Below are 230686 nucleotides of genomic sequence, written 5' to 3'. Positions count from 1 at the left end.
TAGATTACCAGCAAATAATTCCGATTCGGATGTTAATTGTGAATTCTTTTTAAAACATGGTTGGTTAGGTGCATGGCAACATCAAATTACTATTAATTTAATCGAAAATTGGCAGACATTCGATTTCAACCCAGCAAGTGCGTATAAGGTGAGAGTAAATGTTAGACATAATTGGAATAACTATAATGTTTTTAATAATTAACTTCAATAAAAAAATATGAAAGCGTTCGTTTTATTTTCATTAATTTGCTTATTATCATGTGATAAGGTTAATACAAAGCCTTTGACTAACTCAATCAATAAAAAGCTAAATGGAAAATGGGAGGTTATTAATTTTACCCCCGTATATTCAGATTTTGATTTGTCGGTAATTCCAAATAAGGTAATTATTGATTTTAAAACATTAAATAAAGAGATTTCAGCGGATATAATTGTTGATGGAACTTCTTTTGTAGGAATAGAATTAGGTAATACTTTTCACGGCTCAAAAGAATTTGCTGGCATTAATTTTAAATTTCCAGGAAATAAGACTGATTTTAAAAAATACCTTTTTTCTGTAGAACCATATTCTGCAGTTTTTTATCCGAATGAAGATGTTGTTTTAGAAGGTGCATCTCATAGTATTAGGTTGAGAAAGATTCTTTAAGAAGCATTAAGTTTGTTTATAGTTTTCCCCGCTCTTCTTAGTCTTCAGACTAAGAAGAGGTGTCAAACGGTCTTCAGACCGGTAATGTTTGAGAGTTTTTTTGCTTAAAATACTTGAATAGGTCTGAAGACTAAGCACAGCAGTGCAATTTTTTTATTAACATTTTGCAATTTTTTCTTTCAAAAACCTTTCAGACCTTTACAAACAACAAAGCCCCCGAAGATCTTGGTCGGCCTATGGGAGCTTTGCTTATTTAATTTTTTAACTATTAAACAATGTAAATTTATGAAAAAAGTAGCGAATTTTAAAAGGTTTGTAGTTATTGCTTTATTGCTTTCAATACCTTTGGGAGTATTTGCACAAGCAAGCTGTACTATCACAACGGTTTATTTTCCTGGTGGTGAATTTAAGTCATCCTCATGTAGTAATCCCGCTTCAAATACATCTTGGTGGATTTTTTATTAATTAAAACAAAAAAAACGATTAAAATATTAATCGTTTTTTTATATAAAATATGTTGATTGCAAAAGGAATAGAACTAGAAAAGAAAGGTAAAATAATCCTCAAAAAGCTTGATATTAGCCTAAATAGGGGTGAAATAGTATGTGTTGCAGGTTCAAATGGAGCAGGAAAGAGTTCATTTTTAAAAGCCATATCTGGAGTAGATAAAGATACTAAAGGCGAAAGCGTTTATCAAGGAATAAATTTATTATCTCCAAATAGAATTAAAGCATTAGAGAAAATCGGATTTATGTTGTTTCCTGATGCTTTTTACGGCTATCTAACAGTAAGGCAAAATATTCAAATTTATAAGAACTATTACACTAACAATTTTCAAAGCATTTTGGAAATTTTATCAATATTTAATATAGGCTCATTTTCAGACCAGAAAGTGGCTACACTTTCTGCTGGTCAAAAACAAAGGTTATCAATTGCATTGGCTTTTGTAAATAAACCAGATTTATTGATTTTGGATGAGCCGTTCAATTCAATTGATAGAGAAAATACGAATGAAATAATTAAAACAATAAATTTTCTAAATAAAGAATTTAATTCAACTTTTTTAATAACGGGTCATGGATTAAATGACTTAGAAAAAATTTATACTCGCTTTATGATTGTCAAAAAAGGCGAAATAGTTTTCAATCAAAAAAAAGAACAAATTGAAGGAACTACAAATATCCATGAGATATATAATTCGTTACATTGAATGTTAAAGTATCTAGAAAATGAGCTTTTAAAACAAAGCAAAAACACAAAATTGTTTTTGTTTGTTATTTTGGAAATTTTTTTAGGTTGGTTACTTCAGCTTAAATTTTTTAAAGAAGCATTTGAGGTTTTTCCTTACTGGAAAACATCAAATGAAGGGAAAACCTTTGACGATTTTATTTTTTCAGGTTCAAATTTTTATATCTTTCTTTGGTTTATTTTAACTTCGATTTTAGTTACAATTTTATTGGTTGATGTAGATAATAAGTCTAAATTCAATTTAAAAATTAAGCTACTTCCTATTTTGCGTTTCAAATTTATTTTGGTTAAACTGATTTTTTTCTTTCTCCTCTTCTTCTTTAGCGTTCTTTTTATTTCTATATTTTATTTTCACAACATTATCAATATTTCAGAATATTATTCAAAACAATGGGATTTTTCTATAGAGAGCTTTTCTGTTTATTTTGGATTGATAATGGCTTTATCCTTAAGTGTTTTTTTGATTAATTTTTCAGTTTTCTTAATTTCTAAATTTAAGATAATACCCGGTAGCATAGTTTGCTTAATTGTTAACTTTGGGTTAATCTTTGTTCCATATTCTCCTCAATTTATTTTAAAAAAGCAACATTTGTTTTTAAATGAAAGTGAACTATATAATGGTTATATATTATCTATTTTTTGGTTATTGGTATTTTTTGGTTTTGCTTTATTTAACTTTAAAAAGATACTATAGATATGAAAAAAGTTTTAAATCATTTTAAAAATGAGTTCATAAAAGCAATTCTTTTTCATCCAATTATTTGGATTTTGATTATTATTTTTTTGATTAGTATATCATCTTCAATTTTTTTTTCAAATAGCCTGGATTCATTAAAAGAAGACACATTGGTAGTCTATAAAGCGGCAGTTGGATTGATTATTGGTGTAATTCAGATACTTATTATTCCTTTATATTTGATTGTTTTCTTTCTCCTTATTGATATTGAAAGACAAAACAAAACGGAACTAAATTATTTAACTCTTCCAATTCGCTTAAATATTTTTTACATTCTAAAATTTGTTTTAGCCTATTTAATTTATCTAGTATCTATTGGAATAATCTTGTCAATGATTTATTTTGTCGTAAACGCAAAAATTCAAAGTTTAAATTTACCTGAAATAGAAATATCATTTCTTCGATTTTATGTAAGCCATGCAAAACATTTTATTATATTACCGCTTACCGTTTTTTTAAGTTATTTTATCATGAGCATATATATAAAAAATTATTATTTAATTTTTTCCCTCCTTTTAATTTTACATGTTTTAAGTTTTTTAAACACAACATTTCCAAATCCACTTAATATTTTTGATAGAGCTATAAATATGGAACGTAGTATTTTAGTTGAAGGGTTTGTAATGCGTTTTGATATAAAAAATATTTATGTAGTTGGTTTTTTATATTGTTTTGTTTTATTATCAACAGTTAAAGTGTTAGATATTTCAAAAAAATATTATTTCAAAAACCTATGAAGTACTTAAATTGGAATAACATTCTTAACATTTCCTTCTCTTTTATAATTTTTAGAATTTCGATTAACATTATAAACTATCTGTTTGATGGCCTAATATCAAATAATTCCATACTCAATTTTAGCCTATTAATTTTAGGGGTAATACTAATATTTTTATTGAGCTATTATTTTTTAAATGAGGAAATTGAGATGAAAAAAAATTGTTTTTGTCAATTTTTTTAAGCCTTTTAGTTTCTAGTTTACTTTTAATGGTTTTTGAATTATTTCTTCATAATTATGTAGATCCAGACTATAAGAATAGAATTGCTGATCAACAAGTTGAAAGACAAATACTGAAAATAAAGGAAATTGAAGAGAAGAAAAATGTAACTATGGATTTTGATTCTGATGAAATGAGAAATAAAATCCTTGAAAAATATAACACAAAAGGAATAATTGGCTCTTTGCCTTACTATCTGTTTTTTTCATTATTATATGCTTTGATTTTAAATATTATATTAAAAATGCGGCACGAAATAACCAAAGAACATAAAAAAAATAAATCTTAGAGCAATATGTTTTAACCTTTTTATGATGAGTATCCCGCTCTTCTTAGTCTTCAGACAAAGAAGCGGTGTCAGTCGGTCTTAAGACCTTCAATATTTGAATATTTTTGTGCTTAAAATACTTGAATAGGTCTTAAGACCTAATTACACTTAAACTCATTTTGAAGACTCGAAACGGCAAGGGTTTTTTTATTTCGGGTATAAGGAATCACTAAATACCCTCCCACTCAAATCTCCGTAACGCCATTCACTCCCAAAGCCTCAAAATACACTTTCCAATAGTCGGTTACGTTGGGGTTGTTTTCTTTTGAAGAGCTGGTAGGTGCAAAAGGCAAAATAATAGATACTTGGGCGTTTGTGAGGTTATATAGCTTGTAGTTTTCGGCGTCCTTTTTTGCCCAATCTTCCGCTTGGTCGTGGCTTATGGGTGCTGCTTTATGAAAATCCCGGCCATTTTTTAGGCTTTCTACCATATCAGAGAAATAATACGCTTTCACGTCTTTTTTTGTATTTAAAGCATTTGATAACAAAGGAATTGAGGCCGAAATGTTGGTTTCGGCATTTGATGCTCCGGGGTTTTTCTCAAGCATTTTTTGTACGGCCATATCCAATATCATCTTACGCTCTTTGCCGATGCTCATTTCGTAATTGGTTTGGGCTGCTTCTAGGTCGGTGGCGTTGAGACCCTCTGTGTTTTCTTTTACTGTGCGGGCAGAGACAGATACCACTTTGGCTTTGGCGGTGTTTTCGTGTATGTAGTATATCTCAAATACATCTCCCTCGGTTTGTATGTTTTTGTCTATCAATGACTTTAGTGCTGACTGAAACTTATTTCTTACAAAACTGTCGTCCACATTTACACTCTGTGTTTTGTCAAAAAATACCAATGTATGGCTGTTTCGTATAGGTGTTTGGGTTTGGGTGGTTTCGGTATCTGAGGTACCACAAGAAAAGAAGGCAACTGCCAAAACAAAATTTAAAAGGAGCTTTTTCATCGGATGAGGTTTTATAAAAGATAAGGAACGCTTTCGATGCAAAATTATTGAAAAATATCGAGGGGCATTAAAAATTGTTTTGAATTTGGAGAAATATAAAAATGGATAATGTTGGGGGATTTCTTTTTTATGGTTTTTGAATAAGGAAACAGTATGCCAATCCTAAAGTTTTAGCATACTATTTTATGGTTTTTATTTTTGCCAACCGCTGATTATGCCGCCCATTAACATCAAACTAAGGGCCCAGTATCCGGCATTGATAAAGATGTATTTCCAGCTTTTCCCTTCAAAAAGTGCATTTGTGCCTTGAATCGGTAAAACTAAAAATATGCTAAACATTAAGCCATGAAAAGCTCCGTGTTTGAAGGTTCTGAATTCGTTGCCATATTTACCCATAAATCCTGCTATGTCTGCTTCTGCCATCGTTTTAGCAGCTAAGTCTGTGCCTATCAATTGATGATTACAGATGGAGTAAAGGTGCATTTGGTGTACCACCAATGGAAATATCGCAGTAGAGAGCATCAGAGCGAACAATAAGGTAAATCCAAAGATTTTGACCATATTTCCTTTTTTCATCGATTCTTCTGTCAGTCCTGCTTCTCTCATCCATGCAGGCCCAAAAGTTTTGGGATTATACCACAACGATCCAACAACGAAGTTTGCGAAAGCGGCCAGCAATAGGGCTTTCCAGTTTAATAATTCCATTTGAGTATTTGTTTAGGGTTTAAATATTTTAATACAAACTTAAAGATTTTTTTGAAATCATTTAAATTTCACCATCCTTTTAAGTTTTGATTTTTTTGGTATAATTTTGGAGGCTTATTTTAACATTCATTTCAATTTTATTCATTTTTATATAATGCTTCCAAACACTTTTTTATGGCAGGAATAATGGAATATTTATATCAATATTATTATGTAGTATTGATATTGCAAGGTATTTGTCTTTATCATTCATTCAAGAGAGGTACTCATCAAAAATGGATTTGGCTTATAGTTTTTCTTCCATTTATAGGTTCGATTATCTATATTTTTACTGAAATAATCAAAAAAAATCAGATACGAGACTTTAAAGGTTTTTTTATAAATTTAATTAATCCAACTGGTAGGATAAATGAATTAGAAAAGAAATTGAGGTTTTCTGAAACCTTCCAAAGTAAAGTTTCCTTAGCTTATGCTTATCAGGCTGCTAACAGAAACATTGAAGCCATCCCATTATTTGAGTCTGCTCTCAGCGGTATACATTCTGACGATGTAGATGTAACAATATCACTTTTAGAAGCATACTATGCGATTGAAAACTATAAGAAAGTGGTAGAATTGGGTAATAAACTACAGAATGATGGTTTTTTTCAAAAGTCTGAAGCAAATATTTATTATGCTTTTAGTCTAGAGAAAATCGAAAAATTTCAAGAAGCAGAGCAAGTTTATCAAAAGTTAAATCGGAAACTTTGCAATTTTCAGGCTAGATATTATTATGGAAAATATCTACAAAGAATATCACAAGAGGAAAAAGCACGAATGTTATTTGAGAAGATGGTAGAAGAATCACATTTTCTTGTTAAAGGCGAATTACGAAAAGAAAAATTTTGGATTAGTAAAGCCTCTGAAGAGTTAAAGAAAAAAAAGTCAGAACTCTAGCAATAATTGCCTCCCTGATCCATTTTCCTCATCCAGAAAATTCGAAACGCCCAGTCCGAGCAGTCTTATGCCTTTCGGAAAAGGCAAGAGATTTTCTATCAATAGCTCTATGGTTTTGTTTATTTCCTCTTTGGTTTTATAACCTTCCTCTTTGGTTTTACTTCTTGAGATAATCTCGAAATCGCCATATTTTATTTTGATAGTCAGTGTTTTACCAATGAGTTGATGTTTTTGGCTTCGCAACAAAAGTGCTTCAGTAAGCCTAAACAGTTCTCGATATATTTCAGAAACCAATGCTAGGTCTGCACTAAAAGTATTCTCTACACTCACAGATTTGGTCTCACGCGATGCACTCACCAAACGGCGGTCTTGGCCTCTTGCAATCTCAAAATAATAATGTCCAACTTTCCCGAAATTTTTAACCAAAAAATCTAGCGATTGTTCTTTCAGTTCTTTGCCAGATTGTATGCCCATTGCCCTCATTTTTTCGGCAGTTACTTTTCCTATTCCGTAGAATTTATGAATCGGCAGTGTTTCTACAAAAGCCTCTGCCTGTGGTGGTTTTATCACGCACTGGCCATTGGGTTTGTTGATGTCTGAGGCGGTTTTTGCCAAGAATTTATTAAACGAAATGCCTGCGGACGCCGTTAAATGTGTTTTTTCAAATATTTTCTGCCTGATTTCTAAGGCTATTTGGGTGGCAGTATCTATGTTTTTTTTGTTTTCGGTCACATCTAAATAGGCCTCATCGAGCGAAAGTGGCTCTATCAAGTCGGTATATTCTTGAAAAATCTCTCGAATTTGTATGGAAACCTGTTTGTAAACATCAAAGCGAGGTTTTACAAAAATCAATTCTGGACATAGTCTTTTGGCTGTTTTTGAGGGTAGAGCCGAACGGACGCCAAATTTTCTTGCCTCATAACTGGCAGCTGCTACAACGCCTCTGTCCGCACTGCCACCCACCGCCACAGGTTTGCCTCGGAGGTCAGGGTTGTCGCGTTGTTCTACCGAAGCAAAAAATGCGTCCATGTCGATATGTATGATTTTCCGGTATTCGGCCAATTTCATTTCTTTTTCCGTACAAAAATATCTATTTATCTTAAGAGAAATTCATTTGTGGATTTTTAAAGCATTTATATGGTTTCAAATTGCTTTTTGCGTAAATTTAATTTCTAACCTTCATCCCTTATGAAAAATTCAATTTTCTTGCTCTTACTTTCTTTAAATGTTTTCTCTCAAAAATTTGAGGTTTGCATTACCAATGCCCGTATAGTAGACGGAACAGGCAATCCTTGGGTATATGGCTCGGTGGGTATAAAAAACGGCAAGATTTCTCAGATTAATGGAATTAAATCGGAGGATTGTAAAACCATTATAGATGCTAAAAATCAAATTCTTAGTCCGGGATTTATCGATGTGCATACCCATATAGAATCCTCTATTATCGATATACCGACCGCCGATAATTTTATATTTGATGGCGTAACAAGTTTAATTACAGGTAATTGTGGCTCTTCAGAAGTAAACCTAAAAAAGTTTTTTGATACACTTCAACAGATTGGTATTACGCCAAATGTGGCTTCGTTGATTGGTCATAATTCTGTTAGGGCTTATGTAATGAAAAACGTTTTTAGAGACCCAACTGCCACAGAACAAAAACGTATGGAAGAACTTGTGGCCAAAGGAATGGAGGACGGTGCGGTGGGTTTGGCTACAGGTTTGATTTATATACCTGGCACCTATTCTAAAACGCCCGAAGTGGTGGCATTGGCAAAAGTAGCTGCCCAATATGGTGGAATCTATGCATCGCACATTAGAGACGAAGCTCACAAAGTGCATGAGGCCATAGAAGAGGCCATAAATATTGGCAGAGAAGCCCATATTCCTGTCGAAATATCTCATTTTAAAATTTCGGCAAAACCATTATTTGGAAAAAGCAATGAAACGATAGATTTGGTGGAAAATGCCAGAAAAGAAGGCATAGATGTAAATGTGGATCAATACCCATACACTGCCAGCAGTACCAATATGGGCACCATGGTTCCTTCTTGGGTTTGGGCGGATGGCGATAGTTTGGTGAAGGCTAGACTTACGGATGGGAGTTCAAGGAAGCAGATTGTAAAGGAAATATTGGAGAGTTTAAAAAAGGACAAAAGAAAAAACTTTGATTATGCCGTTATTGCCAGATATTCAGGAGATTCGAGTTTTAATGGAAAAAGTATCAGTCAGATAAACAAAGAAAAAGGAGGAAAAAACAATGCCGAATCTGAGGCGTATTTGATTTTGGATTTGCTACAAAATGACAAAGCACAGATGGTGTTTCATAAAATGGACGAAGAAGATGTAGAGCGGATTTTGAGATATCCATTGACGATGATAGCCTCTGATGCGGGGATTTATAAATTTGGCAAAAACATGCCCCACCCAAGAGGCTACGGAAGCAATGCCAGAGTGCTGGGGAGATATGTAAGAGAAAAACATACGATAGGATTGGAAGAAGCCATAAGAAAAATGACCTCGCTGCCTGCCCAAAGGTTTGGTTTGGAAAGTCGTGGTTTGATAAAAGAAGGTTATGCTGCAGACATACTATTGTTTGATGAAAATACCATTACAGACAAAGCCACTTTTGCTGAGCCACATGCCTACAGCCAAGGTTTTTCGCTAGTTATGATAAACGGAAAGGTGGTTTTGCAAAACGGCCAAATAAACACTGAAAGACCTGGAGCTATTTTGTATGGGAAAGGGAAATTGGATTGAGTTTTTTGTTTCCGAATTTATAAAATAACCTTAGTTGTGCATGAGGAACCCAAGCAGCTTCTACTCCTTTAGGTTTTTTGAAATAGTCTTCAATTTTCTCATTAGTTTTTAGTTGCAGATAGACTTCTTGAAACTCGTCTTTATAAACTTCCAAGCTTTTATTTGAAAACGCACTTCCGATACCAATACCAAAGTCCAATTGTACCTTCTTATTTCTATTGGTATTTAAACCAACTTTTATAAATGGTTCAAATTTATTTTTGGAATTATATAAACTAACAATACGCCAACCATACAAGGTCATTGGTGCTTCAAACTTTGTCAGCCTTATGCCTGTTTCAGCAAAAACATACTTTTTACTCAAATTCTTGTAAATTAAATCCACATTTAAGCCTGAAGATTTTACGAATTCTGGCCATTCTGAAATCCAAATATGTGCATTTCTTTGCCACCTAATATTACTACCGACGGCGTTGTTTTTCCATCGGTATTCATAGCCAATATTTGGTCTTAGTAAGATAGAATTTCCGAAATCTATATTTATTAAGGATTGAGCGGAAGTATTACAATAAATCAAAAAAAGAAAAATGAATAGTGGCTTTTTCATGTCATCAGGATTTTGGTTTAAAATTAGAAAAATCTTTATTTTATGTTCTGTGGAAACTTCCTAAAATTATTTTACGGTAAAAAAATCCCGATAAAAGCCATATCATGGGTATCTTTGCACCCAAATAGAACATTATGGAAAACAGCTTCAATAAATTTGACCTCAACAAACAGTTGCTTATGGCTGTGGAAGAATTGGGTTATACAGAGCCCAGTGAGATTCAAGACAAGGCTATTCCGCTCATAATGGCCGGGCACGATGTGTTGGGAATTGCCCAAACGGGTACTGGTAAAACAGCCGCATACCTTTTACCGATTCTGATGAAAATCAAGTATGCTCAAGGTTTGGATGCCCGCTGTATGATATTTGCTCCTACGCGAGAATTGGTTATGCAAATAGACGCTTCTATGGTGGAACTTGCAAAATATACGGATATACGTCATGTGGCTCTTTTTGGTGGATTGGGCCCAAAAACCCAAATAGAAAACCTAAAAAAAGGCGTTGATATTATTGTGGCCACACCCGGGAGGTTTATGGATTTGTATCTTTTGGGAGAAATTGTAACCAAGAGTCTGCAATATTTAGTACTTGACGAAGCCGATAAAATGATGGATATGGGTTTTATGCCGCAGATCCGAAAAATATTGGAAATAATACCTAGAAAAAGGAAAAACTTGCTTTTCTCTGCTACTTTTCAGCCACGGGTAGAGAAACTCTCGGAGGAATTTCTTGAAGCACCCATAAAAGTTGAGATTACTCCTTCGGCCACGGCTGCCAGTACTATTAGCCAAAAAATGTACCGAGTGCCGAATTTCAAAACCAAAATCAACCTTTTGGGCTATTTGTTGGACTCAGACGTGATAACGAGAGCTATGGTTTTTTGTAGAACCAAAACTGTTGCCGACAATGTGTTTAAGTATCTTGAAAGGAAAGTTTTAGGAGCTAATAATGTGCGGGTGATACATGCCAATAAAGGTCAAAATACCCGAATAAATGCCGTGGAGGACTTCAGAGGAGGCAAGATAAAGGTGTTGGTTTCTACCGATGTAGCAGCTCGTGGAATAGATGTGAATGCGGTAAGTCATGTGATAAACTTCGATGTGCCATTGATATATGAAGATTATGTGCACAGAATTGGCCGCACGGGTAGAGCAAAATTAGAAGGTGAGGCTATTACGTTTGTAATGGAGCATGAAGAGTACCATTTGGAGAAAATTCAAAAGATCATTCGGACGCTGATTCCTGTTGAAGAAATACCAAGCATAGTAAAAATAGAAGAGACCTCGTTTGAAGAAAATCAAGAAATACTCAAAGCGATAGATGAGCAACGAAAAAAATCTGATCCTGATTTTCAAGGGGCGTTTCATGAGAAATCTGCTAAAAATCTAAAGTTCGAGAAGATGAGATTGGCCAAAGAGTTTGCGGCTAAAAACAAACCTAAGTCGAGCGGAATCAAGCCTAAAGCTGCAGGAAATAAGTCAAGATCTGGAGCAAGTAAGCCTAGTTCTAAAGGTGGATTTAAGAGAAAATAATGAATTTGGCGATTGTAATCCCCAATTTCATATAAATTTAGGGATTACATTCCCTAGATTTATGCATTTTGTAAAAAATCATTAAAATTCTCTGTTGAGATTATTTTCAAATTTGCTGGTTTATATGCTTCAACAAAAGCATTTGAGAATTTAGCTTTAGCTTTTGGATTCCATTTAAACTCATAGGCATTTATTTGGCCGTCTTTTTCCTCAATGTAATCAATTTCTTGCTGTGCGTGGTTTCTCCAAAAATACTTTTTTACAAATATTCTTTCGTTTTGATTTCGTTTCATCCTCTCACTTATTAGAAAGTTTTCCCAAAGTGCTCCTATGTCTGTTCTTAATGCCACAGGACTGAAATTGTCAATTATCGCATTTCGAATACCGTTATCATAAAAATAGATTTTTCTTGAAGTGTTTATTTCGTTTCTTAGGTTCCTACTAAGCGGGTTCAAGCGAAATATCACAAAGGCTTTTTCTAAAAGTGAAATATAATTTTCTACTGTGGCTTTATCTATTTCTAAAGTCCTACTAAGTTCATTATAGGATACTTCGCTTCCAATTTGAAATGCCAAGGCCGTCAGGAGTTTTTCTAAAATCTGCGGTTTTCTAATTCCTTGATAAGATAAAAGGTCTTTGTAAAGATAGCTTCCTGAAAGTTCGTACAAAGTTTCTCTTTCAGAGCCTGCATTGTTTAAAACAGCTGGATACATACCAAAAAGTAGGCGACTTTCTAGTTGGTCAAATGCTTCAAACAAGTTGCTAGAATTTACAAGTTCTGCCCAGGAAATAGGAAACATTTGAAACTCCCATTTTCTGCCTGTTAAGGGTTCATTTATTTGGTTTGATAACTCGAGTGCAGAAGAACCTGTCGCAATTAGCTGTATTTCTGGGAAGTTCTCGTGAATTATTTTTAAAGTTATACCTATGTTTTTTATTCTTTGAGCTTCGTCTATTATAACAATTTTGTTTTCTCCCAATAGCGATTTTAGATCTTCAGCCCCAACATTGCTAAGTCGCTCCCTTACTACAGGAAGGTCGGCATTGAGAAAGAGTGTTGGCAAGTTTAATTTTTCTTGAAGCTTTTTCAAAAGCGTAGTTTTTCCAACTTGTCTGGCCCCAAGCAAAAGGATGGTTTTTTGACCAAACATCTTTTCTTCAATTACTTGAGATAGTTTTCTATTGATCATTTCTTGTATATTTTTTTACAAATATACAAAATTTGGCGATTGTAATCCCCAAATTTATATGAAATTGGGGATTACAATCGCTAGATTAATAAAAAATCTTAAGTTTTTGAAGTATAGAGAGATTAGTAGGCTCCCAATTCTCCATTTTTACCAGACCCTTCAAAATTGGCCAAAGTGCTTTTTGCAATAGTTTTCAATGCAGAAGAATCATTGATCATGGTTACGAACTTATAACCCATATCGGCAAAAAACCTTGCATTTTCGGGTGTGGCGGCATGTATACCCGTTACCAAATTATGCTCATTGGCTACATCCAAAATTTCTTTTAGAATTTTCAGAAAAGAAGGATCTTGAAAATCGGCCAGTTTTTCATAACCAAGCGACATACTTAAATCCCACGGGCCTACATAAAAACCATCTAAATCAGGAATTTTAGCAATATTTCTAATATTTTTCAATGCTTCGGGCGTTTCTATCATTGCTAAAGTTATCGTGAAATCATTCGCTTCTTTGGCATAGTTTTCACCATAAACTACGTTTGACCTTGTTGGGCCAAGACTTCGATTTCCTTTGGGATAATATTTGGCGGCTTTGATAAAGGCAGCGGTGTCTTCCACACCCTCAAGCATTGGGCAAATCAAACCCACCACCCCAGCATCTAACATTCGCATGATAAAAGCAGGATTGTTGTCAGGAAGCCTGACAAATGGCACTGTGCCTGAACCCTCTATAGCTTGGAGCATCGGCAATATATTAGCCAAGTCAGCAGCTAAACCGTGCTGAGCGTCTATGGTCATCACATCATAACCCACACTAGCCATTATTTCGGCAGTCCAAGCATTCGGAATGCTAATCCAGGCATTGCTGACAGCTTCGCCTTTAGCCCATTTTTCTTTTATTTTGTTTTTCATTTCAATCCTCCCAATTTAAAGAGCGTTCAATGGCTTTTTTCCATCCTTTAAAGTTTTTGTCTCTAAGCGTATCCTCCATTTTTGGTGTCCAGGTTTTATCTACTCCCCAGTTGGCCACCAAGTCGTCGAAGTTTTCCCAATATCCAACTGCCAAACCTGCCGCATAGGCTGCTCCTAAGGCCGTAGTTTCTATCATCATCGGTCTGATTACAGGCACCTTAAGCATGTCTGATTGAAACTGCATCAATAGCTCATTTACTGTCATGCCACCATCAACTCTTAATGATGTTATCTCTATTCCGGCATCTTTTTCCATGGCTTCGAGTACATCTAATGTTTGGTATGCAGTAGCTTCCAAAACAGCTCTAGCAATATGATTTTTATTTACATATCGTGTTAAACCAGCTATAATTCCTCTTGCAGTATTTTCCCAATATGGGGCATAAAGACCTGAAAAAGCAGGCACAAAATAGGCACCGCCATTGTCATCCACAGCTTCTGCAAGTTTTTGGATTTCGCTACTTTCTTTTATCAAACCGAGATTGTCACGAACCCATTGAACCAATGCTCCAGCCATAGCAACCGAACCTTCCAATGCAAAGTGAACGGGTTGATTTTCAAATTGATAGGCCACCGTTGTTAGTAATCCATATTTCGAAGGAATTGGTTTTGTTCCTGTGTTTAAAAGCATAAAACATCCTGTTCCATAAGTATTTTTAGCTTCGCCTGGTTTAAAGCATGTTTGTCCTACTAAGGCGGCTTGTTGGTCGCCCAAAATTCCCGCTATTGGCACTCCAGCCATTGGTTCGGCTGTTATTTCGCCGTATTTCATGCTGCTTGGCTTTATTTCAGGCAACATAGCTTTTGGGATATTCAATTTTTCTAAAATCTCATCATCCCAAGTTTGCGTAGCAAGATTCATCAACTGTGTTCTAGAGGCGTTGGTAACATCTGTAATGTGAATTCCACCTTTAATTCCACCTGTCAGATGCCACACTAGAAAAGTATCCATGTTACCAAAGATCGCCTCTCCTTTTTCAGCATCTTCACGTATTCCTGCCACGTTTTCAAGCAACCATTGGATTTTCAAACCACTAAAATAGGTAGCCAAAGGCAAGCCCGTTTTTTCTCTTATCCAATCATTTCCTATCTCTTTTTCTAGTCTTTCTACTGTTTTGCCCACGCGTGTATCTTGCCAAACCAAGGCATTGTAATAGGGTTTTCCTGTGCGTTTGTTCCAAACAACGGCTGTTTCCCGTTGGTTTGTAATGCCACATGCTACAATATTCTCAATCTTTATGCCTTTGTCAATTCTTGCATTGGCTATTACTTCTTGGGTATTTTTCCAGATTTCTTCAGGATTGTGTTCTACCCAGCCTGGTTGGGGGAAAATTTGCTCGTGTTCTTTTTGTGCCACAGACACAATTTGTCCTTTTTTATCAAAAAATATACACCTCGTGCTGGTGGTGCCTTGGTCTATCGAAGCTATTAATTTCATTTAAGGTTGGTTTTAAAAATAAAATCTAATTTAGTAGAAAAATGGTTTTAAATGGGTTTTTGAAACAAAAGATTAAATTTTTGAGTAAAAACCAGATAAATTGATTCAGATTTTCTTCTGGTTTAATTCTTTATAAATACCAGGTCTTGAAATCTGCATAATATTTTCTGGGAACTTTGGAGCCTCAAAACCAAATTGACGGTAAAGTTCGTGGGCATCTCTAGTTGCCAAAAACCATGTTCGAAGATTTTCAAATTCAGGAATACCTTTAATGCATTCCATTAAAAATTTAGAAAGTCCTAAGCCTCTATAGTCTTCTAAAACAAATACATCGGCCAAATATGCAAATGTCGCTTGGTCTGTCACCAATCTTGCATAACCCACTTGTGTTTGAGGTTTTTTATAAATGCCAAATGTGATGGAGTGCATAGCGGCATTCTTTACGATTTCAAGAGGGATTTCTTCAGACCAATAAGACCTTTTTAAATAGCCATGAATCACATCAAAGTCCAAAAGACTTTTGTTTGTGCTAATCATGAAATCGCCTTTTTCGAAAGTGTATTTTTCTAAAAACATTTAATTATAAACTTGTAAAATCAAATTTACTTGAATCAATACCTACATCCAGAATTATCTTCTTTCACATAATAACTCTTGTAGTTTTTAGCTTTTGGATCCATGCAGCCTTTTAGGTTGAGGAGTTCCACTTTTCTGAATTCTATCGGGTGGCTTTCACTTTGGAGTGAGATTGATCCTTCCGTCAGGGCCATTCCATCCTTTTTCACAAATGGGTCAAATCCACTCACTACTCCACCGCCAATGGTTGGTTTTTCGTAAGATATTACCAGTTCGCCGTTTACATAATGTCTAATTAGAGAATCTCCAAAAACTTCCACTTCAGCTCTTACCCATTGATCGCCATCATAGGTTTTGGAGGTAGAGTTTATGCAGTGCCTTTGGTCTAATTTGTTCTCATATACCACTTCTGTTCCGGGTGTACAAAGGTTACAGTTAGGTCTTGGCTTTCCATCGCTTTTCCCGCCTAATAATTGCACCTCAATGGATATCGGAAAGTCTTGGTCTTTTAGCATACTAGCCGCAGATTGACCATGTATCATGATGCCACTATTTCTAAACGCCCAATCTTCACCTTCATTGGCTTGATTTCCTATGAATCGGTACTCCACCGCGATTTTATAATAGGAGAAGTTTTCTTTAAAAAACAAATGCCCGTATCTAAAGTTAAATTTGTCGTAAGCATCATAATTCACTACGATTTTCTTCTTCTTTACACTGAAAGTTTTCCCAAAATTGTCGTTGAGGTCATAATTTCTGATTTTGACATCCCAGCCGTCCAGGTTTTTTCCGTTAAAGAGTTGCCTCCATTCTTTTTTGGGTGCGGTGATTTGACCGAAAACTACGTTTGAGAATAAAATAAGGATTAGGGTAGAGAATTTCATGTTGTATATTTAAGTTCAAGGTACCGAATTTCTGTTTTTTATTCGAAATTAGAATTATTCTTTCAATCCATCATCTTTTTGGCAAAATATTAATAATTTTAAGCTTGTTTAGAAATTCAACCAAATTCTCAATTTAAATGAAAAGAAGAGAGGTTTTCTCCAATCTCGGTTTAGGTGTGCTCGGTTTGAGTGCCCTACCATCTTGGGCCAATGCATGGACGGGCTCAAAAATTAAAAAAGACAGCTTAGGACTGAGTGCCGATCAAGCCAATTTATTGGAAGATTTGGCCGAAACCATAATTCCAGAAACCGATACGCCAGGGGCGAAAACTTTAGAAATTGCCAAATTTATCAAGCTCATGGTTGGGGATGTATATTCACCAGAAGACAGAGAGAGATTTAAAAATGCGATGGTGAAAGTGGACGATGTCTCCAAATTATTGTATGGTAAAACCTATAGCGAAAGTTCGAAAGAGCAAAAGCAACATTTGCTCCAAGGCTTAGAAATGAGCTCAGACCAAGACCAAAAGTGGTTTTTTAATACTACAAAAGGGCTCTCTGTGCGAGCGTACACTTCGTCGGAATATTATTTAACCAACATCGCCCATTTCGAATTTGCCCCAGGCAGATATTATGGATGCGTACCTCTAAACCAGTAATAAAATGATCGTAGATAATAAGAAAAAAAGGACTTTTGACGCCATAGTGATTGGGTCGGGTATAAGCGGTGGCTGGGCAGCCAAAGAATTGTGTGAGAAAGGCTTGAAAACTTTGGTGCTAGAGCGTGGACGCGACGTAAAACACGTGGTGGATTATCCTACCACCATGAAACAACCTTGGGAGTTTGAGCATAGAAATCAGTTGGGGTATGAGTTCAAAAAAGAGAACCCAATCATCAGCAAGTGCTATGCTTTTTATGAAGGAACTACCCAGTTTTTTGTAAAAGACCAAGAGCATCCTTATGTGCAAGAGAAGCCTTTCGACTGGATTCGTGGCTACCAAGTAGGCGGTAAATCGCTGCTGTGGGCACGCCAAACGCAACGTTGGAGCAAATATGACTTTGAAGGACCAGCTCGGGATGGTTTTGCAGTAGAGTGGCCAATCTCTTATGATGATATGGCACCTTGGTACAGCTATGTAGAGAAATTTGCGGGAATTTCCGGCAACAAAGACGGTATCGATACGCTTCCTGACGGTGAGTTTTTACCACCACATGAAATGAACTGCGTGGAGGATTATTTTAGTAAAAAAGTAGGTGAAAAATATGGCAATAGCCGCCATGTAATTATCGGTCGAGCGGCACATTTAACCAAGCCAAACCAGATTCATTTTGACCAAGGCCGTGCCCAATGTCAGAACCGCACAATATGCGAAAGAGGCTGTCCTTATGGTGGATATTTCAGTAGCAATGCCTCAACTATACCTTGGGCTATGCGTACTGGTAACATGACTTTGAGACCTGACAGCGTGGTGCATTCGATTATTTATGACGAAAAACTAGGCAAGGCTTCAGGAGTAAGAGTAGTGGATGCCAACACCAAAGAAATGACGGAATACTATGCCAAAATTATATTCGTAAATGCTGCTGCCATAAATACCAATTTGATCTTGTTGAATTCTATCTCGTCACGCTTCCCGAACGGCCTCGGCAATGACTCAGGCGTATTGGGCAAATATGTTGCTTTCCATAATTACAGGGCGAGAGTTTCTGGCGAATACGAAGGATTTATGGACAAAACCACCGAAGGCAAAAGACCTAATAGCCCTTATATACCGAGGTTTAGGAATGTTTTGAAACAAGAAACTGACTTTTTGAGAGGTTATGCTGCGGGCTTTAGTGCCAACCGCAGGTCGTGGAACAACAACCAAGGCATAGGCGAGACCTTGAAAGATAACCTTTCGAAAAGAGAATATGGCGGTTGGAGTGTAGGCTCACACATGATGGGCGAAACTATACCGAAAGAGAGCAATTTTGTGGCATTGGACAATAACCTCAAGGATCCGTACGGCATGCCGCAGTTGCGTATATCGGTAGGGTATGACGACAACGACGAGAAAATGGTAAAAGACTACTTGGAGCAAATGACAGAGATGTTTACGATGGCAGGCTTTACCAATATCAGAACCAACGATAGCAAGCAAGCTGCTGGCTTAGACATACACGAAATGGGCGGCGTAAGAATGGGCAAAGATCCTAAAACTTCGATGCTCAATGGCTTCAACCAGATGCACGCCTGCAAAAACGTTTTTGTAACCGACGGAGCATGTATGACCTCGACCTCTACCCAAAACCCATCACTTACCTATATGGCTTTTGCTGCCAGAGCGGTGGACTATGCGGTGAAGGAGATGAAGAAAAAGAATATTTGAGATAAGATTTAGATTTTTTTGGAACACCCTGGAGGTTGGCTTCGGGGTGTTTTTTTTGTGTGTAAAAATTGGGGAATTCAAAATTGTTAAACTGCTATCCAATTAATAAGGAATTTGAGCAAACAGTTTGAAAAAACGGTCTCAAATACTAAGTCTTTTTGATATTGGTTATTGATAATAAAATTCTAAAAAGGTTGGCTTAAGCCGAATAGGATTTATTTATTGCACAACCTCCATCTAACCATGGAGGTAATTGAATTCCTAGTATTGAGATTACGATGGTCTCAATTACCACTGGCTTTAGCCAGCGGATACTAAAATTAATTCCGAATTAGACTTTAGTCGAAAAAATAAAGTGCCTGAAAAGTTTGGCTAAAGCCGAATTGGGTTTAATATTTCCACTGCCTTCATCTAAAGATGAAGGGAATTGAATTCCTAGCTTTGAGACATAGAATTGTCAATTACCACTGGCTTTAGCCAGTGGATGCTTAAGCGGTTTTCCGAATTTGACTTTAGTCGAAAAAATAGGGATTCTGGAAAGTTTGGCTAAAGCCAAATAGGATTTACTTTTTGCCTAACCTCCATCTAAAGATGGAGGGAATTGAATTCCGAGTATTGAGATTACAATGGTTTCAATTATTGCTGGCTTTGGCCAGTGGTTACTAAAATTAAGTTTACGAATTTGAATTAGTTGAAAAAATTAAGAAACTGATAAGATTGGCTAAAGACAAAATAAATTTACTTTTTGCCAAACTTTAATATGTAGTCGAAGGGAATTAATATCCATCAAAATTTTTAACATTTCAATTATTTGTGAAAATACCAGCCACAAGTCCTTCCCTATTTAATGTGGTCATATTATTAATTTTAGACCTTTTGATTAAACCATTCAAATCCTTAGCTTTAATGCTTTTCATATTATTTATCAAAATATTTTCATCACCAGATTTTATTTCAACCCAACTTGTTTCACTAATTATATAGAACCTATTACCTAATTCAAAGAAAACATTTTCATTTCCTTCCTTAGCACCTTCAATAGATTTATCAAATTCTAGTTTTTCATTTATAGCCTTGAAACCTTCTAAAACTTCGTTGTAGGAAACATTACCGTCATTTAGTTTAAGCTCACTGAATACTTTTGCGTTTTTAGAAGTTTTGTTTTTCATTCCAATATAAAATGTCCCATAGATATTTTCAGAAAGATCTCCCCAGTGCTCGTTTTGTAAAAATGAGTCGTATCCATCTTTCATCACCTTTAGTTTAAAGTAAATCTCACCCTTTTCATCTTTTGAAAAAGCTATGTTGAAAAAACCCCTTGCATCTGTAGTACCCAAAAACTTTGCTGATTCATCATAAATATTAGCATTTTCAATCGGTTGCAAATTTTCAGAATCCATAATTATTCCAGTGATTCCAATATTCCTATTTGCTTTAGCGGAAGAAATAGCAAAACTTAATAAAACAATCAGAACATTTAATAATTTGAAATTTTTCATTTTGAAATAGAGGGTTTTAGTGATACAAATTTTCAAAATAACGAAAAGAAATAAGAAACTATTTTTTGAATGACAGAAAATCAAAATTGATAATCCTAAAACGTTGATTCTTAGGTAAAATATATCTTACGATATTATAATTTAATTCTAAAAAAACTTTTGCATTAAAAAAATAATTTTCTACCTTTGCAGTCCATTTTGGGCAGCTTGTCCATTTTGGCGAAGTTTTTCTCTGTCTCTTGTCATATTATCAATATGTTAGGCTTCCCCTGAGGAGTATGAGAAAAAACTTTGGAGAATCGGATGACCATCTGTTTTTCAGGCTTTGGATTGTGACTACAAGGCTATGGCGGTAGATTGAGTTCGTTAGTTCGTATTTCTCAAATTTTTAAATGTAAAAAGACAATGGCGAAAGACATCGCAGGATACTTAAAATTACAAGCTAAGGGTGGCCAAGCCAACCCAGCACCTCCTATTGGTCCAGCTTTAGGTTCGAAGGGTATCAACATCATGGAGTTCTGTAAGCAGTTCAATGCTAGAACACAAGATAAAATGGGCCAAGTGGTTCCTGTATTAATCACATATTATACAGACAAATCATTTGAGTTTGTTATCAAAACCCCTCCTACGGCTATATTGCTAATCGAGTCATCTAAAGTAAAGAAAGGTTCAGATCAACCAAACCGTACGAAAGTAGGGTCGGTTACATGGGATCAAGTGAAGGCTATAGCCGAAACTAAAATGCCAGATTTAAACTGCTTCACGATAGAGTCGGCCATGAAAATGGTAGCAGGTACTGCAGCTAACATGGGAATCACTATAACTGGTGATAGTCCTTTTTAATTAATTAAACAAAATGGGAGTCATGCCTAGAGCATGACGTTAACTACCAAAATTATGGCTAGAATAAGCAAAAAAAGAAAAGAGGCTCTATCGAAGTTTGATGCGACAAAATCGTACAGCTTAGTAGAAGCAGCTGAAATTTTGAAAAAAATCTCTTACACTAAGTTTGACTCATCAATTGATATTGATGTTAGATTAGGTGTTGACCCTCGTAAAGCAGATCAAATGGTTCGTGGAGTTGTTGCACTTCCTCACGGTACTGGTAAAACTGTTCGCGTTTTGGTTCTTTGCTCTCCCGACAAGGAAGAAGAGGCTAAAGCAGCAGGAGCTGACTTCGTAGGTCTTGACGAGTACATTTCAAAAATCGAAAAAGGCTGGACTGATATCGACGTGATTATCACCATGCCTACTGTAATGGCGAAACTAGGTCGTTTAGGTAAAGTATTAGGTCCAAGAGGATTAATGCCAAACCCAAAATCAGGCACAGTAACGCTAGAAGTAGGTAAAGCGGTACAAGAAGTGAAAGCTGGTAAAATTGACTTCAAAGTTGATAAAACTGGAATCATACACGCTGGTATAGCGAAGGTTTCTTTCGATGCAAATAAAATTGCTGATAATGCAAATGAGATTATCCAAACATTGGTTAGACTTAAACCATCATCAGCAAAAGGTACTTATGTGAAAGGCATAGCTTTGTCTAGCACAATGAGTCCAGGTATTCAGATTGACAAATCAACTATAATAGGACTGTAATCATGAGAAGAGAAGAAAAAGCACTCATTATCCAGGACCTTAGCGAAAAGTTTGCCAACGTTCCTTATTTCTATATCACCGATGCAAGCGGTATGTCTGTTGCGAAAACCAACAAACTTAGACGTCTTTGTTTCGATAGAGGTATAGACTATATGGTCGTTAAAAACACACTTATCGGCAAGGCTCTTGAGACCCTCGACACAGATTATACAGCCTTCAACGAGTCAGTACTTAAAGGATTTTCTGGTATCATGTTTCACCCTGAAAACGGTAAAGCAGCTGCCAAATTAATTAAGGATTTCTTAAAAGAAAACAAAGACTCAATCAAGCTTAAAGGAGCTTCAATAGACGGTGGATTGTTTGTTGGTCACGACCAATTAGACGCCCTTGAGAAATTGAAATCTAAAGCTGAGATGATTGGCGAAATAATCGGATTGCTACAATCACCTGCTAAAAATGTCATTGGTGCATTGCAGAGTGGAGGCAACAAATTGGCTGGAATTCTTAAAACTCTTTCAGAGAAAGAAGCAGCCTAAATTTTTTTATCGGATGTTGTAAGGTGCAACATTCATTTTTTTAAATATTGTTTATAAAATAAAAATTCTATAGAAATGGCAGATTTGAAAGCATTCGCTGAACAATTAGTTAATTTAACTGTTAAAGAGGTAAACGAATTAGCGACTATCCTTAAAGACGAATATGGTATTGAGCCAGCAGCTGCTGGTGCTGTAATGGTAGCAGGTCCTGCTGCTGGTGGTGAAGCTGCTGAAGCTGCTGCTGAGCAAACAGCTTTTGACGTAGTTCTTAAGTCTGGTGGACCTAACAAACTTCAAGTTGTGAAGTTGGTTAAAGACCTTACAGGTTTAGGTTTGAAAGAAGCTAAAGAATTAGTTGATTCAGCTCCAAAAGCTTTGAAAGAAGGTATCGCTAAAGACGAAGCTACAGCTCTTAAGGCTCAGTTAGAAGAAGCTGGTGCTGAAGTAGAAATTAAATAATTTCTCGTAAAGCATTTACAATCAGACTCAGGTCAAAACGTTATAGTTTTGGCCGAGTCTTTTTGTTGTTTTATAGCTTTCTTGAATTTGCTATCATTTTTTAATGAATATCAATTCAAAAATCAAAGCTAAAAATCCGCAAAAATCTAGCACCACCAACCTTTAAAAATATTTGGAGCAATGTTCCATCAAAACTTTTTACCCGATACACTTCTGTTTTTCGTAGGGCAGATGCAAAGGGGTAAAATCGTTTTTCTTCACTGCGATTTTTATATGATTCCAAACTTAATGTTTGAGTATCATCAAGTTTTTTAAAATATTTTTCATTAAAACAATTTAAAACCTTGAAATTGACAGAAACCGGAAGGAAGTCCTTTGCAAGCGTTCAAGCCGTACTTGAGTATCCTGACTTTTTGGATATCCAATTGCAATCATTTACAGAATTTTTCCAGATTGATACACCAGCTGAAAGCCGTAGGGCTGAAGGTTTGTATCAAACATTCATGGACAATTTTCCGATTGCTGACTCGCGTGAGAACTATGTACTAGAGTTTGTTGATTACACAATCGACCAACCAAAATACTCTGTAGATGAATGTATCGACAGAGGTCTAACATATTCAGTGCCTTTGAAAGCAAAGCTAAGATTGCTTTGTAATGACTCTGATAATGAGGAGTTTGAAACTATCGAGCAAGAAGTGTTCTTGGGAAACATCCCTTACATGACGGGTCGTGGTTCATTCGTAATCAATGGTGCTGAAAGGGTAATCGTATCACAATTGCACCGTTCTCCAGGTGTGTTCTTCTCTATGAGTAAGCACACAAACGGAACTAAACTTTACTCAGCTAGGGTAATACCTATGAAGGGTTCATGGATCGAGTTCTCTACTGACGTAAACAACGTCATGTATGCTTACATCGACCGTAAAAAGAAATTTCCAGTTACAACCTTGCTTCGTTCTATTGGCTATGGTACTGACAAAGACATCTTGGATTTATTCGGATTGTCAGAAGAAATACCTGGTACAAAAGAGGCTTTGAAAGCTGTAGTTGGTCGTAGACTAGCTGCAAGGGTTTTGAAAACTTGGACAGAAGACTTCGTGGATGAAGACACCGGTGAGGTGGTTTCAATCGACAGAAATGAAGTTATTCTTGAAAGAGATTCAGTTATTTCTGAAAACGACGTTGAATTAATACTTGATACACAAGCAAAATCAGTGATTATTCACCGTGAAGATGCTAACGTATCTGAGTTTAACATCATTTACAATACTTTACAAAAAGATAGCTCAAACTCTGAAAAAGAGGCTGTTGAGCAAATCTACCGTCAATTAAGAAACACTGAGGCACCTGACGAAGCTACAGCTCGTGAGATTATCCAAGGTTTGTTCTTCTCTGACAAACGTTATGACTTAGGTGAAGTAGGTAGATACAGAGTAAATACTAAATTGAGCCTTGATACTCCTTTAGAAACTTCGGTTTTAACCAAAGAAGATATCATCTCAATCGTGAAATATTTGATTGGTCTTATCAATTCTAAGGCTGTTGTCGATGATATTGACCACCTTTCAAACAGACGTGTTCGTACAGTAGGTGAGCAACTTTCTAGCCAATTTGGCGTAGGTCTTGCTCGTATGGCTCGTACTATCAAAGAAAGAATGAACGTAAGAGATAATGAAGACTTCAAGCCAGTTGATTTGATCAATGCTCGTACTTTGTCTTCAGTTATTAACTCGTTCTTTGGTACAAACCAACTTTCGCAGTTCATGGACCAAACAAATCCATTAGCTGAGATTACGCACAAGCGTCGTCTTTCTGCCTTAGGGCCAGGAGGTCTATCTCGTGAAAGAGCAGGTTTTGAGGTTCGTGACGTTCACTATACACACTATGGTCGTTTGTGTACTATCGAAACTCCAGAGGGTCCAAACATTGGTTTGATTTCTTCGCTTTGTACTTATGCGAAAATCAACTCTATGGGCTTCATCGAAACTCCTTATATGAAAATTGACGGAGGTAAAATGACTGGAAACATCGAATATCTTACAGCTGAAGAAGAAGATGGTAAGCACATTGCCATGGCCTCTGCAGATACTAAGAAAGACGGTAACTTCAGTGTGGATTTATTGAAGTGTAGATTTGAGGGTGACTTCCCATTGAAAAGCCCAACTGAAATCGAATACATGGACATTGCTCCTAACCAGATCGTTTCGATAGCGGCTTCTATGATTCCTTTCCTTGAGCATGATGATGCCAACCGTGCCTTGATGGGCTCGAACATGCAACGTCAAGCGGTGCCTTTGTTGCGTCCAGAAGCTCCAATTGTGGGTACTGGTCTTGAAGGTAAATTGGCTCGTGACTCTCGTACACTAATTGTAGCCGAAGGTGAAGGAACAATTGAGTATGTTGATGCTAAGAAAATTGTTGTAAACTACGATTGGTCAGATAACCAAAGGTTGGTAAATTTTGACACAAATCTTAAAACATACAATCTGATTAAATTCAGAAGAACAAACCAAGACACTTGTATTAATCTTCGTCCGATTGTATTGAAAGGACAAAAAATTAAAAAAGGTCAAATATTGGTTGAAGGATATGCTACTCAAGGTGGCGAACTTGCACTTGGACGTAACCTTCAGGTTGCCTTCATGCCTTGGCAAGGATACAACTTTGAGGATGCGATCGTAATCTCTGAGAGAGTTGTACGTGACGATATCTTTACTTCTATTCACATTGAAGAGTTTGACCTTGAGGTTAGAGACACTAAGCGTGGAGAAGAAGAACTTACGGCTGAGATTCCTAACGTTTCGGAAGAAGCGGTTAAGAACTTGGACGAAAATGGTATCGTAAGAACTGGTACACACATTAAAGAAGGTGATATCTTGATTGGTAAAATCACACCTAAAGGTGAGTCAGATCCAACTCCAGAAGAGAAACTTTTGAGAGCTATCTTTGGTGACAAAGCTGGTGATGTTAAAGATGCATCTAAAAAAGCTTCTCCTTCATTAAGAGGAGTTATTATTGATACGAAATTATTCTCTCGTCCTACCAAAGAAGAAAGAGTTAAGCACAAAGAGGAACTCAAAGTATTGGCTAAAAACCATAGCAAATCTTTAATGGAATTGAAAGGCTTGATGATTGACAAAATGGTTACACTATTAGACAACGAAACTTGTAATGGTGTTAAACATAAGTTTGGAGAAGAGTTAATTTCTAAAGGTGTTAAATTTAATAAGTCTAACATTTCTAATAATCTATTTCCTGATAAAAACCCATTTGTTGACGAAAGCTCGTACAATGTACCAGAAGAAGCCAACTTGTTGGGCGATATCATTTTGGAAGGATGGACAAACAACGAAGAAACAAATGCACTTTTGGTTTCTTTGGTTAAAAACTATTTAACAAGAAGAAGTGAGGTTATCGGTATCTACAAGAGAGAGAAATTCGTACTTGAAGTAGGTGATGAATTACCAGCAGGTATCGTAAAATTAGCCAAAGTTTACATCGCTAAAAAACGTAAGTTGAAAGTGGGTGATAAGATGGCGGGACGTCACGGTAACAAAGGTGTGGTTGCAAGAATCGTTCGTGACGAAGACATGCCATTCCTAGAAGACGGTAACATCATGGATATCGTTTTGAACCCTCTTGGTGTACCTTCAAGGATGAACATCGGTCAGCTTTATGAGGTTGTGCTAGGATGGGCTGGACGTAAGTTAGGTCGTAAATATGCTACGCCTATTTTTGATGGAGCATCTGCAGAAGAAGTTTCTAATGAGCTTAAAGAGGCAGGTTTGGCTGAATATGGCCGTACCCAATTATACAACGGTCTTACAGGTGAGCCTTTCGATCAGAAAGTAACGGTAGGTATCATGTATATGCTGAAACTAGGTCACTTAGTAGATGATAAAATGCACGCACGTTCTATCGGACCATACTCATTGATTACGCAACAACCATTGGGTGGTAAAGCTCAGTTTGGAGGTCAGCGTTTTGGAGAGATGGAGGTTTGGGCTCTTGAGGCATTTGGTGCATCACATGTACTACGTGAAATCTTGACGCTTAAGTCTGACGACGTTCTTGGAAGAGCTAAAGCTTATGAAGCTATCGTAAAAGGTGAAAACCTTCCGAAAGCCAGCATACCTGAATCTTTCAATGTATTGGTGCATGAATTAAGAGGTCTTGCATTAGAAATAACTCTTGTTTAATTAAAATAATCATTTTCATTAAAAGCATTAGAAAATGTCATTAAAGAAAAATAAAAAGCTAAACAGCGATTTTGATAGCATAACCATTAGTTTGGCCTCTCCAGAATCTATTTTGGAAGGCTCTTATGGTGAAGTTACTCAACCCGAAACTATCAACTACAGAACATATAAGCCTGAAATGGGCGGTCTTTTCTGTGAGCGTATTTTCGGACCAGTAAAAGACTGGGAATGTCACTGTGGCAAATACAAAAGAATTCGTTACAAAGGTATCATCTGCGACCGTTGTGGTGTAGAAGTAACTGAGAAGAAAGTACGTAGAGAGCGTATGGGACACATCGAATTGGTGGTACCTGTAGCTCATATTTGGTATTTCAGAAGCTTACCAAACAAAATTGGATACCTTTTAGGTCTATCTTCTAAAAAACTTGATCAAGTTATCTATTACGAAAGATACGTAGTAGTACAAGCTGGTATCAAAGAAGAAGACGGTATAGCTCAAATGGACTTCCTTACTGAAGAAGAATATTTGGATATCTTGGACAAATTGCCAAGAGAAAACCAAATGCTTCCTGACGAGGATCCAAACAAATTCATCGCCAAAATGGGTGCTGAGTCATTGTATATGTTGCTATCAAGAATTCAATTGGACGAACTTTCGTACCAATTGCGTCACCAAGCAGCTACCGATACATCTCAACAACGTAAAGCGGAGGCCTTGAAAAGATTGAAAGTTGTAGAATCTTTCAGAGATGCTAGAACTAGAATCGAAAACAGACCAGAGTGGATGATTATCCGTATGGTACCTGTAATTCCACCAGAATTACGTCCATTGGTGCCATTAGATGGAGGTCGTTTCGCTACTTCTGACTTAAATGATTTATACAGAAGAGTAATCATCAGAAACAATCGTCTGAAAAGACTATTGGAAATCAAAGCTCCTGAAGTAATCTTACGTAACGAAAAACGTATGTTACAAGAAGCCGTTGATTCACTTTTTGATAACTCTCGTAAAGTAAACGCCGTAAGATCAGATGGTAACCGTGCTTTGAAATCACTTTCGGATATGTTGAAAGGAAAGCAAGGACGTTTCCGTCAAAACTTATTAGGAAAAAGGGTTGACTACTCTGGCCGTTCGGTTATTGTGGTAGGACCTGAGCTTAAATTGCACGAATGTGGTCTTCCAAAAGACATGGCTGCTGAGTTATTTAAGCCGTTTGTCATCAGAAAACTAATAGAAAGAGGAATAGTAAAAACTGTAAAATCTGCTAAGAAAATTGTAGATCGTAAAGATGCAGTTATTTGGGATATTCTTGAAAACGTGTTGAAAGGTCATCCGGTTATGCTAAACCGTGCTCCTACGCTTCACCGTTTGGGTATACAGGCATTCCAACCAAAATTGGTGGAAGGAAAAGCAATCCAATTGCACCCACTAGTTTGTACAGCCTTCAACGCTGACTTTGACGGTGACCAGATGGCGGTACACGTACCACTAGGTCAAGAGGCAGTAATGGAAGCTTCGGTATTGATGCTTTCTTCACATAATATCTTAAACCCTGCCAACGGAGCACCTATCACGGTACCTTCTCAGGACATGGTTTTGGGTCTATATTATGTAACTAAAGGTAAAAGGTCGACACCAGAGGAGCCGATCATTGGCGAAGGAAAGACTTTCTACTCAGCTGAAGAAGTAATTATAGCAATCAACGAAGGTCAACTTTCTAAACATGCTATCATTAATGTTAAGACAAAAATCAAAGACGAAACTGGTGTACTTGTTGAAAAGATAATCGAAACCGTTGCAGGTAGAGTATTATTCAACCAATTCGTTCCTGAAAAAGTAGGTTATATTGACGAACTTTTAACAAAGAAAAAACTTCAAGGAATCATAGGTAGAGTATTCAAAGAAGTAAGTTTTGCTCGTACGGTTCAGTTTTTAGATGATATCAAAGAGCTTGGATTCCAGTCAGCTTTCAAAGGCGGATTGTCTATCGGTTTGGGAGATATCATGATTCCTGAAGAAAAACAAGCATTGATAGAAAACGCTAGAGTTGAAGTAGACGAAGTTCAAAGCAATTACATGTTTGGTATCATTACTGAGCGTGAGCGTTATAACCAAATCATCGATATCTGGACACGTGTAAACACCAGATTGAGAGAGACTTTGTTACGTCAACTTGAAGATGACCGTCAAGGATTCAACCCAGTATACATGATGATGCACTCTGGAGCCCGTGGTTCGCAAGAGCAAATTCGTCAATTGGGTGGTATGAGAGGTTTGATGGCGAAACCACAGAAAAACATTGCGGGTTCTGTTGGTGAAATCATCGAAAACCCAATCCTTTCTAACTTTAAAGAAGGTTTGGACGTACTTGAGTACTTTATCTCTACACACGGTGCTCGTAAAGGTTTGGCTGATACAGCCCTTAAAACTGCCGATGCGGGTTACTTGACACGTCGTTTACATGATGTGGCTCAAGATGTAGTTGTAAATGAAGTAGACTGTGGAACACTTAGAGGTATCAATGTTTCGGCATTGAAAGAGAATGATGATATCATCGAGCCATTATCTGAGAGAATCTTGGGTAGAGCTTCGGTACATGATATTATTGATCCAATCACTAAAGAGTTGATCATAGAAGCTGGTGAGGAAATCACAGAAGAAATAGCAGACAGAATTGATGAGACTTCAATAGAGTCTATTGAAATTCGTTCAGCCCTTACTTGTGAGACTAAAACAGGTATCTGTGCCAAATGTTATGGAAGAAACCTTGCATCTGGCCGTATGGTTGATGCTGGTGAGGCCGTAGGTGTTATTGCTTCCCAATCAATTGGTGAGCCAGGAACTCAGCTTACACTTCGTACATTCCACACCGGTGGTACAGCGATGAACGTTTCTGTTGAAGCCAACATTAAAGCTAAATTTAGCGGAAAACTTGATTTCGAAGATATCAAAACAGTAGAATCTGTTGATAAAGAAGGAAACCCTGCTACGATTGTAATCGGACGTAGAGGTGAAGTTAGAATTATTGACGAAGCTACTAAGCAGATCTTGATTTCAAACATCGTTCCTTACGGTTCAACATTGACTGTAAAAGATGGTCAAAAAATTGATAAAGGTGATGCAATATGTCACTGGGATCAGTTTAACGCCGTTATTCTTTCTGATTTTGATGGAGTTGCAGTTTATGATGCCATCGAAGAAGGTATCACATTCCGAGAAGAAGCCGATGAGCAGACTGGTTTCCGTGATAAAGTTATCACAGACTCTAAAGACAGAGCTAAAAACCCATCTATCGTGGTGAAATCAAAAGGCGATGAAGAGAAGGAATACAACCTTCCTGTAAATGCTCGTTTGATGGTAGAAGATGGACAAAAAATAAAAGCTGGACAGATTTTGGCTAAAATACCAAGAGCTGTAAACATGAACCGTGACATTACAGGTGGTCTTCCGAGAGTAACGGAGCTTTTCGAAGCACGTAACCCTTCAAACCCTGCAGTAGTTTCTGAAATCGACGGTGTGGTATCTTATGGTACTATCAAACGTGGTAACAGAGAGATTTTTGTAGAGGCTAAAGACGGCACCAAAATGAAATACATGGTATCTCTTTCTAAGCTTATCTTGGTACAAGAAGGTGACTTTATCCGTGCGGGTGAGCCACTTTCAGACGGAGCCATTACACCAGCGGATATCTTGAGAATCAAAGGACCAACTGCAGTACAAGAGTATTTGGTAGACGAAACTCAAGCAGTATACCGTCAGCAAGGTGTGAAAATCTCTGATAAGCACATTGAGGTGATTGTACGTCAGATGATGCAGAAAGTAGACGTTCTTGATGCTGGTGATACGATGTTCTTGGAAATGCAAGCCGTTGACAAATGGACTTTCAGAGAGGAGAACGACAGAATCATTGACAAGAAAGTAGTAATGGATGCAGGTGCCTCTGAAAACTTTAAACCAGGTCAGATTATATCTAACCGTGAGTTTAGAGACGAAAACGGTAGATTAAAACGCGAAGACAAAAAACTAATGACCGTAAGAGATGCTCAACCAGCTGTATCACAAGTGATATTGCAGGGTATCACTACTGCGTCATTGGGTACTGAGTCGTTTGTGTCTGCGGCGTCGTTCCAGGAAACCACCAAGGTATTGTCAGAAGCTGCCGTTAAAGGAAAGCGTGATGACTTGGCTGGATTGAAAGAAAACGTAATCGTAGGTCACTTGATACCTGCTGGTACAGGTCGTAGAATCTATCAAAACATACAGGTAAACACTGTAGAAGAGATAGAAGCAGCCAATGCACGCAGAATGTCAGAACCACGTAAGAGAGAATATGTAGATTAATATTCGTATCTCGTTTATATTAAAAAATCCCTCTTGGTTAATCTGAGAGGGATTTTTTTGTATTAAATATTTGAAATTTGTTTACAATGGGATAGCCATCTCATAGTCTGAATTATCAAAAGTAATTTTCAGCGAAGATCCTTTAAAAATTCCGCATGACTGAAAAATCAAGCAATATCATTTTTCAAGAAATTATTTTACGGTAAAGCTTTATGTTTATATTCAAAAAATCTAAATCTACTCCAAACAAAAAAACCTCCAGCAATGCTGAAGGTTTAAAAAGCAGGTGAAAATGTCTTATAAGAACCTAATCTGAAAAATATTAAAATATTAATAAAAGCAATAATAAAACAACGATAATAGAACCTACGGAAATATAAACTCCACCGTTTATGTTTGCTAAAGAACTTTTTAATTGTCTTACTTCCTTTCTCAATTTACTCTTTTCGGCAAAACCAAGTTTAGACTTGTCTTGATCTTTAATTTCATTTAGCCTAACCATTATCGCCTGAGCTTCTGGTGAGTCCAAAGTCTTAGTTGTTGAGATAGGCTCAGCGATAGAAGCTGCTTTTAATTGTGCAGGTAAAATGCTAAACATCATTATTACGGCATAAACTATGTACTTTTTCATATATAATTGATTTTATGTGAAGGTATTTCCACTTACAAAGGTTCCTCCTTTTACATTAAAATATGTTACATAATTTTTCTTTTTGCTTACATCTTTCACACATTTTTAAACAGTCAAAAATAAGAGCAAGTACTAAAAAGCAGTTTATTCAAAGCATTTATCTTAACTTATTTCACCAAAACCAACTTATTTCTTAAACCATCTAATTCCACAATTTCTTTCCCATTTAGGGCTTTTGGGCTTATTTCCTTACCGTTTAAAATCCATTTGGCGTATTTGCCCATTGGCTGCGAAAAATTAACTTTCCACTCTTTTTTCTGATTTATTTCAAAAGTATCTGTTCCAGCGGTTTGGATAAAAGATAGTGAAATTGCATTATCACCAATCTCAACATTTTCTATTTTACCATTTGTGAGTTTACCAGGCAAAAGAGGAGAAATATTAATCGTTTTTAAATATGCCAAAGGTTTTATACCAAAAAACTGCTTGATGATCGGCTCACCAAAAGCGTACATGTTCCAAGCTTGGGCAAACATACCGAAGTCAGGTGAAACCTCATAAATAGAGCCTGGAAGTGCAAAACTAAAAGACTTTAACATTCTTTTCAAAAGAGAATAGGCTTCATCAGGTCTACCGTAATTATTTTCTGCAACAGCCTGAACACCAGTTGGCAGCGTCATAACAGCACCTGTATAGGTGAAAATCTTTCGGTTTGTTACAAACGAGCCTTCCGCCGCACCAGCAGTTTCGTCTCTATCTATACCCGTTACAAACATTCCGTAAGGATTTGTGAATTTTTGGGCTGTATTTAGAGCTTTCAAAGCTTTTTCACTATCCGCAATTCCCATTTCCATTGGTGTATTTACCACCCAATTATGATGCATTACAAAACCTCTGTTTTTGTCAATAGTCTCTTTTTCTATTTCAACTTTAGATTTTCGAAGTTCCTCCACAGCCCATGGTTTATTTAGCGTATCTGCTCGCACAATAGCATCCTCTATTAAATGTAAAGCCTGCCCTTTAGACCCAATAAAATCAGCATAAGAGTTAGATTTTTCAACCCAAAAATCAGAATTTATTTTCAATTTCAATTTTTCCGCCTTGTCTTTAAACGCTGCTGCTAAGGTTATTTTACCCAAAACCTCCGCCATTTGTGCTGCGTCTGCAAATGCTTTCTGGGTATAAACCGCCACATCTATCATTTCGGAATTCATCCCATGAATTTCCATCATCCCAAAACCGTCCGGTAAAAGATTCCCGTCTTTATCATTTTCTTTTAATAACCAATCTAAACCTTTTTCGATAGTAGAAAAGTATTTATTCAAAAACGCTTTATCACCAGTCCAGCAAAAAACTTCCCAGATTAATGAAGCAAATTGGGGTGTCTCGTTAATATTTCCAGGATTAAAAACCGCCCCGTTTGTTGAAACTTCATGCACAATTCTGCCATTGCCATTCGTTTTTTCAGAAAGTGAATGTATCAAGTCTATAGTACTATAAACCAAATCTTTACGCCCAGTTGCTATCAGACCTTTCAATGTATATTCGTTATCTACACCAAACCACCAAGGGTAATCTGGTAAACCTGCACACAAACCTCTCCCCTGCCCTTCCACGTCTCTGATTAACCAATCCGTATCATATTTTATCCATCTAAAGCCTTCTTCTATTTCCTTGTCACTTAAAGTAACTTTAGAAAGTTCATTCACCTTTTCAAGCCTACTTTTTTTAGCTTTGGCTAAATTCAAAATATTCTGACTTACATCTTGAAAGTTTCTATAGGCCTCATTTTCACTTTTTGAAGAACCAGCAATTACAATTGGCAGAATGCCTTTTCCATTTGCCAAAATTCTTAAACTGTATTTAGTTTTTGTAATGGAAACATTGGGCTTATGTTTTAGAATTTCTTCATTACCAAAGGCTGAGCCTTTTATTGCTGAACCATAAACCAAGTACCAAGGATTCTTTTGGTCTTTTATCATCCATAGGTTCTTTTTATTATCAAAAACCGCCTCATCCTTACCATCAAACATTTGCGTGCGTTCACCTAGCCAAACAGGCATTAAGTTCGAAATTCCTTTAATTTCTAATTCTATATTTAAGGCTTTCTTCGAAAGATTCTTTATTAAAAATTCAACATATACTGCATTTTTGCCATCCGGTACAAATTGCAATCTTTGAATAGTAAAATCCTTTGATAAGGAATTGTATATTAGCTTATTGCCGAATGGATAATTTTCAAAAACATCAGCTTTGCTTAATATGTATTTTTGATTATTTACTTTTACCTCGGCTTCAAAGCCATCCATCAATTTAATAGGATGACACCAAACACCTCCCATTTCACCTTGAACATGCCAACCCAAGTCTGGGAATGTGCCATCTTGATAACCAACCATATATAATCTATCGCCAGCCGTCGCATAAGGACTCGCAAGATATTCTAGCTTGCCTTTAATTTTATCAGAACTATTAGCAAAGATTGGCTCTATACTAGGAATGGTTTGAGCATAGGACTTTGAATAAAAAATCACGAAGGAGATGAAGATAAATATCTTTTTCATTATAATAGGTTAAAGTCAAATTTAGGGAAAATTAACTACAAAAAAAACAGCCCCCATTCCTGGAAGCTGCCCTTTTTATAACAATCTAAACGAAATCTCTTAGTTTCCTCTTTCTTTCTTAACTACATTTTCGGCGATGTTATTCGGCACGAAATCATAGTGAGAGAAAGTGAGATTGGCTGTAGCACGACCAGAAGACATAGTTCTAAGGTCTGTTACATATCCAAACATTTCTGACAAAGGCACGTCAGCCTTTATCACCTGTGATCCAGCCTTTGTGTCCATACCTTTCATCATACCTCTACGACGGTTCAAGTCACCAGTGATAGGTCCAGTATATTCGTCAGGTGTCAATACCTCTAGAGCCATGATAGGCTCAAGTAATTTTGCTCCTGCTAATCTACCTGCCTCACGGAAGCCCATACGAGCGGCCAATTCGAAAGACAATGAGTCTGAATCGACATCGTGGAATGAACCGTGGTATAATCTAACTTTGAATGAGTCAACTGGATATCCAGCTAAAGGACCGTTTTTCATAGCCTCTTTGAAACCTTTCTCAATAGCTGGGATAAATTCACGAGGAATAACACCACCCACGATATTGTTAACAAATTGAAGGCCTTGTTTTTTCTCTTTTCCTTCTTCGTCATCGTCTCTTGGACCAAACTCAAACACGATATCGGCAAATTTACCTTTACCACCTGATTGTTTTTTGTAAACTTCACGGTGTTCAACAGTCTTAGTGAAGGTTTCTTTGAATGCCACTTGCGGAGCACCTTGATTAACCTCTACTTTAAACTCACGACGCATACGGTCTATGATGATTTCAAGGTGAAGCTCACCCATACCTCTCATAATCGTTTGACCTGTTTCTTCGTTAGTTTCAACTGTCAATGTTGGATCTTCTTCGATAAGCTTAGTGATAGCTTTAGAGAAGTTATCTTGATCAGCAGTTTTCTTAGGCTCAATAGCATATCCAATAACTGGATCAGGGAATACCATTGATTCCAATACGATTGGATGTTTCTCGTCTGAAAGAGTATCTCCAGTTTTGATATCCTTAAATCCTACAACCGCAGCAATATCACCAGCTTCTAAAGCATCGATTTGATTTTGCTTGTTGGCGTGCATTTGGAATATACGAGAAATACGCTCTTTGTTACCAGAACGGTTGTTCAAGATATATGAACCTGAAGGTAAAGTACCTGAGTAAGATCTAACAAAGCACAAACGACCAACAAATGGGTCAGTTGCGATTTTGAAAGCTAAACCTGCAAATGGCTCTTTTGAATCTGGCTGACGGATAATTTCCGCACCTGTATCTGGGTTTGTACCTCTGATACCGTCTCTATCTAATGGAGAAGGCAACAAAGCCATCACCAAGTCAAGCATAGTCTGAACTCCTTTGTTTTTGAATGATGAACCGCACAACATAGGTACGATTTTCATATCAATAACCGCGGCACGCAAAGCGGCCAATATCTCAGCTTCAGTAATTGAGTTAGGATCATCGAAGAATTTCTCCATCAATGACTCATCATAATCAGCCACAGCTTCAAGAAGATTCTCTCTCCAGAAAGCCACGTCTTCCAACATGTCGTCAGGAATCGGCACCTCTTGGAAAGTCATTCCTTTATCTGCTTCGTTCCAAACCATTCCACGGTTGTTGATCAAGTCAACCACACCTTTGAAGTTTTCTTCACCGCCGATAGGCAATTGAAGCGGAACTGCATTTGAGCCTAACATTTCTTTAACCTGCGTACACACGTTTAAGAAGTCAGCACCCGAACGGTCCATTTTATTTACGAAGCCCAAACGAGCTACGTTATAGTTATTGGCTAAACGCCAGTTAGTCTCTGATTGAGGCTCCACGCCGTCAACAGCACTAAACAAGAACACCAAACCATCCAATACTCTCAACGAACGGTTTACCTCTACTGTAAAGTCCACGTGACCTGGAGTATCGATAATGTTGATATGATAGTCATTGTCTCTGTATTTCCAACCTACAGTAGTAGCAGCCGAAGTGATAGTGATACCTCTTTCTTGCTCCTGCTCCATCCAGTCCATAGTAGCACCACCGTCGTGTACTTCACCGATCTTGTGGTTAACACCTGCGTAATATAGAATACGCTCAGTAGTAGTGGTTTTACCAGCATCAATGTGGGCGGCAATACCAATGTTTCTTGTAAATTTTAAATCGCGAGCCATTTATGTAATTTGTTTACGGATATTTATCCAGATTACTTTCGAAAATATTTGATTTCAGTTTCGGGCTGCAAAATTAGAAAAAAAATGCATAAAATGAAACTAATAATGCGTATTTAGCAAAAAGAATACCTAAATAGTCTTGAAATCAAAATAAAATGCAGTTTGCGGGCAAATATTTTCAAATTTCTTAACAAAAGAATAACCTTAAAGTAAGATTTTGGAATATATTTTCATTTATAAATAAACATTTCATAGCTTTGATTTATAAACGAATAGATTACCTATTTTAAATAAAATGGAAGAAGAAGAAAACCAAATAAATATAGAGTTGTCAGAAGAAATGGCAGAAGGCGTATATGCAAACCTGGCCATGATAGCTCACTCAAATTCTGAGTTTGTAATTGACTTTATTAGACTGATGCCAGGCGTACCAAAAGCTAAAGTAAAATCAAGGATAATACTTACACCGGAACATGCTCAACGATTATTAATGGCTCTACAAGACAACATCAGAAAATATGAGCTTAATTTTGGCGAAATCCGCCAATCAAATGACCCAGTACCATTCCCTATGAATTTCGGTGGGCAGATGGGTGAAGCATAAGGAGTTTAGTTTTTATGATATTTTTAAAAGAGCTGTGAGGCTCTTTTTTTTATCTGTCCAATTTAAATTTTAAGGATTTTTTTCTAAAAACGAATCACTGTTCAACGATTATATAAATGATTTGATCTTCTTTGAGTTTTTAATAGCGATTTGGAAAATCGTTCCAAAATTTTCAGATCTGACCTATCGGTCTAATCATTTTAACAGAATCGACTAAAGTCAAAATTGATTACTCAATATAATTTAGCTATGAAAACAAGAATAACATATAATCAAATATTACAATACGTTGTTCCTTTAACCATTTTCACTTTCTTAAATTTTTCTATAAAAAGAGAGGTAAATACAGAAGGAAGCTATGAAAAGCTTTTCGGCTTTCCTTTTTCCTATATTTCTGGAAATGCTGGTTGTACTTTCTGTTATGAATTTTATTTTTTTGCTTTTGCTATCGATTTTATAGTCTATTTTATCTTCTGTTTTTCTATTATTCTATTGATTATTAACTTTAAAATTCCGTTAAAATCTTATCCATCAATAATTTGGATCACCTATTTTGTGATCATTTGTTACTTCCTTTTATTGTATTTAATGATAGATATTAATTTTAATTGGGTTAATAATAGTTTATTTAGTGTAAAAAATAAAAGTTTTCATTTCGGAAATTATCCTTGAAAAATATTAATGTCCAAGCTCCTTTTTTTATCAAACTTAGGGAAGTTCTTTTTTTATGGAATATAAAATTTTACTTGATAAAATTATCTTACGACCTATCGGTCTGACCATAAAAACTGCAATTTTCTTATTTTCAGGTAGGACTTTTTTAATAATTCTTTTTTTGAGCGATTTGAAAAATCGCTCCACCTAACACTAGAATAAATCAAACATAAAACTGAATGCCTCCATTTCTTTTATGGCTTTTAATTCGCTTAGCCATGATTTAAACCAGCCTTTTTTCTGTTTGTGGGATTCTTCTATTTCTATAATTATGGATTCAATATTATCCTCGATTTCTGCTTTCTTTTCATCAAAAAGTTTTTGAGAAAACTTATAGTCCTTATCAAAAAAATCTTCAAACATTCCTCCTGAAGTCCTTTTTGCCATTTCTAGCATCATATTTATCTCAGTCAACTGACCTTGTAATATCTTATTGTACCGCATCAACATATCATCGGCTAGAGCTGTTGCGTCGAGTTCCGTGTCGTCTAGATAGGTTATTTGTAGCTGCAACAAAGTCATGAAATCATTGTCTTTGTAGGCTTTGGTCACGAGTTTTGATATTTCGGTATATTCTTTTTGTTTAACTGGATCTTGTTGAAGGTCTGGATGATACTTTTTTATCAATCTAAAATAGATAGCTTTGGCATCCAAAGCCAACATTTTGTTTTCCTCTTCCTCTTGCAGCTGTGCATTTGTTTGTTTCTTGGATTTGCTTTTCCTTTTTTCTCTACTTTCGGCAGCCTGCTGAGCAAAACTTTCTTGATTATCATGCAAATACTGCTCAAAACCTTTCTCCATTATTTCGTCAGCATCTACCTCAAAACCTGTTTCTTGATTTATCAAATCCGCCAACAACTCAAACTGCATTCGATCTTGTTCAAAATCTTCTCTTGCGTATTTTTTATAGATAGCTTTTAGTTGTTTATCGTCTTTGTGAGATTCTTGCAAAAGAGCTCCGACTTCCTCTATCATATATTCCACAAACATTTCAGACTTCATTTTGGGAGTTGTCACTTCTCCAAATATTTCATCCAAACGGATTAGCTTTTTCACGTGCCATTCTTGCTCGGATTTAGACAAGGGATGTAACTCTGCCGTTATTTTCGGCATAACCTCTCGAATTCCCTCTGTTAAGTTTTCGTGTTGTTTCTTTTTCCGAGCTATGTCTTTCAGTAGTTTCTCATAACGCGTCAGCAGTTTTGACTTTTTGGTTTCTTGCTTATTTTTATGAACGATTTGCTTTGACATATAGAATAGAACTTTTGGATAATTCCGTAAATTTATGGCTTTATATTTTTCAAAATAAATATGCTCTGAAATTTTATGAAAAATGAGATAAACTTAAGCCTTTGGAATCAGTTTGGGGCAAGTATCGAAATGCTAGAAAATGCCATAAAAGTGTGCCCAGATGAGCACTGGAATTCTGAAAAAAGGTTTTGGTACAATGCTTTCCATTGTTTATTTTTCTTAGATTATTATTTGTGCACTACACCGAAAACCTTCAGTCCAACTCCACCTTTTACAACGTCTGAATTTGAGGACAAAATGCCGGAAAGGGTTTACTCAAAAGTTGAATTGCTAGCGTATTTAGCACATTCTCAAAAAAAGGCTAAAAGCTTAATATTTGCCTTAAACGAAGAAAAGTTAAACGAGAGATGGATAAATTCCTCAGGTAGCATGGATTATTCCATTTTTGAAATTATACTTTATAATATGCGGCACGTGCAACATCATGCAGCCCAACTCAATATGATTTTGAGACAAGAAATAGGAAATGCTCCTGAGTGGGTTTATAGGGAAGGGGAATTAAAGCAATAAATATTATTCTTTTAAAAACCCCAATTTATTTAACACAGCCTCCATTTCCTCAGCTTTTTGAGTTCCGATCAGCAATTTTGAGTTTTTGTCATACGCTAATTGCAGGCCCATGTTGCCCGATACATTATAGGCTTTTCCAGCAAATCCATAACGGATACCCCAACCACCAAATTCGAGTAAGGGTTTATATTCTCTGATGTAAGCTTGGCTGATGATATTCCAATCTATAAACTTGAATTTCAGATGAAATGGGAAAAATCTTACATAAATACCTTCTTTGGTAAAAGCTGTTTCTAATCTTAAAAAATAAAAGGACAAGTTGAACAAAAGCATAAAACACAATAAGAAAAGGAGGCCAATATTGCTCAAGGGATGATTGCCAAATGGTTCATTTCTAAAAAATTGTAGAGAGGCTTTATAAATCAAAAAAACATCAAATGCTAATAATGGAATCCAAAACCACAACTGTCTAAACCTTTGATTTTCTTTGAAAAGTATTTCTCTGTCTAATTTCATTTTTCAAATATTTGTGGTTAAATGTACGCAATCTTAGGCAATAAAAAAACCATGAAACAGGTGCTTCATGGTTCTCTAAAATTCTGAAAATTCTATTTACAATTCCTTAATTCTAATCTTTCTAAAAGACACCATATCTCCATGGTCTTGAAGTGATATTTTGCCTTTGGCATGAGCTTGTGCATAAGGCCATTTGGCAAATTTACTTCCTGCTACATCATCTGCCCATTTCACACTTCCGTATTCATAAGATGCGGTTTTTATGCCGTTCACAAAGTGTTCAATCATATTATTTTTGATAACTATTTTACCTTTGTTCCACTCGCCTGCGGGTTTTACTGCTGTAAGGTCCATTGGAGGTTGAATATCATAGTTAGCTCCAGTTTTTTGCACATCTTTGATTTTGTCAGGATAGTTTATATCGTCAATAATCTGGTATTCAGGTCCAGCTGCGTAAGGAGCAAAAAACTCTTTGTTGTTTGGATCTTCCAAAACTTTGTAAATCACGCCAGAGTTGCCTTTAGGCTGACATTTAAACTCAAACTCTAAAATAAAATCACCATACTCTTTGTCGGAAACCAAGTCGCCGTTTCCACCGTGTGTCATCAAAACGCCATCCATCACATGCCAGCCTTTTACGTCCGTTTGTTTCCAAGTGTGCCATCCGTTGGTGGTTTTTCCATCAAATATGTTCACCCATTTTTTCTTTTGAGCCATCGTATTCAGGCTTAAAAGTGTCAATCCTATTACAAATATTTTCTTCATGTTTTTTGGTTTCGTTTATGATTTTAAATTTAAGGTTTTATTTTGATTTTATAATAAATTAATGTTCAAATTTCAATGCAACAGCAGGCTCATTTTTAAGCTTTTCCCAAATTTCTTTCGGAATAGAAACGCTTGTTTTTCCACTTTTCGTATCCCATTTCAAATTATCCTTTTGTCCTAAAATCGAAATTGCCGTACCTTTTTTAGGAGTATTTCCTTTCCAAGAGACGATTTGCTCCAATGGCGTTTTTTCAGAAATACGTTGAATAGCATAGCTATATTGCTTTTTGCCTTTTGTAAAATACACTTCGCCATCGCTGAAATTTTCGATAGCTCTGGTATTGTATATTGCCTCTCCATTTACATCTAGCCACTCTCCTATTTCCTTCAGCCTTTCTTCTTGTATCTGCAAAAACTCGCCTTGCGGATTTGGCCCTAAACCTAACAACAAATTTCCACCCTTAGAAACTACCTCAATCAATGTATGAATAGCCCACGCGGAAGTTTTAAAATGATCGTTAGGCACATGGCTCCAAGCTCCACCTAAGGTAATACAACTTTCCCAAGGATCGCTAGACATTTTAGCAGGAATTCCCTGCTCAGGCGTGCGATAGTTTTCAAATTCGCCATGAACGGTTCTGTCCACTATTAACATTCCTGGCTGATTTTTGCGAACTTTAGCTGCAATTTTTGGCAAATCTATCTGCTGGTCAAAATCAGGAATTGGGGCACCCCAACTTAAAACCTCTTCGGTAACAGAGTTTCTTGGTCGAACCCAGCCACCATCAAGCCAAAGTATATCTATTTTGCCATAATCTGATGTTAACTCGTCAATTTGATTATGTGTAAACTGCACAAACTGATTCCATCGCCAAGGGTATTTCCTGATGTCATAGTTTACATTGCGATCAGGCGTAGAATGCCTATCCCACCAGAAATATTGCGAATGCCAGTCCGGCTTAGAATAATACGCTCCTATCAGCATGCCTTCTTTCCGAAAAGAACTAAAAACTTCTTTGGCCACATTGGCTTTTGGATTGTTTTTAAATGGCCCATTAGAAATCTTAAAATCAGAAAACTTGGTATCAAACATATTGAAGCCATCGTGATGCTTTGTTGTAAAAACCACATATCGCATACCTGCATTCTTCGCCATTTTTGCCCAAGCATCTGGGTTAAATCTCGTAGGATTAAATGTCTCATTCAAGCCCCAATACCATTTTTTATATTCGGTATAATTACTTGCCGTGTCCCTGTTTATCCAATCTTCGTCACACAAACTCCACGATTCAATAATACCAGGTACGGCATAGAGGCCCCAGTGAATAATAATTCCGAATTTTTGATCTCGCCAATTTTCAAGATTTTCGGCAATTTCTTTATCTTTTGGATATTCATATTTTGCCGAAGAAGGGTGAATGGTACTCTGAGAGAAAGATTGTAAGTACAATAAAGTACTAATTAAAAACAAGATAGGTTTTATTTTCATATTTGAAAATTAGACTTTGCTAAACAAGAATTTAAAAATTATTTATATTTTTGATAAAATTAAAAATATTTTTTATTTAATGCCTTATTAATTAAATATTTTAATTTTAGCGATTATTCAACCAAGCCTTAAATAAAAATGGATAAAAAAACGATTTCAAAAGTCTGGAAAACTATTGAAAATGTGTTTTTCGTAGGATTTTTCTTTTCAATACTATATATAACCATCACAAGTTTTATGGATGGCACTGTGAAAAGTTTTGTGGGCATGGGTTTTCTTCAAGATATTTCAGACCCCATCAACAAGAAGATTTACTATAAATCTATATTGGCTATATTATCAATTCTTACCACTTTCTTTTTGTTGGTCGAAATGATCCGTTTGTTTTTTAAATTCAATCCTTTCATTAATTTTTCAAAAAAAATCGAACAACTAAAAAAAACTACTTCAAAGGTTTCTTTTTTGGAAAAAACAAAGATCTATTATTCTAAAATTTCAAATACAATATTCATCACCGAGTTTTTTAGGAGATACAAAACCAATTTTTTAGCAAAGGTTTTCAACGAATATGTCTCCAAACTTTTCATCATTTTTGTATATATCGAAATGATGCCCTATTTCCACAAATTTGCCTTGTTTTCAATACCAAACAATGCTGTAGGATGGCTATATGCATATCTTATGTGGGAACTTACCTACTGGATTTGGCATTTTCTAGGGCATAGAGTTCGGTTATTTTGGTGTTTACACTCGCCACACCATGCTCCTGTCGAAATGAACCTCACCGTAGCTTGGGTACATTTTTTTGCCGAAGGTTATTACACGGCCGCAGTTCAAGTTCCGCTTTTAATGCTGTTTGGCGTAAGTCCCGAAATGGTCGCTATTATATTGGTAATAGACGGCACTTGGGGTACATTTATTCATTGTGGAGAGGATGCTTTTGAAAACGGACGCTTTGGGATTTTGGAAAAGATTTTCATCACGCCATCGCATCACAGAGTGCATCATGCCAAAAATCCTTTGTATATCGACACCAACTTTTGTGTCTTATTGCCGTTTTGGGACTGGCTGTTTGGTACGCTACAAACCGAAAAACGAGAAGTAAAAATAGAATACGGCATTACCAGAGAAACGGATCCCACGAGTTTTATGGATATGTATTTTGGTGAATGTATATGCCTTTATAATGACCTAAAAAACACCAGAGGTTTTGGGAATAAAGTAAAAATGGCTATAATGCCTCCAGGTTGGTATCCAGAAAGTTCTGAACACATGGCTACCGAAATACGAGGAAATTTTTTAAAACTAAACCCAAGCCTTGGCAAAACAAGCCGAGATTATTTATTGGAAAAACTGAACATTAGGAAATGAAAAAAATATTAGCCCTTTTTTGTCTATTTAGTCAAATAATATTTGCTCAAAACAAACCCAACATCATCGTGTTCATCGTAGATGATATGGGTTGGCAAGATTGTTCTTTGCCATTTTACAAAGAAAAAACCACTTGGAATGAGCGATATAAAACACCAAATATGGAAAGACTTGCCGCTCAAGGGAAGATGTTTACCCATGCCTATGCAGCTTCTGTTTGTTCTCCTTCAAGAGTGAGCCTGATGACAGGAATGAATGCCATAAATCATCATGTGACCAATTGGACCTTACGAAAAAATGCCAATAACGATGGAAAATCTGAAATACTGACACCTCCACAAATAAACATAAACGGCCTCAGTGCCGAACCTAATATCGAAAATACCATTTACGCATCTCCCTTGCCCATGGTTTTGAAACAAAATGGTTATCATACTATCCATGTTGGCAAGGCACATTTGGGTGCCAATGATACCCCTGGAAGCGACCCGCTAAATCTGGGTTTTGAGGTAAACATAGCTGGCCATGCCGCCGGTGCTCCACATAGTTATTTTGGCAAAGATGATTTTGGAAATAAAGACAAGAAAAACCTGATTTGGGCTGTACCTGGATTGGAGAAATATTGGGGAAAAGAAATTTTTCTGACAGAAGCTCTCACACAAGAAGCCATAGCCGAATTGGATAAATCGCAAAACTCCGAAAAGCCGTTTTTCCTATACATGTCACATTACGCAGTACACGCTCCAATAATGGGCGACCCAAGGTTTTTACAAAAATATTACGATATGGGTATAGACTCTGCCGAAGCCAAATACGCCGCATTGATAGAGGGAATGGACAAAAGTTTGGGCGACATCATGGATTTTTTAGAAAAAACGAAACAAGATAAAAACACAGCAATACTCTTTTTATCTGATAATGGCGGACTAAGTGCCAATGCGAGAGGTGGCGAAAAACACATGCACAATACCCCGCTAAAAAGCGGAAAAGGTTCTGCCTACGAAGGAGGCGTTAGGATTCCATTTATCATGAAATGGCCAGGAAAAATTAAAGAAAAAACAAAGAGTACTGAGAATATAATTATTGAAGATATTTTCCCGACAGTTTTACAAATCGCAAATATTAAACCGCAAAACATCATCCAGAAAATAGACGGAAAGAGTATTTTGGATAAAAAACTAAATAATTCTAAACGCTTCTTTTTTTGGCATTATCCGCACATTTGGGGGCCAAAAGGCCCAGCTTTGAAACTCTACAGCGTGATTCGGCAGGGTGATTGGAAACTTATCTATTTCCATGAAGATGGGAGTTTTGAGCTTTACAATACAGAAACCGACATCAGCGAGACCAAAAACTTAGTATTTGAAAATGAAAAATTAGCTAAAAAATTGTCTAAAAAACTTACCTCCGAGCTTAAGAAGGGTAACTCAGGCATGCCGACTTTAATAAAAACTGGCCAAAAAATACCATACCCTGATCAAGCCTTGGTTTCTTTTTTAGGTAATTAAATGTACTTTTATTAAAAAAATACTATGAAAAAAATATTGCTACTTCTGATTATTGCATCTCAAGGGTTTGCACAAAAACAAAGCCCATTTATTACCGATGCACTCAGCAAATGGCAAGGAATGAAAAGTTATACCCTCGCCGTTGCAGAAGCCATGCCTGAAGAAAAATATAACTTCAAACCTGTAGCAGACGAGAATACTTTTGGATTTCAACTGATACACATGGCTAATAATATGTATGGTATTTCTTCAAAACTTATTAGAAATACTGAGTCACCGCTTGATTTAAAGTCTTTTGAAAACCGTATTAAAAACAATACTATTTCAAAAAAAGAAATCATTGAACACCTGAGCAATGCATTCGATTATGCCGAAGAAACCTTTGCCCAAATGACTGACAAAACACTTGAAGAAGAATTAGACTATTGGGGCGGACATTCCACCAAACGGAAAATAGTCTTCTTACTAAACGACCATCAAACTCACCACCGAGGTCAGTTAATAGTATATTTAAGACTAAATGGAATAACTCCCCCAAAATATATAGGTTGGTAAAACCTAATTCTAAAATTATGAAAAAAATAATCCTTCTTGTTTTAATATCTATAAACCTATCGGCTCAAAATGCTGATTGGCTTATAAGTCCGATTGCCGAAAAAGCTAAAATAATCGTTAACGACAGTCTGATAGTGCTTGATAATGGCTTATTAAGAAGAGCCTTTATTATAGAGCCAAATTTCGCTTGTATCGATTTTAAAAACCTTAGTAATGAGCAACAACTGTTACGAGCCATCAAGCCTGAAGCCCGAATAAAAATAGACGGAAAAGAATACAATATTGGCGGTTTAAATGGTCAAAAAGAAAATGCCTACATACAATCCGAATGGTTAAAAAACCTAAAATTAGGTTCCTCGGATTTCGTGATTAAGAAATATACCATTTCGGATATACCAAAAAGAATCAACTGGAAATCAAATACTTGGCCAAATAAAATTGATGAACCATCGGGCAAAATGTTGACACTGACATTTGAACCTCAGTCTGCCCTCTTAAAAGGAATAGTAGTTAATATAAATTATGAGCTTTATGACAATATCCCTTTAATCGTCAAATCTCTAAATATTAAAAACACCGGAAACAAAACCTTCAGAATTGATCGTGTTGTAAACGAAATATTGGGTTTGGTAGAAGAAGAAAGTGCAGTGGTGGGGAGTCCCGAAGAAATGAAAAAACAGCATGGAATATACATAGAAACCAACTATGCATTTAACAATGCCATGCGGTATGACATCAGCGACCAAACCACCCATTGGAAAATCGACTCCAGCTATACTTCGCAGGTAAACTATAATTTTCAAACACCCTGTTTACTAGAAATTTACCCTGAAAAAGCTCCTGGAATAGACTTAAAACCCAATGAAGTCTTCAATTCAGTGAGAACGCACGAGTTGCTTATGGACAGCTACGACCGCCAAAGACGTGGCATGATGATCAAAAAAATGTATAGAACCGTGGCACCGTGGACTATACAAAATCCAATATTTATGCACTTGGTAAGCAAAAATGATGAAGAAGTAAAAACCGCAATAAATCAATGTCAAAATACAGGATATGAGGCCGTTATACTAAGTTTTGGCAGTCATTTAGACATGGAAAATCCATCTGATGAAAACATTGGCCGTTGGAAAACATTGGCTGATTACGCCCATTCAAAAGGCATTTTGTTAGGCGGTTATTCCTTATTTAGTTCAAGAAGAATTTCAGATGAACACGATGTGATAAGTGCTAAAACAGGAAAACCTGGCGGAGCATTTTTTGGAAATGCCCCCTGTTTCGGTAGCCAATGGGGATTGGACTACAGCAGGAAAATCAAGAATTTCTTTGAAAAAACAGGCTTTAACATTTGGGAAAATGACGGCCCGTATCCAGGCGATGTCTGTGCTTCCAAGGTGCATCCTGGCCACAGAGACTTGGAAGACAGCCAGTGGCGACAAATGGAAATTCAAAAGGATTTGTACAAATGGCTAAATGAAAAAGGTGTTTATATCAACGCCCCAGATTGGTATTTTTTAGATGGTACACATAAAATCGGCATTGGTTATCGAGAAGTTAATTTTTCGCTTTCTAGAGAGCAACAGAAAATATTGAACAGACAAAACATCCACGACGGCACCATAGAAAAAACCGGAGCTATGAGTTGGGGTTTTGTGCCTCTTACACGTTACCAAGGTGGTGGGCCTGAAGCAGTTTTGGAACCCCTTGAAGACCATTTGGAAGATTACAAACAACTTATGATTCAATATTATGGAGCAGGTGTGCAAGCTTGCTATCGCGGCCCGAGACTGTATGATACCGACAAAACCAAAGCAACTGTCTCTGAAACCATAGCTTGGTACAAAAAATACAGAGAAATACTCAATTCCGACATGATACAAATCAGAAGAGCCGATGGCCGCGATTGGGACGGATTTCTCCATGTAAACCCTGACCTAGACCAAAAAGGTTTTTTGATGGTTTTTAACCCTACAAATGAGGCCATTTCAAGAAAAATTAAAGTGCCGCTCTATTACACGGGACTTACAAACGGTGCGGTATTTAAAGAAAAAGACACCGACGAGAAAATCTACAATGTGAACCGAAATTATGATGTTGAATTGATGGTCACAATTCCTGCAAATGGGTATAATTGGTTTCTGATTGAGTAATGTGGAACAAATTTTCAATTTGTTTAAAAAGAATAAAACTGGGGATATTAAATATAGACAAAGTACGAAATAAAAATTTCACCCGTCAATTAATTAAACTATCAAAATCAATTAATTTGGAGACCGAAAACTTGTTTTTTTAAAGAGAATAAAAATGTCTATTCCTAGAACAAAGAAAACATTTCATCAACGAGACCTCCCGCACCTACAACCAATTGGGGGTACATTTTTTGTCACTTACAATCTTGCAGATGCCATTCCGCGTAGAGTATTAAATAATTTGAGTTCAGAATTTGAGACTCAGAAAAAACGAATTCAACAAATTTCTCTAAATCCAGAAGTTGATTTAGACAATCTTGCAAAAAAATACTTTGCTATTAGAGATAAATATTTAGACTTAAACCCACAAGGTTCAAACAGCTTAAAAATTGAAACTATTGCTCAAATTGTATACGATTCTTTGTTATTTTGGAATGGAAAATATCTCGAAATGTATTGTTTTTGCATTATGTCAAATCATGTTCATGCTGTTTTCAGATTATTCGACAAACCTGAAGTAGAAAAACCGAAATTCTTAGAAGAAATTATGCAATCCATCAAAAGGTTTTCCGCTTATGAAAGCAATAAGCTTTTAAATAGAACTGGGCATTTTTGGCAAGTTGAAAGTTATGATAGATGGGTTAGAAACGATGATGAATTGCATAGAATAATGGCATACGTACTTAACAATCCAGTAAAAGCTAATCTATGCGAAAAACCTTTCGATTGGAAGTGGACATTTCTTAATGAAAGATTTAAAAAAATATTCGAATAAGTGAATCAAATTTATAATTTGGTCAAATAAATGGATATTATTCCTATTTTAATTTTAGTGCAAATTGAAAATTTGCACCACCTACACTTTAAAAACCAAATGCTTCCTTTCCAATACAAACAATATTACCGACCAAAAAACAACGTAAACAATCGCAAAAGCCAAAGAAGAATTTAAGGGATTTGAAAATAATGGAACTAAACTATTTTCATAAAAATATTGAAGCACACCAGTACCTTCGCCGCCATCAGAAATTTTTATCATGTTCAGTGCTCGTGGCAATATTCCAGAACCAAAAAACACAATCATTGGATTGACACCCCACATTATGAAGAAATTAACTAACCATTTCGGTTTGTTCGAAGAAAAAATAATATCAACACTTGCTAAAACCAACATGGCCCAACCACCTGCAAAAAGCACATAGGAACTAGTCCAAAGAGCTTTATTTATTGGAAATGCTAAATCCCAAATTTTGCCAACAATTAATAATGTTATTCCAATTCCCAAAAGCCATTTGTAGGTTTCCGTTTTTTTAGATTGAAGCAATTTCCCCGTCCAAATACCCAAAAGAGCAGTTACAATTGCTGGGAATGTGCTCAAAATACCCTCAGGATCCCAAGTTTTAGAAGTCGCCCAAAGGTGACCTGGAAGTAAATAATTATCTAACCAAGCGGCCAAATTTGTGCCTTTTTCAAAATTTGCAAGTCCACCACCAGGTATTGGCACCAAAGCCATTATAGCCCAATAACCCAAAAGCAAACCTGAACCAATTAGCAACTGAGTTTTAAAAGAGAATCTAAGAAAAATCAGAACGGCAAAAAAGTAAACCAAAGCTATGCGTTGTAAAACGCCCGGAATTCTAACCGAAGAAAAACTCTCTAAACCACTAAAGCACAGGCCAATCAGAAATGTAAAAACTCCTAAAGCCCAATAAAATTTAACTTTGGGTTTAAAATTTCCCAAAAGCACATATCCAAAAAATATACAAACCAATAAACGAATAAACATCAAAGCCGGGCCTTCCAATTCCCCGATTTTGATTTTTGAGAAAAAATTCAAAAACAAACCTAAATTAAAAATCCTTAAAGACCTAGTCAATATCTTAAGAAAATTGTCACTGCTAACGCCTGTGTTTTCGTTGGTAGAAAAAGGAATCGCGGTGCCCATAATAAATACAAAAAAAGGGAAAACCATGTCTGTGGGTGTTGCACCATGCCATTCTGCGTGCTCAAGCGGTGCATAAATGTGTTCCCATGAGCCTGGATTGTTCACGATTGTCATCAACATCATGGTCAATCCCCTCAAAATATCTATCGAAGTAATCCTTTGTTTTTCCAAAATTTAATTGTCTATTTGTTAATCTTTTTACCCAAATTTATAGATTTTATTTCATAAAAAATGAAAAGTTTTTGGTTTATCTTAATTGTTTCTTTTTTAACATTTTCTTGTGTAACTCAAAAGCCCAAATCTACTAAAAACAAAATTTTAGATGATAAACTAAACTCCCTTAAATTACTTGAAAATAGCTTTGTTGGTATAAAAGTACTTGATCCATCTACTCAAGAAGTTTTATATTCTTTAAACGAAAAAAAATATTTTACTCCTGCCTCTAATACCAAGATATTAACACTTTATTCAGGACTTAAAACACTTGGAGATAGCATTCCTGGACTTAAATATACTTTTAAAAACGATACCCTTTTTATAGCTGGCACAGCAGACCCAACTTTTTTACATCCAGACTTTGAGCCTTCAAAAACCTTAGATTTTTTAAGAAAATACAATAATAAAACTATCGTATTTTCTGATTCAAATTTCCAAAACGAAACATTAGGGTCAGGTTGGTCATGGGACGACTATAATGACGATTATCAAGTAGAACTGAGCTCTTTTCCTATTTCTGGCAATATTGTAAGGTTTAAAAATGCAAAAGGAGAAACAACTTTAAATCCCAAGTATTTCAAAGATTCTATATTCAATAAAGACAGCCAATTAGATTTTATCAAAAGAAATATAAACGAGAATGTTTTTTATACAAATTCTGGAATTTTAAATAATAAAAAATTCAGTCAAGATATTCCTTTTAAAACTTCCACCTCACTTATAAAAGCTTTGCTTGAAGATACCTTAAAAAGAAATATTGCTTTAAAGCATTTTAAAATAGATTCGAGTTTTAAAACCATTTATTCTTTGCCAGTAGACACGGTGTACAGACGAATGATGAAAATATCAGACAATATGCTCGCTGAGCATTTACTTTTGCTTGCCGGTGGCAAGTTTTCTGATACTATTAGCTCTTCAAAAAGCATTCAAAACATTCAGAAAGCATATTTTTCAGAAATGCCTCAGCCTTTTAATTGGGTAGACGGTTCTGGCTTATCTAGATATAATCTCTTCACGCCTGAAAGTTTGGTTTTTTTACTTGAAAAAATGCTTAAAGATTTTTCACAAGAACGCATTTTCCCATTAATGGCAATTGGTGGACAAGCCGGCACACTCAATTCAATTTATAAATCTCCAAGGCCATTTGTGTTTGCTAAATCTGGCTCAATGAGTGGAGTTTATAACCAATCTGGTTACTTAATATCTAAAAAAGGCAAACTATTGATTTTTAGTATTATGAATAATAATTTTACTGGAAGCATATCCAAATATCGAAATTTAACTTCTGAAATAATTCAAGTGTTCTACGAAAACTATTGAAAATAGCTACGGTATGAATCAGTTTTAACAAATTTGCTCTGACGCTATTTTCAAGGCTTAAACCAAATTATTTTTATAAATTTTTACAAAAGAATTAAAGAATGTTTTGTTTTTTCTAACAGTTGTTAGATTTGGAATAACAAAAAATTCACAAGGTTTGTATTTGACAAAAAACATATTAACATTTGCATCCAATTGTAGGCCATTATAAAAAATATTAGAGTTGCGTTATTCAAGTTTAATAAATTCCGGGAATACAATTGCTATAAATCCAGACAATATTAGACTCGGGTAATCAGACTCGAGTCTTTTTTTTATGCTACACTTAACCTTTGTTATTCAGTTTCCATATAATGAATATTTATGACTTTTTCCCAAACTATTTTAAAAGAATTAATTAACAGTATTGTTCCATTAAACAATGTCGAATTAAAAAAGATTACGAGCATATTTAAAGAAAAGCCTATAAAAAAAGGGAGTATAGCTATAAATATGGGAGAGTCTTCCGACTTGATTTTATTAGTAACCAAAGGACTTTTAAGAGAATTTACGATTATTAACAATGAAGAACATACACTTTGGATTTCTGGGGTTGGCGAAGCTATTTTAGACCCTGGATCTTTTATGATAAATGAACCCTCAAAAATCTCAGTCGAAGCTTTAGTAAACTCGCATTATATGTTTACAACCAAACAAGAGTTTGAAGAATTATTGATGGAAATACCAAAATTGAATGCAATCACACATGTTATGTATCAAAAAAATCTACAAGATTTTAGAGAGCATATGATGATTCTTAAAATTTGGCCAACGCAAAAAAGAGAGGAGTTACTTTATGAAAAGAAACCATACCTTTTTGGAAAAGAAATAAAACTGAAACACATTGCATCGCTTCTCAACGTGCATCCAAATTCTCTAAGTAGAATTCGAAATCAAAAACAAGACAATGCTTAGACTTTGAACCGAAACATTTCCCTTTAGGTTTAATAAAAACAAGCAAACTAAATTAGCCATAGCTCATTACACAACATCGTGTTTTGGCTATTTTATATTAATTTTGTATTGATTTATAAAAAACCAGATTATGTTAATCGAACAATTAGAGTCCATTAAAGAGCGATTTGAAGAAGTTACCCAGCAGATAACTATGCCTGAGGTAGTCTCTGATATGGACAAATTCAAAAAAATAAGTAAAGAATACAGAGACCTTGAAAAAATAGTAAACGAATACACCAATTATAAACTTATAATAGCCAATCTTGATGAAGCTCGTCAAATCCTCAATACTGAAAAAGACGAGGAAATGAGAGAAATGGCAAAGATGGAATTGGAAGAGCTTCAACCCAAAAAAGAATCACTTGAGGAAGCACTTAAGGAACTTTTAATACCAAAAGACCCCAACGATAGCAAAGATTGCATTTTGGAAATCAGAGGTGGAACAGGTGGTGATGAAGCGGCAATTTTTGCTGGAGATTTATTCAGAATGTACCAAAGATATGCAACCACACAAGGCTGGCAATTTAACGTAATGGATTTCACAGAAGCCTCATCTGGTGGCTATAAAGAAATAGTAGTTAGCGTAAAAGGTGAAGACGTATACGGCAAACTAAAGTTTGAATCTGGTGTGCATAGAGTGCAACGAGTACCCGCAACAGAATCACAAGGTAGAATTCACACATCTGCTGCTACAGTAGCAGTGTTACCCGAAGCCGATGAAGTTGATGTTCAAATAAATATGACGGATATCCGAAAAGACACCTACTGTTCTTCAGGAGCTGGTGGCCAGTCCGTAAACACGACATATTCAGCAGTTAGAGTCACTCACATCCCTACTGGAGTGGTTGTTCAGTGTCAAGACGAACGCTCCCAAATCAAAAACTTCGACAAAGCCATGACCGTTTTGAGATCAAGGATTTATGAAATGGAGCTTGCCAAACACAACGAGGCAATAGCAGGAGATAGGCGGTCGATGGTTGGGTCTGGCGATAGATCAGACAAAATCCGTACTTATAACTATCCTCAAGGAAGAGTTACCGACCATAGAATTGGATTCACTGTTTATAATCTACCTACTGTGATGGAAGGCCAGATTGGCGAATTTATGGAAAAACTCAGAATAGCCGAAAATGCCGAAAAGATGAAAGAAGGCGTAATGTAAAATATTCATGGAAAAAATAGAATTCTGTTTAGCGTCAAATAATGCTCACAAGATAGAAGAACTACAAGCAATGCTTGGAGAAGAATTTATAATCAAAACCATGAATGACATCGGTTGCCAGGATGAAATCGAAGAATATGGTACGACACTTGAGCAAAATTCTAAAATAAAAGCAGATTATATTCATGAGAAATACCACATAAATGTAATCGCAGATGACTCGGGATTGGAAATTGAAGCCTTAGGAAATCAACCTGGGGTTTATTCTGCAAGATATGCGGGTGAACCTACAAATCACGAGGCAAACATTGAAAAAGTATTAACTGAAATGCAAGGCAAAACCAATAGAAATGCCAAATTCAGAACAGCTATTACAATGATTCTAAATAATAAAACTTCATTTTTTGAAGGTGAAATTTCAGGAAAAATAATAACAGAATGTATAGGCGAAGGAGGTTTTGGATATGATCCAATATTTATGCCGGATGGTTTCGATATTACATTTGCTGAAATGTCCTCACAACAAAAAAACCAACTTAGCCATCGGGCAAACGCCATTAAAAAACTTTTGGAATACCTTAAAACAAAAAAATAACGAAGAACAGTCTCCGTTACTTTTATCAATCATAGGTTTTTATCAAGTAATATCGTCTTAGAAAGTTTAACCGCTTTCTAATTATATACAAAATTATATCAAAAATTATCTTCAAACTATTACAATATTTTCCAATACTTGTACTACATTAACATCAAATTTCTATATTGTTTAGATTTGTAGTTAACCAAGCATGAAAGTAGAGTTCGAAAAAATAGCTCCAGACGAGGGCAGTTCATTCAAGCTTATCCAATGGAAATCACAGAACGATCGATTTTTTTGGCATCAACATCCTGAGTATGAGATAATTTACGTAAAAAAAGGTTCCGGCAAATTACACATAGGCAACCATCTAGGCGAATACCAAGAAGGCGAAGTTATGTTTTTAGGACCCAATTTACCACATACTGGTTTGGGCTACGGTGTAATTGGAGAACATGAGGAAATCATTGTGCAATTGAAAGACCTATTTCTCGGCAATGAATTCATGTCAATTCCGGAAATGGAAACAATTAAAAAACTATTTGAAAGAGCTATTTTCGGAATATCATTTTTCGGAAGAACCCGTTCTTTAATAGCACAAAAAATGGAAACTCTTGCTTCCTTAAAAGGATTGGATAGACTTATACACCTTTTAGAAATCTTAAAAATATTGTCCCAATCTTCTGAATACAAAATACTGAATAGCCGAGACTCAAGGTTTGATTTCAGACACCAAGACGAAGAAAGAATCAACAGAATTTATAATTATGTAGAGGACAATTATACTAACGAGATAAAAATAGAAACAATAGCCGAAATTGCTAGCCTCACGGTACCATCGTTTTGTAGGTATTTCAAAAAAATGACCCATATGACCTTTACCGACTTTCTGAACGAATTTAGAATAAACAATGCTTGCAAACTATTGCATAACAACCTCGGCATATCTGATGTTTGTTTTGAAAGTGGATTCAACAACATTTCACATTTCAATAAGACTTTCAAACATTTTAAAGGAAAAAGTCCGAGAGAGTACCGAAAAGAGGTTTTATTTATAGACACATTAAATTAGTTTTGTATAAAATAACAACAGCATGTCAACAATAAACTGGGTAACCGTAAAAGAATACGAAGATATAACTTACAAAAAATGTAATGGCGTAGCTAGGATAGCTTTCAATAGACCAGATATTAGAAACGCATTTAGGCCTAAAACGACTTTTGAGCTTTTCGATGCATTCGAAGACGCCACTCATGACCCTAAAATAGGCGTTGTATTACTTTCTGGCGAAGGGCCTTCAAGCAAAGATGGAGGTTGGGCATTTTGTTCAGGTGGAGACCAAAATGCTCGTCAAAAAGGTGGCTACCGAGCAGAAGATGGAAGAGATAGATTAAATATTTTGGAAGTGCAACGTCAGATCAGATTTATGACCAAGCCCGTTATAGCTGTCGTAACTGGCTGGGCGGTAGGCGGAGGGCATAGTTTGCACGTAGTATGTGATTTATCTTTAGCAAGTAAAGAGCACGCCATATTTAAACAAACAGATGCCAACGTTGCTAGTTATGATGCCGGATATGGATCTGCCTATTTGGCTAGACAAATTGGACAAAAGAAAGCTCGTGAAATATTCTTTTTAGGGAGAAATTACAACGCACAGGAAGCATACGAAATGGGAATGGTAAATGCAGTTGTTCCTCACGCAGAGCTTGAAGATACCGCCTATCAATGGGCTCAGGAAATATTACAAAAAAGCCCAATGGCAATACGAATGCTAAAATTTGCTTTTAATCTTATAGACGATGGGCTAGTGGGTCAGCAAATATTTGCTGGAGAAGCTACTCGATTGGGTTATATGACAGAAGAAGCTCAAGAAGGACGCAATGCATTTCTAGAAAAACGCCCGCCTAATTGGGATAATTTTGAGCGATACTCTTAAAAACAAAAAACGGAAGCATTACACTTCCGTTTTTTTTATGATATTATAAAAATCTTAATTTTTTAATTTCACCTTCTCCAAGTCAAAAAGGTCATTCAGAACATCAATTAATGTATCTGCTTCTCCTCTTTTACAAGCTGCCTTAAGCTGCAAAACCGGAAGTTTTATAATTTTCTGCATCATAGCCGAGGTGATTTTATCCATTTTATCGGCTTCCTCTACACTCATGCTTTTCAAATATCTACTCATTTCCTCTTGGCGGATTGTTTCAAGAGCATTTTTTAGTTTATGAATAGTAGGAGAAACTAAAAGTTCTTTAGACCAGTTCTCCACATCTACAACCATCTCATTTATTATAGACTTGACTTCTGGAATAGCCTCTAATCTTTTCTCAATGGCATTGTCAGTTCTTTTCTGAATTTCATCCAAACCATATAAAACCAAGCCAGCAACATTATCAATATCAGGCTCTATACTACGAGGTACTGATAAATCAAAAAGATATTTTACGGATTTATTATTATTGAAAAATGACTTTTTAATAATTGGTTTTTCAGCCCTAACTGAAGAAACTACAACATCGAAATGACCAATTTCAGATATTAAACTTTCAAATTCTAAAACCTCAAAAGCAAATTTTTCAGCGATTTCTAAAGATTTTTCCTTTGTTCTATTACAAACTGTTACGTTTGTTATATTTTTTTCAAAAAGTGTTTTGGCAACATCTTCTCCTATTTCTCCCAAACCAAGAACCAATATTTTTGGATTGGATAACATAGGCAAAAAGCTCTCCATCAAATCTACCGTCACATACGAAGTAGAAGCAGCCCCATCTCTAAAAGATGTTTCTTGAACCAATCTTTTGTTTGCAAAAAACACTGCGTGAAGTACTCTATGGATAAACGGTCCGGCCATATCCATATCCGCTGACCATTGATAAGCTAATTTAACTTGGTTTATAATTTGTTGATCCCCAACCACCTGAGAGTGAAGACCTAAAGAAACTTCAAATAGATATGAAATAGCACTTTGCTCGTCATCTACGTACTCAAAGTATGTGATTATTTCAGATGATAAAATACCTTTTTGAGCAGCTAATAATTTTATTATTTCTGTGGAAACTTTTTCTTCAGATTTATAATAAACCTCTGTTCGATTACATGTAGATAGTACCAAAGCTTCTGTTAGCCCTAAAACGTCTTTTAACTTTAAATAGAATGCTTTTGTTTCGCTTTCGTTTAAAGCCAAACGTTCCCTTATTTCTAAAGGTGCGTTTTTATATGAAATTGAAACTACTCTTAATCTTTCGCTCATCTTTTACTTATTGATAAAAAATTTATACAAAAATACAGCCATCCCTAGGTATATTTGTTATGACATTAGGCAGTTTATTTAATTTAGAAATATTCTAAATTAGAATCTTTAACCTCTTTGCATATAAGTACGGCGAAAAACTGAGTTTAGATTCTATTAACCCAATAAATTTTATCTACCATTTTTAATATATATGAAAGGAAAAAGACTTTTTTACGATTTATATGTAAACATTTCCACCAAACGACTTATTGTAACGGCAATTCTCTTGACATTTGTCATAGGTCTACTTTATTATTTTAACGACGTTAGAAAAACGTTAGAAGATAGAGAAGAAAAATATGCGAGATTATACGCCGAAAGTCTAGGTTTCATTATTAACCAAGGATTAGAAAGTACCTGTGACTACACTTATGTACAAGAAGTTACAGATGCTAACGAAACCGTACCGACAATTTTAGTATTAGATGGAAGCCCCAATATTAATAAAAATATTCCAGAGCTAGATGATACCACGAGAAATTGGTCAGAAGTAGACAAAAATAATCTCTTGCTTGAAAAAATAGCAGAAATGAGGGAAGAACATCAGCCCATAGAATTTACCATTGGTAATAGCAAAGGTTATGTGTACTACGCAAATTCAACAATAGTAAAACAACTCAGCTATTTTCCATATATTCTTATATTTACATTTCTGGTCTTCGGTACTTTGGCATATCTAACATATTCTTCTTCTAGAAAAGCCGAACAAAACAGGGTATGGGTTGGACTTGCAAAAGAAACGGCACATCAACTAGGAACACCTATCTCTGGATTGATGGGCTGGATAGAAGTTTTAAAAATTAACCCGGCCTTTGACACATCCATTGGTGACGAAATGCTCAAAGATATCTCTCGCTTAGAAACGATAACCAATAGATTCTCAAACATAGGATCCGAACCAACCATGAAAGATGAGAACCTTGGAGAGCTAATTGAAAACACGATAGAATATTTAAAAGTTAGAATTTCGACAAAAATAAAATGGACAGTAAACAATAACCTAAAAGCCCCTTACATTCAGAAAGTAAACCGAAACCTATTAGAATGGGTGATAGAAAACCTTTGTAAAAATGCTGTAGATGCAATGACTGGAATAGGCAGCTTAACCATTAATATCAATAAAAATCCGGGTGGCAAATTGGTAGTTGACATAACCGATACCGGAAAAGGAATGACAAATGCCATCCAAAGAAAAGTATTTAACCCAGGTTTTTCTACAAAAAACAGAGGCTGGGGATTGGGCTTGACGCTCGCTAAAAGAATCATAGAAATTTACCATAATGGGCAAATATTCGTGCTAAGTTCACAAGTTGGCCAAGGCACAACATTTAGAATTATTATTTAGAAATTTTCAAATATCCATCGGGTTTTTAGTGTTAAATATTTAATAAAAATGGTTTAGTTTAATATTCGTAAATTTGTATTTCGTTTTAAGTTATAAAGATTAGTGTTTTTAAAAGATAAAAAATGAGTAGTGTTTCAGAAGGGGTGATTTCGTTTTTCAAAGACTTGTTAGATTTCAAAATAGAGGAAAGCGAATATACATATAAACCCTCCACCAAAGACCAAAAATCAGATAATAATATTGAAAAGTCGGAGCTAATAAGTCGAGACTTAAGTTGGTTAAAATTCAATGAAAGAGTATTAGATCAGGTTAGGAAGCCCGAGCTTAATATTTTTGAAAAATTTAAGTTTCTTGCCATCACTGCAAGCAACCTTGACGAGTTTCTTACCGTGCGGGTTGGTAGTCTATACAACTACATTGACTACGATAAAGAGCGTGTAGATTACTCAGGACTAAGGGAAACGCAGTTTAAGAAGGTATTACTGAACAACATTAAAAAATTTATAGACGAGCGAAACAGGATTTTTAGAGAAGAATTGACGCCAAATTTTGTTGAAAATGGTTTCAAAATCATAAAATATGAGGATCTGAATCACATAAAAAAAGTAGAAGTAGAGGCGTTTTTTGATAACACTATCTATCCTATGCTCACACCAATGGTTTGTGATCACACGCATGCTTTCCCAATTTTATTACCAAAAAATCTTATTCTTGGCGTAGTTTCTATAGAATTACAAACCACCTTATTTCCAGAAACAGAAGATAATAAAAAATTGTCTTTTGTGCAAATTCCATCTAATTTACCAAAGTTCTTTGAGTTTGAAAATGAGGACATTATAGAATTTCTACCAATAGAAGAGATCATAAGATGCCAAATTCATAAACTATATAAAAACATCACCATAGAGTCTATAGATCTTTTCCGAATCATCAGAAATGGAGATTTTACTTTAGATGAAAACGATGACGTGGATGCTGATTTTGTGGATGAGGTAAAAGAAAAAATCAGAAGCCGTCAGGCCGGAAGAGTGGTTGGTTTGGTAATAGAAAACAAACCATCAGATTATATGATGGATATTTTAAAAAAGAAATGGGAAATAGATAAATACAACATCCATATCAATCACGAGTTGATGGATTACACGAGACTTTGGCAAATAGTAAATCATCCAGAATTTAAACCTCTTTTGCCACCCTCACATTCTACCGTTACTCCAAAAAACTTAAATCGAGAGCTAAGTATTTTTGATGCAATAAAAGAAAATGACATATTGCTCCATCATCCATATAATAGTTTCGAGCCAGTTATAAATCTAATCGAAAAAGCAGCAGATGACCCAAATGTACTTTCTATAAAATTGACAATTTATAGATTGGCTAAAAATTCCAGAATAACCGCAGCTTTGCTAAGGGCAGCTGAAAAAGGCAAGCACGTTTCGGCATTGTTTGAGATTAAAGCCCGATTTGATGAAGAAAACAACATAAGAGAAGGGGAAAAACTACAAAAGGCTGGTTGTTTCGTAATATATGGTATCGGTTGGTTAAAAACCCACACCAAATTGATGCTGATTGTGAGAAAAGAAGGCTCAAAAGTTGTACAATATGCCCATTTGGCTAGTGGAAACTACAACGAAGACACCTCTAAACTTTATACTGATATAGGATTACTAACAGCCAACCAAGATTACACAAAAGACATTGCAGAGTTTTTTAATGTTATTACTGGTCATTCACAACCAAATGGATATACCAATTTGATAACTTCTCCTAAACATATGCGAAATGCTTTAATTGAGCTGATTCGAAACGAAGCAAAAAATGCTTTGGAAGGTAAACCATCAGGTATATGTCTCAAAATGAACTCATTAGAAGACAAAGACATTATAGAAGAATTTTATAAGGCTTCTCAGTGTGGTGTTAAAATAGAATTAATTATTAGAGGAATTTGCTGCTTAAGACCTGGAAGAATTGGCCTTAGCGAAAACATCAAAGTCCGCTCTATAGTTGGGAACTATCTAGAGCATGCCCGAATCATATATTTCCATAATAATGGGGACCCGAAAGTATATGGTGGAAGTGCCGATATGATGGTTAGAAGTTTTGACAAAAGAATAGAATCCCTTTTTGAATTTATCAATTTAGACATAAAAAATCAATTAATCAGAATTTTGAAATTGAACCTTATGGATAATTTCAACGCCTATGAACTTCAAGAAAACGGGGATTATAAAAAGGTTGTAAACGAAAATGAAATCATAAATATTCACAAATATTTCTTTGATAAAACCAAACAAGATGTTGAGCTAACGAATCTTTTTTAATTATAAAATTGTCACGGTTTTAGATTAAAATCATAAAACAATCTCAACAAATGAATTCAAATAAATAAATTGAAATTGCTACTTTAGCCGCTGGATGTTTTTGATTTGTAATGGCCATATTCCAACAACTCGATGGTGTAATAAAAATGGAATCTGTAGAGAAACAGTAAAGCGGTTTTCCAAATCGCTGAATTATACTTAAAAACAAAATCTCTTGTGCTACTTGAAAAATTGTACCACCAAGCACAAAAAAACACCCCCATTTCTGAAGGTGTAATTTCATCTCTATTAAACAATCAATCTAATCTATTAAACAATCAATCTAATCTCAAAGCATTTCGTAGATTCCAGCTACGCCTTGGCCTCCACCTACACAGGCAGTAACCATTCCGTATTTTTGATTTCTTCTTTTCAATTCATTAAAAATCTGAACAGTAAGCCTGGCTCCCGTTGAACCCAAGGCGTGTCCTAAAGCAATGGCACCACCATTCGGATTTAGTTTTGATTTATCTATTCCAAGCTCATTTACAACAGCCAAAGCTTGAGCCGCAAAGGCTTCGTTTAGTTCAATTAAATCGATGTCGTTTAAGCTTAGCCCTGCTTGTTTCAAGGCCTTTGGCACAGCAAAAACTGGCCCGATTCCCATCAAACTTGGCTCACAACCAGCAACAGAATACGAAGCCATTCTAGCTACAGGATTCAGGTTCAGTTCTTTCATCAATCTCTCCGACATAACAATAACAAAACCTGCCCCATCAGAAGTCTGAGAAGAATTTCCTGCAGTTACTGATCCACCAGCTGCAAACACAGGCCTCAGTTTTGACAATGCCGCAACACTCGTATCAGCTCTTGGGCCTTCATCTTTTGAAACTACATATTCTCTGTTTTTCTTTTTTCCAGAGGCTGCATCGAAATACGTTTCTTTCACTGTTATAGGCACAATACCACTATCAAAATAACCAGCAGCTTGTGCAGCTAATGCCTTTTGATGAGATTGGTAAGAAAACTCATCTTGATCTTCTCTCGAAATCTTATATTTCTGAGCAACGTTTTCAGCAGTTAGTCCCATACCAATGTAATAATCAGGGTGTTCTGTGGCAATGTCATAATTCAAGGCCAATTTAACTCCAGTAGTAGGTACCATCGACATTGACTCTGTACCTCCGGCAATTATACAATCTGCTTGACCAGCAGTAATTCTTCCTACTGCCATAGCAATAGCCTCAATTCCGGACCCACAATATCTGTTGATAGTTACACCTGGCACAGCTTTGCCTAGAGAAAGCAATGAAATGTATCTTGCCATTTGCATTCCTTGTTCGGCTTCTGGTACAGCATTTCCTACTATTATATCGTCTACTCTACTTGGGTCTAAAGCAGGTACTTTTTCCATCAAAAACTTGATGACATCAGCGGCCAAATCATCGGGTCTCGTAAATCTAAAAACGCCTTTTGGAGCTTTTCCGACCGGCGACCTATATCCATCTATTATATATGCGTCCATAATATTTTTATTTTTTAATCTTTAAAAACCAATAATAAATTCAATTTTTGAAAAATGCGACTTAGTTTCTTGGTGGTTTTCCTCCACTCAACAAACCTTGCATTCTTTCCATTGTTTTACGTTCTCCACAAAGTGACTTAAACGCCTCACGTTCAAGTTCTAATAAATACTTCTCTGTTACCATTTGTGGTGAACTCAAGTCTCCTCCACAAATCACATAGGCCAACTTTTCGGCTATTAATGCATCATGGTCGGTGATGTAGTTGGCCATTCGCATAGACTTAATCCCAGCTTTAAACATCGCTATTCCTGTTTTACCTTGCACCTTAATATCAGAGCGACGGGTTGGCATAGTATATCCATTTTCAGCCAATTCTATAGCGGCTTGTTTTGCCTCAGCTATCAAACGGCTTCTGTTCAATACAATCTGATCGCGGTCAGTTTTTAGATAGTTCATATCAAAAGCCTCCTGTGCAGATGTCGAAACTTTGGCTTGAGCGATATTCATAAATGCCGTCTGCAAAATATTCAATTCGGCATCGCCAGGTTGGTACATATCTGAGGCTCTTAAGGCCATCTCTTTAGTGCCTCCTCCGGCTGGAATTAGACCTACACCTAACTCTACAAGTCCCATATAAGTTTCTGCAGAAGCTACAACTTTGTCGGCATGAAGGTTAATTTCGCAACCTCCACCTAGAGCAAGTGAATGTGCTGCTGTAACAACAGGAATCGATGAATACCTCGCTCTCATCATGGTTTCTTGAAATCCAGCGATCATCATGTCTATTTCGTCATACTCTTGTTCTACGGCATACATAAATAACATGGCCAAATTTGCACCAGCAGAGAAAGCTTCTTGGCTATCATTTCCAATAACTAATCCTCTAAAGTCTTTTTCGGCTATACCGTAAGCTTTATTTAATGCTTCCACAGGCTCAGCTCCAAGTGTATTCATTTTCGACTGAAATTCAACACCAAGAATTCCATCGCCTAAATCAAAAATTGAAGCTCCAGCATTTTTCCAAACTACATTGGTTTTTCTGATATTATCCAAAATGATAAATGACTCAGTACCAGGAATTAATTTATAAGACTTAGAAGGAATATCATAGTAAAGTTTTTTGCCGTTTTCTATTTTGTAGAAAGACTCACATCCAGCCGCTAGCATATCGTAAACCCATTGAGCAGGTTTAAGGCTTTCGCCTTCCATCATTTCTACAAAAGCCTTCACACCAACTGCATCGGCAGTGGCGAAAAGACCCAATTGCCATCCAAATCCAGCACAAATGGCATCATCTATTTTATACAGTTCGTCTGAAACTTCAGGAATTCTGAAGGAAGCATATTTAAAAGCATCAGCAAAGGTTTTTCTGTAAAACTCTCCAGCTTTATCTGGCCCTTTCAAAAGAACCGGAATTCTACCAGCTACAGTATCAATTCCTTTTGTTGTTTCTAAAGTAGCAAATTTTACTTTTTCAGAAGGGCGATATTCCATCGTAGCGAAATCCAAACCAAGAATTAAAGTTTTACCTTTTTCATCTTTGGTTTTTTTATAAAACCCTTGCCCTGTTTTGTCACCTAGCCACTTGTTTTCCATCAATTTTGCCATAATTGAAGGCAATTGGAAAGCTTCCACTGACTCATCAGTAGTTAATATAGCGGATAGGTTATTGCAAACATTTACTGTTGTATCAAGTCCAACCACATCTGAAAGTCTAAACGAGCCAGATTTAGGTCTACCAACAATAGAGCCTGTAAGTTTATCTACTTGTTCGATAGTTAAACCAAGTTCTTCAGTAGCCCTTATAGTTTGAACCATAGCATAAATGCCCAACCTATTTGCAATAAATGCAGGGGTGTCTTTACACAATACCGTTTGTTTTCCTAAGAACAAATCCCCGTAGTGCATTAAGAAGTCTATTATTTCTGGGTCAGTTTTTGGGCCAGGTATTATCTCAAGAAGTCTTAGGTATCTCGGTGGATTAAAAAAGTGCGTTCCACAAAAATGCTTTTCAAAGTCCTCACTTCTGCCTTCAGACATCAAATGAATGGGAATACCCGAAGTGTTAGACGTAACCAAAGTACCTGGTTTGCGGTGAGCCTCCACTTTTTCATAAATCAGCTTCTTAATTGCCAATTTTTCTACCACCACTTCTATTATCCAATCTACGTCTTTGATTTTGACCATATCATCGTCAAAGTTTCCGAGCTTTACTTTAGCTAAAGATTTTTGACTGTATATGGGTGAGGGAGAAGCCTTGCAAGCCGCTTGAAATAAGCTATTTACAATACGATTCCTCACTATCGGACTTGTAGTATCTAAGCCTTTAGCTTTTTCTGATTCATCTGCCTCATTAGGTACCATATCAAGAAGCAACACATCGCAACCAATATTTGCAAAATGAAGAGCTATTCGGCTTCCCATTATACCTGCACCTAAAACTGCTACTTTTTTAATCGTTCGTTTCATTATATATGTTTTAATTTTCGATTATTTCTTTTTTGTAATCCAAGCCCAATTCATTTCAGCCAAAATCACTTCCTCTCCTGTTTGGTCTATCACTTTTACTGGCACAATAAATTCACCTTTGGGTTCATTTTTTAATTTATCAATTTGGATATCATCCAATTTTGCAACAGCTCTTTGCCAACCTTCGCTTCGTTTTATAAACTTTACCGACATGTCTTTAATGAGCGGTATTTTATCATCTGGTATCGACATTCCAACAACAATTCCCGTAGCTGTTTCTGCTAAAAGGCTCGAGGCCACAGCGTGTATTTGCCCAATATGGTTGCGTACTTTTATTTTATTTTCCAAAAATATAGCGACCTCATAAGGGTTTAAAGTTTCAAACTTTATTCCACAAGTCCCTATTAGTTTAACAGCCCTACCGATAATAAAGTTTGTAAACCATGGCCGAATAAAAGCTGGAAAAGCATTCAATTTATGAATTTGCCTAGACAATTTATTCATTTTTTGATAGAACTTTAATTATTTTTAGATAAAATAGTATGCAAGCATAACAATTACAAATCTAATCCATCCAATAATATTATGCAAGCATACTAATAAAAATTTAAGTTATAGAAAATAAAAGGAACCTAAATCAATAGAATTTGATTATATTTGCAGCAACGTTGCATTTACGAAAAAACAAGATGTTAAAAAGAATAAAGAAACATTCTCATTTACTCCACAAAACTGGCATGACGCTTTCGCTAATATGTTTAATTCATTGCCTTTCAATGCCTTTTATTATTACACTTTTACCAATTGTAGCTAAAGGTTTTTTAAATCATACTTTTGAAATTATTTTAGTTGTTAGTAGTTTGATTTTGGCAGTTATTTTACTAACAAAAGATTATAAAATTCACCATAAATCATTGCCTTTAAAACTGCTTATTGGAGCGGCAATTTCACAATACATTGGCTTGTTTATAGTTAACGAAAATTTAGAATCCGCATTTGTAGTAATGGGGTCATTTTTGATGGCGTTTGCATATATAAATAACTGGAATATGCATCAAAAAACTTGCTCAAATCATAGTCATTAAAAAATTGAATTTTAAAGGCAAACTGCCTTTTTCTGGTACTTTTTGATAAAGATTCATAGTTTTCGAATAAAAATGGTGGTATTAAAGGTATTTGAAAAAATTAATTATAAATTTGCACTTTCAATTTAAAAAAGCATTAACCCAAAAGCTTCGATGGCTGGATTTTTTAGTTTTCTTACGAGTGATATTGCAATAGATTTAGGTACTGCTAATACCTTGATTATTTACAAGGATCAAATAGTTGTCGACGAGCCGTCGATTATCGCCTTAGACAAAGTTTCCGGCAAGGTGCTTGCTATTGGTCATAAAGCCATGCAAATGCACGAAAAAACAAACGAAAATATTAAAACCATCAGACCTCTAAAAGACGGAGTAATAGCTGACTTTACAGCAGCCGAGCTTATGATCAGAGGTTTGATAAAAATGATAAATACAGGTCGTAACTTATTCTTCTCCCCTTCTCACCGAATGGTGATTTGTATTCCTTCAGGAATCACTGAAGTAGAAAAAAGAGCTGTAAAGGATTCTGCCGAACACGCAGGAGCTAAAGAAGTTTATATGGTTCATGAGCCTATTGCAGCTGCTATAGGTATCGGGATAGACATCGAACAACCTAATGGCTCAATGATAGTAGACATAGGTGGTGGTACTACAGAGATTGCAGTTATTGCCTTATCTGGTATAGTATGTGAGTCATCTGTAAGGATTGCTGGTGATTTATTCACAAGAGATATCGTTGATTACATGCGAAGGGAGCACAATTTACTAATTGGAGAGCGTTCTGCAGAGTTTATTAAAATTCAAGTTGGATCTGCCTTGCCTGATCTTGAAAATCCACCTGCCGACATAGAAATCAGAGGACGTGACTTAATGACTGGCATACCAAAGGAAATTAAAGTAACCTACAGTGAAATAGCTTACGCACTAGATAAGTCTATTTCTAAAATAGAAGAGGCCATAATGAGAGCCTTGGAAATGTCTCCACCTGAGCTTTCGGCGGATATTTATGAAAATGGAATTTACCTGACTGGTGGTGGAGCTTTGTTACATGGTCTTGATAAAAGACTGGAGGTAAAAACAAAATTACCAATTCACGTTGCCGATGATCCATTAAAAGCTGTAGTTAGAGGAACTGGCGAAATTTTGAAAAATCTTGACAAATACCAAGCGGTATTGGTTCAATAAAAAAACATAAAAGTATTTTCTCAAGGGGTATCCATTCATAAACAATTTGGATACCTTTTTTTAAATATATCAATTCATGTCTCAATTATTCGGGATATTATATAGAATAAGGCATTTTTTCATGTTTCTGTTTTTGCAGATAGCATGCTTCTACTTAATTTCAAAAAACAGTGTTTATTGGAATGTTACTTTTTTCAATTCTACCAATGCTGCCGTTGCTAAATCAATGAAAACCTCTCAAGAGGTTAGGGAGTTTATGAATTTGGGGAAGGTAAACGACCAACTAGCCTTAGAAAACAAGAAACTTAGAGAAGAACTTACAAAATCGAGAGAATTAGTTGCGTTAAAAGAGGTTGGATATAAGCCTGATTCAGTAATGGCAGGTCGGTTTAATTTTTTGGTGGCGAAAGTCATTAGTAGCACCGAAAACTTAGCGGATAATTATATAACACTTGACAAAGGAAGCGATGATGGTATTGTGCCAGGTATGGGAGTGATTTGCCCACAAGGTGTGGTAGGGCAAGTAATGAGTTGCAATGAGAAATATTCTAGAGTTTCTTCAATTTTGCATTCCAAGCTTTCGGTATCATCTGAAATCTTAAATGCTAATCTTAGAAAAGAAGGAAAGACCGCTCTTGGTATTGGTAAATGGGAAGGAGCAAATTCAAAAGTTATTAAACTAAATACTGTAGATAGGTTTAAGCCAATAAGTAAAGGCGACAGTGTTGTTACTTCTATGCAAAACTCAATATTTCCTCCTAAAATAATGGTTGGAAGAATTAGCAAAATTTCAGCCATTCCGAGTGAGGCATTTTTTGATATAAATGTTAGACTTTCGACAGATTTTTCAAGTTTGGTGTATGTATATGTTGTTAATAACAAACTGATAAACAAACAAAGTCAAGTAGAAGCAAAACCAATAAATTAAGTGAATACTCAAACATTATTTAAAATAATAGGCACTGTGGCTTTGTACTTGTTTCTTCAAGTATTCATAGTCCGCAACTTGGTGTTTTTTGATGTGGCATTTTGCTTTGTTTATATCTCGATAATACTTTTTTTGCCTAGCAACACACCCGTTTCCGCGGTTTTATTAATAGCTTTTATAACGGGACTTATTGTTGACATGTTTTACAATACGGCTGGGTTGCATGCTTCGGCAGCTTTGCTTTTAGCATATCTCCGAATTTATATCATTAAAATTTTATTTCCTACCAAAGGCCTCGAAACAGATTTAGTGATATCTTTGGACGGCATGGGAATGGAAAGATTCATTAGATATATCGTAATTCTTACTTTTATTCATCATTTCTATTTGTTTTTCTTAGAGGCCGGCTCTCTAAAGTTCTTCTTAAATACTTCATTGAAAGTGGTAGCAAGCGTATTATTTACATCCATTGTAACATTTTTGTTACATGTATATTTTAAAAGTCTTCAAAATTCTTAATAAATGCATTTTTTTCGGGTTTGTGTAGTTGTATTCTGTGCAGGGTTTTTGTTTAATTGTAAAAATGAAAAAGCGAAAACCGAGGAAAAACCTAGCGAAAAAGTCCTGAGTGCAGCAGACATAGAAAAGATTAGAAAGGAAATAAATGCTGACAAAAAATCCCAGATAATAACAGAAATAATCAATGGAAAGGTAGCAGCAGGTTTTAATGGTAGTGTATTGGTTGCCCAAAAGGGTGTGATTATCTACGAAAACGCTTTTGGTTTTGCCAATGACTCTATCAAAAATACAATAGATTCTAAATTTCAATTGGCTTCTTTATCAAAAACATTCACTGCAGTAGCTGCTATGAAAATGGTGCAAGATGGCCAGATTGGACTAGATAATACTGTGAAAGACTACTATCCAACATTTCCGTATGAAGGTGTTACTATTAGAAGCTTACTATCACACAGATCTGGCTTACCATATTATCAATATGAATTTGACAAAAAAGTAAGGTCTGAGAAGATATACCCTAGTAACCAACAAATGATGGATTGGTTTGCCAAAGCAATCCCAACGCCCAAAGTGTTAAACCTTCCAGATCATTTCTTTTCCTACAACAATACAAACTTTGCGATTTTAGCTGCCATAATAGAGAAAGTTTCTGGAAAGTCTTTTGAAGAATATTTAAAAGGAAAAATCCTAAACCCGGCTGGAATGCAAAATACATTTACTGGAGTATCAAAAGATTCTTTATTGAATGTAAACAAAACCGTTGGCTATCAAAATGGCCGTAAGCTACAAAAGGATTTTTACGATGATATCATGGGCGACAAAGGCATTTATTCTACTACTCATGACTTGTTAAAATGGTACGACGTCTTAAAGTCTGAAAAAGTTTTGAACAAAGAAAATCTCAGGGAAATGTATACTCCTAGAAGTTTTGAACATCCTGGATTGCGTAATTATGGGTATGGTTTTCGCCTCTGGGTAAATGATCTTCAACAAACCGAATATATCTATCATACAGGCTGGTGGAAAGGGTATAATACTATTATGTTTTTTAATTTAAGAGAAGATTTTGTTGTAATTTTACTTAGTAATAAATACAATAGAAGTGTATATAATATTAAAGAAATAGTGGACGCTTTGCATGGAAAAGATAAACAAAGTAACTTAGAAGAAAATATTTTGGATCAATAAAATATCAGTTAAATGAGAAAATTAGTCTTGCTTTTTGCAGTAATTTTTATTTCTGCTTGCAAATCAAAAACAGCCAAGGAATATAGTATAATAACAGAAAATCCAGCGTTTATACATGAAGCTTACGAAAAACTTACGGATGTTATCATCCACGATATATTTTCGCCTCCTGTATCAGCTAGAATATATGGATATGCATCAATCGCTGGATATGAAGCATTGATTGCCAATAATCCTAATTACCAGACAGTTGCAGGCCAACTGCACGGTCTTGAGGCATTTCCAAAAATAGAAGAAGGAAAAGAATATTGCAGCTCTTTGGCAAGTGTGAAAGCCATTATGACCATTGCTAGAGCGTTGACATTTACAGTCAATAAATACGATGATTACGAAAAAGAAACCTACCAAAAATTTAAAGATGCGGGTGTACCGTCGGATGTTTATGATAGATCTGTGGCATTTGGAGAAGCAATAGCAAAGCATGTTTTAGAATATTCAAAAAAAGACAACTATCTACAAACTAGAGGCTTAAGATACACTGTAAAAAATGAAGGAAATAAATGGGTACCAACGCCACCACAATATGCTGATGCAATGGAACCCTATTGGCCAACCATAAGGCCAATGTTGATGGACTCAGCAAGTCAGTTTCCTCCAGCACCTGTTATACCATATTCAAAAGACCCAAATAGCCCATACTGGAAAGAATTGTTGAAAGTTTACGAAACTGTAAATAATCTAACTCAGGAGCAAAAAGACATCGCATGGTTTTGGGATGATAATGCATTTGTGATGAATGTGCAAGGACACGTAATGTTTGCCAACAAAAAAATGACACCAGCAGGTCACTGGATGGCGATAACAAGAACAGCTTGTCAACAAACCAATAAAAACATCTACGAAGCTGCCGATGCATATTTGAGAGTTTCTATTTCTCTTTTTGATGGATTTATATCTAGCTGGTACGAAAAATACAAAAGCGAGAAAATCAGACCGGAAACTGTTATAAACGCTGAGTTTGACCCAAAATGGATGCCGTTTTTACAAACACCTCCTTTCCCAGAATATGCTTCCGGACATAGTACAATTTCTGCAGCCTCAGCTGAAGCTTTGACCGCCCTTTTTGGCGACAATGTGGCATTTACTGATTCTACTGAATACAAATACGATCATGGTGTAAGAAAATTCTCTTCATTTAGACAAGCTGCTTTAGAGTGTTCTATTAGTCGTGTTTATGGTGGCATTCACTATCAATCAGGATGCGACGAGGGAAATTTAGTTGGCATAAGAATTGGGCAATATGTTTCGGAAAAATTAAAAACAAAAAAATAATATTATAAAAAAGCCCTTTTTTGAAGGGCTTTTATTTTTAAAGAAAGGCTAGTATGGTTTATATTATAATGCGTCAGTATGTTCGTTTCGTTTTACGATTTTTTATAAAAAATATCGAAGTAAATGGAATGGAAAACCTACCTAAAAATGGCCCAGTGATGCTTGCTGGTTTTCACCCGAATTCATTTCTTGACGGTATCATTACAAATAGCATTATAAGTAGACCTGTGTGGTCCTTGGCAAGAGGAGACGCCTTTAAAAGCCCTTTAGCTAAAAAGCTTCTTTCTAAAATCTACATGATGCCTATTTATAGACTGTCTGAGGGAAAGGAATATCTAGGAAAAAACGATGAGACTTTTGAAAGATGTAATGAAATATTCAAAAACGATGGTCAAGTATTGATCTTTAGTGAAGGTTTGTGCTCAAATCAAACCGAACTTCTACCTCTTAAAAAAGGCACCGCAAGATTAGCCATGCAAACTTGGGCATCAGGAATGGAAATGGTGATAGTACCCGTAGCCTTAAATTATTCGAACTACAATAAGCCAGGCAAAAACATAATAATGAACGTGGGAAAACCCATAGAAAAAATAAAATTCGATGAAAACAACATTGATGGTGCAGCCATTAAATCATTAAATGAGAAGCTCTCAGAGGGTATTGGTGCCTTAATATCCAGAGAATTTAAAGCCGCTCCTGCTTTCAGAAATATCCTCTTCAACATAATCTATTTAACACATTTCCCTGTTTATGCTTTATTAAATCCTTTTGTGAAAGCCAAAACTAAAAAGACTGTATTCTTCGATTCCATTTATTTTGCATTATTGTTAATTGCCTTACCTATCTATTGGCTACTTGTGTATTTAATAATCAATGCTTTAATCTGATATTTCTTTGAAAAATGCATCTCAAAAAGGCTTGATTTTTATGCTTGGTGCAGCATTTTGTTTTTCTATTTCTGGAGCTTGTACCAAGGTTTTGGGTAAAAGAATAAGTTCGGTAGAGTTGGTTTTTTTCAGAAATATTATAGGCGTAGTTTTTGTATTGTTCACAATTTTTCGAAGACCTTTGGTTCAAGTTGGAGGCAAATTTAGCCTTTTAGTTTTTCGAGGGATCATCGGCACTTTGGCTCTTTACACTTTCTTTTTTAGTATTACCAAAATAGGTTTGGCCGAAGCCATAACCTATCAACAATCTTACCCTATTTTGTTGGCTCTGATGAGTACTTATTTGTTTAAGGAAAAACTAGATTCCAAAGGTTGGTTGGCTGTATTCTTAGGTTTTGGTGGTATTTGTTTGATATTTTTACCGCAATTCAAAATAGACATAACTTCCATAAAATACCACACATTTGGCTTGGCAAATGCGATAATGACAGCAATGGCTTACCTAAGTATTAAGCAGCTAAGTGCTTATTATGACTCTCGTTCCATCGTTTTGTCTTTTATGTTTTCGGGAATTGTTTTGCCAATAATCTCATTAATTGCAGGTCAATATTTTTATATAGATGCATTAGCTTTTATGTTTGGCACATTTAACTGGCCTATTGGCATTGAATGGTTGTGGATTTCTATTTTGGCCTTATCAGCATTGTTAGGCCAGATACTTTTGACCAAAGCGTTTACATTTGGAAATACTGGCGAAGTGTCAGCCATAGGCTATAGCAACATCGTATTTTCAATTTTATTTGGCGTATTATTGGGCGACCCCTTTCCAAACATTTTAAGTATACTTGGAATCCTTCTAATTATCACCTGTGGAATATATATAACCGCAAGAAAAAGCCCGAATCTGAAATAATTCTCAAAGAATTATAATTTCTTTGACGCTGTGTAATAATCCAACTTTTTTAAAAATTGATCTGTTTCTACTGAAATTTTCCAAAAGGATTTAAATCAAATTTTCTGTTAAAATTTATCCATTGCTTCTTTAACTTTCTGACCAACAGTATCCGCAATTCTCTGCTTTTGGGCGTTAAAAACAAACCAAACTATCATATAAATACCAATTAAAGCAGCAAAACCAATCCAAATGGAATTAGAGTAGTAGTTGATAGTAAGAGCTAAGAGCACATTCAAAAGAATGAAAATAATAAATAAAAAGAAAGCTAAAACCAACTTAACAATCAATTCTGAAATTAAATCTTCCGCCTTTTCTTGAACCTCGAGTTTTTTGAGCTCAAATTTGGCCTCAATGAGCTTTATGAAATTCTCTTTTAGCTCATCTATTTTTAAATAATCTGATATTGAAGATTTTATGCTCATAATATTTTTATTCTGACAATTGATATTTAATTCTCTTGGCTAAAGCCGGGAGCAATTGATTTATTCTGATTTCTAATTCTCTTGGCTAAAGCCGAGAGCAATTGATTTATTTTGAATTTTAATTCTGTTAAAGGACTAAAGTCCTTGTTTCTATTGATATTTAATTCTCTTGCCTAAAGCTAGGAGCAATTGATTTATTTTGAATTTTAATTCTGTTAAAGGACTAAAGTCCTTGTTTCTATTGAAATCCTATTTAAGATTTAACAAATGCCCTTAAATTATATTGCATCAACATTTACTATCACTTGAACACTTTTAAATTTCTTATCTGTAATCAAATTTACGATTTCTTGCTTTAATAATGCCTTGGTGGCTTGAATATTCATTTTATCTTTTTCTAACTTTAGCCAAACTTCAAACAGATATTTGTTCCTAATACGCTCAACCAAAGATTTCTCTGGCCCCATTACTCGTGTTTTTCCAAGGGTTTTTTCTAATGCCTGAGCCAACCTAGTTGCAGCCTGACTTGCTAAAACCTGATTAATATCTTTGATAGTTATTTCTATAATTCTTGAAAAAGGCGGATAATTATATCCCTCTCTATCAATAACTTCTGAAGCATAAAAACCTTCATAATCGTTTTGAAGCACGTACTGTAATATTCTGTTTTGAGGATTTCCAGTTTGAATCAACACTCTTCCTTTCTGTTCTCTCCTACCCGCCCTTCCACTCACCTGAGTAATCAATTGAAATGCTCGCTCAGCTGCTCTAAAATCAGGAAAATGTATCATTTTATCGGCATTATATATTCCGACCAAACTTACATGGTCAAAATCTAAACCTTTGGAAACCATCTGCGTTCCAACCAAAATATCAACTTCTCCTTTCTCAAACTCGCCAATGATGGCTTGATAGGCATTTTTTGAACGAGTCGTATCCAAATCCATCCTAAGGATTTTTGCTTCGGGAAACAGTTCGTATAAATCTTCTTCAATTTTTTCTGTGCCAACGCCTACTGTATTAACTTTTGTAGAGCCACAATCTGGGCAGGTTTTGGGTGCTGTTTCTTTGTGACCGCAATAATGGCACACCAAAGTTTTTTCAGATAAATGATAGGTAAGCGTAACCGCACATTGATCGCAGTGACCTATCCAGTTGCATTCTTGACAGTTTAAGTACGGTGCATAACCTCTCCGATTTAGAAAAATAATAGATTGTTGCTTATGGTCAAGATTATGCTTCATTTCAGCTAAAAGCTCAGAACTAAACTCTTTTTCAAGCGTTTTTTCCTTTCGCTCTTTTTTCAAATCCACTAATCGGATTTCGGGCAATTGAGCATCTCCGTATCTTTCTTTCAAAACCACAAAACCGTATTTGTCATTTTTTGCTTGAAAATAAGATTCAATAGATGGCGTGGCAGACCCCAAGAGCACTTTAGACCTAACCTTTAATGCCAACATAATGGCCACATCACGTGCGTGATAGCGTGGAGCGGGATCAAACTGTTTGTAAGAAGCCTCGTGCTCTTCATCAACTATAATCAAGCCCAGATTGTCAAATGGCAAAAAAATAGCAGACCGTACTCCCACAACAAACTGAAACTTTCCTTCCAATATTCCCTTCCATACCTCTACGCGTTCATTATCAGAGAATTTTGAATGATAAACACCCATACTGTCTCCAAAAACCACTTTTAAGCGATTAACGATTTGGGTTGTAAGGGCAATTTCTGGTAACAAAAACAAAACTTGAGAACCCGACTGGAGTACTTTTTGAATTAAATCTATATAAATTTCGGTTTTGCCAGAACCCGTAATTCCATGAAAAAGTACAATTTCCTTTTCGACAAATGCCTCCATTATCTGATCAGAAGCCTTAACTTGTCTTTCTGAAAGAACCATCTGAGCTTGAGTACCAACTATATCTTCATCAAACCTTGAAACAACCACCTCAAATTCCTCAAAGATTCCTTTATCTATGAGCGTTTTTAAGGAAGATTCTGATATATCTCCGGCCTTTAATATACTCTTTGCTACTCCTTCTTTATTTTTAAAATGAAGCTCATTGATGGGAACGTGGTTTAGGTATTCCAGCAATACCTCTTGCTGCTTCGTGGTTTTTTCTAATTTTTCTATTAAGTCAAAAACTTCTTCAGAGCCCTCATAAACCCGTTTCAGTTTAACTCTTTTTACTATTTTCGGCTTGTATTTATCTTTTACTTCTTCAAAAAGAATAACGGCATGTTTAGCCACTAAATCTTTTAAAGTCTTTGTTATGTCTGTTTTTTCTAACAACCGCCCCACTTCCTCATAAGTCATGGAATCTTCCTTAACCAGCACATCCATAAGCCCTTGCTCCTCTTCGGTCAGTAGTTCGGGATGGGCAAAATCAGGATTATATTGGACCTTAGACTGACTACTGATTTTTAAACCTGCCGGAAGTGCCACATTCATAACTTCGCCTACATGACACATGTAATATTCTGCCACCCACTCAAACAACCACAATTGGGTCTTGGTAACAACTGGCTCTATATCAAGTAGTTCTAAAATATATTTCGCTTGATATTTAGGAGGAGGAATATTGTGAATTTTTACAATAATAGCCGTCAATACTCTTGACTTACCGAATTCTACTACTACTCTTGAGCCCACTTTTACCAATGGTGCCATTTCTCTCGAAACCCTATAAGTAAAATATTGAGGAATAGGCACTGGCAAAACCACATCCACAAAAGATGTTTGTTCTAAATCAAATCCGGCTTCTTCAATACTACTCATACACAAATTTAAACTCAATTTTTGCAATAGTGTGGCTTATGAAATGAAAACTTCTGTTTATGTCAACTTAATATTTGAGAATTTGAATTTTAAACCTTGAATTCAAAATGAAAAACAAGCTCTAAAAATCGTTTTGTTTAACTAATTAATAAAAATCTTAAACAAAACTTATTTAATTATTTCAATAATATATAGAAATAAAAAAAGAAAATAACCAATACTTATAAATATTTATAGATTATAATTTGGTGTTTTGTTTAACTTTTTTAAATTTTGTTTAAACAAACTAACGAATCAATGACGGCTCTAGAGTTTAATTATGCTTTACAAACCAACACCAAAGTATTGAAGCCGTTCGCCATGAGGTTGACAAAAAATTATGACGACGCCAACGATTTAATACAAGATACTTTGGTAAAGGCGTTTTTGAATAAAGATAAATATGCAGATGGCACGAATCTTAAGGCCTGGCTATTTACGATTATGAAAAACACTTTTATAACGAACTACCAAAGAATGATGCGTAGAAATACTATCATTGACACAAGTGACAATTTACACTTCATCAACTCTACCGAAAGTATTGTGCAAAACGATGCATATTCTAACTTTGCAAATGAAGACATCAACAAAGCACTTGACAAACTAGATGAAACTTACAAAGTACCTTTCGAAATGTATTTTAAAGGTTACAAATACCACGAAATAGCGGAAAAAGTTGCTATTCCGATTGGAACAGTGAAAAATAGAATACATTTGGCAAGGAAAGAGTTGAAAGACCGTTTAAAAATTTACGGAGACTCTGAAACTATCTAAAAAGAATTTATTGAAAAAAGCAGTAGTAATAGGTTCAGGATTTGCTGGAATAGCAGCTGCAACGAAACTCGCCTCAGAGGGTTTTGAGGTTATTGTCTTGGAAAAAAACAAGCAATTAGGAGGACGAGCGAGAGTATTTGAAGTGGATGGTTTCAAATTTGATATGGGTCCGAGCTGGTATTGGATGCCAGATGTATTTGAACGATATTTTGCTGAATTCGGTAAAAAACCCTCGGAATATTATAATTTGGTCAGGTTAGACCCTTCTTATAAAGTCATTTTTTCTGCAGAAGAAGAAGTGAATTTACCGGCAAATTTTAATGACCTCAAACAAACTTTCGAAACTCTTGAGCCTGGTAGCGGAGATAATTTTGAAGCTTTTTTTAAAGAAGCAAAATACAAGTATGAAGTGGGAATGGGAGAGTTTGTTTGGAAACCCTCCCTCTCTATAAAAGAGTTTTTAGATATCAGATTACTTTCAAAAGCTATAAGTTTAGACCTTTTTGCATCATTTAGTAAGCACTTGAGGAAATTTTTCAAAAACCCTAAACTTTTGAAAATCATGGAATTTCCTGTGCTTTTTCTTGGGGCTACTCCCAAAGACACACCTGCACTATACAGCCTAATGAACTATGCGGAGATGGCCTTGGGCACATGGTATCCTATGGGAGGAATGCATGAGATCATAAAAGGAATGGTGAATCTGGCTGAAGACAAAGGGGTGAAGTTTTTAGTAAACCAAGAGGTTATGGAAATCGTGGCTAAAGACGGTTCAGTAAAAAAAATCATCACCAATGAAGGCGTATATTATCCAGACTTGGTTGTAAGTGGAGCTGACTATGAGCACACAGAAAGCTTATTGTCAGACAATAGAAACTACGGCAAAAAATATTGGGACAAACGCCTGATGGCACCATCGTCGCTTTTGTACTATATTGGCGTAAATAGAAAAATAGACAAGTTGGTACACCATAATTTGTTTTTTGATGAAGATTTTGCTTTGCATGCTGAAGAAATTTATACAAATCCAAAATGGCCTACCAAACCATTGTTCTATGCTTCTGCTCCATCAAAAACTGACGATAGCGTAGCACCAGAAGGTTATGAAAATCTTTTCCTACTTATTCCGATTGCACCAGACTTAGAAGACAAGGAAGAAATAAGGGAGAAATATTTTGAAATAATGATCCAAAGACTTGAAAAGTACGTAGGTCATAACGTAAAAGATCATATTGTTTTCAAAAAAAGCTATGCAGTAAATGACTTTAAGGCCGATTATCACGCATTTAAAGGCAATGCTTATGGCTTGGCAAATACACTTTTTCAAACCGCTTTTCTGAAACCCGCACTTAAAAATAAGAAATTAGATAACATGTATTATACTGGCCAACTTTCTGTTCCTGGGCCTGGCGTACCTCCTGCTTTGATTTCTGGTTTAGTAGTAGGAGATTATATATCTAAAAATCATTAAAACACTGATTGGAATGTTTGAATTATTTGAAAAATCAACCTTTGGATGTAGTAAGCTCGTAACGGAGCTTTACAGTACATCATTTTCGATGGGCATAAAAACCCTTGCGAAACGCTTTCGAGAACCCATATACGGCATTTACGGCTTCGTGAGATTCGCAGATGAGATAGTTGACACATTTCATGAATTCGACAAAAAATATTTATTAGATAAATTTAAAGCAGACACCTATGAAGCTATAAAAATGGGTATAAGTTTGAATCCAATTTTACACTCCTTCCAAAAAATAGTGCATGAGTATAAGATAGAACATGAACTCATCGATGCATTTTTATACAGTATGGAAATGGATCTAGGAAAAGTAATTTATGATGACAGCAAATACAAAGAATATATTTACGGCTCCGCAGAAGTAGTTGGACTAATGTGCTTGAAAGTATTTGTTGAAGGAAATCAAGAAGAATATGAAAAACTTAAAGGCGATGCGAGGAGTTTGGGTGCCGCTTTTCAGAAAGTCAATTTTTTAAGAGATATTAAAAGTGATTTTCAAGAAAGAGGACGTGTGTATTTTCCTCAGATTGATATGAGTCGCTTCTCGGCAGTGTCTAAAAAAGAAATAGAAAAAGATATCCAAAAAGACTTTGACGATGCCCTTAGAGGCATTTTAAACCTTCCTGTAGGAGCAAGATCTGGCGTTTATCTAGCTTATGTGTATTATCTAAAGCTATTTAAAAGAATTAAAAACACATCAGCAGAAAAAATCCAAGAGCAAAGAATCAGAGTACCTGATTTTGTTAAATTTACGCTATTAGCCAAGACATTAGTGAAGGGAAGTTTGGGGGTTTTGTAAGTCTACTTCGTAACAAACCCCGAATTTCGAATATTCTCAAAAAACTTGGAAGTGGCCTCGATGCAACTTTCTTCGTTTATAGCAAAATACCAAAACGTCTCCAAATCACCTCGATGCATTGAGCCGTTCATGTCACCACTTTGTGACTTATGACAAGCCTTTACCCAGTCTGCCACTATCATATAGCTGTGTTTCTTGTCTTCCCCAAAGCCAAAAGATCTATCGAAATAGAAAACTGGAGCTTTTGCCGAAATTCTGGTTTCAGGAAAACCTTCCAAAACGTCAAAACTATAAGTAAAATTTTTGTTCAAAGCTCTTCCACCTAACACGATGGGCTTCTTTGCTGCTTTTAAGTTTTGTACGGCTCTAATAGCCAAAATACTTGCAGTTTTGTGATGTGCGTGCTGCTCGGCACTTGGCACCAAACAAAAAACGTAATCATATTGACCTTCTTCCAATATTTTATTCAGTTTTTTCTCACAAAATGCCATATCCCAGCGTTTTCCTTCAAAAAAAGGCTTTGGATCAAGCTGGTAAAAATCATCCAATTGGTCAAAGAAAAAAAAGTTTCTGATACCCATGACTTCCCCAGAACACATCAATTCTTTTTTACGGATTAATGGCAAAGCCAATCTTCCTGTTGCCGAATCTGTTAGGTTTTTGTCATAATAGGTTGAGGCCACCAAGCCATTGTAACCACCCGAAGCATCAGTTATCAAAGCTAAATCTACAGTACCTTTCAATTCCCGAGTTATTTTGAAAACAGTGGCGGGAAACATAGTTTCATCATCTGGATGGGCAGTAACTATCAGCACCTTCGGGCCTTGGGCGTAGAGTGTATTTGAAATTAAGAATAGCAGAAATACTTTTAAAATTGGTTTCATGTTTTCGGGAGGTTAAATAGTAATCTAAATTATTTTCTTTTCAAATGTATAAGAAAATGAGAGAATTGCATGATTTCTATCAATGAAAATCAATGTTAATGAGTTTAAAGTTTGCAGGGACAAAACCAAAGTCGAGATTAGAAAAATTTAGGAGTTTTGTAATTATTGTTTTAAACATTATATGACATACTAAGGATTTTAGATTCATGATATCGCTTATTTATTTTTCCAATTAAGCTATCAAAAATTATAAAAAAAACAGTCAATCTAAATGATTGTAGCTTTGTATTGACCGATAAATAAGTTTACTTGAAAAAACCATGAAAATATAAAATTGATAATTGAGCATATCGTTTAAAGCCAAAAAACTATTAAACATTATGAAAAAAGCAATTCACATTCTACTTTTTATTGCACTTCCAATATTTACCAATGGACAAAATCAAGGAAAAATTTCAATCGGAGTTGGCACAAGTACTCAAATTGGTTCGGCTTCAGGTTTTATGAATAACCCAAAAATAAGCTTTGGAAGATTTTATGGAAAAAACATGGAAATGGGATTAAAAATAGGAGGCAACTACAAAAAAGTAAAATATACATCCGATATTACCATAAATAGCAGTTCCTTTGATGAATTCACAAGAAAATCTTTTCAAGGTGCTATTTATGGTCGATATTATATTAGTAATTATCGCTTACGACCTTTTGTTTTGGCTGAATTAAGCCTTGAGTCTAACTCTTATATGTTATACAAAAAAGTTTCAAATTCACAATTAAGTGGAACTGGTAACTCGACAACGGCTCTGTATTCAAAATTAGGTGCTGGTTTTAGTTATTCTATAACTAAAAGAAGGAATCTCTTTTTAGATGCGTCATTTTCAAAAAGCATTTCAAATAGCGAATTTAATAATCCCTTTCAATCAAACTCAAACTCAAATACTGTCAATTTAGATTTTAGATATATTTTCGGCAAATAAACTAATGGGCGGATAAGCTTTTAAGAATAAAATCTTAAGTGATGGAGATAAAGTGTCCACCAAAGTTCCCTCTGATAGAAACAAAAAAAGGTAAACTATTCGCTATGAATAACTTACCTCTCTAAGTTGTGGTGATGGACGGAATCGAACCGCCGACACAAGGATTTTCAGTCCTTTGCTCTACCAACTGAGCTACATCACCATTGTGATTTCACCACCATTCCCTGTTTGGGACTGCAAAATTAGACAAAAACTTTTTATAACCAAACAAGATTATAAAAAATAGTAAAAAATATTTCAGATACTTGTTTTTTGTCGAACTTTAACGATATTTGTATACAGTATGCATGCATACTGTTAATCTAAATTTTTCGAAATTATGCACTATATACCGCAGGTTTTATTTTTGATAGCTTTAGCTACCGCTGGATATTTCATCGCTCGTAGGATAATCCTCATTAAAAAAACCATACAATTGGGCAAAGCCGAGGATAGAACCGACAATCCTAGCATCAGACTGAAAAACATGTTGCTTTTGGCATTTGGCCAAAAGAAAATGTTTGCAAGGCCTATCGTTGCCGTTTTGCACTTGGCAATTTATTTGGGTTTTATAATTATAAATCTTGAAGTTTTAGAAATAGTTTTAGATGGCCTTTTGGGTACGCACCGAATTTTTCTAAAACCATTGGGAAGCTTATATCCTATACTTATCAATTTCTTTGAAATATTGGCTTTGGGCGTAATTGTAGCCTGCGTAGTTTTCTTGATTCGTAGAAATATTACCAAAGTGGAGCGTTTGCAAGGATCTCGTCATAGCGAAATGAAAGGATGGCCAGTGAAAGACGGAAATATCATTTTGGTTTTTGAGATAATATTAATGGCGGCTTTTTTGAAAATGAACGCTGCTGACAGTGTTTTGCAAGGCCGAAATGTTGGACATTTTGCAGAAAGTCAAACGGGTAGTTTTATTATTAGCCAGTTTTTGGTACCAGCCATGGATGCTTTCCCGAGTTCATTTTTGATATTTGTAGAGCGTGCATCTTGGTGGTTTCATATTATTGGCATTATGTGTTTTGCTCTGTATGTTACTTATTCTAAACACCTTCACATCGCTTTAGCGTTTCCAAACACCTATTTTTCTGATTTAAATCCGAAAGGTAAAATGAGCAATATGCCAACTGTAAGTCAGGAAGTAAAAATAATGTTAGGTTTGGAGCAAGCACCAGAAACCCCAGCAGAAGTTGGCAGATTCGGTGCAAAAGATGTAGAAGATTTGACATGGAAAAATCTGATGGACGCCTACAGTTGCACTGAATGCGGTCGTTGCACGTCTGCATGCCCAGCCAACATTACTGGCAAAGCATTGTCTCCTCGAAAAATCATGATGAGCACCAGAGACCGTTTGGAGGATATACAAAAAGGCTGGTTAAATAACGGTTACGAATACAAAGACGAAAAATCACTATTGGGTGATTATATAACTGACGAAGAAATATTGGCTTGTACAAGCTGCAATGCATGCGTACAAGAATGTCCTGTGATGATTAGTCCTTTGGATATAATTCTACAACTACGCCGCTACCGCGTAATGGAAGAAAGCCAAGCTCCTCAAAGCTGGAACATGATGTTCCAAAATCTCGAAACCAACATGGCTCCGTGGAAATTCTCACCAGACCAAAGATTTGATTGGGCTAAGGAAGATTAATTGGTTAATTGGTTAATTGGTTAATTGGTTAATTGGTTAATTGGTTAATTGGTTAATTGGTTAATTGGTTAAAATCAAGTTTTGTTTTTACTTTTTAGTTCATTTTGATGTATTTTCTCTTTATTTGTGAGACAAATTCAGATGGGGAATCATTCTCCTTCTGGTAGCCCAAATTCAGTTTTAAAATCATTTCTAACTAATGAACAAAAACATACAGAAACTCTACGATATAGCTCAAAAGCCTTCACGGAAAATTATCGGTTTGATGTCTGGCACATCTATGGATGGGTTGGACGTAGCACTTTGTGAGTATCAAGGAAGTGGGCTGGAAACAAAAGTAAAAGTTCTGAAGTTTGATACTGTACCTTTTGATGAAGATGTAAAAATTGAGATTAGAAAAGTATTTGCAAAAAAAGAGATTGATTTTCAGCAACTCTGTATGCTCAATCCTTGGATTGGGAACTTGCACGGAGAAATAGTAAACCAATGTTTGAAAAACTGGCAAATCGAAAATTCAGAAGTGGATTGTATAGCAAGTCATGGTCAAACAGTCTTTCATGCACCGCGAATCCTCCACAATATTGATAAATTTCCTAATGCTACGCTGCAAATAGGCGATGGCGACCACTTGGCGGTTAAAACGGGAATTTTGACGCTTTCAGATTTCCGGCAAAAACACTGTGCTGCTGGAGGAGAAGGAGCACCCTTGGCCGTTTATGGCGACTACTTGATATTTTCGGAGAAAGGAAAAAACCGAATTTTGTTAAACATGGGTGGTATCTCAAATTTTACATTTCTAAGTGGCGATCTCAACCCAGAAAAAGTATTCGCCACCGATACAGGTCCAGGAAATACGATATTAGACGCATTTACTCAAAAATATTTCCAGAAACCTTACGACAAAAATGCAGAAATTGCCCGCAAAGGGAAAGTTTCAGATAGCTTATTGAAAGAGCTTAAAAATCATGCTTTTTTTTCAGGTGCTTTACCAAAAACCACTGGCCCAGAACTATTCAATCTAACTTATTTAGAAAATGCGATTCAGCTTTCTGGAAATACAAATCTTTGCAATGAAGACATCATGGCTACACTCTGCAGCTTAACTGCTGACACAATAGTGGACTGTATTCTGTCTTTGAAAAATACTTCCTTACCTGATGAGGTATTTATGAGTGGCGGCGGGATGCACAATCCGCTTATTGTGGGCATGCTACAAGAAAAAATGCCCAACACCAAATTCTTAAAAACGGATGATATCGGCATAAACGGAGACGCTAAAGAAGCGGTACTTTTTGCTACTTTAGCCAACGAAGCTCTTTGTGGTGGCGAAACAGATTTTGGCCAAAGGCAAGGTGTACCGAGTGTGAGTATGGGAAAGATTAGTTTTGCGGATTGAGAAAAGATAGCTTCTCAAATAATGCCATTATCTTCTTTATTTGAATATCAATGTGAATTATTTGGCTAAAGCCAAAATGTTGAATTGATGCTGATCCACCCACCAGCTAAAGCTGGTGGGAATTGAATTCTCAAGTCTGAATATTCAAAGAATTGAAAATTTGATAAGTTTTGTTAAAAGCAGTTTGGGATTCAAATCGCAAATAGGAAAATTCAAAATCTTACGAATTGGATAAGTATTATTAAAAGCTGGAGGGAATTAAAATCGCAAGTAGCAAAATTCAAAAAGCTACAAATTTGATAAGTATTATTAAAAGCTGGTTGGAATTGATCTACCAATTCTTAATATTCAAAACCTACTTTCTCCATTTCCCAAAACCAATGCCTATTCCAATAACAGCAGACGGCGTAATTCCTTTTCCTGGCGACCTACCAAACATTCCCGACGCCGGATAACCTTTTTCGTAACCAGAAGATGGTGTATAACCCAAAAAATTATTAAATCCTCGAACACCCGCACCAAAAAATGCCTCAAAAACTGGAAAGTTTTTTAAATCTATATGTTCACGTCCTAATTTTAAATGGAAAGCTGCCACATTTACAAAAAAATGACGAGGATATGGTGGCAAATTAAAACCAATAGCGGGTGATGCGTCTTCTGGCACTAAAGCTCTTTTATACATGATTTCTGGCCCCCAATAACCTCTGGCTTTTTTTTGGGGATTAAATGGCCTAAAAAACCTTTTATATTCAAGTCTAAACATGCTCATTTTGTCATTCTCTGAATTCTTCAAGATTCTATGATTTCCAAAACCATAAGTGAACTGAACGCTTTGTTTAGCATCAATAAAATACTCTCCTACAAATTGATAATGCAAATCATATTCTAAAAATAAGGGTATCGGATTGTATTTTATTGCAAATTTTGGAATGGAGTCATTTAGGTTTCCACCAAATACCTGAGCAGATACAAAAAACAAAAAAATCGCAAGTCTCATATTGGAAATTTTTTCTAAATATAACTAATGTCCAAATCCTCTAGCATAAATAATTATTTTACGGTTAAATAATAATCAAATTGTGAAAAAATAATGAGCTTTTTAGAGAGTAAGAATAATACCAACGCCTATTTTAATAGCATACATTTACTTCTGACTTTAACTAGTATATAATTAAAATTTTATATAAATTAAATTAAACATTTATTAATCAATATCTTACAAAGAAAAACTTATTGATTCCTGAAAAATAAATTAAATAACTGAAAAAACAGTTGCAAAACTGAAGATTTAGTTTTAAGTTTGTTTCATGATGGAAGAATTGACAAAAACAGAAGAAAAAATAATGCAAATCATCTGGTCTTTAGGGCCATGTTTGGTTCGCGATATAATTGAAAAGATGCCAGATGAACCAAAGCCACCATACAATACGGTGTCGTCAGTGGTGAGACTTTTGGAAAGTAAAGGCTATTTGAGTTTTAAAGCTTACGGAAAAACCCACGAGTACTTTCCCATTATATCCAAAGAACAATATAAGCAAGTAACATTCAAAAAAGTGTTCTCTGACTATTTCGACAATTCTGTTGAAAGCCTTTTGTCGTTTATGGTAAATAAAGAAAACCTTAGCACAGAAGAAATAGAAAAACTAAAAAACATAATTGACAAATTTTAAACTAATATAAACATGGAATTTCTACTTAAATCCTCCGCTTGTTTAATTATTTTCTATGCCCTTTTTTATTTTGTTTTCAAGCGATTCTCCTTTCATTCAGCTAATAGGTTTTATCTAATATTTGCACTTATTCTGAGTGTAATAATTCCGATAATAAGCTTTGAAAAAGAAGAAATTAGATATGAAACAGCAAAAACAAATTTTGGTGAAAATCTAATGATAGAAACCAATTCTATGGATAATCTACCTGAAGTTCAAAGCATGCAGAAGAATGAAGTAAGCATTAATTGGCAGCAAATATTTTTAGCAATGTATCTTTTAGGAATGTTCATTTTTGCAGTCATGTTTTTTAGAAAAATATATCAAATTTGGGTTTTAACTAAAAACACAAAATATGAAAAACTAAAAAATCTGAAACTATTCATTTCTGATAAAAACAGTATAAATGCCTCGTTTTTCAATTTACTATTTATCAATACAAAATCACTAAATCCACACGAAATAAATTTAATTCTAGCACACGAAGAAGCTCATTTTCAGAAACTTCACTCTTTAGACTTATTGTTTTTGGAAATCTACAAGATCGTATTTTGGTTTAACCCTGTGGTATATTTTGTGCAAAAATCTATCAAAGAAATTCATGAATATGAAGTAGACTTGCGTATTTCAGAAGTTCACGATCGGAAAGAATACGCTCATCTTTTATTAAAACTTGGCATTTCTACAAACTATCCCATTCTTCATCAATTTGACAAAAAACCTCTTTCGGAAAGAATCAATTTTATATTTAAAAAACCAACAAATAACATGAAAAAGCTCTATTACACGCTATTGGTTCCAGTCGTTGTTCTATCTATTATGTCTTTTTCGCAACACAAAACTGTCATTATCACGAAGAACGCTGCAAATAAAACAACTAAAGAAAAATCTGAAATTAAAGCTTATCCATTAATAATAAAAAACGACAGGAATTACGGAACATGGGGAGTTTCAAAAGCTTATAATTTCCCCGCATCAAATATTTCCCTGAACTACATCACTACTGTAAACAACAATGGTTTTAACTATAAAGTAAATCCAAATTCATTTACTGAAACCAATATTTCGGATGTGAACAAAATACTAAAAAATAGAAACTTGGCATTAATAGTTAGCAATAAACAAATTGATTTTAGTGGAAATATCTCAAAACTGTCGGTTAGTTTGAAGCATTTGAAAACAAAAGCAACTAAAGATTTCGGAGTATTTGACATGGAAACATGTAGAAAAGAAGGCGAAAATGGAGGTTTCTTTATGATTGATGTATTTGACAAAAACTTCGAAAAATCACAAATGGTAACTATGTTTGGTTCGCCAAATTTACTAATCAACAAAAGCAATTTAAACAGAAAAGACCACTCCATTTTCAGTGTAAATTCTGAGTCGTCTATCATCAATCACAGTGCAGATAAAATAACATTCCAAGTTTCACCTGATAAGTTTACTGAGCTTGCCATTCAGGAAGCCTCGGCATATTTAAAGCCTTTTGGACTAAATATAACTCTAAACAGTTTTACAAAAGAGCAAAATGGGCTCTTAGATAAAGTAAATATAACATTTGGAGATGTTACTAAATCGTTCATATTAAGCGAAATGCGTCATTTAATAAAACTAAAAGATTCGAAAGAGACTCCCTATCGCTTGGATGAATCTTTGGTTTTCGATTTTGAAATTAAAACTAATGAAGCAAAGGTTTCAATTAATGATTTTTGGTATAAAGGAGCAGTTAAAAACAAAGAAAATATTGAAATATTAGATAATCCAAAAATTGAAAACAAAGGCTTAGAACATCCCCAAAAACCTATCCGCACAGTATATAAAACCAACTTTTTAGGCGACAACCCGATGGTAGTAATAAATGGAAAAGAATTTCCTGCTGAAATTTTAACAAGATTAAACTCAAATGCATTTGATTGGTCTAGGATTTACTTACCCAATGACAAAACGGCCATTGAAAAATATGGAGAAAAAGCCAAAGATGGATATTTTGAATTTAAATCAAGTGAAAACTATTTAATTACTGACGAAAAACAATTGGCACAAACTATAGATTTAATCAAAAAAGAGTTAGCAGTTCCATTGGCTAGAATTCAAAAAATTGAATATCAAGATGCTGAAAATGTGAACAGATTAAAAATCAAAATCAATAGGGTCGATAAAATCACCACTCATTTCAGTATAGAAGTATTGAAAAATAGTAAAGTATTATATATGATTGACGGCAAGCCAGTTTCAGAAGAAGAAATCGAAGACTCAAATTTAAGTTTTATTGGGGGTAGTTGTGGTGAAATCAATAGCGATGATATAATAAAAGAAACAGGCCTAAAAGGATACAATGGTTACTTTAATCTAATTACGAAAAAGAATTAAAAGAAATATCAGCAAAAAAACATTCCTATATTTTCAAACACTTAATATAATGGTTTCGCTTACCGACTTTGATTTTTAGAAGGTAAAGGCCTGGTCCGCCTAATAAATCGAGGTAGACGTTGTGAACACCTGGTTGGTACGATTTTCTGTGGATTTCACCCAATACTTGGCCTGAAACATAAGACTGAATTATGGTTAAGTCTGCTTGTACATACAGTCGCATATTCAAAAAAGCCGAATTGCCAGGAACAGGATTTGGATACAAAACAAAAGTATCCTGCTCGGTTATATTCTTAGGATTCAGTGGGTTATCTGGTGAATTAATATCCGCACTGGTTTTGGGTACCTCCGGCGGCGGTGGAAGTGTCTTGTCTTCGACAGTAGTTTTTATAAACCCTTTGGAGCTTATATAGGCAAATTTCTTTCCTAAAACACTTTCAGCGTATTCTGGCGATTGTCCAAACCAACTCACCATTATTTCATAATATATACTCCTAAAATCAGTATCAAACCAAAGGTTCTGGAAGTCTCTGAAAGGTAAAAATGCAAAGTGGCTACCAAAAATTTCTCCTTTTACTTCGTCTCCAAACGCAAACATCACATTGGAAGTGCCATGGTCAGTACCCATACTACCGTTTTCATAGGGTCTTCTTCCAAACTCAGATGTTGTAAGTCCGATGACATTTTTAGAATGTCCCAAAGATTCTATATCTGACTGAAAAGCACTGATGGCTTCGCTCAACTCAGCCAAAAGCCTTGAGTGAGCACCATCTAAACCTCCTTGGTTTGAGTGTGTGTCGTAACCTGTGTGCTCTACAAAATACACTTTAGACTTCAAGCCTCCATTTATCAATCTAGCTACCAATTTCAATTGGTTTGAAAGTGGCCTATCTGAATATTTCTCTATGTTTTTACCAGCATCAAAAGCCTTTTTAATAACTTTCGAATATTCATTTACCTCCACGCCTATCTGGTTTACATAATTAAACTCATCTAAAAAATAGGCAGAACCTCCAATACTGATTTTATCAGACTCAACAGATTTTGCTTGATTATACAGCTGTTCAGCATCTTCTAATACTATAGATTTTTCACCTGTTTCACCCAAAAACATCAAAGACGGGTTTTGTCCTACTTGTAAACAAAAAGGGCTCTCGGTTTTTTCAGAAGGTTTGGTTTTATCAAAATATCTACCCAACCAACCTGACCGCAAAGGCTCACTATCAGTGTTTGGCACCAAACCACTCAGCCAGATATCAGTTGATCTAAAGTGAGAATAATTGGGATTGTCATAGCCAAGACCATGCATAATGGCCAATTTACCAGATTCAAAAAGTCCTAACATACCATTTCTTGGCCCAAGTTTAAGATTTGGATGCATCGCCATCCCTTTGTCTTTACTTATCGGTGTAACTGCACTTTGTGGAATGTTTAATTTTGGCCTATATAAATTATAATAAAGATCCCACTCGTATGGTGTGATGGTATTGATGCCATCGTTGCCACCAAACTGCTGAATTATGACCAGAATATTGTCATTCTGGACCGCATAATTAGATGGTTCAAAAGCACTTACGCTCATTTTCCCGATGTTGAGATTGGCTACTACACCAACTCCCATCGTAGATTGTCTTATGAAATTTCTTCTTTTCATCATATCTAAAAAAGGAAATAATCTGGTGCTTTAATGATTTCAAACAGCAGGTTTCTTACCTTTTGTCCAGCTTGTTCTTTATTTTTAAAAATCTCATACCACTCATAGTCTGGAGCTCCAGCAAGTAACATGTTTTCATATTTCTTTACTCGCTCAGCACTCACTGGTCGGGCTATAAAAAGCTCAAGCATTCGTTCTGTAAGAATGTGCACATCACCACTACTTTCGATTGTATTTGCCCAATTTCCCAAAGCCAAGTCATTATTGGTATTGATAATTTCCTTTAGAAAATGTATTGTACTAGGTAGTGTTTTGGTAGATATCCAAGTCCTGTAACCTTTCCAACCAGCCACATTTGGTGGATTGAATAGTTCCAGCCCCAAAGCCGCCATAATGTTACGAGCATACAAATCATTGTATTCAAGATGGCGGAGCATCCCTATGATGGTTTCTGGCGGAGACTTAAGCTGAACACCGACATTTAAATCATCAAAAAAATGCTGACTTTTAAAAAGTTTTTTAAGCATTGGTTTGATTTCAAACTTATTGTCAAGCAATACTTTAGCCAATTCCCCTACTACAGCCTGGTCTGTTTTGGAGGGGTTTGCATATACGTAATATTCGTACATTTTATTTGCCAAAAATTTGGATACTTCCTGACCTTTTTTATTTAAAATTACATCTATCAGTTTTTTTACAGAATTATTAAATACGTTTTGTTCCGAGATTTCATAATTTACAGCGAAAACCTCACCCATAAAAAGTTTGGAATTAGCATCAAAATGAGAGGGATTTAAAAACGCTTTATAAGGCGTGCCTTCATCCGCATACATTGTGATTTTCCAGCCGGTAAGAATTTTGGCACCTTCTCTAATATCCTGTTCGGTATAATTGCCTACACCTATAGAAAACAGCTCCATTAGCTCCCTTGCAAAGTTTTCGTTCGGCGAATCACTAACGTTTTCGTTGCCATTGAGATACCTCAGCATGGCTCCATCTATGGCAATTTGTTCTAGAAGTGTTCTAAAATTTCCTGCGTAATTTTTCCTAAACAAGTCATTCTGTTTATACATGGATATTGCCGGAATATTATCACAAATGGCAAATTGCGTAGCAAAATGATCATGCCAAAATAACACGGTTTTTTCTAAAAAACTATCGCGGTCATTTTTCATTAGTATCACCCACCATTTGCCTAATTCTCGATTGTAATCTCCTAAATGAAGTGCCCTTTTGGCCGCCTCTTCTTCTTTTTGTTTTCCACTAAGATTCTGAGGGTTTTTGATTACATCATTTACAAAAAATGGCTGAATAGGACTAGTATTTTTATCGGCATTGGCAAAAAGAGCATCAACTACTTCGCCTGCGGTTTTTCCGACGTACTTATCTATTACAGAATTGGTCATACTAAAAGTAGCTCTCCTTAAAAGATGTCTAACCTGGAGTCTATTAAGGGGTTGTGTGTATTCGTCGAGGCTAGTATTAACCTCAGTTCGGTTTTGGGAAGTATCAAACAAACCCTCTAAAAAATTCCTCCTCGATATGGCAGCCATATAAATCCTAAAAATGATGTAATTTAGTCAGAAAATGCTTTTGATACAAAATAGAAACGTAATAATCGGCCTTTTAGTAATTAAATAAATCGATAATTTGGAAGGCCTAAATGAATAAAACATATATTTGTGAATTGATCAACCTTAATTAGATATTGAAATGAGAAAAAACTTGTTTGTACTGCTTTCTGCTTTAATAATTAGCAATATTGCTTTTGCCCAAAAAGGGAAATGGGTGAAGTTGTCTGACGGAAAAACTTTCAACAATTGGCATATTTATAATCACGCAGGAGAACCTGTAAACGCAAAATGGAAAATTGTTGATGGAGCTTTTGTTTTCGACAATACGGCCAAAAGTGATTTGAAAGTAAACGATTTAATTTCAGATAAATCTTACGAAAACTTTGAATTGGAAATGGAATGGAAAATTGCCAAAGGCGGGAATAGCGGAATATTCTATGGCGTATATGAAGACACAAAATATAGTACACCTTATCTTACTAGCCCCGAAATACAGGTATTGGACGACGAAAATCATCCAGATGCAAAACAAGGAAAAGATGGTAACAGAAAGGGTGGTTCTTTGTATGATATGATTCCTTCGGCATCAAAAGCTAAACCTTTTGGCGAATGGAACAAAGTGAAAATCAAGAAACTAAACGGGCAAGTTACTGTTTGGCAGAATGGCGTTTTGGCCGTAACATATCCAACCAATGGCCCCGAGTGGGAAGCAATGGTAGCTGTAAGTAAATTTAAAGGTTGGGAAGGATTTGGCAAATATGCCAACGGCAAAATCGGCCTGCAAGACCATGGCAATGAGGTAGCTTTTAGAAAAATCAAGATTAAGGAATTGTAAGACAAAATATTTAATTAAAACGCCGAAGATACACGACCTTCGGCGTTTTTTTTTATTGCTTAAACTTAATCTGAGTCCCTTCACTTATGGGCAAACTTGGTTTCCCACGATATTCTTCTACAATTCCCGAAATCAAAACCGTGCGGCCAATATCTTCTGGCTTGAGGTTTACCTCTGAAAATGCATCAGGAAAAACCGTAACGCCAATTTCGGTATCAGGATAACTAGCATCTATGTCCAGAAACAGAATATCTTTCCCGTTTCTATCTTTAAACGGTTTAAAGCCCTTTAAGGTGCCTTTCAAAACCACTTCTTTACCAATGAAATTTTTAGCTGTTGCAGCTGAAATAGTATCAGATTGCCCAAAGCAATTGAGACTTATTAAAAAGAAAACAGAAAGAATAATAGATTTCATTTTGGGCTTTTTGGTTAAATTGAGAACAAAGATAATCTGAAAACAATTATAGTTTTCAAAATTAATGCATCAAAAAAGCTCCACTACGCCATTTGCTATCCTGTTTTCTAAATCCAACAGAAATCGCTTGTTTTCTAATCCACCAGCGTAACCTGTCAAACTTCCGTTGGTTCCTATCACTCTGTGGCAGGGAATTACGATAGCTATTGGGTTTTTACCATTAGCCGAGGCTGCTGCTCTAATTACTTTAGGATCGCCAAGTCTATTGGCCATGTCTGCATAAGTCCAAGTCTTTCCATAGGGTATTTTACATAATAATTCCCATACTTTCTTTTGAAAATCTGTACCATCAGGTGCCAAAGGAAGGTCAAAATCTTGTAATTTACCTTCCATAAACTCTCCCAATTGTTGTTTAGCTATTTCAAGCACTTGTGGTTGAATCTCAGATGGTTCTTCTAATTCTTTTACAAAACTTATGGCTTTAATCGCTGTTTCGTCCGATTCTATTTTAAACAAATGATCAGAAGTTTTTAAAAATGTTTTGAAATATTCTGCCACAATTTTGGGTTTGGATACTACGAAATTAAACAAAAAGGCTGAACTTTGATGCTGAAAAAATCAGCAAATGCAAATAGAGGAAATTTACGAGAAATTTATAGCCAGCAAAGGCATCACGACCGATACACGCAAAATAGGTGAAGGCCAAATGTTTTTCGCACTGAAAGGTGAAAAATTTAATGCCAATAATTTTGCAGAACAAGCCATAGCCCAAGGTGCAAGTTATGCTGTAGTGGACGAAATGGAACATGCACAAAATCCACAATGTATATTGGTGGACGATGTGTTAGAAACACTTCAAAAACTAGCTAATTTCCATAGAAAAACTTTCCAAATTCCGGTAATTGGACTGACAGGGTCAAATGGTAAAACTACCAATAAGGAATTGTTGACGAGAGTTTTAAGCAAAAAATATAAAGTACATGCCACAAAAGGCAATCTCAACAACCACATCGGCGTGCCATTGACCTTACTCGATATGCCACTCGATACCGAAATGGCCGTGATAGAAATGGGTGCAAATCATCAAAAAGAAATAGAGATGCTTAGTGACATTTGTGAGCCAACTTTTGGGTTTATCACCAACCTTGGAAAAGCCCACCTCGAAGGTTTTGGGGGCGAAGAAGGTGTAAAAAAAGGCAAAGGAGAGTTGTTTGATTTCTTGAAAAACAATAGAGGGACGGTTTTTGTAAACCAAACCGACGAGAAAGTTTTGGAACTTTCTAAAGAAAAAGATTTGATGTTGGTTGTGTATTATGGCAATGACGAATTCTCTTTAATAATGACTGCCGAAAGCCCAACGGTGTCATTTCAAACGCCTGATAATGAGCAAGTATATACCACACATATTGGAGGAAAGTATAATTTTGACAATATGCAAACTGCCTATAACATAGGTCGATATTTTGGTATTAATTCAAATGATGCAGCACAAGCTATAGCCGACTACAATCCTGACAACAACCGATCGCAAGTGATTGAAAAAGGCAGCAATTCTTTCCTGATGGACGCCTACAATGCCAATCCGTCTTCAATGGCAGCCTCAGTCAAAAACTTTGGAAACTTACAAACTGAAAAACAAAAAGTTGTGATACTTGGTGATATGTTTGAACTAGGCGAATTCAGCCAAACTGAACATTCTGCTTTAGGAAAATTAGTAGCCGAACAAAACTTCGATATTGCAGTGCTTTATGGCGAAAATATGCAACACGCTTTGCCACATTTACCTAAAGCCTATTATTTCACAGATAAATTCTCCCTACATAACTGGTTGATAGAGAAAGCTTTTACAAACACCTATTTTCTTGTAAAAGGATCAAGAGGCGTTGGTTTGGAGAGTATTTTGACGGTGATGTAGCACAATTTTCCAAAATTGTGCTACTGCTTTTATGAAATATAATTATTTTAAGAAATAGTCATTTTAAATATTTCTCACTTGAAGACTACACTTTTTATTTCCTCTTTAATTTATTATGTATTAATAATCAGTTAATTATGTACATTAAATTAAAAAGCTTTTTAGAATATACAGGTAAAAACTAAAAGATGCTTTTAAGATATACAGGTAAATGAAAATTAGTATCACGATTTTTCAAATCGTGGAAATTGAATTATTTCAACATTTGTTTTTCAGCGATTTGGAAAATCGCTTTACGTTAGGATTGGAACGCGTTTGAAATGTTTATATCTCATGTTACATGATTTTGATTTAAAATTTAATTTTATAAAACTTGTGATTTTAGGCAAGCGTACTCATTTTTGATCTATCATGCTTTTGAGCAATTTAGGAAAATTGCTCTACCTTTGTAAAAAAACAAAACATGTCTTTTCAATCGCTCGGCCTTTCGAAACCTTTACTGGATGCCATTCAAAAAATGGAATATGCTGAACCATATCCCATTCAGTCAAAGGCCATTCCTGCCATATTGAGCGGAAAAGATGTGCAAGGAAATGCCCAAACGGGATCTGGTAAAACGGCGAGTTTTGTTTTGCCGATATTGGAGATGTTTCATAAGAAAAAAGAATCTCGAAATCTGCATTTGAAAGTGTTGATACTAGTGCCTACGCGTGAACTTGCGATGCAAATAAGCGAGGTAATTGATTCATTTTCAGAGCACTTACCCATAAAAGTTAAAAACTTGGCTGTTTTTGGTGGTGTACCATTAAACCAGCAAATGGTCAGGTTAAAGAATACTGAAATATTAGTTGCCACGCCTGGTAGATTGCTAGATATGGTTTCGACCAATTCTATTCATTTGGGTAAAATAGAAATCCTAGTCTTAGACGAAGCCGACAAAATGCTAGATATGGGTTTTCAAGATGAAATGGCCGATATCTTACGTTTGATTCCTGCCAAACGCCAAAACATATTGTTTTCGGCAACCCTCGATACCAAGCTTGATAAGATAAAATCATCGGTGCTGCACAATCCTGAAATTATTGAGATTGAGGCAGAAGTTCAAAATCTTGACTTGATAAAACAGACAGCTTATATTGTTAATGCTGAACGAAAAGGGCCGCTGCTAAGACATTTGATAGTTTCGCAAAATATGGTACAGGTCTTGGTTTTTGTGTCGAGTACCCGCACAGCAGACAATGTCGTAGCCAAACTCAAGAAAAATGGCATAAACGCCTCGGCCATTCATAGCAAAAAAACGCAAGCCGCAAGAACCGAAGCTTTGAGCGGATTTAAGAAAGGAAAAGTCAATATCTTGGTAGCCACAGATTTGGCTTCTAGAGGAATCGATATTCAGTTTTTGCCATTTGTGATCAATTACGAATTACCTCGCTCACCCAAAGATTATGTGCATAGAATAGGCCGAACCGGTAGAGCAAATTCCCCAGGAGAGGCCATTTCATTGATAACCCTCGAAGAAGAACCGCATTTTTATATTATCCAAAAAAAGATGGGGAAAAGAGTTGAAAAAATAGATGCTGAGACTTTAGATTTTGGTTTTTAAAAACATAAAAATGAGCGTTATAATTTTATTTAAATTATTATTATTCAGCACTTTATATTATTCTGGATTTTCACAAAATGCACTTCCTGAAAGAATGGACAGCTTATTGAATTCTAAAAATCCACGGGGTTTTAATGGAGTAGTTTTGGTTTCGCAAAACGGAAAAGTGAAATATGAAAAGGCTATTGGTTTGGCTAAAAGTGAAGGCATTGAACCTTTAAATAGCAAGAGCAAATTTGTATTATTGTCTAATAGTAAGCAGATTACTGCAGTTTTGATTTTAAGAGAAGTAGACAGAGGAAGAATAAATTTAGACCAAACAATAAAGCACTATTTACCGAATTTTCCTCAAAAATGGACTGATTCGGTTACTGTTCATCAGCTATTAAATCATACTTCTGGTATCGTAAGTTTCGAAAAACCTTTAGCCACAGTACCAGGAACGACTTTTAAGTATACGGATTTGAATTATATGCTTTTGGGAAAAATTATTGCGGCAGTTACTCATACATCCTATGAAAAAGCAGTTGATGATTTGTTCAAAAAATGTGGAATGAAGAACTCAGGTTATCCGAATGAAGGTTTTCAGATAAAGGCTGTTAACGGTTTTAGTTTTTCGGAAAACAATGAAAAAACTGAAGTAAAAACCTATCTGATAGTTGAGGATAGAATTCCTGCAGCAGGTTTGATTTCTACAGTTGGCGACTTGGCGAAATGGAACCAAAAATTACACGGAGGCAAAACCCTAAAACCAGAAACTTACAAGAAAATGGTTAGCTATAATACGCTTTCTCAACACAATGTTTTTGGAGAAAAAGCAATTGGATATGGTTATGGAATAAGAATAAATGACAAAGCAGAAATCAAAGAATATGGACATACTGGTATAGTGCCAGAGCAAGGCTTTACCTCAGTAAACTTGTATTACCCCAAAACCAAAACGAGCATTATAGTACTTGAAAATCAAACCTTTGATGATTTTAGCATTAGCTATTATTTTGAGGCTGAGGTAAGGAGGATTGTTTTGGAAAGTGGGATTTTGGAATAAAAAAAGAGCCTTTCGGCTCTAATTTTTATTTTTTTTATGATAACGCACGCTTACAATATTCCAAACATTTCTGTACTTCCTTTACTGAATCGGAGCCTTCTGGTATTTTGTATTCCAATTCTACAGTAGCTGGGAATTTGTATTTATTGTCTCTCATCATTTTTAATACTTCTACTAGAGGTGTATCTCCTGTACCCCAAGGTAAATTACCTTTTCCATGAGCAGCATTTTGACGGTCTTTGATGTGCATACTCAAGATATTATTGTGCATTTTATTCACAAATGCTATCGGCTCAATGTTTCCCGCCGCCACAAAGTGACCTAGGTCGAGATTCATTCCGTTGGCTGGAGATTGAGCTAAAGCTGTGTCCCAGAAAGTTGGCGTTTGTTGCTCATGACCATGATAACCAACTTTTACGCCATATTTTTCAGCTATTTTCCCTAATCTAAGCGTTTGGGCATCGTCAGAAGGATGTTCTAAAGTTACTTGGTTAGCTCCTAATGCTTTAGCTGCTTTCATTCCGTAAGCTACTTCTTCATCTGAATTGTCTTTTCCAAATGCACTGGGCTTAAAACCATAAATTTTAACACCCGCTTTCTTATACATTTTACCAAATTCCTCAAACTTATTCATAGGAGCAGACAACCTCCATTTTTTTACTTCCGCATTATATTCTTTCATTAATGCTTCTGACTCATCAAGTTTTTTGTTTTCTTCGTCAGTCAGAGGTTGTTTTTCTCTTCTTTTTCTCATCAAAGGGAAAAAACTACGAAAATCAACAGGATTCTGCGGTCTTCCTGCATATACTTCGGCAGGATCTCCCATGAGTTCTGTGGCACTTATTCCTGAGTCAAGAATATATTGCAACGTTGCCTCCGCACTTTGGTCTTTCATTTCCCTAAACGAATAGGTAATGACGCCAATCTGAACGCCTTTGATCAAAGAGCCAGTTTTATATAAATCCGAAATAATAGCTGGTGCACCGAATATTTTGCTAGCTCCAAATACCGAACCTGTTACAAGTGCAGCATTGGTTAGGAACTGACGACGTGAAACCGAAGAATTGTCTGTTTTTTTCATGAGAATAATTGAATAAATTATAGAGATAAAAATCTTATAAATCTACAATTTTAAAATAAATAAATCCTATAAAAACGACCTTTTTATGTGTTAACCCGACAATACCATGAATTTTACCGACCAAAACATTTTCCTTCAAAAATATAAGTGCTGGTTTTTGAAAACAAAGCATAATATAAAAGGTTTAACATAGGAAATCAACAAACGTAACACCAGATAATGAAACGTCTCGAAGTCGAACAGTTTTTGCCAATTAGCCTTGAAAAAGCATGGGATTTTTTTTCGTCACCAAAAAATTTGAACGAAATTACGCCACCCGAGATGACCTTTCAAATCCTATATGACATACCTGAAAAGATGTACGAAGGTTTGATGATCAGTTATAAAGTATCTCCCATGCTCAACATTCCGCTAAACTGGGTTACTGAAATAACACATGTAAAGGAAAATGAGTTTTTTGTGGATGAGCAGCGTCTAGGACCCTACAATATTTGGCACCATGAGCATCATTTTAAGGCTGTAGAAGGCGGTGTATTAATGACTGACATATTGCACTACGATGTAGGCAAATGGATTTTCGGTTGGATAGCTGGTAAACTTTTTGTGGACGCTAAGGTGCGTGGGATTTTTACCTATAGGAAGGTTGTTTTGGAAAAGATGTTCCCGAAAGGTAAGTGATGTTTGAGGGGAAATGGGCATAGTAATGTTTGTGAGGACACAAACATTGGCATAGTGATGTTTGCTAGGACACAAACATTAGCTGGGTTGTTTGTGAGGACATAAACATTGGCATTATTTAAACGCCAAACCTAGCTCCTCTTTGTCGTCAAAATGGCTTTTTACTCCTTTTACATCTTGGTAGGTTTCGTGACCTTTACCCGCCACTAAAATTATATCTTGAGGACCTGCTAATGCAGCTGCTTGCTTTATTGCTTCTCTCCTATCTGTTACTTGATTTACTTTTCGTCTTTGGGTAATACTTACTCCTGCTTGCATATCTGCCAAAATATCCTCAGGTTCTTCATTTCGAGGATTATCCGATGTTAATATCACCACGTCAGAAAGTTCACAGGCTATTTTAGCCATTAACGGCCTTTTACCTTTGTCGCGGTTGCCTCCACAGCCTACCACCGTTATTATTTTTTGTTTTCCTTCTCTGAGGTCGTTGATTGTTTCCAATACATTTTGCAATGCATCTGGCGTGTGGGCATAGTCAACAATTCCTACTCGCTGATCTGGGGCCATTATCTGTTCAAACCTGCCTGGAGGTGGTTTTAGTTCCGACAAAATAGTTAGGACATTTTCAGAATTTTCTCCTAAAAGCATAGCTGTTCCATAAACTGCTAAAAGATTATATGCATTAAAATTACCTATTAATTTAAACCAAACTTCCTGTCCATTTACGTCCATTTGCAAACCAAATAGCCCACAATCCATTACTTTTCCCTTAAAATTCCCAATGTTTTTTAAAGAATATGAATTTTTAGAGGCCGCAGTGTTTTGCAACATCACTTTACCGTTTTTATCGTCAGCATTTGTAAGAGCAAACGCCGTTTTGGGCAACATATCAAAAAAACCTTTCTTGGCTTTTATGTAATTGTCAAAAGTGCCGTGGAAATCTAAATGGTCTTGCGTAATATTGGTAAAAATACCTCCTGCAAATGTTAAGCCTGAGATTCGTTGCATTTCTACTGCATGCGAACTCACCTCCATAAAAACATATACACAGCCCTTTCGGTACATTTCTGACATCAATTCATTGATTTTCACTGAATCAGGCGTGGTATGTGTTGAAGGAATTATATCATCTTCTATTTGATTTTGAACTGTAGAAAGCAAGCCACATTTATAACCAAGTTTACGGAAAAGATTGAATAGTAAAGTGGCTATTGATGTTTTTCCGTTGGTACCAGTAACACCTACAAGTGTCAGGTTTTTTGAAGGATTGCTATAAAAATTCCCTGCCGCTATCCCCATTGATTTGGCCGAATTTTCAACCAAAACATAGGTAATATTTTCAGATAAAACTTCTGGGAATCTTTCACAAAGTATTGCTATGGCACCCATTTCTATAGCTTTTTCAATGAAATTATGACCATCCACCTGTGTGCCGGGAATAGCTACAAAAAGAGTTCCTGCTTCTATTTTTCTAGAATCAAACTCGATTTTTAAAACGTTAATATCTGTTCTACCAGAAACCGACTTTAAAGGTATGTTGTATAATATTTCGCTTAGAAGCATCTTAAAAAAATTTCTGGTAAAGATAATTTAGGAAATTGGTTCGAAATAACAATTGGATGCAATTCTGTAAATATATTTGTTAAATTTGAAAATAATATTTTCCAAACAATTTTACGTTATTAAACCAAACTTTACCATAAAATATTAATGACAACCAAACTAGACAACAAAAACATTACACTTGTTACATCCATTTTGGCTTATTTTTCTAACTCTTTTATTGTCAATTTGCCTTATGTATTGGGAGATACGCTATATACTGACTTACAAATTCTCCCCGACAAAATTTTATTTTTTAACACCTTAGTGCTTGTAATACAATCATTGGGTATTCTCACAGGAGCCTTAGTATTTAGTTTTTGGGCAGATGTTAAAGGAAGGCTTTTTATCCTTTTTACTTCAATTTTCATATACTCCTTGGGTACATTTCTTGGAGGGTTTGTTACAAATATTAATACCTTTTTAGTTTTAAAATTCATTGTAGGATTTGGCTTAGCCCCAGAACTTGGAATAGGTATAGTATTAATAAGTGAAATATTCCCCAGATCAAAAAACAGCCTTTTTGTTGCTTTAATAGCTATTTTTGGATTTAGTGCAGTGTTAATATTAAGCATCTCGAGTAAATATTTCGATTGGAGAAATATTTATTTTGTTGCTGGCCTTGGGGGATTATTGATAATGTTGGCCCGATTTGCAACATTCGAATCAGACATTTTTTTAAAAATCAAAAAAGACAATGATGGTTTATCTAGCATTTTAAATACCTTAAAAAGTCGAAAATTTTATTTACTTCTGTTTGGCCTCTTACCCATTTATGTAATTACGGCGGGTTCTACATTTCTAACTTCGGAAATTTACCAAACCTATCAAGTATCTGTAAAAAAGGATTCGTTAGCAATATGCTTTGTCTTAGGTGCAATAAGTGGTTTTATATTGATACCTATTTTAACTAATTACTTCAAATCCCGAAGATTAATCTTCAAAATATGTTTTTTTTCACTCTTACTTATTAGTGTTTTTACCAGTTTTAATGGTTTTTTAGGCGAAAAAGGCCTTAATAGCGTACCTTATTTTTATATTATCGTAGTTCTTTATGGTTTATCGTCTGGCTATCTTTTCGAGTTTTTGATATTTGCAATTGAACAATTCGGTACCAATAAACGAGGAAGTGCAACAACTTTGCTTTTTTCTTTAGCCAGATCTTCTGTTTTTTTGTTTACCATTTTAATACCCAACCTCAATATCTATCTTTTCAAAAACTTTTTAAACACCTTACTTTTCATTGAAAGTATTGTATTCGTTTTTGCGATTTGGGCCATTTTCAAACTCGACGAAACATTTAACAAAGACCTCAATTTTATAGATTAAACGTCTGTCCATCTCCGTACTTTTTTGTCCATTTTCGGACGAAAAAATCTATTTATTTAATATTAAAACACTAATAATTAAACCTTTAAATTTTTGGCACAAAATTCGAATCTTCTATATTCAAAGAAAAAAACTATGATAGAACTTTCGAATGTCGGCAAATATTTCAAACAGGGTTTTGGGAAAGTATTTATTTTAAAAAATATAAATCTGAAGATAGAAGCGGGTGAGTTTGTGTCTATAATGGGACCATCGGGCTCGGGTAAATCTACGCTTTTGCATATTTTAGGTTTATTAGAAGAAGCCTCAGAAGGCACATATAACCTGTTAGAAGAAAACGTGACTTCTTTAACGGAAAAAAAGAAAACAGAAATTCATCGAAATACCATTGGTTTTGTATTTCAAGCTTATCATTTGATAGATGAGCTAACCGTTTACGAAAACATAGAAACGCCGCTACTTTACCAAAACATATCGTCATCAGAACGGAAAAGTCGTGTGGCAGATATCTTAGACAGATTTCAAATTGTCGCCAAAAAAGACCTTTTCCCAAATCAGCTCTCAGGTGGCCAGCAGCAGTTAGTTGGTATAGCTCGGGCATTGGTAGCACAGCCAAAAATCATTTTTGCTGACGAACCCACGGGCAATTTACACTCCGACCAAGCAGAGTATATTATGCAGGTCTTCAAAGAATTGAACCAGAAAGACGGTGTAACGATAGTGCAGGTGACCCACTCCAAAACCAACGCAGAATATGGAAATAGAGTCGTGAATTTGAAAGATGGATGGTTGGTCTGAAAATTTCTTTAAGTGTTAATTTTTACAATGTACAAACTATGAAAAAGCTATTTATAATTATTGGAGTTTTATTTGTTGGAAATCTCTCTGGGCAGACATTTACCTTAAAAAAATGCATTGAAGTTGCAAAAAGTAACAACCCTACTTACCAAAAAACGATTATAAACGCAGAAGTTGCAAATTCAAACCTTGCCTCTGCAAAAGCCAACAAGCTGCCTACGACTCAGGCTGTCTTGTCGCAAGGAATGAATTTTGGAAGGTCTATCGACCGTTTCTCCAACGACTACATTAATCAACTTTACAACTCGACTTATGGCGGACTACAAGTGAGTATGCCAGTTTTTAAGGGTTTTCAAAAACAATACTTGACAGAAAGTGCTCAAATTCTGCAAAATGCCGAAACCTATAATATTGAAACCGAAGGAAATAGGCTCTCTATTAATATTTTGAAGGCATATTTGGATGTTTTAGCCACACAAGAATTGTTAGAAGCAAGCAAAAAACAAGTAGAAAACTCAAGAACACAAATAGCAAAACAACAAAAAATGTTGGATGCTGGCACCTCTGGAAAACTCGAACTGATTCAGTTTAAAAACCAAGTAGCTGCTGATGAAGGAAGCCAAATAGATGCGGAATATAATCACCAAATTGCAAGATTGACTTTGTTTCAATTGATGAACATTAAACCGAATGAAAGTGTGGTTTTTGAACAAATAATTCCTTTTGAAATCGGGCAGGAAACAGTGTACAATGAAAGTAGCAATCCAGTAGAGTTTTTGCCAGAATATAAAAGCCTAAACCTTCAATCCAAAAGCTTTGAGAAACTAATAAAAGCCAATAAAGCGGAGAATTTTCCAGAAGTTAATCTTTACGGACAATATGCCACTTTTTATGCTTCTACCAATAGCGAAAGGAGTTTTTTCCAACAAGTAAATGATACAAGAAATGGCTCGTTTTCACTGAATATTGCGATTCCTATTTTCTCTAAATTTCAGAATTCTCCAAGAACGCAATTCTTAAATGTTCAGAAAAAAATGGTAGAAAACACTAAACAAATTAGCCAAAATACGCTAAATCAAGACATTGAAACTGCCAGATTACTATTAACTGCTTTTGGCGAACGCTATAAAAATGCAAGTAAGCAAGTAGAAATCAGCGAAGAAAACTTAAAGTATGTGGAACTTAGAATAGACGCAGGAACTATAAACCCAATAGAGTTTGCTTTAGCCCAAACCAATTTGGCACGGGCAAATGCCAACCAAATTCAGACAAAATTCAGGTGGATTTTGCAGAAAAAACTCCTTGGATATTATCAATCTGGAGAATTTGATTTTCTCTAAAACATGGGTTATTTTAAAAGCTTTCTTAGATTTACATAAATTTCTACCGCCTAATGCAAGATAAAAGTATTTTAATAGTGGACGACGACGTTGACATTCTCAATGCGGCGAAGCTATTGCTGAAGCGACATTTTAAATCTGTAGAAATAGAAAAAAACCCTGAGAAAATCCCATATTTACTCAACAATTTCAGCTTTGATATTATACTGCTCGACATGAACTTTAGTCGAGACGTAAACACCGGAAACGAAGGATTCTATTGGTTAGATTTTATTTTAGATAAAAACAAAAAACAAAAAATTATCCTCTTTACTGCCTTTGGTGATATTGAAATGGCCGTTAGGGCTATAAAAAACGGAGCTGCGGATTTTATTCTTAAACCTTGGGTAAATGACAAACTTTTAGAAACTCTCCGAAGTGTTTTTTCTAAAAGTGAAAACATAGAAAAACTCGAGGAAAAATCAGAAATAATAGGCGAATCTGACGAAATAAAAGTGGTTCTCGATTTAATAAAACAAGTTTCTGCTACAGATGCTAATATACTTATTTTAGGAGAAAATGGCACAGGTAAAGACTTGGTAGCTAGAGAAATTCACAAACAATCAAAACGAAAAGAGAAGACTTTTGTACATGCTGATTTGGGTTCAGTAAGTGAAAACTTGTTTGAGAGCGAACTCTTTGGGCATGTAAAAGGAGCGTTTACCGATGCTAGAGATGAACGCATAGGAAGATTTCAAGAAGCAGACAAAGGAACGATCTTCCTTGATGAAATAGGAAATGTGCCACTTACTTTGCAAAACAAACTCTTGTTTGCTATCCAAAACCGAAACGTGGTGAAAGTTGGCTCTAACAAACAGATTCCGTTTGATGCAAGACTAATATGTGCTACCAACGAGGCGATCTATGAAAAAGTAAACGAAAAAACTTTTAGACAAGACCTTCTTTTTAGAATCAACACCATAGAAATCAATTTGCCGCCTTTGCGAGAAAGAGGCTCAGATATTCTGCTTTTGGCAGAGCACTTCTTGGGAATTTATGCTAAAAAATACAACCGAAAAATTAAAAGAATTAGTGTGGCCTTGCAAAAAAAGTTAATGTCTTATCATTGGCCGGGCAATGTACGTGAGCTGCAACATGTAATAGAAAGAGCCGTAATAGTAACCCAAAGTCTACAACTGGCCGAAGAGGATTTTGTGATAAGAAAAACATCTACTGCAGAACCCCTTATAGTAGATTCTTATTACCTTGAAGACTTAGAAAAGCAACTGATAGTAAAGACTTTGAAGAAATTTAACGGTAATATCACTGATGCCTCGAAAGAGATGGGAATCAGCAGGCAGGCTTTGTACAGGAGAATCGAAAAGTTTAATTTATGAAAAACTTTAGCCTTGGTATTTCCTTTCGTATTTTTTTGATTCTGATTAATTCATTGGGATTTGCCTTTGCTTATTTAAAAAACAATATCCCACTTTGCATCATATTTGGACTGATTGGAATAATATTAGCGGCCAATTTATACAAATACGTTACTTCACTCAACCGCAAAATGAAGCGACTTTTTGAGTCTATCAAATACCAAGACTTCGCCATCACTTTCAAAGCTGACAACAAGCTTGGAGATAGTTTTAAAGATCTTAACAAAGACCTTAATGCCGTTATAAATAGTTTCAATCTTGTCAGAGCCGAGCGGGAAGCTACACTGCATTTTATCAATGCGATTATTCAACAAATAAACGTGGGAATACTCTCCTATGACACAGAAGGCAAAATTGAAATTAACAATCAGGCTGCCAGCAAACTATTAAAAATCTACCGACTAAAACACATAAATGATATTCAAAAAGAAAGTCAGGGAGTCTTTGAAGTAATTACTACCTTAAAACCCGGAGAATCAAAACTCTTAAGTTTGGCTGACAATGACCTTTCTTTTTCGATCACAGAGATACAAATGAGAGGTCGGAAAGTTCGCCTTTTGGCCATACACAATATCCGCTCTGAACTGCAAGTAAGAGAGTTAGAAGCTTGGCAAAACCTTACCAAAGTTCTTCGACACGAGATAATGAACTCCGTAACGCCGATTGTTTCGCTAGCCGAAACTATGAAAGACATTGTAGAAAACGAGATTTCTGCTCAAAACGAAAAGGAAGAAGATTCTATAAATGACCTCAAAGACGCATTGTTAACTGTTCAACGTCGTGGAAACGGAATTATGAAATTTGTTAATGCGTACCGAGAATTCACTTCGATTCCATTACCCAACAAAACGGTTACAAACGCCAGCGATTTATTCAAAACTTTGGAGGGAATCTTTACCGCAAAAGCCAATGAAAGTCAAATAAAAATCAGCTTTGAGGTCTTGAAAGATTTTGAAAGTATCATTGATCCTGACCAAATAGAACAAGTGTTGATTAACATTATTAAAAACGCTTTCGAAGTGAATTACAAAACTTCGGACCCCGAAATTACAGTAACAGCCGACTATGCTCAAGGTGTAAAAACCGTTTCAATTAGCGACAATGCAATAGGTGTGGAAAAAGAAGTCCAAGAAAAGATTTTCATACCGTTTTTCACCACAAAAAAAACGGGTTCAGGTATAGGGTTAAGTCTTTCCAGACAAATTATGCAACTAAACGGCGGAAATATTAATTACTTCCAAAACCAACCCTCAGGGTCTATATTTGTTTTGCAGTTTGGGTAAAATCTTTTTACATTTCTCAATGCGAACATATCCCCCACTAAACAAATAATCTTTTAAGTTTTAGAAAAAAAACAAAACTTCGTCATTACTTTTTTAAAGTAGTTTTTAACCAAAACTTACGCTTCACTGACATAATATTTTCCATTTACTCTAATTAAAAGCTTTACGGAATAGCTTTTTTCTGCTCTAATATTCTACCAATGAATAAAATCCGAACTTATTAAACTAGATCTGGACTTAAGTAAAAGACATAATTGAATTTTGCTCAATTTATTAGCAAAACATAGCAATATTTTTTAGCATTGGATTTTTAACATAAATTTGAACATCAATAAAGCACTTGTAAATACTTCAATACCAACGAGTAGCTTGCTTTCAATTAAAAACTTAAAATCTAATATCATGGCCAGAATTATTGTTCCCAAACACTTAGTAGAGTCAAATCATGAGATAACCTCTTTGCTAAAGAATCATTTCCCTAATTTATCTTCAGAAAATTCAAGATCGTTTAGTCATAATTTTTATGACACAAACAAAGATGATAATCAAACCTTGACACCGATATTAAGAAGGGTAAAGGGTACATTAAGCATCATGGGATTCGCTCGTTATTGAGCTAACCCATTCAATCTATTATTATATTTTTCAAACCTTCAGTAAATTATTACAATCAAAATCATGGCCAGAATAATCGTACCAAAGCATGTTGTGAAGTCAAACGGAGAAATTCCTGCACTTTTGAAAGCCCAGTTTCCTGATTTGTTGCCAATGAAAATAAAATCATACAGTCACTTTTATTTCGGCACTGTAAATCAAGGCAACCAAACACTGATGCCAGTTTTTCAAAGAGAAAATGGTACTTTAAGTATTAAGGGGTTTGTGTGAGCGTGCGAAATTTATAATCCTTAAATTTGGAATTTTGCAAAACTGACTATCATAAGAAATAAGCTCAATGTTTTCGCTTATAGCTTGAGCTATCAAAACCATATAAAATGGGTCTTTATGTGGAAAAACAGTAGTCCGAAAAGTTTCAAGGCGTTTCAAAGTTATTGGTAAACTTTCAAAAGCGTTATCTTTAAAAGTTTCTCCAAAGCTTTCTTCAAATTTTAACTTTCCAATCTTTTCTTTAATTGATATTTACTGGCGTCCGAATAAATAAAAAAAACTCAATATAACTATTTGAAAATTAAACCCTTACAGGGTTTTTAATTCAAGGGGGTCATTTTTATTATAATAAAATCACCCCTTCGGGGTTGTTGATTATCAATTGTTTATGAGTTAGAAATTCAATTTTCAATATTTAGTTGGATGCTAGTAATTGATATTTCAAAAAAACTAGCGACACTAACTAAAGTTGCGTTTTCAGCACCTGATATGATATTTTAATGCTCATTTTTAAGTTTTTCTAGTTTAGTCAACCACCAAAATAAAACATGGGTATCAATTAGTATTTTTCTCTTTTGGAAACATTACGCTATTAATAAACAATTCGTTTGCAGAAACCTCGGATTCTTCCCAATTACCAAGGATTTTGATTTTATCTTTTAATTTACCTGGTATCCTTTTTTGCTTTACTAAAGGAGTCAACTCTACAAGGGGTTGGTTATTGCGGGAAATTATTTTTTTTTCATCACTTAAGACCCTATTTATCAGTGCTAAAAGTTGACTTATGGCATCATGAACATTTACCGTTTCCATATTTTTGATTTCGTATAGTTAAGTTAGCTAATAACACAAATTATTTCCTCATTTAATATCGCTGATTGATTATGCTGATTTCCCCAAAACTCACTAACTTCATACTTCAATATTCAACCATAAAAAATGAAAAATACAAATACTCAAAATCGAAGGCGATTTCTAGCAAAGGCCGCCACTGCTTTAGGTGGTTTTATGATTGTTCCTCGCCATGTTTTAGGTGGCAAAAATGCTCTGGGCGAGCTTTACAAAGCTCCTAGTGATATTATTAATATGGGTTTTATTGGTACTGGAAAACAAGGCAAAGGTCTGGCAAATTCGTTTTTAAACACGGGCGAAATTCGTATAACAGCCATCAGCGAAGTTTACAAAGCCAAGGGGGAGCAAATGCTTGAAAGGATAAAAGGTGTCTATGACAAAAATACTGCATTAGGCACTTATTCAGACATTGCAGTTTACAATGACTACCGAGAACTACTTGCCAGAAAAAAAATAGATGCCGTGGTGATTGCTACACCAGACCATCAGCACGCAGTAATGGCTGTAAAAGCAGCGGAAGCAGGTAAAGATATTTATTGCGAAAAACCACTTGCACTTACGGTAAAAGAAGGCCGAGCTATGGTAAATGCTGCCAGAAAATACAAAAGGGTTTTTCAAACGGGAAGTATGCAACGCTCCTGGCCAGAGTTTCGTCAAGCAGCAGAATTGGTGCGAAATGGCTATATCGGAGATATAAAACATATTAAAGTTAATGTTGGTAAGCCACCAGTAAGATACAATTTGGCAGAAGAAACTATACCTGAAGGACTGGATTGGAAACGTTGGTTAGGACCAAACGAATACGTCCCCTTCAACGCTGAACTGGCTCCTCCACTGAGCAAAGATGTGTTTCCAAACTGGAGGCTTTATAAAGAATTTGGTGGTGGAATGGTGACCGACTGGGGAGCTCATATGTTTGACATAGTGCAATGGGCACTTGATATGGATGGTAGTGGACCGGTTTCACTAAGCCCACCAGATGGCAAAGAAGTAAAACATTTAACCATAAAATATGCCAATGGTATAACCATGACGCACGAACCTTGGGAATGGAACAATGCTATCCATTTTATGGGTTCGGAAGGAGAAATTAAAATCCAGCGAAAAAAAATCGAAACTAGCCCAGTCGAGTTAGCCACAAGGTTTATAGGAGAAACAGAAAAACACGTTTATAAAAGTGAAAATCACTATAAAGATTTCTTACAGGCAATGAGAGATAGAACCAAACCAATATGTGATGTTGAAATTGGCCACCGCACCTCATCTTTATGTAATATCGCCAATATTGCCTACGAACTTGGCCGTCCTTTGACTTGGAACCCTGAAAAGGAAATATTCAAAGGAGACAAAGAAGCGAACGCACTTTTAGGAAGGAAATTGAACGGAGAATGGGCTATCAAAATTTGACATTTTTGTATTCATAAAAGAAAATTGATTTTATTTTTCAAAGCAAATCATGGTAAACTCTGAAAATCCATTTGGGGTTTATCTTTTTTTATAGGCCTTTCGAAAGTTGTTTTTATCGTAGTAGTTTCATCAAAAAAGCCACAGTTTTTCAAAAAGAATGCATCTCCTTTTAGCCCACCAGCATAATCTTTGCGGTAAGCAATTCGTGCTGTAGCATCTGCCGAAAATGTGATTCTATTGATTTCAACCCAACCATTTTTGAGGTCGAAAACCCATTGGTTGCCGTATTCCGCTTCACGCTGAATATTTCCCGTTTCTGGCACAAAATTCTCTAGAAAAGAATAAAGTCCATTCAAATAACTATTGGTTTTGGGTCTTTTAAAACTGGCTATGAGTTGCCATTTGTTTTCTTCTGGAGCAAAAAAATAGGCCGAATAGGTCGTAAAATCATTTCCATCGGGTTTGGCACCTAACAAAAACTTATAGGTATTCTCGACTTTCCAGTTGTATTTCAAATAGCTCTGCCCACCAGCACCTTCGTTGCCAAACTCGCCAGTGTAAACATTTTGCCCTTTTTTGAGCAATCCTATTTTTTGGTCTTCGGGTATTTTACTTGGATCATCTGTTGTGAATGGGCTCCAGATTGAAAACAAAACCCTACGTTCGGTTTCAGAATTTACTTGCATACCGAAATACCCATTTTTAAATCCATTGGCCATATAATAGGAACCAATCACGTCATTGTTCTTAGGTACTTTGATTTCAGAATAAAACCATTCTATGTTTTCCAAGCCTTCTGTATTGTAATTGAGATGCACCGAAGGGCCGCGTCTACCCCAATAGAAGTAATTGCCTTCGTTGTTTTTTACAAAAGCCGTTTCAACATTTATAGCCGAACCACTTACCCCAATGGCTGATATTTGACCAAATGAAGATCCTTGTTTTTCTATTCCTTTTATTTCAATTTTTATATAGCCTGGGTCTTTTATTTCCCATTCTCCTGCCATTGTTTCAGGCATGTTAGCTGTTTGGATAATTTTATTTTCCCCAGCAATTCCAACCTGAATTTTACTTTTTTCACTTGTAAGAATTAATGAAACTTTCAAGTTACCAGCTTTAGAGACTTTTAAATATACTGTACATATTTGATTTTCTTTTGTCCAATTTTCTAACCCATTTTTGGTTATATCAGCCCCATTTGTAACCCAAGCATTGCCTCCAAAAGGTACGATATGTTTATTTTCATCATGCAAAACTACAGGAGAAACAAGGCTGGTGCAGCAAAAAACTATAAAACACAAGGATACTAAGATTGAAAAGCCTTTCATAAAATTTCTTTTAGCAGACACATTGTTTGTTACTGAAAATATTTTAGTCTAAAATTGCATAAAAAATACCAAACCAATGGCCTCCATATTCACAAAAATCATAAATGGCGAGATTCCTTGCCACAAAATAGCCGAAACAGAAGATTACTTTGCGTTCCTTGACGTGTTCCCTTGTGCACCTGGACATACTTTGGTAATTCCCAAAAAGGAAGTTGACTATATTTTTGATCTTTCGGATGAAATGTATTTAGGACTTATGGCATTCGCCAAATCTATTGAGCCAGCTATCCGGCAAGCTGTGCCTTGTAAGCGAGTGGGCATAGCTGTGATAGGCCTAGAAGTGCCACATGCACATGTGCATTTGATCCCCATGAACAGCATGAATGACATGAATTTCAATTCGAAAATCAAGATTTCACAAGAAGAGTTAGCTGAGATTGCTACTAAAATAAAGTCTTATTTATAATTCAGTTTTCTTGAAATCTAAATTGGTTTTGACTTTAAACTCCCACCAATATATAGCACCCAAAAATAAAAATGTGAGGAGCATGTGGTAAGGAACAGAATATACGAAATTGCTAATTTGGATTTTAGAACTTATAAATATCAAAGCCCCTGCAGCAATTAAATATACCATCACCGAAAGCATTTCATATGGAACTGGGTAATATTTTTGGCCAAAATAGTAACAAGCAGCTACCATTAAAAAGGATGAAATGGCGAAGGTAATCGCACAACCTAAATAACCCATGGTCGGAATCAAAAAGTAGTTAAGAGCCACTGTAACTATCATTGCTCCTACAGTAAGGTACGTGCCGTATTGGGTTTTGTCTGATAGTTTATACCAGATGGACATGTTGCCATAGACACCAATAAACAAATTGGCCAATAACAAAATGGGCACGATATAAACAGCAGACCGGTAGTTTTCACCTATCAATAATTGAATCCAGTCGAGGTTTAGACTAACGCCTACCCAAAGAGCTATACAGGCGATAGTAAACCATTTGGTGCTGAGAGCTATCAAATCTGGAGAGTTTTTGTCCCCCATTTTTGCAAAAAATAATGGGTCAGCAGCGTACCTGTAAGCCTGCACCACAAGGGTCATAAAAATAGAAAGCTTGTATACTTGAGCATAAATACTGAAAGCCACATCTGGATCTTCAAAACCTTGGTAAAACCCATAAGGAAGAAGGTCACGGAACATTAAGCGGTCGGCAGTTAGATTTACAGAACCCGCTAATCCCATAATCATCAAGGGATAAGCGTATTTTAATACGGGTTTTAGTTTTTCAAGATTAAAAACAAAACGAAATCCAACAAACTCTTTCCAAAGTAATCCAAGACAAATAAGACTGGCTACATAATTGGCCCAGATGATATAATCAGGCCCAACAGATGGCAAATAAAACATAGCTGCGTAAGATTTCAGCTCAGGTAAAAATGTGCCTTTGAGTATATTGTGGCAGAAAATAAGGTAGAAAACATTAAGGCCAATATTGATAAAAATCCAGGCTAGTTTGATGCTCACAAACTTTTTGGCTTTGTTTTGAGCTCGAAGTTTCACAAAAGCTATAGCAGCTACCGCATCTGCTGCCATTATGATGGCCAGCATTATTACAAGATGCTCATTGCCAGGAAATTTCAGATAGTTTACGATTGGTCCAGCAAAAAATATTATTATCGCCGCCAAGGCTATGCTTAAGACCAAAATAAAACTCAAAATGATGTTGAAATACTCCGATTGGTTCTCTTTTTTGGAGCCGTATCGGAAAAACGCCGTTTCCATCCCAAACGTGAAAAGGATGTTTAATGGAACTACCCAAGTGTATAATTGGGCGTTTTCTGTTAAGAGGCTTTGCTGCTCAAAAACTCTTGTGTGGACTATTACCAAGAGCCAGTTTAGTAAGCGGCCGACTATGCTACTCATGCCATAGAGAACGGTGTCGCCTGCTAATTTTTTAAATAAACTCATTTATCCAAATCAAAATTGAGTCGCAATGTTCCGAATTTTTGGTTAAGAATGCAAAAGAATAGGCGACTTTCGTTCTACTGTGATAAATAGCACTAACTCATGAAAGAAATTTTCATATTTTTGTCTATTCAAACCATAATAAAATGAAAAAAATATTTTCCCTGTTAGTCTTTAGTTTTATTTCACTTACAGTATTAGCACAGAAGGATTTCTATGAGCTTCGTGTTTATGAAATGAAATTTGGTTCGCCTGCCTCCGGTTTGCACAATTATCTCGAAAAGGCACTTTTTCCCGCCTTAAACCAACACGGGATAAAAAACATTGGAGCATTCGAAGAGTGGAGCCAAGACAATCCTTCGAAAATCTATGTTTTTATTCCTTTCGAAAGTATCATTCAATATGATGCTGTAAAAAAGGATCTTGCTGCAGATCAAGGTTTTGCTGCAAGCAGTGCTGAATATAATCAAATAACTACAGACAAGGCTCCTTTTAGCAGATACGAAACTTTTTTATTCAATGCTTTTTCGGGAATTCCGAGGCTATTAAAACCTGATGCAGGTTCGCAAGTTTTTGAGCTTAGAACTTATGAAGGCTACATAGAAGATGCTTATCTAAGAAAAGTAAAAATGTTTAACGATAGCGAGCTGCAGATTTTTAAAGAAACAGGATTGCATTCGGTGTTTTTTGGTGAGCGGATTGCTGGTGGACAAATGCCATGTTTGACTTATATGTTATCTTTCAAAGACATGGAAGAGCGTGATGCCAATTGGAAGAAATTTTCGGCTCATCCAGAATGGAAACGCATTGTTGGCTTACCTGAATATGCCAATACGGTTTCAAATATTCACCGTGTATTTTTGAAGCCCTTGAAGTATTCGCAGCTGTAAAAGTTTTTAAAATAGCATTCATTTTGAAAGCGGTCAGATTGGTTATCTGGCCGTTTTTTTTATGATGAAATTTTAGATATAATTTCAAAATAAAGTTTGAATCTGAATAATTGAAAGGACAAAAACAACTTTAATCCACCCCCATCACCTCACTCACACCACTAACTCCATTTTCATTAAAAGCTTCGATGGCAAAGTAATATTTCACGCCCACGTTTAGGGCTCTGATTTCTTTTTCGTTGGGTTCGTCAGCCCATATTTGGTAAGTTTGATAGAGTTTGTCTGGGGCTATTCCCCACAATATATTATAACCGACGGCTCCTTCTACTTTGTCCCATTTTACAAAGGCATTTCGCTCATCTGTATCTCTTTTAGCTTCTAAGTTTTTTGGCGTTTGGGGTGCTTTTCCGCCTCCATTACCAAATATTCTGATGTCACTTATTGCCAAATTGGGCATCGGAACGTGAATATTTTCAAACTTTATATATCTGGCTTTTATAGCTTTTGGAAGTTCGATATACGCATTGGGCCTGTCCCGTTTTTCGTTTGAATTATCCTCAATTTTAGTCCAGTTTTTTCCATCCAAAGAACTATAGATTTTGTATTGAATATAAACCTTTGGCAATGCCGAATCATAAATATCTGATTTGTAGTCTGTATAGTTTATTTGAAGGGCATTTACTGTGCAAGCCTTTTCTAGATCTATGGTAAGCCATTCTCCTTTTTTGTTTGTATTTGCTACCCAAAATGTCCTAGGGTTTTCGTCTGTCACCAAACTCGAGCCAAATTTTTCCTCTTTTTGTGAAGAAGAAAGTGTTGGCTTTTTATAAGAAAGCAACATCCAGCCAGTGAAAAGCTCGTCTTTGCTTGTCCATTTTTTTGTGGGCAACCTATGCGGAAAATCTGCAAAGCGAGTAATAGAGTGCATTTGTCCGTCACTGTCAAAATCGGTCGGCACCATCTCTATTCTGCGTTCGAAGTTCCAGTTTACGGCTATCCATGGCGTGCCCATGTTCCAGTAGTTGCCGAAATTGTCTTTGAAAGTACAGCCATGACCCATGCCCTGCATAAATCCACCCGGCTTGTACGAAATCGGGTTGTAGGGAGCGTAGGTAAATGGCCCAAGCGGATGGTCACCTACATAAGTGCCATTGGCGTACACGTTGTATTCGGTTCCAGGAGCACCATACTGTAGATAATATTTGCCATTGTGTTTGGTCATCCATGCACCTTCGGTAAAAGGCGTTATGTCTGATTTATGATCTTGACCGAATCTTTCCCAGCCATGATTTTTGGGGTCAAGATATATAAAAGGCTTATAGTCACCTTTATAGCTTAGTTTTTTGTCCTTATCAAGCTGAGAGCCAAACAACGGATAGGTATTAGATGAACCCCAATACATATACCATTCTTTCAAGTCTTCGTCGTAAAAAAGGGCGGGATCCCAAGGGCCTACATCTTTGGGCAATTGCGGTAGCCAACGATTGTAAAATTCTAGTTTGCCAGTTTTGGGCGTAGTGGTATAGAAAATAGGACGCTGCTGGAAAGTAGACTGAAAAAGAAACAATGTATCGTCTTTAGACCATGCCGCTGGAGCACACATGTCTTCCATTGGCCAGCGAGAGGGCTTTACATATCGCCAATCTGATAGGTCCTTGGAATGCCAATAGCCACCCTGAATGGTATGAAAAAGATAATATTCGCCTTGGTGATTTATAATAACTGGATCAGCTCCACTTCGGTAGGAAATTTTATCATTTACTTGTTCCCAATTGTACTGATAGTTGATATCCATAGGATTACAGTACGTTTTTTTTGGAGCAGCATTAGCGGCAGGAATATTCAATTGGGGCGATTGAGCACAAACAGTTGCACTAAAAAGCACAAGAAACAAAAGGTTTTTTTTCATATTTAAGGCAAAACTTCTTGCTAAAATACGAATGTTTTTAATAGAAAAGAAAAATGATGTGTGGAGTCTTATTTTGGAGTGTTTTAATTGAAAAACAATGGAATATATTATCTTCCGAAAAGCATTTCGAGGTACAAATAAGCAATTACATTAATCTGTTTTTAAACTTTTCACAGGGTTCATGAGTGCTGCTTTGATGCTTCTATAGCTGATAGTTAGAAATGCTAAAAAGATTGTAGCTAAACCGGCAAGCACAAAAATCCACCAATTTAATTCAGTTCGATATTCGAAATCTTGCAGCCAGTTTTTCATTGTATAATACCCTAATGGAAAGGCTATAAAAAATGATATGCCAATCATATACAAAAACTCTTTTGAAAGTAAAGCGACAATTTGGGGCACACTGGAACCTAATGACTTACGGATACCAATTTCCTTAAATCGCCTCTCAGTTGTAAATGTTATAAGGCCATATAAACCCAAACAAGCTATGAACACTGTGAGAATTGCAAAATAGCCTAATATAGAATTCATATTGGATTCTTTCTTGTAGGTTTCATTAAAAAGTTCGTCTAAAAAAGCATAATCAAACTCTTCTCCCGTGCCAAATGCCTGCCATTTTTGTTGCATATTAGCAAGCAACCCAGAGATATCTCCTGTTTTTGTTTTGACTATTAAGCCATAATATGGATTATACTGCATAATCATTGGTTCAATGGGTTCATGTAAAGAGCGAGCATGAAAGTCTTTGATAACGCCTATAATAGTGAGTGCTTGATTTTGGTTATTGGATTGTTTAAAAATTTGTTTTCCAATTGGATCATCAGTTAATCCAAAAGTTTTTAAGGCCGTTTGGTTCAAAATCACATTTTGATTTTCTGTAGAAAAATCTTTCGAAAAGTTTCGCCCTTTTATCAAACGCATACCTAATGTTGGAATATACTCCTCGTCGATATTATACGATCGCGTTCTAATCTTATCTGGTGAATTGGCAGATGTTTTAATTATTTCCATGCCGTCGTCTGTTGGGCCAGCTGGAATAAACGCCGACATAGTTATACTTTTTACCTTGGGGTCAGCTAGCAATTGGTCCTTGAAAACCTTTAGGTTATTTCCTAATATTCCTGCATGTCGCATGACTATTAAGTTTTCTCGCTCATAGCCCATATCTTTATTGTGGATGTAATCCATCTGCTGATTAACTACCAAAGTAGCTATAATGAGCGATACCGAAACCGCAAACTGAAAAACAACCAAAGTACTCCTGATTCCTTTGTTTCCACCTGAAGAAAATTTGTTTTTCAAGGACTCTAAAGGCTTAAAAGAAGACATGAAAAATGCGGGGTACGCACCAGACAAAATACTGACTATTAGTGTCAAAACTAAAAATATAACCAATGTGGATGGTCTTAGCAATAGTTTCCAATCCAAAGATTTTCCTGAAAGGGCATTAAAATATGGTAAAAAAACAAAAACTAAAGTCACTCCTAAGACCATAGACAGAAGCACGGAAAGAAAAGATTCGGATAAGAATTGTAGCACCAATTGGTTCTTGGCAGACCCTAAAACTTTCCGCATGCCTATTTCTTTTAAGCGTTTTGAGGCTCCAGCTGTTGATAAATTCATAAAATTAAAACAGGCTATCAGCAACATCAAAAGGGCAATAGCCCCAAACATATAAACGGTTTTTATATCTCCACCCGTTGATAAGTCTCCATTTGTGAAATCAGAATAGAGATGGATTTTGGTCAATGGCTGTAAAAATAGTCCGATGGAATTTCCTTTGGAAATAAACTCTTTAAATGACATTCCAAAACCAGACCTTATCTCGTCACCCATATATTTTTCGGCTATAACAGGCAGTTTTGCTTCTAAGGTTTCGATGCTATTTTGATTATTTAGCAATAGATAAGTTTGAAAACTCCCTGACATCCAACTTTGGCTTTTAGCGTCCATATTATTAGCCAAAGATGTAAAAAGATCAAACTGAAAATGGGAATTCTGAGGAATATCTTCAATAATACCACTGACAGTAAAAAACCCCATTCCTTCAATTTCTAAGGTCTTGCCTACTGCCTCTTCAGAACCAAAATAGGTCTTGGCTTGAGATGAAGTTAGCACAACTGAAGATGGATTTATTAAGGCCGATTTAGCATCTCCATTTTGAAATTTAAGTGTAAATAATTCAAAAAAATTGGGGTCAACTTGAGCCATTTTTCCGCTCCTCAGTTTTTTCTTACCTGTATTTACCTTCTGAATATTAAACGTGTTCTTTAGGCGAGTATAGTCCAAAACCTCTGGAAATTCTCGTTTGAGGGTTGCTCCTACTGGTGCCATCACTGAAGACTCCCGTATGTTTTCGTCCCCAAGCTTTGCCTTCAAAGTAACTCTGGCAATTTTATTTGCATTTTTATAAAATCTATCATAGCTGAGTTCGTCAAATACAAAAAGTGAAATAATCAAACAGGTAGCTATACCAATACCTAAACCTGTAATGTTTATCAAAAACATCACTTTGTTTTTTTGGAGATTCCTCCAGGCAATTTTTATGTAATTTTTAATCATTTTAATATTTGTCTAAATACTTAAAATAAATATTTTGAGAAATTTTCAATCCGCTTTTAAACTTTTGACGGGGTTTAAGTTTGCTGCTTTATAGCTAAAGAAACCAATCGTAAATAATGCAATTATGAATATAGCTACGAAAAACAAGGCCATGAGCGATATATTTATTTCGGGATGAAATACAAAAAAACTTTTAAAAAACACTCCTCCTATAATGCCTATTGGAATGGCAATTAAGCTGGATATAAATATTAATTTTAGAAAATTTCCAGACAATGTTTTAACAATGTTAAATACAGATGCTCCCATCACTTTTCTAATGCCTATTTCCCTAAATCTTTTTTCTGTATTATAAATAACCATTCCCAACAATCCCATCACCGCTATTATGAGAATTACAAAGCAGGCCATTCCCATCATTTTCATATCTTCTGCGGGATAATATCTTTCATAAAGTTCTATTTCTGACCATCCAAACGACTGCTGCTGAAACGGATATTGTTTTTTCCATAAGCTTAACATTTCTGCTTCAAAATCAGACTTGCTGGTTTTAGTATTTGTCTGAATCACAATGGTTTGAAATGCGGCAGGATTATATTGAAATACCAAAGGTTGGATTGCAGATTGATAATTGAAATGACAAAAATTCTTAATTACACCTATTATTTCCACTTCGCTGTTGTTCAAAATCATTGATTTACCAATAGCTTCTTTAGCAGAGCCTAGTCTTAGTTTTTCAATTGCTTTTTCATTAATTATTACAAAGTTACCGGCAGAATCAGAACTCGAAATTGGCAAATTTTGACCAGCTAGAAAACTCAAATGCATGTTCTCAATAAAATTTTTATCTGCAGCGTAATAATAACTTGCTTGATATTCATCTTTTTTGTCGGCCTTTATGGCATATTCGGCAGCTGAACCACCAAATGGAACAGAGCAGAGACCGACTTTTTCTACATTTTTGTTTTTAGAAATTTCGTTTATCAACAGAGGATAGTTTTCATCAGAAATCGAAATGTTGGCGATGCCTTTTCTATTGAAATTTCCATTTTCTGTTGCCATGTAATTAAACTGATTGTACATGTGGCCTATCTGAAAAATAAATGCCATAGCCACTACAAACTGTATGACCATAAGAACTTTACGAAGATTAAATTTACCAAAACTTGAGGGAGAAACGGACCCTTTCAGCACCTTAACGGGCTGAAAACTTGAAAGAATCCAAGCCGGTAAACTGCCTGCTGAAACACCCAAAACTAAAGTGAAAAATACAAAAAGAAACATAATAATATATTGATTATCCACTTCCCAAGTCACCCAGTTAACATGAATGTATTGTTTCATAAACATCAACACCAAAATGCCGATTAATAAGGCAAAAAAAGCAATCATTATGGCCTCTACCATAAACTGAAGGATTAATTGAGAACGAACGGCACCCATTACTTTTCGTACCCCTACTTCCCGCGAGCGATTTAAAGAACGAGCCAATGTAAGGTTAGTATAATTAAAACCCGCTAATAACAATATCATAACCGGAATAGTGAAATTGAAATAAATATCACTCCATCTGTTTACATAAGGGTTATTTTGAAGGTCTTCTTTGCTTGGCGAAATACTGGCAAGTGCTTGCTTTCTAAAATCGTTTCGTTTCTTAAGATCAATCAAAAATGGATTCGTTTTTTTTGCAATTTGTGCAAGAGCTAAATCCAGAGCTTCTGGTCTAGTTCCGTCTTTGATTTTCACAAAAGTATAATTTTCATAATCTCCCCAAGATGGCTGAGCGTTAGGAAAAGATGACATAGAAACCATAACGTCACTTTGAAATTGTGTTTCTTTTTTAAAAGGTTTCAAAACACCTGTTATCTTAAAAACGCCGAATGTTGGGTGTGTAAGCGTTTGCCCAACAGGATTGTTTTTACCATAAAATTTTTCTGCCATTTCACTACTTAAAACCAAAGTATTTGGTTCAATTGGCAAGCTCCCATTTTGAATTTTAAAATGGAAAATGGAAAAGAAAGTGGGTTCAACATATAGGGTATTTACCCTTAGTGACTTTATTGTATTATTTAGTTCCCAATTGTATGCTCGAGCTGTCTTTGTGGCTGTTTCAATAGTTGGATAATCATTTTCCAATAAATCGGCCAATAAATAAGGAGTGGAAGCATAATGTGTTTGACCGCCTTCATTGGTTTTTTCGTCTGTTATAATTCTAAAAATCCTTTCTGGGTTTTGGTGAAAATTATCAAACTCAAATGTACTCTGTAATTGCAAAAGAGAAAGCAAAGCAAAAGGCAATGCAAGACCCAAACCAACGATGTTAATAAAGGAAAAAAGCTTGTTTTTCCAGAGACTTCTTATGGCAATTTTAAAGTAATTCTTAATCATAATTCAATTTTATTTTAAAAATGAAGGAGCTAAACTTACCTATGAAATTTTGACTCCTCCATTTTAAACAAATAGATTTTTCATAACCTAAACTTATAAGGTCAAATGCCATGCCAATTGCATAGTGAATTAATCTTCAGGTATTTATGATTTATTGTTTCTAATTTTTCGTCCGTAATCGAACACTTTTGTACGTCATTGGACGTGGAGTTTAGTTATTTGAAAATAATGCAATAAGATCTTAATCAGTGATTAATGTTTAATATTCTTTTGTTTTTTCTACTTAAGATGAATTCATATTCAATATCCTTATAATCAAATTCATATACTTAATTTTGACTTTAGAATTAAAATTCTCAATTTTATCAAATATCCCTGAAATATTATAAAACCTATGGAAATTCTTGCTGAAATTCTGAAAAAAATCTCTCTGAAATTTTTTGGTTTGTTTTTTTTGTTGATTATCAATGGTTTCATGCTAGTAGCACAGGACCCAGCAATTATCCCCAAATCTGAAGACTCACTTGTTTTATTTTTAAAAACCTATCCCAAAGACACGGTTTATGTCAGGGCTTTAAGGCCTTATACTTTAAAGCAAATTTATGATCACGCTGATTATAAAAAGGCAGATTCTTTGATTGTGGTGATTAAACAATTATCAGAAAAACTAAATTATGGTCGAGGAATTTACTTTCATTATTTATTAAAGGCATTGGTTCACAATCAAAAAACTGAATCAAAACTGGCTCTTGAAAATTTTAAAATGTGCCTGGGAACTGTCAAAAAATACAAGCTCAATAAAACTTTGGAGGAGTCTTCACTCAACAATATTGCTGTTGGCTATGAGCAATTGGGCGATAGGGAAAATGCTCTGAAGTATGCTTTGATGGCCGTAAAAGTGCAAGAAGATCCAAATTATCCAGTAAAATGGTTAGATCATGGGCCTTATGGAATGGTGAGTAGCATTTATAAGTTTCGGAAAAACTACGAAGAGGCTATTAAGTACAATAAAATGGCCTTTGAGATTGCCGAGAAAAAAGAGGATAAAATTGGAATGGCAATCCATAAAAACAAACTAGGGAATATTCTGGATGATCAAAGTAAAACAAACGAAGCCTTAAAAGAATATCAAATGGGACTAAAGTTGGCTGAAGATGCCAATTACCCTTTGTTGCAAACTGATCTTTTGGACAATGTGGGAAGACTTTTAATGCAAACTAAAAGATATGTTGAGGCAGAGAAATATTTAAAGAGGAATGAAAGTTTAAGCGAAAGTTTGAAATCTCCCGAAGCTCAGAAATCCGCCTATCATAGTTTGGGCGAGCTTTATAATGTCCAAGGGAAATTTAATCTTGCAAATGCTTATTTCAAAAAAGCGTATTCAAAAGCCAAAGATTTCGACGATTATACGGATAAATACACCACATCTAAATCTCTATCAGAAAGTTTTGCACAGCTCGGAGATTACCGAAATGCCTATCAGTATTTATTAGAAGCCAATGTGGCCAATGACTCTGTTTTTTCGGCTGACAGTGACGAAAAAATGCAAGAATTGCTCACCAAATATGAAAGCAAAAAAAAGGAGGCGGAAATTAAGCAACTGGAAACTGAGAAAAAACAAGCCAATATGCGTTTGATTCTTTTGGCTATTTTAGGGGCTTTGGTAGCGGTAATTGCATTTTTGGCTTTCAATTCTTACAAATCAAAACAAAGGATAAAAGTTTTAGAAAATACCCAAAAGCTTAGAAATCGTATTTCGGCTGACCTTCACGATGAAATTGGTAGCACACTAAGTAGTATTTCTATATTGTCTGAATTGGTGGCTTTTCAACAAAAAAAGGAGCAATTTAATCCTGAAATCATGACTCAGGTAAGCAATGATGCTAGAAATGTAATAGAGAAAATGGATGAAATCATTTGGACCATCAACCCTGACAACGATGAGTTTTATAATCTCGAAACGCGACTAAAATCTTATGCTATTCCCATGTTGGAGTCCAAAGACATTGATTTCAAATTTGATTTTTCGACGGAACTTGAAAACATCAAAATAGACATGGGCAAGCGTCGGGATATTTATTTGATATTGAAAGAAGCCATCAACAATTTGGTGAAATATAGTAATTGTAAGAATGCCAAAATAGTTGCCAGGATAAATGACAAAGCTCTAGAAATGAGCGTATCAGATGATGGCTTTGGTTTTGATATGAATGCGAAATCAGACAGGAATGGACAAAAAAATATGCACAGCAGAGCAAAGAAGATTGGAGCTCATTTGGATATTACAAGTGAATTAGGAAAAGGCACAAAAGTAGCACTAACCATTCCTATCTAAATTGTAAAACCATATATTTATCTGATTGTTTTATTGTAAAAAAAGTATTCACTTTGTCTTTATAACAAATGAGCCAACACGTGATCAAAGTAGCACTGTATGAAGACAACCTAACACTGAGGACCAGTTTGGCTCATTTGCTGCAAAGTTCTGAAGAGTTTGAGTTTCTTGGTGGGTTTGAGTCGCCTATTGAAATTCTTCAAAATTGTAAAGTGGCTCTACCAGATGTGATTTTGATGGATGTAGATATGCCACACATGAATGGCATCGAGGCCACCAAATTGGTAAAAGAGCATTATGAAAATGTCAACATTTTGATTTTGACGGTTTTTGAAGACCGCGACAAGCTATTTAGTGCATTGCAAGCTGGGGCTTCGGGTTATTTGCTCAAAAAATCAAAAATCATAGAAATCATCGAGGCCATTCATGAAATTTACAATGGCGGTTCACCCATGACACCAGCCATTGCACGAAAAGTTTTGGAGTTTTTTACTCAGCCCAAAGTGGTAAAAAATACAGAAAACAATCTTTCAGATAGAGAACTTGATATTTTAAAATGCCTTGTAGATGGCGACTCTTACAAAATGATAGCTTCTAATTGCTTTATAAGTATGGGTACGGTGCGAAGCCACATCAATAATATTTACAAAAAATTGCATGTCAATTCCAAGTCAGAAGCAGTAGTAAAGGCCCTTAAAGAAAGGTTAATTTCATAATATTATTTTAAAAATGAGTCATTTCAATACCCCAATTTCGAAGTTTTTCTTTTTGTTTATTTTTCTACTATTTGCCCAAACGGCTTTTGTTGATACCATAGGGATGTTTCCCCTTATCATTGATTTTTTGCATTGGTTAGTTCCGGCTGTTTCCAAAACTTTTAATATTGTAAGCTATCCCATCACTGTGTTTAGTAATGGAAGCGGAGATACTACCTACGACTGGGTTTTGAACTTAATTATTTTCTCAATAGCTTTCTTTGGTGCTGTCATTTGGTTTATTATGGCACGAAATAAGACTAATTATGAGCGACTAAACTATTGGTTAATAGTAGTTTTACGCTTTTTTGTGGCACTAATGCTTATTGACTACGGTTTGATTAAAATCTGGAAAATGCAATTTCCATATCCTAGTCCATACCGTCTTTCTCAAACTTACGGCGAATCTAGCCCAATGGGATTGGCCTGGACTTTTTTGGGTTTTTCGTATGGATATAACCTATTTATGGGTATTGTTGAGGTGCTGGCCGGTCTCATGTTTTGGCGTAGAACGGTAGTTTTGGGTGCTATTATTTCCCTTTTTGCCACAGTTAATGTCATGGCCATAAACTATTTTTATGATGTGCCAGTCAAAATATTTTCTACCACTCTTTTTATAATGACATTATATATTTTGTCTTATAATCTTAAGGATTTATTTGGCTTTTTTCTAACCGACACCCCTGTAAAACTTAACATCCAAAAGGCATTCAGGTTTCGAAAACCGATTTTCAATAAACTCTTAATCGGTTTTAAATATACGTTTTTATTATTCTTAATTGGAGGTGGAGTGGTATCAACAATTCAAGGTCATAAGGAATTAAATGGTCCAAAACACGAACTTTTTGGTTATTATGAACTACAAAGTGATTCAATTTCTCAAGACATAAATTGGAACAAAATCAATTTTGCTAGCAATGATCTTTTGAGGGCATATGATAAGGAAGGAACTACAATTTATCTCCAAGCAAAAGTTGATACGATTAAAAAAACACTTTTTATAAACGAAAAAGTCAAACTCAATAAAACCTGGAATTATAAATATACACTGAAGAGTGACAGCTAAATTTTAGCAAATGACAGCCTTTCTAGTAAGGTCAAATACCTACGAAAATACCCTGAAAAGTCAAGACTCATGAACCGCGGATTTCATTGGATCAATGAAACGCCATTTAATTATTGAGAAAGCAAAAACCATATATTTATCCGATTGATTTTTTTTAAATTCTATCCGAATTTTGTCTAAAAAAAGTCATGAAACATCTCCCAAGAAAGCAACATTCCGAACTCTTGCTCCAAGCCAATGAGGCAGTAAGTCATATTGAAAGCGACAAAAATTACAGTTGCTTTTTTCTAAAAAACGGTCAAAAAATTTTAATGGCCTACTCGCTACTTGTTTATCAAAAAGCACTGGAAATATCATTTGTCAGAATAAATCGCTCGCTTTTGATAAATAGAAATGCAATTGAAACTATTGTTGAAAATCGACTTTCTACCGTTGATGGTCAGATATTTATGATTTCACGAAGGCGAAAAAAAGCATTGATGGCCTTTGTATTTATGTTTTTTATTCAAATTTCGATTGTAATAGCCCAGAATGTGGTTGATGCCAACCCTCAAGGAACCGATGCCATTCTGGATGTAAAAGGATTGGGTAGTACTGTTCATCTTGGTATTGGTAAAGCGGCCATCCGTGCGAATACGGGAATTGCTGTCCAGAGTGATGCCGTAGTAGGTACATTGGGAATTTCGGGGAACTCCAATTTAAGTAATTATGGATTATTTGGTTCTGCAATTGGCCAAAGAACGGCACAATCAAACTTCGGAGTATTTGGAGTTGCAACAGGTCTTGTCAGTAATAAATCTGTGGGTGTTTTTGGAGAGGCATCTCAGAAAGGAGGTGATGCATACGGGGTGGAGGGCTATAGCTTTTTAAATGACGCAACTGCAGTCAACAAGAAGGGAGTAGGAGGATATTTTGTTTCAACGGTAACCTCAAACACGCCAAATACAATAAAATCTTATGGTGTCGAGGGAGTTTCAAACGGAACAAGTGGAGGCGTGAATATCAGAGCTGGAGTAAAAGGTGAAACCAGTGGGGTAGCCAATCAACAATCTCATGGCGTTTGGGGCGAAAACTATTTAGCTAATGGTGTCGGAAGTGGTGTTAATGGCGAAGTAATTATGAATTCAATAAGTTCTGATCTTGGCTTTGGTGGGAAATTTTCCGCAATAACCTTTTCAAACGTCAATGGATCGGCTGAAGCATTGGGAATTACAGGTTCTGTTTTTGGCCAAGGAACTGTGAGTAAAAGAGTCGGATTGAATCTTATTGTTACTGGAAATTCTTCTTTAAATTCTTATGGAATTTTTGCAAGTAATACAAATAGTAATTCGACTGCATTGATTGATTATGGTGGATACTTTAAAGTGGCCGGAACTTCTGTATCTCAAAAATATGGGCTTTTTGTAGAAACTGAGGGGTCTGGTAATCTTTATGGGGCATATATAAAAGAAAAAACAGGTATAGGTGTACTTCATCCAACCGAAAAGCTTGAAGTGGATGGAAGACTCCGATTAAGACACAATGGGAATAATGCAGGCATATTTATAGAAAATAGTAACAATGTGCTAGACGAGGCAAATTCAACTTTTGTAGGATTACAAAACGCAACGCAAAACAGTGAAAAATTTGGAGTGAAAATTAACAACGATTGGAAGCTTTTAATAGGAAATAATGGCCTAACAGAAGTAAATGGCTCATTGAATGTTGCTAACAATTTACAAGTTGGCGGCACTCTTGGCTTGGGCAGCGGAACTATTTCGAAATTTATCAGAATAGAAACTACCATGTCAATAACCTATGCTGCAAACAATTTTACAACACTTTCTGTAACAGCTACAGGTGCTGTTCCGGGTGATAATGTGGTTTTGAATTTTACAGGAGACATTGGTTCACTGTTAATATCTCAGGTTTGGGTTTCATCTTCTAACACCGTTTCGGTCAAATTATATAATCCTACTGCTACTAGTAATTCCTTTCCAAACAATACACCAGTAAGGATTATTCTTACACGATAAATAGACTTTAAAAACCATATATTTATCCGATTGACGAACGTGGATTTAAGATCCAATTTTGTAAAAAAATAATAATGTCATGAATAAATTTAATCTCTTAATTACGGCTCTGGTTTTATTTAATGTAAGTCTTTTTGGGCAATCGGTAAGTATTTCGCCAAGCAATCATTCCCATATCAAAATGTTTAAACTATCAACTAAAGTTAAACTTAGGTTGGTGGAAAGCAATTAACAATAAATGGAGATTTCAATTACTTTATTGAAATTAACTAAAAACTAACATTTTACCCTTTTAGTAAATCCAAAAAATAAAGTTTAGTTTTTAAAGTTTGCTAAGAATTTTAGATTTAAAGTAAGCATTTTTAAAAATTAAAAAATCATTTCTTTTGATAAAAAATTTTAATAAAAAACTCATGAAAAAACTAACATTTCTTATTCTTTTTTTATTTAACATAGCATTTGGTCAATCTATTACTCTTCAACCTGGCTCCGGTGGGTTTGTAGCCATTTCGTCAGTTTCATCCTTGGGTTCTTGTGGGGTAAATGATAAAGCAAAAATGGTTTACCTAAGCACTGATAACAAATTTTATACTTGCAATGGCTCCGCTTGGAGCGTAATTGGCACTTTTAATCTTCCTTATGAAGGTACTGCTAACAATTTTACGGGATATGATGGTGGTTCTTTTAAAATCACTAATACAAATCTAACTGGCGAAGCTGTAGCTATCAATGCTACCGTTATTGGAATTGACGGATTTGCAATTCGGGCTAGAGCAACCAATACCAGCCCGAGCAGTGCCTCTGGAGCTATCTATGCCACAAATTCTAGCACAAATGGAAATGGCTATGGAATAAGTGGAGGCCATGATGGTGGTGGTATTGGTTCACAAGGATATTCCAATAATGGTATTGGAATCTCAGGTACTTCTATTTCTGGCACTGGGGGGTACTTTTCTTCAGATTTGGGTCCATCCTTGCGAACGGGTACTGGCAATGTTGGAATTGGTTTAATTTCACCAAATAACATTCTCGACGTAAACGGTAGAGCAAGAATCCGGCATAACGGAAATACAGCGGGTGTATGGTTCAGCAATTCTACAAATGGCCTTTCTGATGCTGATGGTTCATTTGTTGGATTAAAAAATGATACAGAGGCGGGAATATGGATTGGAAATGCCTGGCGTTTTTGGGTAAATAATGCTGGAACCGCAAACATAACAGGAGAGGTCAATCGAACACAAACCAGTACTGCAAATGTCGTTCCTATAGCTTATGGTAATATAAGCGAAAATGGAACAAAAAATGCGGCCTCAAGCACGGATAACGTAAGTGTGGTGAGATTAGGTAATGGATTTTATGAAATAACAATTACTGGTGAAACGTATGACATGATTAATTACACCACTATTGCGACTTTAAACAATGAAAATGTATTTGGTTTTATTTCTTCGGGCTCAACTAGCGGTAAACTAACGGTCTATACCGCCAATAGTTCGGGAGTTGCTTCTGATAGATTTTTCACATTTGTGGTTTATAAAAAGTAATGGTTTTTGAAAAACTGAAGGAATAAAACTTCGAAGAATAGTATAAGCTTTTGGGAAATATGGTTCGCTATAAATATTTCTAAATCCTCACCTTCTTCCCAGTTTCGGCTGCTTTATAAATGGCATCCAATACTTTCATGTCTTTCCAACCTTCAAGCCCTGAGATGTGATCGGGCATTGGTTTGTTTTCCAAAATGATTTTACTGATAGCATCCATTTGGGCTGCTTGCTGGTTTATTTGTGGAAAGTCCATCTCTTTTTCATGTGTGCGTCCTTTGAAAGGGCCATAACTGATGGCGGGACTCAGTTCAAAACGTCCGTTTTCGGCACTTGCATAAAGCCTATCTATACCCGCCGCAAGCGTTGAAGTGGATGTACAAACTGCACCACTGGGGAACTCCATCTGCCAAGTGATAGATTCTTCCACTTCGGTAAACAATTCTTTTCGTAAAACTGGCCCAAACTGAGCAGTAACTGCAATAGGCTCTTCGCCGGTAATATATCTTCCAGCTTGTACACAATACACGCCCAGGTTCATCAAAGGACCGCCACCCGCTAGTTTCTTGTTTAACCTCCACTCGCCTTTTTCGCCAGCAAAATATCCTAGAGAAGCTTCAACAACTCTAACTTTTCCGAATACTTCCTTCTGTCCTAAACGCATCATCTCCATGTTATATGGCTCAAAATGAAGACGATAGCCCATGGCCAATTGTACATTGTTTTCTTTACAAACCTTTATCATTTCTAAACAATCCGCTGCCGAAACCGCCATTGGTTTTTCTACCAATACATGTTTTTTGGCTCTGGCGGCACGAATCGCATATTCCTTATGCATCGCATTGGGCAAAATTATATATACCAAATCAATATCAGGATTGTCTTTGATGGCATCGAAATTTTGGTAATTGTATCTGTTTTTTACTGGCACTTTGTATTCTTTCCCCCAAGACTCCAGCTTTGATGGCGTTCCGCTGACCAAAGCACTTACTTCGCAATATTCACAATCTTTCATCTGTGCCACCATGTATTCTGCATATCGGCCAAGACCCACTAGGGCTACTTTGATTTTTTTACCCTCATATTTTTGAGCAGGATTTGCTAAAGCAATTGCTGGAATTATGGCCGATGTGGCGGTTATTCCTTTTATGAAAGATCTACGGTTTATGGCTTTTTTCATGAAAAAATCAAATTTTTTAAAAATGAATCTAAGTAATTGAAAATGAAAATTAAAGGTAATAATATCCTAATGAAAGGTATTAATAAATTCAAAATTTTATAACGTGTCCAAAATACACTATATTTGATTCTTCAACCTTAAATAATATCATATGTTACTAAAATTAAAAAATTCGGCAAAGGCATGGTATATACTTTGCATGTTGTTAATCTCGGTCGAGGTTATAGCTCAAGATGGCACAATATATCCACTTGAAACACCTTCAGAACCCAAGGCAATTCAACTTGGAACAGGAGGTGTTGAAAATCAGCCTGCATCCGAAACTTGGTTTCGCCAATGGGGAGATCCGATGGCTCGCAACATTACCAAAGCCACATTAACACCTTTTTTTCCTGAAGCAGGTAAAGCTAACGGTACAGCAGTAATAGTTGCACCAGGTGGAGGTTTCAGTTGGTTATCTTTAGGAAATGAAGGCTGGGAAGTGGCCGAAGCACTTGCTAAGCAAGGAATTACCGCTTTTGTATTAAAATATAGACTTAACCCTACACCAGAAAAACTTGAAGATTTTACTGCATGGATGAATCGCCCTCGCCCTCCAGCTCCCACACCAACGGATGGCTCGAAAGCGGTAACGCCTCCACCAGCTCCACAACGAAACCTAGACAATCAATTGCAAGATGCGGAGGCAGCCTACGCACTGATTATTAATAGAGCTACTGAATGGGGCGTGGATACAAAAAGAATCGGTATGATTGGTTTTTCGGCTGGTGCAGGCCTGACCATGCATGCTACTTTACATTCTAAAACAATGAAACTGGCTTTTATTGGACCGATATATGGAGGAATGGGACCAATGGAAGTGCCCAAAAATGCTCCACCCATGTTTAATGTAATTGCCTCAGACGATTTCCTTTTTAGAGGGCAATTTGGAGTAATCGATTCTTGGTATAAAGCTGGTATACCTGTCGAATTTCACCTTTACCAAAATGGTGGCCATGGATTTGGTCTTGGAAATCCCAACCGGACGAGCAACCGTTGGTTCGATGCCTTTATTCATTGGCTAGATGTAAATAAGTTTCTTGTGGCACAATAAAATTTTATTAATAAAAATTGGTAGGATTTAAAATAAATTCTACCAATTTTTTAGTACTCCGCTTTAGAACTTTGAATTTATTTCTTACCTCCGATCAACAAACTCTCCGTAAAATTTAAAGTACTTCTTTATATATTTTCGAAATAATACAGGTTTTTTTTAGAAAAAATATTTGGATTTTTTGTTTTTTTATTCTACATTTGTAGAATAAAATATAAAAACGTAGAAATGAAGTTATCTAAAACTGAAGAACAATTGATGGAAATTATTTGGCAAAACGGGGCAATTTTCATGAAAGATTTACTTGAAGCCCTACCTGAGCCAAAATTAGCTGCTAGCACCGTTGCCACAATGTTGAAAAGAATGCAAGAAAAAGGATTCGTTGCATATAAAATTTTTGGAAACTCTCGAGAATATTATCCTTTAAAGTTAAAAGATGAATATTTCTCAAAACAAGTAAATGGTATTATTCAAAACTTCTTTGGAAACTCTGCATTTCAATTTGCATCTTTTTTTACTGCTAATGCAGATTTAAACAATGATGAATTAATAGAATTAAAGGAATTAATCGACAAACAAATAAAAAATAATGTCCCATGATAAGTTATTTTTTGAAAGTCATCCTTTGTTCGGGGATTCTATTATCATTCTATTATTTGTTCCTTGAAAAGGTTAAAATATTTCAATTTAATAGACTGTATTTGCTCAGTTCATTACTGATTTCTTTTTTCATTCCTTTGGTTGAACTAGAGATAAGTAACACACTTTTAACTCAACAAACTTTTGAATCTATAAAAGTTAAAGAAAACAATAGGCTACTAAATTACAATTTGGTTGAAACGAATAGTGATAGCAAAGTAAATGAAGAAGTTTCTTTAAGGCAGATTTTTTGGTGTGTTTATCTACTTATCTCTGGCATTTTAATTTATCGTTTTTTTAAAGGTATTTTATTCTTTAGAAAAAAAGAAATTACTAATCAATCCATTGATTATGAAGGATTTGAAATAATATTAACAGACGAAAATCAAACGCCTTTTAGTTTTCTTTCTAAAATCTATTTAAACAAAAATTTATTTGAAAATAAACAGATTGAGACGGAAATAATTGAACATGAAATGACTCATATAAAACAAGGTCATACTTTTGATATTCTATTTGTCGAATTCCTTTTTGCATTGTTTTGGTTTAATCCATTTATTGTACTCTATGGAAAGTGCATCCGATTGAATCATGAGTTTTTAGCAGATCAATCTGTTTTAAGTAAAAACACCAATAAGTCTAGATATCAGTATCTTTTACTGAACGAATTTGGGCTTACTGAACCAAGGTTACTGACAAGTAAATTTAATTTTTCTTTCACAAAAAAACGACTAAAAATGATGAACAAAGAACAGAACAAAAGCAAAGCCATATTGGTAAAAATTTCGATGCTGCCCTTATTACTGATATTAATTTCACTATTTGGAAAAATTGGAGTAGCCCAAAGTCCAAAGAATGAAACAAATGAAATAATTCCTCTAACTGAAGCTACACAAGCTCAAATGAATGAATATGAGGAACTTGTTAACAAATACCTTACAACTTTTAAAAATGGCTCCAGCACACTCATTAATACTCCAAATGACGAAGACAGAGCCAAACTTCAAGCTATTTTTTTAACGATGAACGCCAAACAACAAGAGTCTCAAAAATTCATAATGATTCCACCATTACCGCCATTAGCTATAAATAAGCCTTCTGAGAAAGAATTTGAAGCCTTTAAAAATGGAAAAGTTTACGGCGTTTGGTTAGATGATAAAAAAATTCCAAATACTGAACTGAATAAATTAAATGCAGAGGATATTTATCATGTATTTGTAAGTAAACTATATCCAAATGCCCAAAAGACCATTGGATACAAGTATAAATTCCAAGTAGATTTAATGACAAAACTCCATTATGAAAAATATCTAGCTTCGGAATTAGAAAATAAAAATTATATTTTAATGCCAAAAAAAGTTAAACTTTAGAAAAAATTTAAGACAAGGATTCTCAAATTTTGCAGAAATCCTTGTCTTAATAAAATTTCTATTATTCACATTTAAAAAGTAATATTCCAGTATAAATGGATAATGTGTTTTTGACAATTTAAAATTCTTTCACTCCGACCTCAAACTCTTCGCAGGATTCAACAATGCAGCACGAATCGCTTGAAAACTAACGGTGGTCAAGGCTACAAAATGGCTAAATCTTTCCTTCTTGGTCGCCCATTTTAAGGTCGAGAGCTATAGCCGCAATTCGGTTAGCGTCTGGCAGAAATCCATCGTACTTTTTTTCATGGAAAAAATACATGGTCAAAAACCAAAAAACAGCCAAACCGATGGATAATCCCACGACATTTATCAAAGAATAAAATGGCTGCCTTACCAGGTTTCTAAATTCTATTTTGAATCATAATTTTGCTATCTGTTAAATTTTGGCAAACCTTTGCAGCGTGCCAAATTTTGGTTGATTATTCAGACTTCAAACTATCAACCGGGTTTAATAGAGCTACTTTAGCTGCCTCAAAACTCAAAGTTGCCAATGCTATCAAACAAGTTATGAATCCTCCTAAAACAAAATACCAAAGTTTTAGATCAATACTAAAAGCGAAATTTTGTAGCCATTTATTAATTAAATAGTAAGCTATTGGACTTGAAATAACAATGGCCAATAGAATCAAAACAAAAAAGTCTTTGGTTATAAGTGTTAAAATATTAGCTACACTTGCTCCTAATACTTTGCGAATACCTATTTCTTTTGCTCTTTGTTGCGTTGCAAAAACTACCAAACCAAACAAGCCCATACAAGATATAAGGATGGCGATTCCTGTTACAGTATTTAGTAGTTTGGCTAGGCGAGTTTCGGTTTCGTAAAACTGCTCGAAAACTTTGCTATAAAACCCGATTTCGGGCATGGCCATTTCGTTTGGAAATATCTTTTTATAAATCGCGTTTATTTGGCTTTGAAGAACCTCTCTATGGTTCTTTTCTATTGATGTGCTTAAAAATGAAATGTTTCGGGCATTCTGTGGTCTAGATCTTAGGAAAATAGGCTCAATTTTGTTGTGAAGCGATTGGAAATTAAAGTCTTTTAAAACCCCAACTATTGGAAATTTAGTTTTAGTACCGTGACTGTCATAATAATCCAAGAGCTTACCTACTGCCTCTTCTGGCTTTGAAAAACCAATAGCTCTCGCGAAACTTTCATTTACCAAAAACTCCCTAACAGTATCGCTTTTCGAGATATTTTTACCTGCTAAAAGTTTTAACCCAAATAGCTTAATATAGTTTGGATCTATGCATTTTTCGTGTGATTGTACGGTAAATTCTTTCTCATCATTCATATAAGAAATACGGCTTGTAGAATACCCCTCTCTAGCTGGAACTTCGCTTAAGCTTAGAAGTTTTATGTCTGATAATTTGGCTAGTTCATCAGCTAAAATATTTTTTTTTGATCTATCAATATCCCAGCTAAGATTAAAAAATTGAATAGCATTTTTATTTATTCCGAGGTCTTTATTTAGCATATATTTACTTTGAAGTACAACCATAAACGTTCCCATAATAAATGTTTGAGCTATACTAAATTGGAACACAATTAGATATTTTCTAAGTAAACCCGAGCCATTATTCCTATTTTTGTTAAGATGGGATTTTAGAGTTTCCGTTGGAGATAATTTAGAAATAAGAAATGCCGGATAAACTCCTGATAAAAAAGAAGTTGTTAGAATAACAAAACCCAAAATAAGTATAAAATCGAAACTTGTAAAATCAAATACGAATGTGTTTGGGAAGAAATCTTTGAAATAAATGAAAGTAGGCTGAATTATTATCAAAGACAAAACGGTAGCGAACAAAACCATTATAAATGCTTCAGTAAAAATTTGCATAATCAAACTAATCCTAAAGCTTCCCAAAACTTTTCTAATGCCCATTTCTTTGGCCCTTGAAACCGCCTGAGCGGTCTGTAGATTTATAAAATTTATGATTGCCATAAATAAAACAAAAAAACTAACAGCCATTAAAATATAGATAACTTTTGGGTTTATTACTCTGTTGTAATCATTAGAATAATTGGTATCATAGTGCATTTGGTCTAGTTTCTGTAAAACTAAAGTTCGCATGCTAAACCACTTATCGCTCGTGTCCAAATGTTTAGCTAGAAACACGGGTATCTGTGCTTCAAAAGCTTCTTTAGTGTAGTTTTTGTTTAGTTTTACAAAAAATTGATCCCCCGAATTGGTATTGGTCCATTGATCAAAATTAAAATCATCTGCAAAACGTGGGTTTTCTATAGAAGCATAAGAGATGAAGTCATTAAAACTAAAGTCTGTATTCAAAGGTTGATCTTTCACTATTCCAGATACAGAAGTTTGTAAAGAATCTTCATAAATTATTTGTTTACCAATAGCATTTTTGGGGTCTATATTTCCAAAATATTTAAGCATTTTTGACTCAGTCAAAACTACTTTATTGGGTTCGCTTAGGCTAGTGTTGGGAGATCCAGCAAGCCAATCGGATTTAAAAAAATCAAAGTAAGAAGAACGACAAATTATCATGTCTGTTCTTGCATTAATTCCAAAACTCGGTTGTGGAAAAAACTTAGGATTGGTGGCATCTGGAACTTTGGCTTTAGCCCAATAAGTCCTAAAAAAAGTTGAATTTTCTATTCCCTTAAGCTCATTTACCATGACAGGAGGAATTGGAGCAGAAACGCCACCATTAAAATTGAAATCTCCCGCTTCGTTTTTAAACCTAGAGGTCAGACGATATACATTTTCTGTATCGTGTCTAAAGCTTTCGTAACTGAGTTCAAACCTTGTTAGTGAAAAAATTATTAAACAAGTACTGATACCAATAGCTAAACCTAAGATGTTTATGCTCGCAGTCACTTTATTCTTAAGGAGATTCCTCCATGCTATTTTGAAATAGTTTCGTATCATAATTTTATATTTTTTGCCACGAATACACGAATTTATTGGTGCCTTCGTGGCATTTTTTCATTCAGACTTCAAACTTTTCACGGGATTCATCAATGCCGACTTCAATGCATGGTAACTTACGCTTGCCATTGCAATCATCATAGTTAGGAGCAGTGTAAGGCCAAAATATACCCAGGTGATGTCTATCCTAAGGACAAAACTTTGCAGCCACTCTTTAGAAAAATACCATGCAGTAGGGAATCCGATTAAGGTAGAAATCAAAACCAATACGACGAAATCTTTTGATAGCAGCTGGAGAATATTACCAATATTTGCTCCCATTACTTTTCTTATTCCAATCTCCTTTTTGCGTTGTTCTGCCATAAAAGCAGCCATGCCAATCAGTCCTAAACAGGCTATTATGATCGCAATAATCGAGGCAGATTTATACATCAGACCTAGTTGATTATCAGCCTTGTAGAAGTTTTTAATGGTTTCTTCATAAAAATCTCCATTGAATGCGAACTCAGGGAAAACAGTATCATGAGCAGCTTTAATTTTTGCAACAGTTGCCTGTAAATTTTGACTTTGAATCTTTATTGAGCACTGCCATAAAAAACTTGATTTTCTTGAGAATATCAAAGGATTATTTTCTTCTTTGGCACTCGCAGTTTGAAAATCTTTTACGACAGCAGCAATCGGTGTCCAATCATTCCCTCCCAATCTAACTTCTTTACCCACGGCATCTTTGGGAGAAATATTTCCAGCTTTTTTCAGAAATGTTTCATTTACAATAAATCTCCTAACTGTATCTGTATTGGGAGGAATCGTACCGGCTAAAATTTTTAAGCCATAAGTTTCGAAATACTCTGCATCTGAAAATTTTAAACTTACATTATATCCTTCATCCTCTGCACGGTGATCATACGCAAAGTTGGATTGCCAGTTGTTAGTAGATGATGGGTTGTCGCTATTAAAACTTAAAGATTTTACTTCCGGAATATTAGAAAGCATGCTTTTTAGGCTTTCGTATCTGTTGGAAAGGTCAGTATCAACATTGAAAATATAAACACCTTCTTTGATATAACCGAGATCTTTTGTGTTGAGCATTTTTAGCTGCCCAATATTGATGAGCGTGGAAAATATCAAGAAAATAGCAATTGCGAACTGAAATATGATGAGTCCCTTTCTAAAAGAAAAACCAGCTCTCCAGCTTGAAGTATTTACTTGTCTAAAAGCTTCAAGTGGCGAAAAATTGGACATAACAAAAGAAGGATAAAGTCCAGATAATAAGCTAATTGCAATTAGTAATATGATAGAGAATGGTAACAGGAGTTTATTGGAGAAAAGTGAAAAATCCTTTGGTAGGTCGAAAAGTTCGGTTAGCCAATGCTGACAAACAGATGCCACTATTACGCCAAGTATCAAAGATAAACCCGCCACCAGAAAAGTCTCAATAAGAAACTGAGCCGAAAGCTGACTTTTTAGACTTCCTAGCGTTTTCCTTACACCTACTTCTTTCATTCTATTATTGATGATAGCCGTAGAAATGTTGATAAAGTTGAAACAAGCCATCAATATTATCAATAAACCAATAAGGCTTATTCCGCTGAGTTTGGATTTTGAGACAACCTTGCCTTTAAAATTATCAAGTTCAGCATCGAAATGCATAGTAGATATTTCCTTTAGAAAATGTTTGTTCTCGTCTTTGTCTCCCCTGCCTTCGTAAACTTCTTTTGAAAAAGCAGCTAATGCATTGTTCACTTTTTCCTTGGTTTGGTTTTCAGCTAATTGAAAATACATATGATCATTGCTACTAGTACTGTTCCAATTATCAAATTCTGCATATCCCCATTTTACGGGATTTTTGCGTTTGGTTTCATAAGAAAATACCAGATTTAAGGCGAAATCTGTGTTTAGCGGCACATCCTCTAATACGCCAACCACTCGAATAATGTCAGTATTATTTACTTTTATATATTGACCAAGAGCTTTTTCGTAGCTTCCAAAATATTTATTTGCGAAGTCTTTAGACAAGACAACTACATTGGGTTCATTAAGCGATTTGGGATTTCCTATAAGCCAAGGAAAATTAAAAACCTCAAAAAATTCAGGTCCTGCACATATGCCATCATCCTCTTCTATATACTTTTCGGGACTATCTTGGGTGGCATTTTTCATTATTGTCACCTGAGGGCCAACTATTCCGTAAATCGGAATAAATTTGCCTAATTCAGGATGTTGTTCCATCAAAGTTTTTTGGTAAGCCAATGAGCTACCAGTTGTCAAGTCTACCACACCTGACTTTGTTGTGGTTTCTTTTACAATTCTGAATATCCTTTCAGGGTCTTTATGAAAATTATCGAAGCTTTTTTCAAAACTTACATAAGCAAATATTAAGATGGCCGTAGCAACGCCAAGTCCTAAACCTAAGATATTTATTAGGTTATATCCTTTGTTTTTTTGGAGATTCCTCCAAGCGATTTTAAAATAGTTCTTTATCATAATTTTGTTATTTCTTATTTGAAAATAGGCCTTATTTGAAAATCAATAACCAGTTTTTCAATTACCTATTACTCCGTTTTCAAACTATCCACAGGGTTCATAAATGCCGTAGAAATAGTTTTACTGCCTATTGAGAAGGTCACTAAAACCAATATTAAAGCTGAAGGGATGGCAAACAGCCACCATTTGATTTCTATATGATTGGCAAAGTTTTCTAACCACATGTTTACTAATTTGTAAGCAATTGGTATTCCAATGAGCATAGAAATTACGACTGTTTTTACGAAGTCTTTAGACAAAAGAAGCATCACATTAGAAGTACTCGCTCCTATACTTTTTCTGATCCCAATTTCTTTAGTTCTTTTTACAACAGTGAATGTGGCCAAGCCGAAAAGCCCTAAACATGCGATAAAAATGGTAAACAACGTCAAGGCTCCAAATACTTTTTGGAAACTCTCTTCGGCTTTGTACTGCTGGTCATACTCAGTATCTAAGAAGAAATATTGAAATGGTTTTCCTGCAAAATTCGCTTCAAATTGAGACTTTACCAGAGCTAATTGCTCATCGGCTTCGCCACTTTGAAACTTGACACTTATATGCTCTTGTTCGGAAGCTGAATATATGTGAATAATTGGTAGCTGTGGTGACTTTGGTGAAAACTGACTGTAATTTTTGACAACACCTTTGATATTCCATTGGCTTCCAAAGAAACTTATTTCCTGTCCTAGGGCTTCTTGGGCCGTTGGAATACCCCAAATACGAATAGCTTCTTCATTGACAATTACCTCCTTTTTTTTATCGGCTTCATCTCCATATCCAGACAAACTATTAGAATTGTAATTTTCGCCTGCAAGGAACTTTATGTCCATAAGACCAAAATAGGCAGTGTCAATTTGGGTTAAATTGAAGTTAAAATTGGACTTCTTTTGAGTTTTTGACAGATTTATACCTGTAGTGGTACTAAAAGCCGATTGCGGTGAACCAGGTACTGCAGTTGAAGTAGCTACTGACTTGACTTGCGAATAAGACATAAGACTTTGCTTAAAAACCGCATAGTTTTTCGAAACGTCGCTTCCATAGGGTGTCCGTATAACGATAGTTTGCTTGGTATTAACGCCAAGGTCAACATTCCTCAAAAATTTAAGCTGATTGTGCACAGCAAATGCTTGAACCAGCAATACAACCGTAATGCTAAACTGAAAAACAACCAGCGATTTACGAAGTAAAACACCTTTTTTAGAATGAGAGAAACTTCCTTTCAACACTTGAAAAGGAACAAAAGATGAAAGTACCATAGCTGGATAAATACCAGAAAGAATGACATTTAGCATTAAGAAACCAGCTAAACTCAACCAAAAGAAAGAGTCACTGAATAGGGAGAAACCACTTGGAAGACCAGCCGTTTCTACAAAAATTCCTCGAATTAAAGCAATAACTAAAATTGCCAAAACCCCTGCAAATAGATTCACCATTATAGATTCTATAAATACTTGAGTCTGGATTTGAAACTTGGTAGAACCCACTACTTTTCTCATTCCCATTTCTCTTGCACGATCCATTGCTTTGGAAGTAGTAAGATTCACATAATTAACCAAAGCACTAATGATAACCAAAAAGGCAACTAACAGAAGCAAAAAAACGGATCTTGCTTCCCCGTTAGGCTCTATTTCAAAACCCTTGTTGGAATATAGGTGAATATCGGCAATTTTCTGCCCTATAAACCTTTCGTCAGAAATGATTTTTTTTTCAACAAGCCCTTCATTGAATTTGACAAGGTTTTTGGTGAAATTTTCATAAGAGGCGTTGGGTGCTAATTCTACATATGTTAGCGTATTATTTCCGCTCCAGTTATCTTCTTTCTCACCCAAGTCAGATAGCATGGTAGGATATGAAAGAAGTATGTCAAACTTCAAATGGGTGTTACTGGGACTATTTGGTATCACACCAGTAACTTTTAATGTAAGCTTATCACCATCTTTAAGCTTAAAACCAACCAACTTGATAGTTTTACCCAATACGTCAATTGAGTTGAAGTATTTCATAGCGGTTGCTTCAGAGAGTACAACCTCTCTTTCTCTTGTCATAATACCCTCCTTTTTACCAGCAAGTAAAGGGATAGAAAACATGTCAAAAAAAGACGAATCTACCGCAAAAACTTTTTCGGCAATAAACTGTCTATCATCTACCTCAATAGTAACGGAAGGTTCTCCTAGGGGGTAAGCTCTTGTGCCATTTGAAACTTCAGAAATCTGATCAATAAGCAACCTTGCCAAAGGTGGATTTGTCTCACAATCTTGAGAAACCACCGATTCTCCACTGATGATATCTGTGGTTAATCTGACAATTCGGTCGTTTTTGGGATAATTGTCTTCATAGCTAAGTTCATATCGGACATATTGGACAATCATCAGCGTAATAGCCAAGCCAAATGCTAATCCAAGCAAATTTATTGCAGTGAATGATTTGTTTTTGACGATGGTTCTCCAAGCGATTTTGAAATAGTTCTTTATCATTCCTTTGTAAATTGATATTGGGAAATTGGTATATTAGTTTGCATTTGAAATCAATTTTGAGTTTACTAATTATCCATTATCGTTATTCTGTTTTTAAACTCTTCACAGGATTTACCATAGCGGCTTTAAGTGATTGAAAACTTACTGTTAACAAGGCAATAACTATAGTAAATACACCAGCTACAAAATAGGTCCACCAAGGCATAGAGATTCGAAATGTAAATCCTGCCAGCCACTGGTTTAGATAATACCAAGCAAGGGGTGCGGCGATTAAAAAAGCAATCAAAACCAATCGCAAAAAGCTAATAGAAAGCAAACTCATAATACCAGAAACCGAGGCTCCTAGTACTTTACGAACACCTATTTCTTTGGTTCTTTGCTCAGCGGTATAGGCAGCCAAACCAAACAGACCAAGACAGGCAATCATTATGGCAATAATAGAAAAGAACAAAACGATGTTAGACATTCGGGCCTCGTTGGCATACAACTGTGCCACGTAATCATTTAGAAAAAGATAGTCAAATGCCGAATTTGGAAGGTTTTCTTTGAAAATTGACTCGATCGTACTTACGTTTTCTTTAAGGCTTCCGCCCTCAAATCTTATCAAAAGATTTGGTCTGCCTTCTGAGTTGCTATTATGAAAGGCATAGGCTCCTATCGGTTTATGAAAATCCTCGAAATGGAAGTCTTCAACCACGCCAACTATGGTGGTATTGTTCCAACCAAAAAGACTATAAGCTGTTTTTCCGATTGCTTCTTCGGGTGAATATCCGTAAAATTTTATTGCAGATTGGTTGACCACAACTTGCACAGTGGTGTCAGTTTTCGAAACTTTATTTGGAAACGTAGTTCCTGCCAATAGTTTCATACCTAAGGTTTCTAAAATCTCTGGCGAAGCATGGTTGGTTTGTATTGCAAAATTGCTCTCAGGAGCTTCTGGTTTCGATAAAGTCCTTCCACTTGCTTGACCACCTGGATATGCTTGAGCTCTGGCTATGCTTTTTACAAAATTCTGGCTTTTTAATTGGTTCATCAGACCATCAATTTGCTCCTTACTTTCGGCACCTTCGGTAGACACACTTATAATCTGTTTTACGTCATAACCCAAGTTTTTGTTTTGCATAAAATGCAATTGACTATAAAAAACCAAAGTACATATAATGAGCACAATAGACGCGGAAAATTGAAGTACAACAAGACCTTTTCTGATAGTTTGAGCAGAAATAAAGGTGTTTTCTTTTCGGCCAAAAAGAGAAAGTGGAGAAAAAGAAGATATCAAAAGAGCTGGATAAGAACCCGCTAAAAAAGCTAATCCCAAGGTAGAAATTGCTATGGCTAAAAATACCTGAACATTTAAAAGTTCAGTAAAATGAATATTGCTTTCAGCTATAAAATTAAAAAATGGTAAAGCGACAATTAATATTATAATACCCACTATTGTGGCAAAAAGAACCATCAAAAATGACTCAACATAAAATCTCTTTATTAAGCTAAATCTAGTGGCACCCATTACCTTGCTCAAGCCTACTTCTTTTTGACTTTTTTGTGATTGTGCTGTGGCCAGGTTCATGTAATTTACACAAGCAATGATAAGTATTGCCAAAGCCAAAGCTATTAAGATTTTCACCTGTGTTATGTCCCCAATACGCGTTGTGCTTGATTCTGAAATGTGCGTAGAGTATAAATGCACTTTTTCTAAAGGTTGAATCCAAAACTTAAACCATCTTTCTCCTTCGGGCACATTGTTATAAAGAACCGTATTAAACTTTTTGGCTAAGGATATTAAGTCTGTAGCTGGATTTAAGAGGAAATAAGTCTCATAGCTGGCATTGCTCCAATGCAACTCTTTTGATGCCCATGCAATGGTCGAGAAAGACCCCAAGATTTCGGCATCCAATGTTGAATTGTTAGGAAAGTCATCATAAACTCCGCTCACTACTACTGTGTAGTCGCTGTCGATTTTCAGGCTTTTTCCAATGGCGTCTTTATCTCCAAAATACTTGTTGGCCGTTGTTTTACTAAGTATTACTTTATTCGGAGCATCTAAAGCAGTTTGGGGATTTCCTGACAATAATTTAATATCAAAAATATCAAAAACTCCAGCATCTGTCCAGTATACTTTCTTTTCTGAAAACTTATCCGTTTCGGTATTTACAAAAGCTGTTTTTCCAAACGAATGGCTTAAAAATCTGGTATAAGATTTAATTTCGGGCAATTCTTTTGCCATAATGGGCCCAGCAATATTAGGTACACAAGCCCATTCATAATTTTTGCCATCAAAACTGGCCGTTTGGCCTATTCTGACTATATTATCATAGTTTTTGTTGAATTTATCAAAAGACAATTCTTGCTTAATAAATATAAAAAGGAACAAGAAAATGGCTACTCCTACAGATAAACCGAAAATGTTAAGGATAGAATAAACACCGTTTTTCTTTAAATTCCTCCAAGCGATTTTAAAATAATTCTTTATCATAATTTTATAGTTTATAATTTCAATGCAGCTATTTTCTTTTATTAGAAAATTGACTTATTCTTTTGAACCAATAACCTCCCAATATCTATCGGGACACCAATAACTAATAGTTAAATTATTCTCCTCTTAAACTCTTCACTGGGTTAACCAAAGCGGCTTTGATACTTTGGTAACTTACAGTCAATATGGCAATCAATATAGCGATACTGGCGGCAGATGCATATACCCACCATGCAATGTTGATTCTATATGTAAAATCTTCAAGCCATTTGTTCATAACAAACCAACCTAACGGCAATGATAATAAAATTGATATTCCAACCAATTTTAAGAAATCGCTTGATAATCTGAAGGTTATCTGTCCAACGCTGGCTCCCATTACTTTACGTATGCCTATCTCTTTCACTCGCTTTTCGGCGTTAAAAGCCGCCAATCCGAATAAGCCCAAACAAGCTATGATGATAGATAAGATAGTAAAAGTGATGAATAGCTTCCCAAGTCTTTGCTCGGTATCATAAGTACTATTAAATGAATCGTCTAAAAAATACTGATTGAAAGGTTGCCCAGGTGCTACTTTTGCCCATGCTTGTTTTACGCCATCCAAAGTTTGTTTGAAATCGCCCGGCTGGATTTTTATGGTAAGTTTGTTGGCTCGTTTTCCCAAATACATACTCCAAGCTCCAATTTTATCTTTGAAAGAAGAAAAATGGAAGTTTTTAGCTACGCCAATTACGGTATAAAATATTCTTTCGTCTTTGTCCATTAGTTGTGAAAGCCTTTTTCCCAAGACTTCTTTTGGCGTAAATCCCAAAATAGCAACTGCCGATTCATTTAGGATTATTCCCGTAGAATCCGTGCTAAATTTTCTATCAAAATCGCGTCCAGCTATTATTTCTAGATCTAAGGTTTTACCATAATCATGATCTACCGTCCAAGCTTGCATTTGAACCGTTTTATCTTGGTTTTCAGAGCCTTCTAATTGGTAGCCATTGTCTGACCTGTTAGAAGGTGTAGGCAAATACGAACTTAAAGTCGCCGAACTCACATTGGGCAGTTTTTCCACTTCTTGTTTAAAAGATTCCACTTGATTACCAGCGGCGTATACATCGTCTACGACCAATAACTGCTCTTTGCTGTAGCCCAAATCTTTGTTTTGAATGTATTGAAGTTGCTGATAAACCACAAAAGTACTCACCATTAAAAACACCGAAATGGCAAACTGAAAAACTACCAAGGAATTACGGATTTTGCTTCCACCTAAACTGTTTTCTCCAGCAGACTTCAAGACTTTGATGGGTACAAATCTTGACAGAAAAAAAGCAGGATAACTACCTGAAAGCAAGGCAAGAAATACAGTAAAGATTATAAGTAAAATCCAGAAAATTGGGTTCAGAAAAGGCAAAGAAATAGATTTGCCGGAGAGTTGATTAAAAAACGGCATAGCTATTAGTGCAAATATTAAAGCTAAGCCTAATGATAGAAAAGTAACGACGCCTGATTCTGTCAAAAACTGTTTTATCAAGCCGAATTTATCAGAACCTAAAGTTTTACGAATACCCACTTCTTTGGCTCTTTTCATTGACTGAGCCGTGGAAAGATTCATGAAGTTTACCGAAGCTAAAATAATCAAGAAAATGGCAATGAACGAAAAAATATAAATGGTTTGTTTATCGATATTAGGATTCATCTCAGCTCCTCGATTAGAGGATAAATGCAAATCATTTAATGCCACCAATGAGTATTTTATATAATTGCCTTCTGCCTCAAAAGATTTTCGAGTAACACCTGGCATCAAACCTTGAGCAAATGGAACTACATATTTATCAAATAATTGATATAATGGAGGATTTAAATCAGTAGGTTTTGCATCGGGTTTTACTTTAATAAAAGTATTGAAATTATTGCTTCCCCAGTTTTGTAAAGCTTTAGATTCATCGTAGCCTTCCATAGCCATAAAAACAGAGTAATCTCTTAAAAATGAGTTTTTAGGTAAGTCTTCAATTACACCCGTTACTTTAAAAGTTTCATCGTTATTTATTAAAATACTTTGTCCCAAAGCCGGAGATTTCCCAAAGTGTTTTTCGGCGGCAGTTTTACTTAAAATTACCGTATTTGGATTCTTTAATGCGGTAGTTGCGTCTCCTTCAAGTAGTTTTAGGCCAAACATCTCCATGAAGTTAGCATCAGCAAAAGTGCTATGTTCTTCTTTTAAATTATCCAAAGAATTGCTTTTTCGGACCAACATACTTCCCCAAGTTCTGAACCGTGTGGCATCTTCAACTGGAGCATAGTCTTTTTTCAGGGTTGAAGCCATGGGTGCTGGAGTAGTAGAAAATTCCTGAGCCTGCCCGCCAAATTTTATGTCGGCATTTACTCTGTAGATTCTATCAGAATCGGCAAACATTCGGTCGTAACTAAGCTCGTCATATATGTAAAGACCAATCAGAAGTGCTCCAGCCATACCAATGGACAATCCAAAAGTATTTAGAAATGTAAAAAATGGTTGTTTTTTTAGACTTCGCCAGGCGATTTTTAAGGAATTGCTTTTCATAATTTTAATTTTTCGGAAATGAATATTATTGCTTTTTCCAGCACAACATCACGATTATTGATATAATCATTAACAGTAGGAATTATTTCAACATCTGGTTTTATGCCTACTCCTACAAAATCTCTTCCATCTGGATAGGTATCTTGTTTTGTACACACTCGGGCTCTACCTCCACCAGGTAAGTCAAAAAGGAACGGTTGGCCAGTACTACCAAATGTTCGCTCGCCAATTTTTGTAAAATGTTTTTGATTGTCTGCACTGATTAAAAAATCTTCGGCTGCTGAAGCCGTATTATGACCGATTAAAACCGCAGTCGGAACTACCAATCTTTTTTTATTTATTTTTATCTCAGTAGGTTCATAATCAAAGTCATAGAACATCTGGTCATGGTAATAAAGATAGCTTCTTTTTTTCCAATCGTTATTAATGGTATCATTTGGGGTAACATATTTCCCCCATGCTTTAAAAGCTGCCCGGTGTTCACGTGTTCTATAGCGAGAATGATGAAGAGACTTGTCATTGGTAAGATATTGCAAAATATCTGTGCCAATATTTGTACTACCTCCTCCATTATTTCTCAAATCAATTACAAGGCCTTTTGCTTTATAAATTTCGGGAAGATTTTTTTCAAATTCTCTATTGATTTTATTATTTCCAAATGAATTAAGGGCAATGTAAAGAATATCATTCTGATGCCATTTCATTTCAAATAAACTGTCATTTTTAAAAGGGGGAAACACATTGGTTTCTTCTGTTTTTGCGTGTTTTATGGTGATAATTTTTATTTTATTTTTTGGAGATTTTATTTTAATGGTATATGTTTGGTCCTCAAGGCCTTTTAAAAGACTATAAGCAGCTATATCTTCTAAAACATAATCTGTCGAAGAAGAAATAAAAGGTTTTACATTTTGGTCTAAATATTCGGCTGTGCTCAATCCATTTACTTCAATTATTTCACTACCAATGGTAATTTCATCTTTTTTACTTTCGTTTACACGCTCTATTATTACTTTCCCATCCACATTTTTTAGGAATAGGCGATACTCTCCAAACATTGTATTAAAAGTCAATGGCTCTAAAATATTTGGCATATATATGTTGGTATGTCCATCTTTTAGCAAAGCACAAAACCTTTGTAATTCTCTGTAATAATCATAATCATTTTTAGTTTCTTGTACTTTTAGTATATACTCTTTGTAAGCATTTTCCCACATTTTTTTATCAATTTTTTCAAGATAAACGAAGTTGTAATTTACCTCTTGCCAAAATTTTGAAAGTCCATAGACTTTATCTGTACTTGTCAAAGTATTGGGTATATTTTTTTGAGCATAGGAAAATACCGCCAAAAGCATAATCACTGAAATTAAAGAAGCAGTTTTTTTCATAATTTTATGTTGTTTTATTCCGTTTTCAAGCTCCTTATTGGATTTACATTTGCAGCCCTAAAGGCTTGATAGCCAACAGTAAAAAATGTAATAACAAGGGCAATACCACCGGCTAACAAGAACATCCACCCATGCAGAGCGGTTCTGTAGGTATAACTATCTAGCCATTGGTTCATTAAATAATATGCCAATGGTGTGGCCAATACAAAAGCGACAATGATTAATTTCAAAAAATCAACTGTAAGGTTTCCAATGATTTGAGAAACCGTGGCTCCTAAAACTTTCCTTACGCCTATTTCTTTGGTTCTTTGCTGGGCCATAAAAGCTGAAAGCCCAAATAACCCTAAGCATGAAATGGCTATGGACAAAAAACTAAACAACAATACCAGCTTGCCGACAAACAAAATACTTTGAAACTTTGCATTGAAGGTATCGTCTAAAAACTGATAGTTAAAAGGATAATCTGGGTCGATGGCTGCAAACTTATTCTTAATGGCTTCAATTTGAGTGTTATATGGTTGGTTATCGGTTAGCTTTATTGCAATACTGCCATAATCAGGAAATGAAGAATAACCATTGGGAAAAAGTATTAGTGGTTCGGGAATGCCATATACATCATTAAATACAAAATCTTGGGTTATGCCCACCACTGTGAGAGGTGGGTCATTGCCTCTTAGTATTACTCCCCCAACTTTTCCTTCTTTCCCCATAAATTTAGCCAAAGCCGGGTTAATAATAACATTTGCTTTTTCCTGGTCCACATTTTCATAAAATCCGCGACCTTGAGCTATTTTTATTCCTACCACGTCTAGGTAATTAGGAGTAATACCATTAAAAGTGATGAGCTCATCTTTAGTTTCTTCATGGCCTTTCCAATGGAATCCACCCCCGTTGCTATACATATTAAACAGCGTGCCAAAAGTCATGGCAGCATCATGTATAGTTTCTGAATTTTTTAAATCTGACCTGATTAAATCAAAACTTTTAGTGAGATTTGTTGAAACTGGCAACATCAAAATCCGGTCTTTATTAAATCCAAGATCACGGTTTTTGGTATGATTAATTTGATTAGATACAACTATGGTGGCAATAATGATAACGATGGAAATACTAAATTGAAAAACCACTAAACCTTTCCTTATAAATTGGCTGCTTGGGTTACCTTTTATTTTCCTGTTTAGTGCCTCTATAGGATTAAATGAGGAGAGAAAAAAAGCTGGATAAGTACCCGCCAACAAGCCGCAGAAAATTCCGATTAAAGCAAAATACAAAATGTGTGTTGGTTGAAATAGGTTCAGCTTCAAAGGTACATCTATCATTTGCCCAAAAACTGGTACCAACAAGAATAATAAAATAATGGAAACAGCAACCGAAAACAGCGAAATAAGTGTACTCTCAGCAAAAAATTGAACTATCAACTCTCTTTTGCTGATGCCTATAGCTTTTTTGAGTCCGATTTCTTTGGCTCTTTTTTCACTTTTAGCAGTGGACAAATTCATGAAGTTGATGCAGGCAATTAGTAAGATTATTATGGCTATAATAAAAAACAATTTAACAAATTTTATGCTGCCCTCTGAAGGTATTTCAAGGCCGTTTTTAAAAGTATTATACCAACCCAACTTGGTATATGGATACAAAAAAACCGAATGATTAACTTTTCCACCTGACTTGTTGGATATCAAATTTTTGATTTGAGTATTGACTTTTTGGTAATCAACACCTTGATTCAACAACACGTAAGTACGCATACCGCAGGTTCCCCAATGGCTCCAAGTAGTTTTAAAATCATCATTTAGAAATTGATTTCCAAGTGAAATGACCCATTCGGGGTTCATGGTCATATTTTCAGAAACATGCTCAAAAACACCTGAAACTACAAAATTTTGAGATTTATTGAGGCTTACACTTTTACCTATTGGATTTTCAGAGCCAAAAATCGCCTCAGCCATTTTTTTCGAAATTACTACTCGATCATTGGTTCCTAGCCATTTTTTATCTAACTGATCTATAAAGGGAAATTTAAATAAACTGAAAAAGTTACTGTCAGCATAAACCCCTTCAAAACTGATATTCTTTTCTTTAAATCCAAAAACACCTCCCGAATACATGATTCGACTTGATTCTTTTATTCCTGGCACTTCTTTATCCAAAACTGGCCCTAGTGGCCCACTTGTGGCACTCATTGTATATGTATCATCGCCGTAAGCTTGATTGTTTTTGACTTGATACAAATTTTCAGAATCAGGCAAAATACGGTTGTAATGATAGGTATGTTCAATCCACAAAAAAATAAGGGTAGCACTTACTATTCCTAGCGAAAGGCCAGTAATGTTAATTAGGCTAAATGATTTGTTTTTAGCTATATGACGCCACGAGGTAGAAAAATATCTTTTAAACATAGTTTTACTTTTTTATTCCTGTTTGTTTCACCTTATGATTTTAGGTTCAAATAAATCTCCTCATTTCTTTTATTTATTCCGTTTTCAGACTTTTCGTCGGATTCATCAGTGCCGCTGCGGTGGATTTGTACCCAACCGTTAATACAGCGATAAGAACCGAACTAGCCAAACTTACCGCAAATATTTCCCAGCCTATCGAGATACTATATTGGTAATCTTGGAGCCATTTATCCATAGCCCACCATGCCACAGGAGCAGCAATTATAAAAGCAACTACGATTAATTTGGAGAATTCTTTTCCGAAAAGTCCTAAAATACTGCCGATAGAAGCACCAAGTACTTTTCTGATTCCGATTTCTTTGGTCTTTTGATTGGCCATAAAACTAACCAAGCCAAACAAGCCCAAGCAACCTATCAAAATAGCAACAATAGCAAAAAAGTTAACCAATTTGCCCATGGTCAATTCATTCTTATAGGTATTGGCCACTTGTACATCAACAAAACTCGAATTGAAAAAACTTTCAGGATAGACCTGGTCAAATGCGGCATTGATGGCCTCGAGGGTAGGCTTAAAATTGCCAGTATTTAATTTGATATTTGCAAAATAGACGTTTGACATTTTTGAGGTCATTGTGAGTGGATCTATTTCTGAACTAAGACCTCGCATGTGAAAATCCTTGATTACACCTACAACAGGTAATTTCTTACCACGAATATCAATCGTTTTGTTTATAATATCTTCTGGTTTTTTGAGTCCCAATTTTTTAACCATCGTTTCGTTGACCAAGTACTCTCTAGCGGAGTCTGATGGAAGAATATTTCGACCTGCCACCAACTCGATTTTGTACATATCCAAGTATTCGGCATCTATGTCTTTGATATTTGTTCCCCATTCTTCAGAATCTGGTCGATTATCAAATACGATAGATGTATTGCTCGTCCAGTTTGTCATTGGAGCCCCACTCATAGAATAGGAGAATTTGTCAACACCCGCCAGACTTTGCACTTTATTTTTAAAAGTGCTCATTTTCACCAAATCCTGCTCTGGAGTGAAAGGCAACTGAACAGTAACCACAGCTTCTTTTTTGAATCCAAGGTCTTTATTTTGGAAATAGGTTAACTGACTTGCAACCACAGCCATGCCAATGATAAGCATTTGAGAAATAGCAAACTGTGTCACTACCAATCCTTTGCGTACGTTTATTCCGCCGAGTTGTTGGGTTGAAATTTTGCCTTTTAAAGCAACCACAGGCTGAAAACCCGAAAGAATCATGGCAGGATAAGCACCTGAAAACAGAATAACAAAGAGAACAATCCCGATTAAATAAAACAATAAAACAGGACTATATAAGAAAGTAAACTTGAAAATTCCGTCTAAATTATTTTGAATAAGGGGTTGTGCAATTAAGAAAAGTAAAACCGAGATAATAATTGAAAAAATAGTTATTAAAGCAGTTTCAAATATAAATTGCCAAAATAATTGGGCCTTTGTACTACCCATAACTTTGCGTACGCCTACTTCTTTGGAGCGTTTCATGGCTTGTGCCGTGGCCAGATTTACAAAATTTATACAAGCAGTTATGATCAAGAACAGAGCAATTAGCAATAGCGTATAAATTAGTTTTTTATCTACGTTACCGATGTCTGTATTAAAATGATTATCAAGTAGATATGACATCGTAAAGCGAGTGTCCTTTACACCATCTGGCTTATATTTTTTGATAAAACCCAACATTTGCTTATCCCACATCGCCTTTGTGAATTTTTGATTCAAAGACACAAAACACTGGGTCGAACTGTTGATACTTCCAAAATCTTTATTTAATTCTCCACCGAAAAATTCCTTTAAAGAGGAATAGGAAATAAATATTTGAAAAGGAAAATCGGTATTGTCTTCGTAATCTTCAAAAACGCCATCTACTTTGGCATTCAGTCGTCCATCGTATTTTAATACTTTACCAATACAGTCGGTGGTACCAAAAAACTTCTCTGCATATTTCCTGCTTATTACCGCATGGTTTGGCTCATTTAATGACACAGGGCCACCTTCAATCCATTGGTAATCAAATATTTTGAAATAATTTGCATCAGCAAAAGCACCACGCTCATCTAGATCGAATCCCGTTTTTTTAAACTTCTTGGTTTGACCATTTTCGGTAATCAAAACCATGGGATTGTATTGCTCTTCAATCATGGCCAACTGCTCGATTTCTGGATATTCGTTTTTCATGGCTTGCCCGAAAGGATAAGGTACACCTGTTGTACTTCCATCTTGGTTGCCATTGGCGTCTACCCAATTGGTTGTAACCCGATAAATATTGGCAGCATTTTTATGGTGCTTATCAATCCCGAAATGATATCTGACTAAGGCAAAAATCAAAAACGCAGAAGTAAGCCCGAGCGAGAGCCCAGCAATATTTATAAGCGTATAGGAACGATTTTTCAATAAATTCCTAAAGGCGATTTTTAAATAGTTTTTAAACATTTTTATAGCTTTTTCATAATTTGTGACTCGGAAGGCAAACAGCTTTTAGCTTTGGGTCAAAGATTCAATACTTTCATTTTAAAATTCTGTAAAGTGATGAATAAGCATAAGCTTTTACACATGAAAGTTCTCCGTAACTATCTTACCGTCAAATAGATTGACAATACGATGAGCAAAACTAGCATCATATGGCGAGTGCGTTACCATAGCTATTGTGGTGCCTTCAGCGTTGAGTTCCATCATAAGCTTCATTACTTCTTCTCCATTGGTTGAATCCAGGTTACCCGTTGGCTCATCGGCCAATATCAACTTAGGCTTGGCTACTACGGCTCTTGCTATAGCAACACGCTGCTGCTGTCCTCCAGATAACTGTTGGGGAAAGTGATTACGGCGATGCATCATATTCATACGCGTTAGAGCTGATTCCACCATTATTTTTCTTTCAGCAGTTGGAGTTTTTAAATATAAAAGCGGCAATTCTACATTTTCGAAAACAGTCAACTCATCTATCAAATTAAAACTTTGAAATACAAAGCCGATGTTTCCTTTACGATGCTGAGCTCGCTGACGTTCGCTCATTTGTGCTACTTCGGTGTCGTAGAAAGTGTAGCTTCCTTCGCTCGGATTGTCAAGCAATCCAATGATATTAAGCAAGGTAGATTTACCGCATCCCGACGGACCCATAATGGCTACAAATTCACCATCTTTGATTTCTAAATCTATGCCGTTTAGGGCGGTAGTTTCGATTTCTTCAGTGCTGAAGACTTTTTTTAAGTTACTGATTTTAAGCATATTTTATTCCCTAATCCTCATCTGAGGAACGCCAGGGTAGGCGTTGTTTTTATTTCAAAAGTTTTATATTCTATTTTGTTATTCTGATTATTAATTTGACAGAAATTTTCAACAATTAAATCCGTGTCCAATCTTTTAAATCAGTGTTCCAATAAGCTCCTTAAAACACCAACACTTCTTTCTCTCCAAAATTCTCATAACCACTTGTTATCACTTTCTCACCTGATTTCAATCCGCTCAACACTTCGAAATATTCAGGGTTTTTACGTCCAAGGCTAATGTTTCTTTTCACTGCTCTTTTTCCTGAAGCATCAACAACATAAATCCAGTTGCCCCCTGTATCTGAGAAAAATCCACCAACCGGAATCAAAACTGCTTTTTCAGCTTTGCCAAGTTCTAACCTTACTGGTGAAGATTGACCTCTTCTAATACCATCTGGAGATTTGCCTGTAAAAGTCAAATCAACTGCGAAACGGCCACTTTTTACCTCAGGATAAACTTTTATGATTTCTATCTCGTGCGATTTTCCGTTGAACTCAAAACTTCCTCTAAGTCCTGGAAATATCCTAGAAATATAATGCTCATCGATATCTGATCGCATTTTGAAACCATCCAAATCATCAATCTGACCTATATTTTGCCCTTGGTTGATGTTTGATCCCACTTCTACATCTATAGATGACAAAAGTCCGGAAACGGGTGCTTTTACTACGAGATTTTCTAAAGTTTCTCTCCAAAGGTCTACATTACGTTGTGTTCTTTGTAGTGTGCCTTCCAACTGTTTGATCTGTAGATTTGAGCTTTCTTCTTGATATTTTTGAGATTCTATTTCAATTCCTCTTTGGCTAACATAACGCTCATATTCTCTTTTAGATTTTTGAAAATCTGACTCAGAAATCACATTATCTTTAATGAGTTTTTTATTGCGTTCGTAGGCATCTTTGGCCTGTTCCATTTGAAACTCCAGCTCAGAAAGCGTTTTCCTCAAGGTGAATTTCTCCACTTTCAATCTTTGTCTGGTATTTTGCAGGTCGTTTACCAATCTGTTTGCCTCGGTTTCTGACTGAAGGAAATTTAACTTTAATTGTTGATTCTCAAGCCTTAAAATGATTTCTCCCTTCGCTACTCTTGTACCGCCTTCTACCAGTTTTTGGGTTACGTAGCCACCTACAATGGCATCTAATTGAATGGTTTTTAGAGGTTGTACAGCACCTTGTACTATAATAAACTCATCAAAGTTTCCTTCTTTTACATCAGAAATAGTGATTTTTTCAGCGTCTACGTTAAGTTTTGATCTTTTATCTGAAAAGAATACCAAATAGCTTATGAAAGCTACCAATGCCACACCGATTATTGTGAGTGTTATTTTTTGTTTGTTCCAGAATTTTTTCGGCTTTATTACGTCCATTATCTTTCGTTTATTTCATTTGTGTTTTATAATATTCCTATTTCGTGCCAAAAATACAACACACTTATAATCAATAATTTATTAAATAACAGAAAGACAATTTTGTCCATTTTCGGACGTGTTTTGTCCGTTTGCGTTGGGAATTTTTTGGAGATAAAAAGGCTGTTAAAAAGAAAAAATAAGGGAAGTATGCATCAGAAGTACAACTAAGGCTATTATTTTTTCAAGAAACTAAAAGTGGGGGGAAGACTTCTAAGAAAAGTTGAGAATGATAAGTACTTTTTGTAAAATAAACATGTATTCGAAATCCAACTCCGCATGAGGGATCGTCGCGGAGCTCTTTGTGGCCTGGCCTTGGCCGGACACAAAAGCGGGATCAGAGAGCCCGACCCTGGCACATGTAGCGATAGCGGAATGTGTCAGGGGCATGCCCGAAAGAACAATTGCAGTGATGATTTCTTTAATAACAAGTCCTTATTTCGGCTGTAAAAACATTATTTACGCTACTGTAACTGTCTGAGGCTTTTATCATAAAACCGGGGCTTAGGGTTATAGAAGAAGATGCCTGAAAATGATTTGTTCTGCCATATTGAATACTATTGGCGGCATCAATACTGCCTAGGCTTGATTGTGAACTTGACCTGAGTCTTGAAAATTGACTGAATGAAACGTCTGTGAGTTCACATGGTTTATAATGGAAAAACTCTCTGCCGTTAATCTTGTTGTCGGCTGAAAAATATAGTGTTCCATTAACAAAAAAAAGGTTAAAAGGATTGGAGCTATTTATTTCTGTCACGAAGTCATCTGCTACATTATAAGCCAAGACTGTTCCACTTTCTGTACCGTCTGTTTTCCAAAGTTCTCGGCCATGGTGTGCGTCTTCTGCAGAGAAATAAAGGGCGTTGTTAACTATACAAAAATCTGATGGAGTGCTACTATAAATACCATAATGGATGTCTTTTACCATATATGTACCTACTTCGGTTCCATCACTACGCCAGAGTTCGAAGCCGTTTGTGCCGTCGTCGGCGGTGAAATAAAGGATGCCGTTAAGAAAAATCAGTTGATTGGGCGAACTTGAGCCTGTTGGATGGATGTTTTTTACTAAATGCGTATTGGCGTTTGTTCCGTCTGTAATCCATAGCTCCCTCCCTGAGGTTTTTGTAGTTGCAGTAAAAAATATATTTGAACCAGACCCTTTTATAAAATCACTTGGACTAGAACTATTTATTCCTCCAGCTATATCTTTTACCAGACTTATGGTGTTTCCGTCAGAAGAATAGAGTTCGTATCCTGTATTATAGTTTGTATACATTCCGAAAATAAGCTTGGAGCCATTATTAATAATTTTAGAATTTGGGTCGGCTGAGCTATTGAAACCATTAAAGTTTTGTACTATGGTGGTATTAGCAGCAGTACCGTCAGATTTCCATAACTCTACTCCCTCTGAGGGCGTATTTGCCCAGAAATACATATTGCTGTTGAAGCTGACCAATGAACTTGGAAAACTGTCGCCACTTGGGTTAATATCTTTTACTTTTACGGTACCTGCTGAGGTACCGTCAGATTTCCATAGCTCTATGCCATCTGTATCTTCAGCCGCAAACATAAAATGTGTACTATTTAATGCCGTCAAATGTGCAGGATTACTGCTGTTTTGAACAGAACCGGTGGTTCCTGCATATATGTCCTTCACATTATAGGGCTGATAATAAGTTTCGTTATCTACATATAATTCTTTGCCCCATGAAGACTCTCCGCCAAAATATATTTTGCCATTAAATGCCAGGTAATCAGAAACGTTTTTAATTTTTAAATTCCAAGAATTGCCTGGATTGACAGCCGTATTTATTCTAAAAAATGATTCATTGAAACCAGAGTATCCATTATAATAAACGGAGTTGTTGAGGATTCCGATTTGATCAGGTGAAGTTCCGTTGTTTATCCCAATAAAACTACTCAAACGAACCGTTCCAGTAGTGGTACCATCTGACTTGTATAAGCCAAAGCCATTTTGGCCATTTGTTGCCGTAAAATATACCTTGTTGCCACTTTTGATATAGTTTGAGGGTGAACTATCAAATATGCCAGTTCTTATGTCTTTCAGGAGGGTGGTTGTTGCGGCTGTACCTCCAGACTTCCAAATTTCATCGCCAAACTCTCTCGTTCTGATATTGAAAAAGACATCAGAGGTGCCATTTTCGAAAAAAGAAATTTGGCTATTCAGTCCATTGCCATTATCAAAATATTCATAACTTTTTAGTAAAACTGTGCCAGCGTTTGTTCCATCGGATTTATAGATTTCTTCACCTTTTCCAGATGCTGATTTAACAAAATATAAGGAGCCATTTAATGCTTTTAATTTAGAACCAGAATGGTTTAGTGCTAACACCGTTCCGGCAGCTGTGCCATCTGTTTTATATATACTGCTATTGGAAGAAAAATATAAAAGTCCGTTTAATGTGGTGTAAAATATAGGATGGGAACTTTGGCTGCCGGGTTGTAAATCTACGACCATTTGAGTACCTGCAACAGTGCCGTCTGATTTCCACAGTTCGAAACCTGAAATGCCATCGTTTCCTAAAAAAAACAAATTGCCATTGTGTTCATAAAATAATGCAGGGAAATATGATCCAAAGTTTTTCAGTGGTATAGTTCCGAGTGTGGTTCCATCAGAAGACCATAAAGTGAATTCATTTAAACTGTAGGTTTGAGAAACAAAAAAAAGTTTGGTTCCTGCTTTAAAAAGTTTAGAGATAGACCCAATATCGGAATCATTATATATAGATTTGACAAATACAGTATTTCCTGTAGGGTAGTTACCATCTGTTTTCCACAATTCGATGCCATTTCTTGCCGAAAAAAACATTTGATTTCCAACAACCGTCAACTCCTTCGGCTGAATTGCTTGGGTACCAGGATAGATATCGAAATATACACTTGTACCTACTGGTGTGCCATCTGAACTCCAAAGTTTTGCACCTTGCGGCGTGTAATTTACAAAAAAAGCCAGATTGTTGAAAAAAGTTAGCTCACCAATTGAACTAGCATTTAGGTTTGTATTTATATCTGTAATACGGGTGGAATTGCCAGTAGCTTCATCATATTTCCATAGTTCTCTGCCATTAAACTCGTCATTGGAAGGAAAAAGTATAATATCCGTTCCGCTCGTATTAAGCTTTACAATTCTATCAATATCAGTATAATTTCCAAAATAATTGCCTTCGTAGACCAAACTCGGACTCTGACCAAAAACAGGGATACCCTGACCATAGACAGAAAGAATAATTGAGAAAAAGGCTAAAAATAAAATATTTTTCATGTCAATAATACTTGTAATTTTCAATCAATATGTTTTTGACTTTCATAAGAATAGAATTACCAAAATCTAAAAAAATCAGTGAGATAAATTTTCCAGTTTAAGCATTAACAATCTCATCCAGTTTCATTTTAAAATCCTTCCTTTTTCTTCGAGAAATTTTTAGCTCTAGATTGTTTTTTAGCTTAGCAAAAAGGAAATTTTTTTCATCATAACTTTTCAAATAATTGAAATTAATAACTGAAGATCTGTTAATTCTAAAAAAATTCTCAGAGTTGAACCTCTCTTCCAGCAAGCCCAAATGTGTGGAAGTCAAAATCACCTGACCTGTACTCAAAAGAGTTTTGGAATAATTGTCTACCGCAAAAAGTGCAACCACCTGGATCGGGTTTACTTTTGTTCTACTGCCAATTTTTACAAGGATGTTTTTCATGGAAATTTGTACTTTGATGTTTCACTCTTAATTTTCTTGTACAAATTTCTGAATTAAACATACCTAAGTAAATAGCGAATGTTCGCTATATTTTATGAAAAAATATAACTGAGAATCAATTTCTGAGAAGTCGATTTTAAGTCCTATTAGACTTTCAAAAAAAGCCCTTGCTTTTTAAATTGAAGACAGTTTTTTATAAAGAATCTTTATACCAACCTCTCTCTTATGGCTTTTGAAATGGCTTCTTGTGAAGAGTTTACGTGCAGTTTTTCATATACTTTTCTAATGTGTGCATTCACGGTATGATAGCTGATTGTGAGGCTTTCGGCTATCATTTTATAACTTTGACCATCGACGAGGCACCTCAAAATATCCTTTTCTCTTGGCGATAAATCATAGAATTCTGTTTGGGTTTGAAATTGATTTTGAAAGAGCGTCAAAACCTGTCTAGCTATGGAGGGAGTCATAGGCGAACCGCCGTTTTTTATCTCCTCCAATGCTGCCAACAAGTCATTTGGCGAGGTCCCTTTTAAAATATAGCCACTAGCACCTGCACAAATAGCCGCAAAAACACTCCCGTCGTCTTCAAAAACCGTATGCATAAGAATTTGAATTTCAGGGTATTTTGCTTTAATCTCTTTTACGGCCTGAATACCCGATACCTCTGGCATTTTAATATCCATTATGATAATATCTGGCGTGCTTTTATTTACTTTTTTGACGGCGTCAATGGCATTATTAAAAGTCCCAACGATATAAAAACTTGGATTGTCTTTTAAAAAAAATGTGAGGCTTTCAAGAAAGCTTTTGTTGTCATCAAAAATAGCTATTTTTGTCATGTAATCATTGTTTTAAATTCTGAATTAAACCATCGGAATGGCAATCCTAAGTTTAAGGCCATTTTCATTTATAAACTCAACAGTACCGTTGAGACTTAAAATTCTTTTTTGAATATTTATCAATCCATTTCCACTAGAAGCCTCACCTATATCAAATCCCTTCCCATTATCTTTCATTTGGACGAGAAGCCAACTCCCCTCTGACTTTATGATTATTTCTACTTCTGTAGCATGGGCGTGTTTCAATATATTGTGGATGGATTCCTTCATTACCAAAAAAAGGTTACGCTGTATTTCCAGGCTTAACTTTAAGTCCTTTTTGGTTTTTTGAACAAACTTCAGCTTAACCTCACTCGGGGACAAGAAGTCATTAGCCAAGTTTTTTACTTTCAGAAAAAAATCTACGGCATCATCATTTTCGGGTTTTATGGTCCATATAAGTCCCCGCATAGTCTGTACCATCAGCTTGGAGTCTTCTAATATTTTTCCCAGAATCATTTCTACATCAGAACTTTTGGACTCTTTTAAACGCATTTGAGCTATTTCGGTCAGAAAGCTAATGTTGGCAAGTGTTGATCCTACGTCGTCATGAAGATCTGACGAAATCTCATTTCTTACGGTTTGGAATCTATTCTGTTGCTTTAGTCGAGCTGTTTGAAAAAAATAAAAAATTATTCCAGCAATTAACATTAAATACCCAACAATAGAGACCGCAAACCAAGGTCTCTGCCAAAAAGCCTCCTCAATTTCAAAATTCAAACTAGCAATCTTATCTGGAAACCTCATGTTCCTTACCTTAAATTGGTATTTCCCGCCAAACAAATTTGTATAATTATAAACCGTTTGACTTCCGACATTTATCCACTTATCGTCAAACCCCGTTAACATTATCTCATAAACTGGGCTTAATGTATCAGATAAGTCTATATACGAAACAATTAAATGTGACTTTCTATAATCTAGCTTTAGTGGCTTTTCTGAAATAATATAGGAAGAGTCATTAAAAGTATCTGAACTCCTAAAACTGGTAATTTTGACTTCCTGACTGAAAGATTTTAGAGAAATAAAAACAAGAGCAATAAGTAAAAATTTAGCCATTCTTCAATTATTGAAATCTTTGATTTTCTCGAAATTTGGCTTTTGTTCTTTAGAAGCTACATAAAAAACATACGCCAAAAAAGTATAATAAACTAGACCGACAACTGGGTTTGCTTTATACCAAATAAGATTAAAAATTCGCTCATTTAGGTATTTATAAAAATAGCTTGAGGCGAAGTTTATGACAACGTCATAAAAGGAATAAAATAGGTGAATACCCAGAAAATACTTTAAAGAAAGATCCAATTTTGAAATAAGCCTAAAAGCCAAGATGCAAGCCACAATATTAAAAAAATCGATAAATATATAAGGCAAAATATTCATCTCCTTGAAACCCGTTTTATAATAATCATAAGATAAAAAAATGACTATAAAAATGGGAAAAAGCAAGATCACATTTTGAAGCCTTCTAAGAAGAATAGAAAAAAATAGAGGGAAACAAATACCTGAAATTAGAATTGAATAATAATAGAAATAATGAGTATTGAAGTGTTTTGATAAAACATCAACATTAGAAATCAACATCAACAAATTGCCCAAAAATAAACTAAGCCAAAGCACCTTAAAGTAAACCTTTAACTTTTTAAAAAAAACAAACCCCACCAAAGTAGGTAGCATACTATAAAATGCAGAAAACGTAAATAAGTCAAATTTAATGCTACCTAATGTCATTGTGGACAGTTGTTGGGACAGGGTCTTATGGTCCAGTGGCCAGAAGGTAAGTTTATACATGTTGGAGGCCCAGATCCACCAATAGTAGATAAATACCGTGGACTAACTGAAGATTTGGTGAATACCGAACCAATAGTATTACTTTCCACATTTGAAAAATAAGGCTTATCAACAGCCACAAGCTCTGGTTTTTCTTTTGTACTGCCATAAGTGCCATGATAGCCAATATACAAGTACATACTAGTGTAAGGATACTGAAAAATATGATGACCTAGATTGTCTTTACCAATAAAATACCCCCTTTTGTTGTTATTAAACTTTTCTATCAATGGGTCAGTTAATGACATTCGCGTCCAAGTCCCTAAGTCTCTATTGGTACATTTAAAAAAATATTTGGTTTTATTTTTGTTGAAAAACCTCACATTTTCGGTTTGACAATTAGAACTGGACCATACTCTCTCAACTACAGCCAAAGCAATGATTAACTCTTCTTCAGGCAAAATACTTGAGGTACTATTGGGTCTAACTATACCCACAAAAACACCATCAATGGCATTGATATTAGCTTGAATAGTTTGCATAGGTTCACTTACATTGTTGTTCAATCTAAAATGATTTTTGGCAAAATACAGCGGATTATCAGAATATTTAAGATGAGTTAATGAGTCAAAATATATAGGTACGGGATAGGGTGGAGTGACGTTTGCAATCTTATGATCAATAAGACCATTTTCCCATGGACTATTGGTTTGACCATCTGCAGTGGCCAGTTCAAAGTGTGAATTAACCGCCATGTCTTGCTGTTTAAAATCCGCACAAGCTGAAAATAAAACAATCGCCAATAATATCGCTAAACCTTTCATAATCATATTTTTAGTTTTCTCTAAATTATAAACAAATAAATTCATTATGCTAATTTTTATATGAAAATATGCAATGTTTTTGAGGTAATGGTATTTTCAATAATTGTAACTACATTTTTTTATTTAATTGCCGTAATATGAAAATCAATTGCTGGTTGGACAGAACTCGAGGAAGTGACATTACAAATTCTAATTCCAACCTCTCCAGTAGAAGAATACCTTGCATAGGCAATAAATAATCCATTGGCCAAGGCTCCCTCTGGAGATATATGAAAAGTAGATTGAGGAGAAATATTATTCATATCAGCATATACAGCTGAGCAACTATTAGGCGATACCGTAAAAGTGGGAATTGAAACTGTTTCTTTAATTATGCTTTTTATCCCTGTACCAAAAGTACCAACAAAAACTAATCCCCCGCCTTTAGCGAGACTTACATCTTTATTGGAATTATAATTTATAAAAATAGGAACATCTGAATCTATTTCATTACCATCCAGAATCATGTTGGCTCCCGGACTACTGATTTTTAGCGATGCGGTAGTTCCATTATTTTCTCCACCTACTAAATGTAATTTAGAATCGGGACTAGATGTATTAATTCCTACATTTCCATTATTTGAAATAATCATCCGCTCCAGCATAGCATTCGTTCCATTTGCATTGGTCCAAAACCTCATTTGGGAACCGGTACTACTGCTGTTCCAGTTTTCGCTTGCCGTAAAGTCAATTCTGGCTTTGGCATTTGTAAATGCGAATCCATTATTTCCTGCACCTTCCATCCGAAGTAAGGTATTATCTAACAATGTTGCTGTGGGACTTAAAAAAGACCCATTGTGTCTGAGTCCTACAATCTCAATTACTGCATTAGATTGAATATAAATGTTGTTTCCAGCATTTTGCATATTAATTGTATTGTTTGGCGTTAATTCTATACTTTGTGATAAAGCGAAAAAATGAACAAATACAAAAATCGATAAAAATAGGACTTTGGTTTTCATGATATTTATAAATTAAATTTAACGAATAAAACGCTATTTGAAACTATTATATATTCAAAAAACAAATGCTTAAATTTTGAGAAAATGGATATTTCTTAACAAATTGTTATAAGAAAAAATAATTAATTTTGAATCTATGGTAATGTGTCTGAGGGTACCTTACACCCCCCTATTTGAGCCAAAAAAATCGACCCAGAATCTACCTGAAAACCTGGTTGAAACAACAAGCTTTCAGAAGCCTGATATTCTACTTTAGTCCCAATATTTTTTATAGTATTGTTAGCCAAAATAACCTTTGAGGGTGAAGGCTGAGATGAAGGCGTTGATCCGAAATTGTTGCCAGGTGAAAAAAAACTTTGAACATCTGGACACACCTTCACAAAATAATCCTTGCCATTAGTTATGCAACTATTGTTTACACATTTTGCAATATAAGTTGTTTCTATTAGCGGAGAAACCACAATGCTCGAAGTGGTTTCATTGGTATTCCATAAATAAGTATCTCCAGATTGGCATCCTGAAGCTTGTAGTTCAACAGATTCGTTGATGAATATAGCAGCATAAGAAAGCTCACTATCGGTCAAATTTATTACCACAGGGTTAGGAGAAAATTCTATAATTAAATCGTCAGAAAAATCCGAAATAACACCTAAATCGTGACATTCACTTTTAAAAATATAGGATTCAGAGATAGGTATATTGAGTGGGTTTGTAGACCCTGCCAAAATAAAGGGTGAAGATGGATTATTTTGAGGTTTAAAATACCATTGTACCGTACCATTACAACCCGTTGCCAACAAATCCGTGTTTTGTCCCGAACATACTTTATTATTGACAGAAGAAACCACAGGTGGAGGCACATTTACAACTGTCACAGTTTTTATAGCTGAGTTACTAGGACATCCAGATCCTGCATAGCAATATGAATAATAGGTAGTTGTAATATCCGGTGTTTTGGTTATTTGTTTGATGTTTTCTCCGGTGCTCCAAAATGTAGTATTTCCAGTACAGCCTGATGAACTCAGCGTAACGTTTTTTCCAAGATTAATAATCCCACCAATAGGGCTAATAGAAATGGTAGGGCTTGGCGGAATTGTGCCTGATTGTATTGGAATTGTAATTTCGTTAGAATACGGGGAAGCTGTTACATCTATACAAGTAGCTTTATAAGAATAGGCAGAAACAAAACCAAGAGGTATTGTAGATGAATATGGATTACTTGAACTCACAAAAGAATACCCAGATATATTATTATCCTTACGATACCAAAAAACTGTACCTGTACAACCCGTGGCAGTTAATGTTAAATTTTGACCATAACATACCACAGGCTTGCTAGCAGAAATTACAGGGGCGGCATTTATTTTTATTTTGGTCGGCTTGCTAAAACAATTGTTAAAAATACAAAATGCAAAATATTCTACGAAAATATTGTCCGGTACGGAAATGCTAGGTGTAGTTTCGGAGGTACTCCACAATACGGAATATCCTGATTGGCAGGCGGCTGTTAAAACAAAATCATTGTTGGTCCCAACATTTTTTTGAATTATTGGAGACTTTGAAACATGTATGCTTTTGAGATTCGAATATACATAGTTACCACCTGGAATAGCACAACTCGCGTAATATATTGCCGACTCGCTAGGCTCGATATTAATACTTTGAGTAGTTTCACCATTGCTCCAAATAATAGATGAACTGCAATTTGATAATGTTAGGGTGACCGAATTACTAGTTTGTGTTCCCAAATCATAACAAATGCTATCACTCGACGCTGTAACCAGAGGTTGAAGAACCGTAACCACCAAATTAGCCGAATTTCCTTTGCATACTTCTTTCTTGCAAGCCACACTATATGTTGTGGTTTCGAGTGGATTTTTTACAACATTATCGCCGACACCCACACCATTTGCCCAACTGTAATTTGATCCAATAGGGCATCCCTGGGCATTAAGGGTAACATAGTTTCCTGCATTTATAATGGGCGGAAAAGCACTGGCAATGGGTGTAGGAAGAGTTTCAATTTTCGAAATAGTAATTTTATTAGAGCGATTAGACTCGAAATTAAAATTGTAAGGTGATACGCAAGTAGCAAAATAAGTAGTTGTATTTGATGGATTAACGGTTTTAGTCCGAATCAAGGTAGGTGAACCTAAAGGTATATCAGCACCAAAATACCATTGTACTTTTTCAGCAGCTCTACAACCGTTAGCCGTCAAAGTAGTATTAGTAGGATTTCCGCCCCCAACATTCGAACAAATAAAAACATTTGTCGCGGTAATATTGGGAGGAAAAAGCGTATTCCCTCCACCACTTCCGCCTCCACCATCTCCGCAAACATTATTGTCAGCACAAATTGCAGCTATCGAAAACTGTAAATCAGATTCATCTAATCTTTCACTGAGTTTAAGCTCTGACTTTGATTGAGTTAAAACCCAATCCTTCCCATTCCAAAAAAAGAACTTATTTAATTCTGTATCAAATACTTCATAACCATTTTTAATATTCGACAAACTAAACCTCTTAAAAGTAGTCATTCTATTTAGTTCATGATTTTTAGTTTCTTCTAATTTGAAATAGCTATTTGCTCCTGAGATTTTGGATGGTAACTGCTGACCCAAAACTTGAGAACATATTATCAACAAAAAGAAAAGTTTCGTTTTCATAATTTATTTTTATTTTCAATGAATAAAAAAACTTGGTAGAATTGATTTTGAATTACGGCGTCTTTTTTAGTCGCAAAAGATTGTTTTTGACAAAAAACACAATATCAATTCTCCATAAAATTTTATTCCGACGTCTAAATCTTATTAGAATAATTGTAAAAACGAAGCTATATAATTGATTACAAGAAGCTTTACTTTATTTAGCTAAAACAGCGATTTTCTTTACTGAATGGTTAGTACAATTTTTGAATTTTGGTTTTTTTTGAATTTACACAATCAAAAGCTTACTGATATCAGACAATATTTGTATAGTTTATTGACCTTGTTATAAAGCTATTAATAAGAAACGTTTTATGTTCTATACCCTTTAAGCAGCATGAGGGATCGTCGTGGAGCTCTTTGTGGCCTGGCTTTAACCGGACACAAAAGCGGGAGTACAAACGAGCATAAAAATGCGAAGTTTGCGACCGAAGGTCACCGACCCTGACACATGTAGCGATAGCGGAATGTGGCGGGGGCATGTCCAAAGAATTTAAGCTAACTTTAACTTTTAGAATTGATTAATAAATTTCTGCAGATAATAATTAATCTTTATCAACTGGTTTTTAAAGATGATGTCTCCTAAACCCTCCTCAAAAAAACAACTTCAGAATTTTTAAATTTAAGTACCTTTTTTAAATTTTCTGAATCTGAGGTATCAATAATATTAACTTCATCATATAGGTCGAAATACGCATCCAAATTTTGAAGTCCAAGGAGATATCTAGTTTCTATAGTGACATCGCTAACAAAATGACCACCCTCATTTACTCTTTTTGCAACCCTCTTTTTACATAATTCTGTACTATCTAGATATAAAAAATACAAGTAGGTTTTAAATCCCGCAGCTTTAAATTTTTCCCGCCACTTATCATTAGTTGAATTATCAAAATTAGTCTGAAAAGAAAAATTCATTTTATTTTGAAGTGCCCGTTCTATTTTTTCTTCAAATGTTTCTTTAACTCTAAAGGCAAGATTTTCCTCTATTTGAGGAGTCATAATAGAAATAAATTTCTGAAATAAATCTGAATAGGCCAAGTCGAAATCAAAACTTTTTATTTCGAAATCACTAATAAGTGCATCACTTTTTTGAGAAGAGTAAAATGACTTTCCTGAGCCATTTGGTCCTGCAATAACTACGAAGGCAGGTTTATCTGACATTTAAACACCTGGATAAATTATAGATGCAATTTTCTGTTTCTTTGCAAATTTATCTTTTTTCTTATGATTTGAATATTGTTCATTCATTCTATCAATCAAACCTTTTGATTCTCTGTCTAAAACCATCATATTTTTTGATTTTAGTTTCTGCGATTTAATTAAAAACAAATTTAACTCTTCTTCTGTCATAAAATTTTATCTAAAATGTAACTCCATTAAAACGACAAACCATTTTTTTTATGCAAAATAAAATACTTTTATTAATAAAAACATAAAATTTCTTTTTTATTGAAATCTATTGCATAAATAATTACTCAAAAATTGTCTCAAAAAAGCTAACTTTGCACCTTAATTTTCTACGAAAGATACGATGAAGAACAATCCGAAAAGATATACTGTAACCGCTGCTTTGATTTATGCCAATGGGCCCATTCATATTGGTCACTTGGCGGGCTGTTATTTGCCAGCTGATATCTATGTGCGTTATTTGAGACTGAAAGGCAAAGATGTGGCTTTTATCAGCGGTACCGATGAGCATGGCGTGCCGATTACAATCAAGGCCAAAAAAGAAGGTACAACGCCACAAGCGGTGGTGGACAAATACTACGGCATTATCAAGGATTCGTTTGAGCAGTTTGGGATTTCGTTTGATATTTACTCGCGGACTTCCAACCAGGTTCACCATGAGACTTCGCAGGAGATTTTTAAGACCATGTATGACAAAGGTTTTTTTGACGAAGTTGAAACCGAACAATATTTTGATGAGGCTGCACAACAGTTTTTGGCCGACAGATACATTGTGGGTGAATGTCCCGTTTGCCACAACGAGGGTGCTTATGGCGACCAATGTGAGAAGTGCGGTTCGTCGCTTTCGCCAACCGAATTGATCAATCCTAAGTCGACGATATCGGGTGCTAAACCTGTGATGAAGAGCACTAAAAACTGGTATCTGCCGCTTGACCGCATGCAGCCAGAGATAGAAAAATATGTAAACAGCCACCCTGAATGGAAGCCGAATGTATTTGGTCAGTGCCAGTCTTGGTTGAAACAAGGCCTGCAGCCTCGTGCCATGACCCGCGACCTGGACTGGGGCGTAAAGGTGCCTTTGCCAAATACAGACGGCAAAGTACTCTATGTGTGGTTTGATGCACCGATAGGTTATATCTCGATGACCAAAGAATGGGCAGCTGTGGTAGGGAAAAACTGGGAGGATTATTGGAAGTCGGAAGACACCAAGCTGGTGCATTTTATCGGTAAAGACAATATCGTGTTTCACTGTATTATTTTTCCAGCGACATTGATGGCCGAAGGTTCGTTTATTTTGCCTGACAATGTGCCTGCCAACGAGTTTATGAACCTCGAAAACGACAAGATTTCGACTTCGAGAAACTGGGCGGTGTGGCTGCACGAATATCTGGAGGAGTTTCCTGGCAAACAAGATGTGCTTAGATATGCCTTGGCCGCGAATGCTCCTGAAGCCAAAGATAATGACTTTACATGGAAGGACTTCCAGACCAAAAACAACTCAGAATTGGTGGGTATCTTCGGCAACTTTGTGAACCGCACGGTGGTGCTTACGCAGAAGTTTTACGAAGGAATAGTACCCGAAAGAGGTCAACTGCTAGAAATAGACGAACTGACGCTTAAGGCATTGGCGGATTTGCCTTGTCAGGTTTCTGACTCGATAAAAAACTACAAGTTCAGAGATGCCCTGTCGGGTATGATGGAGATTGCCAGATTGGGAAATAAATATTTGGCAGAAACCGAACCTTGGAAAGCCATAAAAGAAGACCCAGAACGTGTAAAAACGATTATGAACATTGCGATGCAGATTACGGCGACTTTGGCGATTGTGGCCGAGCCGTTTTTGCCGTTTACGTCTCAAAAAATATATGACCAACTAAGACTTAATGGCTGGAATTTAAAAGGTGTACAACGCGAATGGGTGGATGCTGGAAATCCTGATTTGGTGCCTGCAGGACTAGAAATAGGCTCAGGAACCTTGCTTTTTGAGAAAATAGAAGATGAAACAATAACCAAACAAGTACAAAAACTACTCGACGCCAAACGCATGAATGAACTGGAAGGAAAGACTGTGGCTCCGATAAGAGAGAACATACAATTTGATGATTTTGCAAAACTGGACATTAGAATAGGCACCATATTGGAGGCTGAACCCGTGAAAAAAAGCAAGAAACTGTTGAAATTTTTAATAGACGATGGTTTAGAAAAACGCACGATTTTAAGCGGCATAGCGGAGCATTTCTCTCCTGAAGAAATGGTAGGCAAACAAGTGACTTTCATAGCCAATCTAGCCCCAAGACTTATGATGGGCATAGAGTCCCAAGGCATGATTCTGATGGCCGAAGACAAAGACGGCTCATTGGCTCTTTTGCAACCACATAAGGAAGTTTGGAGTGGTGCTGGGGTGAGTTGAGGGGGAATTAATGATATTCCAATACATTAATTGTTTTCATGTTAGATTATAATTTTCGAAGTAATGAAAAGGTTAAAAAATACATTTATATTTGATTAAATATATTTTTCAATATGATAGCAAACTCAAATTTGATAAGTATTGACTCACAAATAAGGTTTAGGACACCATGCATTTCTGGAACACGCATTGCGGTTTCAGATGTACTTAGGTGGCTAGCATCGGGAATGACTCATGCCGAAATATTAAAAGATTTTCCGCAACTTACGGAGCAAGCTATCTTTACTGCCCTTGCTTTTTCTGCAAATAGGGAGTCTATGATATTGACCATACTTACTTGATAATGGAACCAATCAGAATACGGAGTTTTATAGCTATTTTGATCTATTATTTCAAATTTAGCTTCACGTTTTTCATGAAATTTCTTACTCTATTTTTTACACTACTCACATTTTCAACGTTCTCCCAAAAAACCTTAAATGGAAATTTAATTTCTCGCTTAGACAGCCTAAAAAAAGTAGACCAGTTTTGGAGAAATGAATCTACAAAGCTTCAAAATGGTGATCCAGTTACCACAAATCTAAATAAAGACCAAATTTCAGAAAAAATGATTCAAGTTGATAGCTCAAACTATCATGAACTAAAAAAAATCTTGGAGCAATTTGGGTTCCCAGGTTTTGATTTGGTCGGTAAAGAAGGCTCTGGAAGTTTTTGGTTATTAATGCAACATCAAGATGAGCATCCTGATTTTCAGATTCTTGTTTTAGACTTGATGGAGAAAGAAGTTTTGAACCAAAATGCATCAAAAGCCAATTTTGCATATTTGACAGACAGAGTAAAGGTGAACACCTCACAAGAACAGATTTATGGCACTCAAATGGAGTTGAACGAAGACGAAACTTCTTATCAGCCAAAGAAATGTATTGATCCTAAAAATCTCAATCAGAGGAGACTGGAACTGGGACTTCCACCCATTGAAGAATATATACAAATGATGAACTCTAGATTCAGAGGAAATTTGAAGAAAAAATAAATCATATTATAGTTTTGTAAACAAAAAAATATAATCATCTGTTTTTCTGATATTTATATTCAAAATATACTATTATATGTGGAGAAATCTCACTTTTTTTAACACATTTCTCCAGATATAATTTTGTATACTTGGAGAAATGTGATATTTTTACACACATTTCTCCAAGTATCGTATATGGAAAATAATTCAAAAATCGTTGGTAGAGCAAAAGAAATAACAAAACTTAATAAAATTCTGGAATCTTCTGAGTCTGAATTTTTAGCAGTTTATGGGCGTAGACGTGTGGGTAAGACTTTCTTAATCAGGCAGCATTTCAAAAGCCAAATTGTATTTGACTTTACTGGTTCAAAAGATGCCAGTAGAAGTGAACAGCTAGCTAATTTTTTTGCTGTGTATTTAAACAAAACCCAAGGTAAAAAAGAAACTAAACCACCCAAAACTTGGTTTGAGGCTTTTGGGTATTTGGCAAACTATCTAGAAGGCCTAAAAGCAACTAAAACAAAGCATGTGGTATTTATCGACGAAATGCCATGGATAGACTCCCCCAAATCGGGCTTTGTGCCTGCTTTGGAATATTTCTGGAACCAACACGCCGCTAAACTTGAAAATGTGTTGTTGGTAGCCTGTGGCTCGGCCTCCTCATGGATTCGCAAAAAACTAATTTCAGCAAGAGGTGGCTTGTACAATAGAGTCAGCCAACGAATAAAATTATCGCCTTTTAGCTTACAAGAAACCGAATTGTTTTTAAAATCAAAAGAGATCAATCTCCCTCAATATCAGATACTTGAACTCTACATGACTATGGGGGGTATTCCTTTTTATTTGAATGAAGTCGTAAAAGGTCAAAGTTCCACACAGATAATCAATAACTTATGCTTCTCTAAAGAAGGACTACTATTTGACGAATATGCTCAGTTATATTATTCAATATTTAAAAATGCCGAAAATCATGTGAGCATTATAGAAGCCCTGGCGGCAAAACCTCAAGGTTTGTCTAGGACCGATATTAGCAAAATAACCAAAATAGCTGAAGGCTCTTTAACCAGAGCCTTAGAAGAATTGCTAGAAAGTGACTTCGTAATTTTAATCCCTCCCTTTCATAACAAAAAGAAAGATACATTATACAAGCTCATTGACTTATACTCCTTGTTTTATCTTAAATTTATAGCTCCACAAAGACATGCAGGAGCAAATTCTTGGGAAATTCTTTCACAACAAAGTAGCTTTTCTGCTTGGAGCGGATATGCCTATGAAAACATTTGTCTTATGCACATCTCTCAAATAAAAAAAGCACTTGGTATAGAAAGCGTAATCACACAACAAAGCTCTTGGAAGTTTACTGGAGATGAAACTTACCCCGGTGCTCAAATAGACTTATTGATAGACAGAGCAGACCAATGCGTAAATCTATGTGAGGCCAAGTTTACGAAGGAAAATTTCATCATTACCAAAGAATATGCAGAAAAACTAAGAATAAAAAAAACAATCTTTAAGCATGTTACAGATCCCAAAAAAGCTCTTTTTACCACACTACTTACCACTTATCCAGCCTTGAAAAACCAATATTACCAAGAGGAAATTGTAAACGAAGTAACTATGGATAAACTATTTGAAAATTGATATACTTGGAGAAATCTTACTTTTTAAACCACATTTCTCCAGGTATCAAAAATAAATTTACTTGAAACTATTATGACTACTAGGTGAAAATACCATAATAATGTCCTTTTCTTACCTCTCTCCCAATTTTTATTTATATTCACATCATAAAAACCAAATGGGTATTTTAAATACCTAAAACCTTATAATATGAAAATCTTCCTTGTCATTCTTTTATGTTTTAACCTGTCGGCATGGGGTCAAAAGCTCTCTAAAAAAGAAATCCAAGATGTCACAAAGTCCGATTTAAAAAACTCATTGGAAACATTTAGAGAATTTTTAAAACTACCTAATGACGGTAATTATCCAACGCAAATCCGTACGAATTTAACTTGGTGTGAGGCAACTTTTAAAGATTTGGGTTTTAAAACTCAAGAGATTGTATCTGATGGGATACCTCATCTTTATGCCGAATACATTGTAAATCCTTCTCTAAAAAATGTACTTTTTTATCTCCAAATAGACGGACAACCTGTAGATAGCACGGCATGGAATCAAAAAAGCCCATTTGAGCCTGTACTAAAAAATAAAGAGGGCAAAGAGGTTTCTTGGCTAACATTGGCACAGAGCATTGACCTTGATTATAAGATTTTTGCTCGCTCGGCTTCTGACTCAAAAGGTCCGGCCATGTGTTTTATTACGGCACTAAAATCTCTTAAAAAACTAAACATTAAGCCTGAATATAACATCAAAGTAATAATGGATTTTCAGGAGGAGCTGAGCTCTCCAACTATAGCGAGTTTGGTAAAAAAACACAGAACATTACTAGATGCCGACCGCCTCGTTATTATGGACGGCACTCGGCACATATCCAATATTCCGACCATTATGTTTGGTGCTAGAGGCATAGCCACTGCTACGCTCACGGTGTTTGGTGCCAAGGAAAACCTCCACAGTGGTCAGTATGGCAACTACGCCCCGAACCCAGCCTTTAAACTTGCCAAATTGCTGGCGGGAATGAAAGACGACGATGGAAGAGTAATTATTCCTGGCTTTTATGATGGCGTAGAAATAACGGCTGCTGACAAAAAATCTTTCGCTGAAATCCCCGAAAATATGGCAGATCTAAACGCAGAAATAGGTATAGCCGAAGCCGAAAAAGTAGGTGAAAGCTACCAAGAAGCCATGCAGTTTCCTAGTCTCAATATAAGAGGCATGCGGGCAGCATGGGTGGGAAAAGAAGTCAGAACAACTATACCCAACATGGCAATAGCAGAACTAGACCTCCGCTTGGTACCCGAAACACCAGGCCCAAGGCAGATGGATTTGATTCGTAAATATTTGGTAAATAATGGCGTAACGCTAATCGATAGCTTTCCAACTGACGAACAAAGAGCCAAATACAAAACCATGGCAACCTTTAAACAAAAAGAAGGTTCTTTACCCTTCAGAACTCCGATGGATTCTGAGATAGGCTCTTGGCTGGGAAGTGCGATGTTAAGAGCTGTTGACCAACACATTAAAGTTAGAGCTACTGGTGGATCTCAGCCTATGGCATCGTTTATAGAAACCCTAAATGTGCCTGCTGTTTCTTTAAGAATTCCGAATCCTGACAACAATATACATGGACCTAATGAAAACATCAGAATAGGGAATTACGAAGAAGGTATTAGGATGGTTTTGGCGGTTTTGACACAAAAATTATGAAACAAAAGAGATATATTTGTGATTTGTTTCACAAATTTTCATTCATGAAAAAACTCTTGCTTCTGTTTTTCATTCTTTCGGCATTTTTTTCCTTTGCCCAAGAATTAGAAAAATCTCCAAAAAAAATCACTTTTGAAATGGGCTACACGGGTGTCCGAAAGTCTAATTTTACAGATATATCAAAAACTGGATTTGCTTTCGCTCTGGATTACGGATGGCAGGTTTCGGGTTTTAAAAATAAGCCTGCTGCATACATTTCTTTTCCATTGGGTTATACTGCCATTCCACCTATCAAGAAAAGCACCAAAAACTATGGCATCTCTTTTTATGGGGTTCATATTACCCACAATCTCAAACAACAAAAAAACATTGTGCCATTCTTCGGCTATAGTTTACTTTTTAATCAGGTAATCAAACAAGATACCGACGGTAGAGTTATAGGACACGAAACCAGGTTTGATGCGGGAGCTAATTTGGGAAAAAGGCTTTTTGCAAAAATAGAATACGGAATTGCCTCCTATCCGGCTTTGGGACAGAAAATTACCTCAAAAATTGGAACATGGGGGTTAAAGGTTGGGGTGAGGATTAGGTAAAAGTAGCTAACCTAATAATAAAATTGATAAAAATTTGTTGAATTATAACAAGGCAATACTTAAGAACAAATCAATACCTCAAAGCAATTTGATAAAAATCTAATCGAACTTAATAATTAACAATATAAAAGCGTCAAACGAATGAAACTGATTTTAATATGTTTTATCAGCTTCTTAATTTTAAGCTGCAACGACAATACTACTTCAGTTGAAAATTTAAAATATACGAAAGGTTCTAAAGTTGAGTTCGGTTCATTGACAATAGATGATATAAATGACCTTGTATTACTTGGAAAAGTTTGGGGCTTTCTAAAATATCACCACCCAGCTGTTGCTTCCGGTAAATACAACTGGGACTATGAGTTATTTAAAATCTTACCTGATTATTTAGAAGCTGGAAATACTTCTTCAAGAAATGAACTTCTTGTAGATTGGATTTCTGATTTAGGAAATATTCCAGCCTGTAATCATTGTTACGAATCGTCTAAGTTCTCATTTTTACTTGCAGACCACAGCTGGTTGGATGCCAGTAATGTGTCCAAAAAACTAAGTAAAAACCTTCATTTCATTTATAGTAATAGAAATCAAAAAGAACATTATTATATAAAGCAAGTACCCGACATTGGGAACCCTGAATTTTTGAATGAAGATGCTTATAAAAGTTTTCAATATCCTGATGCTGGGTATAGATTATTAGCACTTTATAGATATTGGAATATTATTGAGTACTTTTTCCCTTATAAGTATCTAAATGAAGGCAATTGGAATGATGTTTTAAAAATGTATATCTCAGAGTTTGTTTATGCCAAAGATGAGCTACAATATGAGATGACAGTTGTAAAATTGCTCGGAGAAGTTCATGATAGTCATGCCCAGTTAAATTTTGCAGACAAATTAGATAATTACCTAGGTAATAATTTTGCTCCAATTAAATTAAAATATGTTGAAGGACAAATTGTGGTTTATCAACTAGAAAAGGGGTTTAATCATTCACTTTCTTTGGGTGATGTCATAACCCATATTAATGGGAGGCCAATTAAAGACATAATTTCTGAAAGAAAAGTATTAAGTCCAGGTTCAAATGATGCAATGAGAATGCGAATGGTATGTTCCAATTTATTAAGGTCAAAAACAAATGAGCTTATAATCACTTTGAATGATAAAACGACCAAAAAAATTATTCTATTTAATTGGGACAACTACGACAAAAAAAGAATTATAAACAGCGAAAAGTCCTTCAAAATATTAAAGGGAAATGTTGGCTATGTAACACTTGACAGAGTAACAGATGAAGATGTAATTCAAATTATAAAAGACTTTAAAAATACCAAAGGAATAGTAATCGATATAAGAAACTACCCATCCACGTTTGTACCTTATTCACTTGGCTCATATTTTGTTAAAAAAAATTCACCTTTTGCAAGTCTTACAAACTTTGTTTTTAATACTCCTGGGGAGTTTCGATTCGCTCAGAAACTTAGCATTACATATGGCATTGAGGAATATAAAGAAAAATTAGTGGTGTTAGTAAATGAAGAAACCCAAAGCCAAGCAGAGTTTACCGCTATGGCTTTTAGGGCAGGTCAGAACACAACTATTTTAGGGAGTACAACTGCAGGAGCTGACGGTGATGTTTCATTGATTCAACTACCAGGTGGTTTATCTACCTGGATGACCGGTAGTGGTGTTTACTATCCAGATAGCACAAAGACTCAAAGAGTAGGTATAATACCGAATATTTATGTTGAACCTACTATAAAGGGAATAAAACAAAATCGAGATGAACTTTTAGAAAAAGCCATTTCCATTATTACAAATCAATGATTTTCAGGAAAAAGCATTAAGAATTTCAGGAAAAAATATTAATTTATATATTTCATCTGCTACCCTCATTTCACCCTTAAAATCCTAAAACCTTTTGCGGGAATACTCAAGTGTTCTCCAAAAGCTTTGTTTTCAAGTACATCAAAAAAACTAGGGTTTTCTGGTAATAGCTCTTTGTATCTTTTTAAATCAACAGTGGTTTCTTCACTGTTTTTGTTGAAAATTATCCAATATTTTTCTTTTTCATTGTATCTGAAATAAGAATATAAACCGTTTTCTGGGGCAAACTGTGTTAGTTTTCCTGAATGAATGGCAGTGGCGATTTTTCTCCAATTCAAGATCCTTTTATTGAATTCCAAAAGTTCTTGCTGCAATGGATTAAGATTTTTATTCTCAAAAACATTGCTTGCATCACCAATCCAGCCTCCTGGCATATCCGCACGAATTTTACCATCATTTCTTTCTTTTGGCGAAGCAAACCCTAGCTCAGTTCCATAAAAATACTGAGGAATTCCTCTCATAGTAAACAACATGGCCAAACCCATTTTATAAAGATTTTTGTCTTCGTTTAATTGAGTAAAATAGCGGTTCATATCATGGTTGTCGCAAAACGTCAAAAGGTTATTCGGGTTTGCATAAATGTTATCATTCGATAAACATTGATAAATTTTTAGCATCCCTTTTCCCCATTGTTTGTCGTCCTCTTTTAGGCCTTCAATCATCGCATTTTGTAAGGGAAAATCCATCACTGTTGGTAAATACGAAACATATCCATCGGCGTTTTTCATGCCTTTTTGCCAGTAGGAAGTCACGATTTGGTTGGTCGACCATTCTTCGCCCACCATGTTCAGATTTGGATATTCCACTAAAACAGCTTTGGTCCAACGTGTCAGAAATGCTTTTTCAGAATAAGGATAAGTATCTATTCTAAGTCCGGCTAAATCTGCATACTCAATCCACCATATCGTATTCTGAATCAAATAGTTAGCCATAAAAGGATTGCGTTGGTTCATGTCAGGCATAGAAGGCACAAACCAGCCTTGAACCAGTTTTTCTAAATCAGCTTTAGCCGCATACGGGTCATGTTGGGCTTCTCTTTGGTGATTGGTTGAGGTAAATTTGCCATCATTGTTTATCCAGTCTTTAGATGGTAAATCTTGCATCCACCAATGCTCTGATCCGCAATGGTTAAGTATTACATCACGAATTAGTTTTATGCCTTTAGCATTAGCTTCTTGAGAAAGTTTTTTATAATCTTCATTGCTACCAAAGCGAGGATCTATTTTATAAAAATCTGTGATAGCATAGCCGTGATAGGACTGCTCTTTCATGTTGTTTTCTTCCAAAGGCATAGGCCAAAGAGCCGTAAAGCCCATGTCAGAAATATAATCAAGATGAGTTCTGATACCAGCAATATCGCCTCCATGGCGGCCATATTCATAGCTTCTATTTAGTTTATCTGGATAATTTGGCAGATTGTCGTTTTCAAGATTACCATTGGCAAAACGGTCTGGTGTGATTAAATATATTACATCGGAATTATCATAACTCTTTCTTTGAGCAGCATTTGGTTTTCTGGCAAGAAGTTGAAAATCTTGGCTTACTTTTTCGCCGTTTTTCTGCAAAAAATTAAATTTTACTGTGCCAGGCTTTGCAGTTGTTGCTATTTGTAAATCTAGGAAAAGATAATTGGGGTTCTCCACCTTATTTATTTTCAACAGCTTTACGCCTGTATAATTTACAGATACGGAAGCTTGGCTGATGTTGTTACCATGCACCAAAACCTGAACTTTTGGATTTTTCATACCTATCCACCAAGAAGAAGGCTCAAAGTGTTCAATGGTTTGGGCAGAAAGCGAATAACTCGCTATAAGGAATAATATTACAAGTATTTTTTTCATCATTTTAAAATTTCTTTAATGACCAAATCGTATAATTTTTTGCAGGTGTTTCTATGGTTGCTCTCCCATTTGCATCGGTTGTAATAGTCTTGGTGGTGTTTTCAGAATAATCATAAAGTGTGGCATTTTTCCATCTAGTAGCCACTTGTTGGGTTTTGGTAACCGCACCATTATTAATTGCCACTACTAATCCTGGCACTTTGCTATCGCCGTTTCTTTGGGCAATGTAATATTCCAAATCCGCAAAAAGCACGTTTAACGTTCCTACCGCCAAAGAGCGATTTATAACTATAAGTTTTTCTAATTTCTGTTTTGAAAGTTGAGCTTCATAATCTAAATAAAACACGCAAGGATATCCTGGGTGCGTCATAATATAGGCATAAGCCAAAAGTTTATTTTGAGCTGAACCTATGCGATTTCCTTGGTTGGTGTCTTTCTCAGTATCGTGGTTAGTTACGAACGTGACGGCATTGGCAGGGTCTAATTTCAAAAGACTGTTTCGGTCTTTTAGAATTGTCATATTGCTTCCGTCAAGGGCTTGCTCAAGGTTATAAAATGCTGCAAAATCAAATGCTCGACTTCCGGTTTTGTCAACCCATGATTTTAGGTATTCAGCATTTCCGTCCCAAGCCTCCAAAACACCAAAACCGCCAACTTCTGTCATCCAAGCTTTGATAACAGACGGATCAAATCCTTTGACATAGTCAAACCGCCAACCGTCAAACTTCATGGTATTTTTATAATATTTTGCTACTGAAGAATCGGACTTCCAGAACCATTTCTGCACATTGGGCTGATCGTGACAAATGTCTTGTTCTTCAAAAAACAATGCTTCGGCGTCTTTAGAATGAATATCGTTGGGATGGAAATCTTTGGCTGTTCTGAAAAAACGTCCTGATTTTGGCCTAAAAAGTGTGTATGTGTTTTTGTTTCTGTACGGGTTAAACTCCAGTTCTCCACCACTGTTGTGGTTCAAAACGATATCTGCAACAACCTGAATACCAGCCGTGTGTGCTGTAGAAATCAAGTTTTCTAGTTCTTTGCGTGAGCCGAAACGTGTTTCAGTTGTTCCCATTTGGTCATAATCGCCAAAATCGAAATAATCCATAGGGTCATAACCCATCGAAAACCCTCCTGACATGCCTTTGGATGCGGGCGGTAACCAAAGTCTATCTACGCCAATGCTTTTCCAATTGGCAACTTTGGCGGAAATCGTATTCCACCATTCTCCTCGCGGTTCCACATCCCAATAAAAACCTTGCAACATTACGCCTTCAGGACGTAGGTAGTTTTTGAGGTCTTCTGGTGCTGCAGTGGAGCTTGGATCTGTAGTTTTATCTTTGCAGGCAAATGAGACCACGATTATCGCTAAAACTAAAAAATGTTTCTTCACAGCTTAGAGTTTAAATAAATGCTTTTTTAAAGACCGATAAGCGGCAGGGATAGTAGTTAAAAGCCCACAGCTGGCGAAGCCGCGAGGACTTGTAACGTATAGCCCGACCCTTTAGGGTGCCGCCCAATACTCTTGAATAAAAATAGTTAAAAAAATCTGCACAGAGAACCTCCGTGCAGATTCGACTTTAACCTATAATGAATACTTGCGTATTATTTCTTAGTGATTTTGTACGTCGGAGTGCTTTTTGAGAAATCCAATTGGATATCATAAACCCCTGCCGTAACTGCGATGTTTGCACCGCCAGCGTCTAATGTACCATCAGCACCATCGTCGCCATAGTTTAAGCCCCAATCACTATTGGCTCTGAACTTAATCTCACCAGTTTTTAGAGCAACATTCTGAGCCAACCAAATACCTTTTGTATCAAAATCTTTTGTGAAATTGCCATAATCAGGAGCAAAAGTGAAGTCTGGAGTTGCACCCCAATCGTTGTATCCGCTGCCTACTACACCCCAAAGATTGGTGATTTTTTCGACTGTAAATTTGTTTTCATTGAAATTTACCGTTATCAGATACGTGCCTTTTGTAGCTTTGATGTTGTCGCCACCTGCATCAAGGCTTCCGTTTGCTCCCGTATCTCCATAGTTTACACCCCAATCTTCGTTTTGACGGATTTTGTATTCGCCGTCTTTAAGCGTAACAACGCCTCTCCATTGGTCAGAGAATGGATCGTAGGTTAATGGTGCATCTGGAGTAGCTCCCCAATCATTAAAAGCACTTCCTACTACACCCCATGAATATTTCTCAATTTTAACCGTCAATTTGGTAGCATCAAAAGTGATTTTATATTTTCCTGCTTTTGAAACTATATTAGCTCCACCAGCCTCTAAGGTTCCATTGGCTCCATCGTCCCCGTAGTTTACACCCCAATCATTGTTTTTCCTGATTTTGAATTCGCCGTCCTTTAGGGTTACGTAAGAAACAAAAACATCGGCAAGGCCAGTTTTGTAAAACGGAGCGTCGGCAAATGCACCCCAGTCGTTGTACGCACTACCTACTACACCCCAAGGAGATGAAAGGTCGAGTTTGTCTTGATAAGCGGTTCCATTAAATCCTGATAAAGCAGATGTTAGGACTACTTTATCGCTTAATTTGGCTTGTACTTTTACGTCTAAGTCTGAAGCCGATCCAGCGGCTAAACCAAGGTTTAGAAGTATACTGTTTAGCTCAGCTCCTTTGAAAGATTTGGTCAATTCTGTGCCAGTACTGAAAGAAAAAGCTTTAGAAAAATCTCCTCCTTTTTTGTCCATCAAAATAGTATAAACTGGGCCTGCATCGTAGCCAAAATCGGGCTTTAGCCATGAAACAGTTAAAACATCGTTGTTTGCACCGTCTTTGGTGAGCACTACCTTAGGTGCAGAAAGTGACAAAACTGGCGTAGCAGAAGAATTCAAAACTGCTTTCAGTTGGTCTTTTTCGCAAGAGGTCATTAATATCAATGTCCCCACGAAAAATGCTATATTTCTAAAAATTTTATTCATTTTTTGAAAGTTTAAAAATTAATAACCTGTGTTTTGTTTAAGATTAGGATTGGCCACGATATCCGATGAAGGAATAGGGAAAAGGTTCAGATACTCTGGAACAGCTTTTCCGTCTTTTACGGCACCTTTCCAAGGCCATAGGTAAGTGCCTCCTGAGAATTTGCCGAAACGGATAAGGTCTGTACGACGGTGTCCCTCCCAATACAATTCACGTGCACGCTCGTCAAGAACAAAGTTAAGATCAATGTTTGTGATATTGCCTGAAGTATTTCCATAGGCTCTTTCTCTCAATTTGTTGATATAAGAAACCGCTTCGGCAGTTGTACCACCGGTACCTCCTCTAAGTACTGCCTCCGCATACATCAAATACACGTCTGCCAAACGGAACATTGGAAAGTCAGTATCTGGGAAATTTCCTTCAATGTCTGAACCTTTCGCACCTGATGAAGTAACATTTTTATATTTTGTGATAGCATAACCATCGGCAAATTTAAAGATGTCGTCAATATCAAGATTTTGGTCTTTGGTATAAAAAGTAGCTCTTTGGTCTGTAGCACCTGTGATGTCGCTATATTTCTGAACGAATGATTTGGTGGTTCTGATACCGCCCCATCCGCCGTTGATTCCGAATTCAGCTGGGTTCATGGACCCACCTACTGGAGCATGTACTAAGAAAGTCATTCCACCCCAAGTTTTGGTACGTGTACCGTCAAATGTTATCGGGAATATCACCTCTTTAGACTTGTCGTTGTCTGCAAGGAACAATGTGGCGTATTTTGCATCTAAAGTATATCCAGCTCCGATTATTTTGTTACAGTACTCCAAGGTTTCGTTGTTTTTAGCAGTGCCTGTATAAACTTGTGCATTCAGATACAATTTAGCCAAAAGCGTCCATGCAGCAGCTTTGTCTGCTCTGCCGTATTCGTTAGTCTTTGGAGCTGCCAGGTCAGCATCAATTGCCTTTAACTCTGATTCTATATAAGCAAAAAGCTCGGCTCTGGTTGTTTGTTTTGGTGTAAACGAACCTACGGCGTCTGCTTCTGTTACAAAAGGAACATTGCCAAACATATCCAAAGCATGGAAATAACTCAATGCTCTCAAAAATCTAGCCTCCGCACGATATGTTAATATTTCTGGGGCAGATATCCCTCTGTCTTTAAGTTTTGCGTCAGTAGTTTCTCTGATAAACTCATTGGTAAGCGTGATTTGATAATAGATACGGTTGTACATAGCTGTTACAAACTCATTGCTTGATGTCCAGTCCATGTCGTGATAGTCACGAAGGTTTCCGTCGTTCCAACCTATCACGGCTTCGTCAGTGGTAAGTTCTTGTGCTTTCCAATATTGACGTAGATAAGTTGAGAAACCCTCATCTATACCGCTGATGTCTGGTTTTCCGTCAGGTCCTTGTTGACCAGAAACTGCATAACCAGCGTACATTTTAGCTAATATTTGCTTATAATTTGCTGGGTCAGTATACACCGTAGCTGAAGTAACCTCTATAAAAGGTGTACGATCTAGGTCATTAACGCACGATTGGCTCACCACCAAACCCACAGCTAAAAGACCGATTTTACTTATATTTTTTAAATTTTTCATTTTTTACTAATTTTTTAAATTAAAAACCAAGGTTTAATCCTAAAGTGAATGTACGTGGTCTTGGATAAATGTTGTTGTCGATTCCACCCGAAATCTCAGGATCTAAGCCAGAATACTTAGTGATAACGAAGGCATTCTGAACATTCGCTGAAATAGTAGCATCCACTTTGTTTTTCAATTTCCCTAAATTGTACCCTAGGTTGATATTGTCTGCTCTAAAAAACGAGGCATTTTCTAAATAGTAGTTGCTGAAATATTGAGAGTTTTCGAAACCAGTTACCGTAGCGTTTCTAACGACATTGTTTAGGTAAGCGTTTGAACTAGTTCTAAACGTACCTGCAGTAGAGTTTAAGTTATTATATGCATAGTTTCCGATACTTCCGCGAGTTACAAAACCTGCGAACCATTTGCCATAATTAAACTGAGAAGATATACCAAAATAGAAATTCGGCTGAGGCGATTTATATCTTTCTAAATCCGAGGTGTTTACTACGCCGTCTTTATTAGAATCTACGTAAACTCCTTCAAGAGGTTTGCCGTTTTCGTCATATACTTGTTGGTATAAGAAAAACGTATTGGTTGGATATCCTACAGTATGAATCTGCACGGTATTACCCACACCACCAGATATACCGCCCACTAAAATACCTGGGAATGAAGGGCTAGGTACTTTTGTCAAATTGGTAATCGTATTGATGTTTCTTGTAATGTTGAAAGCAAGGTCCCAGTTAAATTTCTCTGAGTGAATAGGCGTAGTATTAATATTAAATTCAATACCCTTGTTTTCGATATTACCTACGTTTGTCAATATTCTGTTGGTCAAGTTAGAACCTGCAGGCACAGGAATCACGCTCAACAAGTCTTTGGTTTTACGATTATAAATATCGATACTACCTGAAATCCTTGCAGTTTTCAATGCCCAGTCTATTCCGGCATTCATTGTAGTAGTCTCTTCCCATTTGATGTTGGCATCGTATCCTTCTGGACGAAGCGTGTTGAAGAAAGAACTACCAAATTGGTACTGAGCAGTAGATTGGCTGATCGTGTATTTTGGAAGATAAGGATAATCGCTCAATACGTCTTGTTGGCCAGTAACACCATATCCAAGTCTTAGTTTTAGATCTGACAAAGCCTGAGAGTTTTTCAAGAAACCTTCCTCGCTGATTTTCCAAGCAAATGCTGCCGAAGGGAAAAGACCCCAACGATTTTCAGGTGCAAATCTTGAGGAACCGTCTTTACGTAAAGTTACAGTCAATAAGTATTTGTCCAACATATTGTAATTAGCTCTTCCGTAAAACGAAACCAAAGTGTTCTGCGTTTTGTAGAAAATATCTGCAAACACGTCTCCATTTATGTTTTTGTCAAGGTTAGAATTGTCTTTCAAGAAATCTTGATAAGAATATCCTGCCATTAAGTCTATTTTGCTATTGATGCCTGGAAGGTCTTTTACGTAGTTTAAATAAAACTCTAAAGTTTTGTTGGTTTTATGTTGGTCGTAAATGTTATCTACTCCGCCTCTTGCGAAGTTCATACCCACATTTGCCGGAATATTAACCGTTCCATTTCCTTTAGCTACGTCAAAGCCCAAGTTTAGATTTGCTCTTAACTCTGGTAAGAAATGGAATTTATAATCAAAAACGATATTTCCGATAGATCTTTTCACATCCGAAACATCATTTCTTTGCATCAACTGACCCAATGGGTTAAGTGTTGCCAAGGTATTCGGGTTGCCTGTAGATGGATCTAACCATTCAAAATAACCACCTAGAGATTCGCTTCCGCTATAAACAGGTTGTGTAGGGTCAAAAAACGCTGCTGCACCTATGGCTCCTTGGTTGGCAAAAGTGTTGTTAGTCAACGAACCTTTAAGATTTACATCCACTTTAAGGTGATTCTCTAAAAACGAAGGACTAAGGTTGATCGAAGCCGAAGTACGATCCATGTTAGAAGTCTTAAGGATACCATTTTGGTTTAAATATCCTAACGAAATACGATATGGTAAGCTACCTTTTGTGCCGCTTATGCTCAAATTATTGTCAGTGGTAATGGCATTTCTATAGATTTGTTTTTGCCAGTCTGTATTTGCTGATCCCAAATAGGATTTCATGGTAGCGTTTCCTCTTGAATTTACCAAATCTCTAAATTCGTCTGCTGAAAGAACGTCAACGTATTTAGCAGGCATGGCCGAAGAAAGATTTGTACTGAAGTTCACTCTTGGTTTGCCTTTTGCACCTTTTTTGGTTGTTATCAAAATAACCCCATTTGATGCACGACTACCGTAAATAGCTGTAGCAGAGGCGTCTTTTAAAACCGTAAAAGTTTCGATATCGGCAGGGTTAATCATACTTAGGGGGTTAGCAGAACCAGAAATGCCAGAATTATCTAATGGCATACCGTCCAATACTATTAAAGGATCATTATTAGCATTTAATGATGAGCCTCCTCTTATTCTGATTGTACTTCCTGCTCCTGGAGCTCCAGAATTAGATGTGATTTGCACACCGGCTAACTTACCCGAAACCAATTGCTCTGGCGAGGTAATTTGTCCTTTTACAAAGTCTGCTGAAGAAACCGAAACAATAGAACCGGTTAGATCTTTTTTCTTCTGTGAACCGTAGCCAATAACTACCACTTCACCCAGAATGGTGGCATCATCTATTAAGGTAACATTTACCATTGTTTGGTTTCCTACCACAACTTCCTGGCTGTGTTTTCCAATAAAAGAAAAGACCAAAATAGTCTGATTGTCAGGTACCACAATGGAATATTTACCATCAAGGTCAGTTTGAGTACCTGTAGAGGTGCCTTTTACCGAAACCGTCACACCTATCATGTCTGACTTATCGGTTGCATCTGTTACTTTTCCCGTTATGGTTTTTTGGGCAAAAGCAACGTTTCCTAAAATCAACAGCAAACCAAAAGTCAAACTTAATGACCTAAGGTTAAGGCTGAAAGACTTTAAGCTTCGAAAGCGTTTGTTTTTTTGCATTTGAAAAAAAATTTAGTTAAAGTATAAAATATATTAAAAGTTTGATTTGAAAAATTTAAAAACAGGGAGGGCTTCGTTGCCATTGCCAGCATCAAAGAAGGCGGCGTTTTCCCAATGGGAGCCCTCACCCCATTGCGTTTTACATTTCGTAGAAATCCAAGCTGGTTCCCAATAAATAATACCTTCTGCCCCAACACTTTTGCATTTGGTTTTTAAGTCAAGCATAAAACTCAACTGGCCTTCGGGAGATATCGGGTAGTTTTTTAATGCCGCATCAGCTCCCAACATATTGTTTGCCTTATCAAACTCTTTAGGCGAATATGGATATCCCGTTTCTACTATCATTATTCTTTTACTATAAGTAGATTTTAATGTTGCCATTGTAGTACCCAGTTGGTTTAGATCAAACTTTGACCATTTAGGATAATAACTTAAACCTATCCAATCGTAGTTTTTAACATTATTTAGTGCTGCATCTTTAAACCAGGGTTCTGCGTTTTCAGGCTGAGCTATGTGGAGCATAGTTTCCACTTGCACATTATTTTTTTGGTTAAAAAAAGTCACTGCTTCTATACCTTTATTAAGCAAAAATGCATTTCGTGCCCAGTTAATAGGTCCATCACTTGCAGAATCGGGGTGTTGAATGATTCCAATATTGGTCTCGTTGCCAATCTGTACCATTTCAGGGCTTAGATTTTTCTGACGAAAATATTCAAGAGTTGATAAAGTGTAATTGTAAACCGAGTCGCCAAGTATGGCTAGACTTCTCGCTTTTTGCCATGCTGCAGGCATTATTTGTTTTGAAGGATCAGCCCAGTTGTCAGAGTAATGAAAATCTAAAAGAATCGTTTGACCTTCGTTTTTTGCTCTTTTTATGGTTTTTTCTACATCTGTCAAAGACGAATACTGATTGAAAGTTGGTGTATGCCAAAGACGAACTCTAACGATATTGGCACCTTTATCAGCAAAAATTTTGAAGGCATCAACCTTATTGGTTTTCTCTCTATAAACACCTCCACAATCTTCCATTTCGTTTACATAGGATAGGTCTCCTCCTAAGTAGAAGCTGGGTTTGGGTGCAGTATTTTTACTACATTTAAAGAATAAAATGCCACCCAAAAACAATACAATGAAAAGCTTAAAAATAGGATTTTGCATCTAAATATTATCAGTATTTTCAGACACAAAGGTAGCTTGCCATAAAACAGCCATCGCCCCATTTTGTATTTTTCTAATAAAAAATTTATTTTCTTAATCTGCTGATTATTAAAAAGATAAAGAAAAAAATAGTGCCATTTTATAAAATGGCACCAATTTTTAGTTGTCCTTGAGACTCTCAAGGTACTCTCTTGGGGTCTGATTTGTGATTTTTTTGAAGGAACGATTAAAAGCTGTTTTTGAATTAAAGCCTACCTCATACGCCAATCCAAGGAAAGTAAGATTATGATATTCTGGCTCTTTTATCATCCTTTTAAATTCTTCCACCCGGTAGCTATTTATAAAGTCAAAAAAGTTTTGATTGTAGTGTTCATTGATGATTTTGGAAAGCACATGAGCTTGAATATCTACCTGAGTTGCTAATTCATTTAAACTTATCTTGGGATTCTTGAATGGCTGGTTTTCCAATATAAAATTCTCAAGCTTTTCAATTTCTTTTTGAAAACTTTCAGTTTCTTGACTTAGGATTTTATGATGGCCAATAGTTGTTGTGTCTAACATATCATCAAAAATCGATATTTTCTGAGGACGAGCTTTAAAAGTTTCAGACTGATGTATAGCAAAATATCCTACGAAATAAATAATCAATGAAAAAACCAGCCATGTGAGGTCAACACTTATTTCGGTTAATCTAATATTATCAAACTTAAAATACCAACCCGCGACCATAGAAATGAGCGAAAATGCCCAAAAACATAAAGCTATAAATTGAATGATTAAAACAGTGTTTAAATAGTTCAGGTTTTGCTCATAAGATAGATTTATTTGAAACTCCTGTTTGTAGGTATTGATTGTTTTTCTAAAAAGATTCCAATAGTAAGCATTCCATATCAAGCCAAGAAAACCACTACCCGCAAAAACCCAAAGAAAATTTGATTTTTGATCCATCAACTCTACCAAAAAAGTTTTGTCGTTTTTCAACAATAAAGGTAGATAAACAAAAAACTGGACTAATAAAGGTAAAAAATGCAAATACCACCTTGAGGGCAAAAACTTAACATTGAAAAGTAATTTCAACAAATAAAAATAGTAGACTGGAGCATAAATAAAATAAAGAAAATCGGGTATTAAAACAAGCCTAGGATAAAAATTTACGAAGCTTTGAAAGTTAGAAATGATGTAGAAAAAAGTGCCGAAGGAAGAAATAATTATTGATAAAATAAGCCAACGATTAGCTTCAACATTGGAATTTTGAATAATAGGAATCGCAATTATTAACAAAAATCCTTGAAAAACAGAAAACAAAAGAAGAAAATCAAATAAAGAATAAACATGCAACGTTCCCAATAAATCTTCCCATCCATCAATTGAAATTTTTACGTTCCTATTATCAATATCCGAAGTCCGAAAAATTATCCTATTTGGTCGAGCCTTTCCGCTTTCCCTTGCCTCTACTGAGCCCCAGTCGCCGCGTGTGAATTTAAACTCCAACTGCTCTAAATCCGTATAAATTCTTATGTAAAATTGCCCCTGAATGTTCTTTTTTAGCTCATATTCGGAATTGCTAGGTTCCCAATTGTTAAAATTTCCAGTAACAAAAATCTGAGCATCTTTTGGAGTGTTTTCTGGAATACTCTCCAAAGTTATATCATAAGCCACTTGCTTTTCCCAACCTAAGATCGCCGTTTTTATAAAGTTCGTGGTGTTACTTTTAGCATCATAATTCCTATTTGGCAGACCTTCGCTTTCGGGCGTTCCTTCTACTATCATCCAACTACCCTGTGTAAATTTATATTCAAAAGCAGCCGGAGGATTGTCTAAAACAATTGAATAAATATTATCAGATTCCTTTTTTAAAATAAACTTGGGATCGCTAGGATTCCATTTGTTGTAATCGACAGCAAGATACAAAGGTCGGTTTGGGTCGATTAAAGGAGAAACAACTTCAACCTCTATTTTCAACTGAGCATTGAGGTTTATACATATACTCAACAGGCCGATTATAAATAAATACAATCGACTAATTTTCAAATAATTAAAACCCAATCCCCTACCCATTTCTTGGAATATTTTCTCAAATATAAGCAATTTTAAATTAGCCAATTTATGTAGGTATTAATTAAATGAAAACATTGGAAAGCCTTCAAATTGTAAAAACTATGGTCAATATTTTACTGAAAAATTAAAAACAAAAGAATATTTCCATTCTAAAAGCCTATTAGATAGCTTGAATTTTAAAAATTCGGGAAATTAAAAATGTTTTTTAAACATTCTATTTATTTTTTTGTTTAATATTTGTTACCAAAAACTCTACAAAAAATGAGCAGTTATTCCATCAAAGACCTTGAGCAACTTTCAGGTATCAAGGCTCATACTTTACGTATTTGGGAACAACGCTTCAATTTTATTCAACCTCAACGAACCGATACCAACATTCGTTATTATGACAACAGTGACCTCAAGCAGATTTTGAATATTTCTTTGCTTAAAGATCACGGTTACAAGATTTCAGAAATAGCGAAACTCAGTTCAGAAGAGCTTACATCTGAAGTAAATACGATTACCGAAGTTCAGCTACAATATCCTGACCAGATAAAGTCTCTCACGCGAGCAATGATAGACATTGATGAGGAAGCGTTTGAGGATACTTTTAACAGCAATATAGCTCAACACGGTTTTAAAAATACGATGATAAATGTCATTTATCCTTTTTTGGGTAAAGTTGGGATTCTTTGGCTTACTGGCTCTATTGGGCCTTCTCAAGAGCACTTTATGACGAATCTTATCCGGCAAAAACTCATGGTAGAAATAGATAAATTGCCTAGAGTAAAAAATAATAATGAAGGGTCTGTCGTGGTTTATACTCCTGAAGGAGAATATCACGAAATAGGAATATTGTTTGCCCATTATATTTTCAAGTCAGAGGAAAAGAAAGTCATTTATCTCGGCCAGAGTCTGCCGTTCGAAGATGTTAGGTTTGTGGTAGAAAACAATAAGCCAACAGCGATTTTTACCGCTTTTACGTCTTTGCCATCTCAAAACGATGTCCAATTTTATATAAAAAAGTTAGAACAAAATTTTCCTGATTTGAAAATTTTCTTAACTGGAATGCAAGTGGTTGGTCAAAATTTGGAAATTGGAGCAAATTCAATTGTTGTTAAAGGCGTAGACCAACTGACGAATATTGAATTATAAAAAATCCATCGGGTCGTCTACCACCCTAAAGTTTTCGTTAAAAGTATTCATAAGCTTCATATCTTCCTCAGATATTTCAAAATCAAAAATATCAAAATTCTCTTTGATTCTCAGTAGGTTGCTAGATTTTGGTATAGGCGAAACTCCCTTTTGAATATTCCATCTCAATATAATCTGGGCGGGTGTTTTTCCGTATTTTTTACTCAATTTTACTAATCGCTCGTCGTTCATTTTTAAGCCTCTTACAAGCGGGGTGTATGCTTGTAGCACCGTGCCTTTTTGTTGGCATCTTTTTAGAAGATTTTCCAAATTTAAAAAAGGACTAAATTCCACTTGATTTACGGCTGGCACTATATCCGCATACGCCTCTAATTCTTCTAAAAAAGGCTCTAGATAATTTGCAACCCCGATTGCCCGAGCTTTGCCCGACTCATAGATTTTTTCTAAAGCTTTCCAAGTATCTTTTCTTTTCTGTTTTATTGGCCAATGTACCAAATACAAATCCACATAGTCAGTTTGAAGCAACTCTAAACTGTGGTCAAAAGCACGTAAAGTTGAAGTATATCCTTGGTCAGCATTGTCTACCTTGGTAGTTAAAAATATCTCTTCTCTGGCCACCGAACTGTGCCTAATAGCATTTCCAATTTGCAGCTCATTTTGGTACATCGCGGCCGTATCTATCAAACGGTAGCCAGTTTCAAGAGCCCATTCCATAGCTTGCTCAGCCTCTTTATTGTGCATATCAAACACACCCAAACCGACCAAAGGCATTTCTATGCCGTTATTAAGCGTAACATAAGGTTGAGTTTTCATTTCAAAAAATATTTAATTTAGGTCGACATCTTAATGTTTCACTTTGAAACTATAGCTACAAATTCAATTTAAGAAAATAGTTTATATATATCACTTCGTTTCACAAATCGACCTAATTCTATCTTATTATTTTCGAAATAAAAACCCAATCTATAATTTCCTATTCTTTTCTGATAAGCAAATGGATGTCCTTTTAGCTTCTTTATTTGGGTTAAATCTTGAATATTTTCAAAATTCTCCATCTCAAAAACAGCTTTCTTGATCTCATCTTTCAGGTTGTCATCACTTATTTTCTGAATATCTTTTAAAAAAGAACGAAGAAATATAACCTCCATTAATTATTCAAGATATTCATTATTTCCTCCTTATCTACGGTATCTTCTCTATTTGCCTGTTGCATTAAAAGAAGTAAACCCAAATCTTCTTTCTCTTCTTCGCTTAAAGATGCAACTCGCTCTTTTTCTTTGTAATCTACAAAAAAACTTACTGCTTCTTCCATAAGAGCCTTTACGCTAGAATTTTCAAATACCGAAAGTATTTTTAATTTAGTTAGCGTTACATTATCTATATCTATATTCTTACGCATAAGATTTTTTTACCAAAAATATACAATATGTTTTATATACACAATATACATATTGTAATTTCAGAAATCTTTGTATTTCTCAAAGAATCACCACTTCTCTAAACCCAGCAATTTCTTGCCTAATTCGTTCAACTCAGCTGTTTCGTATTTAGTTTGTTCCCAATTTCTTGGATCACCTGGAAACGCATAACCTTCCGGTGCAATTCGGTTTTTCCATGAATTTACTCGCCAATCTCGCATGGCTTCGTTATCTTCTTCAGCAGGCATCATGGAGATATATTGTGCTATTCTAACTTTGTCAGTAGAACGATTTGGCTGAATGCCATGCGGCTCTAAACTATTGAAAATCAACAAGTCCCCGGCCTCTAATTTTACTTTATGAAACTGTCCCTCAAAAGCTGAGGTATCGGGCTGGAAACGATGGCGATCTTCGGGTTGAGTAAGTTTCCAAGTATCATAAGTGCGGTATAATTCTGGAATACATTGAAAGCCTCCCATGTTTTCGTCAGTTTGGTCAGCGAGTGCCAATACGCCCTGCACATTTACGGGTTTGGTTTCGGGGTCATAGTCCCAGTGGATAAATCCTTTGTACTCAAACCCTGGTCGAATTGGAAAATTCAAGTTTGCTCTGTCTATAGTCACCCAAAGTTTTTCAGTACCCCAAATGTCCACAAAGGCGTCATATACGCGTTGCATCTGGCGATTATTCCAAAGATGTTGATTGTTATAAACCTCCACCATTCCTGTGCCTGCCAATTCTTTCATTTGCATTTCGGCTCGTGGTGCTGTGTACCAAGTAGACTGATCCTCAGGATTTTTTTCTTCAAATTCCCAAAGGAAGTTCGCCGTTGCTGAGGCTTGCTCTTTTGTAACTGCATTTTTAATAATCACATAGCCATTTTCTTTCCAAAACGTCCAATCTTCTTCACTCAAGACTCTTAAAGGCTGGCCATTTGAGCGGTCATTGAGAGCTATTGTACTACTGGTAGCAGTGGATGGATTGCCTGGTTTGTCAAGGTGATTGGTGTTGGGAATCATTGTAGGAGCCATAGTGGGCACCATTCCCATATTTTCTGTTTCCATTCTATTTAAGGTTTTGTTTTTTAATAAACAAAATTCAACAATTTATTCAAAAACAATTTTTAGTTTTTTTGCCTATATTTGAACAATATTGATATTTTTAAACAAAAAAAGCCTACAAATCATTATTATTGTGTTAAATGCATCACAAATTACTTTAGAAAACATAAACTATGAAAACCAAAATAGTTCGTTTAGTTGGCTCATAAATCCAAAACTAAACGACTTCTTCTTTTGGCATTTTCATCCAGAATTTGAGCTAGTTTTTATAGAAGCAAAAGAAGGTACAAGACATGTAGGCGAACATATTTCTAAATATTATGAGAGCGATTTGGTATTTATTGGGTCCAATATTCCACATCTAAACTTTGATTATGGCATAAAAACAGAATACAAAAAGACTGTTTTACATATTAAACCTGATTTTTTGCTTCGAGAAGGAGCTATTACGCCAGAATTAAGGACCATAAATAAGCTTTTTGAAAAATCGAAATTCGGGATATCTTTTGGAAAAGAAACAAAAATTCTGATCACTCAAAAATTTAAAGAAGCACACAAACTTCCTTATTTTGAGCAGTTTATTTCTATTTTAGAGATTTTAAAAATTCTTGGAGAGGCGGAAGATTTTGAATTATTACATCGAGAAATACCCAAAAGCCAATTCAACAAAAAAGAGGAAACTCGACTAAAAGTTCTTTATAGTTTTATTGAACTAAACTTTAATAGAAAAATAGAAATAGACGAAGTTGCCGAATTGAGCAACCTAAGTCCAGCTGCTTTTTGTAGATATTTTAAAAAAATGACTAAACTTAGCTTTATAGAATTTCTAAACAATTATAGAATAAACAATGCCAAACGTCTGCTAATGAATGCCAAAAATGTTTCAGAAGCCTGTTTTGATTCTGGATTTGAAAGCTTATCATATTTTAACCGAACTTTTAAAAAAGTTACTGGCGAAAATCCTTCAAACTTCAGGAAAAACTTTAGTAAATTGTAAAAAAAACATTTCATGAAAAAAGCATTTCTTTTCCTTTTTGGTATTTGTGTTTTTATGACGGCAAATGCTCAAAAATTCAAAGTAATTGGATACTACACACCTACGAAAAATCCAGAGGAAATTCAGATAGATTTGCTGACACATATCAATTATGCGTTTGCGATACCTGCCAAAACGGGAGATACTTTACTGTCGCTCAGAAATCCAGAAAACTTGATACGAACCGAAAAGTTTGTGCATAAAAACAAAAAAGAAATATTCATTTCGATAGGTGGCTGGGGCATAGGAGATGGCGGCGGCGACGATACCCGTTTTCACAAAATAGCAGAAAGAGCCGAAGGAAGACACACATTTGTGAAAAATGTGATGGAATTTGTGAAAAAATATAACATAGATGGCGTAGATCTTGACTGGGAATATCCAGATGAAGACAGTCCATCTGCTGATCATTACGTGGCACTTGTGGATGAGCTTTCTGATGCTTTGCATAAACAAAACAAAAAACTTACGGCTGCCGTGATTTCGTATGGACCGAAAGGTTACGGTACAAAAAAAGAAGCATTTGAGAAAATGGATTGGCTCAATCTGATGGCTTATGATGATGACTACGGACCAGACTATATCCGTGCTCATTCACCCTATTCTCTCGCCCAAAAAAGTTTAGATTATTGGTTAATAGAGAGAGGTTTACCAGCACAGAAAGCTACGCTTGGCTTACCGTTTTATTCAAAAAAAGGTATGGGAAATTACGGGCCGAACTATAAAAAATTACTAGAAGACGGGGCTAGTCCTTACGATGATTATTGGAAGGGAGCGTTTTACAATGGGATATTTACGATCGAGGCAAAAGTAAAACTTGCCAAACAACGTGGCTGTGCAGGCGTAATGATATGGGAAATTTCTAGCGATACAAACGATGAATGGTCACTTTTGAAGGCGATTGAGCGGGCGAAGTAGCACGACGGTGGCACAATTTTCCAAATTGTAGCAAATAAAGATTCACATTATGCTATTTAGCAATTTGAAAAATTGCTACCACTAAAAACTCCAAGCCACCAACCGACTAACTTTCTGACCCTGAGCCATTTCTATGGTTTTGGTTTGCTTTACTTTTGCCTTTTCTAATTCTTTATAGATACCGGCAAGGTTTTCTTTTTTTGAAACCAAACTTGTAAACCATCGGCAGGAATCTGCAAATGCTACACTCTCCCGAATCATAGAAATTATAAACCAAAGCTCTCCTCCTTCATACCAAAGTTCGTTGTTTTTACCACCAAAATTTAACTTTGCTTTTGTATTTTGTTTTCCTGTAAGATTATTCACTTTCCTCAGACTTTGAGCTGCCGCCTCCTCAGCTGATGCATGAAATGGCGGATTACACATCGTCAAATCAAACTTTTCGTCTGGTTTGACTATGCCTTTGAAAAAATGTTTACTATTGCTTTGTAACCTTATTTCAATATCGCCATTTAGATTTTCATTTTGACTTACAATTGCTTCGGCTTTTTTAACAGCAAGAGAATCAATATCTGTTCCGACAAAACTCCATCCATATTCTTGATGGCCAATAATGGGATAAATACAGTTGGCACCTGTACCTATATCAAGACACTTAATTGTCTTTCCTTGGGGTATTTTTCCTCCATTTTCGTCTGCCAAAATATCTGCTAAATAATGCACATAATCAGCCCTGCCTGGAATCGGTGGACAAAGATAATTTAAAGGAATTTCCCAGTTTTTGATGTCATAATGATAAGCTAAAAGTGCTTTATTAAGCATTTTGACAGCTTCTGGATTGGCAAAATCAATGGTTTGCGTGCCGAATTTGTTTTCAAAAACTAGACCTTTCAAATCAGGCAAAGTTTTAATTAAGGCTTCAAAATTATACTGACCAATATGCTTGTTTCGGACATGCAAAACGTTTTTCGCTAAATTATTCTTTGTAGAAAATCTTTTCAAATCGATACCATTTAGAATTGTAAAGTTATCCTGAAAAAAAGGCAATTGGTCGATTTTTAAAACTAATATTAACTTTAAATGTTAAATTACTTGTCCCTAAAAAATTGGAATTAGAAAATATGAAAAGTCTTACCCCCTTTTTTATATTATTATGCTTTTTGAATTTCAAGAGTTCTGCCCAAACCATTGAGGGACTTTTGGTTGATTCCCTTACCCAAGAACCTTTGGCTTTTGCAACAGTAAAAATGGAATCAAAAGCACAAGCCAATCCATTAAAGGCGGAAATAGCGAACGATAAAGGTACATTTAAATTTGTTGGGGTAAAAAAGGATAAATACCTCATCAAAGTGGAGTACATTGGCTATAAATCAAAAATTATTGAAGTAGAATTTGATAAAATTTCAGAAAACCTAAATATGGGTGCTATTTCATTGTCACCACTAAGTCAGCTTTTGGAGTCATTGGTGGTAAATGGCCTAAAAAGACAAGTGATAAGTAATTTAGAAAAACAAGTTTTTAAAGCTGAACAATTCGAGGTAGCTAAAGGCGGAACTGCTACCGATGTGTTGAAAAATATTCCATCTGTGATGGTAAATGCTGAGGGTGAAATAATGGTACGAGGCTCTAAAGGATTTTTGATCTTAATAAATGGCAAACCAAGCCAAATAGATGCGGCCACATTGCTGTCTCAAATACCTGCAAATACGATTGAAAAAATAGAAATGATAACTGCCCCTTCGGCTAAATATGATGCAGATGGTAAGGCTGGCATAATAAATATTATTACCAAAACTGGCACAACCAATGGCCTGAATGCAACTATAAATAGCCAATATGGCTTGCCTCGTTTGAAAAGCTACTTTAATGAAAATAATCCACTTAGATATGGAATTGACGGTACTATTACCTTCAAAAAAGACAAATGGGATAATGCCTTGTCTGTAAATTACCTAAAAAACGATATCGCAGGGAGAAGAGAAGGAGGTGTAAATACTGCTATTGGCGGTATCTTGACAAATTTCCCGAGTGTGGGAGAGCGTAGTTTCAGAAGAGAGAATTATGGCGTTCGGGCTATTTCTTCCTATAAATTTTCATCAAAAGACGAGCTTTCTGGAGGTATATATCTTGGAAAAAAAGACCAGTACCGCACTGCAAATATATTTTATGACAACTCTAAGACGAATTTGAAAACGTATGAAGTCATTAGCAGATATCAGTACTACAACAGCAACTTGGTGCTAAAGTCAGGTAAGTTCAACGTTTATAATCTAGATTATTTGCACACATTTGGCCAAAAATCATCTCTTGCCATTTCGGGACTTTACGAATATGCTCTTTTAGACGGATTTACCAAAAACCGAAATCTCAATCAATTAAACTTCTCAGATACGCTACAATATACCCTAAACACAGGCTCCAATCCTCTACATGCCATAAGGCTAAAAGCCGATTATGAGCAGAGTATTGGCATCGGAAAATTATCGTTTGGATATCAGTATAGAACGCAAAATCAAAAAGGCAAGTTTGTGTATGAAGAGAAAACTGGCAACTTTACACCATTGGTCGTAAACCCAGACTTTTCCGCAAATATTGATGTAAAGAACATAATTCATGGTGTATATACGCAGTATGCTGGAATTTATAAGAAGCTAGAGTTTGCCACGGGACTGCGTTATGAGAATGCTTTTAGGAAATTCAATGCAGAAAATAGGCCTGAAGATGTGCTTTTAAAACTCTCTAATTTGTTCCCCTCTGCCAATATATTGTATTATCTCAAAAGTGATTTAAGACTAAAACTTGCCTACAGCAGGCGTGTGCAACGTTCTACGAACAACGAGCTAAACCCTTATCCCGAACGTGAACATAGTGAGACTCTGGAACAAGGAGACCCGCATATCAAACCCGAATTTATAGGTTTATACGAGGCTGGAATAACGAAAGATTACAAAAAAGCTTCCTTCTATTGGAATGTTTATTCTCAACAAATTACAGATATAGTAAATCGTGTAAATAGTGTTTATAACGACACAATTCTCAACAGAATATATACCAATGCCGGCAAAGCTCAACTGTATGGAACGGAGTCAAATATTACCTACTCGCCTTTTAAAAAACTAAAACTATATATCGGAGGAAATCTTTATAGCTTGAAAATGAACGGAACTTTGTTTGATAATTCAGTACTAGTAAATACAAAACGCTGGGTTTATTCTATCAACACAAATTTCAACTATCAGATTACCAAATCTTTAAATACCCAGTTTAATTTATCATATCTGTCAGCAAGAAATACAGCTCAAGGCGAAGATTCGAGATTCTATCAACCAAATTTTACGTTAAAAAAGACACTCGACAAATTTACACTATCGCTTTTATGGCAAAATGCCTCCTTAGGCAAAATGAATGTAAACCAACAAAGAATTACCACCTTTGGAAATGATTTTTTTACTACTACAAATTACATCCAAGAAGTAAATATCTTTATGTTTAACCTTTCTTATAATTTCAGACAAAACCCGAAGAAAGTTAAACTACCGAGCAGTGAATTTGGAGAAAAAGAATTTTAAACAAAGAAGATTACCTCACTCTTCCCCTTTCAAAGTCTTAATATCATTTAACAATTCTTGCATTTCTAAACGCAATGTACCATTATAGACACCTCGGATTCGCTTAGATTTATCTACCAAAACGATGTGCTCAGTGTGTAAAAACTCTGTGCTGTCTTTGCTAAAACCTAGATCTTCTTCAGCAAAATAAGCTTTGCGAGCCAAAGTGTAAATTTCACTTTTGTTGCCTGTCAGAAAATGCCAATTTGGATTTTGGATTTCGTGTTTTTTCTTATATTTCTTTAAAATAGCAGGCGTATCTATCCAAGGTGTAACCGTATAAGATAGCAATATAACTTCTGGGTCATTTTTCAAGCTATCGCTCACTATTTTAATGTTTTGCGTCATTGTAGGGCATATCAATCCGCATGAGGTAAAAATAAAATTAGCCACATGAATTTTACCCTCAATTGCACTTTGGGTAATCTTGGTACTGTCCTGATCCAGAAAAGAAAAATCGGAAATCTGATGTGTGATTTTAGTAATTATATCAGATTCGTTTTGTATAAAAATCGGCGTAAAATCTGGCTCATTGTAATAGGGCAAGGCAATCTCTTCCCTTTGTTTTTCTGAACAAGCCATAATCCAAATACTACCTAACAACAAAAACGCTATCCGAAACATTTTTACAATTTTTAGTGCCTAATAATCCAAACCTTTTACCCTTGATAATCACATAATTCGCCCTGATTTTCCCATTATCATACCACAGTTTTTGCTGGCCATCCTCTTGGCCATCTTTGTAAGTTGCCAAATGAATCAATTTCCCATCGAAAGTCCACTCTTTCATTTCGCCTTCATAAGCATCATTTTTAGCAGTAAATTCAAACTTCTTTTGGCCATTTTCCCAATAAGCTATTTGTGCTCCATTTTTTGTGCCTTTAGAATAATGTCTTAGTTCCATGATTTGCTTATTCTCATACCATTTCTTTTGAACTCCTTCCAAAAGCCCGTCTTTATACCCTTCCAACAAAATTGTATCTTTTTGATTTTCAGCTAATTCATACAAATATCCATCATATTTCCTGTTGTCAAAAAATACGGTGTCATTTTTAAGAGTAATATTTTCAGCGTTTTTCAAGGAATAAATAGTAGGTATAGAAATCTCCGTTTCTTCCTTATTTTTATCACAAGAAAAAAATAATGCAATAGCTAAAACAAAAAATAGGCCTTTCATTTACCTTGAAACAGTGCCTGAAGTTCCGTAATATCCGCTTCCATTCAAATAAGGAGCATCTGCCGTAAAATGATAGTGGTATATGCCTGCAGGATAGTCTGCCGTAGTATGTGTATGCCCATGATAGGCATCTAAATCACTGCTAACTATGGCTTTACTGTTTTCTTCTGGACCATAAACCGGAAATCCGTCTAACAAAAATCCCATTAGACCTGACTTGGTAGATTTTACGGTTGTCAAATAAAGCGGCTCTACGTGATAGTGGTATTGCCCGGTTTGTTGTGGGTGACCATAATACTTATCAAAACTCGCAATTTCACTTGTTAACTCCTGATTATTAGGCCCTGCATATTGATTGTATAAGGCAACACCATTTAAAGCCACGCCAATAACGCCCAACGGTGTAGCAGCATGATTGGTAGCTACTTTTGGATTTTGAGGGATTTTAAATGTAAAAGATTGGGTTGAAATACTATTTGGATTTTTTTTAAATGTATTTCCACCAAAAGTTGTACCACTATACGCTTCATATAGTGCATTTGATGTGGCATAATAGGAGCTTTTGTGATCAGGAACACCATCTGTTTTTATAGTGACATAAGTACCATCTGACGAAATAGAAGTGGCACCATAAATTTTAGCATAAACAGCAGGCACATCTGTTGAATTGGTAACTTCTGGTGTGGCGGTTTCTGCATCGTCTTGTGAGCAGCCAATCAAAACAAATGAAAAAACGAAAGAGAACAAAATGGAATTTTTCATATACTAATTTATAGATTTGATTTTATAGTTTTTAATTTATCTAAATTTTGTTGGGCCTCTTTGCTTAGAGTACCTGCAAGCAGATTTGATTTTTCGAAAGGATCATTTACCAAATCAAAAAAATACTCCTTGCCATTTTCCAAACTTATGTATTTATAGGTTTCATTTCTTATGGTAAAGCCATCATTGGTAGCGGGCGAACTTCCAAAAAATTCACTGTAAACAAAACTCCTTTTTGGTGCTGTAGCATCAGACAATAGTTTTTTAAAACTTACGCCATCTTGATAATTTTCGTTGCCTGCTCCTGCAATATCCGCAAAAGTAGCAAACATATCTGGTGCTTGAACCAAAGCCGTTTCGACTTCATTTTTTCGACTTACATTTTTGCCAGAAACTATTAATGGAGTATTTATCCCGCCCTGAAAAAGGGTACTTTTTGTTCCATTTTTTTTATAAACACTTTGAGCCACTTGTGTTGGTGTTCCATTATCTCCTATAAAAACAAAGACCGTATTTTCTCTTTGAGACACTGACAATGAAGCTATTAATCTTGAAATCTCTTTGTCCATGGCTTCAATAGAAGCAAGATAATAGCTGTATTGGTCTGCATTAATGGCGGCTACCGAAGCAGAAAGTGTTTGATTTTTAATTAAGTTTAGCGGCGGTCTATGAAACGGCGTATGTGGAGCATTTAATGCCAACCACAAAAAGAAAGGCTTGGTTTGTTTTTGTATCCAAGACACCGAATTGTCCACTAATCTTGTGGTAGCATAATCCGTGATGTTTTTCTGAATGCCATTGCTGGTTTCGGTCCAATTGTAATAATCTGATACAGCCCCGCTGAGGAAACCCGAATAATAGTTTACCCCAAAAGTCTCAGGAGCATTTAAAGGTGTATTTCCAGAAACATGCCATTTGCCTATCACGGCCGTTGCGTAAGAGTTGGAAGTCTTATCATTGATGTATTTTTGAATGATAAGTTCTGAGCTTTTCAAGGTTGCGGTTTGGGGAGCTTGTACGCCACCTACTCCAGTTCTAAAGGCATATTTCCCTGTTAGCAAGGCAGCTCTGGTAGGAGCACACTCTGGATTCACCCAAAAGTTAGTAAAGCTTATTCCATTTTTTGCGAGCGAATCTAGTGTGGGTGTATTTGCTTTTGTACCATCAATTCCGGGGTATTGACCAAAAACATCCCAGCCCATATCATCAGCAATAATAAAAACGATATTGGGTGATTGTTGATTTATTTCGATAGGTGTTGGTTCTGAAATCTTAGATTTTGAACAAGCCAAAATAATGAGTAGAAAAACTATAAAACGGCTTATTTTAATCATAGAAATAATAGTTTGAATCCCTTGGACAATAAACTGTTACCAAGGTTTAATATTCATTCTATTTTTTATACCCAAATGTTCACATAAAAAAATATTTACCTATTAGGCTCTAGTATGTTATAAGACACCTTATTTTCTTGATTTTGTCAAACTTAAGAGCGAGTTCTATTTATAAAAATACGTTATTGACTTTATTAAAAATTAGGTTAATTTTTTAATATCAATCAATCGTCATCATCTTTTTCTGAAACTTTCAAAAAAGCACTTCTCTTTGGAGCGGGCATTTGGCTATTTAAGCCTTTAATCGACTGCCAAACAATTTGGCTCAGTTCAAGGTCATTTACCAAATCAGGTTTCGAAAAATCCATTTTCCCTGATTTTATAGAATTTTCATTTACAGCCACATTCATTTCGTTTAAGTCCCAATTACTTTTACGGGCTATGTAGCCCAAATCCGAAGATTCTTTAGAAAAACATCTCCAAAGTGGCGTTGCTGCAGCATCGTATTGGCTCATTGGACGGAGGCCAAGTATCAACTCAATAGTTCTCAAAATACCTGAAGTGGAATACATTGTATGATCAACAAAACCTCTTTTTACAAATCCTCCAGCCAGATACGCTGGCGAGCGGTGGGCATCTACATGGTCTGAGCCATTCTGAGCGTCGTCTTCCAAGACAAATACAGCAGTTTCTTTCCAAATAGAAGATTTTGACAAATGCTCTATAAATTGACCAACTGCAAGATCATTGTCGGCTACCATGGCACTTGTGGTAGGCATACCAATCCTTGCACCCGCTGTGTGGTCATTGCCCAATCGTACCAAACTTAGATTAGGCACTTCGTTTATCGCTAAAAGTGAATCAAAATCAGTTTTCCAAATTTTCACACGGTCAATATCTTTGATGCTTAAATTATAGTCGGGATACGATTTGCAATAGTAGTTTTTAAGATTAGACATGTTTTTAAAAGAATAAGAAAATATTCCATAAGACCGAACGTCTTTGCCTGCCCTAATGGCAAAATCCCAAATAAATCCGTCTTTTGGATGAGCAATTTTTCGGCTACCTTCAAAATCATAGGTACCTCCTCTACCGCCATAGCTCGTTACCCAGTTTTTCTCTACATAGTCGTTGGCATAAGCAGCTGTGCTCCAATTGTGTCCGTCGGCACTTACTTCGGCATCTACATAAAAATTATCCAACAACACAAATTCTTTACTTATGGCATGTAGGTTTGGCGTTACTTTTTCTGGAAATAAACACAATGTAGAATCTCCATTTCCTTCTTTTACGTCACCCAATATTTGGTCGTAGGTGCGATTTTCTTTGATGATATAAAAAACATATTTAATAGGTGATGCATCCCCAACTTTTTTAGGAATCGGATTACCTATTTCACCTTCAGTATACATTTCCTTGGTTTTTGTATAAGGCGTATTTTCATAAACAAGTTTTGAATATTCGGCTAGTAGAGCTTCTGTTGGTTTTTCAAAAAAAGACAAAGTTCCTTTAAAAAGTCCTCCAATATATTGAGAACCCCGAACCGCCTGAGGATTGGCCCCTTTAAACTGCGGATCTCTTGAGCTTACTGGATTGGGGCCATCAGGGTTGGGATATGATGAAAAGCCTTTACCATTGCATACAAATATTTCTTTACCGATCGTTTTTACAGAGGTTGGATACCAGCCGGTAGGAATAAATCCTTTCGAAATGCTTTTCCCTTTTTCGCTTACATCAAAAACCACAAGACAATTGTTGTCGGCATTGGCTATGTATAAGGATTTTTCGTCCGAACTTAAAGCCACGGCATTAGGCGTAGAACCCAAAGGTGCATCAGGATATAATGAGCAAGACAAAGTTTCAATCTTTTTGTTTTCTAAAGTATTAATAACAGAAACGGTATTGTCATTGCCATGAGAAACAAATAGGTATTTACCGTCTTTGGTCAAAACCAAATCATTGGGGTTTTTAACTGTTTCTATTTCATGGATCGTCTCCAAACTCATAGCATCAAGAATCAATATTTTGGCACCACCCCAAAGCGACACATACAGTTTAGTATTGTCTGGCGAAAGCATACAGGTATAAGATTCTGCAGGTAAAACGACCTGTTTTTCAATACTTTTTTTAGCAATATTAAGACGATATACTGTATTGTTTTCTTTGGCTACTACAAAAATAAAATCTTTTGTGGCACACAATCCTGCCGGAGAGACTTTTGTTGGCCATGGTTTATCCAATATTATTTCCCCCGCTTGTTCTAGTTTATTATTTATAATATTGAATATCAATATTTTATTGTCATTTCCACCTGAGGCAAATATTTGTTTTTCATCAACGCTAAATGTCAAGCCAACCCAAGCTTTATCCACCATTTTATCATCCAAAATAGTCTTGGTTTTTGCATCAATCAAAGTGATACTTTGGGTACTTTGGCCATTATTGGTCACCGCCAAGTATTTCTTTGAAGGCGAAACGACCATATTAAGTGGCAAATCTTGAAGCTTTAAGCTATTGCCAATTGGGCTCAGATGCCAGCCGTTTGGAAGATTAATTTTTGCTTGTTTTAGATTAGCTATTTCAGAAGATTCCGCTATACTTAGGATATTTTTAGAGCTTTTGCAAGCACCCAAAGCTAATAGGATAATTATTAATAAACGAAGTTGATATTTCATAAAAAAGGTTTTTAAGATTCAAAGGTCTGTTGAAAATTCGAAAGAAATATTATGTAATTGTTATATCTATAAAAATAGTCACATTTTCTTAGATTCCCATATAATACATATAATCAAATTCTTTAAAAAATCTGATGTTAAAGACTTTATGAAGGAAATTTAAGAATTTTCAAAGCCAAAGAAATCGATATCAATTAATACATATTTTATCTATTTTGCATAAAATTATTATTCACTATTTAACCAAACAAAACATGGATCTTTCAGAATTTGAAGAAAAACTAGAGCTTACTGATACTGCGAAAACTTATCTAGAAACAACTGCCAAATGGGCTAAATTTTTGGCAATAATGGGTTTTATAATGTGTGCCTTTATGATAATTGTAGGTTTTGTTATGGCTTTCACTTATGATTCTTTGTTAAGTCGTTCTATCGTTGAAAATCAATCAAACAGGATTATGCCAAAAATCGGATTATTTATGTCTTTTATATATTTTGGAATTGCTGCAATGTATTTGATGCCATGTATTTATTTATTGCGATTTTCTTCGAAAGCCAAAAAAGCAATTCTAGGAAATGATTCATTCTTATTAGAAGAAGCTTTTAAAAACCATAAATCAATGTATAAGTTTTTGGGTGTTTTTACAAATATTACTATTGTTGCTTATATAATTTTAATGATAGGTGTTGTATTTAATGATGTGATGAAATTGTTATAAATGTATACAAAAAGGAGAGCCAAACGACTCTCCTTCTTTTATAATTACGCTTTAATTATTCAAATCAAAATGGCTTCCAAGGCTTCCCTCCAACTAAAATCTCTTGTGTTTTTTCGTCAAAAGTTACTTTTAAGCCAGTTCTGTATGCTGCGTTTGACATCATTGTAGCAATAGAATGTTGATATCCAGCTTCTATTGGAGCATTTGGTGTTTTACGGCTACGCACACATTCCATCCAGTTTTTGATGTGAGCAAATGTTAATGGGTCACCTCCAGTGTTGGCATCTGTTGCTACTTTTAAGCCTTCCAATTTCATTGGAGATAACAAGTTTGGCTTCATGCCCATTGCTTTTGCTTCACGCTCTCTCAAACCACCAGTGTCAGAGATTTCGTTGGTGTCTAGGTTAATCATACCACCGTTTGAGTAGTACAATTCTTTGGTATCGCCAGCTGAATTTGAGAATCTACTCGTAAACTGTACTTGGAATCCATTCTTCGGCTGATCAGCAGGACCGTAATCAAATACCACAGTGAGGGTATCAGCATTGGTACGACCGTCTTGCCATTGGTAAATTCCGCCATTAGCTACCACGCTTCTTGGGTGAGCTAATCCACTGAACCAGTGTACCGTATCTATCTGATGACTCATCCATTGGCCAGGGATACCTGATGAATACGGCCAGAACAATCTGTATTCAAGATATTTTCTTGGATCAAATTTTTCATAAGGGCGATTTAACAAATATCTTTTCCAATCCACATCAGATTCTTTCAAGCTTGCCACTAAATCAGGACGTCTCCAACGACCCGGCTGGTTTACATTCCACATCAATTCCACCATTTTGATATCGCCAAACTTACCAGATTTAATAAAATCGGCAGCAGCGTGATAGTTTGGTCCTGATCTCCTTTGTGAACCGATTTGAACTATTTTCTTAGAGTCTTTAACGGCTTTCAAAACTGCACGGTTGTCAGACATTGTTTCAGCCAAAGGCTTCTCAGCATACACATCACAACCTGCTTTTACAGCCTCAATAGTATGCATAGCATGTTGGAAGTCAGCAGTAGACATCATAACTGCATCTACTGATTTTGAAGCATACAGCTCTTCGTTGTTTCTATAAACTTTTACATTGGCACCTAATTGCTTATCCAAAAACGCCTTTCCTTCTTCACGACGGCGATTCCAGATATCTGAAAGTCCCACCATTTCGAAGTTCATTTCTTTTTGTAATTCAGCAAAAGGCCCAACATGCGAAGCACGATGACGGTCAGAGAAACCTACACAGGCCACTCTTACTCTGTCATTAGCTCCTATAATTTTTCCATAGCTTTTTACAGAAAACCCTGTGGCCACACCAGCCATTATCGATTTTTTTACAAATTCTCTTCTTGTAGTCATTATGATTTTTTGGTTGAAATTAATTATTTATTTGATTGAATACCGATGACACAGATTTTGTTAATGTCACTTATTTTAATTTTACGATTTAAAGACTTCAATTTTTTTTACATTAAAAATAACTATTTTGACTAAGAATAACACACTCTTTCCAGAATATTAATCAAAAAATTCTGCTATTTAAGTGAAATCTATTTAAAATTTCAATATCCCAAACCTTCTCCGAAATTAAACATAGCATATCCAGGATTTTCCCTGCTTCCGGGTAAGTCAGATTTGTTTTCCGAAACCGCCTTTTCTGAACTTGGAATAGCAAAAGGCAATTTGCCTGTTGGATTGAATCTGCCCGAAATTACATCAATCAGAGCATCGGCAGAAGTTCCAAACGTAGCCAAAACTGTCGCAGTTTTTGAATTATCTATTTCATCTATCACCCAAGGATTAGAGAAATTGATTACCACAATTGTTGGTTTGCTGTTTATTAATTCATTGACATGAGCCACATCAATTTTATTCTTCGAAAGGCTCAATTCTATCGGTTTTCCGGCCGAACTAAACAATCCTCCTGTAGTTGGAAAAAGCCAGAGAAGCACAATGTCCGCTTCTTCTTTTGTAGAAACAAATTCAATGTTTTCGGCCTTTGTTTCAGGTTTTAAAACTTTTATGGGAGATTTTGGAGTTTGTGCTTGAGGGCCTCTTCCTCCGCCTTCTTCTTTGTAAAATTCAAAATAAACCTTTGTACTTTTAGTAACAGGTAATAGTTTATCATCGTTTCTTAACAAAACAATTGACTTTCTAAATGCCAAATCTCCTCTTTCTTGGAACTCAGAGTTTCCAACTATTTTTTCTGCAGCATCAACATCTACAAATGGATTTTCAAATAAGCCCAATTCAAACTTCTCCTTTAACAATCTACTCACCGATTCGTTTATTCGGCTTTCTTTAACCAAACCTTTTTTTACAGTATTGAGCAATACTGTTGGATCAGCTGCACCTGAAAAAATATCAACTCCAGCTTCTATGGCTTTTACATATCGCTGCTCGATGCTCAACGTTTCTACACCCCAAGGCATCATTTCTATTGGGCCTGTGTCTGAATTTATAATACCTTTAAATCCTAATTTTTTACGTAACAAATCATCAATAATAGCTTTATTGAAAGAGAAGCCCACTTCTTCAAACTCTTTACCTTTAGGTGCTGAATAGTAAGGCATTATAGACGACGTTCCTGCATTTATAGCAGCTATAAAAGGCTTAACATGATCGTTAAAATTTCCGCCAGGATAATGAGCAAATTTTCCCCAGTCAAAATGAGAGTCTTGACCGCCTACTTGTGGCCCTCCCCCAGGAAAATGCTTAGTGGTCATAGCGACAGAGTTTTTGCCCAATTTATTTCCTTGAAAACCCAAAACAATCTCTCGAATCATTGCTGATGACAAATCGGCATCTTCTCCAAAAGTACCTTCTGTGCGGTTCCAGCGTGGTTCTGTCGCAAGGTCTGCCATGTACATATAGCCTTTACGAAGACCAACTGCCGTCCATTCCTTGGCAGCGATTTCTGCAAATTCACGCGTAAGTTTGAAATCTCGCATGGCAGCCATGCCCAATTCGCCAGGCCACTTTGAAAACGTAGTAGCTCCAACACTCAATCCTACTGCCGCATCTGTAGCGATGTGATTTCTTGGATTGGAGGCAACTATGGCTGGTATTCCCAATCTTGTGGATTCGCAAAGTGCTTGCAAATTGTTTGACCACTCGGCCATTGTTTTGACTGAGGTATTAGCTCTTAATATAAAATGTCTTAACTGTCTTTCTGTAACGGCCTTGGTGGTACCAGAGGCTGACATGTTAGGCTCTGATAATGGTTTTCGGGTAAACATATTTACATTCTGCACTAAATCTTCCTCATTAAAACCACTTGAAATTGGGGCGTTCGGATTAGCCGATGGACCAAAACCACCGTCGTTTGCCATTCTGGTAGTGCTTATGAGCATGAAGCCAACTTTCTCTTCAATGGTCATTTTAGAAAGTAGGTCTTTCACCCGTACCTCTACGGGTAAACGCCAATCTTCGTATTTGTCGAGCTTACCGTTTTTGTTTAAGTCTTTAAATTCGAGATTCCCAGATTTAAGTATTTTTCCGTTTTTACTTCCCAAAACTGGTTGAGAAGCTTTTTGAGCAAAAACCAGATTTATTGCGAAAAGAGAAAAGAAAAGTGTCTTTTTCATAAATTATCAATTAAAGGAAATTTTGAATTAATGGAAGCGATTTAAAAAATCGCTTTACTTGATTTCTCTTATTTTGATGTTCTTGTAAAAAACATTATCACCATGATCTTGAATCAAAATATGACCTTTGTCCGCAGCTCCAAAACCTTCGTATTTCGCATACTTGCTTCTGGCTACCAAAGCATTATATATATTGCTTTTACGTTGGTATTCTACCACTTTAAAACCATTTAACCAGTGTTGAACAGTATTATCAGGATAAACAATTACCCTTGCTTGGTTCCAATCGCCAATTTTTCTCTGGAATCTTTTATCTAATTTTTCAGAAGGAATCAGATCATACAAACTGGCCATGGTTCTGTTGCCCACTACACCCATTTTAGCGTCAGGATGTTTTGCGTCGTCTAAAACTTGGTATTCAAGTCCAACACCAGATTTTCCACCAGAATCAAATTTTTCATCTACAAAATATTTTACGCCAGAATTGGCCCCTTCTGTTAATTTGAAATCAAACACCAATTCAAATGCACCATACATTTTTTCAGAAACGATATCATTTCCAGTTTCAGAACCGTCAGAACTTCCAACAGATAAAATTCCGTCTTTTATTTCCCATCTTTTGTTTGGTTTTTCTGTGCTGTGTACGTTTCTCCAACCGTCGAAATTTTGACCATTCATTAACAATGAAAAACCTTGTGCCTTCTCTTGTTCAGAAAGATTGTTGGTTATTAAATTTACAACTGGACAATTATCTGTAGGACTCGGTTTCAAATTTTCCGTCTGAATCCTAATATTTTTCCAACGGATTTTCATACCTGGTTTCATGCTAGCATATATAGCATGCACTTGTAAACCAAAGAAGCCTTTGTCTGTCATATCATCTATTACATGTGCGGTAGGTACGCCATTTATAAATGTTCTTAGCGTATTGCCAATAGCTTCAATACGGTATTTGTTCCAACCTAGTTTTACAAATGCTTTTTGCCCAGCAGGATTTATATTAAGGCTATACAACCAATCTCTTCTTCCTTCATCGTATATCCCTCCTGACCAAGCTCTTGCTGAAGGGTCAACCTCCATTTGATACCCATGCACTCTTCCATTTTGGTAATCGGGCTTAGACAAACTGCGAAATTGAACGCCACCGTTCATCTCGTCGTCAAGTTTAAGATCTAGTTCAAGAATAAAATCACCGTAATCTTTATCAGAGCATAAAAATGAATTTGGCGTATCGCTAACTGTTTGACCTACTATTTGGCCATTTTCTACAGTATAGATAGCTTTTCCGCCTCTTTGGGTCCAGCCTTTAAGCGTTGTTCCATCAAAAAGATTTGTCCATTTTTGGGCTTGTGTACCAATTGAAACAAGCAAGAACAACAATATTAGTTTTTTCATATAAATTAATTGAATATTCCTCAAAGTTACCTATTATTATTATTGCTACATAATAGAGAAAAAGCGAAAAAATGTGAAATTTTGATAGTTTTTTAACAATTTAATAAAAGATAGTGTTAAAATTTCACCTTAAATGCAAAATAATCGAATTTATAGGAATTTTGAATCTCTTAAAAAACAAAAACCCCGAATCGCTTCGGGGTTTCTAAAAAGGGTTACCGGGTTTCTAAAAATTAGAATCCAGGGTTTTGTGCAAAAGCACCTGGATCAGATCTATCAATTTGAGTCTGAGGTATTGGTCTTACTAGGTGTTTAGAGGCAACATTTGGTGCTGCTTGAGGGTTATACTTTTGTACTCTTTCCACAAGATTACCCCAACGCTTAAGATCCATCCAACGCGTTTGCTCTCCAGCAAGCTCACGAGCTCTTTCTTCAATCAACATTTCCATAGTCATTTGAGCTGGAGTGATTTCCATAGCTGCTGCTTTTCCTGGCCAAGCAGCACGACGACGAACCATATTAATAGCATCAGTAGCGGCAGAAACATTTCCTGCACCCAATTGTGCCTCAGCCAACATTAAATAAGCATCAGCCAAACGGAAAACAAAAAAGTCGCGGCTACCAGCCTCATATGTTTTATCTGGACGTTTCGTGTCAAAAAACTTACGGTTAGTTGGGAACAAAGCCTCAGAGTATTTGCTTGGTACCAATACTTGGTATGGTCTTTTTGCTCTTTCTTCTTTAGACATTTCGTATCCTGGTATAAATATACAAGTATCACCCGCTGCGAAAGTTACCTTTGCTTTTGAATCATCAAATGCTGTGTTATAGGTTCCTGGCTTATTTGCTAACCAAGTATCCTTAAACGTCTTTTTATAACGAGAGTCATTAACTCTTTCACCAAATACAGTCTCAATTGCATACTGAGTAGGTCTTAGTCTTTTAAACGGACGACCATTCAATACATCACGCTCCATTCCTGCTTGTACGTCATATTGCATACCGAAGAATAGGTGTAGGTTGTTTCCACCATTTACTGCACCGGTGTTATTGGTTAAGTTAGTCAAAGGATCTGAAGTATACTGTACTGCAAATACTATCTCAGAGTTTTTCTGATTATTTTCATCAAATACACTTGCAAAATCATTTAATAAACTAAATCCATAATTATTTACTACATTATTAGTCAAAGCAGCAGCTTTACTAAAATCATCTCCTGCTTTTACAGAAGAATAAGCCTTAGCTAAATAAACTTTTGCAAGGGCCATTTCGGCAGCTGGCTTAGTTGCTCTACCATATTGACCTTGAGAGTTAGGAAGATCAGCTACAGCTTCAGTAAAATCTTTAATTATTGCATTGTACATATCAGCATCAGAAGCCCTAGAAGTAGCTTTGGTAGGTGCCAAAGTTTCACTTAATCTTAAATCTACTCCTCCATATTGCTGGAACAAAATAAAATAATATTGAGCTCTTAAAAACTTAGCTTCTGCAACTCTTACTTTTTTAGTAGCTTCAGATATTGAAGATTCCGGTGCTCTGTCAATTATCGCATTACAAGTATTAATACCTCTATAAAGTTCATCCCAAACTCTTTGAAGATAATCTACTGTTGGCTGCATTTGAGTGTCATAAAAATGGAAACCTTTATAACCACCATCGGCACCAGTAGCATAAATATCAGTACCATATTCTGTCAATGTAAGACCTTGTTGGGTACCATAAAAATATCTTAAAGAAGAATACGCAGCATTTACTGCATCTTCAAATCCTTTAGGAGTATTGATATAATCATTACCTATTCCAGAAACAACCGTTTCTTTTAAAACATCTTGGCATGATTGAGCAGATAGCATGAATGTTGCTATTCCCAATATTTTTGCCGATTTTATAATATTCTTTATTTTCATTTTTTCAAAAATTTAAATGTTTTACAACAAATTAGAATTTAGCATTTAGACCAAAAGTAAATACTTTAGTTGCAGGGGTAATACCAGACGTAATATCCGTTCCTGAAGTTTCAGGGTCTACACCATTGTACTTGCTTCTGTATTCAGACCAAATTTTAGGTTGCTGAATGCTTGAGAATACTCTCAAAGATTCCATTTTTAATTTATTTGCAATCTTAGGATTGAAACTGTATCCAAAATTGATGTTTCTCAACTTAATGAAAGTACCATCATAGTAAATCAACGTCTGATTGTACACAGGAAATTCTTGGGTACTTTTTGGTTGAGGGAACTCGTTAGTTGGATTTAATGGAGTCCAGTAATCAACTTTGATTTGTTGGTATCTACCAGCTAATGCATTGTTGTTTCTATGGAATCCTGAAACAATCATATTTCCGAAACGTCCAAATAAGAAGAATGATAAGTCAAAGTTTTTGTAAGAGAATCTGTTTGTCATACCAGCAGAGAAATCGGGTACATCAGAACCTAAAAGTACTCTATCATCTGATGTTATTTTTCCGTCTCCGTTTTCGTCATGAACTTTTATTTGTCCTACTGAAGAACCGTAAGATTTAGCTTGTTCTTCTTCTCCTAACTGCCATATTCCATCTTTTTTAAAGTCAAAGAATGAATTAAGAGGCTGACCAATGAACCATCTGTTACCAATATCATCAATTTTTCCATTGTATAACTCAACAATTGCCTCTTTGTTTTTAGTAAACTGGAAATCTGTAGACCAACGGAAACCAGAAGCAGTGTTCATATTAACTGTTGAGAACCCTAGCTCTATACCTCTGTTTCTTGTCTCACCTACGTTACGTGTTACTTGGTCAAAACCAATCGATCCTGGTAACTGGTCAGCTAGCAATAAAGCAGTAGTATTTGTTTGGTAAAACTCTAATGATCCTTGTAGTCTACCTCTCCATAAGCTGAAGTCCAACCCTATGTTTGCAGTAGCAGAACTCTCCCATCTTAGGTCTGGATTTCCGATAGTACTTGGTCTGTAACCAAAAGCTGCAGTGTTGTCCCAAGCATACGCTGTCCTACTCAACAAACCTTGTGTTTGATAAGGAGATACCGCTTGGTTACCAACTTTACCCCATCCAGCTCTCAATTTTAATAAATCTAACCAAGTAACATCTTTTACAAATGCTTCATTAGAAATATTCCAACCTAGAGCCAATCCTGGAAAATTACCATATTTAGTATTTTCACCGAAACGGCTAGACCCATCTCTACGAAGCGTTGCAGTCAATAAGTATTTGTCATTAAAGTCATAATTGACACGTCCCATATAAGAGTTGATAGTCCACTCAACTAAATTACTTGATACTCCAGTAACCGAGCTAGCATTTCCGAAATTATAAAACTCTTGTGTTTCAGCAGGAATACCCTGTACATTGATACCAAACTGTTCGAATTTATCCTTTTGGATTGAATGTACAGCAGTAGCACTTAAATTATGTTTTCCAAAAGATTTGGTATAGGCCAAAATATTCTCAAGTGTATAGTTGAAAGAAAAATTACTTCCGCTAGATGCTTGAGGGTCTCCACCTTTTCTTGCATTAGTTTGTCCTCCTATAAATCTACCTTGTCTGTCTATATTAATATCTGGACCAAAGTTAATTCTGTATTTCAAGCCGTCCATAATTTTAAACTCTGTAAATAATGAGTTAAAAATTCTATACGTTTTACGATTATCAATTTGAGCTCCAGGAACAATCTCAGCCAATGGGTTAGTCAATAATGCATCATTTGTAGGAGAAAACAAAATGCTTCCATCGGTATCATAAGGAGAGCCCAATGGGTTTTGATTGATAGTGAAACTGTAAGGGTTTAAATTTTCACCATTTCTATCTGAGAACATCATATATGAAGATAAACCAACTTTCAACCATCTGTTTACATTGTGATCTATATTTGATCTTAAAGAATATCTTGCATAATCTAAGCCTTCTGAAATACCTTTATCTTTAAAGAACCCACCTGAAACATAAAACTGCGTTTTGTCAGTTCCACCTTGAATACCAATAGATTGGTTTTGGATAAAGCCATTTTGAAGTATTAAATCTTGATAGTTTGTATTTCTACCAGCAGCTATACCAGCAGCAACGTTTGGATCACCACCCAAAACCGCAATTTTGTTGTCAGCAACAGGATCTGATTGTCCAGAAGGTACTAAAACACCACTTGCATTTGTATAAATACCAGTAGATCTATATGCCTCACGAACATATTCCGCAAATTCAGGACCTGAAAACAAATTGATTTTATCCAAAGCCTGAGATTGACCAAAATAAGTATCATATGTTACTGTAGTCTTACCTTTAGGAGCACCTCTTTTTGTTGTAATCAAAATAACACCGTTTGCACCTCTAGCACCATAAATAGCTGTAGCAGTTGCATCTTTCAAAACCTCCATTGACTGAACATCATTAGGGTTAAAATCTTCATATCCACCTGCCAATGGAATTCCATCTACTACATATAGAGGATCATTACTTGCTCTGAATGATCTTCTACCACGAATCAAAATTTTAGGGGTAGAACCTGGCTTTGAACCTGATTGTGAAACATCAACACCAGCCGCACGACCTTGAAGTGCCTGACCTAAGTTAGTAATTGGCATTTCGTTAATTTGCTTAGCTGTTACTTGCGAGATAGCTCCTGTGGTCTGGCTTTTTTTCAAAGTACCATATCCAACAACGACAACCTCAGACAAACTTGTTGCGTCTTCTGCTAAAGTAACATTGATTTGGCTTCTTGATCCAATTTCCACTTCTTGGCTTACATACCCAATGTAGGAGAACACCAATGTATTTCTTGAATTAGGAACATTTACACTGTATGCTCCATTTCCATCAGTTACAGCTCCATTTGTAGAACTCTTCACTGTTACACTCACACCTGGTAGACCATTACCACCAGCATCCGTTACCTTGCCTGTAATTGCTCTTGACTGAGCCATTACAAACTGCGATTGGAGGCACAAAAGCACTCCAAAGAGAAAAAGTAAACTTTTCTTCATAGTTTAAAAATTGGTTAAATTGAATAAAAAAATCTTTCGAAAATAAATTGGTTAATAAATAAGCTTGAAATAGTACTAAATTATAAATCTTAGAAAAAGTCTATTTTATTTAGAATTTATACAAAATTACTACCCCGACATAAAGAACTCCTCCAAAAAAAAAGCAATTTATAATACGATTTTGACGACAATAGCCAAAAAAGTGTCGATATAGTGCTATAATAAATTTTTTTAAAAACTTACTTGCCTTTTGCATAAATAGCATTGGTGCCATAAGGAGCTCTTTGAGGTCGACTTAACATAGCATTTGCCTTCTCACTATTAGTAAATTTCTCTGTTTTCGGATTCCATAATAATTTGCCAGGTACTTTCATAGCAATATGACTAACCAAACAAACCGAACATGCTCTATGTGCTACCTCTACAGGCGATAAAACTGGGGTACGATTTTGGATTCCCTCTAACCAGTTTAAATGATGCTCATCACTTACTTGAAGTTTAATTTCTGAGTCTTTTATTTCAGATTTTAAAATATTTGGATCACTTGCGTCTAAAGCTTTCGCACTTTTTGCGGCAGAAACAGGGTCACTTGCTGAAGCCACATAATTTCCTCGAGAAACAAATATCCAACCATCTGTACCTTCATATCTTATACCATTGGTATAGCCACCGCTTGTATACATGGTGATACCGTTGGCATATTCTGCCTTTACCATAAAGTCCCCGTGTACATTCCAAAGGCCTGACTTAGGAAACTCAGCTACTGACTCAACAGAAATTGGCCCGGTCAACTCCGTGTCCATTCCCCATGCAGCCGAGTCAAAATGATGCTGACCCCAACCAGTTATCATGCCAGCCCCATAGTTCTCTAGCCTCAACCAACCTGGTCTATCATAGCCTTTTTGTGGATGTACACCTATTTCTGTATATGGTACTTTAGGTGTAGATCCCAACCACATATCAAAATTGAATCCTGCAGGTACCGGCATCTCGGGAGCGGCTGGACCAGAAGGATCACCTGGCAATCCGATTTTTACGGTGTGCAGTTTTCCGATTCTTCCATTTCTAACCAATTCGGCGGCAATTCTAAACTGTGGAGAAGAGCGTTGTTGGGTACCTACCTGAAATACTATTCCTTTTTTAGTTACGATATGACTCAATTGTCTTCCTTCAGATATAGTAAGTGAAGTGGGTTTTTGTAAATAAACATGTTTCCCAGCCAAAGCTGCCTCCATAGCTGGCTGCGAGTGCCAATGATCTGGTGTGCTTATTACTACAGCATCTATATCTTTGTTGAGCAACATCTCACGATAATCATCATACATTTTTGTATCCATGTATTTATCATTGCTCATTTTTTTGGCGTAGAAACCATCTATCTTTCTTTTGCCATCTTCCAATCTATTTCTATCAAGATCACAAGCAGCAATTACTCTAGCAATATCATGTTGTAAAACACCAGGCATATCATGGTCTCTGGCTATTCTTCCACAACCTATTTGCCCAATATTAATTTTATTGCTTGGGGCATTTTTCCCAAAAACTGATGATGGAACAATTGTAGGCATTGCTATACCCATGGCTACTGCTTTTGCTGTTTTGTTTAAAAATTCTCTTCTTTCCATTATATAAGGTTTGTTTATGAAATTTCAACTTTGTTTGCTTTACTTTGGGCTTTGAGAGCCAACTCCATGGCTAGAAAACAATGTTCTTGAGACATTGCCGTCTCGGTACGATTTAGTACATCATTTACTAAATTTTCACCATAAGTCAGATGATAATCACTGCAATCAAAATACGCCGTTTCTTTATTGTTAGCCATATATAGGTGATTTCCTATATTGCTTTTTGCTATATCTATGTTTTTCCTAATTTCAATAAAACCTTCGGTACCTAAAATAATCAATCTGCCGTCACCCCATGTTTTAAGTCCATCTGGTGTAAACCAATCCACACGTATATAACCCATGCCTTTGTCGCCTTTTAACATCACATCGCCAAAGTCTTCAAACATTGGATATTGTGGATGATGCAAATTTCCGATTTGAGAGGCAACGACATTTGCTTTAGTTGATCCTGTAAAAAACAAAAACTGATCAAACTGATGAGAAGCAATATCTGTAATAATTCCACCAAAATACTTTTTGTCAAAAAACCATTCTGGTCTTGTTTTGGGGTTCATTCTGTGAGGACCTGTACCGATTGTTTGCAGAACCTTACCAATAGCTCCAGCTTTAACCAAATCGCCGGCTTTTTCTGTGGCTCTATTTTCAAACCTCTCACTATAAGTTATAGAGAAAATCCTTCCGGTTTCTTTTTGAACTTTTTTGACTTCCTTTAATTGTTTCAAATCCGTAATTCCCGGCTTATCTACCATATAGTCTTTGCCATGCTGCATGGCCCGAATACCCAAAGGTGCTCTTTCGCTAGGTATACCTGAGCTAAGAATTAGATGAATATCTTTGTTTTCAAGAAGAAAGTTTTCTGAACTTGCCCTTGGAGCATTTGGAAATCTCTTTGAAAAGTCAGCAGCCAAATCGTCTTCTTTGGCAAAAAAACCTACCATTTCGCCACCACCTTTTATTACGGCATTGGCCATAGAATATATGTGCCCATGATTTATACCAATAACACCAAACTTGATTTTAGGAACGAGGCTTTTAACAATCGGTGGAGCTGTTTCCTTATAAAATTTGGGGGCGATATCTGCAGAATTCATAAAAGGCAATAAGCCTAATCCTGACAACTTTAGCGAAGTGTCTTTTATAAAACTCCTTCTATCTTGGTTTTTTTTCATATTAAACGGTTGAATTATCCTTATAAAGCTATATAAAATATAAGAATTTTAACAAAAATAGGGTATATAAAAATGCTATACTACTATTTAAATGTTTATTGTGGTGATATTTTGACAATGTTTTTTAAGAAAATGTAAAAATAGTCTTAAAAACAGGTGAGTGCATGATGATTATATGCCATAAATATTTTATTTTTGTCAAAAAAATACCAATTTAGATGAAACCTCAGCTTCTAAAAATTTCGAACCCAGCAGATACATCTTTTAATTTGTTAAAAATTGAAGGTCCAAATTTTCCTACGCCATGGCACTATCATCCTGAAATAGAGATAGTTTACATGGTAGAAAGTACTGGCAAAAAGTATGTCGGAAGTAGTATTTCGGACTTTCATCCAGGAGATTTGTGCATGATTGGGAGCTTTCTGCCTCATTATTACAAAAGTGATGATGCCTATATGAAAAACAATCCCGATCTAAAGGCTAGATCTATGGTTATACATTTTAGCACTGATTTTATTGGTCATCAATTTTGGGAAACACCAGAAAGTTTTAATATCAAAAATCTTTTAGAAAGAGCAAAAAGAGGATTGCAGTTTAGTGCAGAAGCTGCCGAAATGATAAAGCCGAAGATTGCTAAAATGTTTGAGTTATCGGGCATGGCTAGACTTCTCACTTTTTTAGAAGTTTTGGACGATTTGGCAAAAAGCAAAGACATAGAATTTCTTTCCACAGATCCTATTCAAATTAGAAACGAGGTAGACTCTGACAGAATAAAGAAGGTATTGGAACATGTAAGTGAAAACTTCAAAAACCAAATAAGGCTAGATGATGTAGCTCAACTGGCCAATATGAGTGAGTCGGCTTTTAGTAGGTATTTCAAAAAAAGAACAAGAAAAACTTTCTCTAATTTTCTTACAGATATAAGGATAGAATACGCCTGTAAATTGCTTCAAAACGACAAATTGAGTATTTCTCAGATAGCATTTGACAGTGGTTTTTATAATCTTTCTAATTTCAACAGACAGTTTAAATCTTTGAAAAAAATAACACCTTTGGCCTATAGAATGAATTATTTGGATTGAAATAATAAGACAATTTCGTAAATTCGATTTTAATTGAATTTATGAAGCGTTTATTTTTATTCCTTTCTTTTTCTGTCTTGCTGAACATTTCTTTTGCCCAAAAACCCAAAGTCTATGATATTTGTGTTTACGGAGGTACTTCAGCCGGTGTAATAGCTGCTTATACAGCCAAAAAACTAGGTAAAACTGTAATCCTTATTGAACCTAGCAATCATATTGGAGGATTATCTTCGGGTGGATTGGGACAAACGGACATAGGAAACAAATATGCAATTTCTGGAATTTCCAGACAGTTTTACAGGAAAATTGGCCAAAATTATGGCAGGTTTGAACAATGGATTTTCGAACCGAAAGTAGCAAAGTCAATATTTATGGATTATCTGAAGCCAGTTGATTTGGTATTGACCAATCATGAACTTCTCGATGTAATTAAAATAAAAGGCAGCGTTGAATCCATTTGGATTAAAAACACACAATCGAAAACAAAAATCAAAATCACTGCGAAGTATTTTATAGACTGCAGCTACGAGGGAGATTTAATGGTCAAGTCAGGCGTAAGTTATACGATTGGTCGGGAAGCAAACTCAAAATACGGAGAAACTTGGAATGGCGTACAAATGCTTGACAAACATCAGTTTCCAGATGGTATAGATCCGTTTATAGTTCCAGGAGATTCTGCAAGTGGTTTGTTGTGGGGTATTAGCACAGAAAAATTGGCAGCAACTGGCTTAGGCGACAAAAAAGTACAAGCCTACAACTTCAGAATGTGTCTTACCGATAGTATTGAAAATCAGATTCCTATCTCCAAACCGATTGATTATGATTCTGAAAAATACGAATTGTTGTTGAGGTATATTGAAAAGAAACAGCCTTTAGAGCTAAACTGGGCATTGATGCATCTTCAACCTATGCCACACCGAAAATTAGACATTAACAATTCAGGTCCATTTTCGACCAACTTAATTGGGGCAAATTACGCTTATCCTGACGCAAGTTATTCGGAAAGAAAACAAATCCAAAAAGCCCACGCAAATCATATAAAAGGGTTTTTCTATTTTCTTGGAAATGATTCACGTGTACCCGAGCACCTAAGAAAAGAAATGAAAAAATGGGGATATCCAAAGGATGAATACATTGACAATGAACATTTTTCGCCCCAGATGTACATCCGAGAAGCACGAAGAATGGTTAGCGATTTGGTAATGACAGAAAACCATTGTGTAGGCAAAGAAACCGTTAGTGATGGCATAGGTCTGGCAGCCTATACCATGGACTCGCACAATACTCAAAGGATAATTATTAAAGATTCAACAGGAAAATACCAAGTAAAAAACGAAGGCGATGTACAAAAAGGCTTAGGAGGCCTTGACCCTTATCCGATTTCTTACCGAGCAATCGTTCCTAAAAAAACTGAATGTACTAACCTTTTGGTTCCAGTATGTCTTTCGGCTTCTCACATTGCATTTGGTTCTATCAGAATGGAGCCTGTTTTTATGGTATTGGCCCAATCAGCTGCAACTGCTGCATGCTTAGCCTTAGATTCTAAAAAAGCAATCCAAGATATAGATATAAAAAAACTCCAAGAATCTTTAAAAGAAAACCCATATTCAGATAATTCAAAACCAGAGATATTAATTGACAATGCTGATAAAAACCAATTTTCAGTTGAGGGATATTTTGAACTAATAAATAAGGGATACGGGAGATATGGAAAAGATTTTGTCAAATTACCTCCGAATAGCACTGGTATATTTTCAACAAAAATTAAATCGCCTGGAAAATACACTTTGCAAATTTATTTCCCAAAAGCAGAAGGAATGACGGAAACAGCAGAAATAGAAATACTTATTGGCCGAAAACAAGTAAAAAAAATATTGAATTTAGAGAAAGAGGAAAATGACTGGTATAATCTTGGACAATTTGAAATTGCTAAAAATCAAGAAGTTGAAGTAACAATTAAAAGCAAATCTAATTCATTTTTAATAGCAGATGCCTTACTTTGGGTGCCAAATTAAACCAAATTTTAGTGGTTTTTTTTCGTAATTTTATCGACCTCCTTAAGATAAAGAGGCAAAGCAGCCGAACCATACCAAGGATAAAAATCAGGTTTTAATAGATCTGCTTTGATAGCGGGGTCGGTTTGCATCAATTCTTTTGCTTCATCTATTGTGCTCACATTTAAGATAAAAAGTCCTCTAAAACTGTCTTCGTTTTTGCCAAATGGTCCGGCAACAATTAGCTTTTTGTTTTCAACCATTTTACCAATGTTTGTCATGTGGCCTGCAAAAAGGCTATCTGTTTTTGTTTTAGATTCTTTTGTATTTCCACCAGTTTTCAGAACTACGAAAACATACATTTTCATCCCATATTCATCTGCACCTAAAGATTTAGCCAAAGCTTCGTCGTAATTTGTGGATGTTTGAGCTTTTAGGTTTAATACTCCAAAGCCAAAAAACAACAGTAATAATATCTTTTTCATATCAGCGATTGTATTTTGTTTCAAAAATATGCTTTAAATTTTAAAGCGAAATCTCAAAGTAGTTTTTTAGATTTCCTTTTGAGTCAATTATTAAATAACCTATTTTTAATAATATGATTTTAAAAATAATTTTTTAAGTAATTTTTTTATCAAAATTGAATCCAAAAGTCTTATTATCAATATTTTAATTTTTCTATAGTTGTATTTATGTGTAAAAAATACATAGATAAATATAAAAAAACGGTCAAGAATTTAAATAAAAAACCAATAAAAAAGCGGCTGCCTTCCGTGAAAGACAACCGCTAATATTTATTCAAAAAACCTTATTTCAAAGTTTCAACAGCAGCTCTAATTCTAGCAACAGCCTCAATTAGGTTTTCGTCAGAAGCAGCAGTAGAAATACGGATACAGTTTGGAGCACCAAAAGATGAACCTCCTACTGTAGCTACAAATGCTTTTTCTAATAACCACATCGACAAGTCGTCAGAATCTTTGATAGTTACATCACCATCCGTTTTTCCAAAATAAAAGCTTACGTCAGGAAAAGCATAAAAAGCTCCTTCTGGTACGTTTACTTTGAATCCTGGAATATCTTTTAATAAACCTACCACTAAATCTCTTCTTGAAAGATAGGCTTTTTTCATCATAGCTGGAGCTGCCATATCGTCCCAAGCTACAACTGAAGCTCTTTGAGCTATATGGTTTGTGCCAGAAGTTACTTGTCCTTGAAGCTTGTCTATTCCATCCACAATCCATTTGGCTGCACCTATGAAACCAATTCTCCAACCTGTCATTGCAAAACCTTTTGCCATTCCATTCACAGTAATTACTCTGTCTTTAATGGCAGGAATAGAACCAATACTGAAATGTCCCTCCTCACGGAAGTTGATATATTCGTAGATTTCGTCAGCTAAAACGAAAACATTATCGTGTTGTTCTATAACCGCAGCAATTGCTCTCAATTCAGCCTCGCTATAAACCGATCCGGTTGGGTTGTTTGGCGAAGCGTACATAACCACTTTAGTTTTGTCAGTTATAGCAGCTTCTAATTGCTCAGGAGTAACTTTGAAATCATTGTCAAAAGCTCCCTCCAAGATCACTGAAGTACCTTCGGCCAACTTCACCATTTCAGAATAACTCACCCAGTAAGGGGCAAAAATAATCACCTCGTCGCCAGGGTTTACCATTACGGCCAAGGCATTTGCCAAAGAATGTTTCGCTCCTGTAGAAACAATCACGTTCTCTGGTTTCCAATCTATATTGTTGTCTCGCTTAAATTTCTCAGCTATTGCTTTTCTCAATTCCGGAATACCCGCCACTGGTGTATATGCATGAAAACCTTTGTCGATGGCATCTTTAGCAGCCTCACAAATATGTTTTGGCGTTTTAAAATCTGGCTCACCAATAGAAAGATTGATTACTTTGTGACCTAATGCGGCCAACTCTCTTGATTTTTTTGACATTGCAAGCGTTGCAGATTCTTCCAAATTATTGATTCTGTCAGCGAGCAAATTTGCGGTTTCAACCATTACAGACATTTTTTAGATATTTTTGTTTCCCAAAACTTATTGATATTCAGAAAACTAAGCGTTTTCAGAAATCGGGTGCAAAATTACGTAATATGCTTTCAATAGCCTTAAAATATTTGCTTTTTCTTTAATATTTTAATTGAATTCGAAATATTCTTTTGAGAGAGATTTAGAAAGGTATTTTTTTAAATAGGCAAACCCAAAAGTCTGTTTATTTCAACTTGTTTTTTAGTACCAAAAGTTGAGGAAAAGTTTCAACTCCTTTTAACATTAAATTGGCCATTTCGGCAGCATTGTGCATATACGAACCCAGTACTAAGTCCAAATCTCCGTCTTCGTCAAAATCCAGTTTTTCCATAGTTAGCCATTTGCCAGAGCCAAATTCTGGAGAAGTATAGGCCTTGAATTTAAAATCTCCAAGGTTTTCTAAAAGAACAAAACCATGCTCATAGTCAGAATAAAAAGATATAGCTGCGAGGTCTAAGTCACCATCTTGGTCAAAATCCAAGCTCAAAACTTTGCTAGCACCAAAAAGCGGAAAGAAAAATTCTTCTGAAAAATTATCCTTTTTATCATTTAAAAAAACCCTTACGCCATGGTAATTTTTGTTGACATTAGAGAGGTCCCAATTGTCGCCATTGCTCATCACAATATCCAATGCTCCGTCTGCATTAATATCTGCCAATTCGAAATAAGACAAACCATAAACTGGTGGAAATTTCAAAACTATTTTTTCGGAAAAGTTGCCCTTGCCTTCATTATAAAAAACCACAATTTCTTCCTGAGCTTGAGCAAACATGGCAACGACATCTAACTTTGCGTCATTATTTAGGTCCACGACTTCTACTTTTCTAGCTCCTGCCTGAGATTTGATGACATGTTTTTTTCTGCCGTCTTGACCATCAAACCAAACTAACCCACCTGAATGATTGCCAAACTCTGAAACAATCCAATCTTGCACACCATCCTGATTTATATCTGCCGATACTACATGCGTGGGCCTTTGCAACAGCCTTAAGTTTTTTTGAATTGAAGCACCCATTGTATCCAAAGTTGTCAATCTCCCTTTTTTCTTTTCAGATGGACTAATGCTTCCAATAGTGAGTACACTTTTGCTAATTTCCGAAAAAACAATATCTACAGGCGGACTATCTGTTTTCCACACATTTTGGATTTCAAATGTAGAAGTAAGTTCAAAAAGCTCATTTTGAGCATCTCCAACAAAAAGCTTATCGGTTAAAATATCATTTTTTACCATCGAAATTTGTGGCATTTTTTGATCCTTAAGATTTATACCATAAATTTCAAAAAAAGGAATTTTTTCTGAAGCCAAAGGTATATTCACCTTCGGAAAATTAACTTCAGGGGCTTCTGTTTCATAAAAACGCAAGATTTTCTTCCAATCTGAATCGCTAATAATTCTGATCTCAGGATAAATATTTAAAGCTTTAACGAGGTTTTTTTCGCCACCATCCATATCCTCGAAAGGTTCGTCTTTTTTATTTCTAATTCCCAACCGCCAAGCCATATTTGGCAGCACACCATCTCTCCATGTTTTTTTGTCTAAAAGTTGCGGTTCGGGAAAAAGATGACAACCACTACAATATTTAGTAGCTACTTCTCTATCCGTTTCAATTCCAACATTTAAAAAACCAGAAAATGTTGTTATTAAAAATAATCCAAAAAATAAAAATTTGAGCCTAGCTTGATTAAGAATCATTATAGAGATTTCTAGAAAAAACAATTAATAAAATTAGCCTTAAATATTGAATAAATATAATTCAAAATACCCAAAAGCAAGAATTTGTGATTTTGGTAAACAAAATGAATATCGGCTTAAAAAGAAATGTGTCATATGGAAATTGGATTCACAGAAATGAAACCAACTGAGCTATCATTTTAATAAATTTTGAAGCATTTATGCATAAAAAGATTATTAATAATCACTCAATTGAATATTTTGTTTCTTTTTGTCGTTTTCATAAAAGCAATTGGATTATTTTTGGACTTAAGAGTTTCAAGTTTTCAACAACCTTTAACCTTTCCCATTAAAATAGCGTATAATAAGTATATCAAAGCGGGACATTACTATGAGAAAAAATCTTTATTTAATAATTCTACTTCTACTAGCTTTTCCATTTATTGTTAATGCTACTCACCTGAGAGCAGGCGAAATAACTGCCAAAAGAGTTTCACCTACCCAATTGACTTATAAAGTCACACTGACAACTTATACCGACCAAATAAACGGAAGAGCTGCCAACGATGGACAAGAAACTGTAAATTTTTATTTTGGCTTTTCCACTAACAAAGTGGAAACCTTCACTGTTTCGAGGAAGAAAAAGAGTTTGATAAGTCCATCTACAATGTGTAATGTATATGATACTACCTTCACATTTCCTGCAGCAGGTAGATATACTATAAGTTGCGGAATAGTAAATAGGAATGAACGAACCATAAACCTACCTCAACCATCAGAAAACATCAGTTTTTTTGTACAAACAACAATTGTAATAAATGCTAGTTTTGGTTTAAATAGCACACCTGTTTTATTAAATATTCCGCTAGATTCAGCCGCATTAGGCAAAAAATTTATTCATAACCCTGGAGCATTTGATATTGATGGAGATAGTCTTTCATACAAACTTACAACACCTCAACGCGACAAGGGTGTTGACACGGGCATTGGTGAGTTTATAGATGGCTATAAAGATCCAACATCCATTGGCCCTTCTCCTGTGTTAAACCAAGCCGGAACTGGCCCAGCTACATTTAAAATTGACCCCCGAACGGGAGATTTGATATGGGATGCTCCGAGAGAAATTGGTCAATACAATGTGGCATTTATTATAGAAGAATGGCGGAAAGCACCAGACGGTTCTTATATTAAAATAGGCGAAATAGTCAGGGACATGCAAATCATAGTAGTGGAGTCAGACAATAATCCGCCAGAACTTATTCTGCCTCCTGACATTTGTATAGAGGCAGGTAAAAAACTAGAATTTGACGTAAAAGCAACTGATCTGGATGATCAACCTCTTAAAATTACTTCTGCTGGAGGTGTTTATAATTTAGATGCCAATGGAAATTTTTTCCAATATATAGAGCCAGAGGCAGCGTCTTTTAAAAGCTTAGTAACAAAAAAACAAGCCGTGGGTACTTTCACGTGGAACACCAACTGTCTACATGTGAGAGACCAAGCATATGATGTGCTTTTTAAAGTAGAAGACAACCCTGGAAGGTTTGATATTCAGTTGGTTGATATAAAAACAATAAAAGTAAATGTGATACCTCCTCGGCCAGTAGGCTTAGTGGCTAAGGAAACTGACAATGGAATAGCCCTCAATTGGATTCCTCAAAAAGTATGTAAAACGGCAGGAAAAATTTTGATATATAGAAAAAGTGGCTGTAGCGGACTTAACCCTGGTGAGTGTTTAACAGGTATGCCGGCGGATTGGTCGTATTCGATAATTGGTGAAGTAAGTATTTCGGATAGTACATTTATTGACACCAAAGCCGATAAAGGTTCTATATACAGCTACAGATTGATTACAGAATTGGCAGTGAATGATTTTCTGAATATGCAAAGTGCTCCTTCGTCGGAGTTTTGTATAGGTGCTGAAATAACTACAGGAATGAATGTAATGACCAAAGTTTCTATTACAAAAACAGACCTAACTAAAGGCACTGCTGAGGTAGCTTGGACAAGACCTTTAGATTTTGTGGCTGAAGAAAATCCTGGGCCTTATGTATACAAATTATATAGGGCAGTAGGTATTGGAGGCGAAAGCTATGAACTGATACATACCATTACCACATTATTAGACAATTCAGCAGATACTACTTTTACTGATTCTAACCTTAACACTGAAGAGTTGGTATATCGATACAAAGTTGAGTTTTATACTGGCACTTCTATACTTTATTCTACATCTTCTGTAGCATCTTCAGTAAGACTTAAAATTTTGCCAGACAACAAGTCACTAGACCTAACATGGGAGGCAAATGTACCTTGGGACAACACCAACAAACAGCACTATATTTATAGAGAAGATAAACTCAGCCCTGGAAACTTTAATCTTGTGAAAAAAGTAGATGTAACAAGTAACAATACTTTTGAATATTTAGACAATGGACTAGATGAAGAACCTTCCGATGGAGATATTTCTTATGATATTCAAAATGGAGAAACCCATTGCTATTATGTAATAACCTATGGCACATACCCAGATTTGCAGCAGTTTGGAATACTTGAAAATTACTCTCAAATTGCCTGTGGCAGTCCTTCAGATAAGACACCTCCTTGTCCGCCTTCTGCAATAGGTACTCCTGACGGTAGTGGCTCTGGTTGTGAAGGGTTAAGCTCAGAAGATTTCTGTAATGATAACGTTTTTGTTAATAAAATAAATTGGGGAACACCTACTGTTTCAGGAACTGAAGCTTGTAGAAAAGACATCGTTTCTTATAATATCTACTATGCGAGATATGAAGACCAAGAACCGGCTTTGATAGCTGTGCAAGACGCCTCATTAGGGACTACTTTTAATCATAGAAGAAATTCAAAGGACGGCTTTGCAGGCTGTTATTATATTTCTGCTAAAAATTCATTGGGTATCGATAGCGACAAAAGCAATAAAATATGCTTTGACAATTGCGAAGACCTTGGATTTCCGAATGTTTTTTCACCAAATAATGACGGAAAAAATGATACTTTTTCTCCATTAAACTGTCCAGCATTTATAAACAATATTAGTTTTGACTTGTATTCTTCTCAAGGGCTTAAAGTTGCCACAAGTACTGGTGAAAGACTAGAGTGGGATGGAAAAGACCTGAAAGGGAAAGATTTACCAGCTGGGGTGTATTACTATTATATAAATGTAACCTTCGAAAAATTAGACAGAGCTGGCACAACCAAGTCTTACAAAGGATACCTTACTTTGATTCGCTAAATGACAACAAAAAAGGGAGCTCGATAAGCTCCCTTTATATATCTTCAGGATAAACTATTACATCGATATTTCAACAACTTCAACCTCTACCAATCCTGCTGGAGCTTGTATCTGAGCTTTATCGCCAACCTTTTTACCTAATAATCCTTTAGCAAATGGCGAGTTTATTGAAATTTTACCTTGTTTCAAATCTGCCTCTTCTTCTGCCACTAAGGTGTAAGTCATAAGAGCACCATTTTTTGCATTTTTGATCTTTACTTTGTTCATCAACGATACTGTAGAAATATCAATCGTTGACTCGTCCAAAATTCTTGCCGTAGAAAACAGAATCTCAAGTTTTGAAATCTCTCCTTCCATCAATCCTTGTGCATCTTTTGCGGCATCGTATTCAGCATTTTCTGACAAATCTCCTTTGTCTTTTGCTTCGGCAATAGCTTTCGAAATCTCCCTCCTACCTCTGGTTTTTAGGTCGTTGAGTTTGTTTTTCAAATTATCATATCCTTCTTGTGTATAATATTGAACAGACATGGTTTTAAGTTTTAATGTTAATACTAAAAAAAATTACCCGCCTTTGCTGACTGGGTAGAAAAAAAAAGAACGGCGAAAATCGACCGTTCCTGAAATCAAATAAATTCAGAAACTCTGTTATGTTTTGCTAGAAATTTTAAAAATTGTCTTTTGCATTCTCTTTTAAATAGACCACAAATGTAATACAATTATTTTGCCTTGTCAAGCTAAAAATTGATACTTTTGGTATTCAACTACACCAATAAACGATAAATTTTGTCAAAATATTCCAAAAAAAATCAACTTTTAATTAAATTAATTGGACAAAATTTATTTGTAAATACTCATTCAGTAAGCTTAACTAAAACAGAAACAAAAAGTTTAGCTTTTTTGTCTAATTACATAGTCAACGGCTGTGGTGAAAAAATTGCGAAAATAAGGAATTACTTTGATTATGCTTGATTGCTTCCTCGGTTTTATGCCAAACTTATATTTGTACATGGTTGCAATAAAAAAGTGATGATTTTCAAGAATCTCGAAATTATGTTTTTTCACCAATCTCTCAAATTTTTCCGGCGTTATCCTTGTTTCTTTGGTGGCTTTTATGAAACCATAATTATCTTTTTCCCAACGTTTCATGATGCCATAATAAATAAAATTAGGCAACATGTGATAGTAAGGCAAACTAGACCACAATTTGCTATGCAAAACTTGCTGATGACCACCGAAAGGGTTTTGCCAAGGTGGAAATCCAAAATAAATAACCCCACCTGGCAGCAGAATATGTTTTAAGTTGCTGATCATTTCTTCATGTCCATAGACATGTTCGATAACATCTTTGAGTACAATAATATCAAACTTAGCCTCTACTTTGTCTTTATTTTCAGCGATATAATCATGAACGTCTTTTACAAAAAAACTCGCTATTCCTTGTTGAATTTTATCCGCATAGATTTTCTGGGCACTTTCTACCGGTCCACGGTCTAGATCAAAACCTGTAATAGTGCAGCCTCTCTCCAAAAATGGCATAAGCACACCACCATCCCTACAACCAATTTCCAAAACCTTCATACCAGCCACAATAGGTTTTTGGTTTTCTATCATCGGCAGAATATTGTCTTTGGTATTGTTGTATTGTAACTGGAAATACTTGGAGCGGTCAGCATGAAAATCGAAGGCCATTGCTATAAATTATATTAGGTTCGCAAATTATAAAATAATCAATTGCAAATGTTGAGCCAAAAGAAAAACTTTGAAAGAATGTGAGGTAATTAAAGCTGATATTCGCCTATTAATAAATTTCTAGTGCTGTAATAAAGTTTGAACAAAAAAATACCTCGACTTTCATCAAGGTATTTCTGAGTAGTTCCTTAATTATCAATTACAAATACCTTTTTCTGCCAAAAAAACTGTGCCGTTTGCTGCTAAAAACCCAGGAGAAAGTTCAATTGCTTGAGCTGACCTATAGGTAATATTTGCTGTTCCAGTGATTTTATTGGAAGCAGTAATTTTCACAGTTGAGGCTTTTACTTGTAGCCCAGAATTGTAATCATCTGTAGGACTAACTAAGGTGAAAGTAGAGCCGCAGATATTTACCACAATCGGTTTTACATCGACACAACCTGCCGGACTGCTTGCTTTGATATAATACGTTCCAGAGTTTGCTATAGCATTTGGTGTTGATAAAACATTTGTAGCAGGTGCATTGGTAAAATAACTTAAACTAGTGCCAGATGGTAAAGTACTTCCAGCCGTCGCTGCGGGCACTGTTATGTTTACTGGACCATTACCAGAAGTATTTTGATTGGTAATTACCAATATTGGTTTGGGATTAATCGTTGCTGTTACGGCTCCATTTGCAGAGCAAGTTCCTAAGGTAACCGTAATATTATAAGTGCCTGACATACTCACATTTGCAGAATTTGAAACCATAGGATCCTCTAAACTAGAAGTAAAACTAGGTCCTGTCCAATTATAAGTGGCAGATGGTGTAGTGTTTACTTGTAGGGCAAGTGAAGTACCTTCGCAAATGCTCACTGGACTGATGGTGTTTACTACCGGCGTTTGATTCACAATTCCTAAGACAGTGGTATTTGTGGAGCAGGCATTTAAGGTTACTGTAAGAGAATAGGTTCCACTTGCATTTGTTGTGGCCGAACTGATACTCCATGCATCTATAGTATTGCTAAAGTCATTTGGCCCTGACCAAGAGTAGGTAGATCCAGAGGTAGCCTCTACGCCAATTACTAAATTGTTTCCTGCACAGATAGGGCTATTAGTGCTAGAACTAATGATTTCAGGCAATGGC

Annotated in this window: 176 protein-coding genes and 1 tRNA gene (2 of these 177 running past the window's edge); 87 read left to right on the top strand and 90 right to left on the bottom strand. The window is 35.7% G+C overall.

What is annotated here, in order from left to right; translation table 11 throughout:
- From EGI22_RS01835 to EGI22_RS01805, 7 genes are all read left to right on the top strand, one after another.
- A protein-coding gene (locus tag EGI22_RS01835) for a hypothetical protein (RefSeq protein WP_255065934.1) crosses the window boundary here: on the top strand, nt 1-202 show its 3' portion. The gene continues 542 nt to the left of window position 1, outside the view; the window shows 202 of its 744 coding nt (coding positions 543-744); the start codon falls outside the window, past its left edge; the stop codon is at nt 200-202.
- A 15-nt stretch (nt 203-217) separates the two neighbouring features.
- Entirely contained in the window at nt 218-646 is a 429-nt protein-coding gene (locus EGI22_RS01830; RefSeq protein WP_255065933.1) for a hypothetical protein, read from the top strand.
- 285 nt (nt 647-931) lie between these two features.
- Nucleotides 932-1111: a hypothetical protein gene (locus EGI22_RS01825; RefSeq protein WP_255065932.1), complete on the top strand. Its 180-nt coding sequence runs from the start codon at nt 932-934 to the stop codon at nt 1109-1111.
- Between the two features lie 49 nt (nt 1112-1160).
- Nucleotides 1161-1856 (top strand): ATP-binding cassette domain-containing protein, encoded by a 696-nt coding sequence (locus EGI22_RS01820; protein ID WP_255065931.1) that lies wholly within the window; start codon nt 1161-1163, stop codon nt 1854-1856.
- Nucleotides 1857-2588: a hypothetical protein gene (locus EGI22_RS01815; RefSeq protein ID WP_255065930.1), complete on the top strand. Its 732-nt coding sequence runs from the start codon at nt 1857-1859 to the stop codon at nt 2586-2588.
- Between the two features lie 2 nt (nt 2589-2590).
- Nucleotides 2591-3367: a hypothetical protein gene (locus EGI22_RS01810; RefSeq protein WP_255065929.1), complete on the top strand. Its 777-nt coding sequence runs from the start codon at nt 2591-2593 to the stop codon at nt 3365-3367.
- A 208-nt stretch (nt 3368-3575) separates the two neighbouring features.
- Complete coding sequence (locus EGI22_RS01805) at nt 3576-3917, top strand: DUF4199 domain-containing protein (protein WP_255065928.1); 342 nt, start codon at nt 3576-3578, stop codon at nt 3915-3917.
- 224 nt (nt 3918-4141) lie between these two features.
- On the opposite strand, the gene EGI22_RS01800 is transcribed toward EGI22_RS01805, so the two are convergent.
- Complete coding sequence (locus EGI22_RS01800; RefSeq protein WP_255065927.1) at nt 4142-4909, bottom strand: hypothetical protein; 768 nt, start codon at nt 4907-4909, stop codon at nt 4142-4144.
- Between the two features lie 192 nt (nt 4910-5101).
- Entirely contained in the window at nt 5102-5614 is a 513-nt protein-coding gene (locus tag EGI22_RS01795) for a DUF1761 domain-containing protein (protein ID WP_255065926.1), read from the bottom strand.
- Nucleotides 5615-5788: 174 nt separating this feature from the next.
- On the opposite strand from EGI22_RS01795, the gene EGI22_RS01790 reads away from it, so the two are divergent.
- Nucleotides 5789-6550 (top strand): hypothetical protein, encoded by a 762-nt coding sequence (locus EGI22_RS01790; protein ID WP_255065925.1) that lies wholly within the window; start codon nt 5789-5791, stop codon nt 6548-6550.
- Here the strand turns inward: EGI22_RS01790 and dinB are convergent.
- Nucleotides 6539-7618, bottom strand: a complete 1080-nt coding sequence (dinB, locus tag EGI22_RS01785; RefSeq protein ID WP_255065924.1) for a DNA polymerase IV — start codon at nt 7616-7618, stop codon at nt 6539-6541. The two genes, EGI22_RS01790 and dinB, sit on opposite strands and share 12 nt — an antisense overlap.
- Before the next feature lie 120 nt (nt 7619-7738).
- Here dinB and EGI22_RS01780 point away from each other — a divergent pair, with 120 nt between their 5' ends.
- On the top strand, nt 7739-9307 hold the full coding sequence (locus EGI22_RS01780; protein ID WP_255065923.1) for an amidohydrolase family protein: 1569 nt from the start codon (nt 7739-7741) through the stop codon (nt 9305-9307).
- On the opposite strand, the gene EGI22_RS01775 is transcribed toward EGI22_RS01780, so the two are convergent.
- Nucleotides 9276-9914: a hypothetical protein gene (locus tag EGI22_RS01775; protein ID WP_255065922.1), complete on the bottom strand. Its 639-nt coding sequence runs from the start codon at nt 9912-9914 to the stop codon at nt 9276-9278. The two genes, EGI22_RS01780 and EGI22_RS01775, sit on opposite strands and share 32 nt — an antisense overlap.
- 134 nt (nt 9915-10048) lie before the next feature.
- Here EGI22_RS01775 and EGI22_RS01770 point away from each other — a divergent pair, with 134 nt between their 5' ends.
- Nucleotides 10049-11446, top strand: coding sequence for a DEAD/DEAH box helicase (locus tag EGI22_RS01770; protein ID WP_255065921.1), 1398 nt, complete (start codon nt 10049-10051; stop codon nt 11444-11446).
- Between the two features lie 59 nt (nt 11447-11505).
- Here EGI22_RS01770 and EGI22_RS01765 read toward each other — a convergent pair whose 3' ends face one another.
- The 5 genes from EGI22_RS01765 to EGI22_RS01745 form a co-directional block, all read right to left on the bottom strand.
- A complete protein-coding gene (locus tag EGI22_RS01765; RefSeq protein ID WP_255065920.1) occupies nt 11506-12636 on the bottom strand; it encodes an ATP-binding protein in 1131 nt (376 codons plus the stop codon).
- Nucleotides 12637-12758: 122 nt separating this feature from the next.
- Nucleotides 12759-13547, bottom strand: a complete 789-nt coding sequence (locus tag EGI22_RS01760; protein ID WP_255065919.1) for an HpcH/HpaI aldolase/citrate lyase family protein — start codon at nt 13545-13547, stop codon at nt 12759-12761.
- 1 nt (nt 13548) lies between these two features.
- Complete coding sequence (glpK, locus tag EGI22_RS01755; RefSeq protein WP_255065918.1) at nt 13549-15045, bottom strand: glycerol kinase GlpK; 1497 nt, start codon at nt 15043-15045, stop codon at nt 13549-13551.
- Nucleotides 15046-15150: 105 nt separating this feature from the next.
- Nucleotides 15151-15621, bottom strand: coding sequence for a GNAT family N-acetyltransferase (locus EGI22_RS01750; RefSeq protein WP_255065917.1), 471 nt, complete (start codon nt 15619-15621; stop codon nt 15151-15153).
- Nucleotides 15622-15656: 35 nt separating this feature from the next.
- Nucleotides 15657-16505: a DUF1080 domain-containing protein gene (locus EGI22_RS01745; protein ID WP_255065916.1), complete on the bottom strand. Its 849-nt coding sequence runs from the start codon at nt 16503-16505 to the stop codon at nt 15657-15659.
- A gap of 137 nt (nt 16506-16642) precedes the next feature.
- On the opposite strand from EGI22_RS01745, the gene EGI22_RS01740 reads away from it, so the two are divergent.
- Both EGI22_RS01740 and EGI22_RS01735 read left to right on the top strand, forming a co-directional pair.
- Nucleotides 16643-17164 (top strand): gluconate 2-dehydrogenase subunit 3 family protein, encoded by a 522-nt coding sequence (locus EGI22_RS01740; RefSeq protein ID WP_255065915.1) that lies wholly within the window; start codon nt 16643-16645, stop codon nt 17162-17164.
- A 4-nt stretch (nt 17165-17168) separates the two neighbouring features.
- Nucleotides 17169-18875, top strand: a complete 1707-nt coding sequence (locus tag EGI22_RS01735; RefSeq protein WP_255065914.1) for a GMC oxidoreductase — start codon at nt 17169-17171, stop codon at nt 18873-18875.
- An 803-nt stretch (nt 18876-19678) separates the two neighbouring features.
- On the opposite strand, the gene EGI22_RS01730 is transcribed toward EGI22_RS01735, so the two are convergent.
- Nucleotides 19679-20374 carry a carboxypeptidase-like regulatory domain-containing protein gene (locus EGI22_RS01730; protein ID WP_255065913.1) on the bottom strand — a complete coding sequence of 232 codons (696 nt, stop codon included), beginning with the start codon at nt 20372-20374 and terminating at the stop codon, nt 19679-19681.
- Nucleotides 20375-20779: 405 nt separating this feature from the next.
- Between EGI22_RS01730 and rplK the strand changes: the two genes are divergently transcribed.
- The 6 genes from rplK (at nt 20780) to rpoC (ending at nt 31509) form a co-directional block, all read left to right on the top strand.
- Entirely contained in the window at nt 20780-21217 is a 438-nt protein-coding gene (gene rplK, locus EGI22_RS01725; RefSeq protein ID WP_255065912.1) for a 50S ribosomal protein L11, read from the top strand.
- A gap of 54 nt (nt 21218-21271) precedes the next feature.
- Entirely contained in the window at nt 21272-21970 is a 699-nt protein-coding gene (gene rplA, locus EGI22_RS01720; RefSeq protein ID WP_255065910.1) for a 50S ribosomal protein L1, read from the top strand.
- Between the two features lie 2 nt (nt 21971-21972).
- Entirely contained in the window at nt 21973-22506 is a 534-nt protein-coding gene (gene rplJ / locus EGI22_RS01715) for a 50S ribosomal protein L10 (RefSeq protein ID WP_255065909.1), read from the top strand.
- 75 nt (nt 22507-22581) lie between these two features.
- Entirely contained in the window at nt 22582-22965 is a 384-nt protein-coding gene (gene rplL / locus EGI22_RS01710; RefSeq protein ID WP_255065907.1) for a 50S ribosomal protein L7/L12, read from the top strand.
- Between the two features lie 344 nt (nt 22966-23309).
- Nucleotides 23310-27167 (top strand): DNA-directed RNA polymerase subunit beta, encoded by a 3858-nt coding sequence (gene rpoB / locus EGI22_RS01705; protein WP_255065906.1) that lies wholly within the window; start codon nt 23310-23312, stop codon nt 27165-27167.
- 34 nt (nt 27168-27201) lie between these two features.
- Nucleotides 27202-31509 carry a DNA-directed RNA polymerase subunit beta' gene (rpoC, locus tag EGI22_RS01700; RefSeq protein ID WP_255065904.1) on the top strand — a complete coding sequence of 1436 codons (4308 nt, stop codon included), beginning with the start codon at nt 27202-27204 and terminating at the stop codon, nt 31507-31509.
- Nucleotides 31510-31831: 322 nt separating this feature from the next.
- On the opposite strand, the gene EGI22_RS01695 is transcribed toward rpoC, so the two are convergent.
- From EGI22_RS01695 to fusA, 3 genes are all read right to left on the bottom strand, one after another.
- A complete protein-coding gene (locus EGI22_RS01695; protein WP_255065902.1) occupies nt 31832-32140 on the bottom strand; it encodes a hypothetical protein in 309 nt (102 codons plus the stop codon).
- 167 nt (nt 32141-32307) lie between these two features.
- Nucleotides 32308-34704, bottom strand: a complete 2397-nt coding sequence (locus EGI22_RS01690; protein ID WP_255065901.1) for a glycogen debranching protein — start codon at nt 34702-34704, stop codon at nt 32308-32310.
- 99 nt (nt 34705-34803) lie between these two features.
- Nucleotides 34804-36915, bottom strand: coding sequence for an elongation factor G (gene fusA / locus EGI22_RS01685; RefSeq protein WP_255065900.1), 2112 nt, complete (start codon nt 36913-36915; stop codon nt 34804-34806).
- Nucleotides 36916-37210: 295 nt separating this feature from the next.
- Between fusA and EGI22_RS01680 the strand changes: the two genes are divergently transcribed.
- Nucleotides 37211-37519 carry a DUF3467 domain-containing protein gene (locus EGI22_RS01680; RefSeq protein ID WP_255065899.1) on the top strand — a complete coding sequence of 103 codons (309 nt, stop codon included), beginning with the start codon at nt 37211-37213 and terminating at the stop codon, nt 37517-37519.
- Between the two features lie 867 nt (nt 37520-38386).
- Here EGI22_RS01680 and EGI22_RS01675 read toward each other — a convergent pair.
- Nucleotides 38387-39484 carry a hypothetical protein gene (locus EGI22_RS01675; RefSeq protein ID WP_255065898.1) on the bottom strand — a complete coding sequence of 366 codons (1098 nt, stop codon included), beginning with the start codon at nt 39482-39484 and terminating at the stop codon, nt 38387-38389.
- Nucleotides 39485-39559: 75 nt separating this feature from the next.
- Between EGI22_RS01675 and EGI22_RS01670 the strand changes: the two genes are divergently transcribed.
- Nucleotides 39560-40054 (top strand): DinB family protein, encoded by a 495-nt coding sequence (locus tag EGI22_RS01670; RefSeq protein WP_255065897.1) that lies wholly within the window; start codon nt 39560-39562, stop codon nt 40052-40054.
- 3 nt (nt 40055-40057) lie between these two features.
- Here the strand turns inward: EGI22_RS01670 and EGI22_RS01665 are convergent, their stop codons facing one another.
- From EGI22_RS01665 to EGI22_RS01655, 3 genes are all read right to left on the bottom strand, one after another.
- Nucleotides 40058-40570 (bottom strand): DUF6141 family protein, encoded by a 513-nt coding sequence (locus tag EGI22_RS01665; protein WP_255065896.1) that lies wholly within the window; start codon nt 40568-40570, stop codon nt 40058-40060.
- 96 nt (nt 40571-40666) lie between these two features.
- Nucleotides 40667-41335 (bottom strand): DUF1080 domain-containing protein, encoded by a 669-nt coding sequence (locus EGI22_RS01660; protein ID WP_255065895.1) that lies wholly within the window; start codon nt 41333-41335, stop codon nt 40667-40669.
- Nucleotides 41336-41393: 58 nt separating this feature from the next.
- Nucleotides 41394-42824, bottom strand: coding sequence for an alpha-L-fucosidase (locus EGI22_RS01655; RefSeq protein ID WP_255065894.1), 1431 nt, complete (start codon nt 42822-42824; stop codon nt 41394-41396).
- 138 nt (nt 42825-42962) lie between these two features.
- Between EGI22_RS01655 and EGI22_RS01650 the strand changes: the two genes are divergently transcribed.
- The 5 genes from EGI22_RS01650 (at nt 42963) to EGI22_RS01630 (ending at nt 49222) form a co-directional block, all read left to right on the top strand.
- Nucleotides 42963-44195 (top strand): sterol desaturase family protein, encoded by a 1233-nt coding sequence (locus EGI22_RS01650; RefSeq protein ID WP_255065893.1) that lies wholly within the window; start codon nt 42963-42965, stop codon nt 44193-44195.
- Nucleotides 44192-45703, top strand: a complete 1512-nt coding sequence (locus tag EGI22_RS01645; protein WP_255065892.1) for a sulfatase — start codon at nt 44192-44194, stop codon at nt 45701-45703. Before EGI22_RS01650 ends, EGI22_RS01645 begins: the two co-directional genes overlap by 4 nt.
- 24 nt (nt 45704-45727) lie before the next feature.
- Nucleotides 45728-46258 carry a DinB family protein gene (locus EGI22_RS01640; RefSeq protein ID WP_255065891.1) on the top strand — a complete coding sequence of 177 codons (531 nt, stop codon included), beginning with the start codon at nt 45728-45730 and terminating at the stop codon, nt 46256-46258.
- A gap of 17 nt (nt 46259-46275) precedes the next feature.
- Entirely contained in the window at nt 46276-48408 is a 2133-nt protein-coding gene (locus EGI22_RS01635) for an alpha-galactosidase (protein ID WP_255065890.1), read from the top strand.
- 154 nt (nt 48409-48562) lie between these two features.
- The gene (locus EGI22_RS01630) at nt 48563-49222 is read left to right on the top strand and encodes a transposase (RefSeq protein WP_255065889.1); all 660 of its coding nucleotides are present in this window, start codon (nt 48563-48565) and stop codon (nt 49220-49222) included.
- Between the two features lie 81 nt (nt 49223-49303).
- Here EGI22_RS01630 and EGI22_RS01625 read toward each other — a convergent pair whose 3' ends face one another.
- On the bottom strand, nt 49304-50563 hold the full coding sequence (locus tag EGI22_RS01625) for an acyltransferase family protein (protein ID WP_255065888.1): 1260 nt from the start codon (nt 50561-50563) through the stop codon (nt 49304-49306).
- 60 nt (nt 50564-50623) lie between these two features.
- Here EGI22_RS01625 and EGI22_RS01620 point away from each other — a divergent pair, with 60 nt between their 5' ends.
- The 6 genes from EGI22_RS01620 (at nt 50624) to EGI22_RS01595 (ending at nt 56600) form a co-directional block, all read left to right on the top strand.
- Complete coding sequence (locus EGI22_RS01620) at nt 50624-51928, top strand: D-alanyl-D-alanine carboxypeptidase/D-alanyl-D-alanine-endopeptidase (RefSeq protein ID WP_255065887.1); 1305 nt, start codon at nt 50624-50626, stop codon at nt 51926-51928.
- Between the two features lie 363 nt (nt 51929-52291).
- Nucleotides 52292-52882 (top strand): Crp/Fnr family transcriptional regulator, encoded by a 591-nt coding sequence (locus tag EGI22_RS01615; RefSeq protein WP_255065886.1) that lies wholly within the window; start codon nt 52292-52294, stop codon nt 52880-52882.
- A 130-nt stretch (nt 52883-53012) separates the two neighbouring features.
- Nucleotides 53013-54086 carry a peptide chain release factor 1 gene (prfA, locus tag EGI22_RS01610; RefSeq protein ID WP_255065885.1) on the top strand — a complete coding sequence of 358 codons (1074 nt, stop codon included), beginning with the start codon at nt 53013-53015 and terminating at the stop codon, nt 54084-54086.
- Between the two features lie 7 nt (nt 54087-54093).
- Nucleotides 54094-54681, top strand: coding sequence for an RdgB/HAM1 family non-canonical purine NTP pyrophosphatase (gene rdgB / locus EGI22_RS01605; protein ID WP_255065884.1), 588 nt, complete (start codon nt 54094-54096; stop codon nt 54679-54681).
- A 193-nt stretch (nt 54682-54874) separates the two neighbouring features.
- Nucleotides 54875-55735 carry an AraC family transcriptional regulator gene (locus EGI22_RS01600; protein WP_255065883.1) on the top strand — a complete coding sequence of 287 codons (861 nt, stop codon included), beginning with the start codon at nt 54875-54877 and terminating at the stop codon, nt 55733-55735.
- Between the two features lie 22 nt (nt 55736-55757).
- A complete protein-coding gene (locus EGI22_RS01595) occupies nt 55758-56600 on the top strand; it encodes a 1,4-dihydroxy-2-naphthoyl-CoA synthase (RefSeq protein WP_255065882.1) in 843 nt (280 codons plus the stop codon).
- Between the two features lie 54 nt (nt 56601-56654).
- Here the strand turns inward: EGI22_RS01595 and hemA are convergent, their stop codons facing one another.
- Nucleotides 56655-57914: a glutamyl-tRNA reductase gene (gene hemA, locus EGI22_RS01590; RefSeq protein ID WP_255065881.1), complete on the bottom strand. Its 1260-nt coding sequence runs from the start codon at nt 57912-57914 to the stop codon at nt 56655-56657.
- A gap of 193 nt (nt 57915-58107) precedes the next feature.
- Between hemA and EGI22_RS01585 the strand changes: the two genes are divergently transcribed.
- Nucleotides 58108-59301 (top strand): PAS domain-containing sensor histidine kinase, encoded by a 1194-nt coding sequence (locus tag EGI22_RS01585; RefSeq protein ID WP_255065880.1) that lies wholly within the window; start codon nt 58108-58110, stop codon nt 59299-59301.
- Nucleotides 59302-59423: 122 nt separating this feature from the next.
- Nucleotides 59424-61622 (top strand): polyphosphate kinase 1, encoded by a 2199-nt coding sequence (ppk1, locus tag EGI22_RS01580; protein ID WP_255065879.1) that lies wholly within the window; start codon nt 59424-59426, stop codon nt 61620-61622.
- 328 nt (nt 61623-61950) lie between these two features.
- Here ppk1 and EGI22_RS01575 read toward each other — a convergent pair whose 3' ends face one another.
- The 3 genes from EGI22_RS01575 to EGI22_RS01565 form a co-directional block, all read right to left on the bottom strand.
- Complete coding sequence (locus tag EGI22_RS01575) at nt 61951-63126, bottom strand: acetyl-CoA C-acyltransferase (protein WP_255065878.1); 1176 nt, start codon at nt 63124-63126, stop codon at nt 61951-61953.
- Between the two features lie 61 nt (nt 63127-63187).
- Nucleotides 63188-65596 carry a 3-hydroxyacyl-CoA dehydrogenase/enoyl-CoA hydratase family protein gene (locus EGI22_RS01570; RefSeq protein WP_255065877.1) on the bottom strand — a complete coding sequence of 803 codons (2409 nt, stop codon included), beginning with the start codon at nt 65594-65596 and terminating at the stop codon, nt 63188-63190.
- 21 nt (nt 65597-65617) lie between these two features.
- Nucleotides 65618-66100, bottom strand: a complete 483-nt coding sequence (locus EGI22_RS01565; RefSeq protein WP_255065876.1) for a DUF4442 domain-containing protein — start codon at nt 66098-66100, stop codon at nt 65618-65620.
- 185 nt (nt 66101-66285) lie between these two features.
- On the opposite strand from EGI22_RS01565, the gene EGI22_RS01560 reads away from it, so the two are divergent.
- The 8 genes from EGI22_RS01560 to EGI22_RS01525 all read left to right on the top strand — a co-directional run bounded on the left by EGI22_RS01560 (nt 66286) and on the right by EGI22_RS01525 (nt 73633).
- Nucleotides 66286-66681, top strand: coding sequence for a MerC domain-containing protein (locus tag EGI22_RS01560; protein WP_255065875.1), 396 nt, complete (start codon nt 66286-66288; stop codon nt 66679-66681).
- Nucleotides 66682-66834: 153 nt separating this feature from the next.
- Nucleotides 66835-67866, top strand: a complete 1032-nt coding sequence (locus EGI22_RS01555; protein WP_255035915.1) for a rod shape-determining protein — start codon at nt 66835-66837, stop codon at nt 67864-67866.
- 76 nt (nt 67867-67942) lie between these two features.
- Nucleotides 67943-68794, top strand: coding sequence for a rod shape-determining protein MreC (gene mreC, locus EGI22_RS01550; protein WP_255065874.1), 852 nt, complete (start codon nt 67943-67945; stop codon nt 68792-68794).
- Entirely contained in the window at nt 68795-69313 is a 519-nt protein-coding gene (locus EGI22_RS01545; RefSeq protein ID WP_255065873.1) for a hypothetical protein, read from the top strand.
- A gap of 3 nt (nt 69314-69316) precedes the next feature.
- Nucleotides 69317-70501 (top strand): serine hydrolase, encoded by a 1185-nt coding sequence (locus EGI22_RS01540; RefSeq protein WP_255065872.1) that lies wholly within the window; start codon nt 69317-69319, stop codon nt 70499-70501.
- A gap of 12 nt (nt 70502-70513) precedes the next feature.
- Nucleotides 70514-71833: a vanadium-dependent haloperoxidase gene (locus EGI22_RS01535; protein WP_255065871.1), complete on the top strand. Its 1320-nt coding sequence runs from the start codon at nt 70514-70516 to the stop codon at nt 71831-71833.
- A 53-nt stretch (nt 71834-71886) separates the two neighbouring features.
- Nucleotides 71887-72720, top strand: a complete 834-nt coding sequence (locus EGI22_RS01530; protein ID WP_255065870.1) for a 1-acyl-sn-glycerol-3-phosphate acyltransferase — start codon at nt 71887-71889, stop codon at nt 72718-72720.
- Between the two features lie 7 nt (nt 72721-72727).
- Nucleotides 72728-73633: a DMT family transporter gene (locus EGI22_RS01525; protein WP_255065869.1), complete on the top strand. Its 906-nt coding sequence runs from the start codon at nt 72728-72730 to the stop codon at nt 73631-73633.
- A gap of 107 nt (nt 73634-73740) precedes the next feature.
- Here EGI22_RS01525 and EGI22_RS01520 read toward each other — a convergent pair whose 3' ends face one another.
- The gene (locus EGI22_RS01520; protein WP_255065868.1) at nt 73741-74097 is read right to left on the bottom strand and encodes a phage holin family protein; all 357 of its coding nucleotides are present in this window, start codon (nt 74095-74097) and stop codon (nt 73741-73743) included.
- Nucleotides 74098-74375: 278 nt separating this feature from the next.
- Nucleotides 74376-76877 carry a primosomal protein N' gene (priA, locus tag EGI22_RS01515; RefSeq protein WP_255065867.1) on the bottom strand — a complete coding sequence of 834 codons (2502 nt, stop codon included), beginning with the start codon at nt 76875-76877 and terminating at the stop codon, nt 74376-74378.
- 297 nt (nt 76878-77174) lie between these two features.
- Between priA and EGI22_RS01510 the strand changes: the two genes are divergently transcribed.
- Genes EGI22_RS01510 through EGI22_RS01500 form a run of 3 tightly spaced genes read left to right on the top strand, consistent with a single transcriptional unit; the run spans nt 77175 to nt 80014 of the window.
- Nucleotides 77175-77693, top strand: coding sequence for an RNA polymerase sigma factor (locus EGI22_RS01510; RefSeq protein WP_255065866.1), 519 nt, complete (start codon nt 77175-77177; stop codon nt 77691-77693).
- A 10-nt stretch (nt 77694-77703) separates the two neighbouring features.
- Nucleotides 77704-79164 carry an NAD(P)/FAD-dependent oxidoreductase gene (locus EGI22_RS01505; protein WP_255065865.1) on the top strand — a complete coding sequence of 487 codons (1461 nt, stop codon included), beginning with the start codon at nt 77704-77706 and terminating at the stop codon, nt 79162-79164.
- Between the two features lie 13 nt (nt 79165-79177).
- Entirely contained in the window at nt 79178-80014 is an 837-nt protein-coding gene (locus tag EGI22_RS01500) for a phytoene/squalene synthase family protein (RefSeq protein ID WP_255065864.1), read from the top strand.
- A gap of 2 nt (nt 80015-80016) precedes the next feature.
- Here EGI22_RS01500 and EGI22_RS01495 read toward each other — a convergent pair whose 3' ends face one another.
- A complete protein-coding gene (locus EGI22_RS01495) occupies nt 80017-80898 on the bottom strand; it encodes a PIG-L family deacetylase (RefSeq protein ID WP_255065863.1) in 882 nt (293 codons plus the stop codon).
- A 380-nt stretch (nt 80899-81278) separates the two neighbouring features.
- Between EGI22_RS01495 and EGI22_RS01490 the strand changes: the two genes are divergently transcribed.
- Nucleotides 81279-81875 carry a hypothetical protein gene (locus tag EGI22_RS01490; RefSeq protein ID WP_255065862.1) on the top strand — a complete coding sequence of 199 codons (597 nt, stop codon included), beginning with the start codon at nt 81279-81281 and terminating at the stop codon, nt 81873-81875.
- A gap of 129 nt (nt 81876-82004) precedes the next feature.
- On the opposite strand, the gene EGI22_RS01485 is transcribed toward EGI22_RS01490, so the two are convergent.
- Nucleotides 82005-82077, bottom strand: a tRNA-Phe gene (locus EGI22_RS01485).
- 177 nt (nt 82078-82254) lie between these two features.
- Here EGI22_RS01485 and EGI22_RS01480 point away from each other — a divergent pair.
- Together EGI22_RS01480 and EGI22_RS01475 are read left to right on the top strand one after the other, a co-directional pair.
- A complete protein-coding gene (locus EGI22_RS01480) occupies nt 82255-83580 on the top strand; it encodes a (Fe-S)-binding protein (RefSeq protein ID WP_255065861.1) in 1326 nt (441 codons plus the stop codon).
- Between the two features lie 199 nt (nt 83581-83779).
- Nucleotides 83780-84976 (top strand): anhydro-N-acetylmuramic acid kinase, encoded by a 1197-nt coding sequence (locus tag EGI22_RS01475; protein ID WP_255065860.1) that lies wholly within the window; start codon nt 83780-83782, stop codon nt 84974-84976.
- A 355-nt stretch (nt 84977-85331) separates the two neighbouring features.
- On the opposite strand, the gene EGI22_RS01470 is transcribed toward EGI22_RS01475, so the two are convergent.
- Nucleotides 85332-85973 (bottom strand): hypothetical protein, encoded by a 642-nt coding sequence (locus EGI22_RS01470; protein ID WP_255065859.1) that lies wholly within the window; start codon nt 85971-85973, stop codon nt 85332-85334.
- A gap of 310 nt (nt 85974-86283) precedes the next feature.
- Between EGI22_RS01470 and EGI22_RS01465 the strand changes: the two genes are divergently transcribed.
- Both EGI22_RS01465 and EGI22_RS01460 read left to right on the top strand, forming a co-directional pair.
- The gene (locus EGI22_RS01465; protein ID WP_310588106.1) at nt 86284-86646 is read left to right on the top strand and encodes a BlaI/MecI/CopY family transcriptional regulator; all 363 of its coding nucleotides are present in this window, start codon (nt 86284-86286) and stop codon (nt 86644-86646) included.
- Between the two features lie 12 nt (nt 86647-86658).
- Nucleotides 86659-89055, top strand: coding sequence for a M56 family metallopeptidase (locus EGI22_RS01460; protein WP_255065858.1), 2397 nt, complete (start codon nt 86659-86661; stop codon nt 89053-89055).
- A gap of 25 nt (nt 89056-89080) precedes the next feature.
- Here the strand turns inward: EGI22_RS01460 and EGI22_RS01455 are convergent, their stop codons facing one another.
- Together EGI22_RS01455 and EGI22_RS01450 are read right to left on the bottom strand one after the other, a co-directional pair.
- The gene (locus tag EGI22_RS01455; RefSeq protein WP_255065857.1) at nt 89081-90712 is read right to left on the bottom strand and encodes a DUF1501 domain-containing protein; all 1632 of its coding nucleotides are present in this window, start codon (nt 90710-90712) and stop codon (nt 89081-89083) included.
- A gap of 2 nt (nt 90713-90714) precedes the next feature.
- Nucleotides 90715-92262 (bottom strand): DUF1800 family protein, encoded by a 1548-nt coding sequence (locus EGI22_RS01450; protein WP_255065856.1) that lies wholly within the window; start codon nt 92260-92262, stop codon nt 90715-90717.
- 160 nt (nt 92263-92422) lie between these two features.
- Between EGI22_RS01450 and EGI22_RS01445 the strand changes: the two genes are divergently transcribed.
- Nucleotides 92423-93118, top strand: a complete 696-nt coding sequence (locus EGI22_RS01445) for a DUF1080 domain-containing protein (protein WP_255065855.1) — start codon at nt 92423-92425, stop codon at nt 93116-93118.
- Between the two features lie 52 nt (nt 93119-93170).
- Here the strand turns inward: EGI22_RS01445 and EGI22_RS01440 are convergent, their stop codons facing one another.
- Both EGI22_RS01440 and EGI22_RS01435 read right to left on the bottom strand, forming a co-directional pair.
- Nucleotides 93171-93533, bottom strand: coding sequence for a hypothetical protein (locus EGI22_RS01440; protein ID WP_255065854.1), 363 nt, complete (start codon nt 93531-93533; stop codon nt 93171-93173).
- A gap of 69 nt (nt 93534-93602) precedes the next feature.
- On the bottom strand, nt 93603-94091 hold the full coding sequence (locus tag EGI22_RS01435) for a methylated-DNA--[protein]-cysteine S-methyltransferase (protein ID WP_255065853.1): 489 nt from the start codon (nt 94089-94091) through the stop codon (nt 93603-93605).
- A 67-nt stretch (nt 94092-94158) separates the two neighbouring features.
- Here EGI22_RS01435 and murF point away from each other — a divergent pair, with 67 nt between their 5' ends.
- The 3 genes from murF to EGI22_RS01420 all read left to right on the top strand — a co-directional run bounded on the left by murF (nt 94159) and on the right by EGI22_RS01420 (nt 98099).
- Nucleotides 94159-95448, top strand: coding sequence for a UDP-N-acetylmuramoyl-tripeptide--D-alanyl-D-alanine ligase (murF, locus tag EGI22_RS01430; protein ID WP_255065852.1), 1290 nt, complete (start codon nt 94159-94161; stop codon nt 95446-95448).
- A 463-nt stretch (nt 95449-95911) separates the two neighbouring features.
- A complete protein-coding gene (locus tag EGI22_RS01425) occupies nt 95912-97051 on the top strand; it encodes a DEAD/DEAH box helicase (protein WP_255065851.1) in 1140 nt (379 codons plus the stop codon).
- 10 nt (nt 97052-97061) lie between these two features.
- Complete coding sequence (locus EGI22_RS01420; protein ID WP_255065850.1) at nt 97062-98099, top strand: serine hydrolase; 1038 nt, start codon at nt 97062-97064, stop codon at nt 98097-98099.
- A gap of 34 nt (nt 98100-98133) precedes the next feature.
- On the opposite strand, the gene EGI22_RS01415 is transcribed toward EGI22_RS01420, so the two are convergent.
- The gene (locus EGI22_RS01415) at nt 98134-99180 is read right to left on the bottom strand and encodes a sugar phosphate isomerase/epimerase (protein ID WP_255065849.1); all 1047 of its coding nucleotides are present in this window, start codon (nt 99178-99180) and stop codon (nt 98134-98136) included.
- Nucleotides 99181-99399: 219 nt separating this feature from the next.
- Here EGI22_RS01415 and EGI22_RS01410 point away from each other — a divergent pair, with 219 nt between their 5' ends.
- Complete coding sequence (locus EGI22_RS01410) at nt 99400-99858, top strand: SRPBCC family protein (RefSeq protein ID WP_255065848.1); 459 nt, start codon at nt 99400-99402, stop codon at nt 99856-99858.
- Nucleotides 99859-99972: 114 nt separating this feature from the next.
- On the opposite strand, the gene EGI22_RS01405 is transcribed toward EGI22_RS01410, so the two are convergent.
- Nucleotides 99973-101421: a UDP-N-acetylmuramoyl-L-alanyl-D-glutamate--2,6-diaminopimelate ligase gene (locus EGI22_RS01405; protein WP_255065847.1), complete on the bottom strand. Its 1449-nt coding sequence runs from the start codon at nt 101419-101421 to the stop codon at nt 99973-99975.
- Between the two features lie 147 nt (nt 101422-101568).
- On the opposite strand from EGI22_RS01405, the gene EGI22_RS01400 reads away from it, so the two are divergent.
- From EGI22_RS01400 to EGI22_RS01375, 6 genes are all read left to right on the top strand, one after another.
- On the top strand, nt 101569-102789 hold the full coding sequence (locus EGI22_RS01400; RefSeq protein ID WP_255065846.1) for an MFS transporter: 1221 nt from the start codon (nt 101569-101571) through the stop codon (nt 102787-102789).
- Nucleotides 102790-102924: 135 nt separating this feature from the next.
- Nucleotides 102925-103587 carry an ABC transporter ATP-binding protein gene (locus EGI22_RS01395; protein ID WP_255065845.1) on the top strand — a complete coding sequence of 221 codons (663 nt, stop codon included), beginning with the start codon at nt 102925-102927 and terminating at the stop codon, nt 103585-103587.
- Between the two features lie 38 nt (nt 103588-103625).
- Nucleotides 103626-104927 (top strand): TolC family protein, encoded by a 1302-nt coding sequence (locus EGI22_RS01390; protein ID WP_255065844.1) that lies wholly within the window; start codon nt 103626-103628, stop codon nt 104925-104927.
- 53 nt (nt 104928-104980) lie between these two features.
- Nucleotides 104981-106303 carry a sigma-54 dependent transcriptional regulator gene (locus tag EGI22_RS01385; RefSeq protein WP_255065843.1) on the top strand — a complete coding sequence of 441 codons (1323 nt, stop codon included), beginning with the start codon at nt 104981-104983 and terminating at the stop codon, nt 106301-106303.
- On the top strand, nt 106300-107625 hold the full coding sequence (locus tag EGI22_RS01380; RefSeq protein ID WP_255065842.1) for a PAS domain-containing sensor histidine kinase: 1326 nt from the start codon (nt 106300-106302) through the stop codon (nt 107623-107625). The genes EGI22_RS01385 and EGI22_RS01380 overlap by 4 nt, the downstream gene beginning before the upstream one ends.
- Nucleotides 107626-108303: 678 nt before the next feature.
- A complete protein-coding gene (locus EGI22_RS01375) occupies nt 108304-108510 on the top strand; it encodes a hypothetical protein (protein ID WP_255065841.1) in 207 nt (68 codons plus the stop codon).
- 555 nt (nt 108511-109065) lie between these two features.
- Here the strand turns inward: EGI22_RS01375 and EGI22_RS01370 are convergent.
- Nucleotides 109066-109323 carry a type II toxin-antitoxin system Phd/YefM family antitoxin gene (locus tag EGI22_RS01370; RefSeq protein WP_255065840.1) on the bottom strand — a complete coding sequence of 86 codons (258 nt, stop codon included), beginning with the start codon at nt 109321-109323 and terminating at the stop codon, nt 109066-109068.
- Nucleotides 109324-109449: 126 nt separating this feature from the next.
- Here EGI22_RS01370 and EGI22_RS01365 point away from each other — a divergent pair, with 126 nt between their 5' ends.
- On the top strand, nt 109450-110769 hold the full coding sequence (locus tag EGI22_RS01365) for a Gfo/Idh/MocA family protein (protein ID WP_255065838.1): 1320 nt from the start codon (nt 109450-109452) through the stop codon (nt 110767-110769).
- Between the two features lie 47 nt (nt 110770-110816).
- Here the strand turns inward: EGI22_RS01365 and EGI22_RS01360 are convergent, their stop codons facing one another.
- Nucleotides 110817-112097: a DUF3472 domain-containing protein gene (locus EGI22_RS01360; protein WP_255065837.1), complete on the bottom strand. Its 1281-nt coding sequence runs from the start codon at nt 112095-112097 to the stop codon at nt 110817-110819.
- Nucleotides 112098-112173: 76 nt separating this feature from the next.
- Here EGI22_RS01360 and EGI22_RS01355 point away from each other — a divergent pair, with 76 nt between their 5' ends.
- Nucleotides 112174-112563 (top strand): HIT family protein, encoded by a 390-nt coding sequence (locus EGI22_RS01355; RefSeq protein ID WP_255065836.1) that lies wholly within the window; start codon nt 112174-112176, stop codon nt 112561-112563.
- Here the strand turns inward: EGI22_RS01355 and EGI22_RS01350 are convergent.
- A complete protein-coding gene (locus EGI22_RS01350; protein ID WP_255065835.1) occupies nt 112558-114072 on the bottom strand; it encodes an oligosaccharide flippase family protein in 1515 nt (504 codons plus the stop codon). The two genes, EGI22_RS01355 and EGI22_RS01350, sit on opposite strands and share 6 nt — an antisense overlap.
- A 143-nt stretch (nt 114073-114215) precedes the next feature.
- Here EGI22_RS01350 and EGI22_RS01345 point away from each other — a divergent pair, with 143 nt between their 5' ends.
- Nucleotides 114216-114959 (top strand): NIPSNAP family protein, encoded by a 744-nt coding sequence (locus tag EGI22_RS01345; RefSeq protein ID WP_255065834.1) that lies wholly within the window; start codon nt 114216-114218, stop codon nt 114957-114959.
- A gap of 130 nt (nt 114960-115089) precedes the next feature.
- Here the strand turns inward: EGI22_RS01345 and EGI22_RS01340 are convergent, their stop codons facing one another.
- The 3 genes from EGI22_RS01340 to EGI22_RS01330 form a co-directional block, all read right to left on the bottom strand.
- The gene (locus tag EGI22_RS01340) at nt 115090-116868 is read right to left on the bottom strand and encodes a family 43 glycosylhydrolase (protein WP_255065833.1); all 1779 of its coding nucleotides are present in this window, start codon (nt 116866-116868) and stop codon (nt 115090-115092) included.
- A gap of 150 nt (nt 116869-117018) precedes the next feature.
- Nucleotides 117019-119433, bottom strand: coding sequence for an ABC transporter permease (locus EGI22_RS01335; RefSeq protein WP_255065832.1), 2415 nt, complete (start codon nt 119431-119433; stop codon nt 117019-117021).
- 45 nt (nt 119434-119478) lie between these two features.
- Nucleotides 119479-121821, bottom strand: a complete 2343-nt coding sequence (locus EGI22_RS01330) for an ABC transporter permease (protein WP_255065831.1) — start codon at nt 121819-121821, stop codon at nt 119479-119481.
- 475 nt (nt 121822-122296) lie between these two features.
- On the opposite strand from EGI22_RS01330, the gene EGI22_RS01325 reads away from it, so the two are divergent.
- The 6 genes from EGI22_RS01325 (at nt 122297) to EGI22_RS01300 (ending at nt 129536) form a co-directional block, all read left to right on the top strand.
- Nucleotides 122297-124156: a histidine kinase gene (locus EGI22_RS01325; protein WP_255065830.1), complete on the top strand. Its 1860-nt coding sequence runs from the start codon at nt 122297-122299 to the stop codon at nt 124154-124156.
- Between the two features lie 68 nt (nt 124157-124224).
- Nucleotides 124225-124872, top strand: a complete 648-nt coding sequence (locus tag EGI22_RS01320) for a response regulator transcription factor (RefSeq protein WP_255065829.1) — start codon at nt 124225-124227, stop codon at nt 124870-124872.
- 13 nt (nt 124873-124885) lie between these two features.
- Nucleotides 124886-125977: a hypothetical protein gene (locus EGI22_RS01315; protein WP_255065828.1), complete on the top strand. Its 1092-nt coding sequence runs from the start codon at nt 124886-124888 to the stop codon at nt 125975-125977.
- Nucleotides 125978-126165: 188 nt separating this feature from the next.
- A complete protein-coding gene (locus EGI22_RS01310) occupies nt 126166-127992 on the top strand; it encodes a LytTR family DNA-binding domain-containing protein (RefSeq protein WP_255065827.1) in 1827 nt (608 codons plus the stop codon).
- Nucleotides 127993-128071: 79 nt separating this feature from the next.
- Nucleotides 128072-128224: a hypothetical protein gene (locus tag EGI22_RS01305; RefSeq protein ID WP_255065826.1), complete on the top strand. Its 153-nt coding sequence runs from the start codon at nt 128072-128074 to the stop codon at nt 128222-128224.
- 181 nt (nt 128225-128405) lie between these two features.
- A complete protein-coding gene (locus EGI22_RS01300) occupies nt 128406-129536 on the top strand; it encodes a hypothetical protein (RefSeq protein WP_255065825.1) in 1131 nt (376 codons plus the stop codon).
- 79 nt (nt 129537-129615) lie between these two features.
- Here EGI22_RS01300 and EGI22_RS01295 read toward each other — a convergent pair whose 3' ends face one another.
- Nucleotides 129616-130713 carry a Gfo/Idh/MocA family protein gene (locus EGI22_RS01295; protein ID WP_255065824.1) on the bottom strand — a complete coding sequence of 366 codons (1098 nt, stop codon included), beginning with the start codon at nt 130711-130713 and terminating at the stop codon, nt 129616-129618.
- Nucleotides 130714-130864: 151 nt separating this feature from the next.
- Between EGI22_RS01295 and EGI22_RS01290 the strand changes: the two genes are divergently transcribed.
- From EGI22_RS01290 to EGI22_RS01280, 3 genes are all read left to right on the top strand, one after another.
- A complete protein-coding gene (locus tag EGI22_RS01290) occupies nt 130865-131806 on the top strand; it encodes an alpha/beta hydrolase (RefSeq protein ID WP_255065823.1) in 942 nt (313 codons plus the stop codon).
- A gap of 228 nt (nt 131807-132034) precedes the next feature.
- Complete coding sequence (locus EGI22_RS01285; protein WP_255065822.1) at nt 132035-132406, top strand: BlaI/MecI/CopY family transcriptional regulator; 372 nt, start codon at nt 132035-132037, stop codon at nt 132404-132406.
- Nucleotides 132403-133815, top strand: coding sequence for a M56 family metallopeptidase (locus EGI22_RS01280; RefSeq protein WP_255065821.1), 1413 nt, complete (start codon nt 132403-132405; stop codon nt 133813-133815). The genes EGI22_RS01285 and EGI22_RS01280 overlap by 4 nt, the downstream gene beginning before the upstream one ends.
- A gap of 214 nt (nt 133816-134029) precedes the next feature.
- On the opposite strand, the gene EGI22_RS01275 is transcribed toward EGI22_RS01280, so the two are convergent.
- The 20 genes from EGI22_RS01275 to EGI22_RS01180 form a co-directional block, all read right to left on the bottom strand.
- Nucleotides 134030-134179 (bottom strand): hypothetical protein, encoded by a 150-nt coding sequence (locus EGI22_RS01275; RefSeq protein ID WP_255065820.1) that lies wholly within the window; start codon nt 134177-134179, stop codon nt 134030-134032.
- 118 nt (nt 134180-134297) lie between these two features.
- Nucleotides 134298-136769, bottom strand: a complete 2472-nt coding sequence (locus tag EGI22_RS01270) for an ABC transporter permease (protein WP_255065819.1) — start codon at nt 136767-136769, stop codon at nt 134298-134300.
- Nucleotides 136770-136826: 57 nt separating this feature from the next.
- A complete protein-coding gene (locus EGI22_RS01265) occupies nt 136827-139253 on the bottom strand; it encodes an ABC transporter permease (protein ID WP_255065818.1) in 2427 nt (808 codons plus the stop codon).
- A gap of 68 nt (nt 139254-139321) precedes the next feature.
- On the bottom strand, nt 139322-141766 hold the full coding sequence (locus tag EGI22_RS01260) for an ABC transporter permease (protein WP_255065817.1): 2445 nt from the start codon (nt 141764-141766) through the stop codon (nt 139322-139324).
- Nucleotides 141767-141848: 82 nt separating this feature from the next.
- Nucleotides 141849-144242 (bottom strand): ABC transporter permease, encoded by a 2394-nt coding sequence (locus EGI22_RS01255; protein WP_255065816.1) that lies wholly within the window; start codon nt 144240-144242, stop codon nt 141849-141851.
- A gap of 115 nt (nt 144243-144357) precedes the next feature.
- Nucleotides 144358-146793 carry an ABC transporter permease gene (locus tag EGI22_RS01250; protein WP_255065815.1) on the bottom strand — a complete coding sequence of 812 codons (2436 nt, stop codon included), beginning with the start codon at nt 146791-146793 and terminating at the stop codon, nt 144358-144360.
- The gene (locus tag EGI22_RS01245; protein ID WP_255065814.1) at nt 146790-148178 is read right to left on the bottom strand and encodes a S41 family peptidase; all 1389 of its coding nucleotides are present in this window, start codon (nt 148176-148178) and stop codon (nt 146790-146792) included. The genes EGI22_RS01250 and EGI22_RS01245 overlap by 4 nt, the downstream gene beginning before the upstream one ends.
- 14 nt (nt 148179-148192) lie before the next feature.
- On the bottom strand, nt 148193-150577 hold the full coding sequence (locus tag EGI22_RS01240) for an ABC transporter permease (protein ID WP_255065813.1): 2385 nt from the start codon (nt 150575-150577) through the stop codon (nt 148193-148195).
- Between the two features lie 73 nt (nt 150578-150650).
- On the bottom strand, nt 150651-153062 hold the full coding sequence (locus EGI22_RS01235) for an ABC transporter permease (RefSeq protein WP_255065812.1): 2412 nt from the start codon (nt 153060-153062) through the stop codon (nt 150651-150653).
- Nucleotides 153063-153176: 114 nt separating this feature from the next.
- On the bottom strand, nt 153177-153854 hold the full coding sequence (locus EGI22_RS01230; protein ID WP_255065811.1) for an ABC transporter ATP-binding protein: 678 nt from the start codon (nt 153852-153854) through the stop codon (nt 153177-153179).
- A 160-nt stretch (nt 153855-154014) separates the two neighbouring features.
- The gene (locus EGI22_RS01225) at nt 154015-155262 is read right to left on the bottom strand and encodes an efflux RND transporter periplasmic adaptor subunit (RefSeq protein ID WP_255065810.1); all 1248 of its coding nucleotides are present in this window, start codon (nt 155260-155262) and stop codon (nt 154015-154017) included.
- A gap of 460 nt (nt 155263-155722) precedes the next feature.
- The gene (locus EGI22_RS01220) at nt 155723-158608 is read right to left on the bottom strand and encodes an ELWxxDGT repeat protein (RefSeq protein WP_255065809.1); all 2886 of its coding nucleotides are present in this window, start codon (nt 158606-158608) and stop codon (nt 155723-155725) included.
- Nucleotides 158609-158681: 73 nt separating this feature from the next.
- Nucleotides 158682-159014, bottom strand: a complete 333-nt coding sequence (locus EGI22_RS01215) for a LytTR family DNA-binding domain-containing protein (RefSeq protein ID WP_255065808.1) — start codon at nt 159012-159014, stop codon at nt 158682-158684.
- Between the two features lie 206 nt (nt 159015-159220).
- A complete protein-coding gene (locus EGI22_RS01210) occupies nt 159221-159853 on the bottom strand; it encodes a response regulator transcription factor (RefSeq protein ID WP_255065807.1) in 633 nt (210 codons plus the stop codon).
- 24 nt (nt 159854-159877) lie between these two features.
- Entirely contained in the window at nt 159878-160951 is a 1074-nt protein-coding gene (locus tag EGI22_RS01205) for a triple tyrosine motif-containing protein (RefSeq protein ID WP_255065806.1), read from the bottom strand.
- Between the two features lie 668 nt (nt 160952-161619).
- Entirely contained in the window at nt 161620-162486 is an 867-nt protein-coding gene (locus tag EGI22_RS01200) for a hypothetical protein (RefSeq protein WP_255065805.1), read from the bottom strand.
- Nucleotides 162487-162605: 119 nt separating this feature from the next.
- Nucleotides 162606-163487 (bottom strand): hypothetical protein, encoded by an 882-nt coding sequence (locus tag EGI22_RS01195; RefSeq protein WP_255065804.1) that lies wholly within the window; start codon nt 163485-163487, stop codon nt 162606-162608.
- Between the two features lie 134 nt (nt 163488-163621).
- The gene (locus EGI22_RS01190) at nt 163622-166153 is read right to left on the bottom strand and encodes a 3-coathanger stack domain-containing protein (protein WP_255065803.1); all 2532 of its coding nucleotides are present in this window, start codon (nt 166151-166153) and stop codon (nt 163622-163624) included.
- 621 nt (nt 166154-166774) lie between these two features.
- Nucleotides 166775-167353, bottom strand: a complete 579-nt coding sequence (locus EGI22_RS01185) for a zeta toxin family protein (protein ID WP_255065802.1) — start codon at nt 167351-167353, stop codon at nt 166775-166777.
- Nucleotides 167354-167542 carry a hypothetical protein gene (locus EGI22_RS01180; RefSeq protein ID WP_255065801.1) on the bottom strand — a complete coding sequence of 63 codons (189 nt, stop codon included), beginning with the start codon at nt 167540-167542 and terminating at the stop codon, nt 167354-167356.
- Nucleotides 167543-167723: 181 nt separating this feature from the next.
- On the opposite strand from EGI22_RS01180, the gene metG reads away from it, so the two are divergent.
- The 7 genes from metG (at nt 167724) to EGI22_RS01145 (ending at nt 176549) form a co-directional block, all read left to right on the top strand.
- The gene (metG, locus tag EGI22_RS01175) at nt 167724-169790 is read left to right on the top strand and encodes a methionine--tRNA ligase (protein ID WP_255065800.1); all 2067 of its coding nucleotides are present in this window, start codon (nt 167724-167726) and stop codon (nt 169788-169790) included.
- A 113-nt stretch (nt 169791-169903) separates the two neighbouring features.
- A complete protein-coding gene (locus EGI22_RS01170; protein WP_255065799.1) occupies nt 169904-170131 on the top strand; it encodes a DUF433 domain-containing protein in 228 nt (75 codons plus the stop codon).
- A 74-nt stretch (nt 170132-170205) separates the two neighbouring features.
- Nucleotides 170206-170823, top strand: coding sequence for a DUF6624 domain-containing protein (locus EGI22_RS01165; RefSeq protein WP_255065798.1), 618 nt, complete (start codon nt 170206-170208; stop codon nt 170821-170823).
- A 177-nt stretch (nt 170824-171000) separates the two neighbouring features.
- Nucleotides 171001-172446 (top strand): ATP-binding protein, encoded by a 1446-nt coding sequence (locus EGI22_RS01160; RefSeq protein ID WP_255065797.1) that lies wholly within the window; start codon nt 171001-171003, stop codon nt 172444-172446.
- A 189-nt stretch (nt 172447-172635) separates the two neighbouring features.
- Nucleotides 172636-174132 (top strand): M20/M25/M40 family metallo-hydrolase, encoded by a 1497-nt coding sequence (locus EGI22_RS01155; RefSeq protein WP_255065796.1) that lies wholly within the window; start codon nt 172636-172638, stop codon nt 174130-174132.
- 44 nt (nt 174133-174176) lie between these two features.
- A complete protein-coding gene (locus EGI22_RS01150; protein ID WP_255065795.1) occupies nt 174177-174725 on the top strand; it encodes a hypothetical protein in 549 nt (182 codons plus the stop codon).
- 141 nt (nt 174726-174866) lie between these two features.
- Nucleotides 174867-176549 (top strand): S41 family peptidase, encoded by a 1683-nt coding sequence (locus EGI22_RS01145; RefSeq protein ID WP_255065794.1) that lies wholly within the window; start codon nt 174867-174869, stop codon nt 176547-176549.
- A 65-nt stretch (nt 176550-176614) separates the two neighbouring features.
- Here EGI22_RS01145 and EGI22_RS01140 read toward each other — a convergent pair whose 3' ends face one another.
- The 7 genes from EGI22_RS01140 to EGI22_RS01110 form a co-directional block, all read right to left on the bottom strand.
- Nucleotides 176615-178453 carry a glycoside hydrolase family 13 protein gene (locus tag EGI22_RS01140; RefSeq protein WP_255065793.1) on the bottom strand — a complete coding sequence of 613 codons (1839 nt, stop codon included), beginning with the start codon at nt 178451-178453 and terminating at the stop codon, nt 176615-176617.
- A gap of 1 nt (nt 178454) precedes the next feature.
- A complete protein-coding gene (locus tag EGI22_RS01135; protein WP_255065792.1) occupies nt 178455-179843 on the bottom strand; it encodes an alpha-amylase in 1389 nt (462 codons plus the stop codon).
- A 212-nt stretch (nt 179844-180055) separates the two neighbouring features.
- Nucleotides 180056-181387: a SusE domain-containing protein gene (locus EGI22_RS01130; RefSeq protein WP_255065791.1), complete on the bottom strand. Its 1332-nt coding sequence runs from the start codon at nt 181385-181387 to the stop codon at nt 180056-180058.
- Between the two features lie 18 nt (nt 181388-181405).
- Entirely contained in the window at nt 181406-182986 is a 1581-nt protein-coding gene (locus EGI22_RS01125; RefSeq protein WP_255065790.1) for a RagB/SusD family nutrient uptake outer membrane protein, read from the bottom strand.
- Nucleotides 182987-183005: 19 nt separating this feature from the next.
- A complete protein-coding gene (locus EGI22_RS01120; RefSeq protein ID WP_255065789.1) occupies nt 183006-185975 on the bottom strand; it encodes a TonB-dependent receptor in 2970 nt (989 codons plus the stop codon).
- A 33-nt stretch (nt 185976-186008) separates the two neighbouring features.
- Nucleotides 186009-187133, bottom strand: a complete 1125-nt coding sequence (locus tag EGI22_RS01115; protein ID WP_255065788.1) for a glycosyl hydrolase 53 family protein — start codon at nt 187131-187133, stop codon at nt 186009-186011.
- A 159-nt stretch (nt 187134-187292) separates the two neighbouring features.
- A complete protein-coding gene (locus EGI22_RS01110; protein ID WP_255065787.1) occupies nt 187293-189236 on the bottom strand; it encodes a helix-turn-helix domain-containing protein in 1944 nt (647 codons plus the stop codon).
- Nucleotides 189237-189452: 216 nt separating this feature from the next.
- Here EGI22_RS01110 and EGI22_RS01105 point away from each other — a divergent pair, with 216 nt between their 5' ends.
- Entirely contained in the window at nt 189453-190328 is an 876-nt protein-coding gene (locus tag EGI22_RS01105) for a MerR family transcriptional regulator (RefSeq protein ID WP_255065786.1), read from the top strand.
- Here the strand turns inward: EGI22_RS01105 and EGI22_RS01100 are convergent.
- The 4 genes from EGI22_RS01100 to EGI22_RS01085 all read right to left on the bottom strand — a co-directional run bounded on the left by EGI22_RS01100 (nt 190323) and on the right by EGI22_RS01085 (nt 192810).
- The gene (locus EGI22_RS01100; protein ID WP_255065785.1) at nt 190323-191141 is read right to left on the bottom strand and encodes an aldo/keto reductase; all 819 of its coding nucleotides are present in this window, start codon (nt 191139-191141) and stop codon (nt 190323-190325) included. The genes EGI22_RS01105 and EGI22_RS01100 overlap by 6 nt on opposite strands.
- A 68-nt stretch (nt 191142-191209) precedes the next feature.
- Entirely contained in the window at nt 191210-191476 is a 267-nt protein-coding gene (locus EGI22_RS01095; RefSeq protein ID WP_255065784.1) for a type II toxin-antitoxin system RelE/ParE family toxin, read from the bottom strand.
- Nucleotides 191476-191727: a hypothetical protein gene (locus EGI22_RS01090; RefSeq protein WP_255065783.1), complete on the bottom strand. Its 252-nt coding sequence runs from the start codon at nt 191725-191727 to the stop codon at nt 191476-191478. The genes EGI22_RS01095 and EGI22_RS01090 overlap by 1 nt, the downstream gene beginning before the upstream one ends.
- Nucleotides 191728-191814: 87 nt before the next feature.
- The gene (locus EGI22_RS01085) at nt 191815-192810 is read right to left on the bottom strand and encodes a phytanoyl-CoA dioxygenase family protein (protein WP_255065782.1); all 996 of its coding nucleotides are present in this window, start codon (nt 192808-192810) and stop codon (nt 191815-191817) included.
- A gap of 130 nt (nt 192811-192940) precedes the next feature.
- Between EGI22_RS01085 and EGI22_RS24055 the strand changes: the two genes are divergently transcribed.
- On the top strand, nt 192941-193804 hold the full coding sequence (locus tag EGI22_RS24055; RefSeq protein ID WP_255065781.1) for an AraC family transcriptional regulator: 864 nt from the start codon (nt 192941-192943) through the stop codon (nt 193802-193804).
- Nucleotides 193805-193816: 12 nt separating this feature from the next.
- The gene (locus tag EGI22_RS01075) at nt 193817-194761 is read left to right on the top strand and encodes a glycosyl hydrolase family 18 protein (protein ID WP_255065780.1); all 945 of its coding nucleotides are present in this window, start codon (nt 193817-193819) and stop codon (nt 194759-194761) included.
- A gap of 81 nt (nt 194762-194842) precedes the next feature.
- Here EGI22_RS01075 and rlmF read toward each other — a convergent pair whose 3' ends face one another.
- Nucleotides 194843-195763 carry a 23S rRNA (adenine(1618)-N(6))-methyltransferase RlmF gene (gene rlmF / locus EGI22_RS01070; protein WP_369010862.1) on the bottom strand — a complete coding sequence of 307 codons (921 nt, stop codon included), beginning with the start codon at nt 195761-195763 and terminating at the stop codon, nt 194843-194845.
- A gap of 119 nt (nt 195764-195882) precedes the next feature.
- On the opposite strand from rlmF, the gene EGI22_RS01065 reads away from it, so the two are divergent.
- Nucleotides 195883-198330: a TonB-dependent receptor gene (locus tag EGI22_RS01065; protein ID WP_255065778.1), complete on the top strand. Its 2448-nt coding sequence runs from the start codon at nt 195883-195885 to the stop codon at nt 198328-198330.
- A gap of 15 nt (nt 198331-198345) precedes the next feature.
- On the opposite strand, the gene EGI22_RS01060 is transcribed toward EGI22_RS01065, so the two are convergent.
- From EGI22_RS01060 to EGI22_RS01040, 5 genes are all read right to left on the bottom strand, one after another.
- Entirely contained in the window at nt 198346-198993 is a 648-nt protein-coding gene (locus EGI22_RS01060) for an SCO family protein (protein ID WP_255065777.1), read from the bottom strand.
- Nucleotides 198962-199546 carry a toxin-antitoxin system YwqK family antitoxin gene (locus EGI22_RS01055; RefSeq protein WP_255065776.1) on the bottom strand — a complete coding sequence of 195 codons (585 nt, stop codon included), beginning with the start codon at nt 199544-199546 and terminating at the stop codon, nt 198962-198964. The genes EGI22_RS01060 and EGI22_RS01055 overlap by 32 nt, the downstream gene beginning before the upstream one ends.
- Nucleotides 199547-200308: a YHYH protein gene (locus tag EGI22_RS01050; protein ID WP_255065775.1), complete on the bottom strand. Its 762-nt coding sequence runs from the start codon at nt 200306-200308 to the stop codon at nt 199547-199549.
- An 8-nt stretch (nt 200309-200316) separates the two neighbouring features.
- On the bottom strand, nt 200317-201642 hold the full coding sequence (locus EGI22_RS01045) for a sulfatase-like hydrolase/transferase (RefSeq protein WP_255065774.1): 1326 nt from the start codon (nt 201640-201642) through the stop codon (nt 200317-200319).
- A 224-nt stretch (nt 201643-201866) separates the two neighbouring features.
- Complete coding sequence (locus EGI22_RS01040; RefSeq protein WP_255065769.1) at nt 201867-204317, bottom strand: bifunctional YncE family protein/alkaline phosphatase family protein; 2451 nt, start codon at nt 204315-204317, stop codon at nt 201867-201869.
- 254 nt (nt 204318-204571) lie between these two features.
- Between EGI22_RS01040 and EGI22_RS01035 the strand changes: the two genes are divergently transcribed.
- Nucleotides 204572-205036: a hypothetical protein gene (locus EGI22_RS01035; RefSeq protein ID WP_255065767.1), complete on the top strand. Its 465-nt coding sequence runs from the start codon at nt 204572-204574 to the stop codon at nt 205034-205036.
- A 64-nt stretch (nt 205037-205100) separates the two neighbouring features.
- On the opposite strand, the gene EGI22_RS01030 is transcribed toward EGI22_RS01035, so the two are convergent.
- From EGI22_RS01030 to EGI22_RS01000, 7 genes are all read right to left on the bottom strand, one after another.
- The gene (locus EGI22_RS01030; protein ID WP_255065761.1) at nt 205101-206438 is read right to left on the bottom strand and encodes a Gfo/Idh/MocA family protein; all 1338 of its coding nucleotides are present in this window, start codon (nt 206436-206438) and stop codon (nt 205101-205103) included.
- Nucleotides 206439-206641: 203 nt separating this feature from the next.
- On the bottom strand, nt 206642-208666 hold the full coding sequence (locus tag EGI22_RS01025) for a glycoside hydrolase family 3 N-terminal domain-containing protein (RefSeq protein WP_255065760.1): 2025 nt from the start codon (nt 208664-208666) through the stop codon (nt 206642-206644).
- Nucleotides 208667-208720: 54 nt separating this feature from the next.
- Nucleotides 208721-210061 (bottom strand): DUF1080 domain-containing protein, encoded by a 1341-nt coding sequence (locus tag EGI22_RS01020; protein WP_255065759.1) that lies wholly within the window; start codon nt 210059-210061, stop codon nt 208721-208723.
- A gap of 233 nt (nt 210062-210294) precedes the next feature.
- Nucleotides 210295-211968: a RagB/SusD family nutrient uptake outer membrane protein gene (locus tag EGI22_RS01015; protein ID WP_255065758.1), complete on the bottom strand. Its 1674-nt coding sequence runs from the start codon at nt 211966-211968 to the stop codon at nt 210295-210297.
- 31 nt (nt 211969-211999) lie between these two features.
- Entirely contained in the window at nt 212000-214975 is a 2976-nt protein-coding gene (locus tag EGI22_RS01010; protein ID WP_255066060.1) for a TonB-dependent receptor, read from the bottom strand.
- Nucleotides 214976-215274: 299 nt separating this feature from the next.
- Nucleotides 215275-216660 (bottom strand): Gfo/Idh/MocA family protein, encoded by a 1386-nt coding sequence (locus tag EGI22_RS01005; RefSeq protein WP_255065757.1) that lies wholly within the window; start codon nt 216658-216660, stop codon nt 215275-215277.
- Nucleotides 216661-216674: 14 nt separating this feature from the next.
- A complete protein-coding gene (locus tag EGI22_RS01000) occupies nt 216675-217832 on the bottom strand; it encodes a Gfo/Idh/MocA family protein (protein WP_255065756.1) in 1158 nt (385 codons plus the stop codon).
- Between the two features lie 218 nt (nt 217833-218050).
- Between EGI22_RS01000 and EGI22_RS00995 the strand changes: the two genes are divergently transcribed.
- Nucleotides 218051-218914: an AraC family transcriptional regulator gene (locus EGI22_RS00995; RefSeq protein WP_255065755.1), complete on the top strand. Its 864-nt coding sequence runs from the start codon at nt 218051-218053 to the stop codon at nt 218912-218914.
- 41 nt (nt 218915-218955) lie between these two features.
- Nucleotides 218956-220929: an FAD-dependent oxidoreductase gene (locus tag EGI22_RS00990; protein WP_255065754.1), complete on the top strand. Its 1974-nt coding sequence runs from the start codon at nt 218956-218958 to the stop codon at nt 220927-220929.
- Between the two features lie 8 nt (nt 220930-220937).
- Here EGI22_RS00990 and EGI22_RS00985 read toward each other — a convergent pair whose 3' ends face one another.
- The 3 genes from EGI22_RS00985 to EGI22_RS00975 all read right to left on the bottom strand — a co-directional run bounded on the left by EGI22_RS00985 (nt 220938) and on the right by EGI22_RS00975 (nt 224642).
- Nucleotides 220938-221393: a YciI family protein gene (locus tag EGI22_RS00985; RefSeq protein ID WP_255065753.1), complete on the bottom strand. Its 456-nt coding sequence runs from the start codon at nt 221391-221393 to the stop codon at nt 220938-220940.
- A 323-nt stretch (nt 221394-221716) separates the two neighbouring features.
- Nucleotides 221717-222931, bottom strand: a complete 1215-nt coding sequence (locus EGI22_RS00980) for a pyridoxal phosphate-dependent aminotransferase (protein ID WP_255065751.1) — start codon at nt 222929-222931, stop codon at nt 221717-221719.
- 202 nt (nt 222932-223133) lie between these two features.
- Complete coding sequence (locus EGI22_RS00975) at nt 223134-224642, bottom strand: VCBS repeat-containing protein (protein WP_255065750.1); 1509 nt, start codon at nt 224640-224642, stop codon at nt 223134-223136.
- Nucleotides 224643-225012: 370 nt separating this feature from the next.
- Here EGI22_RS00975 and EGI22_RS00970 point away from each other — a divergent pair, with 370 nt between their 5' ends.
- Nucleotides 225013-227871, top strand: a complete 2859-nt coding sequence (locus tag EGI22_RS00970; protein WP_255065749.1) for a gliding motility-associated C-terminal domain-containing protein — start codon at nt 225013-225015, stop codon at nt 227869-227871.
- Nucleotides 227872-227928: 57 nt separating this feature from the next.
- Here the strand turns inward: EGI22_RS00970 and greA are convergent, their stop codons facing one another.
- The 3 genes from greA to EGI22_RS00955 all read right to left on the bottom strand — a co-directional run.
- Nucleotides 227929-228399: a transcription elongation factor GreA gene (gene greA, locus EGI22_RS00965; protein WP_255065747.1), complete on the bottom strand. Its 471-nt coding sequence runs from the start codon at nt 228397-228399 to the stop codon at nt 227929-227931.
- A gap of 360 nt (nt 228400-228759) precedes the next feature.
- Nucleotides 228760-229560 carry a class I SAM-dependent methyltransferase gene (locus EGI22_RS00960; protein ID WP_255065746.1) on the bottom strand — a complete coding sequence of 267 codons (801 nt, stop codon included), beginning with the start codon at nt 229558-229560 and terminating at the stop codon, nt 228760-228762.
- 195 nt (nt 229561-229755) lie between these two features.
- On the bottom strand, nt 229756-230686 hold the end of the coding sequence (locus tag EGI22_RS00955) for a 3-coathanger stack domain-containing protein (protein WP_255065745.1). It continues 2363 nt past the right edge of the window; only the last 931 of its 3294 coding nucleotides appear in the window; its start codon lies beyond the right edge, outside the window — the gene reads right to left on this strand; it ends in the stop codon at nt 229756-229758.

This window comes from Lacihabitans sp. LS3-19 (assembly GCF_024343575.1).
Classification (GTDB): Bacteria; Bacteroidota; Bacteroidia; order Cytophagales; family Spirosomataceae; genus Leadbetterella.
This window is presented reverse-complemented; position numbering and strand designations above follow the sequence as displayed.

What these genes read in the sequence shown, in the direction of transcription:
- EGI22_RS01830 (WP_255065933.1), top strand. Translation starts at nt 218, where the DNA reads ATGAAAGCGTTCGTTTTATTTTCATTAATTTGCTTATTATCATGTGAT.
- EGI22_RS01825 (WP_255065932.1), top strand. Translation starts at nt 932, where the DNA reads ATGAAAAAAGTAGCGAATTTTAAAAGGTTTGTAGTTATTGCTTTATTG.
- EGI22_RS01820 (WP_255065931.1), top strand. Translation starts at nt 1,161, where the DNA reads ATGTTGATTGCAAAAGGAATAGAACTAGAAAAGAAAGGTAAAATAATC.
- EGI22_RS01815 (WP_255065930.1), top strand. Translation starts at nt 1,857, where the DNA reads ATGTTAAAGTATCTAGAAAATGAGCTTTTAAAACAAAGCAAAAACACA.
- EGI22_RS01810 (WP_255065929.1), top strand. Translation starts at nt 2,591, where the DNA reads ATGAAAAAAGTTTTAAATCATTTTAAAAATGAGTTCATAAAAGCAATT.
- EGI22_RS01800 (WP_255065927.1), bottom strand. Translation starts at nt 4,909, where the DNA reads ATGAAAAAGCTCCTTTTAAATTTTGTTTTGGCAGTTGCCTTCTTTTCT.
- EGI22_RS01795 (WP_255065926.1), bottom strand. Translation starts at nt 5,614, where the DNA reads ATGGAATTATTAAACTGGAAAGCCCTATTGCTGGCCGCTTTCGCAAAC.
- EGI22_RS01790 (WP_255065925.1), top strand. Translation starts at nt 5,789, where the DNA reads ATGGCAGGAATAATGGAATATTTATATCAATATTATTATGTAGTATTG.
- dinB (WP_255065924.1), bottom strand. Translation starts at nt 7,618, where the DNA reads ATGAAATTGGCCGAATACCGGAAAATCATACATATCGACATGGACGCA.
- EGI22_RS01780 (WP_255065923.1), top strand. Translation starts at nt 7,739, where the DNA reads ATGAAAAATTCAATTTTCTTGCTCTTACTTTCTTTAAATGTTTTCTCT.
- EGI22_RS01775 (WP_255065922.1), bottom strand. Translation starts at nt 9,914, where the DNA reads ATGAAAAAGCCACTATTCATTTTTCTTTTTTTGATTTATTGTAATACT.
- EGI22_RS01770 (WP_255065921.1), top strand. Translation starts at nt 10,049, where the DNA reads ATGGAAAACAGCTTCAATAAATTTGACCTCAACAAACAGTTGCTTATG.
- EGI22_RS01765 (WP_255065920.1), bottom strand. Translation starts at nt 12,636, where the DNA reads ATGATCAATAGAAAACTATCTCAAGTAATTGAAGAAAAGATGTTTGGT.
- EGI22_RS01760 (WP_255065919.1), bottom strand. Translation starts at nt 13,547, where the DNA reads ATGAAAAACAAAATAAAAGAAAAATGGGCTAAAGGCGAAGCTGTCAGC.
- glpK (WP_255065918.1), bottom strand. Translation starts at nt 15,045, where the DNA reads ATGAAATTAATAGCTTCGATAGACCAAGGCACCACCAGCACGAGGTGT.
- EGI22_RS01750 (WP_255065917.1), bottom strand. Translation starts at nt 15,621, where the DNA reads ATGTTTTTAGAAAAATACACTTTCGAAAAAGGCGATTTCATGATTAGC.
- EGI22_RS01745 (WP_255065916.1), bottom strand. Translation starts at nt 16,505, where the DNA reads ATGAAATTCTCTACCCTAATCCTTATTTTATTCTCAAACGTAGTTTTC.
- EGI22_RS01740 (WP_255065915.1), top strand. Translation starts at nt 16,643, where the DNA reads ATGAAAAGAAGAGAGGTTTTCTCCAATCTCGGTTTAGGTGTGCTCGGT.
- EGI22_RS01735 (WP_255065914.1), top strand. Translation starts at nt 17,169, where the DNA reads ATGATCGTAGATAATAAGAAAAAAAGGACTTTTGACGCCATAGTGATT.
- EGI22_RS01730 (WP_255065913.1), bottom strand. Translation starts at nt 20,374, where the DNA reads ATGAAAAATTTCAAATTATTAAATGTTCTGATTGTTTTATTAAGTTTT.
- rplK (WP_255065912.1), top strand. Translation starts at nt 20,780, where the DNA reads ATGGCGAAAGACATCGCAGGATACTTAAAATTACAAGCTAAGGGTGGC.
- rplA (WP_255065910.1), top strand. Translation starts at nt 21,272, where the DNA reads ATGGCTAGAATAAGCAAAAAAAGAAAAGAGGCTCTATCGAAGTTTGAT.
- rplJ (WP_255065909.1), top strand. Translation starts at nt 21,973, where the DNA reads ATGAGAAGAGAAGAAAAAGCACTCATTATCCAGGACCTTAGCGAAAAG.
- rplL (WP_255065907.1), top strand. Translation starts at nt 22,582, where the DNA reads ATGGCAGATTTGAAAGCATTCGCTGAACAATTAGTTAATTTAACTGTT.
- rpoC (WP_255065904.1), top strand. Translation starts at nt 27,202, where the DNA reads ATGTCATTAAAGAAAAATAAAAAGCTAAACAGCGATTTTGATAGCATA.
- EGI22_RS01695 (WP_255065902.1), bottom strand. Translation starts at nt 32,140, where the DNA reads ATGAAAAAGTACATAGTTTATGCCGTAATAATGATGTTTAGCATTTTA.
- EGI22_RS01690 (WP_255065901.1), bottom strand. Translation starts at nt 34,704, where the DNA reads ATGAAAAAGATATTTATCTTCATCTCCTTCGTGATTTTTTATTCAAAG.
- fusA (WP_255065900.1), bottom strand. Translation starts at nt 36,915, where the DNA reads ATGGCTCGCGATTTAAAATTTACAAGAAACATTGGTATTGCCGCCCAC.
- EGI22_RS01680 (WP_255065899.1), top strand. Translation starts at nt 37,211, where the DNA reads ATGGAAGAAGAAGAAAACCAAATAAATATAGAGTTGTCAGAAGAAATG.
- EGI22_RS01675 (WP_255065898.1), bottom strand. Translation starts at nt 39,484, where the DNA reads ATGTCAAAGCAAATCGTTCATAAAAATAAGCAAGAAACCAAAAAGTCA.
- EGI22_RS01670 (WP_255065897.1), top strand. Translation starts at nt 39,560, where the DNA reads ATGAAAAATGAGATAAACTTAAGCCTTTGGAATCAGTTTGGGGCAAGT.
- EGI22_RS01665 (WP_255065896.1), bottom strand. Translation starts at nt 40,570, where the DNA reads ATGAAATTAGACAGAGAAATACTTTTCAAAGAAAATCAAAGGTTTAGA.
- EGI22_RS01660 (WP_255065895.1), bottom strand. Translation starts at nt 41,335, where the DNA reads ATGAAGAAAATATTTGTAATAGGATTGACACTTTTAAGCCTGAATACG.
- EGI22_RS01655 (WP_255065894.1), bottom strand. Translation starts at nt 42,824, where the DNA reads ATGAAAATAAAACCTATCTTGTTTTTAATTAGTACTTTATTGTACTTA.
- EGI22_RS01650 (WP_255065893.1), top strand. Translation starts at nt 42,963, where the DNA reads ATGGATAAAAAAACGATTTCAAAAGTCTGGAAAACTATTGAAAATGTG.
- EGI22_RS01645 (WP_255065892.1), top strand. Translation starts at nt 44,192, where the DNA reads ATGAAAAAAATATTAGCCCTTTTTTGTCTATTTAGTCAAATAATATTT.
- EGI22_RS01640 (WP_255065891.1), top strand. Translation starts at nt 45,728, where the DNA reads ATGAAAAAAATATTGCTACTTCTGATTATTGCATCTCAAGGGTTTGCA.
- EGI22_RS01635 (WP_255065890.1), top strand. Translation starts at nt 46,276, where the DNA reads ATGAAAAAAATAATCCTTCTTGTTTTAATATCTATAAACCTATCGGCT.
- EGI22_RS01630 (WP_255065889.1), top strand. Translation starts at nt 48,563, where the DNA reads ATGTCTATTCCTAGAACAAAGAAAACATTTCATCAACGAGACCTCCCG.
- EGI22_RS01620 (WP_255065887.1), top strand. Translation starts at nt 50,624, where the DNA reads ATGAAAAGTTTTTGGTTTATCTTAATTGTTTCTTTTTTAACATTTTCT.
- EGI22_RS01615 (WP_255065886.1), top strand. Translation starts at nt 52,292, where the DNA reads ATGACTTTTTCCCAAACTATTTTAAAAGAATTAATTAACAGTATTGTT.
- prfA (WP_255065885.1), top strand. Translation starts at nt 53,013, where the DNA reads ATGTTAATCGAACAATTAGAGTCCATTAAAGAGCGATTTGAAGAAGTT.
- rdgB (WP_255065884.1), top strand. Translation starts at nt 54,094, where the DNA reads ATGGAAAAAATAGAATTCTGTTTAGCGTCAAATAATGCTCACAAGATA.
- EGI22_RS01600 (WP_255065883.1), top strand. Translation starts at nt 54,875, where the DNA reads ATGAAAGTAGAGTTCGAAAAAATAGCTCCAGACGAGGGCAGTTCATTC.
- EGI22_RS01595 (WP_255065882.1), top strand. Translation starts at nt 55,758, where the DNA reads ATGTCAACAATAAACTGGGTAACCGTAAAAGAATACGAAGATATAACT.
- hemA (WP_255065881.1), bottom strand. Translation starts at nt 57,914, where the DNA reads ATGAGCGAAAGATTAAGAGTAGTTTCAATTTCATATAAAAACGCACCT.
- EGI22_RS01585 (WP_255065880.1), top strand. Translation starts at nt 58,108, where the DNA reads ATGAAAGGAAAAAGACTTTTTTACGATTTATATGTAAACATTTCCACC.
- ppk1 (WP_255065879.1), top strand. Translation starts at nt 59,424, where the DNA reads ATGAGTAGTGTTTCAGAAGGGGTGATTTCGTTTTTCAAAGACTTGTTA.
- EGI22_RS01575 (WP_255065878.1), bottom strand. Translation starts at nt 63,126, where the DNA reads ATGGACGCATATATAATAGATGGATATAGGTCGCCGGTCGGAAAAGCT.
- EGI22_RS01570 (WP_255065877.1), bottom strand. Translation starts at nt 65,596, where the DNA reads ATGAAACGAACGATTAAAAAAGTAGCAGTTTTAGGTGCAGGTATAATG.
- EGI22_RS01565 (WP_255065876.1), bottom strand. Translation starts at nt 66,100, where the DNA reads ATGAATAAATTGTCTAGGCAAATTCATAAATTGAATGCTTTTCCAGCT.
- EGI22_RS01560 (WP_255065875.1), top strand. Translation starts at nt 66,286, where the DNA reads ATGTTAAAAAGAATAAAGAAACATTCTCATTTACTCCACAAAACTGGC.
- EGI22_RS01555 (WP_255035915.1), top strand. Translation starts at nt 66,835, where the DNA reads ATGGCTGGATTTTTTAGTTTTCTTACGAGTGATATTGCAATAGATTTA.
- mreC (WP_255065874.1), top strand. Translation starts at nt 67,943, where the DNA reads ATGTCTCAATTATTCGGGATATTATATAGAATAAGGCATTTTTTCATG.
- EGI22_RS01540 (WP_255065872.1), top strand. Translation starts at nt 69,317, where the DNA reads ATGCATTTTTTTCGGGTTTGTGTAGTTGTATTCTGTGCAGGGTTTTTG.
- EGI22_RS01535 (WP_255065871.1), top strand. Translation starts at nt 70,514, where the DNA reads ATGAGAAAATTAGTCTTGCTTTTTGCAGTAATTTTTATTTCTGCTTGC.
- EGI22_RS01530 (WP_255065870.1), top strand. Translation starts at nt 71,887, where the DNA reads ATGGTTTATATTATAATGCGTCAGTATGTTCGTTTCGTTTTACGATTT.
- EGI22_RS01520 (WP_255065868.1), bottom strand. Translation starts at nt 74,097, where the DNA reads ATGAGCATAAAATCTTCAATATCAGATTATTTAAAAATAGATGAGCTA.
- priA (WP_255065867.1), bottom strand. Translation starts at nt 76,877, where the DNA reads ATGAGTAGTATTGAAGAAGCCGGATTTGATTTAGAACAAACATCTTTT.
- EGI22_RS01510 (WP_255065866.1), top strand. Translation starts at nt 77,175, where the DNA reads ATGACGGCTCTAGAGTTTAATTATGCTTTACAAACCAACACCAAAGTA.
- EGI22_RS01500 (WP_255065864.1), top strand. Translation starts at nt 79,178, where the DNA reads ATGTTTGAATTATTTGAAAAATCAACCTTTGGATGTAGTAAGCTCGTA.
- EGI22_RS01495 (WP_255065863.1), bottom strand. Translation starts at nt 80,898, where the DNA reads ATGAAACCAATTTTAAAAGTATTTCTGCTATTCTTAATTTCAAATACA.
- EGI22_RS01490 (WP_255065862.1), top strand. Translation starts at nt 81,279, where the DNA reads ATGAAAAAAGCAATTCACATTCTACTTTTTATTGCACTTCCAATATTT.
- EGI22_RS01480 (WP_255065861.1), top strand. Translation starts at nt 82,255, where the DNA reads ATGCACTATATACCGCAGGTTTTATTTTTGATAGCTTTAGCTACCGCT.
- EGI22_RS01475 (WP_255065860.1), top strand. Translation starts at nt 83,780, where the DNA reads ATGAACAAAAACATACAGAAACTCTACGATATAGCTCAAAAGCCTTCA.
- EGI22_RS01470 (WP_255065859.1), bottom strand. Translation starts at nt 85,973, where the DNA reads ATGAGACTTGCGATTTTTTTGTTTTTTGTATCTGCTCAGGTATTTGGT.
- EGI22_RS01465 (WP_310588106.1), top strand. Translation starts at nt 86,284, where the DNA reads ATGATGGAAGAATTGACAAAAACAGAAGAAAAAATAATGCAAATCATC.
- EGI22_RS01460 (WP_255065858.1), top strand. Translation starts at nt 86,659, where the DNA reads ATGGAATTTCTACTTAAATCCTCCGCTTGTTTAATTATTTTCTATGCC.
- EGI22_RS01455 (WP_255065857.1), bottom strand. Translation starts at nt 90,712, where the DNA reads ATGATGAAAAGAAGAAATTTCATAAGACAATCTACGATGGGAGTTGGT.
- EGI22_RS01450 (WP_255065856.1), bottom strand. Translation starts at nt 92,262, where the DNA reads ATGGCTGCCATATCGAGGAGGAATTTTTTAGAGGGTTTGTTTGATACT.
- EGI22_RS01445 (WP_255065855.1), top strand. Translation starts at nt 92,423, where the DNA reads ATGAGAAAAAACTTGTTTGTACTGCTTTCTGCTTTAATAATTAGCAAT.
- EGI22_RS01440 (WP_255065854.1), bottom strand. Translation starts at nt 93,533, where the DNA reads ATGAAATCTATTATTCTTTCTGTTTTCTTTTTAATAAGTCTCAATTGC.
- murF (WP_255065852.1), top strand. Translation starts at nt 94,159, where the DNA reads ATGCAAATAGAGGAAATTTACGAGAAATTTATAGCCAGCAAAGGCATC.
- EGI22_RS01425 (WP_255065851.1), top strand. Translation starts at nt 95,912, where the DNA reads ATGTCTTTTCAATCGCTCGGCCTTTCGAAACCTTTACTGGATGCCATT.
- EGI22_RS01420 (WP_255065850.1), top strand. Translation starts at nt 97,062, where the DNA reads ATGAGCGTTATAATTTTATTTAAATTATTATTATTCAGCACTTTATAT.
- EGI22_RS01415 (WP_255065849.1), bottom strand. Translation starts at nt 99,180, where the DNA reads ATGAAAAAAACAGACAATTCTTCGGTTTCACGTCGTCAGTTCCTAACC.
- EGI22_RS01410 (WP_255065848.1), top strand. Translation starts at nt 99,400, where the DNA reads ATGAAACGTCTCGAAGTCGAACAGTTTTTGCCAATTAGCCTTGAAAAA.
- EGI22_RS01405 (WP_255065847.1), bottom strand. Translation starts at nt 101,421, where the DNA reads ATGCTTCTAAGCGAAATATTATACAACATACCTTTAAAGTCGGTTTCT.
- EGI22_RS01400 (WP_255065846.1), top strand. Translation starts at nt 101,569, where the DNA reads ATGACAACCAAACTAGACAACAAAAACATTACACTTGTTACATCCATT.
- EGI22_RS01395 (WP_255065845.1), top strand. Translation starts at nt 102,925, where the DNA reads ATGATAGAACTTTCGAATGTCGGCAAATATTTCAAACAGGGTTTTGGG.
- EGI22_RS01390 (WP_255065844.1), top strand. Translation starts at nt 103,626, where the DNA reads ATGAAAAAGCTATTTATAATTATTGGAGTTTTATTTGTTGGAAATCTC.
- EGI22_RS01385 (WP_255065843.1), top strand. Translation starts at nt 104,981, where the DNA reads ATGCAAGATAAAAGTATTTTAATAGTGGACGACGACGTTGACATTCTC.
- EGI22_RS01380 (WP_255065842.1), top strand. Translation starts at nt 106,300, where the DNA reads ATGAAAAACTTTAGCCTTGGTATTTCCTTTCGTATTTTTTTGATTCTG.
- EGI22_RS01375 (WP_255065841.1), top strand. Translation starts at nt 108,304, where the DNA reads ATGGCCAGAATAATCGTACCAAAGCATGTTGTGAAGTCAAACGGAGAA.
- EGI22_RS01370 (WP_255065840.1), bottom strand. Translation starts at nt 109,323, where the DNA reads ATGGAAACGGTAAATGTTCATGATGCCATAAGTCAACTTTTAGCACTG.
- EGI22_RS01365 (WP_255065838.1), top strand. Translation starts at nt 109,450, where the DNA reads ATGAAAAATACAAATACTCAAAATCGAAGGCGATTTCTAGCAAAGGCC.
- EGI22_RS01360 (WP_255065837.1), bottom strand. Translation starts at nt 112,097, where the DNA reads ATGAAAGGCTTTTCAATCTTAGTATCCTTGTGTTTTATAGTTTTTTGC.
- EGI22_RS01355 (WP_255065836.1), top strand. Translation starts at nt 112,174, where the DNA reads ATGGCCTCCATATTCACAAAAATCATAAATGGCGAGATTCCTTGCCAC.
- EGI22_RS01350 (WP_255065835.1), bottom strand. Translation starts at nt 114,072, where the DNA reads ATGAGTTTATTTAAAAAATTAGCAGGCGACACCGTTCTCTATGGCATG.
- EGI22_RS01345 (WP_255065834.1), top strand. Translation starts at nt 114,216, where the DNA reads ATGAAAAAAATATTTTCCCTGTTAGTCTTTAGTTTTATTTCACTTACA.
- EGI22_RS01340 (WP_255065833.1), bottom strand. Translation starts at nt 116,868, where the DNA reads ATGAAAAAAAACCTTTTGTTTCTTGTGCTTTTTAGTGCAACTGTTTGT.
- EGI22_RS01335 (WP_255065832.1), bottom strand. Translation starts at nt 119,433, where the DNA reads ATGATTAAAAATTACATAAAAATTGCCTGGAGGAATCTCCAAAAAAAC.
- EGI22_RS01330 (WP_255065831.1), bottom strand. Translation starts at nt 121,821, where the DNA reads ATGATTAAGAATTACTTTAAAATTGCCATAAGAAGTCTCTGGAAAAAC.
- EGI22_RS01325 (WP_255065830.1), top strand. Translation starts at nt 122,297, where the DNA reads ATGCTAGTAGCACAGGACCCAGCAATTATCCCCAAATCTGAAGACTCA.
- EGI22_RS01320 (WP_255065829.1), top strand. Translation starts at nt 124,225, where the DNA reads ATGAGCCAACACGTGATCAAAGTAGCACTGTATGAAGACAACCTAACA.
- EGI22_RS01315 (WP_255065828.1), top strand. Translation starts at nt 124,886, where the DNA reads ATGAGTCATTTCAATACCCCAATTTCGAAGTTTTTCTTTTTGTTTATT.
- EGI22_RS01310 (WP_255065827.1), top strand. Translation starts at nt 126,166, where the DNA reads ATGAAACATCTCCCAAGAAAGCAACATTCCGAACTCTTGCTCCAAGCC.
- EGI22_RS01305 (WP_255065826.1), top strand. Translation starts at nt 128,072, where the DNA reads ATGAATAAATTTAATCTCTTAATTACGGCTCTGGTTTTATTTAATGTA.
- EGI22_RS01300 (WP_255065825.1), top strand. Translation starts at nt 128,406, where the DNA reads ATGAAAAAACTAACATTTCTTATTCTTTTTTTATTTAACATAGCATTT.
- EGI22_RS01295 (WP_255065824.1), bottom strand. Translation starts at nt 130,713, where the DNA reads ATGAAAAAAGCCATAAACCGTAGATCTTTCATAAAAGGAATAACCGCC.
- EGI22_RS01290 (WP_255065823.1), top strand. Translation starts at nt 130,865, where the DNA reads ATGTTACTAAAATTAAAAAATTCGGCAAAGGCATGGTATATACTTTGC.
- EGI22_RS01285 (WP_255065822.1), top strand. Translation starts at nt 132,035, where the DNA reads ATGAAGTTATCTAAAACTGAAGAACAATTGATGGAAATTATTTGGCAA.
- EGI22_RS01280 (WP_255065821.1), top strand. Translation starts at nt 132,403, where the DNA reads ATGATAAGTTATTTTTTGAAAGTCATCCTTTGTTCGGGGATTCTATTA.
- EGI22_RS01270 (WP_255065819.1), bottom strand. Translation starts at nt 136,769, where the DNA reads ATGATACGAAACTATTTCAAAATAGCATGGAGGAATCTCCTTAAGAAT.
- EGI22_RS01265 (WP_255065818.1), bottom strand. Translation starts at nt 139,253, where the DNA reads ATGATAAAGAACTATTTTAAAATCGCTTGGAGGAATCTCCAAAAAAAC.
- EGI22_RS01260 (WP_255065817.1), bottom strand. Translation starts at nt 141,766, where the DNA reads ATGATAAAGAACTATTTCAAAATCGCTTGGAGAACCATCGTCAAAAAC.
- EGI22_RS01255 (WP_255065816.1), bottom strand. Translation starts at nt 144,242, where the DNA reads ATGATAAAGAATTATTTTAAAATCGCTTGGAGGAATTTAAAGAAAAAC.
- EGI22_RS01250 (WP_255065815.1), bottom strand. Translation starts at nt 146,793, where the DNA reads ATGAAAAGCAATTCCTTAAAAATCGCCTGGCGAAGTCTAAAAAAACAA.
- EGI22_RS01245 (WP_255065814.1), bottom strand. Translation starts at nt 148,178, where the DNA reads ATGAAAAAAACTGCTTCTTTAATTTCAGTGATTATGCTTTTGGCGGTA.
- EGI22_RS01240 (WP_255065813.1), bottom strand. Translation starts at nt 150,577, where the DNA reads ATGTTTAAAAGATATTTTTCTACCTCGTGGCGTCATATAGCTAAAAAC.
- EGI22_RS01235 (WP_255065812.1), bottom strand. Translation starts at nt 153,062, where the DNA reads ATGTTTAAAAACTATTTAAAAATCGCCTTTAGGAATTTATTGAAAAAT.
- EGI22_RS01230 (WP_255065811.1), bottom strand. Translation starts at nt 153,854, where the DNA reads ATGCTTAAAATCAGTAACTTAAAAAAAGTCTTCAGCACTGAAGAAATC.
- EGI22_RS01225 (WP_255065810.1), bottom strand. Translation starts at nt 155,262, where the DNA reads ATGGACGTAATAAAGCCGAAAAAATTCTGGAACAAACAAAAAATAACA.
- EGI22_RS01215 (WP_255065808.1), bottom strand. Translation starts at nt 159,014, where the DNA reads ATGAAAAACATCCTTGTAAAAATTGGCAGTAGAACAAAAGTAAACCCG.
- EGI22_RS01210 (WP_255065807.1), bottom strand. Translation starts at nt 159,853, where the DNA reads ATGACAAAAATAGCTATTTTTGATGACAACAAAAGCTTTCTTGAAAGC.
- EGI22_RS01205 (WP_255065806.1), bottom strand. Translation starts at nt 160,951, where the DNA reads ATGGCTAAATTTTTACTTATTGCTCTTGTTTTTATTTCTCTAAAATCT.
- EGI22_RS01200 (WP_255065805.1), bottom strand. Translation starts at nt 162,486, where the DNA reads ATGAAAGGTTTAGCGATATTATTGGCGATTGTTTTATTTTCAGCTTGT.
- EGI22_RS01195 (WP_255065804.1), bottom strand. Translation starts at nt 163,487, where the DNA reads ATGAAAACCAAAGTCCTATTTTTATCGATTTTTGTATTTGTTCATTTT.
- EGI22_RS01190 (WP_255065803.1), bottom strand. Translation starts at nt 166,153, where the DNA reads ATGAAAACGAAACTTTTCTTTTTGTTGATAATATGTTCTCAAGTTTTG.
- EGI22_RS01185 (WP_255065802.1), bottom strand. Translation starts at nt 167,353, where the DNA reads ATGTCAGATAAACCTGCCTTCGTAGTTATTGCAGGACCAAATGGCTCA.
- EGI22_RS01180 (WP_255065801.1), bottom strand. Translation starts at nt 167,542, where the DNA reads ATGACAGAAGAAGAGTTAAATTTGTTTTTAATTAAATCGCAGAAACTA.
- metG (WP_255065800.1), top strand. Translation starts at nt 167,724, where the DNA reads ATGAAGAACAATCCGAAAAGATATACTGTAACCGCTGCTTTGATTTAT.
- EGI22_RS01170 (WP_255065799.1), top strand. Translation starts at nt 169,904, where the DNA reads ATGATAGCAAACTCAAATTTGATAAGTATTGACTCACAAATAAGGTTT.
- EGI22_RS01165 (WP_255065798.1), top strand. Translation starts at nt 170,206, where the DNA reads ATGAAATTTCTTACTCTATTTTTTACACTACTCACATTTTCAACGTTC.
- EGI22_RS01160 (WP_255065797.1), top strand. Translation starts at nt 171,001, where the DNA reads ATGGAAAATAATTCAAAAATCGTTGGTAGAGCAAAAGAAATAACAAAA.
- EGI22_RS01155 (WP_255065796.1), top strand. Translation starts at nt 172,636, where the DNA reads ATGAAAATCTTCCTTGTCATTCTTTTATGTTTTAACCTGTCGGCATGG.
- EGI22_RS01150 (WP_255065795.1), top strand. Translation starts at nt 174,177, where the DNA reads ATGAAAAAACTCTTGCTTCTGTTTTTCATTCTTTCGGCATTTTTTTCC.
- EGI22_RS01145 (WP_255065794.1), top strand. Translation starts at nt 174,867, where the DNA reads ATGAAACTGATTTTAATATGTTTTATCAGCTTCTTAATTTTAAGCTGC.
- EGI22_RS01140 (WP_255065793.1), bottom strand. Translation starts at nt 178,453, where the DNA reads ATGATGAAAAAAATACTTGTAATATTATTCCTTATAGCGAGTTATTCG.
- EGI22_RS01130 (WP_255065791.1), bottom strand. Translation starts at nt 181,387, where the DNA reads ATGAATAAAATTTTTAGAAATATAGCATTTTTCGTGGGGACATTGATA.
- EGI22_RS01125 (WP_255065790.1), bottom strand. Translation starts at nt 182,986, where the DNA reads ATGAAAAATTTAAAAAATATAAGTAAAATCGGTCTTTTAGCTGTGGGT.
- EGI22_RS01120 (WP_255065789.1), bottom strand. Translation starts at nt 185,975, where the DNA reads ATGCAAAAAAACAAACGCTTTCGAAGCTTAAAGTCTTTCAGCCTTAAC.
- EGI22_RS01115 (WP_255065788.1), bottom strand. Translation starts at nt 187,133, where the DNA reads ATGCAAAATCCTATTTTTAAGCTTTTCATTGTATTGTTTTTGGGTGGC.
- EGI22_RS01105 (WP_255065786.1), top strand. Translation starts at nt 189,453, where the DNA reads ATGAGCAGTTATTCCATCAAAGACCTTGAGCAACTTTCAGGTATCAAG.
- EGI22_RS01100 (WP_255065785.1), bottom strand. Translation starts at nt 191,141, where the DNA reads ATGAAAACTCAACCTTATGTTACGCTTAATAACGGCATAGAAATGCCT.
- EGI22_RS01095 (WP_255065784.1), bottom strand. Translation starts at nt 191,476, where the DNA reads ATGGAGGTTATATTTCTTCGTTCTTTTTTAAAAGATATTCAGAAAATA.
- EGI22_RS01090 (WP_255065783.1), bottom strand. Translation starts at nt 191,727, where the DNA reads ATGCGTAAGAATATAGATATAGATAATGTAACGCTAACTAAATTAAAA.
- EGI22_RS01085 (WP_255065782.1), bottom strand. Translation starts at nt 192,810, where the DNA reads ATGGAAACAGAAAATATGGGAATGGTGCCCACTATGGCTCCTACAATG.
- EGI22_RS01075 (WP_255065780.1), top strand. Translation starts at nt 193,817, where the DNA reads ATGAAAAAAGCATTTCTTTTCCTTTTTGGTATTTGTGTTTTTATGACG.
- EGI22_RS01065 (WP_255065778.1), top strand. Translation starts at nt 195,883, where the DNA reads ATGAAAAGTCTTACCCCCTTTTTTATATTATTATGCTTTTTGAATTTC.
- EGI22_RS01060 (WP_255065777.1), bottom strand. Translation starts at nt 198,993, where the DNA reads ATGTTTCGGATAGCGTTTTTGTTGTTAGGTAGTATTTGGATTATGGCT.
- EGI22_RS01055 (WP_255065776.1), bottom strand. Translation starts at nt 199,546, where the DNA reads ATGAAAGGCCTATTTTTTGTTTTAGCTATTGCATTATTTTTTTCTTGT.
- EGI22_RS01050 (WP_255065775.1), bottom strand. Translation starts at nt 200,308, where the DNA reads ATGAAAAATTCCATTTTGTTCTCTTTCGTTTTTTCATTTGTTTTGATT.
- EGI22_RS01045 (WP_255065774.1), bottom strand. Translation starts at nt 201,642, where the DNA reads ATGATTAAAATAAGCCGTTTTATAGTTTTTCTACTCATTATTTTGGCT.
- EGI22_RS01040 (WP_255065769.1), bottom strand. Translation starts at nt 204,317, where the DNA reads ATGAAATATCAACTTCGTTTATTAATAATTATCCTATTAGCTTTGGGT.
- EGI22_RS01035 (WP_255065767.1), top strand. Translation starts at nt 204,572, where the DNA reads ATGGATCTTTCAGAATTTGAAGAAAAACTAGAGCTTACTGATACTGCG.
- EGI22_RS01030 (WP_255065761.1), bottom strand. Translation starts at nt 206,438, where the DNA reads ATGACTACAAGAAGAGAATTTGTAAAAAAATCGATAATGGCTGGTGTG.
- EGI22_RS01025 (WP_255065760.1), bottom strand. Translation starts at nt 208,666, where the DNA reads ATGAAAAAGACACTTTTCTTTTCTCTTTTCGCAATAAATCTGGTTTTT.
- EGI22_RS01020 (WP_255065759.1), bottom strand. Translation starts at nt 210,061, where the DNA reads ATGAAAAAACTAATATTGTTGTTCTTGCTTGTTTCAATTGGTACACAA.
- EGI22_RS01015 (WP_255065758.1), bottom strand. Translation starts at nt 211,968, where the DNA reads ATGAAAATAAAGAATATTATAAAATCGGCAAAAATATTGGGAATAGCA.
- EGI22_RS01010 (WP_255066060.1), bottom strand. Translation starts at nt 214,975, where the DNA reads ATGGCTCAGTCAAGAGCAATTACAGGCAAGGTAACGGATGCTGGTGGT.
- EGI22_RS01005 (WP_255065757.1), bottom strand. Translation starts at nt 216,660, where the DNA reads ATGGAAAGAAGAGAATTTTTAAACAAAACAGCAAAAGCAGTAGCCATG.
- EGI22_RS01000 (WP_255065756.1), bottom strand. Translation starts at nt 217,832, where the DNA reads ATGAAAAAAAACCAAGATAGAAGGAGTTTTATAAAAGACACTTCGCTA.
- EGI22_RS00995 (WP_255065755.1), top strand. Translation starts at nt 218,051, where the DNA reads ATGAAACCTCAGCTTCTAAAAATTTCGAACCCAGCAGATACATCTTTT.
- EGI22_RS00990 (WP_255065754.1), top strand. Translation starts at nt 218,956, where the DNA reads ATGAAGCGTTTATTTTTATTCCTTTCTTTTTCTGTCTTGCTGAACATT.
- EGI22_RS00985 (WP_255065753.1), bottom strand. Translation starts at nt 221,393, where the DNA reads ATGAAAAAGATATTATTACTGTTGTTTTTTGGCTTTGGAGTATTAAAC.
- EGI22_RS00980 (WP_255065751.1), bottom strand. Translation starts at nt 222,931, where the DNA reads ATGTCTGTAATGGTTGAAACCGCAAATTTGCTCGCTGACAGAATCAAT.
- EGI22_RS00975 (WP_255065750.1), bottom strand. Translation starts at nt 224,642, where the DNA reads ATGATTCTTAATCAAGCTAGGCTCAAATTTTTATTTTTTGGATTATTT.
- EGI22_RS00970 (WP_255065749.1), top strand. Translation starts at nt 225,013, where the DNA reads ATGAGAAAAAATCTTTATTTAATAATTCTACTTCTACTAGCTTTTCCA.
- greA (WP_255065747.1), bottom strand. Translation starts at nt 228,399, where the DNA reads ATGTCTGTTCAATATTATACACAAGAAGGATATGATAATTTGAAAAAC.
- EGI22_RS00960 (WP_255065746.1), bottom strand. Translation starts at nt 229,560, where the DNA reads ATGGCCTTCGATTTTCATGCTGACCGCTCCAAGTATTTCCAGTTACAA.